This is a genomic window from Arthrobacter sp. MYb214, assembly GCF_002979865.1.
In the GTDB taxonomy this organism is placed as follows: Bacteria; Actinomycetota; Actinomycetes; order Actinomycetales; family Micrococcaceae; genus Glutamicibacter.
On the sequence record NZ_PCPZ01000005.1, the window covers coordinates 57,672 to 270,381 of the forward strand.

Genomic DNA, 212,710 nt, shown 5'->3' on the forward strand with positions numbered 1-212,710 from the left:
GCGGACTGCTGGGGATGCGTTTCCTGCGGGGCAGGTACTGGCTGTGGAGTCTCTTGAGGCTGCTCGGTGCGCTGAGCTTGAACTGGTTCTGCGTGCTGCGCGGGCTGCTGCATTTGCGCTGGAGCCTCGGGAGCCTGCGGTTGCGGCTGGGCATGATTTGGCTGAACCTGTGGGGCCTGTTCGCCAGCCACTGGTTCGCCCTGTGCTTCAGCCGGTTCGGGTGCACCGTCACGACGGGATTTGGCGGCGGCCAGGGCTTCGCGTACTGCGGCAGCACCCTGACGCGCGGCGCCCGGGTTAGGAGTGGCGTTCATTGAGGCACCAGCACTTGCAGCGTCGTTCTCATCAAGCGCAGGCAGCACTCCACCGGTCATCGCATGGCGCTCCAACCGATCCAGCCGAGCGGCAAAAGCGCTGTCGGAATTCTGCGAACCGGGCAGCATCAAGCGCGCGGCCAGCAATTCCAGGTGCAGACGAGGCGAAGTTGCGCCGGTCATCTCGCTCAGGGCCTTGTTGGTGACATCGGCCCATCGCGATAGTTCGCCTGCACCGACCAAGCCAGCTTGCAAGCGAAGGGATTCAAGCTGGTCTTCTGGTACGCCGCGCAAGATCTTCTCAAGGCCTTCTGGCATGGCCTTGGCGATGATCAGATCGCGGAAGCGCTCCAGCACATCTTCAACAAAGCGCCGGGGATCCAGACCGGTCTGGATGATGCGGTCAATCGCACCGAACAGACCAGCGCCATCGGATTCGTGCAGCGACAAAGTGACCTCATCGAGCAGTGTCGAGTGGGTATAGCCCAGCAGTGCAATGGCCGTCTCGTAATCCAGGTTGCCATCGCGGGCACCAGCGATCAGCTGATCCAGCACCGAAAGGGTGTCGCGGACCGACCCGCCGCCAGCACGGATCACCAGTGGCAGTACGCCTTCGGCTACCGCGACGCTTTCGCGTTCGCAGAGCACTTGCAGGTACGCCAGCAATGCCTCTGGCGGAACCAGGCGGAATGGGTAGTGGTGGGTACGCGAGCGGATGGTGCCGATGACCTTTTCCGGCTCGGTAGTCGCGAAGATGAATTTGATGTGCGCCGGTGGCTCTTCAACGATCTTCAGCAAGGCATTGAAGCCTGCCGCCGTGACCATGTGGGCCTCATCGATGATGAAGATCTTGTAGCGGTCGCGAGTCGGCGCGAAGGTTGCGCGCTCGCGCAGATCGCGGGCATCATCGACGCCGCCATGGCTGGCTGCGTCAATCTCGATGACGTCCAGCGAACCCGGGCCACCATTGGCAAGGTCCACGCAGCTTGGGCAGGTGCCGCAAGGAACGGGCGTAGGGCCCTGCTCGCAGTTCAAGCAACGGGCCAAAATGCGGGCAGAAGTCGTCTTGCCGCAACCGCGCGGACCGGAGAATAGGTAGGCGTGGTTGACGCGGTTCTTCTCCAGCGCCGTCATCAAGGGCGCAGTAACGTGCTCCTGGCCGATAACGTCGCCAAACGTATCGGGACGATATCTGCGATATAGCGCTGTACTCACACCGGTTCCCTATCAGTTGCCTGATGCTTTAGGCATCAGCTGTTGGACAATATTCAATGGTTCGACGGTCCACGGTTCACGTGGCAGATTCGCCGGATCGAAAGCTTCCAGGGCTGCCTGCAAACTTGTGCTGGGCAAGCCCAATGACTCTAGCAAAATCGCCACAACGTTGGCTGGATGCACACCTTGTTCGGTGATCTCTTCGAGTGTTACTGCACCGTCGCGTTTAGCCAAGCGCTGGCCCTTGGTGTTCAGTGCCAGCGGTACGTGCGCGTAGGCCGGGACCGTGTAGCCCAGTAGCGTTGCCAGATAGGCCTGCCGCGGCGCAGAAGAGAGCAAATCATCTCCGCGCACGACCTGGTCGATGCCTGAGAACGCATCGTCGACGACAACCGCAAGGTTGTAGGCGGGAGCTCCATCGTTGCGGATCAGGACGAAATCATCTACCGCACCGGTGTAATCGCCGAATAGTTCGTCATGAACAGAAAATTCGTTCACTTCTGAACGCAGTCGCAAGGCGGCTGGACGGTTCTGTGCTTTAGCCGAGCGTTCGCTGGCGCTCAGATCGCGGCAGGTTCCCGGGTAGGCGCCGGGCGCAGCATGCGGAGCACTTCCGGCTTCGGCGATGTCCTTGCGCGAGCAGAAGCATTCATAGACCAAGCCGCGGGCCTTGAGCCGCTCAACGGCCTGGAGATAAATCGGAAGGCGGTCGGACTGTCGGAGAATTTCGCCGTCGAAATCAAGGCCCAAGGACGATAATTCAGCAATTTGGGTGGCTTCGGCGCCGGAACGAACACGATCCAAGTCTTCAATGCGCAGTAGGAATTTGCGTTGCGAGGAGCGGGCGAAAAGCCAAGCGAGGATGGCCGTGCGCAAATTGCCAAGGTGGAGTGGCCCCGAGGGGCTAGGGGCGAAACGGCCAGCGCCCACGTGGACTCCATTCGGCTTGCGTAAGAAAGTAAAAGACCCCTCATGCACCTGCCAGAGCCCATCTACCCTTGCTACCTTCCGGTCCTGGGGGAGTTCAACAGGATGACACCACACGAGGGGTCACCAAAAATACTACCCGAGGTTGGCGCTTGGATGAAAATCGGCAGGCGTGCGCTTGCTCTCAGCTTGCAAATCATGGCTCAGAGATCTTGACCAAAAATGCTGTTCGTCCTCAGCCGGTCGCTTCTTCAGGCGGTTCTAGCCACCCAAGTACGCGTCGAACGCGGTCATTGAGCTGGACGGTAGGCAACATGGGTGTCTGCTCCTTCTCGAAGTCGAAGTTCTGGACGCTGGTGACGCTGCCGGGAAGCTCAACACAGATCATGCCGTTGGGGGAGCGCCAGTTCACTGAACCGTCCGGAAGATAGGTGGCTTGCCATCCCAGCACGTGCTTGAACATCTGATGCCGCTTGCACAATAAATGCGTATTGCTGCGCGTGGTGTGCCCGCCCTTTGCCCATGCATCGATGTGGTCAATCTCGGATGCTTCGGCGGGCCGATTGCACCCGGGGAAGCGGCAGACGATATCCCGATTTCGCAGCAGATCACGCAGCGCCTTGGACGGACGGTACTTTTCGCGGCCAACGTCTATAGCTGCCCCTGACCAAGGATCGGTGAGCACCTTGATGAAAGACGGGGCGTCTTTTGCGATCAGCAGCGCTGTCCCTACTGGGATCGGCCCGTAGCCCTCAAGGTCAGCTAGTGCGCGTTTAGGGTTGGCCAGCATTTCCAGCGCAGGAATCGTGACAGCTACACGAGCTTTGAGCGGGGTCCCTTCGGTTGCGGGCCAACCATCGAGCAACGCATCGCAAACAATGTCCAGCCGTCGTTGCTGTTCGGTCCGATTATCAGCTGGATCAACATTGCGTACGGCATGCCAATTGACCGTATTGATAATGCCCAACGCCTTTTCCACCGGCAGATGCAGCTGAATCACGCTCATTCCATTGGCCTCGTGCCAATAGGTGATCTTGCGGTCCTCCGCACCTTTCTTGTGGCGTTCTTCAATGGGCTTTGGATGCAATCGCTCACGCATTTTCCTGGCACGTAGGGCTATCGCGGAGTCAGCGGCCTGCCGCGCTATCGGCAGCAAGGTTCGTTGCATTAGTGCCACGTCATCGGGTGCCAGATCCTGAGAGTGCTTGACGATCTCCTGCGCGGATCTGGTCGTGATCTCACCGACGCTCAGGGCGTCCAAAGTGTCTGCGCAAAGATGGCGCAGTCCTTCGGCGAAGAACAACTTGTCCTGGATTTTCTTTTCCGAGGAGCGCATTGCCACCGATGCCTCGGCAACAAAGGAAGAACGGATCAGCGACTCGTCGGAGCGATTGACACCGTAGAAGTAGGCAGAATGAGTTTCAGCTGTTTCTTCCGTTGTGCCAGGGTCATCCAGCAGCGGCTCTTGGGTTCCGTGGCTGATTGTCTCGGCGACCGAATATTCGTAGCTATCGGCCAACACCGCTGCCTCGGCAGCATCCAGCATGCTGTGCAGCCGGGCAATGGTCTTCAGCCGCTCCAGGCCCTGGGCGGATGCAGTGACCGGCGACTGCTCATAGAGGTTTATGGCGGTAGCGGCGATCTGGGTAAAGAGATTGTCTTTGTCCAGGTTCGCGGCCCAAAGACCATCGATTCCGGGGATGCTCCTTGTTCCGGGCGGGCTGATGGGCAGTCGGCGAGGGTCGTCTTGGCTGTGAAATACCTCTCTTTTACTCATGTTTACAGTATTGATCTGTTCAAACGGCAGCCTTTGAAGAAAAGATCGGGATGGTGAAAAGGTGCAAAATTACCGAATTTCAGGGGTTTGGCGCCTCAAGAATGAGCTGGGAAGCAACGTGGAAACGTCCGATTCGTGATTGAGCGAGAATTTAGATATGCTGGATCCTGCTCCACGGAGCAAACTGAGGAGGATTCGCCTAGCGGCCTATGGCGCACGCCTGGAACGCGTGTTGGGTTAACGCCCTCAGGGGTTCAAATCCCCTATCCTCCGCCGAATTTAATGTCCCGGCTCATCGTGAAAACGCTGAGGCGGGACATTATTTTTTTGCGCTTACCGGCATTGCAAGAACCTGGCGGGTAGTATCCGTGGCAACTGTTCAGCAATCTTTCGGCAAGGTAAGACTATGGCAAGTGTATTGAGCGAAATCGCCGTCGACTGCGCGAACCCGATGCTGGTGGCGAGGTTCTGGTGCGAAGCGCTGAATTATGACGTATTGGAAGAAGAAGCCGGCTTGGTCAGTATTGGGTCCAAATCCCAAGGCCCGGGCGGGCTGAAATTGACGTTCGCGCAAGTGCCCGAAACCAAGAGCATCAAGAATCGCCTCCATCTGGACCTGCGTCCTCAAAACGCCCAGCAGCAAGAAGAAGCTGATCGCCTGATCTCTTTGGGGGCCAGCTACGCCGATGTGGGCCAGCGGGAGGACGAGAGCTGGATCGTGATGGCTGATCCTGAAGGCAACGAATTCTGCGTGCTTTCCGGCGTCGAATAAGCGAGGCGCTTTAAATGCCTATTGGCGCCGGGCCGGTAATCTCTCACCAGCTCGACGCCAACAGGTTTTGCGCGTGCAGCTCCTGATCCCTGCAGAAGCTCACGGCCTAGGCGCTTTTGCGCCCCTTGGCCAGCTCTGGGTAGTGGATGGCCGCGGTCTGCGGGTGGGCTCGCAGCCATCCCTTGAGCACGTTGGCGCCGTAGGAAGCCAGCATTGGGTTTTCCGGATCATCGGAGACGCCGCGAGCTTCGGCAGCCAGCTCGGCTGGCAGTTCGACCTTGTCGATCACTGCATCCAGTCGAGGGGAGTAGAAGAACGGCACCGAGTAGCGGTCAACGCCAGCTGGTGGCGCAATGACGCGGTGGATGGTGGCCATCAGGTAGCCGTTGGTCGCGACTTCGAGCATCTCCCCGAGGTTCACTACCAATGCACCCGGGGTCGGCGGCACCTCGATCCACTCTTCCTGGCCGTAGGGTTGCACCTGCAGCCCTCCAACCTGGTCCTGCAGCAGCAGGGTGACGAAGCCGTAGTCGGCGTGCAGGCCAACGCCCTGGTTGCCCGACTCTGGTACGACGTCGCCCGAAACGTAGTGCACCAACTTGCCCATCCATGACGGGGTGTTGGCGAATGGCTCGTCGAAGTGGCCTTCGGGCAAGCCCAGCCCCACAGCGATGGCCGAAAGCAGCTCGTGGCCGGTTTTGTTCATCAGCTCGGCCCACGCCATGGCGCGCTCTTCGAGCTGGGGGAAATCGGCAGGGAACTGGTTCGGGCCCTGCAGGTTCAAGTACGGCTTGTCCTCGGGAACGACCGCCAACGTCTCGCGTTCCGGTCCGTAGTCGATCTGTTCGCGGGCATCGGCGCGGCCGCGGGTGATTTCGGTGCCCATCCGGGTGTAGCCGCGGAACTGGGCGCTATTGCGGTTATCGAGCTTGATTTTCTGCTCAACGGGCTTCTGGAAGAATTCTGCGATGGTGTCGAGCAGTTCCTGGTCCTGCCCGGCATATGCGCTGTATCCGACGATCTGGAAGAAGCCGACGCGGTGTGCGGCGTCGCGAATCGCGGCAACGAAATCCTTGTTGAAGGAGCCGTCAGCATTGCGTGCGGTAGAAATATCGAGCAGTGGGATCTCGGTGACTACGTTGTTCATAAACCCAGAGTGCACCTTATGACGCGATTGTTACCAGCTAAAGTTACGCCCGGTTCCTCCAAGTTTCCCTTGGCGTAACAATCCTTGCTTTTTCGCATTGCGTGTCTGATTATTCGCATTCGCGTGTAGCATTCGCCCGGCAACTGCGCGGCGAGTCCGGCTGCCACCCGGCTCAATCGGCGCCGTCTCGGGAAGTGGCCTTCCTGCGGCCTGCCAACTAGCGCCTGATCTGCAGGTCTGTGGGTCTGGAGAGTTTGTCCGTATGCTTGAATAGTGATTTTTCGAGCGGTAGGTGAAGGCCGTCCATACCCGGACCACGGCTATTCTTCGGCGCGTGATTGGAGCGGACTTCCCCCGCAGCAAGTGAAACTAGCTGACTTGGTCACCACCAAAGCCACCTTGGATCTTGAAACATTGCTCTCTGAGGATTCCACCTTCTATGGCGACTTGTTCCCGCATGTAGTGCGCTATCGGGGCGTGTTGTATCTGGAGGATGGGATGCACCGCGCGCTGCGCTCGGCGCTTCATCATCGCTCGGTAATACACGCACGCATATTGGATCTGGACGCTAGTTAGATAAGCTAGCGCCACGAGGATGACGATGACGTCGCCTTCAGGCCAGCAGCTGCCGAAGGCTGACCAGAGCAAGGTGGAATGATGCGTGATCGCGATGACCCGGGGCAATGGCACGGTGCGCATATTGTCGACGAGCAAGAATTAAGTTTCAGCTCGGACGGCCAGGCTAAGCGGCGTGCCCGCAAACGCCAGAACATTGTTTTCTCCGTGATGGCCCTGCTGGTGATCGCGGTTTTGGCCGGCGCCGTACTCGTTTTCAATGGAACGCTGAAGTTGGGTGGCGAGCCTGCCGCCGTTGCGAGCCCGAAGCCAAGCGAGACGAAAATCGAAAACCCCAAGTGCCCGGCCATCGATTTCAAGTACCAAAAACCTTCAGATGTCGAAATACGCGTGCTGAACACTACCGATATTTCGGGTCTTGCGGGTGACACTGCCGAGGCACTGGAAAAGCGTGGCTTCAAGATTTCGTCGCTGACTTCCGGGTGGAAGTCGCTCTCCGAAACCACTGGCGCGGTCATTGCCGGGCCTGATGGCTATGCCCAGGCTTTCACCGTGCAGCGCCAGATCCCCGGCATCGTTTTCATCTACGACGAAAAGAAGTGGGGCAGCCGGGTGGACCTGGCGCTGGGGGAGAAGTTCGACGGCCTGGAAAAAGAACGCAAGCTCGATACTTCTGAAGGCAAGCTGGTCTGCAGCAAATAGCTGGCTACGGGGCCTGCACATCTCCGGAATGCACTTGGGCCAGCGCATTTGCGAAGACCTCGGCTGGCTGGGCGCCGGAAATGCCGTACTTTCCATCAATGATGAAGAAAGGAACACCGCTGATGCCCAGCTCGCGTGCCTGGACGATATCTGCGTTGACTTCCTCAACGTAGGATCCGGACGAGAGCTTCGCACGCAGTTCCCAGGTATCCAGCCCCAGCGTTCCGGCCAGTTCGAGCAGCGTTTCTAGGTCTCCGGTGTTCAGGCCCTTCTCGAAGTGGGCAGAAAGCAGCGCTTCCTTCATCTCGTTTCCGGCACCATGCTTCTTGGCGTATTCCAGTACGCGTAGTGCAGTGAAGGAATTAGCGACCTTCAAGTTGGCGAAGTCGTAGTTCAATCCTTCGGCAGCAGCCTGGGCGGTGACATGGTCAAGCATTTGGGCGACCTGTTCCTGGCCCAGTCCCTTCATCTTGGAGAGGTATTCGGCCTCGCTGCCGTCATAGTTCTCAGGCAGGCTCGGGTCCAGCTGGTACGAGTGCCAGTAGACATCCACGTTCTGGGAGTATTCGAACGCCTCGACACCCCGCTCAAAGCGGCGCTTGCCGATGAAGCACCAAGGGCAGGCAATATCGGAGAAGATATCCACGCGGATGCGCTTGTCTTCCGGGGACTGGACAGCAGTATTTTCGCTCATGCTCGAGATAACAACTTTTGCTCACCGGGCATTCCTTATTCGCAGCTGCTGATTTCGGGGGAGATAATGGCAGGGCTCCTACGGAAACCGGATGGTGCTGATGGCGAGAGAAAGCAGGGCAAGTGGCAAAGAACCTTCGATGGCGCGGAATCCTCTTCGCCGGAACGATTACGGCGATGGCAGGCTTCGTCGATGGCGTCGGATTCGTGCACTTCGGCGGCTACTTCCTCTCCTTCATGTCGGGAAACTCCACGCGTTCCTCCGTGGCGCTGATGACAGGGGACCTTGCCGGATGGGCGATGGCGATGTCCTTGGTGGGCTGCTTTGTCGCAGGTGTCATCCTCGCAACGCTGGTTACCTTCCGGCTCGATAGGCTGCGCCGGCCAGTGGCCATGTATTCCAGTGCGGCACTGCTGCTCGCTGCGGCCATCTCCGGGAATTTCTTGCCGCAGCTGACGGCTCTGCTGCTGGCCGCCGCGATGGGCGTGGTCAATGTTTCCTACACTCGTTCGGGAGAGGTTTCCCTGGGCCTGACGTATATGACCGGCACGTTGGTCAAGCTCGGGCAGGCACTCGGTGGAGCAATCATCGGGTTGGCCACCGGGTCGGACCGCGGCGGCTACCGGATGCTATGGATGCGCTACGCAGTGCTTTGGCTCATGATCACCATGGGTTCCCTGGGTGGCGTCTTGGCCTACCTGCGGCTGGGGCTCGGCAGCTTGTGGATCGTCGCAGGCGGCATGCTCGCGTGGGCCAGCCTGGCGTTGTTCCAGGAACTGCGCACACCCCATGGCCTGGAGTCGCCCTCGGAGCCTCAGGCCGGAACCTCCACCGGGATCAAGTAGAAAGACATAAAAATATGCCTGGCTTCGCTTTATGCGAAACCAGGCATATTTTATTGCGCGGTGGCTAACTCAGCAAGGAGTCGCTGTCCTGCTTGATTGGCGCCGCTGGGCGTACCAGCAGCTTGAAGAGCACGGCCAGAAGCACGAGCCATGCGATTCCGGTGTACAGGGCTACACGCGTCGTCGGGCTCAGGGCCAAGAGCACGACAACGAAGACCATGAAGGCCAAGGCGATCCATACGGCAACGGTGCCGCCGGGCACAGCGTATTCGCGGGCAACGGCCGGTCCGCGGCCCGCCGCGGCTTCCTTGCGTCGCATGGCCAGGTACGAAGTCAGAATCATGATCCACACCCAGACGGTGGCGAAGGTAGCGATGGAAGCGATGATGGTGAACAGCGACTCCGGGAGCAGGGCGTTGAGCACCACGCCGACCAGCAGCACAATGGCCATGATGACCACGGTCATCCACGGCACGCCGTTACGCGAGATGCGGCCAAAGGACTTCGGAGCATGGCCGATCTCGGACATGGCGTAGAGCATGCGGCCAGCCCCAAAAGTATCGGCGTTGATCGCCGAAACGGCTGCGGTGATCACCACGGCGTTGAGCACGTGGGCGGCGGCCGGGATGCCCAGGCCGTCGAAAATCTGCACGAATGGCGAAGCTGAGCCGTCGATCTGGCGCCAGTCAAAGAGCATCATGACTACGGCCAGCGAAGCTACGTAGAAGAGCAGGATGCGCCATGGCACGGTATTGATGGCGGCTGGAACCGACTTGGCAGGATCAGCTGCTTCACCAGCGGTGATGCCGATGGTTTCGATGCCGCCGAAGGCGAACATCACGACGGAGAACGAGAGCAGCAGGCCCACGAAGCCGTTGGGGAACAGGGTGCCAGCGCTCATCAGGGTAGCGATGCCGGTTGCGGTTTCGGTCTCAGGGGCGTTGAAGCCGAAGATGATCAGGGCGGCGCCGCCAATGATCATGGCGATAATTGCGGTCACCTTGATGATAGCCAGCCAGAATTCGGTTTCACCGAAGACCTTGACCTTCATCAGGTTGATCGAAGCGATCAGCAGGACGACCGCCAGCACCCAGATCCACTGCGCCACCTGCGGGAACCAGAAGCCCATGTAGATGCCGAACGCGGTCACATCGGCGATCGCGACAATGGCCATTTCAAAGGCAAAAGTCCAGCCGGTGACGAAGCCGGCGAAGCGGCCCAGGTAGCGCGAAGCGTAGTGAGCGAAGGATCCGGAAACCGGATGCTTGACAGCCATCTCGCCCATGGCACGCATGACGATGAAGACGGCAGCGCCGCCAATCATGTATGCGAAGAGGACGGCAGGGCCAGCAGCCTGGATAGCAGAAGAGGAGCCGTAGAAAAGGCCCGTTCCGATAGCTGAGCCGAGGGCCATGAAGCGGATGTGGCGGGCAGTCAGCCCGCGGGCGAGAGACGCCTTTATTTCGTTCACGATAGTAATGCTCGGATCCTATAAGGGGTGCGTTCGATGGGGACGGGCCCGCGCCAAAGGCAGGGCACAGCCGTGAAAATCCTATGCGCTCCAGGCAGCCATGACGCGCTTAAGTGTTGCAGATCCATCGTGAGCTTGGCCACCAGCGGTTGCTGTTGGCCACCTGCCGGGTGGGAGAATGGGCATATGAAACTAGGATTCGTCCGCCACGGACAGACGCAATGGAACCTCGAAGGCCGCTTGCAGGGTTCCAGCGACATCCCCCTGAACGACACCGGGCGAGCCCAAGCCCGCGAGGCTGTCTCGGTGCTGGACGGCGGCCAATGGGACGCTATCGTTTCCTCGCCGCTCTCTCGTGCACGCGAGACGGCACAGATCATCGCCGACGGTCTGGGACTGGAACTGGGTCCTAGCTACGACCTGCTGATCGAGCGCGACTACGCCCAGGGCGAGGGCATGGTTGAGGCCGAAGCGCTGGCGCTATGGCCGGACAAGAACGGTGGCGGAATTGAACCACTGGAATCTGTAGTTGACCGTGGCCTGCGCGCAATCAACCAGATTGCAGCAGACTACCCGGGCAAGAACGTCGCGGTAATCTGCCACGGCACCATTATCCGCTACACGCTCTCGCACTTCGCCGGCTACAAGCTGGACACCATCCGCAATGGCTCGGTTGCCATTATCGGCAATGAGCCCGGCGATTGGCAGCTGGAACTGGTCAATGACCAGGTGCCCAGCAAGGTCGCGGGCTAAGCCGCACTAGATGCCGGAAGGAACAATCCGGCGGATGCTGGAGGCCACCAGCGAATCACGCTGCCGGTTCTTGACGACCGCAAGCCATGAGCCCAACGCCATGTAGGCCTTGGAGCGGATCTTTGGCGAGGAGAGGAACACGTCGTGCAGCGCGCCGGGCAGGCGCACCAAATGCAGTTCCCGGCCTAGGTCGATGCTGCGCTGGGCGACGACCTGCACGTTCAAGGCCACGTCGGCGCGGGTGGCGGTGTCGTGCCAGCGTGGCAGCAAATAGTCTTCCGCCGAAAGCATCACCAGGGTGGGCATCTGGAGATCCAGCCCCTTCTTCACCTTGGCTTGCGCATTGAAGACTGCAGAGATGAAACCCGCGGTGAGCTTGAAGCCGTTGACCGGGCGCCAACCCAGATCGTAATCCCATTCGCCGGAAAACTGGCTGGAGACCGTGCGGGTGTAGAACCCTGGATCCACCGTCGGCAAGAAGCGGTGGGGGTTGCGGCTGCTGGCCGCCTGGACGATCCTCGCCAAGGCGGTGCGCCCGATCTCGCTGGCCTGGAATTCCAGCCACGGGCTGTTCAGCGCCAGCGCATCAACTTTCTGCGGGTTGGCTGCCGCATACAGAGAAGCGCTGAGCCCGCCAGTGGAGTGGGCGAGCAGGACAAAGCGGGTGCCCGGATGCGCGCTGGAAATGATGCGGTGGGCCGCGTCGAATTCCTCGAAGTACTCCTCCAGATCGGTGGTGAAGCCCGGGCTTCTGTGCTCGGCGATTTCGGTGGCCTGGTCTACCGGCAAGTTCCGTCCATAATGGCGCAGGTCCAGTGCGTAGAAATCCGCTCCGGCATCGGACAGGAATCCAGCCAACTCGGCCTGGAAGAAGTAGTCCGACCAGCCATGCACATAAAGCACCGCGATCCCGCGCAATGGCGGCGGCAGGCGCAGCGATCTGCGCGGACGGTGCCTGATCAACGTCGCGGTGGAACCGTCCGACATCGGCAGCGGCCGTTGCGAGAAATCCTCGCCCAGCAGATCGGGCTGCCACAGGTCCTCGGCCGGGTTCTTGAACTGGAAAGCCATGGCTACAGCCTAGCCACCGCACACGCAAAACGGCATCCACCCGCTGGACTGGTTACCAACGGATGAATGCCGCTTTGCGTGGCCGACGTTCAGGGACGACTGTTTTCTATCGGCCGGGTCTCGGGTACTGCCTAACCTGCCATTTCCAGGGTGCGGGCTGGCGCATCCAGGTAGCGCAGGTAGGCGTTCTTGGTCAGGAAGGTCGGGAAGTCATCGCGCAGGGCGCAAGCTTCGAAGATTTCCACGGCTTCCTCGAAGCGATCACCCTCGAAGCGCTCCAACCCCTCCATGGTCTCCTCGGCCAGTTCCTGGACCCAGCGACGGGTGATGATCTCGCCCTCATCGGTGATCGCCGACTGGTGGATCCACTGCCACAGCTGCGAACGGGAGATCTCGGCGGTAGCAGCATCTTCCATCAGGTTGCGCAGCGCCACAGCACCGTTGCCGCGCAGCCAGGACTCGATGTAGCGGATGCCGATCTCGATGTTGTCGCGGATGCCGCGTTCGGTGATCTTGCCGGTGACACTCTCGATGTTCAGCAGGGCCGGGCCGGAAACCTCGACATCTTCGCGGGTGCGCTGCAACTGGTTGGGGTTCTCGCCGAGCACCTCGTCGTACACCTCCCGGGCAACCGAAACCAGGTCGGGATGGGCAACCCAGGAGCCGTCGAAGCCATCAGCTGCTTCGCGGGCCTTGTCCTCGCGGACCTTGCCGAACGCCAGCTCGTTGATCGAGGCGTCCTTGCGGTTGGGAACGAATGCGCTCATCCCGCCGATGGCCGAAGCCCCGCGGCGGTGGCAGGCACGCACCAGCTGCTCGGTGTAGGCCCGCATGAACGGGGCGGTCATGGTCACGGTGTCGCGATCCGGGAAGACGAAGCGCGGTCCGCGGGAACGGAAGTTCTTGATAATCGAGAAGATGTAATCCCAGCGGCCAGCATTGAGCCCCGAGGAATGCTCGCGCAGCTCGTAGAGGATCTCTTCCATCTCGAATGCGGCGGTGATGGTCTCGATCAGCACGGTGGCACGGATAGTGCCGCGCTCGATATCCATCAGATCCTGGGCCATGTTGAACACGTCGTTCCACAACCGTGCTTCCAGATGGTTCTCCAGCTTCGGCAGGTAGTAGTACGGGCCGCGTCCGGCTGCCAGCAGGCGCTTGGCGTTGTGGAAGAAGTGCAGTCCGAAGTCCACCAGCGCACCGGACATCGGGGTGCCGGCAACCAGCAGGTGCTTCTCCGGCAGGTGCCAGCCGCGGGGACGAACCACGATGGTTGGCAGCTGCTGCAGATCGTAGCTGTTCAGCTTGTACTCGCGGCCATCCGGCGCGGTGAAGTCCAGGTCCTGATCCAGCACCCGGATCAGGTTGACCTGGTTCTTGATGACGTTCTGCCAGGTTGGCGAGGAAGCATCCTCCATGTCGGCCAGCCAGACCTTGGCCCCGGAATTCAGCGCATTGATAGCCATCTTGCGTTCGATCGGGCCAGTGATTTCCACCCGGCGATCTTCCAGCCCCGGAGCGATCGGGGCGACCTGCCATGAATCGTCTTCGCGAATAGCGCGGGTCTCGTCCAGGAACTTCGGATCGCGGCCATTGGCAATGCGCGCCCGGTTGACCTGGCGGCGCTGCATCAACTCGGCACGGCGCGGTTCGAATGCGGTGTGCAGGGCCGAAAGGAAGTCCAGGGCCTCGCTGGTCAGGATCTGCTCCTGGTAGCGAACGGGGGTAGCGGTAATGGTGATGTTGTTCAGGGTGATGGGGGAGTTCATGGCAGCGTCCTTAAAAATCTTGGAAATGGTGCTGGTGCTAGCCGGCGCCTTTGCCGGCTAGCACCATCGACCCATCAGGGTCTAATGGAATTGGCCTTCTTCGGTGGATCCCACCAAGGCCAGGGTTGAGGCGTTAGGGTTCAGCGCCGTGGAGATCGCATCGAAGTAGCCGGTGCCGACTTCGCGCTGGTGCCTGGTGGCGGTGTAGCCGGCGGCCTCGGAAGCGAATTCGCGTTCCTGCAATTCGACGTAGGCGCTCATGCCGTCCTTCGCGTAGCCGGAGGCCAGGTCGAACATCGAGTGGTTCAATGCGTGGAATCCGGCCAGGGTGATGAACTGGAAGCTGAAGCCCATGGCGCCCAATTCGCGCTGGAACTTGGCGATGGTCGCATCGTCCAGGTGCTTCTTCCAGTTGAACGACGGCGAGCAGTTGTAGGAAAGCATCTGGTCCGGGAAGTCCTTTTTGACCGCTTCGGCGAACTTGCGGGCCAGCTCCAGGTCAGGGGTGCCGGTTTCCATCCAGATCAGGTCCGAGTACGGTGCGTAGGCCTTGGCCCGGGCGATGCATGGCTCGATGCCGTTGGTGACCTTGTAGAAGCCTTCCGGGGTGCGCTCGCCGGTGATGAACTGCTGATCGCGTTCATCGACATCCGAGGTGATCAGCGTTGCCGCTTCAGCGTCGGTGCGGGCGATAACTACGGAAGGGGTGCCAGCCACGTCGGCGGCCAGGCGGGCCGCGTTCAGGGTGCGGATGTGCTGCTGGGTCGGGATCAGCACCTTGCCGCCGAGGTGGCCGCACTTCTTTTCGCTGGCCAGCTGGTCTTCCCAGTGGACGCCCGATGCGCCAGCGGTGATCATGGACTTCATCAGTTCGTAGGCGTTCAGCGGGCCGCCGAAGCCGGCTTCTGCATCAGCGACGATGGGGACCATCCAGTCTTCGACGGTCTGGATGCCTTCGGAGAACTCGATCTGGTCTGCACGCTGCAATGCGTTGTTGATGCGGCGCACGACCTGGGGAACCGAATTGGCCGGGTACAGCGACTGGTCCGGGTAGGTCTGGCCTGAAAGGTTGGCATCTGCTGCTACCTGCCAGCCCGAAAGATAGATGGCCCGAAGGCCGGCCTTGACTTGCTGCACTGCCTGGTTGCCGGTCAGTGCGCCCAACGCGTTGGTGTAGCCGCCGGTGGGGGTTTCCTCGGTGAGCTGCTTCCACAGCTTCTCGGATCCGCGTTTGGCCAGGGTGTGCTCTTCCTGGACCCGGCCCTGGAGCTTCACGACGTCGGCAGCGCTGTAGTCGCGGGTTACGCCGTTCCAGCGGGGGTTGTTTTCCCAGTCGCTCTCGATGGCTGCGATGCGGTTGTCGATCGAGGTTTCGTTGGTGTTTTCAGTAGTCATTGCCTTGGCTCCTTCGCACAAGCTGCGGGTTCATGTCGATCGGAAGGTGATCTTGTGAACTTCTTCGTGACAACTACTTTTCCGCAGGTGCGAGGGCTTCAACAGAGGTTTTTTGAATTAAGATTTTCACTTCTTCACAAAAATGGAAATTTATCGCTTCTTGCGCTGAATGTGAGTCAAGGCATGGAAATTAGCTGATATTGAATCAATCCCTAGCGAAGAAGAGTGAAATTTAACAGCAAGCCTGGATAAGGGCGAAGCCAAAGCAGACCGATTCCGGGGTCTGCGAGAATCGGCGGATCACTGATGAGCTGGGAATTTATGGAAACCGCAGGTGTTGATTCGCCACGGCAGGCGTTGTGCAGCAGGCCAAAAAACGTGAAGTATCAGAGTCTGGACTGGTAGCTGGCTTTTGCCAGATGGGGGCCTGGACTTGTCGCTATGGCCGATATTCTTGGCCGGCAGTGCAGTTTCTGAGTGCGAAGATTTATGGATCTTGCGATAATGGCTGATTGAGCCGGAACGGGCTAGGGCTGGTCGAAAGAAACCACAGCCATGAAACCGCGGCCGGAGATGCGTGGTTCACCGGCGTCAGAGCCAACGACGGTGTCACGCAGGTTCAGCGACTGTTCGCTGTCGCCGAGCAAGAGCTTGGCGGAGCCCTGGACCAAAAGGCCCAGTTGCCCATCAAAGAGGTATTGCTCGCGCTTTTTGGACAGCTCGACAATGCGAACGGTGGGTCGTACCTGCTCTGGAATGGCGGCCACGTGCACGATGAGCAGTTCTTCGGCGGGCTGGCTCGCCTGGACAGAATTTCTCGTTTCGAATTTCAACGGGCGCAGCGGTTCCAATCCGTGCTCTTGCCCGTCTACATCCAGCTGCACGAAATCGCCGGCGATCAACGTGAAGACTTGAGCCGAAGGCGACGGAGTGAAGGCTGCAGATTTCTCGATAGAGCGAATCGACAGTTGCCAGGTTGATTCCCGCAGTTCGCTGGACCACAACGTTCCGTCCTGCGCCAGAATGCCGCTCGCAATGAGCCGGACCTGCCCTAGCTCCCATTGCTTCTTGGTGCTTTGCGCCAATTCGAGAATGGAACCCGGTGCAAAAGATGCTTGTGCTTCGCTCATGGGACGAGTCTACTTGCCGATGACCAAGCGAAGTTGTTCAACTAGCTGGGATGTGGGCAGCGAGGCATCAAGAGTTATCCAACCGTGCACTTGCGCAAGACGCAGATACTCATTTCGACTGTCCCTGAGATACTCCATGCTTTCGTCGTCTTTGCCACGGGAATTGATCCGCTCAAAGGCAAGGATGGGGTCGATGTCGAGCAGGACAATTCTCGCGTGCTCGGTACTTTTCGCCGCAAGCCAGGGGAGAAGCAGTCCCGGAGGATGGCCACGTAAGCGCCGCAGCACTAATTGGCAATACAGGTGCCGGTCCATCACGCTGAGTCCGGGAGAGCGGGCCGCGAAAAGCATATTGCGGGCAACATTGAAGCTGCGAATGGAAGTTTCGAAGAAATCCTGGGTGAAAGTCGGGAACGTCATTCCCAGGGCGCGAGAGAATTTGGTAAGCCAGCTCCGCGCGGCGACGTTTGCGAGCCTACGAGCCTGAATGCGATCGTTGCGCAGCTGCTGTACTAAAGCTTCAATAGTGGTGCTTTTGCCTGCGCCATCGGTGCCGACGATGACCAAAGTCCGGGGTGGATCGTGGGCATGGCGCGGGGCCGGTAGGGGGCGGGTGGAGACTGCGTGCATGGTGCTCCTTGCTGGATCTCTTTGTAGTTTCAACGTTTGCGCTTCGCTGAAGATTCCGCAGAAAGGCTGTGCATTTGTTGAGAGTAGCTCGCCGGGGAAGCAAGGAAAGAACCGTGAATATTTGCTTCCGCGTCACTGCTGGGCGATTGAATTACGGGTTGAATCCGGAAGATCTAGAAATTTTCACGATCCTTGGCATAACCTTGTCATGTGACTGCAACCACATGGAATCGCTCAGTGAACTCAGCCGGCAATGGCGCTGGCAGCGAAGATACAGAACTCGACGCCATTGCTCTCGGCCGCAGAATCCGCTTTCTGCGCAAGGGCAAGCAACTGACCTTGGATGATGTCTCGGCGCTCGTTGACACCGCGCCGAGCCAGTTGTCGCTGATTGAAAACGGCAAGCGCGAACCGAAGCTATCGCTGCTTAAGTCCCTGGCTGGAGCCATGGGGGTTGGCGTCGACGATCTGCTGGGCACCGAACCGCCATCGCGCCGTGCTGCTTTGGAGATCGAATTGGAACGTGCCCAACGCGGTCCACTGTACGAGTCCTTGGGATTGCCTACCGTTCGTGTTGGCACGCGTCTGCCCATGGACGTCCTGGAATCCCTGGTGGGACTGCAGCATGAATTGGAACGCCGCCTGAACGAGCAGGCCGCGACCCCTGAAGAAGCCCGTCGGGCCAATACCGCGTTGCGCCATGAGATGCGCCAACGCAACAACTACTACAAGGATATCGAGCAGGAAGCCGCCAAAGTCCTCTCTGCAGTTGGCCACGATTCAGGGCCGCTCTCGCATCATCGTGCAGCAGATATCGCCGAGCATCTGGGATTCAGCCTGCGCTTTGTGGGCAATCTTCCGCATTCCACGCGTTCGGTGACTGACCAGAAGAACAAGCGTATCTATCTGACGCAGGCGAACCGCTCGGAACATGATCCTCGTTCGGTGTTGCTGCAGGCGCTAGGGCATCACGTATTGGGTCATAGGACTCCAACCGATTATTTCGATTTCCTCTCGCAGAGGGTCGCGACCAACTACTTTGCCGCGGCGTTGATGATGCCGGAAAAGTCCACGGTGGACTACTTGCGGCGAGCTAAGAACAACCGTGAGTTGGCCATCGAGGATCTGCGCGATGCTTTCGCCGTGTCCTATGAGTCCGCAGCCCACCGGTTCACCAACCTTGCCACCGAGCATCTGGGGATGACCTGCCACTTCCAGAAGGTCCACGAATCGGGCATCTTGCACAAGGCTTATGAGAATGACCGAGTGAACTTTCCAGCCGATCACACCGGTGCCATTGAAGGACAAACCATTTGCCGGTATTGGACAAGTCGCGTGGTCTTCGAGCAGATGGATAAGTTCCGTTCCTTCGAGCAGTACACCGATACCGTCAATGGGACCTTCTGGTGCACGGCGCGCACCGAGCGCCATTCCTCGGGACTGTATTCCTTGTCCATTGGCGTGCCTTTTGAGCATGTGAAGTGGTTCCGCGGGCGGGATACCAAGGAGCGCTGCCAATCCACCTGCCCGGACGAGAACTGCTGCCGCCGTCCACCTGCTGACCTATCCAGCCAGTGGTTCGGCAATGCGTGGCCGGCTACGCGCGCCAATACCCACTTGCTGGCGGCCATGCCAACCGGAGCCTTTCCCGGAGTAGATGAAACCGAGGTCTACCGATTCCTGGAAAAGCAGGTGGACTAGGACCGTTGGACTATGCGATGTGCTTGGAGATGAAGGCAAGAGCAGTTTCCGCCAGCCACGCGCCATCCTGGGCAACGGTGCGGCCGGAGCGGGCTACCTTGAAGGAATGGTTGCCACCTTCGAACCAGGAAAGTTCGCTGTGCTCGTTCAGCTTGCTGGCGACTTCTTCCATCTTTTCGGGGTTGGCAAAGGGATCTCGGGTGCCTTCGAGGAAAAGCATCGGCACCGCAATCGGGTAGAGATGCTCATCGCGTAGCTTCTCTTCCTTCTTAGGCGCGTGCAACGGGTACCCCAGGAAGATCAACCCTGCCGAGGGCATGCCCTCGGCAACTGACAGGGAAGCGATGCGCCCGCCAAAGGACTTTCCTGCCGTGAAGATTGGCAGGCCTTCAGCCAAGTGTTCTTCAACCCAACGGCGGACCTGGTGCCACACTGCGACCGCCGCTGGCGCTTTGTCGGGAAACTTCTTTCCAGCATCCATGTAGGGGAAATTAAAACGCAGGACGCTGGCACCCAGATTCGCAGCGGCTAGCGCAAAGCCGGCCATGAAGTCATGATCCTTTCCAGCACCTGAACCGTGTGCGAGCACGATGACGGCCTTCGCCGCCTTTGCTCGGTCCCAGAGCGCGCTGAGTTCCAGGTCTTCGTATGGAATGGAGAGTTCTTGGGTCATAGGTACCACCCTAGGGGCTGAGGGCCCATCAACTGATCATGAAAGGAAATGAACTACATTTCCCAGTCCTTGCGGAGTGCCGTATCGGTGTCATCGCCATTTCTGGCCAGTACCGTCAGCTTTTCAACTTTTTCGCCGGTTGCCGCACGCTCGTTGATCTTGAGCATCATATTTCCCGAGACGAAGATCGATGCGGGCATGTCGTATTCGCCGTCGATCCATGGACCGTCTGCGAGGGTGACGACGAGTTCGCCAAGCGCAGGCGACTCGACTTTCTCAACGTAGGCGTGGGGGTCAGCGGGCAGGCATGTGCGGTAGATTTCCAGCTCAGTGATTTCAGCGCCGCATAGGGATTTGTAGGTATCGTTCATGGCGGACAGCCACTGCGTGTACTTTTCCGAGGCCCAGGCTTTGCGGTCCTCGGGATCGGCACCAGTACGAGCCCGGGTGAAAGTTCCTGAGTTATTGCCGTCTTCAGTAGCGAAGGTGACAGATTCCAATTCCGGCGAGGCCTCGCCTACGCTTTCGAACATGATTCGGCCCATCATGCGCAGCTCATCCTCGTTGGTTTCGTAGCTTTCCCGCATCTGGGTTCCAAACTTCATGCTGTTATCCAAGAAGATATTGATGGCACCAGGTGCTGGAGATTCCCAAGAAGTCATTAGGTTGTAGGGATACAAGAAGCCTTTGGTGGACTTGATGCCAGAGTTTTCTTTCCACATCTCAATTTTGGAATCTGCCCAGGCCTGTCCCGAATTGGCGTTGGCGTCCAACTCCGCGGGTCCAGGCTCGGGGGCGGTTTCACCGGGTTCACCGGTTTCGGCCGCGGGCTGTGCCGCCGGAGTGGAGCCAGCGACGGAAGCCGCCGTCGAATCGGCTGGCGCTGCTTGTTCGGGAGCTGCATTGCACCCTGCTAGAAGCAAAGCCAACGATGACAGGGCAATGACCGAACGGGTGCGCAAGAATAACTCCTCATTATCGATGAATGGTCAGTCTATACAGGCCAGGCAGCGAAGGGAGAGCTGTTACGAGAATTTGGCAAAGGTCCGGATCGCACCGGGACGGAAATCCGACGCTTCCGTGAGCCCCATGGATTCGTAGAAGGCACGTTGCCCGGGTTCATCATCGGTGATCAGGACCAGCTGACGCACATGCTCATATTTCACTAGTACGGCAGAGAACAAAGCACGGCCTACGCCGGTGCGATGCGTAGATGGACGCACCAGGATGTCCTGGACGTAGCAGATGGTGGCATTATCCGAGACCACGCGCACAAGGCCGATTAACTGGTGGTCTACGTCGTAGGCGTAGATTACGCATGCTGAATTCTTCAGGCCTTCGAATAGTACGTCTGGGTTGTCTGTATAGGCGCTCCAGCCCACCGCGTTGTAGAGCGAGAGTATTTGTTCCTCGGAAGGCACCTTAGTGGTGGAGAGTTCCATCGAGTCCTTTTACTGTTGCGGGGAAACCGAAAGGATCTCTGCGTTGCCCAGCAACGGATGCTTCACCAGTTCTGTTTCCAATGTGTGGATGATGGCTTGGGCGGAGTCGCCGTTGTAAACGAACACCGGGCCATCATGCCGGTAGTAGACATCCTCATGCCATCCGATTTCGCCGTCACCCAATGCATGCTGCAGGGCCCTGACTGTTGGCTCCAGATCCGATTCCGATTCGGCCCCAAGCCTGGTTCGAAGCAAAACGTACTCGCTGCCGCCTACTTCGGTGCGTTGTCCATCAATAATCAGCCAGGAACCATGCCCCAGTCCTCCATCGATGAGCGAAGAGAGCAATTCGGAAAACAGCTTCTTCGGTTCGGGGGTGGCCACTTCAAGGTTAATGTCGCTGGAGATCGGCTCCTCAGCCGCGTCCAATGTGGTCTTGGCGCTGATGATGATTCCGGAAGACTTGTATTTGGGCAACAATGTATCGAGCAGGCCCGCCTCATGATCTTTGCGCAGGCGTTCGGTCATCGGCTGGGCAAAATGGATCTGCACCCGGTGAGTCGAAGCCTCCGATGATTTCCTGGCGAACAGCGACATGTCCTCAGTCCTCGTGTGGGTCGGAAATGCAAAAGACGATTCCGTAAGGATCGCGCATAATGGTCCAGCCAAAAGTGGGATCTTCGGTGTGGTCCTCAACGCGTGTTGCGCCAGCAGCCATGCAACGGGTGACTTCCTGCTCGCGGCTGGTGCTTGCTTCCAAGTCGAGATGAACCCGGTTCTTGCCGGCAGTGATCTCATCAACTTTTTGGAACCCCAACCGAGCGCTGAAGCCAGGGACGCTGATCATGGTGAACCCCGGGTACTGGCCCAGATATTTCCCGCCCAGAACAGCCCTCCACCAAGCCGAGGCAGCTTTCTCGTCAAGGGCATCAAGGGTGATCATTCCAATGTTCGCCATGCAGTCAAAGGTACCGGGAGTCTTCCTGCTTAGCTAGAGGTTGACTGCATTTCTGCCGCTGACTAGCGCACTTTCTAAGTGAAGAAAAGGGGCTTGCTTGGCCGGGACGGAAGTCCCGACCGAGCAAGCCCCTTTATGGGCTATGCCGGCCTAGCTATCGAAGTAGTTTGGCGCGTGCTCGTTGTGAGCAGGTGGAGTCGGCATCTCGACTTTCTTCTGCACCTTCAGCATGCCAGCGGCGTAGTCCACCGAAACGGTGTCACCAGCGGCAAGCGAATCACTGATCAGCAGGTCGGCAATGGCATCCTGTACCTTCCGCTGTACCAGCCGGCGCAGCGGGCGAGCACCGAACTCGGGGTCGTAGCCTTCGTTTGCCAGCCACTGTACGGCAGCGTCGCTCACCTCCAGCTTCAGCTCCTGGTCCACCAAGCGAGCTTCGGTCTCGGCGATGACCAGCTTGACGATCTGGCCAATCTCGGACTGCGAGAGCTTGGAGAACAGCAGTACCTCGTCCAGCCGGTTCAGGAACTCTGGGCGCATGAACTCGCGTACCTTGCCCATGACCTTGGCCCGGATTTCTCCAGCCTCACTGGTGGCATTGGCGGAGGTGAAACCGAAGTTTCCGGCCTTGTTGGCCAAGTACTCGCCGCCGAGGTTGCTGGTCATCAGGATCAGCGTGTTGGAGAAATCGACAGTGCGCCCGGCTGAGTCGGTCAACCGGCCGTCATCGAGTACCTGCAGCAGCACGTTGAACACGTCCGGGTGAGCCTTCTCGATTTCATCGAGCAGCACGACCGAATACGGGTTGCGGCGGATCTTCTCGGTCAGCTGGCCGGGCTCGTCATGGCCGATGTACCCCGGAGGTGCTCCGATCAGGCGCGCCACGGTGTGCTTCTCACCGTATTCGCTCATATCGACTCGAACCAGCGATTCAGCCGAACCGAAGAGGTTTGCAGCCAGGGCCTTGGCCAGTTCGGTCTTTCCGACGCCGGTGGGACCCAGGAAAAGGAACGAGCCGATGGGGCGACCTGCTGGCGACATTCCGGTACGGTTGCGACGCACGGCGCGTGCCACAGCGGCAACGGCATCGTGCTGGCCGATGACCGAAGCATGCAGGGAATCTTCCAGCGAAGCCAAGCGTGCCTTGTCATCTCCCGAGATGCGCGAGGTGGGGATGCCGGTGGATCGGGAGATCACTTCCGAAATCTGCTTCTCATCCACTACCCGGGTGACCCCTGCATCGCCGGCCTCCTCAGCAGCCTTGATGCGCGCGGTCATCTCCACGATGTGGTCACGCCATGCGCCAGCTTCTTCGAATCGTTCCTCGCCGATAGCGCGTGACTTCTCACGCTCGGCGTCTACCAATTCGGCACGCAGGGACTGCACATCCTCGGCATCTCCGGCAGCGATGGACCGCCGGGCACCGGCGATATCGATCAAGTCGATGGCCTTGTCAGGAAGCTGGCGGTCGTTCAGGTAGCGGGCAGAGAGCGTCACCGCGGCCTTGAGCGCTTCGGGGGTGTACTGCACCTGGTGGTGATCCTCGTAGGATTCGCGCAGGCCGTCCAAAATGGCCAGTGCAGTTTTCTCCGACGGCTCGGCGACAGTAACCTTGCCGAAGCGCCGAGCCAGCGCGCTGTCCTTCTCCACCTTGCGGAACTCATCGAGCGTAGTGGCGCCGATCATGTGCAGCTCGCCACGCGCCAAACGCGGCTTGAGGATATTTGCGGCGTCCATATTGCCGGACTCGCCAGAGCCTGCACCGACCAGCAGATGCATCTCATCGATGAATATCAGCACCTGCCCTTCGGCTGCGGCTACCTCGTCGAGCAGGCCGGTGAGCCGCTGCTCGAAATCTCCGCGGTAGCGGGTTCCGGCGAGCATGCCCGGAAGATCAATGGAGATCAAGGCCGCATTGCGCAGTTGGGCTGGTACCTGGTCATCGATGATGGCGCGGGCCAGGCCTTCGGCAATGGCGGTCTTGCCCACGCCGGCCTCGCCAATCAGCACAGGGTTGTTCTTGGTGCGACGGGCCAGGATTTCAATAACCTGATCCAGTTCCTCCTTGCGTCCGATCACCGGATCAATCTGGCCGTCGGAGGCCAGCAGGGTCAGATCGGTTCCGTAGCGTTCGAGCATGGACACGTCGGACTCGGAATCGGACTGGTTCTGGGTATCGTTTTGGCCACGCTGGGCCTGCTCCATGGCGGCTTGCTGCAAGGACTGGCTGGTGATGCCGTGCTGCGCCAGGAGCTGGCTGACCGGAGATTCCGGGTTGAAAACGAAGGCCAGGAAAAGATGATCAGGATCGATGTAGGTCGAACCGTAGTTACGAGCAACCTGATAGGCGTCAAAGAGGCTGCGCTGAGCTGCCGACGATAGGTGGGATGGTTTCTCGCCCTTCTCCTGGGACTTGGGCATGCGCGCGATGGCATCTGCACTCAAAGCCTCGATGTCGATACCCATGGCGGTCAGGTGCTCGCCGACTGGTTCGGTGCGCAGCAGAGCCATCAGGAGGTGCAGGGAATCAATCTCGTCGTGGCCATGCTCCTGGGAAATCGCTGCCGCGGTGGCTACCGCTTCGTGGGTGCGGGCGGAAAGCAGGCGCGTGAGGTCGATGGGACGTGCTGCCTGGGCACGTGAAGACAGGAATCGAGAGAGGAATTCCTCAAACGAGCCATCTGACGGTGCGCCGAAAAATGCTGGCAAGTGAGCCTCCTAATAGAAACTTGAGCGGTCTATGCTCATGTTCAACGCATATGGCGCGCAGATATTCCCGAACCAGCCGGGCAAGGTGTCAAAGAGGTTGACTTCACACTAATAGCTGGAAAGCAGGCGCTAGTCTTTCGGGATTTCGATAAGGCCCATACGCGCGGCCGCAACCAGGGCCTGGACCCGATCGCGAACATTCAGCTTAACGAAAATCTTCGCCATATGGGTTTTAACCGTGGTTTCGGAAATAGTCAGAGTTCTTGAAATCTCGGTATTGTTTAGCCCGCGTGCGAGCAGTTTTAGAATCTCGAATTCCCGATTGGTAATTCCCAAGTCATAGGCCAGTTCTTGAATGTCTTGGGAATTATCCCGGTAAGCTTCGCGAACCGCAGAAACTAGATCAGAAGAAACCGACGGGGAAATGGCTGCAGTTCCTTGGTGAACGGCATGGATCGCATGAATAATTTCATCTGGTTCAGAGTCTTTTACCAAGTATCCGCTGGCCCCAGCGGTCAGTACCGGAACCAGATAGTCGTCCGAAGAAAAGGCGGTAATGGCAAGCACTGAGGGGCTGTCTTCGGCAGATTTGATTGCTTTAGTAGCGCTAACCCCGTCCATTATCGGCATCTGCAAATCCATGAGCACAACGTCCACTTGATTGCCGCTGCAATACTCGACGGCGGCCTGTCCATTTTCAACAGAATTAACCGTTACAATTCCGGGGTCTGTTGCTAGGATTGTGCCCAACGCATGCCGAATTAGAGGTTCATCATCGACAATAAGGACCTTTATTTGTTCCATCTGATTCCTCTGATTCGATGCGGGTGGCCTCATGTTGGCCTGTTCACCTGAAAGTATATAAGTTGATCTGATGTGGAGTTTGTTATGAAGGGTTTGAAAATGCTGGCCGTAGCAGCATTAGTTCTGGCACCATTGACCGCCGTGGCAGCTCCTGCATCTGCCGCGAGCTCTCCAGCCTCCAGCAGTGGCAACGTTGCTACTCCTGCTGGCTTTGGCTCAGCCTTCTCGGAGTGGTTCTGCAAACGCTACGGCGTCGCCTGCCCATAACGCGGTTTATTTGACTTGATCATCTGAGCCGGGAATTATTCGGCATATGAATGGACGACTAAAGGACACCCTGACCAAGCTCTTCGCTGGTCGGGGTGTCATTGTTTGGACTGGTATTGCGGTTCTGATCGCGGTTTCCAGTAGCGAGTTCGTGACTCTGCTGGAAGACGGATTTAGTGGTTCGTCGGATATTTCGGTTCGAGGCGCGTTGCTCGGCGTTGGACTGTGCGCAATTCTTGCGCTTGGTCTTCGCTGGGTTGCCGTATCCGTCGGATTGTTTGTGGCAGTTGCCTATTTCTTCCTCACGGACGGCGCCTTGTTCTTCTGGACTGTCGTTTCATTCATGATTTTTTCGGCGCTGGCAGCTACGGCCAGTGCCATGAGTGTTAGGGCCTTATTCCTAACCTTGTCCGCAGCGTGGATGGTGCAGTTCGGCGTCCAGTCCGGGCAAGACGCGGTTCTGCTTGTCGGGATTGCCCCGTTGACGGCGATGGCGTTCTTCTTAACGAGGAATATTTACTTGCTGCGCGAGAAGAACGAGCTCGCTCTTCGGCAAATGCATACGGTCAAAGAGCAGACTCGTCTTGCTGTCGACCGGGAGCGAAAGAACATTGCCCGGGATCTGCACGATATTGTCGCGCATGACATCACGGTCGTGGCCATGCAGTCGAAGGCCGCGAAATTCGCAAACGATGGGCAGAAGGCCCTCGAAGCTCTGGATGTCATCGCCAAACTGAGTACTGAGACTTTGCACGATTTACGCCTGATGCTCAATGTCCTGAGGGCTGATGGGACCATGGCAGATCCCTCGTCCCAGGGCATTGATAAGCCGGCCGCTACTACTGTTTACGCGCTTCAGGGTGCAGAACTTTTCGTTCAGAGGCTAAAAGAGGCAAATTTCGAGGTGAGCTCCACCACTGACGAGAAAATTTCCGAATTGCCCCGTTCTGCACAGACTGCGATTTATCGGGTCATGCAAGAAGGTACAACAAATGTGATAAAGCACGGTGCCTTGGGCGGGAAGTGCACCTTCGAACTCACGGTCCAAGGGGCAGAGGGTATCCTGGAAATTACTAATCAGATGGGGAATTTCGACAAGAAGGCGAGTGGGTTGCCCGAAGGCGGGACAGGCCTGATTGGCATGGGTGACAGGATGCGTGCATTTGGTGGAAAGTTTGCAACCAGTTCCGAAAACGGTGTTTGGGCACTGCGCGCAAGCATCCCGTTCTGACCCCTACCCTCCTACTAAAGTATGATTTCGGATTTTCGCAGGACGCGATAAGTTAGACATGTATCGGTGAAGACCGATCACCGGGAAGGTACTTGGTGGTGTTTTGCGAGTGGCATCACTAAGGATCCGAGGGTGATTAAAAGGTACGTTGCATTGCGTAAACGGACTGATCTTTCATCGGCGCTGTGCCCCCATCGCACGCCGTTGTCTGTCAGTAATGCAACGTACCTTTTATAACTTAAACCCAGCCCGTGTTTCTGCGTTCTGCCTCACACCTCAGGTCGGAATGGGCCTGCGTGGCGGGGTGTTGCGCCTATGGAGAGCATTTCCTGTCTGGGAAGCGAGCGCGCATGAGTACCCAGGCAGATACGGTTGTTTGGCAACAATAAGGCCTGGCCGTGGAGCCTAAGGGCGGCTTTGATAGCAAGACGGCAGATGCTGCGATCAACGCAGAAGCAACCGCAGATTCTTTGGCCGTGAAGGCCGGCGAACCAAGCGGGGCCCATGGTTCGATCGCCTGCCGTGGCACGACGCCGAGCTGGCCACGCGCATCGGCTAGTCGATGAATCAACGGCAAAGGGTGCGAGAACTCGAATTAGCTCTCGCACCCTTTGCCGTTGCTGGTGGTCTAAACCTCGGAAGCCTCTGCCTCTTGGGTGTCTTTCAAAACATGATCAGAGACCTTGGCCAGCGCTCGTTCCAGTGAAGAGCGCAAGACCACAGGAATCGTGATCTCGTCATTAATCTCGACAAGGCCTTCGCGTTCAAAGACGCGCAGCAGGGACTCGACCTGGGGGACAACCTCCTCAAGGCTGGCAATCAGGTGATGCTGCTCGGCGGGAAGGTCATCTTCGGTCGGAACTTGCAACGCGAACTCGGCACGTGGCGGTGTCGATGATGCGGCATTGCTCAACACGCCGGCCACCATCTCGGCGATCTGCGCCTTGCCCGGCTGCTCCAAGGTGTTGATCAGGATGTGCGAGTAGAGAACCTCTGCAATCAGCTCCTTGACCAAGCGGGCGCCTTGTCCGCTGGATGCCAGCAGCGCATCGCTGAGCGACTCGGTTGGGGTTGCGTTCGGTTCCTGGTAGCGCAGCATGGCCGTGCCGATCAGGGCGTCCCAGTATGCCGATAGGCGTGGAATGTCGGCCAGCGAAGAAACGGCAGTGCCGTCTTCCGGCTCCCACTGGGCATCCTCTGGAACGCCGGCGGATTCATCGACCTTGACGAACAGGCCCAGCGCGCTGGCCGCATCCTGCAGCGTATCGCCGGTGAGTACGCCAGCTGGGGTGGTCGGCTTGCCTTCGCCAACCCAGCTGATCAACTCGCGAGCCGCAAAAACGAAGGGCATCGCTTCGAGGCTGCCGTTGGCCTCATCATCTTCGAGATAAGGTGCCACGATGGGTGAATCGCCAGCCATGCGGGAGAGGAATTCGAAAGTCTGCTTGAAGTCATCCACGCTTCCGCCGAAATTAGCGGTCGTGCCCAGGAAAGTCAGGTAATGCTTGAGGATCGCAGCGCTGGCTTCCGAAACTTCCTTGCCCAGCGACGTCAAGTGGCCCAGCTGTTCACCCAGAATCGTCGGATCCAGGGTTTTGACGTCAACGCTCTGGCGCAACTGGGCATGCACGGTCAGCAGGGTAGTGAGCCCTTCGAGCGCTGCGCGGGTCTCGCTGGCTGCCTGGCCCTCTTCGTGGAAGTGGCGGAAGAGCGAGGACTTGAATGGCTGAAGAGCTTGGCGCACTTCAGATTCAAAAGGCACGCTGCTGGCGCCGGAACGGCGGGCTGGATGACCCTGGGCAGGCTTCTTCTTGGCTGGTTTACGTGAGGCCATGAGTGTGGTGCAGTTCCTTAGAAATGGCTGATCGGCGGGATTGGTAATTCGCTTCTCTCCAGTCTACGCAGGACGCGCTGGAGGCGAAGTTCCCGATGGGCGATAGTGATGCAGCCTCTGGGGAAAGTGCCCGTACGGGAGGAAGTACTTGTTGAAAGTTCGGAATAGGCAATCATTTACCGCAAGAAACACGAACCTCCTGCCGGTGTGGTGGCGCTCACCGTCGAATCGTCAGGACGCGTTGATTTTCCCTGGGGATCGCGCGACAGTGAAGACATGCGGGCTCGTGTGGAGAGGCCGTCGAAATGCTAGGAGAGTGGATCATGGCTGGAGTAGGCGTGCCAGATCATGTCGTTGTTGTAGGCGCTGGCTTTGTTGGCCTGTCGACCGCTTGGTACCTGCAGGAAGCGGGCATTAAGGTCACCGTCGTGGATCGCGGCGGCGTCGCGTCCGGTTCCTCTTGGGGTAACGCCGGCTGGTTGACCCCAGCGCTGACCCTGCCCATCGCAGAGCCTGCAATTTTCAAGAACGGCCTGAAGATGATGCTCGACCCGGCATCCCCGCTGTACATTCCGCTGAAGGCCGATGCCAAGTTGCTCCGCTTCCTGATCGGTTTTGCCTGGCACTCGACCCCGAAGAAGTGGGAAGAAGCCATGCGGGTCTACTCGGAAATCGGCGCGACCGGTTTGGATGCCTTCGACGAAATCGCGCAGGCGACTTCGGCAGGGCCGGGAGTGCAGGAGCCGACCAAGCCGGCAAATCCATTCTTGACCGGTTTCACCTCGCTCAGCGACCGCGATGCGCTGCTGCATGAATTCGAGATGATCGAGAAGACCGGCGGCGAAGTTGATTACGAATTGCTCACCGGCGACGAGTTGCGCGGCATCGAGCCGACCCTGTCCAATAAGGTCGCTGCGGGCGTAGCCATCAAGAACCAGCGCTACATCAACCCGCCGAAGTTCATGGATTCACTGGCCGAATCCGTCATCGCCCGCGGCGGCGACATCATCGGAGCCTTCAACGTCACCGATGTGCGCGACAACGGCGGCTCGGTCACCGTCATCGGTTCCGAAGGCCGTTCAATCACCGCGGATCACGTGGTGCTGGCTACCGGTGCTTGGATGACCGACATGGCCAGCAAGTTCGGTGTGAACGTTGTGGTTCAGGCAGGCCGCGGCTACTCGTTCACCGTGGAGCCGGAACACATGCCAACGCACCCGATCTACTTCCCGACCCAGCGCGTTGCCTGCACCCCGCTGGGCGATCGCTTCCGCATCGCCGGCACCATGGAATTCCGCGACGCCAACCACAAGCTGGAGCCGAAGCGCATTGAGGCCATCGTTGCCGCTGCGACCCCGGTCTACCAGGGGATTAACTGGGAGAACCGCAAAGAAGAATGGGTGGGTGGACGCCCATGCACCGCGGACGGCATGCCACTCATTGGCCAGACCGGATCCTCGCGCGTGTCGGTTGGCGGTGGCCACGGCATGTGGGGCGTTGCGCTGGGACCGCTGACTGGCAAGATCCTGGCTGCCCAGATTGCTGGCCAGCAGGTTCCAGGCATCGCCCGGCACTTCAACCCCTTGCGCAAGGGGTTCTAGGCGTTTCGGTCCACACCCGGAACGAAATAAAACAACCGGCTTGCGGTGCATCATGGCGATGCGCTGCAAGCCGGTTTTCCTTTAAGGCTGTCTTTTACGCGCTTTAGGCGTGGCGGGTTGATGTCCCGGCAAGGATCGCGCGGTAGCCTTCGGCAAATCCCGGATACTGCAGTTCAAGCCCGCTGGCTAGCAGCTTGGAATTATCGAGCCGGCGGTCGGCAGCACGTCGAGCCGGGGCTTGTCCTGCCTCTTCCGGCGCAGGCAAATCAAGTTCCTTGGCCAAAAACTGGTAGACCTCGCCTAGCTGGGCTGGGGTGCTGTCACTGGCCAGGTAGAGGCCAGCGGCTTGCTCTCCCAGCGCCGCAACGTGAACGATGGCCGCGGCCAGATCATCGCGGTGGATGCGGTTGGTCCAATGCGAGCCCGCGGGAATCTGTGCGGCTCCGGCAGTGACATGATCGATGAGCCGGGTGCGGCCCGGGCCGTAGATTCCCGACGCCCGCAGGATTGTTACCGGCAGGCCGCTGCCGGCGAGCGCTGCCTCGGTGTGCGCAAGGACCTGCGCGGTGGGGCTACCTGGGGCAAGCGGTGCCGATTCGTCGACGAGTTCTCCGTTGGCGCCGCCCATCACTGCGGTGGAGGAAATGTAGATAAGCCGGCGAAGATTGGGGCATTGGGTTGCCAGCCGGGAAGCCAGTTCTTTGGCGACCTGCAGATAGCCGCGCGTGTAGCCATCGGCATCGCGGGTGGCCGGTACGGGAGTGAGCACGACGATTTCGGTCTGCGGATCGATGCTTGGCCACTGGGCGGCATCGAGCAGGTCTACGCTGTGGCCGTTAAATCCTGCGGGCAGCTTCTGGCTGTTGCGCCGCCAGCCGGTGATGTGATGGCCCTCCTGCTGGAGCCGCAGTCCTGCCTCGGTGGCGACATCTCCGCAGCTGACCAGTAATACTTTCACGAGACTCCTTTGGCGCGATATGTCCTCGGAGGCGAATCCCCCTACCCATAGACTAGAACCTTTAGGCCAGCGTGGCATGCGCGCGGAGGAAGGGGGCCAGGTGCAGTCTTCGGTGCGTTGCGTCCTGTTCTGCGTGGTTGCATTGCTCTCCATGCTCGGCGAGGGCATGGCGGTCTTTGCCTTGACCCTGGAATCCGCTGATCAGTTGGGGTCCTGGGGCGTAACCGCGTTGTTCCTCGCCGGCCTAGTTCCGCCGATCCTTGCCGCTCCGGCTATAGGGCGTTGGGTGGATGGGTCAGCCCTTTTCCGGGTGGGGATCCTGAACCTGTGCGTGCATGTGGCGATTTTCGCGGTGATGGCCATTGCCTCCAATATCTTCGCGAGCCTCGCCTTGATGCCTGTGGCCAGTATTTGCGCGGTGGTAAACGGAGCGGTTATTTTCAAGATCATTCCGCGCATCCGCGGAGGCTTCAGCATTGCTCGTGCCAGCAGCTTCCTTGTCGTAGCGACGTCCCTGGCGGGAATCATCGCGCCGGCGATAGCTTCACTCGTCTTCGCGAAATCGGGGATCGGCGCGGTGCTTTGGTACGCGGCGGCAGGATTCCTGGCACTGGCCCTGGCAGCCATCTTCCTGTCCCGCTCGCAAGCCGCCAACGGGACAGGAACAGACGCAGCGAACGAGCCGGATCAGGGTGGACCGGTATCGCCCGGTGGAGCTGCACTGACGCGCAATCCACAATTGCCGATCTTGCTGCTCCCGGTGGCGGCGATCGTGCTGTTTACCGCAGCAGAAGGCGTTTCGGGGGTGTTCTACCTGCGAGAGATCACCGAAAACGACACTGGATATGCGGTATTGCTCGGTGCCTGGTCCGTAGGTGCAGTGTTCGGTTCCCTGCTGGGAGGCAATCGCCGCTTCGGTACCCGAAGCGCCTTGCCGATTCTGCTCGGCGGAGGGCTGGTGGGCGCCGCGATCCTCACGGAAGGGCTCTGGGCCAACGCGGCTGGCCTGGCCTTGGTGTTCCTTGCCGGCGGGTTGGGCAATGGACTGCACAATACTGGAGTGCGAACAGCCATTTACGAATACGTGCCGGAAGCCCGCCATGGCGCTGCTTGGGCGCAGCTGCGGATGCTCATCAACATCATGGTCGCATTGGGCTATCTCATCGGCACCCCGGGATTGCTGATTGGCCCGGCCAGGGCAATTATCGTGATCTCCGGTGCCGCGACGCTGCTGGTTATCGTTTTATCCGCCGCGCTGTACAGCTGGAAAGCGCAGGCCAGGGTCCATGGGAGGACCTCCGCCACGGAGCCCCGGGACTAGCGCGCTCGCCGGAAACATGAAGGTTGCTGGATAACGCGCTACAATTCAAGTATTCGAATATTTGTACTAGAAAGTGGTGGGGTGTGGCTGAAGAACAGGAGCTGATGCCTCCGGGAGCAACCCAAGGGCCGGTCCAAGCGGTATCCGCGATGGGTTTCCCCTCGCCAGCACGCGATTATTTTGACGGCGGACTGGACCTGAACCGGTTGCTGGTCCGTGATCGTGTCTCCACCTTCATCATGCGCGTCTCGGGCCACGCCATGCGGTCAGCTGGTATCTTCGACGGCGATGAAGTGATCGTGGACCGATCGCTGGCAGTGCGCCACGGCTCTGTGGTCATCGTCAACCTCAACGGGCAGATGCTGGTGCGCCGCTGGCAGATTGACGGCCACGAGGTTGGGCTGCTCAGCGATGAATCGCCCCTGCCCGTGGTACTGGCCGAAGGCGATGAGGTCAGCGTCTTCGGCGTCATTACCAGGTGCCTGCATCATGTCCGCTGACCACGTATCCCTGGTGGACGTCAACAATTTCTACGTCTCCTGCGAGCGGGCCTTCGACTATTCGCTGCGCAATCGTCCCGTGGTGGTGCTGTCGAACAATGACGGCTGCGTGGTGGCCCGTTCCCAGGAAGCCAAGGATCTGGGCATTCCTACTGGAGAACCCTTCTTCAAGGTCCAACGCTATATGGACTCCCACAACCTTGCGGTGCGGTCCAGCAACTATGAACTGTACGGGGACATTTCTGCCCGGGTCATGGAATTGCTCGGGCGCTTCGGGACCTGGCACGAGGTGTATTCCATCGATGAATCTTTCGTCGGCCTGGAAGGCAACCTGGAGCAGGTGCGCAGCACCGCGGCCCAGATCCGTGCAGCCATTGACAAGACTATTGGGGTGCCAGTCTGCGTGGGTGTCTCATCCACCAAGACCCTGGCGAAGCTGTCCAACCATATTGCCAAGCACAATCCGGGACTGGGCGGAGTCTGCGTCCAGCAGCTCATGGATCCCGAGGTCCTGGGCAGTATCCTGAACCGGGTTCCAGTCACCGATGTCTGGGGTGTGGGCCGCAAAACCGGTGCCAAGCTGGCAGCCATGGGCATTGAATCCATCGCGGACCTGCAAGCAGCGGACCCATTGGCGATCCGCAAGAAGTTTTCTGTCGTCTTACAGCGCACGGTCTTCGAACTCAACGGGCAACGTTGCATCGGTCCGGTGGAGGAACGCGCGGATCGCGGCCAGGTCATGTTCACCCGTTCCTTCTCCACGCCGGTGCGCACCTATGAAGCGATGGAAGAAGTCATGTCCATCTATGCGCAGAAGGCTGCCGGCCGCTTGGCGCGCGAAGGCCTGTACGCTTCATTGCTTACCGTCACCGCGGGCACCAGCCGCTTCGCCCGGGGAGAAGCCTCATTCCCCAGTGCCCAGGTGCGCCTGCCGCGTCCGACGCGGGATCCCATCGTGCTCAGCAAGCTGGCAATTGCCGCGATGCGGGATCTGATGAAACCGGGAATGGACTATGTTCGCGGGGGAGTGATCCTCTCCGGCCTCAGCGATTCTCCGGGTGAGCAACAGCTGGATCTCTTTGGCCAGAGTCCCGATCCGGCTGCCGAGGAACAAGAGAACGTCTCGTCGGTAGTCCAGGATATCTCCCTTCGATTCGGTGCTAAATCCATTGGCCTGGGGCATGCCGGGATGGCCAAAATCCCTGAATGGTCGATGAAACGAGAGCATATTTCGCAGCGCTACACCACCGACTGGGATGAACTGCTGGTGGTGCGTGCCTAGCGTTCTGCCCATGGCAAAAGGTTCTCGGCTCTTCGGCAACTTCGCAGTTTACGGTGGGAGGATGATCTCATGACTACCCGTGCCAAGCAGCTCATGTCAGTCGGAATCCTGATGACGGTGATGCTCGCTAGCTGCAGTGCGCCGAATACCCAAGAACCAGCTTCGAGCACGTCCGCGGGCAGTTCCAGCAGCCCGAGCAGTACGGGGACTCCTGCGCAGCAGGCAACTCCCAGCCCGTCCGGCAACTCCAGGGCTGAAGAAAGGCCATCGCCTAGCCGCAGCCAGGAACCCTCGCTGCGCCAGCAAGCAGAAGCGCTGGCCGACGAGCTGAGCGCCAGCGAACAGGCAGCGAGCCTCGTGATGGCCGGTGTCCCGGCAACAGGAGCAACCGCTGCGGAAATTTCTGCGATGAAGAAGCAGGGAATTTCCAATGTCTTCCTGCGCGGCCGTTCGCAACTGCCGGTGAAGCAGACCGCCGCCCAGGTCCAGGAAATTACCCAGGGCTTGGAGTCCGGCATTCCCGGGCAATTGCCGGTCTGGGTGGCCACCGATCAGGAAGGGGGTTTTGTCCGGGTGCTCCAGGGCCCCGGTTTCACCGAACTGCCGACTGCGTTGACGCAGGGAGGGTGGCCTGTATCGAAGCTGGAGCGTGAAGTGGGCGCCGCCGGGAAAGAACTGGCTGAAGCCGGCATCAACGTGAATTTGGCTCCGGTGGCTGACGTTGTTCCTGCCAGTATCGGCACCGGCAACGCACCCATCGGCTACTTTGGCCGCGAATACGCGCATGACGCCTCGGGGGTCTCCAAGGCCATTTCGACGGTGAACGAAGCGCTGCGCTCCGAAGGCGTGCAACCGGTAGTCAAGCACTTCCCCGGATTGGGCCGGGTCGCTGGGAACACCGATACCAGTACCCAGGTGACCGATACGAAGATCGCTGCGGCCTCCAGCGATCTGCAGCCATTCGAGCAGGCTATCGAGCAGGGCAAGTCCTGGGTCATGGTCTCCAACGCCCGCTACTCCCGGCTCGATGGAAAGAATGATGCACCGTTCTCTTCGAAGATCATCACCGGATTGCTGCGTGAGCAAATGGGGTATGGGGGAATCGTGATTTCCGATGACTTGTGCGAAGCCAAGCAGGTCGGCTACCTGCCGGTGGGCGAGCGCGCAGTGAAGTTCGTGGCCGCCGGCGGAACTGTTCCGCTATGCGTTAAATCGGCTCCGGCCATCACCATGGCGAAGGCCCTGGCCGCCGAGGCCAAGGCCGATGGGAAATTCGCGGCCCAGGTCAGAGAAGCCGCAGTACTGGTTCTCGAAGAGAAGCTGCGCATGCAATAAGCTGCACGGCTGGATCTTAAAGGTGTAGGCCCGGGGCTCTTCCTTACTCGCTAGGAAGTGCCCCGGGCCTGCTCTTGGGAGGTGGAAGGCCTACTTCTTGCCCTTCTTCTTTCCGTCAGTTACTTCCAGAACCTGTGCACGGTCATCATTGCCGTTGTGCAGGTGAAGCAACAGTGCCTTCGATGCCTTGGTGCTGTCGGCAACGGTCACCGGGATCTGGGTACCGGACAGATCGGTGAACAAGGTGCCTTCTGCACCGAAATCAACCTGTGGCGCTGCCACGTTGAAGTCGATCCAGTCGGTCTGGTCAACCGGGATCATCGAGCCGTTCTCATCGGTGTTGTACCAGGAGTAGCCCAGCACACGGTAGGAGATCTCCGCCGAATCCTCATCGAGCCCCAGGGCTGACAGGGAGATCGGGAAGACCGCTGCATTGGTGTCGAAGGTGTTGGTATCGACATCGCCGAGCATGCCGTTCACTGGCTGCAGATCAACTTGCTCGCCGGTGGCGAGGTTGAAGGTTGCTGCCAGGTCAAGGTCAACTTCGTCGAATGCGGCGTTGAAGGTAACGAAGTCGGCTTCGCCGTCGCCATTGGTATCGATCTCGACATCCAGCTCGGTGCCGCCAGCCAGGTGGGCCCAGTTGGCCCAGGTGGAGATGCCGACGTTCAGCAGGCCGTCAGCCACACCGGTGCGGGCAGCGGTGCTCGATGCGCCCACGTGCTGCAGGTCCACGGAACGGGCCGCCGGGATGCTGTCCAGCGAATCGTCGCCGCGTTCACTCGAAGCACCCAGTTCGAAGGCGCCGAGCAGGGAGGTGACCGAAGTAGCGCCCTCGCCAGCAGTGATGTCCTTGCCCTTCAGGCTCAGGGTGGTGGTATCCGCGCCCTTCTTCATCTTCTTGAGCTTGCCCTCCATGTCAGCAGCCAGCTTGGGTGCTGCCTGGACTGGAATGCGCAGGGTCGGAGCATTGCTGGCAGTCAGCTCGACGCGACCGCTGGCATCGGCAACCCAGGCACGAGCCAGACCGGACTGGCTGGTAGCCATGGTTGGATCGATGGTCTTGGCCCACTGCTGCGGGTCAACGCTCAGGGTGACGTTCAGCTTGGCGCTGCCGCCGGCCGGCACGGTGACACTGCTGCGATCCAAGGTGAAGCTTGCGCCTGGGATCTCGGTAGCGGCCACGTAGTTGGCGTCGTAGCTCTGCGCCTTGCCGCTGGTGTTCTCAATGGTGATTTCGCGCTGCGCGCTGAACGGCTTCTTGCCTCCCAGCTCGATAACGCCGAAGACCACGCTGGTCAGATCCGCTGCCTCGGAATCGTAGGCGAAAGCAGGGCTCTGGAGTGCTGCATCGGCCATCACGCGACCGGAACCAACACGGTTCGGACCGTAGGCTTCGCCATTGGCAGCCTTGATGTCGGTGGCCGCGGTGTTCATGATGATGCTCTTGGCTTCATATGGGGTGTAGTCGCTGTCTTCCAGAACCAGCGCGGCGATACCAGCAACCAATGGAGTGGCCATCGAGGTACCGGTCATCACGGCGGTGCCAGTACCGGTGCCCACGCCAACCGAGCCGATCTGCGTACCTGGGGCAGCCACATCCGGCTTGACCACGCCGTTGGAACCGTGGACGCCACGCGATGAAGAGGAATTCAGCGTGTCTGCAACGCCGGACTCGCTGGAGGAACCGCCAACGAATTCGGGGGACAGGGTAACCTGCAGCCTGCCAGCTTCAGCTGCTGGGCGCAGCTTGTTCGACTCGTCCAAGGTGAACTGCGCACCCGGGATGGTCGCGTTGCCGGCGATGCCTGCATCGAACAGGTTGCTTTCTGCATCCAAGAGGACACCGGTGGCACCGGCGGCTTCAGCGTTGTTGAAGCGGGCGCCGGAACCGCAAGGGAACTCGCCGTTCTCGCTCCACTGCAGCCAAACCCACTTGCCTTCCAGTGAACCTTCTTCGAATGCGTCGCAACCGAATGCGTTATCGGCCGGAGCCATCACTGCTTCTCCGGACAAGGCGGCCGGATCAGCATTGGTGTAGTTGAAGTTCGCCGAGTACTGGCCCGAGGCCGAACCGGCGACATTGTCGGGACCATCGACCTGGATCTTGTCCAGGGTGACGTGCGAGCCAACGGAGTTGGCTACGGTCAGCGAGGAACGCGAGTTGCCCGGCGAACCGCCCACGTCGGTGACATCGCCGGCATTGCCGGAAGCGACAACCGAGAGGATGCCGGCTGCGCTCAGGGCGTCGACAATGTCATTTTCAGGGTCGTTGGCCGGGGAATGATCCGAACCAAGGGACATGTTGACCACGTCGGCGCGGTCCGAGAAGTCGCCGTCGCCGTTCGGATCAAGTACGTAGTCCAGTGCTTGGCCAACCACGGAGGAGGAGCCGCCGCAACCGAAGACGCGGATGCCGATGAGCTGTGCGTCAGGGGCCGAGCCCGGGCCGACCTTCATCTGCGCCAGCGCGTCGGCGTCCAGCGAGGAATAGTCCCCGGTGAAGGTCGAGCCATCGGCGTTGACGCCATAGCCTGCGGTGGTTCCGGCAACGTGGGAGCCGTGTCCGGCAGCTTGGCAGTCAAGCGGGTTAGGGTCCGGATGCGGAATTGGCTGGTAGGTGGGATCGTCGGAGTCGGCGTTGTAGTCATCGCCAACCAAGTCCCAACCGCCAATGAACTTGTTGGTGTCGATCAGGCCCGAATCTGCACCGGGCAGCTCATCGGAAGACTGGGCTTCCTTGTAGCCTTCCAAGGTGCCCGGGCCGCCGAAGCTGGCATGGGTGTAATCCACACCGGTATCCAGTACAGCCACCTTGACGCCGTCGCCGGTCTTGTCCAGGGACTTCCATGATTCCAGGGCGCCGGTGTCAACTACCGAGCTGCGGTTGGAGGGCTTCTTGGGAACGATGGAGCTGATCTTGGCAACGTCGCTACGCTGTGCAAGCTTGCGCAGATCAGCGGCATCACCGGTTAGTGCGACACCCTGCAGTGCGTTGTGCGTGGTGTAGATGACCTTCGAGTTGGCCTCGGCTGCCAGCTGCTTGCCCTTGGCCTTGACCTCCTTGCCGATCTTCCTGACCTTGGCAGTGTCCTTCTTCTTGCCGGACTTCTTCACCGTCTCGAAGGCGCCATCACCCTGGAACTGAACGAAAACAGAGACTTCACCAGTTGATTTGGCAAGAGGTCCGGAGACTTTCAGGTTGGACAGCGCTGATGAACTGGTGATTGGCAGGGACGCGGCATTTTCGCCGTCGCCTGGTTGGGGGATTCCTGCTGCGCTTGCCGGTCCTGACAAGGTAACAGCCAGTGCAAGCGCAGTGGCTGATCCCAAAATCAGGCGCGGCACTCTCTGCGTGCGGCGAGTGACCATGATTCTCCTAGCTGGGCTGGATAGCGGTGCTGCTCCCGTCATGGGCGGGCGACATAAAAGCGGTGCGAGCCTTGATGATCGTCCGGGGTAAACGTCCGCTAGTGCGAATACCCATAGCTGGAATCTTAGGTGACGTAGCTCATATATCAAGGGGTTATTGAATAGTAACCTTTGGCTGGATATTGTGCTGGCTTGGGAATTTCACAATAAAATCCGCGAACCACTGCGACAAACCCGCCCAGCAAGGCCTGATGAGCCCGTCCATTTTTGAGAAAATTTGGACGCTTTGTTACTCATCAGTTCACTACTTGCTGGGCGGGCGGCGCCGGAATCGGCTTGAAGGCTGCGGTTGCCTAGAGGCGGTTCAGGAAGCTATGCACGCGCTCGTCGAGCAGCTGGATGCGCTCCGCAACGACAACCATTGGGTCCGGGTAGATCGGATTCTTCGGAGGCGGGATCCGCACATTGCGGGAGCACTCGAAGTTCAGGCAGATCAATGTCCCCAAGGTATTGCCGTCACGTCCAGCCTGGCCAGCGCGCTTGGTCGTCCACATGCCTACCGCGCAGGGGATGTTCACATCGCGGCACATCTCGCACATCGTGGCGTTGGTCGGCTTGCGGCCACCGTCGGTGGGGCGCAAGAGGATGCCGCGGGTCTGCCCCGCTTCGTCGGTGTGGAGCAGGTAGCCGCGCTGCATCATTTTCGGGTCGCGCCAACCCAGGTACTCCAGCGAATCCCACTCGAGGGAGGCGAAGTTTTCGGGCAGGGTCAATTTCTTCGCTTCTTGGCGGCTGGCGTTGATGAAGGAAGAGCGGATGGTTTTTTCGGTCAATGGCTGCATGAGAAATCCTCAAATAGTCCGCACGCGCTTCATGGGCGCACGGAATCACGAATCGTCAAGGTGTTGAGGTCTGCAAGGGAACGAAAAATTGGGGGCACTGGAACATTGCCTAAGGCAGAAGCCCTAAGCGGAAAATGTGTTGCCAACCCCGTTCGATACGCAGACGAACGGGCAGAGCGTCAAAGTGGCTTGCATAGCCGACCGCTCCCTCCTGTGGTTCTCCACGCATTGATTCTGAGCACTTCCGGAATAACCATAACAAGTGCGGTTGGCTTAGGCCAATGACTGGGATCACGGTTAAAGCAGTTTGCTGGCCACCGCCGTGAACGGCAGTGGCCAGCAAACACTCCAGCAGCCAGGGCCTAGCGGCGGCCGCCCTGCCAGAGCGCGTCAAACGGGGTGTTGCCAGAAACGCGGTTGCGGATGCCTTCGGTGACAAACGCCTTGGCTGTGCGGGCTGCCTCCAGCGGGGTAGCGCCCTTGGCCAGCTCTGCAGTTACGGCTGCGGCCAGCGAGCAGCCCGCGCCGGAGACCGCAACTTCGCCGATCTTCTTCTCGCGCAAGACCTCGAGGGTCGTGCCATCGTAGAAAACGTCCACGGCGTCTTCGCCAGCGATGCGGACTCCACCCTTGGCCAGGACCGCCGCGCCGGAGACCTCGTGGATCTTCTTGGCAGCTTCGATCAGATCATCTTCAGTGGTGATCTTGATTCCCGAGAGCTGTTCAGCCTCGAAGTGGTTCGGGGTGACGAACGTAGCCAAGGGCAGCAAGGCAGCCTTGAGGGCTTCGTCGGTGTCCAGTGCGTGGCCTGGTTCCTGGCCCTTGCAAATCAGCACCGGGTCGAGCAGTACGTTGTCCCACTGCTGGGACTTCAACGCGGTGGCAACGGTGTTGATCGTTGCTGGCGAGCCCATCATGCCCAGCTTGACCGTGCTGAGCTTGTCCTCGTAGCAGGCCTGGATGGCTTCGAGCTGATCGGCAATTACCTGCTGGTCAACGGGAACGAAGCGGTGGTTCCAGGAGTCCTTGGGATCGAAGGAGACGATGCAGGTCAAAGCCACGATGCCGAAGGTTCCCAGTTCCTGGAAGGTCTTTAGATCGGCCTGGGCGCCTGCGCCGCCAGTGGCTTCGGAACCAGCGATGGTCAGGGTCATGGCTGGAGAGGCAGTGTTTGTATTAGTCATAGTCTCAATTGCGGGTAGTGCGGGTAGGGAATGGGATTAGCCGTGCTGCCAGAAGCTGAGCGTGGTCGCTTTGGACCAGCCTTCGGGAAGCTGCTGGGCGTGTTCTGCGGTGGCTACCAGCAGCAGCCAGGGCAGCCCGTGGCCGAAGGCTGCGCCTGCAAAGTTAGCCAGTACCGCGCGGCGAGCCGCATCGGGATCAGTGGGGGAGAAAAGGTCCGGGTCGGTAAGCAGGCCGTAGTTTTCGCCGTAGCGCATGCGTCCTCGGGCGACCGGACGGTCGAAGTCGGTCACCTCAACGACGTCATAGTTCTCCATTGGAGCCTCGAAAAGCCCGGACGTATCGGCGAGCTTGACTACCTGCTCGACGTCGTCGGGCTTGCCGGCCAGCAGATGCATGGTCGTGCTTGGCTGCCAACCCGAAGTGGCGAGTTCTGCAGCGGTGCTGTCGTTGGGAGTGCCCAAGAGGATCAAGCGCTGCGCGTCCTTTGGCGCGGACCAGGAAGCATCAGGCCAGTAGCGGAGGATTTCCACGTCTTCACCGTCTTGATTCACCGAACGAATCTCGTGCTGGTTCGGGAAGGAAGCAATGCGATCACGCAGCGTGGCGTAGTCGTGGGTCCAGCTTGGCAGTGCTCGTGCCATTGCGCTCATAGTGCTGCATTCTCCTTTGGTTCGCTAGGGATCACCTATCGGCATGTTTGACTTTACGCCTTAAGGCGCGGTGATACGGAACTCTGTGTCAGGGTGTTTGCCGGCTCGCGCAATCCGCAGCTTTTCAGGAGGCTTTCGGCCGTCTCAGCGGTGAAGGATCTGCCATGGCCACTTCATCAATCCCTGCTGGCCCTGGATCCATCAGTGCCAGCACATCTTCAAAGAGCGAGCGCACCACAGGCAAGCGGCAGAGCACCGCGAACTTGGCGGCAACCGGTGCCATGTTCTTCATCAGAAGTCTGGATCGGCGCTGCTGCGGCGACTGGTCGAAAGCCCACGCCGAGAAGATCTGGCGGGAAACCAGCAGTAAGAACTTCGGCAGATCGCGTCGTATGCCCAATGGGGGCAACGGGCGGGATCCGGAAACGACCTTCTCCCATATCTCCAATTCAATGCTGGAAATCTCGTCGTTGCCCATATCGCGCGCGAGCATCAGACGCAGGAACGCAGGCCCGAAATCGTGATAGGGAGCCAACGCTTCGACGCCCGTGTCGAGTACTGCGCGGATGTTGGCTTCGAGGGTATTTCCCTCTGCGAGCATCCCCGCGCAAAAATCATATTGCTCCCTGCGCAGGTTCAGCAGGAGCTGGGCAACGATCTCCTCTTTGGACTTGAAGTAGTAGTACGCATGCGACAGGGAAACCCCTGCGTTCGAAGCAATGGCACGCATGCTCGAGGCTTTATATCCGTCCGTGGCAAAGCACTCCAAGGCAGTTGCCAAGAGCTTGGCTTGGGTCTGCTGGCCTTTTTCGGTGCGTGGTTGCGTTGTCATGGAGCCTTTGGATGGAAGTGGGTGGATCCGATTCTACCAATTATTTGAACGCGTTCAAAAAAGGAAAATTTTCATGCTGATGTACGGGAGGACGGTCACTGCACTATTTGTTTCCTCGAATTTATAGTTCGAAGACATTCAAGTGAGATATGAATTTTGAAATTCTTTGATTTCTGAAACATGGTTGGTCTTCAACAGGTGAGAACGTGGCCGCAGTTATGCATGGGATACTTGTTGCGTAAGTGCTAATACAGCGGGACAGCGCGCAGGCATGGAACCTTCACCCTTTTGATTCGTGGGCAGGGCCGTGCCTTTTAGCGATGTTCTGGCGAACCACTTTGACAAGGAAAATTTCATGGGCGATTCCAACGCCAGCAACAATCTGATTCGAACCAAGAACGCGGTTTTCGCTTCTTCGGGTTCTCCCTACTTCTCCACGGTGCTCACCTTGATGGGCGCGGTCGTGATTCTTTCGAATATCGGCGCCTCCAAAGGTGTCAGCTTCGGTCCGCTGGTCACCGATGGCGGTTTCTTCCTCTTCCCGCTGGCCTACATTCTGGGCGATGTCATTGCGGAAGTCTACGGATTGAAGGCGGCTCGCCGTTCAATCCTGGTGACTTTCGCCTTGGCCTTCTTCGCAGTGTTCTGCTTCTGGGTCATGATCCAATTGCCATCAGCCGAGTTCTACGACGGGCAAGACGCATTTGAGCGCACCCTTGGCCCGATCTGGCAGATCGTCGTTGCCTCCGCCTGCGGCTTCCTGGTGGGGCAGCTGGCCAACTCATGGGTGCTGGTCAAGCTCAAGGAACGCACCGGCGAGCGTGGGCTGATTCTCCGCTTGATCGGCTCCAGCGGTGTTGGGGAGTTCCTGGATACCCTGATCTTCTGTGCCATTGCAGCGCCAGTTATCGGCATCGCCGATGCGCCGACATTCATCAACTACGTGGTGGTGGGCTTCATCTACAAGACTGCCGTGGAGGTCCTGTTTGTTCCGGTGACCTCGATGGTCATCAAATGGTTCAAGAAGCGCGAACCTGGCTACAGCCAAGCGGCCGTCGCAAGCTAGTGATCCTGTGGGCATCATCCGTGAGGGCGATGCCCACAGCTGTATCCGGACACTAGAATCGATGGCATGCAGACAGGTCAAAGCGCTGAAGTTCAGCTAGAAGCACGCGACTTGACCATTGGCTATCCCAATCGCGTGATCTGCGGGCCGATCAACCTGCAGCTGGCTCCCGGTGCTGGCTTAGGAATTATCGGTGCCAATGGCAGCGGAAAATCAACACTGATCCGCACCATCCTGGGACATCTCATTCCGGTGGAAGGCACCGTCGAGTTCCAAAGCCTTCCCGTGAATGAAAGCTCGGAGCATTTTCGCCGTACCGTCGCAGTACAGGTCACCGATGGCGCCTTCTTCGAAGAACTCACCGTGCGCGAACATCTGGAAATGGTCGCTCGTGGACACGGACTGGATGATTGGGTCCAGTTAGTCCAAGCAGAACTCGACTTCTTCGAAATCACTGCTGCTGACGATCACCTTCCCGGCGAGCTGTCTTCTGGCCAACGCCGTAAGCTGCTGCTCGCCGCGGCCTTGATCCGTCCGGCAGAACTGCTGATTCTTGACGAACCGGAACAACGCCTGGACCTTCGTATCAGGCAGAAGCTGTACCAGCGGCTTGCCGGGGTACGCGCCAAGGGAACAACTTTGCTAGCGGTGACCCATGATCCGCTGATGCTGCGAAGCTGCGTGGACCAAGTGCTGCTTCTGGATGAAGACGAGGGCGAACTGCTTGATCCGCAGGCAGGGGCGCAGTGGCTTGAGCGCTAGCCGGGTTGCAAGCCATGCCGTTGATTTCAATCCTCGAGAAGTGGTCAATCGAGCGAAGAAGCGGCGGAATTTCTCCGAGAAATTCGACAGCTTTTCCGATGCCTATGTCTGGGTGCTGGCCGCGCTGGTGGCGTTGGCCTACCTCTTCAGCGCACTCTTTGGCATGCTGTTTGTGCTCTTGGGCGAGGGCGTAGCGCACCAAGTGCTGCCTAGCGCCGTCTGGCGCTTGCAGGACCTCTCTTTCGTGCTATTGGCCCTGGCCGGCTTGGCAACCTTTCGGCTCATGCTCTATCTGGGGCCTTGCGGGCTCAGTGCGGCCAAGGCCGACTGGTGGCTGCCGCTGCCGGTCAAGCTCCGGGCTATCCGCCAGCCGACGTGGCGAAATGCGCTGCTCATCGGTCTTTTCGCGAGCAGCTTTGCCGGTGCGCTGTGGCTGATCGTGATGCTGGGGCTGGCCGGATCGCTCCCGGTACCCGTTGCAGTCCATGGGCTCGCCTGCTTCGCAGTGGCCGGTGTCGGGCTTGCCAACGCGGCCACGGCGATCCAGGGGAAGAACCAGCAAATAGCTGCGCGAGGGATCTGCGGCTGGGTGGGCCTCGGGCTGCTCATCGCCTTGGCCGTGTTGTGGATGCTCTTGATGTTCCAGATTCCTTGGGCCCAAAGCCTGGTTGGCGCTATGGCTGCGGCCACCTTGGATCCGGCTGCCTGGATGCTCGCCTTGCTCGTTGTCCTGGTACTTAGCGGCGCGAGTACGTACGGTGCGTTTCGCCATTTTGACCAGATTCCGGGCCAGGCATTGCGTTTTGCCGGAGAGCACCAGCAATTCGCCGTGGGGACTTTGATGCAGGGCGACTCGCGTGGCCTCTCGGCTCCGGCGACATCCGCTATTAGCCGCAGGCGCGCACGCGGTGGCAAGCTCACTGCCAAGTTGCCGGTGGCGTGGCGCATTCTCTGCCTCCGTTTGCTGAGGGGAGGCCGTTGGCATTCGGTGGCCGGGTTCCTGCTCCTGGCTTTCGCGTTGGCCGCCACGGTTCAGCGAATTGCCAACCCGCTGAGCGCAGCGGCCTTTTACCTGGTGCTCTGCCTTGTTCTCACCTTGAGCATTTCCGCGACCATTGCACCGCTCGTTTCCGAACGGCAGCTCACCCAGCTTCTAGGGATTTCGGAACAGCGCCTGATGCGGGCAGCAACGCTGTATGCAATGCTCTTTTCAGCCACCGCCTTGCTGTTCTTGACCGGCGGGCTGGGAATGCTGGGCATGATCCAGCTGGATCGCATTTGGCTTTGGATCGCCGCAGGCCTGGTCGCCGCGTTGGGATGTGCTGCGGCAAGCAGTGCCCACGCCAGCAGGGAAGAACGGGACTGGGATGCATTACTCGGGGGAGCCACCAGCGAGTCGGCCGTGGCCACGTATCTTTTCCTGGAAACAGCGACTTTCCTTCGGGCAGCTGCCACGTTCTCGCCAATTTTCTTCTTGGTGCTCAGCCCCGGTACTCCCATTCCCTTGTTGCTGTGGATCGCGGCAATGCTCTTTGGTGCAAGTGCACTGGTTCAAGTTTCCGGCAGGAAGCTGGGCGCGGGGGCGTAGGTAGTCTTGGAGGATGAACGATTTGATTTCCATCCACGAGCCCGATGGGCTTTCCGCAGAATTGCTCTACTCAATACTGAAACTGCGTGCCGAGGTATTCATCGTCGAGCAGCGATCGTGCTACCCGGACATCGATGGCCGCGATCTGGATGCCGGCACTGTGCATCTGGTGGCCACCGAGAACGGGAAAGTGCTGTGTACTGTGCGAATCATGGACAGCGCAAGCGGCACTCCGCGCATTGGGCGGGTTGCAACGGCCGCAGAAGCCCGAGGCCGGGGCCTGGCCGGGGAACTCATGCAGCGTGCCGTGGCGCTTTGCGCTCCGGAGGCGGAGATCCAGCTCAGCGCCCAGACCCAGCTGGAGGGCTGGTACGGAAAGTTCGGTTTCCTCCGCTCCGGAGAAGACTATGACGACGACGGGATCATGCATTTGCCGATGACCCGCGCAGGGCAGAGGGCTTCGGCTTAGAAAAGCCAGAGGCATCGATTCTCCTTGCACTGCCCAGTGCGTGGAGAATCGATGCCTCGACTGCTTTGCGGCCCTTGGCTACAGGGCGGCCGGCTGGCCCTGCGGATCCGGTTCGCCAGCGTAGTAGCTGGAGAGCACCTTGTCCTTGAGCTCGAAGAAGGTTCCATCTTCGATCGCCTGGCGCGCGGATTCAACCAGCGAAACAGTGAACTGCTCGTTGTGGATGGAAATCAACGTGTGGCTGAGCAGTTCCTTGGCCTTGTACAGGTGGTGAATGTACGCACGGGTGAAGTTCTTGCAGGCATAGCACTCGCAGCCTTCCACCAGCGGAGTGAAATCCCGCTTGTAGCGTGCGCCGGAAAGATTGAAACGGCCCCAGGGGGTATAGAACGCCGAGTTGCGCGCAACGCGAGTGGGCGAGACGCAGTCGAAAGTATCGGCACCATTCTCAATCGCGGTGAAGACGTCATCTGGCTCGGAAATGCCCAGCAGGTGGCGCGGCTTGTTCTCTGGAAGCTCTTCGGCGCACCAGCCGACGATGATTCCCAGATTTTCCTTCTCCAAGGCGCCGCCGATGCCGAAGCCATCGAAGGCCATGGCCCCCAAGTCCTGGCAGGCCTTGCGGCGCAGGTCCTCGTACTGGGCGCCCTGGATGACGCCGAACAAGGCTTGGTATTCCTTGCCTTCGCGGGAGTCGGTCAATGCAAAGTGCTCGGCAATGCAGCGCTCGGCCCAGCGCCGGGTGCGCTCCAGGGACTCGACCTGGTAGCCGCGGGAATTCTGCAAGGTAGTCAGCTCGTCGAAGGCGAACATGATGTCCGCGCCGATCCGGTGCTGCACGCCCATGGAGATCTCAGGGGAGAAGCGGTGCTTGGTGCCGTCGAGATGGGACTTGAACCAGACGCCGTCCTCGTCCACATTGGCCAGGCGTTCCTTGCCCGGGGCCACGGCGTCGTCCGGACCAGACTGGTCTACGGACTTCATGTCGATGACCTTCTTGAAGCCCGAGCCCAGGCTCATGACCTGGAATCCGCCGGAGTCGGTGAAGGTCGGCCCCTGCCAGCCCATGAACTTGCCTAGTCCGCCAGCTTCATCGAGGATATCCGCGCCTGGCTGAAGATACAGGTGGTAGGCGTTTGACAGCACAGCCTGCGCGCCAAGCTCCTGAACCTGCACCGGGGTGACTGCCTTGACGGTAGCTTTGGTGCCTACCGCAATGAACGCGGGCGTCTTGACGTCGCCGTGCGGGGTACGGATAACGCCGGTACGTCCCAACATCGGGGAACCGTCCGGAGCGGTCAGCCGGGTTCCGACTTCAAAGCCGAATTCATCCTGGCGGGCATGCGGGGCACTGGGGTCAAAGTTCTTTTCGGACACGTACCAAGTGTGCCGTATTAACCGCGCGGTGAGGAAAACGACAGGGGCAATGTGCGCCAAAACCTAACGCTTCACAAGGCAAAGCGCGAATAATGGAGCGTACGTGTTGTGTCCAACGCGACGGAAGGAAGATGTGGGTCTGGAGAATCTGAAGGAATCCGCCAAGGCGCTCATTACGCTGGGGCCTGCCCGCAAGGACCATTGGATCGGCCTGCGCACCGGCATCGGTGTTTTTGCGCCTCTGATCACGCTCTTCGCGATTGACCGGCTGGACCTTGTGGTCTTTGCCGTGTTCGGCGCCTTTACCGGCGTGTATGGGCGCGTGGACGGCTACTGGAACCGGTTGCGGATGCAGGTGCGTTCCGGGGCCTTGTTCTTCGCGGTAATCGCCCTGGCGCTGGCCGCTTCGCACTGGTGGATCGACCATTCGGACCCTGGAATCAAGCAGTGGCAAGTAGTTGGCGCGACGACTCTCGTGGCCGGTGCCTGCTCGGTGCTGGTGGGTTTCATGCGGCTGCGGCCCGGCGGTTCGCTGTTCCACATCTTCGCATTCGCGGCAATTGCCTCGATCCCCGTCCCCGCGCCAATCGGCGAAGCCCTGCTCGTGTCGGCCCTGACGATCTTGTTGTCGGTAGCCATCGGTGCGGCCGGTGCACTCGGGCAGTGGACCAGCTTGTGGAAGCGCACCCCGCTGCCGCCACTATCGGATAACGTCCGCAAGGCCATCTGGTGGGAAGGGCTGTTCTACATCCTGACAGCCGGCGTGGCCGGCGCCTTGGCCAATACCGTGGGCAGCAGCCTGGAAGCCGGGCACAACTACTGGGCGATGGTGGCCGCGGTGGTTCCCCTGGTCGGGCACACCACGACCTTGCGCATCCGGCGCGGCGTGCACCGAATGCTTGGCACCCTGGCAGGCATGGTCCTGATGGCGATCTTGATCTTCCTGAACCCGCAGGTCTGGATCCTGCTCGCCTTCATCGCCATATGCCAATTCATGGCCGAGCTGCTGGTCATGCGCAACTATTTCCTGGCGCAGGTCTTCATTACCCCGATGGCGCTCGTGGGCGTCTCGCTGGTGACGGGCCTGAGCGGCTCGGTGATGTACGACCGCGTGGTCGAGACCCTGATCGGCTGCACCGTGGGCATGCTCGGGGTGCTCTTGGGAAGCTGGGTTGGATCGATCATCAAGCGCCGGCAGGGAATCATTCCAAATAGCGGGCAGCAGGGCTAGATATTCACTCCGACATGGGCTAATGCCTGACGGAGAATATTTTCTCGACCGCCAGCGAACTCGCCCTGGATGTCCGAGCTGAGCGCTTCGCTGGGCGAAAGCCAGGTCAGCTCCAACGCATCGGAGCGAGGGCTGGTCTCGCCGCGAACCGGCACGATGTAGCACATGGATACGGCATGCTGCCGATCATCGGTCAGACCGGTTTCGCTCGGCGCCGGGAAGTATTCTGCAACGGTGAAGGGCACCGGTGAAGCAGGAAGCTGCGGAAGCACCATGGTGCCCAGGTCCTTTTCGATGTGGCGGATCAACGCGGCGCGTATGGTCTCGCGGTACATCACTCGCCCCGAAACGAAGGTGCGCAGCATGCGCCCGTCATCATCGCCGGTGAGCAGCAGGCCCACCTCGTTGACGTAGCCCAGCGGGTCCAGGCGCACGGGAATGGCCTCGACGTAGAGCATGGGCAGGCGCTGCCGTGCCTCGTAGAGGTCTTCTTCGGAGAGCCATCCAGGGTATGGGTCAGGAGTGCGCACGTTCATGGTTCTATCTTCGTACACAAACCCTCGACATTCCGTGAAGCTGGATCTGTGTTGCCGAACTCACCTATAAGGTTTCCTGCACCCCTAGTGCACCGCAATCCCAAGCGATAAAATCGATAGAGCTATTTGAACTTCCTTGCCCGGCGAAGCAGCCGCAAGCGTCAGATAGCGTTTCCTTTTTCCGAATCCTCGTGGAAGCAGATTCCTGCCGTGACGAACGCTCCAGAACGACTGAGCAAACAGAACTTCACCACGATTGCGGTGCTGATTGTTTCCAGCTTCGTGGTCATCCTGAACGAGACCATCATGAACGTGGCCCTGCCTGTTCTGATGGATGAATTCAATGTCACCGCTGACGCGATTCAGTGGCTGTCAACCATCTTCATGCTGACTATGGCCGTGGTCATTCCAATGACCGGCTTCCTGCTTCAGCGGATGAGCATCCGCAATGTCTTCGTCTTGGCCATGGGCCTGTTCACTCTGGGCACCCTGCTGGCTGCCCTCGCGCCGGGCCTGAGCGTCCTGCTGGTGGCCCGCGTGATCCAGGCCAGCGGCACCGCCATCATGATGCCGCTGCTGATGACCACCATCTTGCATCTGGTCCCGGCTGAGCGCCGCGGCGTGCTGATGGGCAATGTCTCCATCGTGATCTCCGTAGCCCCGGCCATCGGCCCGACGGTATCCGGACTGATCTTGCAGTACCTGTCGTGGCGATTCATGTTCATCGTGATCATCCCGATCGCGGTAGCGGCTCTGCTGATCGGCACCCCTCGACTGTCCAAGGACGTTGACGGCGCCTCGACGCCGCTGTCCATTCCTTCGCTGATTCTGGCCATCCCGGGTTTCGGCGGCCTGGTCTACGGCCTCAGCGGCTTGTCGGTTGGCGTCACCCCGCTGAACCTGGGCATCCTTGTTGGCGCGATTCTGTGCCTGCTCGCTTTCGTTTTCCTGCAGCTGAACCTGCAGAAGGAAGACAAGGCGCTGCTGGATCTGCGTCCGCTGAACTACAGGGCTTTCACCCTTTCGCTGGTGCTGATGATGTTCTCGATGATTTCGCTGTTCGGCGTGATCATCCTGCTGCCGATGTTCTTCACCAACGTGTTGGGCATTGAAACCCTGACCACCGGTTTGATCATGCTCCCGGGCGGTCTGCTGATGGGTGTCCTGGCGCCATTGGTCGGAAAGCTCTACGACAAGGTCGGCGCCCGTCCGCTGATCGTTCCCGGCGCCCTGGTGCTGCTGGTTTCGCTGCTGGGCTACGCGGTGGTCCTGGATGTGGACACTCCGATCTGGCTGCTGGTGGTCATGCACCTGGTGATGAGCTTGGGCCTGGCCTTCATCTTCACCCCGGCCTTCACCACTGCGCTGAACCCGCTGCCGCACAGCCTGCACTCGCACGGTTCGGCCCTGCTCTCGACCTTGCAGCAGTTGGCGGGCGCCATGGGCACCGCCCTGCTGGTTGGCGTTGTCGCCTCATCCACCGCCGCGAAGATCGCAGCTGGCGGCGATCCGCTGACCGCTTCGGTCGAAGGCTTCCAACCTGGCTTCCTGATCGGTGCCGGCTGCAGCATCGGCATCGTGGTGATCGGCTTCCTGCTTGGCGGCAAGAAGAAATCGGCTGGAGTCGAAGCCGAGCCTGCGACGGTTCCGAGCCACTAGGCTGCAGGACAGTGCAAGAGCCGCTGGATCCCATCGCGGGGTCCAGCGGTTTTTCCATGCCCGCGGGCAAGATTCTTCGCCTCCACGCAACTGGCCAGTAATGTAGATCACAAGACCACTGTCTACAAAGGGGTAAATATGCAGTTGCAGGATTCAGTCGCTCTGGTCACCGGCGGCCTATCGGGATTGGGACGCGCCACGGCGCAGAAGCTGGCCACCGCCGCCAGGCATGTGGTGGTACTCGACCTGCCGCGTGAGGATGGCGATGAAATCGCCGCCGAGATCGGCGCGAATGTCCGCTTCGTGCCAGCTGATGTCACTGACGCGCAGCAGGTGGCTGCCGGCATCGAACGTGCCAAGGAACTTGGCACCCTGCGGGTGCTGGTCAATTGCGCCGGTGTGGCAACACCAGGCAAGGTGCTGGGCCGCGACGGAGTGCTGCCGCTGGAGCGCTTCGCCAAGGTGCTGGACATCAATGTCAACGGCACCTTCAACGTGATCCGCCTGGCCGCAGAAGCCATGGCGCATAGCGAAGCGCTGAGCGATGAGCAGGGAACCACCGAACGCGGGGTCATCATCAACACCGCGTCGGTGGCGGCCTTTGACGGCCAGATCGGGCAGCCGGCCTATGCGGCCTCCAAGGGAGCAGTAGCGGCCATGACCCTGCCGCTGGCTCGCGAGCTGGCGAACCACCAGATCCGCGTCATGACCATCGCACCGGGCATTTTCCACACGCCGATGATGGCCGGCCTGCCGCAGGCTGCCCAGGACTCGCTCGGAGCCCAGGTGCCGCATCCTTCGCGTCTTGGACGTCCGGAAGAATACGCGGCATTGGTGGAGCACATCGTGGCCAACCCGATGCTCAACGGCGAAACCATTCGCCTTGATGGAGCCATCCGCATGGCGCCACGCTAGGCACCCGTGGCGGGCGCGGCCAGTCCTAGAACTCTATGGGCTTGCCGCGCTGCGCACGGTGCTCGGCATGGCTGATCTGGAACCGGCGGTTCTCGGCCATCAGGAAGACCAGCAAGGCCATGAAGATCCAGACCGCGCAGACCCACAGCGGTGCGGACTCATTGAGCCAGCCCTGGATGGCAGCGGCGATCATGCAGATTCCGAAGCCGCTGGCAAAGGCGTGGCGGCCGCGCTCCGAGTGGGCGAAGGCGGCGGCAACCACTGAAATTCCGGCCGCCACCACCACAGCAGGAAGTCCCTGCCCGCCGTCATTCCATCCGGCGGCGGCAAACCAGAGTTGCAGGGCATAGACCAGGCTGGAACCGGCAAAGAAGCTTACCGGGGCATCCGTTGCCCAGCGCTCCAAGCGGTTTCGCGCAGTATTCCTGTTCAGCTGGAGCACGCCGTACAGGGACAGCAGCGAAGCGATGGTTGCCAGGATGGCAGCGCTGATGGCCAAGAACCCGGAGGCCAGGGTGATGGCGCAGGCCATCATCGCTGTGGCCGGGATCGAATAAACGGAAATGATTCGTTGGCGTCGCGCCGAAAGCTGATCGCGGCGCAGCGAAAACGCGGCGCTCAGGACCAGCGCGATGGCAGTTGCCGGCCACAACACCGAATGCACCAGGCTGGTATCCAGCAGGCTGGACGGCGCGCGTCCATGCAAGCCGGAAGGCAACGCCAACGAGGTCAGCAGCAGCAATAAGCCCGACGCGCCCAAGAGGTATCCGCGGACCGTGTCGAAAGGTTCCACTGCAGGGTTGGGGCGATGATCTGGCGCCGAGTAGGGCAACACGAAGGAGGACCGTTCTGCCGCCGAAGCAATGGCAGACTGGGCCGACTCCACCAGGGAATCGAGTTGCGGGGTCCGCTGGTGTTCGGCCATCTTGCCTTCATCCTTACGGGGCACGGGATAATAGGCACCAGCCTAGGGCAATTCTTCCCCCGTGAGAAGAGGTTATGGGACCGACGGCGCTTCCAGTAGCCGCTGTTGCGAGCTGAAGCTGCGCGCGTGGCCGGTCAGCGGATCGGTGAAGGAAATGGTGTGCGCCAGCAATTGCAGCGGGCGCCGGTAGTCATCCGGGGCCAGATCCCACAGCCGCGGATAGAACGCGTCATTGATGATGCCCAGGCCCAAGGAAGCCAGGTGCACTCGCAGCTGATGGGTCTTGCCCGATCGCGGTTCCAGATCCATCAAGGCGACCTCCAGCCCGGCATGGAAACCGGTGCTCGTTCCGATCGCCTCGAGCTTGACCAGGGTCTGGGCGTTCGGCTCGCCTTCTTCCACAATGGAACGCAGCTGGCCCTTGACCTTGGCCATCCGGTTCTCGAAGAGCAGCGGCATCCGCTGCAGCAGGCCACGCAGCTCGGATTCCGGTTTGACCTGCGAATGCTCCCCATTTGGATGCAGCACCCGTCCAGTTTCCAGGCCTTCGCCCGGCTGCAGGGCGACCACCGCCTTGTAGCGCTTGGCGATCTCGCGGCGTTCGAAGAGCATCTGGTAATCGCCGCGGGTCGCCGGATTCACCGCGAAAAGAATGACCCCGGCGGTGGCCCGGTCCAGCCGGTGCATCGGCACCAAATCATCGATGCCGGTCTGGTTGCGCAGGCGCACCAGCGCGGATTCCTGGATGAAGCGTCCGCCGGGTGTGGTGGGGAGGAAATGCGGCTTGTCCACGACCAGCAGATGCTCGTCTTGGTGCAGGATCCTGGCTTCAAAGGGAATGGGAGTTTCTACCGGCAGGGAACGGTAGTACCAAATGAATTCGTGCTCGCCCAGGGGCGTCTGGCGAGTGAGCGGAGTGCCGCCCAAGCCAACGATCTGCTGATCATCGAAGCGGCGCAGGATGCCCTCTGGATCCACATGGCCGAAGCGCTCAAGCAAATAATCTGCGACAGTTGCCCACGAACCGGTCCGCGGGAGGCGAAGACGAGTTGCATTGACGCCGTTGCGCACGGGAAGCGGGGATTCCATAGCCATAGGGGCTATTCTCCCATCTTTGCCAGGACCGCGCAGGCCGCGGTCTGCTAGGTTGGTTCGATGGCCATGCGTAAATACAGCGAAGTCGACGTCTTTTCTCCCACTGCATATCTGGGCAACCCCTTGGCTGTGGTCCACGATGCAGAAGGCCTGGCCAGCGGGCAGATGCAAGGATTTGCCAAGTGGACCAATCTGGCCGAGACCACGTTCCTGATGCAACCGGAGGATCCGGCCGCCGACTACCGGGTGCGGATCTTCTCTGCCACCCAGGAATTCCCCTTCGCCGGCCACCCGACGCTGGGCTCGGCCTTTGCCTGGCTGAAGGCCGGCGGGGTTCCCAAGAAGAAGGGACGGGTCATCCAGGAATGCGCCGCCGGGCTGGTGGAGGTGCGCGTTGAGCCGCAACGGCTATGGTTCGCTGCACCGCCGCTGACCCGCTACGAACCGGTTGCCGAATTGCTGGTGCAGCGCATCGCCGAGGTACTGGCGATTCCCCGGGAGCAGATCCAGGATGCCTCATGGCTGGTCAACGGCCCGGAATGGATCGGGGTGAGGCTCTCCAGTGCGCAGCAGGTACTGGCCTTGGACCCGGATCCCAACGCCCTGGGGACGCTGGCCATCGGGGTTGCAGGTCCGCAGGAGCCAGAGGCCGGCACGCAGTTCGAAGTGCGTGCTTTCGTCGGCGGGGACCCAGTTTGGGAAGACCCGGCTACCGGCAGCCTCAATGCGGGCCTGGCCCGGTGGCTGGCCGATTCCGGGTTGGCTCCCGAACGCTACATCGCCGCCCAAGGCACCGCGATCGGGTACCAGGGCCGGGTGCATCTGCGCGTGGAGGACGGCGTGGTCTGGGTGGGAGGCGACGTGAACAGCTGCGTGCAGGGCGAAGTCGACCTCTAGGCTTGCAGCCGCGCCCCGCCGCCTAGGCCGCTGGCTGGCAGGAAGGGCACAGGTAGCAGTCCCGCTCGGCACCGGTGGAAGCCGAGGGAATGCGCAGCAGCCCGATGCGGGTTCCGCAGCGCAGGCAGGGCTTCGACGCCCGGCCGTAGACCCACAGCGGGTCGCGGGTGCGCGGCTGCCCGGTAGTCACCCGCCGCGACCGGTCCTTGTTCACCACCAGCAAGCGGTGGGCCAGTTCGATTAATGCCGGCAGGCCGGCCACCTCGCCCACCGCGGTGAGCGGATGCACGCGCCGCAGGAACAGGATCTCGCTGCGGTAGACATTTCCCACCCCGGCCATGATCCGCTGGTCCAGCAGCGCTTGGCCGATGCCCAGCTGCGGATCGGCGCGCAGGTTGTCCAGCGCCCGTTGCGCATCCCAGTCCGGCCCGAGCAGGTCGGGTCCCAGATGGCCGACCACCTCGGATTCCTGTTCGGTTGGCAGCAGTTTCACCTGGGCGATCTCGAAGCCCACGGCCTTGGCGTTTGCTGTTTCCAGCACCACCCGGGCGGTATGCGCCGGGCGCTTCCAGCGTTCGCCTGGCGCATAGAGATCCCAGCGCCCGTCCATGAGCAGATGCGAATGCAAGGTCAGCGCAGGCTGGGCGAAGGCCGGGTTGGCAGTAGCCGGCGGCTGCAGGCGCATCAGCAGGTGCTTGCCCCGGGGGATGACCTCGCGCACCGTGTACCCGGCGACGTCCACGGTGGCCAGGGCCGGGACGCGGAAATCGGAGGCCAGCAGGATTTCGCCGGCCAGCGCCTGGTGCAGGCGGGCGGTGGCGCGGTAGACGGTATCGCCTTCGGGCATGGGCAGCGCTCCTTCGATAGCGGGTCAGCGGCGGAAGCGGATGCCTTGGGGCGTCGCATAGAAACCGGCGCCCAGCAGGGCGGCGCCGACCGGATGGTCCTGCACCGGCTGCCCGTCGACCGTGGCGATGGCGATCTTGTCGACCTGGGCGGTGCGCAGCGCGGCGACCATCGCCGTGGCGAGGATGCGCCAGGACGGCTCGGGCAGCTGCCCGAAGGTCAGCACCGTGCGCCCGCCGCGCTCCAGATAGAGGCTCAGGGCCCCGTTGAGCAGCCCGACGATTGCGCCGGCCTTGCGCCCGGGGCGGTGCCCGGTTTCGGTCGCAGGCCAAGCCAGCGCCGCGCCATAGGGGTTCGCCGGATCGGTGGAAGCCAGCACCGTGGCCACCGGCTGGCGGCGCGGGTCATCGGCCAGCTGGAATCCGCGCAACCGGTCAATGGTGGTGGAGGTGGAGAACTGGGCGGCGCCGAGCTTCTCGACGAAGTAGCCGCGCCGGGCATGGCCAGCTTCTTCCAGCTTCGAGAGCACCCGGTAGAGCTGGCCGAAGCCGCCGGGCACCGACTCGGCGGCCACCGAGCCGCGGGTGAGCACCCCGTAGCGTTCCAGCATGATTTCCGCGGTGGCGTGGGCGCTGATCGTGGGGTCCGCTACCGGTGCGGGCAGCAGCGACCAGCGGGCCGCGCCGCGCGAGCCGCGCGCCGGCCCGCCGGCTTGTTCCCGGGCCAGCCGGTTCAGCCCGGAGAGCCGGTTCAATCGTGCGGCGCGGGCCCGCGGGGCGGGCTTGGCGATTTTGTGCGCGGTGCTTCCGCCGGCCAGGTAGCCGCGGATCGGCGCCATGGTATCCGGTGAAATGTACCCGGCCCAGAACAGCCTCCAGCAGGATTCGGCGACCTCGTGGCTGCTGGCCGCCGGGTCATCGCTGCGGTGGATGCGCCCGGCCAGCTCCTCGGCGAAGTAGGCGCCGGTGGACTCGAAAGCCTGGAGCACGCGCAGGTCCAGGGCTTGCAGCGCGCTGGCATCGGGCTGGGGAAGGCTCAGCGCTGCATGCTCGGCGGTGTGCAGCGACAGCCAGCCGTCCTTGCCCCCGGCGGCTCCGGCGCCGCAGATCAGGATATCCCCGGAGCTGCACAGCTCATCCAGCCAGGAATTCTGGTAGCCCCTCAGCCGGGCCGGGAGCACGAAGGATTCCAGGGCGGAGGCGGGGACCTCGGCGCCGGCGAGCTGGGCAACGATTTCATAGGCGCCGTCGGCTCCCTGCAGCGAAGAACCGATCTGCTGCCAGGCCGGCAGGAAGCGCCCGTATGTGTGCTGGTCCACCGGCTCCACCTCGGCGCGCAGCGCCGCCAGGGATCGGGTGCGGATGGTGCGCAGCACCGCCACGTCGCAGTATTCGTCGCCGGCCACGCCTTCGGGGACGAGCTCCAGCGGGCGGAAGGCCCCCAGCGACAAGCGGCCGGCGGCCACCAGCTGGTCGAGAACGGGGCGCAGCACCGCGACGCCCAGTCCCAGCTGCGCGGCCAGCTCCCCGAGGGTGAACGGGGCGTGGGTGCGGGCGAAGCGCGAGACCAGGTCCTGGATCGGAGCGGTGGCAGGCTCCAGGAAGGCCGCCGGGATGCCGGTGGGCAGCGGGGTGCCCAGCGCATCGCGCAGCTTGCCGGCATCCTCGATGGCCGCGTACACCAGCTGGCCGGAGCGGCGCAAGGTGAAAGCCCGGCGCGTGGAAACCAGGGCCTCGGCGTGGGCCCGGGCGCTGGCAGGATCCAGCGCCGCCTCGTCATCGGCCGGATCGCGCAGCCGGGCTGCCAGCTGCACGGCATCCAGCGGACCCAGCAGCCGCAGCAGGTCCGCGGCGCCTTCCATGCCCGCCAACCGGCGGTTGGTTGCCAGATGCTGCAGCTGCTCCTGCAAGGCCGAGATGACCTGCGGGTCCAGCACCTCGCGCACGTCGTTGCGCCCGAGCAATTCGCCCAGCAGCACCGGATCCAGGCTCAGGGCGGCGGCGCGGCGTTCGGCCAGCGGCGCGTCGGATTCGTAGAGGAACTGCGCCACGTAGCCGAAAAGCAGGGATTGGGCGAAGGGCGAAGGCAGCTCGGTGGTCACTTCCACCAGGCGGATGGCCCGCGAGGAGATGCTGGAGAGGATCCTGGACAGCGCCGGCAGATCGTAGACATCATTCAGGCATTCGCGCACGGTTTCCAGGATGATCGGGAAGTCCGGGTAGTTGCGGGCCACATCCAGCAGCTGGCTGGCACGCTGGCGCTGCTGCCACAGCGGGGTGCGCTTGGTCGGGTTGATCCGCGGCAGCAGCAGCGCGCGGGCGGCGCATTCGCGGAAGCGGGAGGCAAACAACGCGGAATTGGCCACCTGCGAGGTGACCACCTCGATGATCTCGTCGGCTTCGAAGGCGAAGAGGTCCGCCCCGGGCGGCTCATCGTCCATGGCGGGGATGCGCAGCACGATCCCGTCGTCGGCGGCCATCGCCGAGGCGTCCAACCCCCAGCGTTCGCGGACCCGCGCGCCGACGGCCAGCGCCCACGGGGCGTGCACGGCCAAGCCGAACGGGGAGTGCAGGATGACCCGCCAGTCGCCCAGTTCATCGTGGAAGCGCTCGACCACGAAATTCTGGTGGTTGGGCACCTGGCCGGTGGCCCGGCGCTGCTCGTCCAGGTAGTTGAGCAGATTGTTCGCGGCGAACGGATCCAGCCCGCTGCCGTGCAGCACTTCGGCCGCTTCGATGCGTTCGCTGGCCAGCAGCTTCGTGGTGAATTCGCCCAGCGCCGCCCCGAGTTCCACCGGGCGTCCCAGCCCGTCGCCGTGCCAGAAGGGCAGCTTTCCGGGCTGGCCGAAGGCCGGGGTGACCAGCACCCGGTCGTGGGTGATGTCCTCGATGCGCCAGCTGGTCGCCCCGAGGGCGAAAATGTCTCCGACGCGCGATTCGTAGACCATTTCCTCGTCCAGCTCGCCCACGCGCTTGGGCGCCTTGTCATCCTCGGATCCGGCCAGGAAAACCCCGAACAGCCCGCGGTCCGGGATGGTGCCGCCGGAAATCACGGCCAGGCGCTGCGCCCCGGGCCGGGCGGTGAGGGTGCCGGCATCCCGGTCCCAGATCAGCCGCGGCTTGAGCGTGGCGAATTCATCCGAAGGGTACTTGCCCGAGAGCATGTCCAAGGTGGCCAGATAGGCGCTGCGCGGCAGCTGCTGGTAGGGGGCGGCGCGGCGCACGGTGTCGAACCATTGCTCTACGTCCAAGTCGTCCATGGCCACCGCGGCCAGGGTCTGCTGCGCCAGCACATCCAGCGGGTTGGCGGGGATCACCATCTTCTCGATGGCTCCTTGGCGCATGCGGGTGACCACCAGGGCGGTGGAGAGCAGGTCCGCCCGGTGCTTGGGGAAGAAAGCGCCCCGGGAGACCGAGCCGACCTGGTGCCCGGCACGGCCCACGCGCTGCAGCCCCGAGGAGACCGAGTTCGGGGATTCGACCTGGATCACCAGATCCACCAGCCCCATGTCGATGCCGAGTTCCAGGGAGCTGGTGGCCACCACGGCGCGCAGCTTGCCCAGCTTCAGGTCTTCCTCGATCTGGGCGCGCGAATCCTTGGACACCGAGCCGTGGTGGGCACGGGCCAATAACGGAGCTTCCGGGTGCGCGGCAGCGGTGGAGCCGGCCTGGGCCATCAGCGCTGCAGGGGTGGAGGTGGAAGCATCCTCGGCGCTGAATCCCTCGCGTTCGGCGTAGATTTCGTTCAGCCGTCCGGTCAGCCGCTCGGCCAGCCGGCGGGAGTTGGCGAAGATGATGGTCGAATGGTTGTCCAGCACCAGATCCACCAGCTGGTTCTCCACATGCGGCCAGATGCTCGCCGACGCCGCGGGGGAGGAACCCGGACCCAGATCATGCGCTCCGGCCGCGGAAGGCAGGTCGGTCATGTCTTCCACCGGGACGCGCACCGCCAACTCCCATTTCTTGGTGGACGGCGGGCGCACGATGTTCACCGGGGCGGAGCCGGCCAGGAAGCGGGCCACTTCTTCGGGCGGCTCGACGGTGGCAGAGAGCCCGATGCGCTGGGCCGGGGCGGGCAGCAGCGCGTCGAGCCGTTCCAGTGACAGGGCCAAATGGGTTCCGCGCTTGGTATTGGCAATCGCGTGGACCTCATCGATGATGACGGTGTGCACCTCGGCAAGGGACTTGCGTGCTTGGCTGGTGAGCATCAGGTACAGCGACTCGGGCGTGGTGATCAGGATTTCGGGCGGGTCCTTGAGCAGCTTGCGCCGGTCGTTGGCCGGGGTGTCTCCCGAGCGCACTCCCACCGACACCGACGGCTGGGACAAGCCCATTTCGTGCGCGGTGGCGCGGATGCCAGCGAGCGGAGAACGCAGGTTGCGCTCCACGTCGACCCCGAGGGCCTTCAGCGGAGAAATGTAGAGCACCTTGGTGCCATTGCCCGTTGGATGATCGGCATCGGAGTCCATCCCCGGCAATGCTGGAGCGTCAAGTTCCGCGTGGTGCAGCCGGTCCAGTGCCCAGAGGAACGCGGCCAGGGTCTTGCCCGAGCCGGTAGGCGCGATGACCAGGGTGTGCTTCCCGTCCGAGATGGATTCCCAGGCGCCACTCTGGGCAACCGTGGGCGCGGAGAAGACGTCGGTGAACCACTTGCGGGTGGCTGCGCCGAACCGGGACAGGACATCGCTCATGGAATCGATACTACGGTCTGCGAACGACAAGATCGGCCATTATCCGCCCGCCGTGATCTCCCGCAGGGCCGCCACATGGCTGACATAGGCCCGGCGTCCGGATTTGGTCAGCGAAACGCGCATATGGCTGCGCCCCAGCTTGGTGAACCGCTCGATGCCGATATACCCGGCATCGGCGAGCTGCTTGAGGTGCTTGCTCAAGACGGAGTCGGCGACATCGAGGATGCCGCGAAGGTGCGCGAATTCTGCCCACTGCACCGGGGCGAGGCTGGCGCAAATGCGCAGGCGGATGGGTGCATGGATCAGCTCGTCGAATTGCGCATTGCTAGATGGCTTGTTCATTTCCATCCTTGATGCGGGATTTGATGGTTTCGCGGCGCATGATCCACAGGGAACCGGTGAAGACAGCGGCCAATGCGAGGAATTTGGGTATCGCGAACAGCCAAGTCTGGGGAATCCAGAAGGTGCACAATTGCAGGGCGAGCATCATGAACAGCATGACAGCGATGTATTTGCCCGAGTGCCGCAATGCAGGACGGGACTTGGGCCGCTGGCGCGACCAGTAGGCGTACCAGGCGATCAATGGCACAAAGAGCACCGGCGACCAGTACCAAAGGGCGATGTCGATGACTCCGTAGAGCGAAAAGATTGCCGACGTGGCGAGGCCCAGGACAATCATGAATGCCCCGGGGGCTTCGGTGGCGCTGACGGTGCCGCTCGCAGCTTCTTCGGCCGCGGCGAGTTGGGAAGCGGCTTCGCGCTCCGAGGGAATCTGCGAATTGTTCACCTGGCTAGACCGCCATTTCCTGGGCATCTTGCACACGGTCCTTGTCCCATGCCGTTTGCGCGGCGGAAAGCAAATGCGATAAGGCGGTGCAGGAGACGACTAATTTCGCACCGATGCTCCAAGGGTCCTCGGCGACCCAAAAGCGCAGGCACATCACGATCATTGAAGCCAGGAACGCGTACCAGCCGTAGGTTGCCGAGCTGCTGAGCAAAGGGCGCATCTTGGCGCGGCTGCGCATAATCACGTAGTGCACGAGGGCTGCAACGACAGCCACCGCGAATAACGCCAGAGCCATCTTTGGCGAAAGGACATGTTCAAGACTCATCGCGGTGCTCCCGAGCACCACGTACACGAAGAGGGTGGCCCGGGAAGAAGTGCCGGCAGCGACCATCTTGTTCGAGGCCTGGTCCGCGGAGGCCAGGCGCTCCGCGGCGGTCAGCTTGTCGATTCGTTCTTGCCCCTCAGCCATGATTTCCCCACTTTCCGTTATGGAAAGTCTTGTCTTTCCAAGTTGGAAAGTCAAGGGAATGGCTTAAACGTGATGGTACTTCCCGCCTGCCAGGATGTCCTGCGCGCGGTACAGCTGCTCGGTGAGGATCAAGCGCACCAGCTGGTGCGGGAAGACCAGCTTCGAAAGCGACCAGGTGAAATTGGCCCGCGCATGCACGGATGCGTCCACGCCGTACGCGCCGCCGATGATGATCACGACATTGCGCGAGGAATCGATCGGCGTGCGCAGGGTGTTGGCCAGCGCAGGGGAGTCCACGTTCTTGCCGCGTTCATCGAGCAGCACCACGAAATCCCGGTCATCGATCTTGGCCAGGATGCGCGCGGATTCCTCGGTGCGGGCCGCGTCGTTCTCGCGCGAGGAATGGTTCAGCAGCTGCCAGGTGAGATTGAAGGGCTTCTTCAGCCGCTTCTCGTAGCGGGAAATTCCCTCGTCCACCCAGGATTCGTGTTTCTTGCCAACTGCCAGCACCTTGATCGTCATGCTTCCATTGTTCCGCATCGATCGAGTTCAGCGCTTCGCGCCCGCCCCGATACGATGGAAGCCATGCGATCCTCATGGTATTTCCGGCAAGGCCAACGTTCCCGCGGCGCACAGGTGCTGTGGATCATTTTCGGGCTGGTTGTCGCCATGTTCTACTTCACCCGCAGGGTGCTGGTCTCCCTGCACGCGGGCGGCTGGGCCAGGGATCTGGATGCCCCTGCCTACCAATGGGCACTGGAGCACCAGTCGCCGTTCCTGTTTGCGGTCTCCGACTTCTTGTACTTCTGGGGATCCACACCGGGAATGACCATGATCATGCTGGTGATCACCTCATTGCTGTGCTGGAAAACCCGCAGCGCGTGGCCGTTGGCGGCCATCGCGTTCACTGCACTGGTCTCGGTCCTGCTGACCGTTATTCTCAAGACGAGCCTCCAGGTGCCGCGTCCCCAAGGCGTTCCCGGAGGCCCGGCGCCGCCGCAGACCTTTTCGTTCCCCAGCGGGCACACGCTGAACTCGGCCGCGCTGATCGGCATCGCCAGCTACCTGGCGATCATCTACGGGCTGCGCCGCTACGCGTACCTGATCTCCATCGTCGCGGCGCTATTCGTCCTGGCGATGGGAGCTTCGCGAATCTACATCGGGCACCACTGGGTCTCTGACGTGCTGGTGGGGTTGCTGATCGGGGCCGCATGGGCCGCCGTCGTGGCGATCCTGCACTACTACTTCGTGCCGCGGCCGCAGGTCCCTAGGCCAGCACCCGGATCGGTGCGCCGCTAGCCCACGCGCGGATGTCTTCCACCGCGTCGCGGTAGAACATCTCGAACTGCTCGATGGTTACATAGCCGATATGCGGGGTGGCAATCACGCCCCGGGTAGCGGCCAGCCGGTCCTTGGCCGGCAGCGGTTCCACGTCGAAAACATCCACCGCGGCCAGGTGCAGCTGCCGGCTGTCCAGCGCGTCGATGAGCGCGTCGGTCTGCACGATCCTGCTGCGCGAGGTGTTGACCAGGATGGAATCGGGACGCATCCACGCCAGCTGTTTGGGTCCGATGACCCCGGTGCTGCGCTCCGAGAGCTTCAGATGCACGGTGACGATGTCGCTGGTGGAGAACAGCTCGGCTTCGGAGACCAGTTCCACGCCCACTTCGGTGGCGCGGGCCTTGGTGAGATTCTGGCTGTAGGCGATGACCCGCATGCCGAAGGCCAAGCCGACCTTCGCAACCTTCGCTCCCAGATTTCCCAGGCCGTAGACGCCCAGGGTCTTGCCGGACAGGCCCAGTCCGAAAGTGGTCTGCCAGCCCGAGCCAGCCGCCAGCGGGCGGTCCGCGGAAAACAGCTCCACGTCCAGTCGGCGTGCGGCGCTGAGGATCAGCGCCCAGGTGTGCTCGGCGGCATCGGTAGCCACGTAGCCGGTGTGGCTGACCACGATGCCCTGGTTCTTGGCAGCCTGCAGGTCGATGGATCCGTTGCGGCGGCCGGTGGTGACCAGCAGCTTCAGGTTGGGCAGCGCAGCCAGCCGGGCGGCCGGGAAAGGCGTGCGTTCGCGCATGGCGACGATGGCGTCGAAGGGCTGCAGCGCCTGGACGACGGTACTGTCCTCGTGGCCCAGGTGCTCGGTGAAGACCGTGACTTCGGCGTCCAGGGCGACGGCGAGGCCGTCGAAATCGGCCAGCGAGCGGGCCACGTTGTGGTAATCATCCAGGATTGCAATGCGCATGGATTCATCCTAGGCACCTGCAGCCGATGCTGTCCCACTGCGGGCGTAACAAAAAGCTGGTGCCTGCTCATGCAGGCACCAGCTCGAAGGATGGCGCTACCCGATGACCGTGAAATCCAATTCCTCGGTGAAAGAACGCCCATGCACGTCGGTGGCAGTCACCGTGGCCGTGTGCGCCCCGACGGAGAGATCATCTGGCAGTTCTAAGCGCCACAAGTGGCTGGTCTTCTCGGCGAAGCCGCCGCCATGGACGAATTGCTCGGCGATGGCCGCCGGATCCGAGTACTCGGCGCCTGACAGCGGGCGTTCGCCGGCCATTTTCTGCGTCCGCTCGGCCGCAACCGGGTCCTGGCCGTCGATGGAGACCTCGACAGCGGAGCCGGTGCTGCCCATCCAGAAGTTCGTGGTCAGCCAGGTGTCCTCGGCCAGTCCCTGCCGGCTCACCGCCAACGGGTCATCCAGGGCCGGAACCGTGCCGCGCTCCTTTTCCAGATTCTCCTCGTACCACTGCCGGTACGCCGGGGTGTTCAAGCCCAGGGACATCTGCTTGCTGGCATCCCCGCCGGTCACGGTGAAGCGCTCGGTGATCTTGGTGTTCTTGATGTCCAAGGTGAGCACTCCCGGAGGGGTCCCGTCGCGCTGGATGGAAGTCGGGTAGCCGTTCTCGATAACCCGTCCGTCATACCACTGCCCGGAAATGGCCGGGACAGTCAAGTGCGTGAACGGCAGGCCTGCCTCGCCGACCTCGTCGCGCCAGCCATCCATCAGGTCCCCGGCGCGCAGGTTCTCTGACATGTGGGTGTGCCCGCCCAGGGAAACGACCTCGCGTCCTTCCAGCAATTCGTAGATCTCCCGGACCAGCTTGGTGGAATGCTCGTCGCTGTAGAAGAACTCCAGCAGGGGGCTGTGCCCGGCCAGGACGATGGCCTTGTTCTCGGGTACCTCGGCCAGGTCCGCGCGCAGCCACTGCAGCTGGCGCTTGCCCAGATCGTAGGTGTAGTCGCTCTTCTTGGCCGGAACCGCAGTCGGGTAATCGATGGTGCTCAGGGCGATGACGTGAGTCTTGCCCGTGTCGTAGGAGTAGTACTCCGGACCGAACTGGGCGCGGAAGGAATCGTACTCGTGCTGCCCGTCCAGCGAGTCGTAGTCGATGTCGTGGTTGCCCGGCAGGAACCGGGCCGGACCGTTGAGCATGGAGGACAGTTCTCGGGTCTGGTGGAAGAAGGTCAGGTCATCGCCCACGAGGTCGCCGATGAACAAGGCGCCGCAGCCGGTGTAGTCGGTGCGGGCCGCCAGATCGGCGAAAGCGCCTTCCCTGGCGTACTCGACTTCCTGCTGGGTATAGGTCTGCACATCCGCACCGATGACGCAGCTCTGCTCGGGCGATTGCGTGGCGCTGCTGGCCACCAGCGGGAAGTTGACTGCCTCGGGCAGCGGCCCGGTCGGGGCGATGCCGTCGTACTTCAGGTCCGGGGAGCCTTCAGGCAGGTGGGTGTAGAAGAATTGGGCGACGTTGTCGTCGTCGACCGGAACCTGGAAGCCCCGGGGCTGGGTGACGAACGCGGTCATGTTGTTGTAGGCCGGAAGTTCGTAGCGTCCCTGCCCATCGGTGGCCACGACGTCGCGGCCGTTGGAAACCGTGACGTTCGGTAGGCCAGGCTCGTTGGCATCCTGCGTGGAGTTCTTGTTGCGATCCTCGAAGACCACTCCGTCGAGCGTCTCTTGCGCGGTGCCGCTGCGGCCAGTTCCTGCCGGGATCACCTCGACTGACCCGCGGTAGGCCGAGGAGCTCCAGTCCGCGGCGGACTTGGCGGCAGGCACTGCCTCGAGTTCCGGGGTGGCGCCGATGAATGCGGTGGAAGCTGCAATGGCAACTAGGCTTCCGGCGGTGAGATGCAGTGGGGTGAGATGATTGGTTTTGCCGGGTCGAGCGAAGATTTTCACGAACGTTCCTCCGGGTGGGGACAATCTGCCGGCCCCTTGGCCGGCCGTCTTCCACGGTGCCAATGGCAGGTGAATTGCAACCCCTGCTCAGGTAATGTCTAATAATCGATCCCGTAAATAGTTATCGACTGTCTTGGCGGGATTTACTGTTTTCGAACCAGTGAAATGAAGTGGCGCAGATGGAACTAGTGCAGGCGCTCATGGCAGGCGCGCGCGGGCGCAGGATGCTGTGGGAGTTCGCCACTGCCAGCGAAGAGGAGCTGCTACCGGCGTTCGGGGAGCATCCGCTGCATGCGGCGATGTTCTACGCCGCGTATCACGTAGCGGTAGAACGCGGCGAAAGCGTTGGCCTGTTTGGCGCGGATGAATCCAGCATGCCCGAAACCAGTGTCCAGCAGATCGCCCGGCGCCTGGACGGCACCACTTTGGTTCCGGCCACCGCAGCGCTGCTGCAGCAAGCGCTGGTCCGCTCGGTCGACAGTGCCCGCTATTGGCAGGAACCGGATGGGGAAGACACCCTGCTGGCGTTGCCGGAACTGGCCGCGCCGCTTGAGCGCGTGGCCCGGCACCTGGCGGACAGCGGGCTCGCGGCCTGGTGGCTGGATACCGTGGATCTGCGCAACCAATTCCAGGTCGAATTCGACCAGCATGACCCGCAGGGCAGGACGCAGGCTCCCGGCAGCAATGCCCCGGGCATACTGCAGGAGTGGAGGGCTGGCATCCTGGCGACCGAAGCCCGCGATGCCGCCGAAATGAGCAGCACCCCGCTGGGCAGCTTCGGCGGGGAATGGTGGTCCAAGCCCAGCAGCCGCCTGCCCTCCACTACCGGTGTGTTCCCAGACCGGGAGCCAGTGGGCCTGAGTTGCGTGGAAGACGGTTTCGGATGGGAGCAAGCCAGCGTCAGGTTCACGAGCGTGCCTCCCGCAGCCAAGGTGCTGGAGATCGCCACGGCCGAGGACTGGATCCGGCTCTGCCGCGAGCACGGCATCGAGGTCACCGCGCACAAGCGCCACGACTGGTACCTGGCCACCGGGCGCGACGGCGCATGGAAGACCCCCGACTGGCTGGCCGTGGCGCGCGATTACGACGGGGTGCATCTGGGCATCGGCGCCTATCTGGCGCTCGCCGGGCAATGCCTCGACATCGATGATAAATACGCCAGCGTGATCGCCGGGTGGGACCCGGACCAGACGTTCTGGTTCACCGATGAGCTGCGGTGCTACGGGCCTGCACAGGAATGGATCTGCCTGGACGCCAACAACGAGGATGCACGCTGGGTGCCTTCCGGCGATGGCCCAAGTTCATGAGCCGTCACGGGCGCAGTAGCCAGCCCGGGTTTCTGGTGCAATGGGTTCCATGAGCGAAACGACAAACGATGAACTGGCCGCGGCTACCGAAGTCATCTTGCAGCTGCGCTGGTCGGACCAGGACGCCCTGGGCCATGTGAACAATGCGCGCATCGTGACCCTGATGGAAGAAGCCCGCATCCGCTGGACGCGCGAGGCCGGGACAACAGGCCGTTTCGAATTCGGCACCGTGGTGGCATCCATCCAGATCGACTACCTGCGCCCGCTGTACTACCAGCCCGAGATGCTCATCCGCATGGGCATCAGCCGGCTGGGCAACAAGTCCTTCACCGTGCGGGGCATCGGCTACCAGGACGGGCAGCCGGTATTCGACTCGACCACGGTCATGGTGCCGCTGGCAACCGATGGCGTCTCGTCACGCCCGCTCAACGAGCTGGAGCGCAGCTGGCTCGGCAAATCGCTGATCCCAGCACGCAGCTAGGCTTCGGGTGCCGGTCCCTGGCCGTTGAGCAGCGCGGCCAGATCGCGCAGCTTCGCTTCGGAGTCCGAGCCCGGGTCGGTGGTGTAGATGAACAGGGTCTGGTCTGGTGCCCCGGTCACGTCCAAGGCCTCGTAGTTGACCTCCAGATAGCCCACCTGGGGATGGTTGAACCGCTTGATCCCGTCCCGCCGCTCGACCACCCGGTGATCGGCCCACCAGGTGCGGAATTCTTCGCTGTTCATGGACAGCTCTCCGACCAGCTGCGCGAGCAGCGGATCATGCGGATGGCGCCCGGCATCCAGGCGCAAGGTGCCGACCATCGAGGCGGCGATCTGCTCCCAGTCGGCGTAGCGCTGCCTGGCTTCGGGATCCAGAAAGGCCCAGCGGATCAGGCTGCGGTGGCGCACCGGCTTGGCGAGGAAGTCGGTGAGCAGGCTGGCGGCCAGCGCATTCATGCACAGCACCTCGGTACGCCGTCCGCGGATGAAGGCCGGATGCCCGGTGAAGGAATCCAGCAGCTGATGCAATGAGGGGCGTACCCGCTGGATGCTGCTCGACGGGATGTTGCGCCCGGAACCGGAGACCGAGCGGGCCAGATTGAACAAATGCCCGGCCGCCGTCTCATCCAGTTCCAGGGCCTTGGCCAACGCGCCGAGCACGGATTCGGAAGGGCGCTTGTGCCGGCCCTGTTCCAGCCGGGTGTAGTAGTCGGTGCTCACGCCGGCCAGGACCGCAACCTCTTCGCGGCGCAGGCCAGGCACGCGTCGCCGGGGACCGCCATCGCCTGCCGGGCTGATCAGGGCCCGCCGTGCCTTGAGGAATTCGCCGAGCTCGGTATTGGAATTCATCCCTGCATTCCTTTCATCCGCGGGCCGCATCGCCCCGGTCTTATCCTAGCCCTGCGTGCAGTGGCAGCTAGCAGCCCGAACTATCCTAGGACTGCCATACCCCGGATCAATGCGCCACGTCCCACGGCCCCTGGAGCCGTGCAATGGTGGTGGACTATTAATGCCACTGCCACCATCGCCCAGGAGCGCACATGCCCAAACCCGCCGATAACCTGCCCACCCGCGAATCGGCTCCAGCAGCTGCGCGAGCACCACGCGAACCGCTGCTGGAGCGGGCCGCGCAACGGCCTGCCGGAATCCGCGACCTGCTGCGCGACGTGGGCGGGGTATATGCCAGCAATGGCGTGATCGGGCTGGTGTTCTCCGCCTCGGGCCCCATCGCGGTCACCCTTGCGGTGGGTGCCGCTGGCGGGCTGTCCCAGGCCGAGATGGCTTCCTGGGTCTGCGGGATCTTCCTCTCCGCCGGGTTGGCGACCATCGTGATGTCCCTGCTCTACCGCCAGCCGCTGGGATTCGCCTGGTCCATCCCCGGCACGGTGCTGCTGGGCCCTTCGCTGCAGCACCTGTCCTTCCCCGAAGTGGTCGGGGCGTTCTTCGTCTCCGGGGTACTGGTCCTGGCCTTGGGCGCTACCGGGGTGGTGCGCCGGATCATGGCGGCCATACCCATGCCGATTGTGATGGCCATGGTGGCCGCGGTTTTCTTGCGCTTCGGCACCGACATCGTCTCGTCCACCCAAGCCAACCCGGTGTTGGCCGGCCCCATGGTGCTGGTCTTCGTCCTGCTCGCTGCGGTGCCGGCGCTGGGCAGAAGAATTCCCCCGGTGCTGGGCACGCTGATCGCCGGGGTCATCGCGGTGGCCGCCAGCGGCCAGTTCGCGTTGGACGCAGCTGGCGGGCCCGTGCTGGCCACCCCGGTGTTCACCGCTCCGGAATTCAGCTGGGCTGCGCAGCTGGAACTGGTAGTGCCGTTGGCCATCACCGTGCTGATTGTGCAGAACGGCCAGGGTGTCGCGGTGCTGCGCTCTGCCGGGCACCGTCCCCCGGTCAATGCCTTTGCGCTGGCCTCGGGCGGGTTCTCGATCCTGAACGCATGCTTCGGTGCGGTGTCCGCCTGCGTCACCGGGCCAACCAACGCGTTGCTCACATCATCTGGCGAAAAGCACCGCCAGTACACCGCAGCGGTGGTCTATGGCCTCCTGTCCCTGCTCTTCGCCCTGTTCGCTCCAACGCTGACGCGCTTCATGCTGGCCACCCCAGAGGCTTTCGTGCTGGCCTTGGGAGGCATCGCCATGCTCAAGGCCCTGCAGCAGGCCTTTGTGACGGCCTTCGCCACCAAATTCACCCTGGGCGCCCTCGTGACGTTCGTGGTAACCATTTCCGGCCTGGACCTGTTCAACATCCATGCCGCCTTCTGGGGCATCCTCATCGGATATGGCGCCTCCCGGCTCATGGAACGCACGGACCATTCGACCGCTTCCCGGCACTAGCGGCAACGGCCCGCACCCTGGCCAGCTGGCAGTTCGTGCCGAGCCTGCGAGCTGGCCTAAGCTGGCGGTAGCTTACATCGATCTTTTCGGACAGGACGGGCATGGCCACGGGCAGCATGTATCGGGTGGGAATACTGGGCCACGGGGCGATCGGCTCCGTGGTGGCGGAGCAACTGGCAGCCGGGACGGTGCACGGTGCCCAGCTCGAAGGGGTGATCCTGCGCCGTCCGCAAACCGGGCTGGAGCATGAGCAGCTGAGCTGGGAGTCGGCCCTGGAGCGCTGCGACCTGGTGGTCGAATGCGCGGGCCAGCAAGCCCTGCGCGAGAATGCGGTGCGCATCCTGGCCTGTGGGGTTGACCTGCTGGCCAGTTCCATGGGAGCGCTGGCTGACCCGGAGTTCGCCGCGCAAGTGCAGGCCGCCGGACCTGGACGCTTTTCCAGCACTGCCGGGGCCATCGGCGGATTGGACCTGCTGGGCGCGGCTGCCCGGATGGGCGGCATCGACCAGGTGCTGGTGACGACGCGCAAGCTGCCGGCCACCTTGGTGCAGCCGTGGATGGATGCGCAGCGGCGCGGTGAATTGGAGCAGGCCGCCGGACCGGTAGAGGTATTTCGCGGTCCAGCCGCGGCAGCGGCCCAGGACTTCCCGAAGTCATTGAATGTGGCCGCGGCGGTGGCGTTGGCTGTGGGGGATTGGGATGCGGTGACAGCCAGATTGATCGCCGACCCGGAGGCAGGCCTGACCGAGCACCGAGTCGAGGCGCGCGGCCCAGCCGGCGAGTACAGCTTCTCGATCAAGAACCACCCCTCGCCACGCAACCCGCGCACCAGCGGCATCGTCCCGTGGGCTCTGCTGCACTCGATCCGGCAAGCCGCGGCGGCGCGCCGCTAGCGGCGCGGTGCCACCGCTAGTGGCCTTCGGCTGCCGCGTACTCCTCCAGCACCTTCTTGCCGACCTTGAACGCCACGTTCGCCGCCGGAACGGAACAGTAGATGGCGCACTGCAAGAAGACTTCCTTGATTTCTTCGGGAGCCATGCCATTGCGCAGGGCCGCGTGCACATGCATTTCCAGTTCTTCCCAGTAGCCGCCGGCGATCATTGCGGTCAGCGTGATGGCGCTGCGGGTAGTGCGCGGCAGGCCGTCGCGGGTCCAGATGGTGCCCCATGCGTAGCGGGTGATCATTTCCTGGAATTCGTCGGTGAACTCATTCGAGTTCCTGGTGGAACGCTCAACGTGCTCGTTGCCCAGCACCTGGCGGCGTACCTCCATGCCAGCATCATAGGTATCGCCGGGAAGGCGCGGTGAATCAGCCATTTCTGCAAGTCCTCGCTTCTAGTTGGCCAGCAAGAACTCGGCCAGCAAGGCCGCGGTCTCTTCGGGTGCTTCGGCCGGGGCCAGGTGGGCGGCCGAATCGATGACCGCCATGGTTCCGCGGGGTGCATTTTCGGCGATGAACTCCGCGTCTGCCGGAGGGCACACCTGGTCCTGTGCGCCGTTGATGGCAATGATCGGGTCGCTGGTTGAAGCCAGCTGCCCGCGCACGTCGAATCCTGCCAAGGCGCCGCAGGCGTGGGCGTAGGCGAAGCGGTCAGCGTTCTGCAGGCTGTGCAGCAGCTCGGTGCTGATCACCGGCTCCTTCTCGATGAATCCCGGTGCGAACCAGCGCTCGGCAGAACCGGCGACCATGGTCGGGGTGCCGGCCTTGGCGACCAGCTCGGCACGGTCGGTCCACCCGTCGGGGGTGCCGATCTTCGCCGCAGAGCAGATGGAGGACAACGCGTCGAAGAAGCCGGCGTGGTCCACGGCCAGCTGCAGGGCGGTGGCCCCGCCGACCGACACTCCGGCGTAGTACAGCTTGCTGCCCTCGGAGATGACGCCGTCGGCACGCAGCGCCTCGACGGCCTTGGTGACGCCGGTAGCCAGTTCGGCCAGCGAGAAGGCTTCGGTGGACGGCTTGCTTTCGCCGTGCCCCGGCAGGTCCCAGGCGATGACCTGGAACTTGTCCTTGAGGTAAGGCAAGGCCGGAGCCCACAGCGGCAGGGCCGCAGTGCCCAGCGAGGGGCCGACGATGAGGGTGGGAAGTGCCTTGTCGGTGTGCAGCAAGGAGGGGGTTAGTTGCGGGACTGCCATGATTCCTTCCGTGCCGAGTAATCGGCGAGTACGGTTTCGGTGAAGCGATCCGCGGCACCGAGGTAGCCAGCTGGATCAAATAATTCGTAGAGGTCCTGGTCGTTCAAGTCATGCACGGAGATTTCCAGGCGCAGCAGATCGCGCAGGGAAATGCCCTCGTCGAGGCTGCGGCGCACCAATGCCTGGATGGCCGGTTTTCCGCCGACCACCAGATCAGCCAGGGCGGCAGCGAGTCGTTCGGAGAGCACGGCATCTCCGCCCAGGGCGAGGTTCCGCTCGATGGCAGCGCGATCCACTCCCAGGCCGTTGGCCAGGAACGAAGCGTGGAATGCCGCCCCTGATGCCAGCCGGGCCAGTTCGCGCAGGGCACTCCATTCGGCGTGCCAGCCGCCATCGGGGCGTTCATCCACCGCGGTGCCGGCAGCAGTGAACAGGGTGGAGAGCAATCCGGGGGCGCTGAATGCCGCATTGCGCAGCAGTACCGAGCGCACCGGGTTCTGCTTCTGCGGCATGGCCGAGGAGCCGCCCTTGCCGGCCTCGCGAGGTTCGGACAGCTCGCCGATTTCCGGACGGGAGGCGGTGAGCACATCAGCGCCCAGGGTCCCCAGCGCGGCAATGGCCGCACCCAGTGCGGAGCCAAGCTGGAGAATCGGCATGCGGTTGGTGTGCCAGGGCGTTCCCGGATCCTCCAGGCCCAGCAGGGCCGCCAGATCCGAGGACAGCGACTGGCTTGTGGCCGTTGTCTCCGGCTGGCCGGAGAGCAGCTGCTCCAGGGAGGCGAGCGTGCCCACCGCACCGCCCCATTGCAAGCGCAGCTGCCGCGCCGCGGCATCCAGCTGCTGCTCGGCATCCAGCACGGCCGAGAGCCAGCTGGCCGCTTTCCAGCCCAAGGTGGTGGGCAGCGCATGCTGGGTCAGCGAGCGGGCAATGCACACGGTCCCGCGGTGGGCCTGCGCCAGGGCAGCCAACCCGCCAGCGGTGCTGCGCAGATCTGCCAGCGTGAGCGTGAGCGTCTTGGACAGGACCAGCATCAGCGCTGTGTCGATGATGTCCTGGCTGGTGGCACCGCGGTGCAACGCGGTGCCCGCAGTTGCCGCGGCCCCGTCGTGCTTGAGCAGGTCGCGCATCATGCCCAGCAGCGGGATGAGCGCATTGGCCCCATCCGGTGTTCTGGAGGCCAGCAAGGCCAGGTCGTAGCGGTCCGCGCGGGCCACCTCGCGCACGGCCTGCGCATCCTGGACGCTGCACAGGCCGGCATCCGCCTGGACCTGCACCCATCCGGCTTCGGCATCCAGCATGGCTTGGACGAAAGACGCATCGCTGGCCAAGGCCGCGGCCGCAGTTCCTGCCCAGGCGGGGGCCAGCACGCCGTAGTCTGCGCCATCCATTCGGTGCCTCGATTCTTAGCTGTTGAGCGTATAAGCCGTCTATCTAGAACTGTAGTGCCCGGCAACGGGCAACACCCCGCCGGGCGCTCCAACGCCCGTAACAGTGCGGGCACTGGGGCAATCCAGCGGGGTGTCGCGGTGGCAACTAGCTCTCGCGCGGGTAGGAGAGGAACACCGTTTCGTTCTCGCCTTGCAGGCGGATATCAAAGCGCAGCGAGCCGTCGTCTTCGCGAGCAGCAATCAGCGTTGCGCGTTCTGCTTCGCCCAGCGATGACAGCAACGGGTCTCTAGCCAGCGCTTCGGTGTCCTCCGGCAGGTAGATGCGGGTGAACAGGCGATTGAGCAGGCCGCGGGCGAAAACCGCGAGCATGATGAACGGGGCCTTGCCCTCTTCGGTAGCGCCCGGGTTCACGGTGGTGAAGGTGTAGTGCCCGACGTTATCCACCGCCACGCGCCCCCATCCGGTGAAGGTGTAGCCGTCGCGAACCAGCGAGCCATCGCGGGAAACGACATTGCCGTTCTCGTCGGCCTGCCAGATTTCCAGCAGGGCGTCCGGAATGGCCTCGCCGTTGCCGTCATAGACCATCCCGTGCAGGCGCACCGAGCGGGGATGGGCCTGGCTGGCCAGCTCATTGCCCTTCTCATAGGGCAACGCGTAGCCGTAGAACGGGCCGATGGTCTGCCCCGGTGTGGGGGCCAGCTTCAGTTCTGGTGCCTGAGCCATGCTAGTGGTCTCCCTCTTCATCTTCCATCCAGGTGCGGTTGGCGCCGGTGAGTACGATGTCCCAGTTGTAGCCGGTAGCCCATTCATGGGTCGTCAGCGAATGGTCGTAGCTGGCGACCAGGCGGTCGCGCGCTTCCTTGTCGGTGATCGCCTGGTAGATCGGGTCGAGGCTGAACAGCGGGTCGCCCGGGAAGTACATCTGGGTGATCATGCGCTGGGTGAAGTCGGTGCCGAACAGCGAGAAATGGATGTGCGCCGGGCGCCAGGCGTTGTGGTGGTTCTTCCACGGGTAGGGTGCCGGCTTGATGGTGGTGAAGGAGTATTCGCCGTTCGGGCCGGTGATGGCGCGTCCCACGCCGGTGAAGTTCGGATCGATCGGGGCCGGATGCTGGTCGCGCTTGTGGATGTAGCGTCCGGCGGCATTGGCCTGCCAGATTTCCACCAGCTGCCCGGCCACCGGGCGGCCGTCGCCATCGAGCACGCGGCCGGCGACCACGATGCGCTCGCCGATCGGCTCGCCGTTGTGCTGGATCGTCAGATCCGATTCCAGCGCGTGCACGTCGCGCTGGCCGAAGGCCGGGGAGTGCAGCTCAATGGTTTCCGGGTCCACGTGGCGCAGGTTCTTGGTCGGGTGGCGCAGCAGCGAGGAACGGTAGGGCGCGAAGTCGATGCGCGGCTGGGTCTCGGCTTTCTTGCCCTCGACCACCGACTGGCGGTAGGCCGCATGGATATCGGCGATTTCCTGGCTGATGGATTCTTGCGAGAGCGTCGTGGCTGCGGGGTCCAGCACGGGGGAATCGCTGAACGACTCGTTAGCTGTGGTTTCGGTGCTCACTGCGTGCTCCTTTCGAAGGGGGCGTACGGGCGTGGTGGAGGAAATGCTTGGGAAGGGCGAAGGCTAAGCGTGGGGCCAGCCGGTGTAGGACTCGGCCAGGTACTGCTGGCCGAAGCGCGAGGAGGTGACCGTTTCCAGTTCGCCCAGGGCGCGCTTGGCCATGAAAGGGTCCCCGCCTACCGGGGTGTGCAGCATGGAGGTCATCCAGTAGGAGAAGTTCTGCGCCTTCCAGACCCGCTTCAACGCCAGGTCCGAATAGCCGTCCAGCAGCCGTTCGCTGCCGGTGGAGAAGAAGGAATCCAGCGCCTCGAAGAGCACCTTCACATCGGCGAAGGCCAGGTTTAGGCCCTTGGCTCCGGTGGGCGGGACGGTGTGCCCGGCATCGCCGATCAGGAACATCCGCCCGTGGGAGAGGGGTTCGCGCACGAAGGAGCGGAAGCCCAGCACGGTCTTGTCGAAGATCTCGCCGGTTTTCAACTGGAAATTATCCGGCCCGTCCACGCGCTTTTGCAGCTCGGCCCAGATGCGGTCATCGCTCCAGGCATTCACGTCCTCGTTCGGGTCGCATTGGAAGTACATGCGCTGTACCGTTTCGCTGCGCTGGGAGATCAGCGCGAAGCCGTGCGGGGAGTTCGCGTAGACCAGTTCCGGCGCGGACTTCGGCGCCTCGGTGAGGATGCCGAACCAGGCGAAGGGGTAGGCAACCTTGAAATCCTTGCGCAGCGTTTCGGGCATTTGGCGGCGGGCGAAGGAGCGCGAGCCGTCGGCGCCGACGATCACATCGGCGTGCACCTCGAAGAGGTTGCCCTGCTCATCGGTGAAGCGGAACTTCGGGGTGGAGGTCTCCATGTCCAGGATCTCGGTGACTTCGCAGGAGTACCGCACGTCGCCCTGGTCGCGCTGGCGCGCCGCGGCCAGGTCAACGAAGACCTCGTTCTGCGCGTACAGGGTGACGGTGGCGTCGACCAGATCGCGGAAGTCCAGCGGGTGGGATTCGCCGTTGAAGCGCAGGTCGATGCCGGCGTGCTCGTCGCCGTGGGTCAGGACCCGTCCATCCACGCCGGACTCGGTGAGCATCTTGACAGCCTGGGCTTCGAGGATGCCCGCGCGGTGGGTGTTGCGGATGGCCTCGTGGTCGCGCATTTCCACGACGATGTTCTCGATGCCGGATGCGGCCAGCAGGTGGGAGAGCATGAGCCCTGCTGGACCGCCGCCGATGATGCCGACCTTGGTCTTGAGAATGCGCGGATTCTGAGCCATGGGACCTGCCTCGCTAGCGTCTGGACCAGAGCCGCGCTGCCGGCTGCGTTGCCGGACCGATGCATCTGGTCTAAGGAAGTAATAAGAACTTCCCTCATGATGCGGCGCATGTGATCGGGCAGACAGCCGGGTTCTCAATGAATGAGAAAAATGGGGTGCTACTCCGCGTCAGCCAGCGCTACCCGGGATAGCAGATCGCGCAGCTGCAGCCGCTCCTGCGGGGTTAGCGCTTCCAAGGTCTCGTCCTCGTTTTGCCTGGTGATCTTGCGCGCCTGCGCGTAGAGCTTCCGGCCGGCCGCGGTGGCTACTATCACCTTGGAGCGGCGGTCGCTGGGATCTGGAATTCGGGAGACTAGTCCACTGGTTTCCAGCCCGTCCACTAGTGGCACGATCTGGCTTGGATCGAGCGCGAGAAATTCAGCGAGATCGCGTTGGGTGGGGGTGATGTCGCTGCACGCCAAGGAAAGTACCGAGTAGGAACGCACCTTGAGGCCGAGTGGCTTCAGCGCATGGTTGGCCCGGGTCGAACCCAGGGAGCGCATGCGCGCCACTAGGAAGTTCAGCTCCTGAACGAGGTCGCATTTCATGAACAGTTCTTCCTTCGCTGATTTGGCGGTGATTTTGCTAGTCATCCCATTGTCCCCACTTTTCATGAAAAAATAAACCATTGACTTTCTCAAGGATTAAAGTTCTTATGTATGTAGTCAAGGTTCCCACTTTTCTTCCAAGTGGAGCAATTGAAACACCTCACCGAATTGGAGTTCTCATGTCCCTAGCAGGAAAAGTTGCCATCGTGACCGGAAGCGGACGCGGACTGGGCCTGAGCTATGCGCAAGAACTGGCGCGTCAGGGAGCCTCGGTGATTGTCAATGATGTCGATCCTGCGGCCGTGGATGCTGCGGTTGCTTCCATTACCGAAGCCGGTGGCACGGCGGCGGGAGTTGCGGCGGCGGTAGGTACGACCGAGGCCGCGAAGGTGCTGGTTGCCGGCGCTGTCGAGAACTTCGGTCGCCTGGATATTCTGGTCACCAATGCGGGTGTGCTGCGTGACAAGTCCCTGCTGAAGATGACCGACGAAGATTTTGATCTGGTGATCAACGTCCACTTGCGCGGCACTTTCACCTGCGTGCGTGAGGCCTACGGGTATTTCAAGGAAAACAATGTCTCCGGACGCATCATTGCAATTGGTTCGCCGACCGGCCAGCGCGGCAACTTCGGCCAGAGCAATTACGCGGCGGCAAAGGCCGGCATTGTCGGCATGGTGCGCACCTGGGCCCTGGAAATGAAACGAGCCGGGGTTACTGCCAACGCAGTGATCCCGGTGGCAGCCACCGAAATGACCAAAACCGTTCCATTCTTTGCAGCTGCCGTGGAAGCCGACGAGCGCGGCGAAGCGATGCCGGACTTCTTCCGCAAGGATCTGGGCTTTGGCACCGCAGATGATGTGGCCGGCCTGATCGCCTACCTGGCCTCGGACGCGGCTGCAGAGATCAACGGCCAGGCCATTGGAGTCGGCGGGGACCGCCTGCAGGTCTGGAGCCACCCTGAAGCTGTGGTCACCGAGCTGCACGACGGCGGATGGGACTATGAAACGCTGGCCAATGAATTCCCTGCGCGCTTCGGATCCCACCAGCAGTCCGTTGGGGAGAAGTTCCCGGAACTTCCGGAAGAACTGCGCCCGGAACCAGTCAAGTAGGGAACTGGGGGAATCATTATGACTTTGCGTTATGAACTGGGCATCGATTTCGCTTCGCTTGAAGCCATCGACATGCATGTGCACCTTGAAGTCGACGAATGCGGCCACAAGGCAATGCCGGAGGATCTTTTCGAAGCGTCGGCAGCGTATTTCAAATCATCGGAGCGTACACCCTCCATTGATCGCATTGCGCAGCTTTATCGCGAGTCGAACATGGCTGCCGTGGTGTTCACCGTTGATGCACGCACCGCGCTCGGGCATGATCCGAACTCCATTGAGGACTTGGTCCAGGGCTGCGCCCGAAATAATGACGTGCTTATTCCCTTTGGCTCGGTCGATCCCCGCCGAGGAGCCGAAGCCATCGGCGATGCGCAGTACCAGGCTGAACAGCTCGGAGTGCGCGGCTTCAAATTCCACCCCTCGCTCCAGGGATTCGATCCCAGCGATGAAGCGTTCTACCCGCTATGGGAAAAGCTCCAGGAGCTAGGCCTCCCATGCATTTTGCACACAGGGCAGAACGGCATGGGAGCAGGGCTGCCTGGCGGTCGGGGCATTAAGCTGCGTTACTCCAATCCGCTGCTGCTCGACGATGTGGCCGCGGACTTCCCGAACCTGGTCATCATCATGGCTCACCCCTCGGTTCCATGGCAGGATGAAGCGAACTCCATTGCCACGCACAAGGCCAATGTCTACATCGATTTATCCGGTTGGAGCCCCAAGTATTTCCCCAGCTCCTTGGTGAAGATGGGCAATAACGTGCTGTCGCGCAAGCTGTTGTTCGGCACGGACTTTCCCTTGATTACCCCGGAGAAGTGGCTGGGGGCCTTTGCAGAATTGGAGTTGAAGGACTCGGTGAGACCGGGAATCCTGAAGGGCAATGCACTGCGCGTGTTGGGGATAGAAGAATGATCCAACCGGCAGCAACTAGTGATTTCTATGGATTCAAGGACCTGCTCACCGACGCTGAGCGTGCGGCCCTGGACCGTTTGCGTTCCCTTTTGGCAGAACATGTGGGTCCGATAGTCGATGACTATTGGGAACGCGGAGAATTCCCGGAACAGATCGTGGCACCGCTGATCGATGCTGATCTGATGAACCCGGCCGAAGTGCTTGTCACGGGCCAGAAGCCTTCCGCGCTTTACTCGGGCTTCCGCAATTTCGAGCTGGGACGCATGGATGCCTCCGTAGCGACTTACTACAACGCGCAGTCCGGCCTATTCCGGACCACCGTCAACCTGGGTGGAAGTGCGGAGCAGGTAGCCGTGCTTGAGCCGCGGATCACATCTTTTGCCTGCAAGGGAGTGTTCGCCCTGACCGAGCCAGAACACGGTTCGGATATTGCCGGAGGGCTAGCCACCTCGGCCAAGCAGGAGCAACGCGATGGTGTGGCTGGCTGGGTGATCAATGGGCAGAAGCGCTGGATCGGGGGCGCGAGCCAAGCGGACGTGCTGGCAGTATTTGCCCGCGACGCAGCCGATTCGCAGATCAAATGCTTCTTGGTTCCAACGGACGCGCCGGGCATGGAAATCAGGAAAATTCCGGGAAAGACCAGCCTGCGCATTATGCAGAACGCCGACATCGAGCTGGGGAATGTCTGGGTGCCAGCCAGCGGGCGACTGGCCAAGATCAACTCCTTTGCCGACGTAGCGGCCTGCCTGCGCAACATGCGCTCAGACGTCGCCTGGATTGCCACAGGCGTTTGCTTCGGCGCGTACGAATCGGCTCGCGACTACGTTGCCAGCCGTAGCCAATTCGGCAAGCCGCTGGGTTCATTCCAGCTGATCCAGGAAAAGCTGGCGCATATGCTCTCCAACGCCACCGCGAGCCTGGCTTTGGTGGTGCGGCTGACCCAGCAGCAGGATGCGGGCATCTACCGCGATGAAAACTCGGCCATGGCCAAGATGTTCACCGCACGCATGCTACGCGAAACGGCAGCCCTCGCCCGAGAGGTCTGCGGCGGCAACGGCATCTTGCTGGAGAACAACGTAGCGCGCCACCATGCCGACGCCGAAGCGATCTACTCGTATGAAGGCACACACGAGATCAATTCACTAATTATCGGACGCGCGATTACCGGTGTCAGCGCATTCCGCTAAAGCGGCATTCGCGAACTCGAGCAACCAAAGAACCCATCTAGAGGAGAAATATCATGGCACCAACCGTTTTGGATTACGCAGACCTCGCCAGCGCCCAGGGCAAGGACCTGGGCTACAGCGAATACCGCGTGGTCACACAGGAACAAATCAACACCTTCGCTGACGCCACTGATGATCACCAGTGGATCCACACCGATCCGCAGAAGGCCAAGGAAGGCCCTTTCGGTGGCCCGATTGCCCACGGCTACCTTACCTTGAGCCTGCAGATTGCGTTCTGGACCGAGCTTTTCGATGTCACCGGCGTGAAGACCAAGGTGAACTACGGCCTGGAAAAAGTTCGATTCCCTTCGCCCGTACCGGTGGGTTCCAAGATCCGCATGAAGGCGGTTATCGCCGAGGTGGAAGAGGTCAAGGGCGGATACCAGATTGCAGTGGACCAGGTCATCGAAGTCGAAGGCGGCACGAAGCCGGCCGTGGTCTCCCGGGGCCTCTACCGCTTCTACGCCTAGGTAAAGAGCCAGCTGAGCTAGAGCCGCAACGGCAACGTACGACCTAATGAAAAGAGTGGCAGATGTTGAATAAGGGGTTTGGCAACTGGATTCACCGGCGTCGGATGAAATCCGCGCAGCAGGTTGCGGTGATTCATGCGGGAGTCGGCTTGAGCTACGCGCAGCTGGCAGAACGCATCGACAAGCTCAGCAGTGCCTTGGCGGCCAGCGGAGTCGCCCGCGGTAGCCGTGTAGCGTTTCTTGGCGCCAACCATGCTGCGTACCTGGAAACCATGTTCGCCGTTACCCAGCTTGGGGCGTTGTTCGTTCCGCTCAATGTGCGTCTGGCGCCGCGGGAACTGAACTTTGCGCTGCGCGATTCAGGCAGCGAGGTGCTGATCTATGTCGAGAACTTCGCCAGCGAAGCGCATGTATCCATCGAAGGCAGCCCGGTCAGTACCGCCTGGGAAGTCGCTTCGGTTCCGTGCGCGGACTCATCCTATGAACGGGCCCTTCAGGCAGGGCGCAGCGGTCACGACGATATCGCCGTCGAGTTAGAGGATCCAGCCATCATCCTCTATACGTCGGGCACTACCGGAACGCCGAAGGGCGCGGTGCTCACGCATGCCAACATGACGTGGAATTCCTACAATGTCATCGTTGACTACGATGTCACCAGCAGATCTGTTGTTTTGCTCATTGCACCGCTCTTCCATGTAGCGGCGCTGGGCATGGGCGCCTTGCCGATGCTGCTCAAGGGAGGAACAGTGGTCCTCCAGGAGCGTTTTGATCCCGCTGCCGTGCTGGATGCGGTGGAGCGCTACCAGGTCACCCAGCTCTCGGGCGTCCCAACGACCTTCCAATTGCTAGCCGAGCATGAAAAATGGGAGGAAACGGATTTGTCTTCATTGGAGATGCTCACCTGCGGAGGCTCCGCTGTGCCGCTACGTGTCCTTGAAGCCTATGAAGCGCGTGGGCTCGGATTCAGTGGCGGCTATGGCCTGACCGAAACTGCGCCCGGCGCCACCATGCTCCAGGCAATGTACTCCCGACTGAAAATGGGTTCGGCCGGCCTGCCCCATTTCTTCACCGACATTCGCATCGCGGACTCGCTGGGCAATGAGGTGCCAGCCGGCGAGGTTGGCGAGATCCTGATCAGCGGCCCCAACGTGATCAAGGAGTATTGGGGCCGTCCCGATGCTACCTCAGGGGCGTTCCATGAATCTGGCTGGTTCCGTTCCGGGGATATCGGCCACGTGGATGAAGAAGGCTTCCTGTTCATCTCGGACAGGCTTAAGGACATGATCATTTCCGGCGGGGAGAACATCTATCCTGCCGAAGTCGAGCAAGCCATTATGGGACTACCTGAAATTGAATCAGTGGCAGTGATTGGCGTCCCTGACGAGAAGTGGGGCGAAGTCCCGCGTGCAGTCATTGTGCTGAAGTCCGGTAGCTCTCTGGGCGAAGAGGATGTTGTGACGTATCTCGACGGACGCTTGGCGCGCTACAAGATACCGCGCACCTCGGTCTTCCTGGATGAGTTGCCGCGCACCGCAAGCGGCAAGATACGCAAAGCCGACTTGCGCAAGCGGTTCAGCTGAGCGCTCCACGGCTTCGTGGCGGATTCCGTGGCCTCACGTTTGCATAAGTGCAAGATACCGCCCATACGCAGAGAATAAATCATCATAAAATCAACCATTGACATTCTCAATAGTTGGCTTAGTCTTGAATTGTGGTTCAAATCACACACTTTCTTCGACCCGCCACTCGGGGTTGCGGCAATGGCTTTCTAGGGGGAAATATGAAAAAGCGCTGGTCTACACTGCTTGCAGGCGCAGCGGTCCTGTCACTCGGCCTGGTGGGCTGTGGCGGAGGTTCGCTGTCCGGCTCGACAGAATCAGAGGGAAGCACATCCGCCGCCGCCGAGGATGGCTCGCTCACCAAAATCACCGTAGGCATTCTGCCAATCGCACCGTCGGTTGCAGTGCAGCAGGGTATCGACGCCGGGACCTTTGAAAAGCATGGCCTGGATGTAGAACTGAGCACTTCCAACGCCGGTGCCGCGATGCTCCCAGCGGTATCCACCGGAGAATTGGCCATTGCCGTGGGCAATCCGCTATCGGTGATGACCGCTGCGGACAAAGGCCTGGACATGAAGATCGTCACCGGCTATTCCGCTTCCAAGGCTGATGGGGAGGATGTCAATGGAGTAGTTGTGCGCAAGGACTCGGGCATCGGCGGCTGGGAAGATCTGGCTGGAAAAACCACATCGGTCAACGCGTTGCGTACCCAGGGCGACCTGACGATTATGGAATCCGCAGAAATGGCTGGAGCCAATCCGAAAGACCTGAAGTTCAGCGAAATGCCTTTCCCGGACATGGAGGCGCAGCTGGATCGCGGCAACGTTGACGCCGTCTGGCTTCCAGAGCCGTTCCTCTCGCGTGCTTTGGGCGATAAGGACAACGAACTGCTTGGCTATCCAAACCAAGAAGCAATTCCGGGGCTGCCAACCATGGTGACGTTCACCAGCGGCCAGTTCGCTGAAGAGAATCCGGAAGTCATTTCCAAGTGGAAGGCAGCTATGGCGGAAGTACTGCCGGCCTCCGATAGTGATCCGGATGCCGCCAGGGCCATGTTGCCAGACTTCATCAATATGGATGCCAAGGTAGCCGAAGGCTTGCTCATGGAAACCTGGGAAGCGGAAACCCCAATTGAGGAACTGGCAAAGCTCGGAGATCTGGCCGCCAAGTTCGAATTCCTGGAGAAGGCCCCAGACATGAACAACCTCATCGCCAAGTAATTCCACAACTTCACGCTATTGCTGCTGCGGTTCCAGATTCCGGACGCCGCAGCAGCAATGACACTCAATTGGGGGTAGTTGCCATGAAACACTCGCTCAAGCTCGCACTCGCTTCGCTATCAGTCCTCGCGCTTGCTGCCTGCAGCTCCGGTTCGCCTAGCGGCGGCTCGACCGGGGAAGATGCTGCAGGATCAGATGGCTCGCTGGAAAAAATCACCGTCGGGGTAATCCCCATCGTCGATACCGCACCAATCTGGCTGGGAGAATCCAAGGGCTTCTTCGCCGAAGAAGGCCTGGACTTGGAAATCGAAACCGCAACTGGCGGTTCGGCTATCGTCCCGGGCATCCAATCCGGGAGCTATGACTTCGCCTTCTCCAATCTGATCTCGGTAATGGTCGCCAACGACAAGGGACTGGACATGAAGTTCGTCGCCAATGGCATCTCCACCACAGGTGATGTGAAATCCGACGTCGGGTCCGTGCTGGTCAAAAATGATTCCAAGATTTCTTCGCCCAAGGACTTGGCCGGCAAGAAGGTCTCGGTCAATAACCTGTCGAACATCGGCGATACCACCATCAAGTCAATTGTCGAAGAAGACGGGGGAGACCCGGCAAGCATCGAGTTCGTCGAGGTTCCTTTCCCCGATGCTCCTGCTGCACTGGAAAACGGCATCGTCGATGCCGCCTGGATCCTGGAGCCGTTCCAGAGTACGGCCTTGGACGCCGGAGCGAAAATGCTCTCTGCGAACTTCGCCGAATTCGATCCGGAGCTGGATGTTGCCGGCTACTTCACTTCTGCGCAGTACGCCCAGGAAAATCCCGAGGTGACCGAGAAGTTCACCAAGGCGATGGACAAGTCGCTTCAGTATGCGCAGGAGAACCCTGACGAGGTCCGCGAAGTTGTCGGAACCTACACCAAGATCAGCGAGGAGGTCCGCGCCGATATGGTGCTGCCGCGCTTCCGCCCTGACTTCAACCGCGAGGCCGTGCAAGAACTCGGCGATGCGGCACTGAGCTATGGCACCCTGTCCAAGCCAGTCGACCTGGAGAAGCTCCTGCCATGAGTGCCATCACTAGCACAGCGCCGGCTGAGGCGCGCCAAGCCAAGCGCAGGAAATCGGGCTCGAAATTCCCCAATGGCTTTTGGGGATTGATTGGCATCGTGACCTTCCTGGGGATCTGGGAACTGGTCCCGGCTCTTGGAATTGTCGAGGCGGCTTACCTGCCGCCCGCCTCCGAAGTGCTGATGACGCTGTTCGCTGATCTTGCCTTGACCGCCTTCTGGGTCGCGGTGGGGGAAACCATGCTGGCATGGTTCATCGGCCTGGCCGCAGCGGTGCTGCTGGCGCTGGTACTGGGCTTGGTAATCGGCATGTCGAGCTTCCTGCGTCGTGCGACCAACTCCACCATCGAGTTCCTGCGTCCAATTCCGTCGGTGGCATTGATCCCGCTCGCGGTGCTTTTGTTCGGCACGAAAATCGAATCCTCGCTGATGCTGATCATCTATGCCTGCTTCTGGCAGGTGTTGATCCAGGTGCTCTATGGAGTTGCAGACGTGGATAATGTGGCGATGCAGACCGCGAGATCCTATGGATTCTCCCAGATCCAGCGCATCCGCGACGTCATCTTCCCGACCATGCTCCCTTACCTGATGACTGGCATCCGGCTGGGCGCTGCCGTGGCACTGATCCTGGCGATTACTGCGGAACTGATCATCGGCGCACCGGGTCTGGGCAAGGAAATCCAGCTGGCGCAGTCAGGCGGCGCAATCGCCGGAATGTACGCGCTGATTGTTGCCACCGGCCTGCTGGGCGTGGCAATCAACCTGTGCATGCGCATCATCGAAAAGCGCGTGCTTTCCTGGCACGCCTCAGTCCGGGGAGAGAACGCCGCATGAAACTCCTGAAGTCGATTTCCTTCATTCTGGCATTGCCGGTTCTGCTCATCCTCTGGTGGGTCGCGGCAACCCTTGGTGGAGCGAGCTTCTTCGTTCCTACCCCGGCAGACTTGGGCAAGACCTTCATCGAGACCTGGGTTGGCGAACGCATGTTCACCGACGTCCTGCCAAGCGTCCAGCGCCTGGTTCTCGGCGTGCTCGGGGCCATTGTGCTCGGTGTGCTGCTCGGGTTGCTCGTCGGCATGAACCGCACCGCCCGGGCGATTACCGAACCGGTGTTCGAGTTCTTCCGTGCTTTGCCGCCGCCGGTGCTGATTCCGGTGCTGATGCTCTTGGTTGGCATTAACGACGGCATGAAGATCGCGGTGATCATCTCCGGCGCGATTTGGCCGGTGCTGCTGAACACCATTGAGGGCGTTCGCGCCATCGATCCGGTGCAGAACGAAACCAGCCGCTCCTATGGCATCAGCGGTTTAGCCCGGATTCGCTACCAGGTGCTGCCAAGCGCCACCCCGACCATCATGGCTGGCATCCGCCAGTGCTTGTCGATCGGGCTGATCCTTATGGTCATCTCCGAGATGTTCGCATCCTCCTCCGGGCTGGGCTTCGCGATCGTCCAGTTCCAGCGTTCCTTCGCCGTACCGGAAATGTGGTCCGGCATCGTGGTGCTGGGCCTGATCGGGGTCATCATGTCATTTATATTCCAGTGGATCGAACGCCGCGTCCTGCGCTGGTACAACGGTCTGAAAGAGGTTGAAAATGCTGTCTAGCCAGAATGGAACCGCCGGCGGGCGCACCCTGCCAGAAGGCGAAGCGCTGCTCTCGGTCCGGGGGCTGAAGAAGGTCTACCACACCGACGGCGGCGATATCGAAGCGGTCCGGGACCTCACCTTTGACCTGGGGCATGGCGAGCTGGTGTGCCTGGTCGGTCCTTCCGGTTCGGGCAAGACCACATTGCTCAAGTGCATTGCCGGCTTGCTGGGCGCCACCAGCGGCGAGGTGCTGCTGGACGGGCAGAAAGTCACCGGACCGCCGAAGAAAATGGCCGTGGTCTTCCAAGAATACGGCCGGTCGCTGTTCCCGTGGCTGCGCGTGGCGGACAATGTCGAACTGCCGCTGAAGAACGCCGGCGTCCCGAAGGCCGAACGCAAGAAATTGGTGGACGATGCGCTGGAAGCCGTGGGGCTGAGCCATGTGCCCAAGTCCTACCCGTGGCAGCTCTCCGGCGGCATGCAGCAGCGCGTGGCGATCGCCCGCGCGGTGGCCTACCAGCCAGAGGTATTGCTGATGGATGAGCCATTCGCGGCCGTTGATGCGCAGACCCGCGCAGACCTCGAGGACCTGATCCGCAATGTCTGGAAGAAGCTGGGGGTCACCGTGCTGTTCGTAACCCACGACATCGACGAGTCGATCTACCTGGGCCAGCGCGTGATCATCTTGTCTTCTTCGCCAACCGTGGTGCAGGAGGATATCCTGATCGATCTGCCGGCGGAGCGCGACCAGCTGGAAACCCGGTCGCTGCCGCGATTCACCGAGCTTCGCCACCATGTCTACGCGGAAATCCAGAAGGCCAAGCAAGGGCATCGCCCCGAAGAGGCCAAGACGAAGTTCTTGACGAATCCCAAGTAGCGCTCTGAGCCGCCGATCCGTGCCGGGTCGGCGGCTTTATTGCGCCGGCCGGCAGCCTAGGGGTTCAGCAGGTCGATGAGTTCCAGCCCGCGCGTAGCCCACTGGATTTCAGCTTCTGCCCGGGCGATCAGGCCTTCATAGGTGAATCGTTTGTAGGCAACAGTGGCCTCCCACTCCTCGCGCGGCGTGTTCTTCAAGCGCTTGGTGAGCATGGAGTTGCTGCCTTGCTCCAATTCCGCGATGCGTTCTTGCCATTGGTTGAGCAATGACCGGTGATGAGCGATATGCCCGCGCATCTGCTCGCGCGCGGCCTCGGGTTCCGCCCATTCCAGGTAGGCAGCCTTGAGATGCGCGGGATCGCGGGTGCGTGCGTACTCCAGGGGCGTGTTCATCCAATCCTTGAATTGGGTGACGCCATCCCGGGTGATGGTGTATTGCCGTTTCTTTCCGCGTGGACCCCAAGGCACATCCTGCCCTGCAATGAGACCTTCGGATTCCATGCGTTTCAGCTCGGGGTAGATCTGCGAATCCGGGGCGTGCCAGACGTGCCCGACCGACGATTCGAAGACTTTGTACAGGTCATAGCCGGTCATTGGTTCAACTGTCAGCAGTGAAAGCAGCGCGTTGCGAAGACTCAAAACCGCCCCTTTCCAGAAATGTGTTGCGTATCACTATCTATATAGCTAGTCTAATGGCATGCGAACTATCTATGTGCATAGATAGTTTCTCATATTCCGCCTTTGGGCAAACCACATATTGGATCCGCCATCGCCGAGCACTGCCGGGTCCGCAATCGAGAGGACCGTCATGACCGAGGTTGCCGCCAAGAGCACCACCACCGCCAAGATCATGGACCATCCGCTGAATGCCTGGTACGTAGCCGCCTGGGATCACGAGGTCACCCGCAAGCCGATGTCGCGCACCATTGCCAAGCGCCCGGTTGCCCTGTATCGCACCGAAGATGGCAAGGCCGTTGCACTGGCTGACTCCTGCTGGCACCGCTTGGCTCCGCTATCCATGGGCAAAACCGTGGGAAAGGACGGGTTGCAGTGCCCATACCACGGCATCGTCTACAACTCCGCTGGCCGGTGCGTCTCGATGCCGGCCCAGGAAACCATCAATCCTTCGGCTACTGTTCCTTCCTTCCCTATTGTTGAGCGCTACCGCTATGTCTGGATCTGGATGGGCGACCCCACCTTGGCCGACCCGGAGCTGGTCCCGGACATGCACCAGATGTCTTCCGAACAATGGGCAGGCGACGGCATGACCATTGCCGCCGATTGCAACTACCAGCTGATCCTGGACAACCTGATGGACCTGACCCATGAGGAATTCGTGCATTCCTCCTCGATCGGCCAAGATGAGCTGAGCGACTCGGAATTCATCACCACTCATGAAGGCAACAAGGTCACCGTCACACGCTGGATGCACAATATCGACGCACCGCCATTCTGGCTGAAGAACATGCGCGACAAGTTCCCGGGTTTCGAAGGCAAGGTGGACCGCTGGCAGATCATCCACTTCGAAGCGCCGGCAACGATTACCATTGACGTCGGCGTAGCCAAGGCTGGAACCGGCGCGCCTGAAGGCGACCGCAGCCAAGGAGTCAATGGATTCGTCATGAACACGATCACCCCGGAAACTGATCGTTCCTCGCATTACTTCTGGGCGTTCATGCGCAACTACTGCCTGGACAGCCAGCTGATCACCACCCAGCTGCGTGATGGGGTGCATGGGGTCTTCGGCGAAGACGAGGCGATGCTCAAGGCCCAGCAGAAAGCCATTGATGCCAACCCAGACTACGAGTTCTACAACCTGAACATCGATGCCGGCGGCATGTGGGTTCGCCGCATTCTTGACGGCATGCTCGCCGCCGAAGCCAACCAGTCCGTCCGCGCCTAGCCGGCTCCCGCGCTCAAACTGAAAGGTTGGTGCCAACGCAATGGCAGCGACAAATATTGAAGTCTGGCAGGAAGCAGAAGTCACCGGCATCGCAGACGTGGCCGATGGGATCAAGCGCATCGAGCTTGCCCCGCAGCTGCCAAAGCGAGCCGAGCCTGGCTCGCACATAGATTTGAAGGTGCAAATCAACGCAGAGGATGCCAAGCGCTCCTACTCTGTGGTCGAGTCGAGCGCTGACGGAACAACGCTGGTGATCAGCGTGCTCAAGGCTCCGCTCTCCCGTGGAGGATCGACCTATATGCACGAGCTGGCAGTGGGAGACCGTTTGCAGATCACCCAGCCATTGCAGAACTTCCCGCTGCGCGTGGGTGCCAAGCACTACATCCTCTTGGCTGGCGGTGTCGGCATTACCGCCATGGCGAATATGGCTTCAGTGCTCAAGCGTTTGAATGCCGACTACACACTGGTGTTTGCCGGCCGCAAGCGTTCGGCCATGGCCTACTTGGCACAGCTGGAGGCGGAACACGGTTCTCGGCTGGAAGTGCACGTGGACGATGAAGGCACGTCCCTGTCGGTCAACGAGCTGCTGGAACGTGCCGGCGAGGAAACCGAACTGTACATGTGCGGGCCGATCCGGCTGATGGATGCAGTTCGACGTGGCTGGGCAGAACTCGAGCTGGATCCATCGGCGCTGCGCTATGAAACCTTTGGCAACTCGGGCTGGTACGACCCGGAGGAATTCACTGTCCGGGTTCCCAAGCTGAACCTGGAAGTGACCGTTCCCCAGGGGCGCTCCATGCTCGAAGCCTTGGAGGACGCCGGTGCGGACATGATGTCCGACTGCCGCAAGGGCGAATGCGGTTTGTGCGAGGTGCGCATTACCGAAATCACCGGACGGATTGACCACCGCGACGTGTTCTACTCCGAACGGCAGAAACGCCAGTCGAGCAAGATGAACTGCTGCGTTTCGCGAGCCATTACCTCGCAGACCGGTGCCAAGGCCGATGCCGCCCGCACCGGCGGACCCGCCGTGGTCACCATCGAACCGAACTAGCAAATTTCCCATCTTGGCACCCTCGCCGGCGGACCGAAACGGTTTCGCGGGCGGCTTGGTGCACCCTAAAACTGGAGATAGTTCCCCATGGACATCAAACAGAGAATTGAAAATTCACCGATGTCGGCCTTTCAATGGCTCGTCGTCGCAGTCTGCACCTTCTTGAACGCCCTCGACGGTTTTGATGTGTTGGCCATGGCCTTTACCTCAAATCAGGTTTCCGAAGAATTCTCGTTGAACGGCGCCCAGCTGGGCGTACTGCTCAGCTCAGGCCTCTTTGGCATGGCTGCCGGCTCATTGTTCCTGGCTCCATTCGCCGACCTGTTCGGACGCCGTCCGATGCTCTTGGGAACCACCGCGCTGGCATCGCTGGGCATGTTCCTCTCAGCCACCGCGGATTCCATGGCGAGCCTTGCCATCTGGCGTATCGTCACCGGCCTGGGAGTCGGCGGCATTCTGGCGTGCACCAACGTGATCACCAGCGAATACTCCAATGGACGCTGGCGAGGCATGGCGGTCAGCATCTACACCGCCGGCTACGGAGTCGGCGCCACCTTGGGCGGCATGGCGGCGGTCTCGCTGCAGGCCCATTACGGTTGGCGCTCGGTCTTCATTTTCGGAGGAGTGCTGACGATGGTCGCCTTCCTGGCTTTGCTGGCCGTCGTCCCCGAATCCGTTGACTTCCTGCTGACCCGGCGTACTGCGCGAACCGCCGAGAAGCTGAGCAAGCTGGCACGCAAAATGCACCTGGGTGCCGAGAACGTGGCCCTGCCAGAACAGGGCAGCTCCACATCTGGCCGAAGCCGCAACGCAGTCCTTGCGCTCTTCTCGCCGGATACACGCCGGGTGACCGCGGTGATCTGGGTGGCCTTCTTCGCGGTGATGTTCGGCTTCTACTTCGTGAACAGCTGGACCCCGAAGCTGCTGGTAACCGCGGGCATGACCGAAAGCCAAGGTGTGGTCGGCGGCCTGATGCTGACCCTCGGTGGCACCTTCGGTTCCCTGCTCTTCGGCGCTTTGACCACCAAGTGGGCCGTTCGCAAGGTGCTCATTGCGTTCACTGTACTTTCCTCAGTGCTCATGGTGGTGTTCATCTCGGCGGCAGGCATCCTTGCACTGGCCTTCGTCCTGGGTGTTCTGGTTGGCATGCTCATTAACGGTTGCGTAGCCGGCCTCTACACGTTGACGCCGTCCTCCTATGCACCGCAGTCACGTGGAACCGGCGTTGGCTGGGCTATTGGCATCGGCCGTTTCGGCGCGATCCTGGCTCCACTGGCTGCCGGCAGCCTGCTTGACGCCTCGTGGACCGCCGCCCAGTTGTACCTGGGCGTAGGCATTGTGGTGCTGTGCGCGGCAGTTGCGTTAATGATGCTGCGCGGCGGCGCGTCGCCTCACTCCCCGGAGAAGGAAACTTCGGATTCGGCAAGCACGAATTCCGCCAGCTAGGACATTTCTCAGCGGAGGGGCGGCGCCAACGGGCTTCGCCCCTTCAGCGTTTTAATGGCGCGTTTAGTCGGGGAGCGGTCAGTCTTTGATTCGCAGTGGCCACCTCGGATCTGGGCGGGTACTGGCCAAGGAATGGCGCTGCAGGCAGTGACTTGGGAGGTCCTGGTTCCAGAAGGCAAACGAATTAGAAGGACCACGATGGATCCCATCCAATCATGGCCGGCACGTGGATGGTGTGCGGCGTCCGGGTTCAAGCGAAATTCTCGGTCGCACGTGGACAACACTGGCGGGCTTGCCATCGAGACGAAGCCGGCTTGGCGCTTCATCATGAACAGATCCGCTCTTGGACTCTGGGGACGAGCCGCGCCTCAGGAAGAGCTCGGGGATGAAACCTGCCTGTTTGGGCAAGGCAGTGTCCGGTTGCTTGGCGGCAAGAGCGGCCGGCCAGGTCTGCCTGGCGGTGATGATGCACGAAATGCGCCTGGGCTGAGTGCTTTTCGGATAGTGCACCCGCGGATGAGTCGGGAACTGAAGTAGTCCGTGCCGTTGGATGGTGGAAACCAGAATGGCCCTGGCTACGACATTTTCATCCCGGAAGATCTCAACACGTTACTTGATCTGGAGCTACCTCGTTATCTCGCTCGAAACCGAGATCGGAGAGCAACCAACCACTTGTTTTCCGCCCGTTGTCGGAAGAAACGCAGACCAATTCATTGGTGGCATCAACTCCACAAGGAGTTCAGAGAAGTGCGATGGTCTCGGAAGCTATTGACTGCTTGCATTGCCAGTGGATGTAGCGCGTGTATCGAACAGCGGGATCCTGATTGCGCCTAGCGGTTGTCGCCCAAATGCATTGCACGGGAAATGCCCCGGGCTGCGGTGCGTAGCGCCAGAGCTGCGGACTGCAGTGTTCCAGAGTCGCGGGGAACAACCACCGAGATAACCGCAACCTGATAGCCCGCCTCGTCGAGGATCGGGGCGGCGGCACCGGTGGTTTCCGGGTCGATGAATCCGTCGAACGAGGCGAATCCGTTGCGTCGGATTTCCGCCATTTCTGCGCGGAGTTCAGGATGGGTGGCGGTCATCAGTTCGTGGTGGCGTTCCAGGAACCCGTGAATGGTTTCCGGCCGTGAAAAGGCCAAAAGTGCCATGCCCATCGAGGTTCGGTGCACAGGCATGCGTCCGGCGACATTCGCCTGATTGACAACGGAGCCCGGCCGCGAGAGACGCTCGATGATCAGCACCTCGTCCTGGTGCAGTACCGAGAGCTGGGTATTTTGCCCCAGCAGCTGGTTGATGTCCTCCATGAACGGCAATGCCGCGGTGCGAAGGTCCTGGGTGGCAGCGCTTCGATTGGCTAATTCCCAAAGGCGCAAACCCAGCCGCACCTGGCCAGACCCGTCTCGCGCCAGCAAGTCATGGGATACCAATTCATCGAGTAACCTGTACATGGTTGCTTTGGGGATGTCGGCACGCCGGGCCAGGCTGCTGACGCTGAGCGACTGATTGTTGAGATCAAAAGAATTCAGGATCCGAACCAAGCGGTCCAGCATAGTGTCCCCACTGGGCGAATTGGCCATGGAACTATTTTAGGGCAGTGGCTGCTTCGCTTCTCCTGCATCCAGGTGAGCGGCTCTGCGCTTTAGTGCAAGCAGGGTTCGCTATCGCGTCGAATTTCCCTTGTTCATCCAGAGTTAACATGGAATTTTTCCAGCGATTCACATTGAAAAGCGTAGCCAAAACATTATTTGAATAGTGGTCGTATTATCGAAATGCTTGATGTAATGTCGTTTTCGAACGCGGAAAAAACTCCAAGAAGGCGGCGGCAATGGTTCGGAATCATCAAGTGAAGCTTGCAGCTTTGATGGCTGCATTGACGCTGGCAGCCAGCGGTTGCGTCAGTGCATCCCAGGGAGGAGCCGGTGATCCTTCTGCTGGCACCGTGTCGCCCACGCCGAGCTCCCCGGAGCAAAATGCCGAAGTTCCGCAGCGCCCGGCGGTCCTCAGCGAGAAAACCGAGGAAGGGCTGCAAGGTGCCATGGAGTACTGGGTACAGCTGCTGAATTATGCGGTGGCGAGCGGTGACACCGCCGCACTCAAGGGCTTCTCGGCAGCGGACTGCACCTTGTGCCAGGAGCTAATCGCCCAGACCGACCAGGCCTATGCCAATGGCGGAAGCATTGACGAAGGCGAATTCAGGGTTATTGAAACCATGAGCACCCTGGACAAGTATCAAGCATCGCCGGGCGAGCCCAAGGTTGTGTTTGCCAGCTTTGGAATAGAGCGAGCCGCTGGCCAAGTCCTCGGTGCAGATGGAAAGGCGACCAGCGAAATTGAGCCGGTTTCCTGCATGGATTTTGAAGAAAATTGGGATGAGATCGCTTATGACGAGGATGGAAACTTCATTGGATCCATTTGCTCGCTAGCTGTGCAGGATCCGGCGTTCGACGAGTCTTCAGGATGGCAGCCGCTAAATGTCGCGATTAACGCGCAATAGCAATATGTGACTTGGAAAGTGCCCTGGCTGCTTCGGCAGCCGGGGCCTTTTGTGTGCGGGGAATCGGGTGGACCGCGAGGGAAATCTATTGAAGCTACGGGCATCAACTGCTAAAGTTCATTCTACGAACACAAGTTCACGATGTGAACATACCGCAGCGATGGAGCAGTGAGACGATGCAGCAGGCCTACCTATACGACGCAATCCGCACCCCCTTCGGCAAGATTGGCGGCGCGCTGTCCAGCCACCGCCCCGATGACCTGGCCGCCCACGTGGTGCGCGAGCTGGTCGCCCGGGCGCCGCAGCTGGATGTCGCGGATATCGACGAGTCGATCTTCGGCAACGCCAACGGCGCCGGCGAGGAAAACCGCAATGTGGCCCGCATGGCCACCCTGCTCGCCGGGTTGCCGACCTCGCTGCCGGGCACCACGATGAACCGCCTGTGCGGCTCCTCGCTGGATGCCTCGATCGCGGCTTCCCGCCAGATCGCCACCGGCGACGCGGACCTGGTCCTGGTTGGCGGCGTCGAATCGATGAGCCGTGCTCCATGGGTGCTTCCCAAGACCGAGCGTCCTTTCCCGATGAGCAATCTGGAACTGGCCAACACCACCCTGGGCTGGCGCCTGGTCAACCCGGCCATGCCGGGGGAATGGACGGTATCGCTGGGCGAGGCCACCGAGCAGCTGCGCGAGAAGCACGGCATCTCCCGCGAAGACCAGGATGAATTCTCCGCGGCATCGCACCAGCAGGCCGCGGCCGCCTGGGAGGCCGGAAAGTACGACAACTTGGTAGTACCGGTTCCGCCGGCGAACAAGCGCGGCACCCAAGTCACCCGCGATGAGACCATCCGTGCTGATTCCACCGCAGAAACCCTCGCCAAGCTGCGCACCGTGTTCCGCACCGGGGAGAATGCCACGGTGACCGCTGGCAACGCCTCGCCGATGAGCGACGGCGCCTCGGCGGCCTTCATCGGTTCCGAGCGCGGCGGCGAATTGCTGGGCGCCGATCCGATCGCCCGCATCGTCTCCAACGGCGCTGCCGCGCTGGATCCGCAGTTCTTCGGCTTCGCCCCGGTGGAAGCCGCCAACAAGGCTCTGACCAAGGCCGGCCTGAAGTGGTCGGATATCGCCGCGGTCGAGCTGAACGAGGCATTCGCGGCCCAGTCGCTGGCCTGCATCCGGGCCTGGGACATCGACCCGGCCATCGTCAATGCCTGGGGCGGGGCCATCTCCATCGGCCACCCGCTGGGAGCCTCGGGCCTGCGCATCCTGGGTACCGTCGCCCGCCGCCTGGCAGAATCCGGCGAGCGCTACGGGCTTGCCGCGATCTGCATCGGCGTCGGCCAGGGCCTGGCCGTCGTCGTCGAGAACGTGAACGCAACCAAGTAGCAGCTGGACGACGGGGGGATTTGAACCTCCGGTCCCACGACATCTTGAATCTAGAAAGGCAGCATCATGGCACCACGCATTGCCACCTCGGCCGCGGACGCCGTCGCCGAGATCACCGACGGCGCCACCGTCCTGATCGGCGGCTTCGGCAACGCCGGCCAGCCGATGGAACTGATCGACGCGCTCCTGGACTGCGGCGCGAAGGACCTGACGGTCGTGAACAACAACGCCGGGCAGGCCGACGCCGGCCTGGCCCTGCTGATCAAGGAACGCCGGGTCAAGAAGATCATCTGCTCCTTCCCGCGCCAGTCCGACTCCTGGCACTTCGATGAGGCCTACCGGGCCGGGGAAATCGAGCTGGAGCTGGTTCCGCAGGGCAACCTGGCCGAGCGCATCCGCGCCGCCGGCGCCGGCATCGGCGGGTTCTTCACCCCCACCGGCTACGGCACGCTGCTGGCCGAGGGCAAGGAAACCCGCGTGATCGATGGCAAGGGCTATGTGCTGGAAACCCCGATCCACGCCGATTTCGCGCTGATCAAGGCACTGAAGGCCGACACGCTGGGCAACCTGGTGTACCGCAAGACCGCGCGGAACTTCGGCCCGATCATGGCCACCGCGGCCAAGTCGGCCATCGTGCAGGTGGACGAGGTCGTCCAGGCCGGTTCCATCGATCCGGAAAACGTCATCACCCCGGGCATCTTCGTGGATACCGTGGTGGAACTGGGAGGACAGAAGTAATGAGCGCAATGACCACCACCGAAGCAAAGCTCACCCGCGATGAAATGGCGCAGCTCGTTGCCGCGGACATCCCGGCCGGAGCATTCGTGAACCTGGGAATCGGCCAGCCGACCAACGTCTCGAACTACCTCACCAAGGAACAGGGTGTCACCCTGCACACCGAGAACGGCATGCTGGGCATGGGCCCGGTGGCCACCGGCGAGGACATCGACCCGGATCTGATCAATGCGGGCAAGATCCCGGTCACGCAGCTGCCCGGTGCCTCCTTCTTCCACCACGCGGATTCCTTCGCGATGATGCGCGGCGGACACCTGGATGTGTGCGTACTCGGCGCCTTCCAGATCTCCAAGGATGGCGATTTGGCCAACTGGCACACCGGTGCCGAAGGCGCCATCCCTGCCGTGGGCGGCGCCATGGACCTGGCTATCGGCGCCAAGGCGACCTGGGTGATGATGAGCTTGTTCACCAAGGACGGGGAATCCAAGCTGGTTGAAACGCTGAGCTATCCGGTCACCGGGCTGGGCTGCGTCTCGCGGATCTACACCGAAGTGGCCGTCTTCGAGCTGCGCGATGCCAAGGTCTTCGTGCGCTCCACCCATGGCATCAGCTTCGAGGAGCTGGCCGCCAAGGTCCCGGTGGAACTGACCCAGGCCTAGAAGACCCAGTAGATTAGTGGGGGTGCGCATCCGAGTCCCGGAAGTGCACCCCGCAATCATTTCCAGCGCGCAAGGAGCACGGTGAGCGAGCAGGCAGCAACAACCACATCGGTCCAGTCCCTGGCCCGCGGCTTGGCGGTCATCAGCAGCTTCGATGCAGATCACGCGTCAATGACCCTCTCCGAGGTCGCCGTACGCACTGCCCTGTCCCGGGCCACCGCCCGGCGGTTCCTGCTGACCCTGGTGGAGCTGGGCTATGTGCGCACCGACGGCAAGCATTTCGAGCTGACCAGCAAGGTCCTGCAGTTGGGGTACTCGTACCTGTCCAGCGCCACCTTGCCGCAGCTGATCGAACCGGTGCTTGAGGAACTCTCGGCTGCTGTGCATGAATCGGCCTCCGCTTCCATCCTGGACGGATCGCAGATCGTCTACATCGCCCGGGTGCATACCCGTTCGATCATGCGCGTGGGCATTTCGGTGGGCACCCGCTTCCCGGCGGCCAACACCTCCATGGGCCGGGTGTTGCTGGCCTACCAGCCCGAAGAAATCAGCGAGGCGGTGATCGCCGCCGGCGTGCACTCGGTGACAGGGCTGGGGATCGATCGCCCGGATCCGCTACGCGTTGAACTTCAGCGGATCCGTACCCAGGGCTATGCGGTGGTAGACCAGGAATTGGAGATCGGCCTGCGCTCGGTGGCGGTGCCGGTATTCAGTGCCGATGGCACCGTGGTCGCCGCGATGAACGTGTCGATGAGCGTGCGTCCCGATACTACGCAGAGCGCCGAACAGGCAGCCGAGGTGGTCTTGCCGCAGCTGCTCGAAGCTGCCGCGCAGGTACGCGAAGCCCTCGCCGCCAGCCGCTAGTACCCGCGGGGGTCAGGCGGTGGTCGGATCCCATTCGATGCCAGCACACGTGGTGATCGCGGCGAGCCGCGCAGGCCAGCACCAGTTGCTAGGGCTCGCGCACGTCCCGGCGGATCGGGTGCCCTTCGGGTACTTGCACCAGCACGATTCTGGTGCCGTCGGGATCCTGGATCCATGCTTCGATCAGGCCCCAGTCCTCCTTGCGCGCCTCGCGCTGCACCGTCGCACCGCAGGCCGCCAACTGTTCCAGCTCTGCCTGCACGTCGCGCACCTGCACCCACAGCACCAGCGTGGACGGCATCCCTGGCGGCCGGTGCCCGGAGACTTCCAGCAGGCCATTGCCCAGGAAGAACACCAAGCCCGGCTGCTGTGCCGGACCGAATTCCCGGGCCACGGCTAGTTGCAGCACATCTCGATAGAACTGCTGGGTTGCGGCCAGGTCAATTGGCCGCAGCAGCACCCTGCTGGAAAGAACGTCCATGGCCACCAATCTAATAGCTGGCAGGCGCTCTGCCTAGGTGCGAGCCAAGGCGCATCCCGGCATCGGCACGCACGCCAGGATGCGCCGATTCCCGCTTACAGGTAGCAGGAAGGGCGGTAGCCTGGATCGGCCGGACCATCCGTGTTCAGGGCGTTGAGCACCCAGCGGTGGACTACAGGATCATGGTGGTCCTTCGAGTAAAAGATGGGAGACACTTGCTACTGGCCGGTAGTAACACGAAATGATCACAGTAATTTTGGTTTCTGTCTAGGGTTTTCTGGCGACAAGGTTTTGCGTGAAGTAGGATGCGTTCCCTCCAGATTGCGCGAATTTTTCATGGAATGCCCGCAAGCCTTCGCACTAGCTTGAAGCCTGCTTTAGGCCGGAGTTATCCGAGGTGACTAGCTGGTTTTTGAGGCTCGCATATGGTGGCCGGCAGAAGGGCGAGCGGGACTTGGGTGCTCTTCGCTTCAGATTTTCTGAGCGGGTGGCGCCCGGGGTACTGTGACGGATCGCGGTAATGGAATTTACTTGTATCTTCAATCAATTACGGTATGCTTGGCTTATTGAACCTTGTTGGGAACGCCGCCGGAAGGCTGTGATTCCACCATCGGGAACCGCCCGCAAACAACTTATGAGGAGTTGGCCTGCTATGAGCAACCTGTTGAGCGATTTGCGTTCCGCCAATTGGAGCAGCACCCCGTAATCCGGTGCCGTGTTGGTCTTCCTGCATGGCTTCGGCTCCAATGAACACGACCTGGGCTCGCTCGCCGAACCGCTGGGATTGGATCTGCCTTGGGCTTCGCTGCGCGCTCCGCTGGAATTGGGCCACGGCGGGGCCGCCTGGTTCCAGATCACCACTCCGGGCGTCCCCGACGCGGCGCCGGTGCAAGCGGCCACCGCGGCGATCTGGGCCTGGATCGATGCAAATGTAGACACCGCCACCAAGATCATTCCAGTCGGTTTCTCCCAGGGCGGGCTGATGGCCAGCCAGCTGCTGCGCACCCGGCCCGAGCGGGTGCTGGCCACCACGATCCTGGGCGGATTCGTCTTAGGCGGCACCCAGTCAGCCGATGAAATCATCGCCGCGCAGCGTCCAGCAGTGTTCTGGGGCCGTGGCACCGAAGACCGGGTCATTGCCCCGGTCGCCATTGAACGCACCACCAAGTTCCTGCCCGAGCATTCGACCCTGACCGCCCGCACCTACTCGGGGTTGGCCCACGGGATCAACATGGATGAACTGAACGACGTCCGCAGCCATATCACCGCGCAACTTGACCTGATACCGCTGGGCAAGTCCTGAAGCGCGGCTGGCGGGCAGCAGGGCCCGCCGGCCGGGATAACCTTGTGCCATGGACAATGTTGAGCAAGCACTGGGCAGAATCCGCGCGGCTATCGAGAAGCTGCACCTCGCAGCGGCCCAGGACCATGACGCGCAACGCGCCCATGCGGCTCGCTGGCTTGATGGCCTCTTCGAGGATATCGAAAGCCGAGAGCAACTGCGAGAGGCTTCCCGGAAGGCCTTGGAACTCTACCGCGGCGGCATGGGGTCCTTCCAAGATGTGGGAACCGCGGTCATGGATGACGCGGTGAGCGGACTGCGCCGAGCCTTGGGCTCCGCGCGCTCCTGGCTCTTGCGCAGCTAGGAGCGGCATCTGGCAGGGAGCAATCCCCGCGGCGCGTGCCGCTACGCGGCGACGGTTTCCTCGACGTCCCGGATCCTGGCATTTTCATCGGCCACGCGGGTTTTGCGCACGCTCCACGCGTGGGTCAGGATGACCAGCAGGATGCCGGGGATCAGCCAGAGGATTAGCCGCAGGAGATCCATGCCGATGGACTGCCCGGGGAAGTAGGCGAGGGTCTGCACTGCGTGCAGCCACCCGGCGCCATTCCAGAAGGTATTGAGTGCACCGTAGAATCCCGGCTGCATTTGCGGCTGGAAGATCCCGCCGGAACTGGTGAAATTCAGTGCGACGAAGCACAAGGTCAGCGTCGGGGTGGTCCAGTGGCGCAGCAGTGGATGCAGGCCCAGGCCCAGCAGGGTGATGCCGGCGGCGTAAACCCAGGAAATCAGCCAGATGCCCGCGTAATGATCCTCGATGATCCGGTAGACCGGGCCCGCGATCAGCACCGTGATTGTGGCAACCACCGCTGCGGCAACCGCCGCCATGGCGAAGCGCACGGGCAGCTTGACCTTGCCCATGAACCCGGCCAGCGGCACGGCGCTGGCGTAGCCGCCAATGCTCAAGGCGACCAGCAGGAAGAACAGCCCCTGCCCGGTGGTGTCCTGCTCGCCGGTGGGCACGACATCTTCGATGCGCAATGGCTGGCCTTGTTCGTAGGCCACCTCCAAGAAGACTTTCTGGGCGATATTCGCCGAGGTTTCCGACGCGGCGCTAGAGCTGTAGAGCGTTGCCGTGCCGCCGCTGGTTTCGTAGGCGGCCACGAGCTCGCGCTGCTCTACCAGTTTCCGGGCCTGGTCCGCATCGGCGACGGTGTGCACATTCAATGCACCGTCGGACCCATCCTGCAGGGTCTGGGCGAAAACCTTGGATTGCGCGGAATCGCCCACCACCGCCACCTGCACGTTGTGCGGACTGGGCGCGTGGAAGGCCCCCAGATAGAACAAGCCCATGATGGCGCACAGGAAGAACGGGATCAGCATGGTCAACACGAGCTTTCCCCAGCCCAGTGGTGCCGGCTTGGCTGCGAGGGACTTCTTCTTGGCCGGATTATCGGCATGCTTGGAAGCGGGGGATTGGCGCGGGGCGTTGTCGGTGAGAGTCATCAGCATTAAAGAATACGCTTAATGTTGCATGATGCAACATTGAGTGCCCGGCAAAGCCCTGCGTACTAGACTCGGAACATGGGCAAGGAACAGCGGGAAGCCGATATCCAATCGATCTTCCACCACATGCAAATGATTACCCGACGTGCCAATACGCGCTCACGCCAGTTGGCCGAGCCGCTGACACTCGTGGAGCATTCCCTGCTGCGCTTCATTGCCGATACGCCCGGAACCCGGGCCACCGACATTGCCGAGGCGTTCTCGCTGAACCGCTCGACAGTCTCCCGGCAGGTAGGCACGCTGCTGGACTTGGGATATATCGCCTATGATGATGCGGAATCCGGGCGCGGCCGCGTAGTGGAACTGACTGGCGTGGGCCGCGAGCGGCTTCAGGCTTCCGCCGCCGTGCACCGCGCTGCGGTAACCGATCGTCTGGAGGGCTGGAGCGAAGAGCAGATCTCGGCCTTTGCCAAAGCCTTGGAACGCTATAACGTTGCCGACTCGCAGTAGGTGCAGGGAAATCTGCAACTTGCCCTAGGCGATCCTGGCGAAACGCGGGCCGTTGTAGCCATCGCGTTCAACGTGCTCCGCAAACATCTCCAGTGGCCGAGCCCAGAAGCTGTAGTCATCGTAGAGCTTGCGGTAGAAGACCAGTGGCTCTTCGGTTTCGCTGTGTTTCCCCACGGCCAGCACCTCGTAGCGCTGGCCCTTGAAGTGCTGGTAAATTCCGGGTTCGATGCTCAACCTGGTGGCCTTTCTGATCAATGATGGTGCTGGAAAACTTACCGCGGTCCGTGCCCGGTGCCGCCGCTGCGCTGGACCAGCAGGTGCTCCAGGATCGGATCCAGGACGACCAGCCCGTCTTTCACTCCGCCGGTGGACCCGGGCAACGTGATGACGAAGCTGTTGCCGGAGAATCCTGCGACCCCGCGGGTAATGATGGACAGCGCGGTGGTCGCTTCTCCGCGCCGGCGGATGGCCTCGATGATTCCGGGCAGCTGGACATCCAGCAGCGGGGCAACCATTTCGGGGGACTGGTCATCGGGTGAGACCCCGGTCCCGCCGGTCACGATCACGACCTGCGCGTCGTTGGCCAGCAGGTCATCCACGGCAAAACGCACCGGCTGCCCGTCGGCCACCACCGTCGGCTCGCCGGTCTCGAAGCCGCGCTCGGACAGCCACCGGGTGATCAGCGGACCGGTCTTGTCTTCGGCGGTGCCTGCTGCGGCACTGGTCGACGCAACCACCACGGCCGCCATGCGGCTAGTCTCCACGAACCCAGTCACCGCTCTTGCCGCCGGACTTCGCCAAAACCTTCACCGAGCGGACCTCGGCGTGCTTGTCCACGGCCTTGACCATGTCGTAGAGGGTCAGGGCCGCAACGCTGGCCGCGGTCAACGCTTCCATCTCCACCCCGGTGACGCCCTTGGTGGTCACCTGGGCGGTGACGCGCACCGCGGATTCCTCGGCGGTGAAATCAATGGACACCTTGGAAATCGGCAGCGGGTGGCACAGCGGAATCAGTTCCCAGGTGCGCTTGGCCGCCATGATGCCAGCGACCCTTGCGGTGCCCAACGCCTCGCCCTTGGGCAACTGCCCGGTCATCAGCATCGGGACAACATCCGGGCGGGTGGCGAAGATGGCTTCTGCGGTGGCCACGCGCTTGGTGACGGCCTTGTCGCTGACATCGACCATATGGGCGCTGCCGTCTTCGCGCAGGTGGGTGAGTCTCTCAGACATTCATGCTCCAAATTTCGATGCTTTGGCCGGCAGCCAACTGGCTGACGCCTACCGGGATATGCACCAGCGCATCGGCGCGGGCCAGATCGTGGACCAGGTGGGATCCCGGATCCAGGATGGCGACCTGGCCATCGCGGATCAGCGCGCGGCGCACCTGGTGCTTGTGCTCGGGGGAACTGGCATCGGCTGCCAGCGGGTAGTGCCTGGGCAAGGGCTCTGGCAGGGCATTGAGCTGTCGCAGCAGCGGGGCCAGGAACAGTTCTGCCGACAGCAGGGCACTGACCGGGTTGCCCGGGAAGCACAGCACCGCTGCCTTGGCCAGTCGGGCGAAGCCTTGCGGACCGCCGGGCTGGATGGCCACATGGTGGAAAACCCCGCCTAGCGGCGACAGCGCTTGGCGGACCACCTCGTAAGCTCCGGCGCTGATACCGCCCACGGTTACGATCAGGTCAACCTGTTCCTGCAAGACATCGATGGCCAGGGCGAAGCGCTGCGGATCATCGGGCAGCTGCAAGGTGCGCACCTGCACCTGATAGCGGCGCAGCCAGGCTGCGAGCATAGGGGAATTCGAGTCCGGGATCTGGCCCTGGGAACGCTGTCCATCGCTGAGCTCATCGCCGGTAGTGCACACGGCCACCTTCAAGGCCCGGCGCACCGGTACTTCACGCAGCCCGCTGGAAACCAGTGCAGCAATCATGGTCGGGGTCAGCCGGGTTCCGGCCTTGGCCACCAAGGCGCCGGTTTCGAGATCACCGCCGGCGGGGCGGATGAAGCGGCCCGCGGCGCTGGGGGCCGAGAATTCCGCGTGGCCGCTGGGGGTGCCAAAGCCGGCACGAACCAATTCCGGGAAAGCGCCAGAGCCGCTTTCCTCGATGGGGATGACGGTGTCAGCACCCAGCGGGATCATCGCACCGGTCATCACCGGACTGACCGTGCCTTCAGCCAGGGATATTTGCCGATCGCCGGCAGCAGCCGTGAAACCCAATGGCAAAGAGATGGGGGAGCGGAGCGAGGCTGCTGCCAGATCCGCGCTGCGCGCAGCGTAGCCATCCATCTGCGAATTGGTGAACGCAGGGATGGGCAAAAGGGCGTACTGGTCCTCGCTGAGGATTCGATCGCTGGCCTCAGGGCTATCGATGGGCAGCACTTCATTGTCCAGGCAGGCGAAGACCGGGGACAGCAGCTCTTCAAGTTCCGCGCGATGGCTTTCCAGAGTGCAGGACATGGACTATCCGCCTGCGAACGGCGGCAGGACATCCACGGTCAGATCGTCGGCAGTGCCCAGCTCGCCGGCATCGCGGCGCACCACGCCGTTGATCAGGAAACTTCCGGCGCGCAAAACCTGGGCCATTTCAGGTCCGTAGGAATCGATCAGTTCGCTACGCAGCCTGGCGAGTGTATCGGGGCGTTCCCAGCTCTCCTGCTCGCAGCCCGCTGCTGCCGCCGCGGCAGCGAAGTAGCGTATCGTAATCTTCGACATGACTTCATGCTATCGCGCCTAGGCGATAAGGAGCACGATGAAAAGCGAACGCGACTTTCCCGCGCTTGTGGCCCCCGGGCCGCCACTGAGCGGCGAACAGGCTGCTCGCGCTGCACGCCAACTCTCGTTGCCCGGATTTGATGACACTGCGCAGCGCAGGCTGGCTGCCGCCCGGGTACTGGTTATCGGCGCGGGCGGACTAGGCAGCGCCAGCGTCCCGTATCTGGTCGGAGCGGGAGTAGGCTCCATCGGCATCGTGGATGATGACGTGGTGGAGCTATCCAACCTGCACCGCCAGGTCACGCACACCACCGCTAATATCGGCTTGGCCAAGACCGCTTCCCTGGCGCAGGCCGCCACGGCGCTGGACCCCAATGTGAAGATCATCGAGCACAACCTGCGCCTGGATTCTTCCAACGCACTAGAGATCTTTGCGAATTATGACCTCGTCATCGATGGCAGCGACAACTTCCCGACCCGGTACCTGTCCAATGACGCCGCGCAGCTCACCGGCATTCCCCTGATCTGGGGATCGATCCTGCAGCATCATGGACAAGTTTCCGTGGCCTGGCATGAGCATGGTCCTGGTTACCGCGACCTGTTCCCGGTTCCGCCGGCCCCGGGCACCGTGCCGGATTGCGCGGCCGGGGGAGTATTGCCTGGATTGTGCGGAACCGTCGGTTCGCTGCTGGCTACCGAAGCCTTGAAGCTGATCGCCGGAATCGGTGCCCCGCTGGTGGGCAAGGTGCTGATCTACGATGCGTTGGCGGCTAGCACCCGCACCCTCGAATTCTCCCGTGATCCCCAAGCAGGCGAAGTCACCGAGCTGATCGATTATGTGCTTTTTTGCTCGGGAACGCTGCCCGAAGCTGAAGGCATCGGCGCCGAGGCGCTCGCCGAAGCACTAACTGGTGATGCAGCTCCGGTTTTATTGGACGTGCGCAATGATGACGAACGCGCGCAACAGCACATCACCGGGTCCCTGCACCTTCCGCTGCCCCAGCTGGAAGCAGCCATCGAATCCGGGGCCGAACTGGAACAGATCCCGGCACAGGTGACGGTTTACTGCGTCCGTGGCCCGCGCTCGCAACGCGCAGCATCCTTGCTCGCAGGACGAGGCATCAAAACAAACTATCTTGAAGGCGGGCTTCCCGCTCTGGCCGCCGTGGCCCCGCAGCTACTGACCGAACCCGCACATACCGAAGGAACCCGATCATGAGCTACGCGCTGATTACCGAAGAACCTATCGACGAGGCTGCCGTCCGCGATGCCGTGCAGTCTGATACCGCCGGTGCGCTGGTGATGTTCCACGGGATCATCCGCAATCACGATGGTGGCCAGTCGGTGAATTCCCTGGACTACTCGCATCACCCGCAGGCTCAAGAATTCTTGGAGAAGATTATTGCCGAAGAAGAACGCACCGGCCTGAAGCTCTCGGCTGTGCACCGCGTGGGTCCGCTAAAGATTGGCGATGCCGCGCTGGTGGCTGCCTCGGCGGCTGCGCACCGCAAGGAAGCCTTCGACGCAATTGAGAACCTGGTGGAGCGCATCAAGGCCGAGGTCCCGATCTGGAAGAAGCAGCACTTCACGTCCGGCAGCTCCGAATGGGTGGGGCTGTAATCGTCTTGAACCCGGTCAAGGACAGTTGGGTGGATCTCGATTTGTTGGATTGCACGACAGGCCTCTTGGCTCGTGAATGGTGGGTCTGCCTGGAGCTCTTGATTTCATGAAGACCGGGTTTTCGACTGAAGTTGGCGGGGCATGATGAGAGACCTGAAGAACTATTGACGCAACTATTGACGGTACGGGGCTGGATGATCATTGGTGAGCTAGTCAAAGGTGTCTTGCAACTGATAATGGGGTCATAATCCGAAGAGGTTGCTGATAACACATGGTTGCAAGAAAATTCGGGCGTCGAGTTTTCAAGGATTTTAAGCTGAAGAAGGGGTGGACGGCAAGACGTCTTACAACCCATTGGTTATAAGACGGTGCCCGATTCATCGTTCTTTATAGAATACGGATTTTTAGCTGGATTACGGACTCATCCAATGAAAAAGAGGAGCAGTTCATCATTCTTCAGTAGTCGGTCGTTTTCTGGCATCCGCATCTCTGGTTGTTTCAAACCATGCCCGCCCGTGCTGGTAGCGGATGGCATGCCCTCCTAGACCTGCCGGTCTTAGATCGATCCGGTCCACGGCTCCACTTAGTGGCGGTAAGGGCCGCTTCCACTGTGATTCGTTTATCTGCGGATTGCGCTCCTCAACGAAGTTATCTGTGTCGGGTTGGATTTCTGCTGTGTCATTAGAGAAGTGTGCCGGCAACCCGATAAAGGAAGTGCCCGCGTATCCGATGAGTAGAGTTCTGTCTTCTTCGGCCTGCGTGGATATTGGTAACAGGGAATCTTCGTCCCAGAACCAGGTATTGGTCGCTTTGGAACGAAAATGTTCGTGAGTTAGGGAATTGATGTGATCGATCCCGTGAACCGGGCAGTAAACGGATGCCGTAATGCTGATGTCACCGTATAGGTCCACTTCGTCAGGGTTACCGCGTTTAAAATCGTTGATACAGATACACGAAGGTAATGAACGAGCATGATCAAAAGACACCATGCCAGCGTCTTCGGAAAGCGATGACCATAGTCCCTCAACCGGGCCACCCACGATCGGGACATGCCACACCATGTTGCCTACGCGCCTGCGAGCTAGGGACCGCCAGCCGTAGCGATGCCACTGGGCTAGTGCCAAAATGCTCACGGTTGCAGCAGCTGTTCCCAGATAATCGGATAATGCCAGATCTTCGAGTTCTTGAAGGGTGCGTCCTACCGCAGTAGGTAGTGCCATTGCAGTAGCTAACCAGAAGAGGATTGCGATCGAGCTTAAAGTCGCCGCCCAGGAGAGGCTGCGGTTTTTGATGCGTTTCAGTGACATCTGTGCATCCGGGCCTAGCTCGAGGGTGGCGCCGGTGTTGGACTCTGTGGCGAGATTCCGGACGGCGTGAATTTGTTGGTGGGAGATTTTTGTCTGGACAAGCCACCAAAGTGCCGCGGCGATGGTCCCAGCCCACCAGATAGCGGAATCTTCGGTGGTGTCGAGTGAATATGGTATTGCCGCATAGAGCAAAATGATGGGTGCCATGGCAACAGCCAGACGCCCAAAAAACCAGCCGGTAAGAGAAAAGAATAAGGCAACGAGGGTGGCAGAGAAACCGAACATGTCCGCAATTTGGTACGGGTGTTGCCAGTATTCTGGCGGAGGATCTTCCCAGCCCCGAGCCTCGATGAATGAGGCAACTGTTGTTATCAGGATGATCGCACAAGCGACAAGCATTTGTCGCCACGGACGGGGGCACAGTGGAAGCGCGTCCCATCCCTCGGGATTAGGTCTGATCAAGAAGTAAGTTTTATTCATTTTGCAACCACGGCGTTCATAAAATCATTCTCGCACTGGAATGAGGAAGAGTTTCTTCCAGCGTACTCATTCCAAATGGTCTGCGGCTTCTGGTCTGATAATAGGCGGCAAAGGATCTACGACTGTCGTCTTTGAGGGGAGCAAGTCGGATGGTTCAGAGGTCCCGTAGGACATGGGATGCAAGACATGCCAAAGAATAACCAAAGCTTTCTTTGAAACCGTCGCGAGATAATACCGGAATACCAACTAATTCTTGCCAAGCAGATTTACAGATATGGTTTGACAGGCACAACGAAGAGAATCTTTATCGCTTGTGACCTTAGCTAGGCCCTCGCATTTGTTACACGCGAACTCCCTCATCAGGCGTCTCCAGGACGCAGCAACGAGAGCAAATTCCGAGGGAGTCTGGTTCTCCCATTCGTTGAAGTGAACGATTGTATTGATAGCCCATTCTGCCTGTTTTGCTTCCAGAGCGGCCGTTTGAACCCGAGTATCCCAAGCGTCTAACTGAGCAACAAGCTCCGGTCGACCCCAGGAGTTAGCAGAATTTTTCCCCTTCCTAATAGTGGATCGAAGTGTACTGATGCTGCTGTTGAAGAGTTCCCCGAGAGTGTTTTGGCCATCAAGCTTGTATGGGATGGGTGCGGCGAGATTACTGGCACATTCGCGTCCTACGTGCTCCAGATAGGAACGTAAGGACCCAGCGGCAGTTTTCCATGACCTGCCTCTAGGAAGGTTTCGATTTCACCCCATGGTTCATAGTGTGCCCAATCGACGGGTCCACTATCGACATTCCAGGTTCGAAATTGAAGCACGTTCCGCCCCTGAACGAAGCCCAGTGACTTCATCTGACGCATCCATTGCTCATCATGCGTGGTCACAACAAACTGTGTGTCAGAAAACTGTTGAATCAACAACGTTACGACGAAGCGGCGATGGCCAGAATCAACCGACATCAGTACGTCATCCAAAGCGCACAAGGTAAATCCGGTACCCAATGTAAATTGAGCCAACGCGAGATAGAGGCATAGCCCCATCGCATCCTGATGGCCCTCGCTGTGGTATGCCCCAGGGGGAAACTCTCCGCGGCCGTAGAAGTCAACATTCATATCCAAGCCAGCACCCGACTGAGTTAGAGTGGCCGAAAACTGGCTCTCGTCGTCGGCGTTGATAGCGGAGTAGAAGAGCGCAAACTTCGACTGAACGGCAGAATAAATTTCTATGAGGCTCGCAGCAGTTGAATACTCGAAGACTTCGCAAGCTGTAGTTGATCTTAACGACTTCTCGGAAAGGCTAGAAGTCAGGCGTTTCTGTTCCGCATATTCATGAAAACTATGCGACAAAGATCGTAAGCGACCTTTTTGCTCGTCGGCTTCGTTTGGCAGGGGGAGCTCACGAACTTTCTTTTCGAGTTCGCAGGTCCACGACTTGATTGGAGCAATTTTCGACTTCGTCAGCGCCGCAAGTTCTGTCAGCTCCGAAGGGTTACTGATGCAACGAAGTGTCTTGGTTATTGCACGAATTACTTCAAGCTGTTTTTTTGTGTTGATTGCTTCCTGGCCAACCCCTTCAGCCACAGGAAGCGCAATTTCGATGGTTTGTTGTAAATCCGTGAAATGAGGGAGTAATCGGCTTGCTCTCAGTTTCAACGCAGCTATTTCTTCTCTTGCGGCGGCAGATTGAGCTTTTTTGCGTGCGATTACCTCCTCAAACTCGCCGAGTGGCCATGTGGTGGCGCAAACAGGACAGTCCGTGCCGTTGAACAGTTCCAACGCTGAATCTAGAAGAGCATCTGATTCTAATGCCGTCATGAACTCCGCTGAATTTGATCTATCAGCGGCATCCTCAACTAATTGGTCTAATAGACCATCGAGGTTAGTCGAAAGAGCAATTTCCACGGTGGAATGAAGCGCTGAGAGCCTTTGCAGCCATTCGTTTCGATTTGCTGATGGAGTGTAACTGCTCGGGGATGAATCGACCCCTTCGATGATCGCTTCGGGCGTTAGATCCTCTATTGGCGCAAGCCCTAGCTTTGTTCTGTTTGCGTTGATGGCTCTTGATAGCGTTTCAGGGTTAAAAGTTTCGATTCCCGAGGCATGAACCAATGCCCTCACTCGACTGGCGAGAACGGTTGCGGCACCTGCATAATCTCGTTTATCTGCATTTCGCACTCGAACTAGTAGCGCCCTCACTTGCCCAATGCGTTGAAGACCGAGCAAATCCGCGACACCGTCAGCTCGGCTTCTACCCTCAGCCAGCACGAAGCAGACAATCTCCCTTCGTGTTAGTGCAAACTCGGGATGCTTGAGCGTCCATTCGAGTGCCTCTTCCGCTTCGGGTGTTTTTGGGGAGATGGTTGGTTTTCGGGAAGTTGCAACGGACCTCCTAAGAATGTGGGATGAACCGGTTCCTACAACGGTGAATGTCATCTCGACCCAGGCATCTTTAGGAGTCTCGGCGATGTCGACATGGGGCGCATGGGACTTTACTGAAACCCCCGCCGTCCCGCTGCCTGTTAAGCGTGTGATAGATCCGGTGAGCGCAAACTCCAGTGCATCGATCACTCCGCTCTTTCCTGTCCCATTTCGTCCCGCAACTACGAAGGATTTTTGATTCATTTTGAACTCAAACGAGCGGATGCCCCGAAAGTTATTCACACGCAGTTTCTCAACCTTGATCATTTGTCGCTTCCTTCAAGCGCTGCGCGTATTTCAGCTTCATTCGGCACCTTGACGCGACTGAAAAGGGTAGCTAATTCTGAGCCTAGGCCTACGAAGCCGTCTTTTTCTTCCAAAGAGAGTCCAAAATCGATCATGATTCGATCTACAACGGAATGAACGGTCTCGTCCCCGGGTGCCTCATCAGGCGTAGTTTTCTCAGAATTGATCATGTGTTCATTCTGAAAGCTGGAGTCGTCAACCGCGGGCATTTCCATTTTCCGCGCGATTCATTACGTGGCTCTTCGCAGTTGAGGGTGCACATCTCTAATAGCAGTACTCAGTGTCCCGGGCGCGCCATAAAGGAACTAGTGCATTGTGTTGGAGTTGCGCGTCTTGGTCGCCGGTGGAGACTCTGGCGTATCAGAGGCGGTGTCCCATGGGATCAAATGTACCAATACTCGTGGAGTGGCCACTATAGCAACACATAGTTTGTGGTACTGGGTTTTGCGACGAAACATGCTTGAAAATCTGTTGTGTTTTCGAATGTCAGGAGTTTTGGTTGATCCCCACAGATCGGTGTGTCATTAACGACCGATATTGAGACCGCACAATTTATCTTGGAAATATTGTACTAGGCGTTGTTGCAATCTATGATACGGATCATTGAAATTGTCCAGACGGTGTCTGGACAATTTCAATGAGTCGCCACGTCGCCGTTTATGGCTAATGTGTCGGGCACCCATCAGTATCAAGTCGCCAATGTTGGCAACATGTTCAGCGGCGGCATGCAAACCATATGTCATCGCATCGGTATTCAGCGGTTCGATAAGCTGATTGCCGTAATCCCGGTGAACTAGCTTGTTGCTTGAAGATCTCCGCTATGGTAGGAACCCCGCTGCTCGGTTCACCATCCGTGAACTATTTTTGGCTGCTCAGCCATAGTATTCTTCCGCTCTGAGAAATGATTGGACTGGACTTGACCATTGCACTTCGCTTCCCATAAGTGCCTCGGACAACTCAATTTCAGACTCAAATAGCGGATCGTGATTGTCTCCTCCCTCCCCAAGAGGTTCTCTACCCGGTAAGAAACTCACATCCCAGAAAATTTCCGGCTCGTGACCGAGGATACAAACTATCACTTCGTAGTTTTTCCATACGCCACTGGTCATACACCCAACGAAGACGTCGACGCCTAGCCTAAAATTTTCAATACCGGGGTTCCAACTGTGCGATTGGGAGGACTCGTTTTCAATCATCTGTAACCGCCTCATCCGCGTCTGCAGTTCTTCTTTTACCACTAGTACTGCCCTCGATGCCCGTGGTTTTTCACGTGAGTTCGCCTATTTTTGACCTGAGTATTGAATGAATCTCATAGATTAATTAAGATGAGAAAATACACATGTTGCAGATTCTTCCACACCATACTTAGGTTTGGCTGGTTACCTGAAATATTCAATCATTTACAGTTCAATGTAATAGCCAAAGGAATCGATACCGAACATTGATGGAACAAACAATGCATTAATCCTGAAGTGTAATACCAGCGCTGGCCAAAATATGATAGTAGGTCTTCGGCGCGATTTGAGTTTCCAATAGTAATCAGAAGCTCAAGGGTCAAATTCCTTTCTTGGACTATCCATAAAGGGACCCAGTGGGTCAAATGGTGAAGCCAGAAGCCAGGATATATTGAGGCAGATGGTGTATGTTATCGCCAATTCAATAAACACTTGGGCCGCAGTGTAAGTAGCAATCGTCTTCATTTTGTATTCATTTTTCCAGCGAAAATCTTGAAAAATTATCACACTAAGAACCAAGGCAGGAACTGTGGCATGCATTACATATAGCAAATTATCCATTTTTATTACACTGAAATCCATTAGGGCCATGTTCCCGTCAACGCGTAGTCAGCGGCCAACCGCCGGCGCTGTGCAGGGTTCAAATCACGCCCAGCTGCAGCTGGCCTTCGACGCCCATGCCGGTCGCGTGATAGTCCCGCTGGCCCTGGATAACCTCACCAAGGGCACCGCCGGCGTCAATGCGTAGTGAGCGCTATCCAGTCGTACATTAGAGCTATTCGATACGCGCACAGGTGCCTCCAAATACGTCTGCTAATACACGATGGTTGGAGCCAGTGTTTAGCAGGAGTATTTGGTAGCACCTGTGTATCGAAACGGTAGCAGTAGTACGTGGACCGGATAGCACTCCGAAATCAGAGAAATCCACGCACCACCACCCGTTTACTGCTCTATGGTGTTCTAATGACTTGTGATGTACTCATACCGGCGCATGTTCGGCCCATCGAGCTGAATCATTTCACTCTTGGAAACCAACCGATTCAGAATCGACTCAGCAACCACCGCATCATACAACGACCGATACCAGTCCTCCGAATCAAACTCCAAAGTGACGATCGTCGACCCCCGATGCTCCCGAGCCGACAGAATATTCAACAGCTCACTGGCAATATGCCAGAATAATTACAGATATTAATTGTTGTGAAATGCGGGAGTATTTGTATTCGCACTTCATACTAATCAATAATGCTTTAAAGCTCATCGACAAAGAAATGATTTTCCAACTTGCGAATTGCGGACTGAATCGTGATCCCTCCTGAAGCTTTGATTACATTAGAGATCGCCAATCTAGCTTGCCGATCATCAAAGGAATCCAATTCGATGGCACGCTTGTCAATAAATCTTTTGTCATTTTCTGCAAACTGCGGCGACCGAACCCTGATGGAAAAAACATTCCCAATTTCTTCAGAGAAAATCTCCAGTCCTAGCTTCCGGTAACTTAATCGAAGCTCATACATAGTTGCCCAAGGCATTCCAGCAAGCCCGAAAAATTGATTCGGGGGATACCTTAGGTTCTCTTCCGGCTCATCGCCTGCGAAATTGCCATGAAAGGGTTCCTCCATAAAATCAATGGATATCCTGTGGAGAAAAGAAGAATTCGCCAATTTTACCACCTTCTGACTTTTACGTGATAATTTCCATACTTATTTGGGTATCCTGAAGTTTTTTTGGAAGAAGGGCGCTTGGAATACCTTTCGAGGTTTCCGTATTTTCCCCGCTTGCCTTGCTTTGCTGCGGGATTTCGATATCCGCGTAGACCACGCGAACTCATAATACTTCCACCCTTGCTGCCATAATTATTTACATAATGGCCTCTTCTTCCGGCATGTATTCTCGTTGCTTTTTTCCAAACTTTTCTACTTACGGATTTTCCGTAGGTTGCACTACCTCCATATCTCGAAGTACGGACTAATCTCGCCGCTTTGAAGGTAGATCTAGAGATTCGCGTTGATTTGTACAATTTATACCCATGATACGCAGCACGCGCAGCCCGTACTCCAGCGGAAATTCCTCGCAACGGAATTGCTACAGCGTTTACTCCAGGAATGAATGAAGCTGCAGTAAGCACAACATCAGCTGTGTCCCACCATCCCCATTCCCCAGATACGTCGTTAGCGTTTACTGGATTCTGCGGGTACACATACGATGTCGAGTTACCGCCTTCAACTGGGTCGCGGCTGGTAAACAGGCCAGTGACCGAGTTATAGAGTCGAGCTCCCATCAGGATCAGCCCGCTCATGTCGACTGCGCGTTCATCGGCTCCGTGCCATCCGTAAGTGGTGGCGCCGGTGTTCACTGGTTCGGTGAGCTGGTTGCCGTACTCATCGTACTGAGCCCATCCGGTGATACCTTGCCCTGCACCGGTACCGGTCAACGGTAAGGTCGCGACTACGTCCCCGTGGGGGTTGTTCACGGCCAGTTCGACGGTGTTCCCGGTAATGGTCAACGCCAGGTCTCCACCGATGGTGGATTCGTACCTGGTGGTGATGGTTTGGGTACCTTGCTTACGGGTGCTCCAGGCAGGGTTATCCGAATCATCGGCGTAGTGCTTGGTTTCGGTTCCTGCAGCCGCGGTTCCCGTAGAGGTCACCGTCAGGCGGCGACCTGACGGGTCCCGGGCGATGGTTGACGTGGTGCCGTTGCGGGTGATCGCTGCGGCCGCGTCATCGGCGAAGTACTTCACCGTGATCGCCCCAACCCCGGCCTTCACTCCGTTGGCAGCTGCTGACGCATCCGCTGCAGGAACCGTGGTCTGCCGTCCCAACCCGTCATACACATACCCAGCGCCCACGCCGACGCGGTCTGCTGCGTCGTAGGCCCAGGTCCGCTTGGCGGTCTGGGTGCCGTTGACCGTGGTGGTCAGCGTGGTCCGATTGCCGTTCTTATCAAACGCATACTTCCGCACCGTCGTGGGGGTGACCGCACCTTCCTCGGAGTCTGTATTCAGTGTTTCACCAGGTTGGGCAGTGATGTCCTTGACTTCGGTGAGTCGTCCAGCTCGGTCGTAGGTGAACGCGCGATCGTAGGCTGCGCCGCGGTCTCCTGCGGTTGAGGTGCCTGCGAGCACGTCGCCTTCGGGGGTGGTTTCACCCATGATGCGTCCGGTGACGTCGCGGTTCAGTTCCCACGCGATCCAGGTCCCGTTCGAGGTGGTTCCGTCTTCGGCTTTCAACGGTCCGTCGTAGGCTAGACGGACTTGTTTGCCGGATTCGTCGTAGTCCATTTTCTGGGTGAAGCCCCCGGGGATGACCTGGGTGAGGACGTTGCCGTCCCCGTCATAGCTGGCCTTGTAAGTGGCGGTGCTGGTGCCGCCGTGCTTGGACACGGTCATGCTGGTGACCGCACCCTGATACTCGGTGGTCCCATCGTTGGACAGTGCCCCGTACTTGTACGTGGTGGTCGAGACAGGGGAGACCGTCTTGGAGACGTTGCCGAATCCGTCGTACTCGGTGGTGGTCGTTTCTCCTAGTGAGTTCGTGTAGGAGGTGGTGCGTCCCCACAAGTCCTGGGTCCACTTGATCTCGGATTGCGGCAGTGAGCCGGAAGCTACCGCGCGCACCCCGTTCTGTACGCCGGTGGCGTCGTAGAGCTTCTCTGCCGGTTGCACCGCAGTAGTGGTGATGCCGCTGGTGGTGACAGTGGTCTTCAGCTCTTGGCCGTCGGCTCGGTAGGTTTGGGTGGTGGTGCGTTTGGCGCCATCGGTCCCGGTCGAGGCTTCGGTGAACGTGGCCGGCTGGCCATAGATGTTGAATCCGGTCTGGTGCTTGGCTACCGACCCGGCGCCCTGCGGGGTGTTCTTGCACAAGTACCCTGCGTACTCCGGAGCATTGCCGCAGGTAGCATCGTCAGCATTCGCTGCGGCGGTGTAGTAGGTGCTCTTCGTCGTGCCAGCATCGGCTCCCGCGGATTTCGGCTGCCGGGACTCGATCACGCGGCCCTGGTCGTCGAACCGGGTTTCAGTGACGATATTATCCGCAGTTTTAGCCATGACCTGGGTGACCTTGGTCGGTGAACCAACCACCCAACCTGAGCGTAGGTTGTTCTTGTCTGTTGCGGCTTTCCCGTTCTTGTCGGTCGTGTAGGCGTTATAGCCGTTCTCCACGTGGGTGATGATAGGTTCCCCGGTGGCATCTGGTTCTGTTTTCCCGGAGCTGGCCTTTGAAGTCACTACCGTGGTTGGCAGCATGCGCGGCATGCCCCCGGCGTCCACATCCGTGATCGGCGTGTAGCTGGTTTTGGTATGGACACGGGAGGGCTCATCGTTTTCATCGGTGGTTACCGGTGAATAGGTGTCGGTGACGTAGCCGCGGAGGAACTCGGCGGTCGCCTCATTCTTGGCGATTTCTGCAGCTTTTTCCGTGGCATCGGTTTTGGTTGAGAGGCCGTTGCCTTCATTATCGACGAACTTCGCTAAGTCAGCGAAGTAGACGCTTATGGACGCATAGTCTTCATGGCTTTTGAGTACCCCGTCCTTGATATTGGATGAGTCTTTTGCCGCAGCCAAAATGAATCGAATGCCGCGGGCATCGTAATCACGAACGATATTGCCGTCCGCGTTAAACACGTTGGCTGTGATCTGCCAGGCGCCTGCCGCATAGGATGCGGTGTTGACGACGCGGTTCTGCGGATCCGTATAGTGCAGGTCTGCATACTTGAAATCAGCCGCGGTGACAGAGGATGCTTTGGAGGTTTTAACGTCTTTTCCTGGCCCGAATACTGCGTAACCCGTGACCGGTCGTTTAGTGCCTTCTTGCTCCCACAGCTTGACTTGGCCTTCGGAAAGGTTGGGGGTGTTCTTCCCATCGCCTACGACGTCAAGACCGTAGACGAAGCGCGCAGTCTGGACTTTTGTATTGCCGTCGGTCGCGTTGCCGCGTTCGACGAGCTCAAGCCAGTCGGAGCGGTCTGAGTCGTTGGCCTTGCCGTAGGTGTAGTAGGTGGGAGCATCCACGCGGGAGCCTGAGCTTGTTTTCTCTTCCGTGGAAGCCAGCAATGGTACCCCGGCTTTGGAGTCAGTGCTGTAGGTGTAGGTGGTGGTGTCTCTGGTGCGATTATCTTTCACACTGATCAGTCGTGCGTCCAGGCTGGTTCCGTCATACCCGTATTCGGCAATACCTACGGTGTCCATCGCCTTCTTGGCTGGGTCCCAGGCGGTGTAGGTGACCTTGGTGATTTTGCCTGACGTGTCGTAGGACAGGTTGATGCGTCGGCATCCCTTCACCGGAGTTGCCTCAGTGTGTACGAGGGTCGCCGTGTCGCAGATGAGGTTGGTTTCGGTGCCGGCGATGACCATGGTGGTTTGGCCGGCCGTGTTCGAGACGAATTTGCTGGTCCCGGTGCCGTTGCCGCCGGTGACGGTCTCGGTGATCCATTCCCAAATCTTGGGGTTACCCTCCAAGTTGGCACCGCGCTTGAACGTAGTCACCGTTCCGTCTTCTTCGGTGACCTTGATCCGCGCGTTGGTTCCGGAGCCGGACAGGGCGAGCTTCCAGCCCGAAGCGGTGGCGTCTTCGTTGGCCGGCGTGTAGGTTCCGGTCTTCAACGACACACGGCCGTTGCCTGGCTGGCGGAAGACGGCTGCGGTTTCATCGTCACTGACCAGGGTGATGGAGCCGTCCACTGCGGTGGATTCGGCGACCAATAATCCTGCCAGCCCTTCGTCGGGGCCTTCGATGTTGGCGCGCCATCCTTTGCCGAAGATGCGGGAATTGGCTCCGATCCCGGAATAGGAGGAGTAGGAGCGGCTCACCGACAGGCCGGTATTGCCGGCGTTGACCTCGACGTCGGTTTCGGAAAGGTTCAGTTCGCCGGTGGTCAGTGCGACCTGGCCGTCGCCGGCCTCGGCGACGGGGTAGTTGTCTCCGAAGGCGTGCGGCAGCTTGGTGACCTGGACTGGTTTTTTGGACTTGTTCGTGGTGCACTGCAGCTTAGAAGTTGATGGTGCTCCGGCGTAGTCGAAGCAGACCTGTACTTCTACGAGTGCTGCAATCCGGTCTTTGCCCAGCTCCTTGAGTTTGCCTGCCGGAGCTGCTGCGACATCGATCATGGTGTCGATTTTGACGGGCTGGCCCGCTGCGATCTCTGCCAGTGTTGCCGCTTCGTACCAGCCTGCAGTTGCGCCGTATGTTGAGGTATCTGCCGTTGCGCTGTTGGCTTCGCGCCAATATACCTTTGGCGTGACCGCACCGGTGGAGGAGGTGGGCCCTTGACCGGTGACCTTGAATGAATCCGAGGTCGTGGAACCGGCAGCGGGAGAGCTGAGGGAAGCGACGCCGTTGCCGAAGGTCCACGTGGTGGTTCCTGAGGTGTTGTTGGCCAAATCTGTGGCTTTCACCCGCAGCACGTTCGCCCCCACCGGGTTCAGTGCCACCTTGGCTTCGTTGGCCGTGGGCTTGAGCGCCTTCCAGGGGGCGTCGTTCAGTTGGTAGGAGATCGTGGCGGCATCTGCGTTGGACTTGAACGTGAAGGTGTTCGAAGCGGGCTTCGCAGGCAGCCACCCGTTGTTAGCGATTCCGCCGGTGGAGGTGATCGTTGGGGCGGATGGTGCGACAGTGTCAACGGTGAACGTCGTGGCAGGTCCGGCAGCCTTGGACCTCAGCGTGCCGTCATTGGCCCAGGCCTTGACGGTGTAGGTGCCGTCTTTCAGTGCGGCCTTGTATATGGAGACCTGTTTGGAAGCGACTGATGAGCCAGCTTGCTTGCTCAGGGTGCTGGTGCCGGTCATGTCGAACTCGGCATTGACTTTTCCTCCGTCCGGGTCAGTGACCGTGGAACGGAGTGTTTGGGATTTCTTGTTCACCCAGAGCTTTCCGGTGGAGTCTTTGACGGACTCGCCTGCGCCGAAGGACACTGCTGAAGGTGTGCTGGGGTAGGAGTTGTAGGTGACGATGAACTGCGGTTCGATTGGATCATTGGCACCAGCAATGTAGTTTGCTGAGCGGTACCGCTTCCAGGTGTAGTTGTTTGTCTCATCGGCTGCGATCAACCGGACCCCGTAGTTCTTGGTGGGGTTATCTGCCCAGTACTGGGCGATCGGGGTGATCGGGTAGTAGACGTATCCTGCAGCGCAGCTCGAAGAGTAGCCCTTGGAGACGTTGTTCGTCCCTTCACCACTGGTCGTGGCGGTGGGCTGCTTGGTCCAGCGGACATCGGAGGAAATCCAGTCGCTGGTCAGTCTTTGGACTTTCACTGGGGCGGAGGTGCACGAGTAGGAATGGTAGTTATGCATCTTCAGTTCGGCTTTGGTGATCTTCTTCCCATCCAAGGCCGAGGAAGCGAACTGCAGGAACGAACGTGACTTCAATGCGCCGGCGTTGAACGTGCCTACACGCAGTTCCGGGTCGCCGGCCTTGGAGCCCGGGACATCGGCCTGAACCCACGTATCAGAGACACCCGACGACCAAGTCGGATCAATGGTGACCGGGTACTGACGCTGTGGATCTTGCAACCAGGCGGCATCAGCGTTCAAGGTGAGCACCGGGACACCATCTTCTTCGGTGAGCGTGGTGTCCACGGTGCGTTCGGCAGGATGCAGTCCGGATGCTTCATCGATTTTGGCATCCCACATCGTTGGCGCCGGGGCGAAGAACACAGTCTCGCCCTTACCGTTGATGGCGCGAAGGTCCCCGGTGTCCTTGTCCCTTGTGAGCTTCAAACCTTTAGAGAGCTTGATGGGGAACCGTAGCGACACGTCCCCTTCGGGGGCTTGTTCCAGGACGGTGCGGTGTGAGAAGCCCGACCGCAGCGGCTCGACAACCACGCTGGCGTCCACCGACTGGGGTCCGGCAGGCATCTCGAGTGACGGTTCCGCTGATTCGGTGGCCGGCTCTGAAGAAGTGCTTGCGGGTTCAGAAGGCTCCGGAGTTGAATCTGAGGATTTTGCATCCTCATCCTCTTCGGGCTGCTCTTCATTGACCTCGGGAGTTTCCGTTTCGGTGGGAGACTCTGAAGGAGCGTCCGAAGGGACTGGGTCCACTGTGGAGGTTTGTGGCATGACGTCGCCGGATGGATCTTCGATGATGGGCACCTGCACTTGTTCGGTGTAGGTGGCTTGGTTCTCACTGATCTGCGGGGCAGGTAGTTCACCTTCCCAGCCCAGCTTCAAGGTGGAGCCTTCGTGCTCACCGGTGGACTCCAGCTGAGCGAGGATTACCGAATCCTGGGTGGGGCCATCGCCGATGTCGTCGGTTCCGTCCGCGATGGTGAGCTCGGTACCATCACCTACGACCGGGGATGCGGTGTCGGTCAGTTCCCCGTCGGCGCCTAGGGGAACGAAGCTGTCTTTTCCTTCTTTGAAGCGGGCCGCTGAGGTCGTTTCGGACGTCCAGGTTCCATCCGGGTTGGCGAACACCTGTTCGGTGGCCGTGCGGAGGGACAAGTCTTCGACGCGCTGACCGGTGGCCTTGGCCGTAATTTGGGCTGAAACCCCATCGGGGCGTTCAGTGACGTCCTCGACGGTTTGCTCGGTACCCTGCGGTTCCTCGTCTGCGAAAGCAGAGGGAACGAAAAGGCTCGATGCCAGCAATGCTGAAGTGCTGCCTATCGCGATGGCAGACAGGATTCTCCTCTTGCGCACTGTGAAATCTGTCCACAAGCGTGCAGAGGTATCCCCAAGTAAGTGGTGCACCATGACCCCGTTTTCGATAAGAAATTAAGCTGGCACATAGCCAACACATAGATTCTGCTATAGGGGCACGTCACATAATGCAATTTTTGATGGAGAAATGAAATTGTAGCCAAACTGTGACTAAATCTTGCTTGGCTAACTAACAGCTAAGGGACCGTCTGCATTCATGAAGGGATCGGGCGTCCGCTGGCGCGGCCGGCTGTTGGCCCGGACTTCGTCCGGTCTTTTCCTGTTTTTTGCTGCTGTCCTTCGGAGTGTACGGGCCACCTCCAAACCCACAAGCCACTCGCTGCGCTTCGGGCGTGCTCCACCCAGAAATTCTCGGGCCGCGCTCTTTCGTCGCTTCTTCCGGCCCAAGATTTTCGTGGGTTGCGCAGCCCTGGCGGGTTGATGGATTTTCCGGCTGGCCCCGCTTCATTGCATTTGGCCGGCAGAAAAATAACCGGGGGACGATTTTGGCCGGCTGGCCCGCGCGTAGGCAAGCATACGAGCGGAGGTTGCCCGATAACGGGTACCGGGTTTCGTGTTGCGTGGAGGATAGCGATCTCCCCGCGTTGGGCGAATCGTCAGGGACCGTCCTTTCAAAGTTCCTGCCGTGGCGAGGTCGGACGCCACCGGCAGCGGCTAATATAGTGCGACCCGTACGCCTGCTGGTAGTGATCGGAACCACGGCATCGGTGATGAAATCACCAGCCTGCATCCCCGCCGAGAGACCTGCAGCAGATCCGGACGGAAAAGGACCAAGTACATCGCCATGTCACCACTCATCCATTAAGCGCTGCAATCACCGCAAGAACCCAAGAAACCGTGTCTGCATCTTATGAAACAGCATTGGCCAGTCACTGGTCTTTTCGGAAAATTTCCACGATATGTATACCGGATGATCGATGCCGTTGGAAGCAAGGATTTCGGCTATTAAACCTGTCATCCACCCAATAGAAGGTAATGAATGAAGACCAGAAGAGAAGGAGAGCAGAGCAGAAGAAACCCCTGGTCCATTCCAAATACCATCAGAAATCGGTGGAGATTCCTTCGAGAAGGTACAACGGGAATCAACTTCGATCGCCAGGGCAGTAGAGATCCGCGAGGCGAGAGAGTTGAGAACATCGTCAGAGAAAGCATTCTTATGCCCAGACAGTACCTCGACCGAAATATCCCGTCTATTCTCATTCGTCTCAAGTCCAACAACTCCACTTAGGCCCTCTGATGGGAGCACACCGGAATTGAGATTCTTTAGCTGTTGGAGCGGAACGGCAAAATCAACATGTGCTAGAGGACTAGAACTTGCAGATCGAAAAGTATCGGCTAAAACAGTCAATGCGTAGCATGGAAGAGTTGCGTTAGCCGCAGCAGCTCGGACACCTACCTGGAACCAATAATCCGGCGCGTTCACCGAGCTGTGAAAGTCATCCCGGCTACCCGCATCGTTGACCAGCCATGCACGTTCCACTGACTCATCTTCAACGCCCCACAGTAACTCGGAGTAGTCGTTGAGGAAACCAACTGGGTCGGATAAAGACCTATCGGCCGGCACGCTCGATTTGGCTTCCCAAATGCCAATGAACATCGGCTCTGAATAATTTGACGAGAACAAACTTGAACCCTAAGTGTGTGAATAGGATCTAACGGTTTAGTTAGAGAACACGGCAGTTCACATCGGCCTGCATGCGCTTGATCTCAGTGGTACCGATTCGGCCATCAGCATCTACATCAACATGGTCCCTCCACGAAACCCACCACCAGGATTCAGCTTTGTCTTCTTGGAACAGTTTTACGTTCCCAGTATCCCGAGCCCTTGTAATTGGTGTAGTACTCGTAAAAGCATGAGATCACGTAAGAGAGTGCAAGTGCGATCCGTTGTCCTCAAGTCAGCTCGATTTATGCACGAAATTGGATGGCGTTCCAGCAAGTGCAAATGGGGAACGCGCTGCTTCACGGAGGCGGCATTGGGGCAACGGTGCGGGCTATTTGCGTAGTTGCCGCGTTGCGGGAGTATGTTCCGGACGTGCGTGTCCTTGCACCACGTTGAGGTAACTGCTGCTCAAATGGCCAATATCAAGAGCTCGGATCCCGCGTTCGGAGAGTTTTTTGGCCAAAACGGTTCCGGCCGGGCCCAGGGAAATAATGGCAAGGTCCGGATTCTTTTCCAGGGTCTCGGAGACAACTCGCTCCAGATCGGTAAATGCGTCCTTGGGAGTTGAATGGATAAAGTCTGCGGTTTTCAGGTTATCGAAAAGTGCCGGGACCAAATCAAACCGTGAGCCCTCGCCGGTGATGATGACGGCATCTTTCCGGTCCCAGACTTTGCGCCATAGCTCTACTGCTTCCTGGCCCAGGACTTCAAACACTCGGGGCCTGGTGATATGGGCATTGATGTATTTTTGCTGAGGGTTAACCAGTGGCTTCAAGCTGGGCCACAGCTCGGCATACACGTTGGACCAGTGGGCATCTCGGAATAAGAAGGGGAAACCGATGAGCAGGTCTTCGGATTGAGTTTCAAAGACTTCCCGGAGCTGATACTGGAGCTCCTTGGAGTTGCTTTGGAAGCCTAGGTTGAACTCTGGGCGGAGCATGAGCCGGAATTCGCCATCTCCGAATCGTGCGATGGAGGCGTTAGACGCGGCCAGTAGCTCCAGAGACTCCTTAAAGGGCAGGACTTGGTGCGCGTAGACTTCTGCCACTTCGTCCATGAACCGGCCAGTGGTGGCAGTGCGAATCGCGGTCAGCTCGTTGCGATTTTTCTTCAGTTCGGCGATCACTTGCTTGAGCAGTGCCGGCAGTTCCTCGTGGCCGCCCATCTTGACAGGAATGGGTTTCTTATTCCGGATCTCCACGTGGAAGGTGCGATTCGCGATTTCTTTGATCTTTGACAGCAAAACTAGTATCCGTTCTCGCGGAGGAGCCGCGTTATCCCGCACTGCAGGGCCGCAGGGTGATGCGCAGAGGCTGCAATGTATTGCATTGATTCTATGCGTTTGGATTCATCTTACGATGCGCGTCGATGCCAGGTCAGGGCTGTGGTCGTGTCGCTCAAACAATTAGATGGATGGATAAGCGAAGTGTCTGCGGTTCAAATGTGGGCAATTATCCTTTTACGAGTCTGCAGTGGACGCGCAATGTTAAAGCGATTCCAGGGGCGACGCGCGTCTTACCGTCTAGCTGGGAAGGATCGAATGCTGTGATCGCGGTGGACTACTCGACCAATCCGATGCGGGAAGATTCGGTGTACTGGGTTCCTGCGGTCAAGGTAATTGCAAGGTACGGGATGCCTATTGCTACTAGCGTGAGAGCCATTTCGAAGCCCCATGTAACGGGAAGCAAGATCGCGACTGAGAAGCTCACTGCCAAAATCGATGCTATCTATTTCCCATGCAGAGTTTCCAAGGTATGCCCAGGGGAGCCCTAATGCTGGTGCCACCGGGTCAACGTTCATTCCCGGTGCTGAGTTCGTTGGTCAGAACTGTCACGAGTGAGTCTACGGGCAAGGTCGTTCCAGCGAAGCTGAAAGTAGCAAAGCCGCCTGCGACTACTGGCAAGCCACTGGCAGGGAGATCAAAGTAAGCGCTGGTACCTAAAAGGCGAAGGACGTGAAATTTTCGTATCAGTGCCCGCGCTCGGAAAAGATTATCGGCGAGGCCCCCCGGACTATTGGCTAAGCGGGGGCAAGACACCATGCCGAGATTGGTTGGCCGACAGCTCCTATGCTCCTCGGAGATAAGGAGCTGTCAACAATATAACGGGTCTTTGGTGAAGTTGATACCGGCACGGGAGAGCAACTGCATGCGTAATCCGTCGATGTTCCAGCTCACCCATCGGGCGAACTTGCGTGATCGGCTCAACGCGAGGGAGAAGTGGGTGTAGTCGATGACGGGAGAGCCGTCGAGCTGCACGAGATCTTCGGCAATCTCGGCGTTGGCGGTGGGGAGGTCAAGGCCGTGGTGAGGAAGTGCAGGTGAAATCCCGCGGACTCACTGGACAATTCTTTCTACCGACTCATGGATGGCACGTGCGATTTTTCTGGATTCGGCATTAAACATGGAAGCATCCTGCAAAGACCGCGGGATGCTTCCATGCGAAAGAGTCTGTTGAGACATGAACAATCATTGCCACCCTTGTTGCAGATGAGGTCTCTCCCTCATGGGGATTCAGCAATCCTGGACGGCTCCGACGATATCAACCATCACCAGCACCGCGACAGAAACCTCAGCCGTGTGATGCAGACGATCAGAATAATCAGGGGTTTGACCTCAGACTTTTCTCTATAGTTCGGTTACTCTCGCTATTTCATCAAACTTGATGGTGACTGACTCCGCTGATCCATCACTTATCATCAGATCGGCTGTCTTCTCAAACGAATTCCAGCGTGCCGTCACTTGAACAGCACCGACAGATTCCAAAGCCACTGTCCCAGACCCGTTGGAAGATGGAATGCTCACTTCATGGCCGTTGACCGTTACTGAAAGGTTCGCAGGAACTTTTACGGTAAAACAATCATTTTTTGCACAAACATCCATGACGGCATCCACAGATAGTGACTGGGATGTATCTGAAGTTGAGCAACCAGCTGCGATCAGAACAAATGATGCAAGGGCTAATCCCTTTGCCCAGGTGCGTCCTAGCATCGGTAAGACCCGGCTTGGCTTGATTTCTGCCATAGATTTGAGCTCGTATTCCATGAGATTCCGATTGAAGACTTACCTATACTAAAACCGGTCAGCTTTGTAGAGTTCCAAGAATGCCCATATTTCGCAAAAGCTTGAAGGCATTTAGTTGAACTCGTGGTTAGCGTATAGGTCAAAGTTCCTTTATATGTAGGACTGTGTCCGTAAAGCGCGCCGTAGCCCCAATCCTGGAACGCCCAACCCGCACCATATTGATTGTTGGTTTCCAGCCATCCAGTTTTCTCACACTTGTTATAGCTGTTGCACCCCACAAAGGAAACGCCCTTGTTGGTGACGGCGCGGTTGAACGTAATTGCTAGCCCGTCGGGTCCACCGATCTGAGATTTGCCGCGTGGACACTCGGAAAAGGGTGCATTCTTCCAATTGTATCGAGCATACGCATAAATCTTTGTCCCAGATTTTACAATCTGGGGGCGAGAAATATTTATGTCACCTGCACTCGACGAAGGCTTGGTAACACGGCACCCGAGCTTGGCCGGTTCAGCTACCCCAAGAAGAAAATCGCTGGGTTTTACTGTCACTGGGATTGTCGCCAGAGTTTCTGCCGGCTCCGAAAGGCCCAGCTCATTCATCTTGGCTGACGTTAGCTGATCGAGAGTTACCAACAATGACACTTCACTGCGGAATGCTTCCTCTTCAGCACTCGTACGGTCGTCTGCACTGAAAGGTACAATCACCCCGTTTGATAAAGTGATCGTCTTCGATGACGGATCGTCTTTCAGAAGAGACGCAGATTCGGCTGCTGGAATAGGCGAAGCGCTCTTGACATCGCTTAGGTTTAGATCCGTATCTTGTGATGCGTAAGAAGGCATCGCAGCCATGGTCAGCGCCAATGTCAGCCCAGAGACAAGCATCGTCATTAGTCCCTTCAAAGGGCCCTCTTTCAATTGATAGCCAATTCCAAGTAGGGACCACGTCCGCTAGTGCAAGTTCTGACTGCAGGTGGCGCCTCGGAATACGAACGTATTAATGCATTCTGATTTATATGCATTGCATATGATCATATCTAGTAAATTCGCTTTTCACTTCGATGTTGCCAAAAAGTTAGAATTAGACGCATTCGCGCCTCGCTCTCGTGGCTGCAACCTCACGATCCGGGATCCACGCTGTGTCCACAACGGGTTTGGAGCAGGAGTGGGCAAGAGCCCCCACAGATTGAATCGTCCCGGGTTTTATGCCGCTTTCTATTGAGAGAATGGAAAGCATGCCCAAGCAGTACACCCCCGAAGTCAAAGCCCGCGCAGTGGCCTACATCATGGAACGACTTGACCGCTATAAGTCGGTCTACGCAGCCTGCAATGACATGGCTCCAAAGCTGAACGTCGGTAAAGAAACCCTGCGCCGCTGGGTGCTCCAAGCCCAGGTTGATTCCGGTGAACGAACCGGACCGACCAGCGAAGAACTCGCCGAGATCAAAGCGTTGAAAGCCAAGGTCCGGGACCTTGAAGAAGCCAACGACATCTTGAAGGCATCAGCGATTTTCTTCGCGAGGGAGCCGGACCCTCGCCGGCACTAATCACCGAGTTCATCGACCAGCAACGCGAACACGGCTACGCAGTCCAGCAGATCTGTGATGCCCTGAATACTCAGGGCCTGAAGGTTTCTGCCCGCACGTATCGCAGTTGGAAAGCAGCTGAACCAGCACCACGGGTCGTCACGGACGCACTGATTTTGAACGTTCTTCATGACCTGCAGAAACCTGATGAAAAGACGGGGAGACCGATGCCCGAGGTTCTTTATGGGCGGAGGAAAATGCTGGTCTGGTTGCAGCGCAACGGCTTCACTGACATCTCAAAACACACCGTGGATCGGCTGATGCGTGTAGCTGGGATGAATGGGCTGGTGCGGGGTCGGAGAACGACTACAACGATCCGCGCTAAAGATAAAATCCGGGCGAAAGATCTATTGAATCGGAACTTCTATACTGATGCACCTAACAAGGTGTGGGTCACTGATTTCACTTATGTTCCGATTCGTGGCGGGTTCGCCTATGTGTCCTTCGTGATCGATTTGTTCTCACGCCGGATCTTGTCCTGGGCTTCGTCGACCTCGCATGACACCGAGTTTGTGGAGGAAGCTCTCCAACTGGCCCTATGGCAACGCCGGATTGAGCAAAAAGCGCATGTGAGATCGGCCTTTGGCACCATCCACCATTCAGATGCGGATAGTGAATATACCTCTCAGAGGTACACGCAGACGCTGGCGATGGAGGGGCTGGTGCCGTCGATCGGAACGATTGGGGACGCGTTCGACAACGCGGCCGCCGAAATGGTGATGGGGTTGTTCAAGAACGAGGCGGTTGCTAAGGATTCACCGTTCCGCACTGGAGTCTTGGCTACCAAGGCGGACGTGGATGACGTGGTCGTGGAATGGGTGCACTGGTACAACAACGACCGGTTGCACTCGACCCTCGGATATCGGGCTCCGGTTGAATTTGAAGAACTCTATTATGATGAAATGAGCGGCTCGTTACCCGATGAAGCCGCCAGTAAACTGGCGGCGTAATTTCCGGGACGGTTCATTGCGCTTCAGTCAGTTGGTAGAGAGCTTCGATCATGCGTTTGACCTCATCAGGACGTACCGCTCTTCCCTGCAATGGTTGATGCCTTGCTTAAGAGGTTTCAACAGCGATTCCCAGCACAGGTTTCGGGCGCTCTGAAGTGAAGCGGATCTGTCCAACGGCAGACTGGTGGACGATCTTCAGCAGCCAAGTTAGTGCGGTAGTTCGCACAGTGGCGAAGCCATCAACATGTCGTTAATCGTCTGAAAATATTCATTGTGCGGCTTCCTGCCTTTGGACTTCATCGCTCAGTTGACGGGCGTCAAAACCGAACACCCTTGGGACAAGTCCGCCATAAGGCTGCGTAGCTGCTTCATCTCCTTGTGCGGCTTGAAGCAAGAGAGCCTCATCCGGCGCTGAACCGTCGGTGATTTCGACTGCCCAATTCGGGATCTTGGGTTCAACGACCCCATACCGTCAAGGACATTGCTCTCGTTCAGGGCAGTAGCTGCAGGTCAAATCTTGGGTAGACGGAAGCCAGGGAACGGGCCCCCAAATCGTGCATCGCCCGTCCCCTGGCTTCTTCAGCTTGATGCTGTAGTACTACTTCTTTGCCGGTGGCATCAGCACCGAATCAACGAGGTAAACGGTGGCATTGGCAGTCTGCACGCCACCGCAAATGACCTTGGCATCGTTGACCATCAAGTCATCGCCGCTGCCGCTGATCTTGACCTTGTCACCTTCAACGGTTTCCAGATCACCCTTCAACTCATCGGGAGTTATCTGGCCTGGGACCACATGGTAGGTCAGCACCTTGGTCAGCATGTCAGCATCCGACACAACAGCGTTCAGGTCTTTTTCTGGAATGGCCTTGAATGCGTCATCCACAGGTGCGAAGACGGTGAACTCATCGCCGTTGAGCGTGTCCACCAGATCCACGTCCTTGTTCAGCTTTCCCGACACGGCCTTGGTCAGGGTGGTCAGCAACGGGTTGTTGGACGCTGCCACGGCTACCGGATCCTGGGCCATGCCTGCAACGGAGCCGTCACCTTCGGGCACTGCTTCTGCGTACGCCGCACATCCTGAACCAACAAGGTTGGCGGCTGGATCCATGGCCGATTCGCTGGCCATGCCCGAATCCTCAGATGCTTCCGGGCTGCTAGAAGCCATGCTCGATGCCGAACTTTCGCTGCTGGGAGTGGACTCGGCGCTGTTGTCCATCGAGCAGGCGCTCAATCCGAACGCGGCTACCGCGGCAATCGAGAGCAGTCCTACCGTCTTGCGCTGCATGGTTTTCATGTCGAACTCCTTACCTGGCGACCCCGTTGGGCCAGTTGGTTTTCCAAACCTCTTGGTTTGGGTTTTCACAGGGCATTCGGGGCAAAGTGGTTCGCGGATTGGAACTTATTTAAAGATTTTCTGTTCCGCACATTAGGGGCTCATATCATGACTGATTGCTAGCGCTTAGCCGAGGCATAGAGCTCGTTGACGAAGCCGTTTGCTCTCTCAAGAAACTTACTTCGCTTGAGTTTCAAAGTCGGTGTCAGCAGTTCACTGTTTTCCCCTAAATCGGTAGAAAGCATAAGAAACTCTTTGACTTGTTCACTTCTTGCTACCCGCTTATTGGCTGAGCTGACGGAGTCGAGGACGACTTGAAACAAGAGCCCGTTTCTAATCCTGTCAATTGACCCTTCTGTGCGAGGCTGAAAAAGGGATGCGTCTGTAATCCCTTGGCTAGAGGCCCACTGTTTGACTGCTTCCGGGTCAATCAGTACGAGGCATCCCAAGAACGGCTTACCTTCTCCAACCATTACCGCGTGGGCAATCAATGGCTCAGTTTCGACGTATCCTTCCCATATGCTGGGGGATATTGTCTTCCCTCCCGCAGTTACTATGACATCTTTGATTCTTCCCTTCAGCGTGATGCGCCCAAGGTTGTCCAAGGATCCCAGGTCTCCTGTGCGGAAGAAGCCATCGGTGAAAGCGTCGGCGTTGTCGTCGGGATTGGTATATCCAGCAAATACGCCGATTCCTTGTGCGAGCACCTCACCGTCGTCCGATATTCGTACAGTGGTCCCAGGCATCGGAACTCCCACGGTTCCAGACTTGATCGACCCGGGCATATTTCCCGTTAGCGGCGCTGTAGTTTCTGTCAGCCCATAGCCCTCGATTACTGGCAAGCCAATACCCCTGAAAAAGAGGGAAACTTCTCTATCTAGGGTTGCAGCTCCTGATAGCAGGTACTCAAGACGACCGCCGACTACTTTTCTTAGACGCGAGTAGAAAATCCGATCAAAAATGAAATGTCTCATCCTAAGGCTAGGAGAAGCTTGCTTCGACGAAGCGGTATCGTGTCCCTCAGCCATCGCGCCCCACTGCGTTGCCGTGTCGCTGGCCCACTTCCAAATACGATTCAGGCGTTTCTGATTGGCGGCCTGTGCTGCGGAGTCTTGGATCTTCTGTAGCACCCGTGGCACTACTACGAGAAATGTGGGTTTGAGGAATTCCAAAGACGGTATTACTTCTTTGGGTTCTGAGAGATGCGCGATGCGCATCCCGTTAGCCAAACAAATCAGCTGTAGACCACGAGCCAGAACGTGGGCCATGGGAAGGAAAATAATCGTATTTCCTGTCTCCTTAACCACTTCAGTGTAAGCGGCAGCAACATTGAGTACTAAGCCAACGAGGTTACCGTGCGTAATTAAAGCGCCCTTGGGTGCTGCCGTCGTTCCCGAAGTGTAGACGATAGTCGCTATCGTCTCTGACGTTGCCAACAATCGTCGTTCTTCAACAGCACCATCGGTGATAGATTTCCCTTCGTCAACAAGATCCTCAAGATCGAGATCGTTCCGGGTGTCCATTGTCCAGATTCTCGACCCGCATATTCCCGCGCCACTTAGCCCGCGCTCGAGAATCGAGGCGTGGTCGGTGCTTCCAGCAACTATAAATTTTGGGGAGCAATCGGCAAGTATGGCTGTGACCTGATCAAGCGACGAAGTTTCATAAATAGGGACCACGACCGCACCTGCAAACCATGCCGCCATATCCACCTGAGCCCATTCGTAGCGTGTAGGTGACATAATCACAAGCTTGTTTCCAGGTTGCAGCCCACTAGCGATGAGCCCCTTAGCCAATGCCTGCACTTCGAGAAAAAATTCTCGAGTAGTTATTTGCTTCCAGGGGGCAGCAACGGGACCATCAGCAGATCGAACTTCGAATGCTATATGTTCAGGCGAATTCTTCAGGCGCTCCATCAAGAGATCGGTGGCATTCCTGTGCATGTGCGAAGTGGCCAATAGCGGCGTCGCAAATTCCCTCATAGCTCGTCCTTCCGGGCAGGGGTAACGGTGGATATCAAATACGGACAGGACTAGCCTGCTGTGGACTACTTCTCGGTCAGGCGTCATTCAAGGTAGGCATTGTTGGGCGCTATCATCTCAGATAGGCAGCATAAGCAGGGACGAGGCAAGGTTCGCATAGCTTGGTTTCAAGCTTGTTTAATGTGGGGCTTGAAGCCAAGCTATGCGTTCCGTTTCGACGTAACAACTAGTCAATCGAGATTAGAACGGTTTTCGTCCAGCATTCAGAATGCTTGATTTGTTCAGTCCGGCCAATTTACAGGTCGTGAACAGTTCTGGGGACGAAAGCTGTTTCTGCGATCCTCCGCCAACAGTAAGCATCTCTTAGACGATAGCCCCGCGAAGAGATGCCATGAGAAGCGTCAAGCCGCGATTCCGTCAAAAGCTTTGGCTCAACCTGTGTCCAATAGTATTGCCCGGTCCCAGAGAATATGATGAGGCGACTCTTGGATAAAAGTATCGCAGGATCCCTGGATTGTCTCTGAGGGAAATTTAACGGAGGAAACCTCATAATGAAGAGCAAGGAACGCAAGGCGCTGACCGCTATGCCTGTAGTGCTTCTGCTAGGTGTGCTGCTTGCATTGTCCGGTAGTGATGGCGGGATTACATGGGGTTCGATGCCCCTCTTCGCTCTGGCTGTACTGGCGTCCTTTATAGCCCAATGGATCGCATTCATACCTTCATTCCTAAGGCAAACAGAGAGATTCTACGACCTGACCGGAACCCTGACCTATACAGCAGTCACATTGCTCCTGCTTCTCTTAGTCCCTGAAGTTCATTCAAGATCGCTACTACTGGCATTCATGGTCCTGGCCTGGACTCTTAGGCTGGGAATCTTCCTCTTCAGCCGTGTCACTAGGGACGGCAAAGATGATCGCTTCGACCAGATCAAACCGTCTTTTATCCGGTTTCTCAGCGTCTGGACCATTCAGGGTCTCTGGGTCTCTTTCACTGCTGCTACTGCTTGGGCTGCTATGACCTCGGAATACTCTAGTGAATTGGACGGATTCGCACTGGTCGGACTCGTCATCTGGGCGATTGGGTTGGGTGTGGAAAGCCTAGCCGATCACCAGAAATCAATTTTCAAACGCGACCCGCAAAATCAAGGGAAATTCATCTCCTCCGGACTCTGGTCCAAATCTCGCCATCCCAACTATTTCGGAGAGATTCTGCTTTGGATCGGCGTGGCTGTTGTGGCCGCTCCGGCGTTGCAGCACTGGCAGTGGGTTGTGATGATCTCACCGGTATTCGTCGCCGTGTTGCTCATCAAGATCAGCGGAATCCCGCTGCTTGAAGCGAAAGCTGAATCAAAATGGGGAGGCCGCGCCGACTATGAAACCTACAAGGAAAACACGCCGGTGCTTATTCCTAAGTTCTGGTAGGAAACGGTTTGCTGAAATAGTTGCTGATGCTCTCTAGACTCTGGCACTTCTAGAATTTGCTCTATGTGAAGTCGTCGAGATGCAAAACGAATCTAGACCAGATAAAGCGGGCTGCGCATCGTCGACAGGCGTAGGTTGCCCTGCATCGCAGGTGACAGCGCGGGCCAACCTGGCCAGTGCGAATCTGCCAACCGGCCATGCTGGATAGTGGGTCTGATTGCCACTGCGATGCTGAGCCTCGGAAATTTATGATGCTTCCGCCACTAAGCGGAAGGCGCGAATGCTTTAACGGAAAATTCCTCGTAGGCCTCTGTCGACCTACGAGGAATTTTGGCCGGATGCAGCCGCTTATGAGATATCCGCAGGGGTAGGGAAGCGCTACCCACAGATGTTTTTAGTCTTCCTCGGACTGGGCAGCGTCATTTTCTGAGGAAGCTTCCTCCCTGGCCTTTTCTTGATGGATCACCGCGGCCAGCAGTTTTTCCATTTCCTTTGCAACACCGGCAGCCGAGGCAGGGTTCTGACCGGTGACCAGACGCTCGGATACCTGGACATTTTCCTCGAAATCATCGGCGGCGATATGGTTGGCCCCCTGCTCAACAAGTTTGTCGGCCAATGAGAATGGAATGATCTTGTCCTTGCCGACCGCGACTTCTTCATCGTTGGTAAAGACAGCAACATCCTTGCCGCTCAGCAACTTGATTCCGTGGTGCAGTTCTACATCCAGTAACCCTGCCGGACCGTGGCATACTGCGCCAACTATGCCTCCACTGTTGTAGACGGTCCCGATGAGCTTTTGCAAGAATTCGTTGTTGGGGAAGTCCCACATGGTGCCATGACCACCGACAAGATAGATGGCATCGTACTGGTCCGGATCAACTACCTCGACCCTGGCCGTGTTGTAGAGGCCTGCTCTCGTGGTTTCGTCTTGGGTGAACTGCACCTGAATCGGATCATCGGTATCGACCGTATCTTGTGGCGGCTGCCCGCCCTTGATGGAGGCGAAGTCGACGAAATGTCCCGAATCCCGGAAAACCTTCCAGGGATGAGCCGCTTCTGCGACGTTGTATCCGGTGGGTTCCCCTCCTGCACCGAGTTCGGAAACGCTGGTGAGGACCATGAGGATTTTCTTCACGTTAATGACCTTTCATAAATTTCGGCTCCCCAGTTTCCATTTCCTATGCTGAGGGGGAATCTGTGGAAGATATCGTGAATCTTGTTCTGAATCGTGGTCTCGCTCCGTGCTGTAGTCTTGCAGACCGCGGAAGACTTGCAGATCTGCTGCTGGCTTCTCACGCTGTCAAGCTACACGCATGAGGGCTGATTCTCGAAGTGTTTTAGCGCTTGAATCAGCGATCACGGATTATTAAACCTAGAATTGTTTTTGGCATCTTTGATAGAGTCCTTGACGTCCTCCGCCGATTGCTTCGCCTTAGCTGCGGCTTGGTCCTTGAGCCCTTCGGCCTGCAGGTCCTTGTTGTTGGTGGCATCGCCCATGCTTTCTTTGGCTTTGCCGGATACTTCCTGGGCTTTGTTCTTAATTTTGTCTCCGAGTCCTATGATGCTTCCTTTCGATTGGTTGACTAATACAAACTATTAGGTCAGGGTCGTTCTAGCGGATGGCCCGGATTTTTTGGGCTGAAAATCAATGTTCACGTGTTTCTCCGCGAACTGGGCACCGAGAGCTTGCTCCATCTGAGGAATAAGAACGTCCCGAACCAGGCCTATGCCATCGATTGGCCGGGCATCCGCACGCAAAGTGAAGCGTGCGTAGAGTACGGGGTTCTTCGCTGCTCCATTGATGCGGATATCTGCGATGTCGACCTCGGGGGTGCTTTCAGCTGCTTCCTCGGCGGCCATGGAGACGGTCCTCGAATCAACGGTGGAGACACCAGTGCCGTTACCGGAACGGTAGATGAAAGTTCGTTTGCCTGGTTTCTTAGGTAGAGCTGACATCATTACAAAGATCAAGATGATCGTCATCAGGGCTAGTGCGCCGGCCAGGTAAATACCTAATTCTGGCATTTGTGCAGAAAAGGTATCGATTAAACGCGTCTGCGCGAGTCCGTTTCGAGTTGAATCCCAGCTTAGCCAGGCCACGGCAGCGCCACTTGCCATAAGAAGCAGCCCGAGAAGCGCCAGCATGACTCGTTGCCGAATACTGTTGGGTTTCCACAAATCTACTGTCCTCCTCGGGTAGTTGCTTTGACGCTGACTCTTATCGAATGCGCCAGCGGGATTGCGGATAGCTTTTTTTGGACGTTCGCTTGCACCGACTGTGAAATATCGCTAGTTTCATGCACCGGAGTGAAAACGCTGACATGCAGCCTCTTACCCCGCAATGTCGGCGAGGCGCCACCCACCCCATCAGTGCGCTCTGCTTCATAACGGGCCAGGTTGGCCAAGCCGCGGTTATCCGCAACCCACTCTTCTTGTTCGTCGACTGAGTCCCATTCAAGCAACGCTGTGCTGTGCTTTCCCGGGACTAAGGCAACAATGAACAGAAGCAGTCCGAGAATTGCAACGCCCACAGCTACGGCGATCAAATTGTTATTCGCCCAAACAATGTTCTTGGCAGAATCCAGAAATCCGGTTACCCAGCTCGGCCAGGAACCGCTGTCCAGTCTGATCAGGCAAATCACCAGGGACGTAGTTGAGATGCCTAATAGCACTATGCAGGTACTGAGCAGGGTTGCAGTTCTGGCACTGCGGACATGCCAAAATCTGCTCATAACAGACTCCTCTCCTCAGCGTTTGCTGAAACTGCATGAAGCCAAGCAACGTCGATGTCGACTTGGACAGACGAGACCCCCAAGAATTGAACGAGCTCATCTGTCACTTGTTGACGTATGGCCTCGCAAGTTTGCTGCAGGCACAACGGATATCGGATGCCGACTTTCAGCTTGACTGCTACGGTACCCCCGAGAACTTCGGCCGTAGCAGCAGGCTTCCCTGCGATAGCGCGAGGTTTGCCCAATTGCAACAGGCCGCCAGAGCTGGCTCCGACTCCAGGGATCTTGGAGGCGGCTTTGGCTGCGATCTTGGAATAGATCTGGTTATCCACAGTAGTAGCACCCACAGTGGCACTTTTTGTTTCCACCCTGGTCACCGCCTACGGGTAATGAATACACGCTCCCAATCGACGCGGGTCTGCAGGAACCAGCCGACCACACCACCGATGAGCACGAAGAATGCTACGACTATGAACTGGGTGAATGAGCCGAACGCTATGAACAGTCCGGCCACTAGCCCTATTGCCAGTCCCCACCTGAGCTTATCCATGGGTATTCCTTTCGTTGCCCATCGGCAGTGTTGTGGCCTACTTCAAGTCTTCGCGCGGCTCGTCGTCTTCGTCATCTTCTGGCAGGTGGACGTCGGTGACATCGATGTTCACTTCGATGACTTCCAGTCCGGTGGCACGTTCCACCTGGGAAACAATGTTCGCGCGGATGTCCTCGGAGACCTCCACAATTGAGAATCCATAGGAGACGACGATGGAGACGTCGATCGCGGTCTGCTGCTCGCCCTTTTCCACGCTCACCCCGCCTGAGGTGTTCGCCGAGGCACCTGGGATGCGTTCTGCCAGGGAATTGAAAGTTCGGCGCGCAGCGTTGCCCATTGCGTATACCCCGGGCACTTCGCGTGCTGCGATGCTGGCGATCTTCTGAACAACCCGGTCTTCAATGGTCGTCTTGCCCAATTCGGTGTGCAGTGGGCCCGTAAGGTGCTCTTCCTGAGCATCCTGGTTCCCCTGGCGCTTGGCTTGACGTTCCAGTTCCTCGCCAGTTGGCTTGATTACCTTGTCGTTCGACATTGGCTGTGCCATGTTCTTCACTCCTATATCGAGGGAAACTCTTTCGCTTACACTCATACAGACGAGGTCCGTACCAATATCCTCACACATAATTTAAGTGATCTACATCACAATAGGGGGATTGTGTGGATGAATTAAAACGGTTAGCGGTCGTGGGCCGGTCCCGTGAGGGTGATTCAGAAGCTTTCGGAATGCTCGTTGCCGAACTGACCCGGGGCTTAGGAGATACTGCCGTTCCTTTTTTGAGAATTGGCAAGATGCGGATGACGCGGTGCAGGAAGCTTGGATCAAAGCCTGGAGAAGCATGCACACCCTCCAGCAGAATGGCGCCTTCAAGACGTGGCTTTTTCGAATGACAAGGAATATTTGCCTGGAGCGAGTTCGTTCAGCCCAAAGTCGTGTTCACGTAGTTGATGCCGAAGAATTCTCCGGGCAGCCGGCAGCGAAGCACCTTTCGCCCGAATACCTAGCTGTGCAGCGAAGTGAGGTTGATAGGGCGTGGAATATCGTCGCCAAGCTACCATCGACCTTGAAGCAGGCTTTTGTTCTGGTATGCCTTGAGGACATGACCTATGAGCAAGCAGCTACAATCGCCAACACGTCAGAATCAACTATTCGAGGACGGGTCGCGCGGGCCCGCAAGGCAATTATCGAGGCGGTGTCATGAAAACCCTTCCCTGCGGACGCACGATAGAAGACATACTCCACAAGCTAGATGACTCACCAGACCCTCATGAGCTCGAATGCCGCTGGTGCCATCAAGAACGGCGCCACTTAAAGGACCAAACCAGAATCGTTCTGGATCAGCTTAGAAGCGAAGATTACTCTGCGGGCAGCAGAGACTTAAGTAGCAATGTTCTGAACAGGATTTCCAAACTACGACCCACGCAGAGGACTTGGGAAGCAGTCGTACGAGAAACAGGAGACGATGTGCGCATTTCCTCAAGCGAGATTATCAGCGACATCAGGCAGCAGTTCTCGCGATCCCAAACTGCGCAATTGAACTACGCCGAAGTCAAGGCCACGGACGCGAGAATCCCCCATGTTCAGTGGCTGGTCCGATGCACCATCAGCATGCTCAGCGAAGCAACTGTCCAGCAGATCGAGCAAGAGATCTTGGAATATGTTCAGGTCGGCCTCAGTACACGGTTGCTCGTAGAACAATTACGAGTTGAGATAACGGTGGAAGATGTCCATGGAGAAATTCTCAGTTATACGGAAATTACACGCTGATTCCCTCGGCCCAAAGGTAGACCGCGGATCCTAATATAGCTGCCCCCGATGTTACGTCTCAGTGCCCGACAAGCAGCGCTTCGGCCGAAGCGCAAAAGTTCACCTATCCGGCGAATCATCAGGAGAGTTTCTTCGATGGCGCTGTAGAAAGTGGATCGCGCGGGACACACGAAATCGCCAACGAGCTGAGCCAGGGCTATCTGGTAAATGCGACCACTTATCTTGACACCGGAACTAGATCAGGCTGATGTCTGCATAGCTATAGAGAACCCAGCTGAATTAGTTTCGGCGTAAGGCTAACCCCGTAGAGCGGGACGTTACCCGAAGCTTCGTTATGTGCGGCAGAAGCAAATTGAGTATTTACTGCTTTACAGAACTCCAATTGAATCGTCCCGGGTTTTATGCCGTTTTCTATTGAGAGAATGGAAAGCATGCCCAAGCAGTACGCCCCTGAAGTCTAGGTACGCGCAGTCACCAGGGGGTGAGGACCGCGTTTATCGCGAGAAGAACGATAGCTCGGTACTCATGTTCGTTTCATTATTTGGCACCGGGGTTTTGGTTGCTCCTTCATGGGCGTTAGAAGCTGGCAGAGAGCTACCCGATTCTGAACTGGCCAGCCACGCGAAACTTTTGGAACTCAGCACTCCCTATGGTGGGCGGGCTCTGGGGGTGGCGAAGCTGTACTTCAGTGATTCAGCTCCATCATTGCCAAACCCAAACCCAAACGCCGAGCTGAGCCGTGCACGAACGGACGCTGTTGATCTAGAAACAGCCTGCCCAGACGAGGACACCGCGGAAGTCGGATTGAGTGAGATGGAGAATACCTTCATATTGCTCAGCGAATCAGAACGTGATTCGCTTCCTGTGGCGGGTGCTGGCTATGACGTGTGGGAAGAAAAGCTGGCCCACCTCGGCGCGCTCGTAGCACCTACCAATCGTCGAAGTGGACTCGGTTTTCAATCTGTCGCTTTTGCTCAGAAGCATGCAATGGACGCCGGCCTGAGTCCTCAATGGCGCGTGCACGTTGATAATGCAGCGTCAATCAGAACGGCGCTGCGCGCCGGGTTTAAGTATGCGGGGACCCAAACCCCCGTAATTCTCAAGAACTAGCGCAGCTCCTATGTTCAGTGGGCGGTGCGTTTGAAAGCGATGGCAGCCAGAGCTGCGGCCTGAACTGCGAGCACCGCGTCATCAAAGACGACACGTGGCGAGTGATTCCACTCTGCTTCCGACGCGCTCAATTCCGGTGGAGTGGCCAGTAACGCGATGAATGTGCCGGGAACTTCATCGAGCACAAAAGCGAAATCCTCAGATCCCATCATTGGTGATGGCATGATCGCCACACGCTGTTCACCGTAGATTTCGCGCATCGTTTCCAGTGCCGCTTCGGACTCAATCGGATCGTTCACGGTCACCGGGTAGAGCGTTTCAAAACTCACGTCTGCGGTGAGCTCATGGGCTGCTGCCACACCATTGATGACACGTGGCAGGCTTTCCTCCAAAACAGCCAGCGATTCGTGGGACATGGTGCGGATAGTGGCCGCCAGCTCGACACTTTCCGGGATGACGTTGATTGCACCGTCTCCGGTGGACAGTCGGGTGATCGAGAGGACCACCGGGTCGAAGGCATTGAACCGTCGAGTCACGAAGCTCAGCAGGGCCAGGACGAGCTCGGCCGCGGCAGGAACTGGATCCAAGGTGTGGTGGGGTTGTGAGCCATGTCCGCCGCGCCCTTTCAGCTTCACGGTTAGCTGATTTGATCCAGCAGCTACGGGGCCGCTTCGTGTTGCAAAGACTCCTCGCGGGCCGGGGCCCACATGGATCGCGTAGGCGGCAACTGGAGGTTCTCCGGCTGCGGAGAGCAGTCCCTCTTCGAGCATGATCTTGGCGCCGCTGTGGCCTTCTTCGCCTGGCTGGAACATGAAGATGACCGAGCCACGAAGTTCACTTTGGCGAGATGACAGCAACTTAGCTGCGCCAACTAGTCCTGCAGTATGCAGATCATGGCCGCAGGCCTGCATGTTGCCGTTGGCAGAGGCAAAGTCCAGATTGGTTTCTTCGGTGATCGGCAATGCGTCCATGTCGCCACGAAGCAACACCGTCGGGCCGGGCCGTTCTCCTCGAAGTACTGCGGTGACCGAGCTGGTGCGCGTGCCGGTGGTGATTTCCAATGGCAGCCCTCCGAGCGCGTCGAGCACCTTTTGCTGGGTGCGGGGCAGATCGAGCCCGAGTTCGGGGTCCGCATGCAACGCGCGGCGCAGTTTAATCAGTTCGGGAAGTATGGTTTGCGCATCAGCAGTAAAGTCGGCAGTGGTCATGAATCAGCCTTTCGTAGGCGTCGTCGACGGACGGGCAGGGCGCCTCAGGATGCGAAGAGTTGACTATGCTGATTATTCAAAATTTAAGTATTCACTAATCAAAGCGTTTATTCCGAACGATTTGAATGTTATTAGCACGCGAGTGAGTATACGCCTCGCAGTTGTGCCATCGTCAAGTTGCCAAGACGCTTTTTGCTGCATCTCACAACTTTCCAGATTGAGAGGAAAAATTGAACGACCATAAGTCGAGCAGTTTCCGCAGTTCCCTCGGATACACCTCGCTGACCCTGGCCTCGCTCATCGCAAGGCCGAACGCCGCCCAGCGCAGATCCATATTCTCGGTGCGCACGAGGCAGCTGTTCTCACCGATCTGCTGGATCTGGAACCAGCGGCCAATGAGCGGCTCCAGCTTTTCGGCGCTTGCCTGAATCCGAGCGCTCACTTCTGGTTGCCCGCTGCCGCGCAATCCTACGCGCACAAAGGCCGCCGCATCGCCACCTGGCACTTCACGCGGCGCAAACCGCAATGCCCTGGGTGAGGGGTTCAATGCGCGATCCACCCGGAAACTGCGCCAGTCATCGCGGTCCAGATCAAAGGCCACCAGATAGTAGCGGTTTCCCACGTTCACTAGCTGGACCGGTTCTACGCGGCGCGAGGTTTCTGCTGACTTGGCATCCTTGTAGTCGAAGGCGATTCGTTCATGATCGCGGCACGCCTGGGCCAATGCCACCAGTACCGCCGGATCCACCGGATCCGTTGCGGAGGACTGGGAATTGAGCGGGACAGTGCTCGCGGTCAGCGCCTGCGCCCGCTTCCTCAATCTGGCTGGCAGCACGGGCACAACTTTTCCCATGGCCCGCAACGCGGCCTCGGCCAGCGCAGAAGAACCGCTGTGCACGGTGGATTGCAATGAGACTACCAGCGCGACGGCTTCCTCATCGTCGAGCACCAAGGGAGGCAGCGCGGTGCCGGAGGCCAGCTGGTAGCCGCCGCCCACGCCGCGATCAGCCTGCACCGGATAACCGAGATCGCGCAGCCTGTCGATGTCCCGGCGAACGGTGCGCAGGCTGACATCCAGGCGTTCGGCGAGCTCGTCTCCTGACCAATAGCGATGGGTCTGCAGCAGCGAGAGCAGGCGCAAGAATCTGGTGCTGGTACTCATGCAACAAGTCTGCCTTGATTTAGGACAAAAACTGGCACTTTTCACTTCTACTCTGGTTACTACCAGCTGGAAATACCGGCTGCAGCTTATGCCAGGAGGCAATCATGAGCACCATGTCCATCACCAACACCACCCTCACCGGGGAACGCGCGGACCTGCTCCAGGCTCTGGCCAACGCGAGGCATTTCCTGCGTTTCACTGTCCAGGGCCTGAACGACGAGCAGGCATCGCAACGCACCACGGTGAGCGAGCTGACCCTCGGCGGGTTGATCAAGCACGTGACCGCGGTCGAAAAGCAGTGGCAGGGATTCATCGTCATGGGCCGGGCGGCCATGGCCTGGGACGGAGCGGATTTCAGCCAGATGCCGCCCGAGGCGGTCGAAGCCTTCCTCAATGAATTCCGCATGCAAGACGGAGAAAGCCTGGAAGAGCTGCTGGAGAACTACGCGCAGATTGCCGACCGCACCGACGCGCTGCTGGCAGAGGTGGACCTGGATACCGTGCATGAGCTGCCCTCGGCCCCGTGGTTCACCGACAAGCAGTGGTCGGTGCGCCGCGCCTTGCTGCACATCATTGCCGAGACCACCCAGCATTCGGGGCATGCGGACATCATCCGCGAATCCCTGGACGGGCAGAAATCGATGGGCTAGCCCCCGATGTAGGACATCTCGATGCGCTTGCGGTTGCCTGGGGTCAGCGCGGCGCGCAGCTCCGAGTAGTTGTCATCGCGCTTGCGCCAGTGCCCGGTCAGTGCCTTGGCAAGATCCTCATCGCTGATCCCGTCGCGCATGAGCTGGCGCAGGTCGTAGCCGGAGCCGGCGAACAGGCAGGTGTAGAGCTGGCCTTCGGCCGAGACCCGGGCGCGCGAGCAGTTGCCGCAGAAGGCGTTGGTGACGCTGGAGATCACACCGATCTCTCCGGCGCCGTCCTTGTAGCGCCAGCGGTTGGCCGTTTCACCCGGTTCGGTTTTAGTCACCGGTTCCAGCGCCCAGCACTTATTGACCATGGCCACGACCTCGGAGGAGGGCAGCACCTCATCCAGCTTCCAGCCGTTGGTGGTGCCCACATCCATGTATTCGATGAAGCGCAGGATCGCCCCAGTGCCGCGGAAGTGCTCGGCCAGCGACAGGATCTCCGAGTCATTGACCCCGCGCTTGACCACGGTATTGATCTTCACCGGGCCCAGGCCCACTTCACGGGCCACGTCGATGGCGTGCAGTACCCGGGAGACCGGGAAGTCCACGTCGTTGATGGCCTTGAACTTCTCGTCATCCAAGGAATCCAGGGATATGGTCACGCGGTTCAGCCCGGCTTCCTTCAACGCAGGTGCGAGCACCGGCAGCGCCGACCCGTTGGTGGTCATTGCCAGATCCACCGGCTGGCCCTCGGGGGTGCGCAGCTTGGCGAGCATGCCCACCAGGTCCACGATGCCACGGCGCAGCAGCGGCTCGCCGCCGGTCAACCGCAGCTTGGTGACCCCCAGCGAAACGCTGACGCGGGCCAGCCGCTCGATCTCCTCGAAGCTGAGCAGCTCGGAGCGCTCGCGGAAAACGAAGTCGCGGCCGAAGATCTCCTTGGGCATGCAGTAGACGCAGCGGAAATTGCAGCGGTCTGTCACCGAAATCCGCAGGTCATGCAGGGGCCGTCCACGGGCATCGCCCAGGGTGCCGGCCGCTTGTGCTTTCATACACTCCACAGTAGCCCCCGGCACCGTTGCGTGGAAGACGGTTAACCTGAAAGTAACAAATCAAGTACGCAAAATGGATCGGCCCCGGTTGGCTCGACGGTAGCATTGGCACCAGCCCCCGATTTCAAGGAGATCCCATGCAGCACCGCCCGTTTCCACGGTTCCGAGCCCTTGCCGGGCTCGCGGCGACCGTGCTGGCTTTGGCGGGCTGTTCGGCCAGCGGCTCTTCCGATCAGGCCGCGTCCGAACCCATCACCATCTCCGCGGCAGCCTCCTTGCAGAGCGCCTTCGAACAGATCTCCGAGGAGTTTACCGCAGAACATCCGGAGGTGCAGATTGCCGGCATCTCCTATGACGGCTCTTCGACCCTGGCCACGCAGATCCTTGAAGGCTCAAACGTGGATGTCTTCGCCTCGGCAGATGAACGCAACATGCTGGAGGTGACCGAGGCCGGGTTCGGCCACGAGCCGGTGATCTTCGCCAGCAACACCATGGTGATCGCGGTGCCGCAGGAGAACCCGGCGGATATCGATTCGCTGGAAGACCTTGCCGGGGCCACCACGGTGCTGTGCGCGCAGCAGGTGCCGTGCGGCTCGGCCTCACGCCAGCTGCTCCAGGCCCAGGGCGTCGAAGTGGTCCCGGCCAGCGAGGAGCAGAATGTCACCGCGGTGCTGCAGAAGGTGGCCGCCGGCGAAGCGGATGCCGGACTGGTCTACGCCACCGATGTGCTGGGTGACGAAAACGTCGCCGCGATCGTTCCGGAAGGAGCCGACGAGGTCGTGAACACCTATCCGATCGCCACGCTGGGCCAGAACCCCGGCGCGCAGGCGTTCGTGGACTTCGTGATCAGCGAGCGCGGCCAGGAAATCCTGGCAGAGCACGGTTTCGGCACCGGGGCTGCGCAGGCCAATGGCTAGCGATACCGGGGTACGGGTTCCAGGCTTCGCCATTGCCCCGGCCTTGCTGGGCGTGGGATTGCTGGTGCTGCCGCTGCTGGCGCTTCTCACCCGTGCCAGCTGGTCCACGCTGGTGGCCGATGCCACCAGCCCCCAAGCCCTCTCGGCGCTCTGGCTGAGCTTGCGCACCGGGGTGGCTGCCACCGCCCTGTGCGTGCTGCTCGGCGTGCCGCTGGCGGTGCTGATGGCCCGCAGTTCGGCCCGGGTTGCCCAGCTGTTGCGGGCCTTGATCGCCGTGCCGCTGGTGCTGCCGCCCATGGTCGGCGGCGTGGCCCTGCTCTTCCTCTTCGGGCGCACCAGCCCCATCGGCCAGTTCATCGATTCCCTGTGGGGGATTACCCTGCCCTTTTCCACCGCCGCGGTGGTCATTGCCCAGAGCTTCGTGGCCCTGCCCTTCCTGGTGCTCTCCGTGGAAGGATCGCTGCGGGCCGCCGGCGCCGGGTACGAACAAGCCGCCGCCACCCTGGGCGCCGGGCGCTGGATGGTGCTCACCCGCATCACCTTGCCGCTGGCCGCCCCCGGACTGGTGGCCGGCGTGATCCTGTGCTTCGCGCGGGCCATCGGCGAATTCGGGGCCACCGCGCTATTCGCCGGCAACGCGCCGGGGGTTACCCAGACCATGCCGCTGGCCATCTACACCGCGTTCAACGGGGCTGGAACTGGACGCGACTCGGCCGTTGCCCTGTCGATCCTGCTCCTGGCCACCGCGGTAGCGGTGCTGCTGCTGGTGCGCGCCTGGCGTCCGGGGGCCTTGAAATGACATTGAAGGTTGCGCTGCGCGTGCCGCGCACCGGATTCGACGTGGCCGTTGAATTCGAAGTGCCTGCCGGCACCACGCTGGCGATGATGGGCCCTAGCGGCTCGGGCAAGTCGACCATTGTGCATGCGATTGCCGGGATCCAGAAGATTGCCGAGGGGCGCATCGAGCTTTCCGGTTCCCTGCTGGCTGACGCGAAGCAGCACCGCCCGCCGCACCTGCGCGAGGTGGGCCTGCTGGGCCAAGACCCGCACCTGTTCCCGCACCTGGATGCGCTGAAGAATATCGCCTTTGGCGCCCGGGCCGGGGGACTGGACAAGGCTGCCGCCAAGGCCGTGGCCGCCGAATGGATCGGGCGGCTGGGACTGGAAGAAATCGCCACCCACCGGCCCGAGGCCCTCTCCGGCGGGCAGCGCCAACGCATTGCGCTGGCCCGGGCCTTGGCCGCCCAGCCCAAGATCCTGCTGATCGACGAGCCCTTCGCCTCGCTGGATGTCGAAGCCGCCATGGACATGCGCGCATTGGTGCGCGAAGAGCTGGAACGCACCGCGACCAGCGCCATCGTCGTCTCGCATTCGGCCGCCGACACCTTGGCGCTCGCCGATGACCTGCTGGTGCTGGAACGGGGAAGCATCATTGCGCAGGGAACCGTCGAGCAGGTCTTCGCCGATCCGGCCAACCGTTTTGTGCGCGCGGTGGTGGCTACCTTGCCAGCGCAGCACCCCAGGAGCATCCAGGGAGAGCAGCCATGAGCACCGTCAATGAACCCGTGGAACTTGAAGTGCACCGCGCGCGGCTGCTGTCGCAGGTCGTGCCGTTGGCCCCGCAGCAGATCGAGGTGGCAGGCGGTTTCGCCCTCCTGCACGGCGCGGTGCTGGCCGAGGATGCCACCTCCACGCACCCGTTGCCGCTGTGGGACAACTCGGCGATGGACGGCTATGCGGTGCGCTCCGAGGATACCGCTGAGGCGCCAATTGCCCTGGAAGTCGTCGGCGAAGTGCCCGCGGGCAGCGGCTGGGACCCGAAGCTGGAACCGGGCCAGTGCGTGAAGATCATGACCGGTGCTCCGATCCCGACGGATGCCGATGCCGTGGTGCGCATCGAGGACACTTCAGCCGCTGCAGATGGCTGGGATGCCGCCACCGTGCAGATCCATGGGCCGGTGCCAGCAGGCAAGGACATCCGCCGCAGCGGCGAGGACAAGGCCGCCGGTGACCTGGTGGCCTATGCCGGCGAGCAGCTCACCGCGGCCCGTCTTTCCGCCTTGGCGGCAGCCGGTGCCAGCAAGCTGTCGGTGCGCACACGGCCCAAGGTGGCCGTGCTGGTCACCGGGGCGGAATTGCTTGCGCCCGGTGAACGGCTCTCGCGCGGGCAAATCCCGGAAACCAATTCGCTGCTCATGGCAGGGCTCCTGGCTGAATCCGGCATACAGGCAGCTACCGTGGTGCACTGCGTGGATGACACTCAAGCGGTCCGCGAACAGCTGGAGGTGCTCGGCTCCACGCATGATGCCATCCTGAGCACTGGGGGAGTAGGCCCCGGCGCCTACGATGTGATGCGCCAGGTGCTGGAAGCCGAACCGGCAGTGCAGGCGGCCCGGGTGAAGATCCGCCCCGGCCAGCCGCAATGCGCGGGCCGTTTGGAGGCCGGTGCGATGGTCTTCGCCTTGCCCGGCAACCCGGTCAGCGCAGCAGTCAGCTTCGAGCTGTTCGTGCGCCCGTGCCTGCGGGCCATGCAAGGCCACCGCGAGGTGCTGCGCCCGACTTTGCGCGCCATCGCCGCGGTGGGATGGAAAGCCGCGGCCGGACGCATGCAGGTCATCCCGGTAGTCTTCGAGCCTGGGGAGCAACTGCGGTGCGCCCCGGCGGTTCACGCCAGCAGCATTTCCCACTCGGTGGGCGGGTTCGGCGCTGCCCAGGGCTACGCGCTGGTCCCGGCTGGCGTCAACCAGATCCACCCCGGCGATGAAGTCGAGGTACTGGGGATGATCCCATGAGCACGCGGCAGCTCGCCAACTTCAATGCCCTGGTGCTCGCCGGCGGCAGGGGCTCTCGGCTGGGCGGCGAAGGCAAAGCCGAAATAGAGCTGCACGGACAGCGCCTGGTTGACCGCGTGGTCGCCGCGGCCCGCACAACCGGCGCACTACGCGTCGTAGTGGTCGGCCCGGATTCCGCTGGTGCCAAGGCCGATTCCGTTCTCCGGGAGGATCCGCCATTCGCTGGTCCCTTGGCAGGCATCGCTGCCGGGCTTGCAGAACTAGCTGCCAGCGCAGGCAGTGAATGGACCATGGTTCTGGCCTGCGACCTGCAACGGCCGGTCGCGGTGGCCACTGCGTTGATCAACGACTTTGGGCAACGCGCAGCCGATGGCTTGCTGCTGGTTGACGCGCAAGGCCACACCCAATGGCTGGCTGGAATCTATCGCACCTCGGCACTGGCTTCGGTCTGCGCAGAGCTGGGCGGGAACCTGGTCAATGCCCCGGTGCGCCGAGCCTTGAATCAGCTGCAGCTGGCGCGGGTACCGGTGGATGATGAAACCAGCAGCGACATTGATACCCCGCAGGCACTGGAAAGCGCCCGCCAGAATGAAAGGAAAGCCATGGCACAGCATCTGCCACCCGAAGCACTGAACGATTGGCTGGAAGCAGCCGCCAAGGAATTGGGTCTGGACTCCGGCGAAGTGGATATCGCTACCGTGCTTGATGTTGCCAAGCATGTAGCTCACGAGGTGGCCCGACCAGCAGCACCCCTGAGTACCTTCCTGCTCGGACTTGCGCTGGGCAGCGTCAAGGGAGACTTGTCCGGGCTGTCGGAGCAGCTGGTTTCCCGGGCGCATCGATGGGCCGACGAGCATCCGGAGGGCGTTGCATAAGTAGCACCGTGTTCCCTTCGCCTCAGCAGGGACCGGCCGTCATGGAAGGCCAGCTGCACCGGGTGGTCGACGGAAGCGGATTCCGGATTACTCACCAGACCCACCTGTTATCTGGGACTTTGCAACCAGCGTGAGCGGAGGCCAGAGGGCCCACCGGACGGGCAGTTCGCGGCGCGGGGATGTTCAGGCAGATGTATGGCTATGGACCAGCTTCTTGCGCTGCGCTGGTTAAAGGCCCGTCGATGGCAGGCCGGCGCTCCAGATATCCCGGAAGCTCATCGGATCCCCAGCAGGTGGCCAGTGGGCCTCAGTGTAGACCATGCTGGCAGGATGTGAAGCCCAAGAAGAATCGTGGCGTCGGTAGCGGTTCCGTGTGCTTGGGTCGGGCGCACCACGAGGTGCGCGTGCACCTCGTACTGGTTTTTCGGTATCAGCCGGTGGATAGCGCGACGCTGGCTGCCAGATGATAATGAACGGAGTCCCGGTAGCTGCATGCCCGATACTGTTGAGCGCTTTTGCCAGTGGCTCAAGGGCTGAGTGGAAAAACTGCCACCGTCTGGATATGTCTTTTATCCGCGAGCTGTATCAAATAGGATGTATTTATGAAGACCCTGTTCGTTGTTTCTGCCATTCTTTTTGCTGTTTGTTCGGTGCTTTCCTTTAGCGGAAATCCGATGGTTGGCATCTTTGCGGCCGTGGCCAGCTTGTCATCGCTGGCGGGATTCTTCGTGGTTCGAAATCGCGAGGCGAAGGCTTAGCCCACGTACCTCTCGTCGATGGAGCCGTGGCGTTCACGGTAAACTCGAGAACTATGGCTATCGGCGCGACTATACACACCTTTGAAGTTCAACTTGCTGATGTAGATCGCGGGGTTTACGAGGATCTTTCGCTCCGTGTTGCGCAGCATCCGTCAGAAACCGATGCCTACATGGTCACCCGTGTGCTGGCCTACTGCCTCGAATATGAAGAAGGCATCGCCTTCTCGGCCGGAGGCGTTTCCACCGGGGAAGAGCCAGCCATTTTGGTCAAGGACCTGACCGGACTCATCACCGCGTGGATTGAAGTCGGCGCCCCCGATGCCCAACGCCTGCATTTGGGCAGCAAGCGGGCAGACCGCACCGCCGTCTACACGCACCGCGATCCTGCCAAGCTTCTGGCTTCTTGGCGCGGCAAAACGATCCACCAGTCGCAGGAGATCATGGTGCGCTCCTTCGACCCCAAATTCATTGATGCAGCGGCCCAAGCATTGACCCGCCGCAACACCATGTCCGTCTCGGTGACCGAGGGGCAAATCTACCTTGAATTGAACGGGACGAATCTGGAAACCCAGTTCAGCACGCATGAGATTGAGTAGAAAAGCTTAATCTCTGATTCAGCTCAGTGTGGGGTCGCAGTCATCAGCGCGCAGAAACATGGCCGGTGTACACCAATGACACCGACGGAAGTGCTCCATGAAACTGCGCAATATCACCCTTGGCACGGCAACTCTGGCTTTGGCCGTCACCCTGGCAGCTCCCGCCGTGGCTGCTCAGATCGAACCGACTGGATCTGATCCACTGATCATCGGCCACCGCGGAGCAGCAGGCGTGGCACCGGAGAACACCTTGGCTGCCATCAAGGCAGGCAGCCAGTCCGGCGCCGAATTCATCGAAATTGATGTGCAGCTGTCCAAGGACGGAGTACCGTTCATCTTCCACGACGGTACGCCCTCCCGCACCACGAACGTGGCAGAGGTCTTCCCTGACCGCGTCAATGACCCCATCACGTCATTTACCTGGGAAGAACTGCAGCAGCTCGATGCCGGTTCCTACTTCTCAGACGAGTTCGAGGGAACGAAAATTCCCCATTTCGATGAGGTTCCAGGTGCACTGACCGGTGGCACGGGAGTATTCATCGAAATCAAGGATCCAGCCAAGTCCCCTGGCGTGGAGAAGCTGGTAGCCGACGCGCTGGCTGAGGATCCTGAATGGAAGGCACTGGCAGAGGCCAACAAGATCGAGGTCCTTAGCTTCGACGCAGCATCCAACCAGATCTTTGCCCAACTGGCACCTGAAGTACCACTGCAGCAGCTGACCGGAACCGTGCCTTCTGCCGCGGAACTGGCAACCTACGCGACCTACGCGGATTCTTTCGGCACTAGCTACCGCACCCTTGACGCCGCCGGTGCGCAGCGCGTGAAGGACGCAGGCTTGGGCCTGGGCGTCTACACCGTCAACGCCGTCGAAGCAGCCGATGCTGCACTGGCCCTGGGTGTTGAGCGAATCACCGGCGACTTCCCAGCACAGGTGAACCGCCACATCGCTGGCCAGAAAGATTTCCCTGCCAACAATGGCGTGGTGATTGCCAACGCGATCAATGACGTGCCGGGAGATGACATCGCCCCGGAAAATGGCGAGCACGTTATCCTGGAGAACACCGGAAAGCGCACCATCGATGTCAGCGGCTACATCATTCGCGATGCCGCTAACAACATCCTTGAAATTGGAGAAGGATACGAGCTGGAGACAGGAGATCAGCTGCGCGTGTACTCGGGTCCGGGTACCAACAGCGAAGAAGCCTACTACGTGGACGGACCGGGAATCCTGAACAACGGTGGCGACTCGCTGGCGCTGTGGGATGCCAAGGGCAAGCTCACCGATACCTTCGCGAACTAGCTCTAGGTAGAGCGAACCCCCGGGAACCATTGTGGACTGCTCCCCAGAATTTGGATAGGGAAACCAGTACTACTTCCGGGGAGCAGTCTACAAAAATGGGGCGGTTTTCCGTATTAAGGCAGGCAACCCGCCAGCACTTGGGCGACGCTGACGGGTTTCACCAGCGTGAGGCCGCTCTTGGGGAAACGAACTCAATGCCTGACTGGTGACTTTTCGTAATTGGCCTAGGCCAATAGCTACTGTAGTTGCAGGAGAGTGAAAGGTGAAGTGGGCGGGGATAAAATAAAAACTTTTCCCAATTCCAAAAATTCTCTAGGCGTTATGGGCTTGACGAAGTATTCTGTGCATAGGTTTCACGCCGGACTAACGTTTTTTGGGGAATCGGAAGTCTTTGGGGAGATGGATGGGGATCCATCGCCCAGCGCAAAACTCGCAACCAGCCCTCGTTGATGATCGAATCAGCGAGGGCTGGATTAGTTTAAGTGACAACACGCGGGTGGATTCTCACGAGCAACAAGGCCGCACTCCCCAGTACGGGTCGGGATTTGAATCTGTTGTGGATTCCCAATGAATCAGACCAGCCTCTTTGCCTACACCTCGCTCGACGCTAGGGTGATTGATAGGCGGCCTGACCCAATGCACCGGGAAGGGTCCGCTGTGATCGGTTGCACCGTTTGTTTGCCTTCTTGCTTACCGTTTGTTGGCAGCAACTGTAGCTGGGAACCCCTATCGGTGGTTCCGGTGTTGTAGTAGGCTCCGGGACCACCGCCAGCTTGGAACGCGGACACTAGCTGTTTGGATTCAGCTAGTATGAGAACGACGGTCATGGATGCCGTCAGTTTGGTGATCCGTAAGTGCAAGCGAAACTGCGACTGCGATCTTTCGCCTTGTCTTCGTCATTGTTGTATGTACGTTGTTGGAGAGTTCCATCCGGTTCCCGCCAAACGACTCGATAACTGTAACCGTGCTTTAGCTCTCGTCGTTGTACCGTCGCCACTTCTACCTTTAACCCGGTTGTTCTATCTTTAATGCAACAGATCCGGAGTTTAAGGCAACAAGCCGATTTGAGATAAGAAAAACCCCGGAATCACAAGGATTCCGGGGCTATTCAACGCGGTGACGGTGGGATTTGAACCCATTATCCTATCCGCGCCATTACTGCTAGCTCCCGAATATCCCTTGTGTTTACTGGCATCTGGGCTCATTGGCTCACAGGTGCGCACCACGTCCCACAGGTATTCCTGCACCAAAATGCACCACAGTGCACCACCGTTAGAGCTGTTCGGCGCGCTGCTTGCTGAGGGCTTCGACCACGTTGTCGAGGTCGTCGGGGAACAGTGCCGCGTAGGTGTCCAACGTGACCTTGGCCGACTTGTGGCCGAGCATGCGCTGTACCACCTTGACGTTGGCCCCGGCGCTGATTGCCAGCGATGCCGCCGTGTGCCGCAGGTCGTGGGGCGTGACCCTGCGGAACGACTTGTCGGACGCCTGGGCTCGCTTCACGGCTCCGGTGAACCATCCGGTCTTGGCGTTGCCCGGGTTCGCCCCTCCTACTTAAGTAGTATTTACGCCGTTCTTATTTAATGGTGATTATTAAACGTGCTCGTATCTGAGGCAATTCGATCCAGACCGAGGACTTTTGTTGCGGAGGCTCGATTTCGGTCGACCCCCGCTTGGCACGGCAGATGATGCGCCGATCTTTACGAAGATGTAGATTTCGATTCATTCAAAAGGTGATAGTCGTGAAGCTCAAACTTCACTCGATTGCGGTCAGGTCAAATGAAGACCACTGCATTCCAATCCCAACATCAAGACAACAATCCAGCTCCGGGGTCACGTACCTCGCGATCGCTTTCGTGGCAATCGCTTCCCTGGTCCTGAGCCTGAGTACGGCTTTGACTCAGCCAGCGGCGGCCGCTTCGTCTCCGGCTGTGACCAGCATCGCCAGCTTCGGCGAGAACGCAGAGATTCTGTCGAAGTCGGAGGCCCTCCAGTTGGCCAAGAATGCCGATCTTCCAACAGAGTCGCTCTCAGGTCTGAAAGTTGACCGTTCCGGCGTCCAAGCATGGTCGATGTCAGACGGGACATCGTATGTGAGCTACCCGCTCGTCGGCGACGGCGTCCAGCTCGCCACAGTCGGTGCACTCCTGGACAACTCAGGCAACGTTGCGCAGCGCACAGAGATGGCTTTCGTTGGCGACGATGCATCTGGTCATGCCCGCATGTGGGTTGACGGAAATCTGACCATGGACAATCAATTGACCACTGCTGACGCGGCAAACAACGTCACCACATATGCCGGTTTCTGGGACAAGCTCAACAACTGCCTTGCCAACGCGGGCATCCCTGGCTGGGTTATTACCGCCATCACTATCGCCTGCGCGGCGGTCTGCGTAGGAACCGTTGGGCTCGGCTGCGTGGGCTGCATCGCGGCAGCTGCGGGCGTCTGGGGCGGCCAGGTCGGCTATTGCATCGACCAGGCCCAGAAATAGGAAGTGGTCAACATGAAAAAGATTTCGAAAGCAATCATCGCGATGGTTGCAGGCTGGGGGATGCTCTTCGCGGTTGCTAGTCCGGTCAACGCTTCCGAAAGCTCGTTCTCAACCAACCGGCCGCTTTCGGATTCAACTGTTGAGCGAGCGATCGCAATAGCTGAGCCGAGTTTCGACGCTCAGCTGCGAAACGGCGCAGAAGTCGATATCAAGCAGGCGAACGTCGCCCGGATCAATGGCTCCAGTTCGTTGATGGTGGCAGTGGCTACGTCTGGCGACGGCCACGACGAGGGTTCGTTCGCCGTTGCCGTCGTCGACGCCGCGGGAGACGTTGTCCAGAGCTTTGCGCAGGTTCAAGCTACGTACACCAGCGACAGCACTGCCGATGTGAAGCAGTGGGTCGATGGGAGTCTCCTTAAGCAGTGGACTGTTGAAGCCACTCCCGAAGCTGAAGCTCAGGCTGCGAAGGCTTTGAGCGCCATGTCTCCTGCAGACTCGTCGGTGGGCGTTGCGGCCGCTGGTAACGAGGGTGTGATCAAGTGCCTCAACGCGCTGGGCATCTCCACCATGGCGGCGCTCGTGATCATCTCCACCTGTGCGGCATTCTGTGCTGTTACCGTTGGAACAGGCTGCATCATCTGCGTGGCTGGGTTCACCGCTGTCGCTGGCGCATCCGTAGGACAGTGCCTGAGCGGTGCCAGCTAGGCACGAGAAAGGAAACGGCAAATGACAAAGCAACCTAGCAATTCGTCTGCCGCCAGGAAGAGTACCGTGGTGGTGCTTCTGTTCCTTGCGGTAGCCGCGATCAACCTGCCACGGGTCCCTCAGCTTACCGGCTACGCCGTGGTTGGATGGGCTGTTGGCGGAGTACTGCTGCTAGCAGCGCTGATCCTGGCGTTCACCAACTACCGCCACCACTCAAAGACCAGCACTTCACGATAGTAGGTAACGCCGGCTCGTTCGTCGAATGAGCCGAGACGAGCAATGTCCAGATCCGCTGAGCCTAACCCGAAGAGATCCCCTTGCCGCATACAGCAGCAGGGGGACCTTTCTCTGTGCCCGGCTTCCTGAAGGCAAGCGCGCGCAGCAGGTGCGGCAGCCGGCGGGAGGCTAGAGATCTTTTTCGTCCTGCTTGCGCGATGCCCAGTATGGTCAATCTTCGTTGTGGTTCACCCAGTCGCAGGCGTGCGGGCCTGCATGGTGGTGGTAGCCGTGTTCACAACGAAGGATGGGCATGTCGTAACTACCCTCCGGTGAAATATGCACCATAAGTGCACCATGTCAGATCTTTAAAAGAAGAAAACCCCTGGCTGACCAGGGGTTTTCATTGGCGGTGACGGTGGGATTTGAACCCACGGTACGGGGTTACCGTACACAACATTTCGAGTGTTGCACCTTCGGCCGCTCGGACACGTCACCAGACCTGATAACTCTATAACGAACATCAGGCGAAAACAAAAACGAGAGCGCTGTTTTTGGCCTGAAGTGTTCCGAAACACATCAACGTCGGTTTCTAGCCGCGCTTGCTCCGGAAGAATTCACGCAACAGGTCACCGCATTCTTCTTCCTTGACCCGCGAGTACACCTCGACCCAATGGTTCAATCGCGGTTCACGGACGATATCGAAGACCGAGCCGCACGCGCCGGCCTTCTCGTCCCAGGCCCCGAAGACCAATTTGGGAATGCGCGAAAGGACTATTGCCCCGGCGCACATGGCGCAGGGCTCAAGGGTCACCACCAGGGTGCAGTCGGATAAGCGCCAGCCATCATCTTGTCCCTTGGCTTCCAAGGCCTTGACCGCATTGCGAATGGCGACCACCTCGGCATGCGCCGTGGGGTCCTTGATGGCCTCGCGCTCGTTGCGTCCGGTGGCCAGGACTTCGCCTTCGGGGGAGAGGATGACGGCGCCGATGGGTACGTCATCAGTGGCCAGCGCTTCGCGCGCTTCAGCCAAGGCGAGGTCCATCCAAGCATCAAATTCGTGCACCATAGTGCTTTCACTTTACGTGTTTTGGGACGGTAGCCGGGCGCTCGGAGTGTGGTGCACTGCGCACTGCACTGAAGTTTGCTGTTTCCTTGGGCACACCAAAGTGCTTTAACGGCGGGAAATCGGGGATATCTCTCGATTTGCCTGAGTCGGTGCTGATAGATTTCTACTTATGCGCGTACAGGTAGTCGACCACCCACTGGTGGCACACAAGGTTTCGGTTCTTCGTGATAAGAACACCCCATCCTCGATTTTCCGCCAGCTGACCGACGAACTGGTCACCCTGCTGGCTTATGAGGCAACCCGCGAGGTGAAAACCGAAAACGTTGAGGTGCAGACCCCGGTCGCCACCACCACCGGTACCTCCATTGCCAAGCCGACCCCGCTGGTTGTCCCCATCCTGCGCGCCGGCCTGGGCATGCTCGAAGGCATGACCCGCCTGGTTCCGACCGCTGAGGTCGGCTTCCTGGGCATGGCCCGCAACGAGGCAACCCTGGACATCATCACCTACGCTGACCGCGTGCCAAATGACTTGGCCGGCCGCCAAGTGTTCGTGCTGGATCCGATGCTGGCCACCGGCGGCACCCTGGCCGAGGCCATCAAGTTCATCTTCGAACGCGGCGCAGAATCCGTTACCTGCATTTGCCTGATCGCTGCCCCTGAGGGCATCGAGCGTCTGAAGGAAATCCACGGTGGCGATCATCGCGTGCACATCGTGCTGGCAGCGATGGACGAAAAGCTGGACGAGAAGTCCTACATCATCCCAGGCCTGGGCGATGCCGGCGACCGCCTGTATGGCGTGACCCCGCCCATTGCCTAGTTCCAGCTAAGCGATGTGCCCGAAGGCTGCGGTGACTACACCGCAGCCTTCGGCGTTTCTTCACCGGTTTCGGGCGTGTCCAGCGGAAGCCGGACCTCGAAGACGGTATCTCCTGGCTGGGAGGTGACCGTGACGGTGCCCCCGTGGGCTTCGACGATGCTCTTGGCGATCGGCAGGCCCAGCCCGGTCGTGCCATCGGAGCCAGAACGCGCCTTGTCGGCGCGGGTGAAACGTTCGAAGACCCGAGGCAGGAATTCCGGGGCAATGCCCTCACCGGTGTCGTGAACCCGGATGATGGCTTCATCGGTGTCTTCGTCTTGGTCCACCGAAACGGTGACGGTGTTTCCGGCCGTCGTGTGCTTGCGGGCGTTGGCCAAGAGGTTGGTGATCACCCGGCGAAGCGAGGCCGAGTCGCCATTGACAATGGTCTGCGGCGCCTGGCAGTCGAACTCCCAATGGTGGTCGCTCGCGGTGAGCTTGAAGTCCTCGGTGATATCCGATGTCAGCGAGCACAGGTCAATTTCGCTGCGCTTGAACGCATTCTCCTCATCCAGCCGAGCCAGGAGCAGCAGATTCTCAACCAGTGAGCTCATTCGGCTGCTTTGCTGCAGAACGCGGTCCACCGAGCGCTGCCCGTCCGGGGAGAAATGCTCAGTGGCCGAGAGCAGCTCGGTGTAGCCGCGGATCGCCGAGAGCGGAGTGCGCAGTTCGTGCGAGGCATCGGCGACAAATTGGCGCATCTGGGCCTGGGACTTCTCGCGGGCGGTCAGTGCGGTGGAGACGTTGCTGATCATCGCGTTCAGCGCATTGCCGACATTGCCCACCTCGGTGCCGGGGACTGCATCTTGCGCCGGGACGCGCTGGGTCAGGTCCACCTTTCCTGAATCAAGCTCTTCGGCGGCAACCGAAGCAGCCACGGTGGCCACGCGCTTCAGCGAGGCAAGCGAGCGGGAGATCAGCCACGAACCGGCCAGGCCCGCACCGGCGATCAGGATCAAGGCGATGAACAGCGTCAGCCAGGCCATGCCGCGCAACGCCAGATCGGTGCTGTGCAGGGGCAAACCGACAATCAGGATGCCGTTGGATCCAGAGTCCTTGACTGCGACGAGGTAATAGTCGCCCACAGTCAGGTGGGCACGTACCGGCTTGAACTGCCCGCCGGCACGCAACGTGCTCAGCTCCAGATCCACCATCGGGATGGCATCTTCCTGGCTCAGCTGCTTCAGCACGCCGGTGCGTTCGTCCAGCACCCCGCCGTTGAAGACGTATTTGTCGACGAACCGCGCGGTCAGCGTGCCGGCGGACTGGCCGGGGGCATCAAGCCGGGAGTTCACCGCTGGTGCACCCTGCGAATAATTCAGCGCGCGTTCGGTGGTGAGCCGCAGCTGGCTGTTGAGCTGGTCCATCAAGGTCTGGCGCATGCCCGCGTTATAGAGCAGGCCGAGCAAGACAGATACGGCGGTGACCGAGGTCAGCAGGATGAGCAGCAGTTTGCGCTGCAGCGCGTGCGGCGAGCTCACCCTGGTATTCGGGGAAAAGAAACTCATGCAGCCGGCTTCAGCACGTAGCCAACGCCACGCACGGTGTGGATCATCGGCTCTGCGTCAACGTCAATCTTCTTGCGCAGGTACGAGATGTACAGTTCGACGATGTTCGCCTGGCCGTCGAAATCGTAGTGCCAGACGTTGTCCAGGATCTGCGACTTGGATACCACGCGGCGGGCGTTGTTCATCAGGTAGCTGAGCAGGTCGAATTCGGTGGCGGTCAGCGAAATTTCGCGGCCTGCGCGGGATACGTCGTGCGAGTCCATGTTCAGCACCAGATCGCCGACCACCAATTCAGCGGAATCCGCAGTGGCCGCGCCTGAACGTTCCACGAGTCGGTGCAATCGGATCAGGACTTCTTCGAGGCTGAAGGGCTTGGCGACGTAGTCGTCTGCACCGGCCCCCAGGCCCTCGATACGGTCTTCAACCGCGTCCTTGGCAGTGAGGAAAAGTACGGGGATTTCAGGGAAGTGGGTGCGCACCTTGCGCAGCACCTCGGGGCCGTCGAACCCAGGCAGCATCCAGTCGAGAACCAGTACGTCCGGCGCCAGGGAGCGAGCGGTGGCTACTGCTTCGGGCCCATCGTGGGCCATCGTGGCTTCCCAGCCGAGCATGCGGGTTCCCATGGCGACCAATTCCGCCAATGAAGGTTCATCATCGACCACGAGAACTTTGATTGCCGTGCCATCAGGGTGAGTCAGCCGGGGCAATTGCGAAGGGGAGAATCGTGATTCATTCATGTTAATCAGCTTGTCCTATTGCCATGGGCCGAGAATATGTTTTTGCTGTGTGCCAGCTATGACTATAAGTCGATTTTATGCGGGGAAAACCCGAACCGATAGTGGTTAATTTGGTCAACCCCTAAGAACGACGAATGATTGAAGCGTGGACGGACCATAGTGATGAATGAATATTCAGGCCTATGAATGGACCGAACATAATGACGAAGTTCTATTGATATGTTGACCATATTGTTTAGTTAAGCGCTTAGGTAGCCTAGAATTGTCTAAAGTGTTGTGCGTCACGTTTGGAAACATTTGTCTCACTATGTGGACGCAGGTGTTCATTGTTACTTGCAAGTTGCCAATGTTACGAGGAAACTAGAGGTGTGAGTACGGCGCAGGACGGTAAAAGCACCTCGGATTCCAACATCGAGTTGCCCAAGATCGTCCTCAACGAATGCTCGGCGTCCATGGCCTCCAAGCCGAATTATGAGTGATTTGTAATCCGATTTTGGGAGTTATTGACGGGAAACCCAACTGCTGAACGTGGACGAAGGCCGCGAACAGCGCAAGCAAAACCCGAAGCATGAGCGCCAAACCACTTGGCCTTCGCACTAAAAGAGGAAAAGATTATGTCGGCTGGTTCCGGATACGTCCACGTTTCAATTCGCAATGCGCAGAACCGCGCAGCAGCTGCACAGCGTTCAGCTTCTGGCAGCTATGCACCAGCGGGTTACCGTCCGCTGCGCGCGGTTTCCAATGTTCATGAAACACGTGATGCATCGCATCAGCCGGCTAGCACTCCAGTGCAGTCAACAGGCCAGCCAAGCGCCGACACCTCCGCACGCGGCTTCGTGCTCTACGTGGGCCTGGATGAAACTGCCGCCCAGGCGCAGGGCACCTCGCTGGGCAAGCTGGCCACCCAGGTCCGCGCCTTCCTGGCCACCTTGTCGCCGCAAGCGCAGACCCATGCCGCCGTGGCACTGGCTCCAACTAGCGCCCAGGGTGAGCCCATCGATGTAGTTCGCCAGGCTTTGGGCGATCCGACGATTTCCCGCCGGCCACGCGCTGAAGCCCGTCCATCCACCCCGCGCCCATCTGGCGTGCTGATCGACCTCTCGCGCCGCGAAGTCTACCTGGATGGCGAAACCCTGAACCTGACCTTCAAGGAATTCGAGCTGCTGAACTTCCTCGTGGAAAACGGCACCCGCACCGTAGGCCGCGAAGAGCTGCTGGAAAACCTGTGGCGCAATGCCGAAGAAGTCCCTAACGAACGCACCATCGACGTGCATATCCGTCGTCTGCGTTCCAAGCTGGGACGCCTGGCCAATACCGTGCGCACCGTACGTGGCCAGGGCTACCGCTTCTACGAGCACCCAGAAGTTGTTGTCTGGGCAGCTCCGGAATACTCCATCTAGCATCAGCTGGCAGCAGTGGCGGGCAAACCGGGTTCGGTTTGCCCGCCACTGCTGTCTTAAGCTGGAACAATGAACACCATGCATTCCCGCAAGCTCATGCTGATGCGCCACGCCAAAGCCGACTACCCGCTGGGCGTCGCGGATCACGACCGGCCGCTGGCGGCCCGCGGGCACCGCGAAGCCCCGGCCGCCGGAGCCTGGCTTGTGGAGAATGGCCTGATACCGGACTACATCATCTGCTCCGACGCGCTGCGTGCGCGCTCCACCTGCGCCTGGGTGCTTTCCGAACTCGGCGAGAAGGGCCCGACCCCCTATGTCGATTCGCGCATTTTCACCGCAGGAGTCTCGCAGCTGTGCTCCATCATCAATGAAGTTCCCGATACGGTCAGCAACCTGCTGGTGATCGGGCACCAGCCGGTGCTCCAGGAATTGGCGCTGCGCTTGGCGGCAATGGACTCGGATGAAGAAGCCGTTTACGAGCTGGCGATGAACTATCCGACCCTGGGAACCACGGTGCTGGAAACCAAGCATCCGTACTCGCACCTGGATGCCCGTGATGCGCGCGTCACGCATTTCACCGCACCGCGGCCCGCATGAGAGAAGTCTCATCAAGTTTTTTCTAATGCACTAGTCAGCCTGTAAATAAGCGGTGATCTGCCTTTATGAGAAGCAGATGATAGGCCTCTCATCGAATACACCTCGCCGCCTCATGAACCGTTCACTTTCAGTTAACCATTGCTCGTTTCACTGGGAATCGTTGGCAGCACGGCCAGCACCGGCAAACCGCAACGGCGGGCCGGAAACACTGAAAGAGGAATAGGCAGATGGCCATCATCGCAGAATCACTTCCAACGCAGACCCCCGCAGCGCGCAATGAAGTGCAGCAGCAGATCGATGCACAGCGCGCCCGCACCATCCGCGCTGCCTACACCACCCGCTTCGTTGCAGCCGAGCTGCAGCGCAATCCGCAGGATTTCGAGATCGTGCGCCGCGCAAACATGGTGCCGCGTGCTGGTGACGTCGTCATCGCGGCTGTGACCGAGCTAGGCAAGCACACGCGCCTGCAGTCCCCGGTTTCCCGACGCCAGCTGATATTCGTCGGACAGGAAATCATGGTCGCCTACGGCCACCGCTACGCACCAGACCAGTTCCTGGCCCATGTGCCGGATAACCTGGGTCCATGCCAGCTGGTTGCAGGCGGCGGTGTCGCCAGCGAAGTCATCGAACAGCACGCCTCGATCGATATGGCGACACAGCTGCAGCCCGCAGGCCTGCTGATGCGCCACGGCAAGGTCGTGAACCTGGTGGACTTCGCTCCACTGGGCATCGAGAACGCATCGCCGCGCGCAGCGCAGGTTGCCGCGCCGCGCCCGCCGGTGATCGCAGTGCTGGGCACCTCGATGAACTCCGGCAAGTCCACCACCCTGGGATGCCTGGTCAACGGACTGGTCAACTCCGGCATGGAAGTTGCCGCAGGCAAGGCCACCGGCACGGGTGCCGGCAATGATCCGAACCTGTTCACCGATGCCGGCGCCTTCAGCGTCTGCGACTTCACCGACTTCGGCTTCCCAACCACCTACCGCTTGGACTACGAAACCGTGCGCGACCTGCTGGTGGCGATGATCCGCGAGCAAAGCGCCACCGGCGCAGACGCAGTGGTCATCGAGATCGCCGACGGGCTGTTCCAGGGCGAAACTTCCCGCTTGCTGCGCGACCCGATTTTCGCCGAGCATGTAGACCGCGTGCTGTTCAGCGCCCAGGACGCTTTGGGTGCCCAGGCCGGAGAGCGGATCCTGCGCGAAGCAGGCCTGGATGTTGCCGCGGTTTCCGGGGTGCTCACGGCCTCCCCGCTGGCCGCGATGGAAGCCCAGGCGCAGCTGTCCACCCCGGTCATCGGGACCTTCGACCTGTGCCAGGCAGAGGTTGCCGCCGCCCTGCTGCCAACCCGCTAGGAGCCAAGATGCTGGACCAGAAGATCGCCGTTGAGCAGCCGGCGCAGCCTGGGCGCCTGCCGGCGCTGGTAGCGCCGGGGCGGCGGATGCTGCTGGCCGGATTGCTCAGCCTGGGCATTCTCGCCGGCTTGCTCTCGATTGCCATCGGCTGGCTGATCGGACAGCTTTCGGCCCGCATCAGCTGGGCAGCTCTTGGCGCGGTCCTGGGCTTGGTGGGATGCTTCTTCCTGGCCAAGTACGCTGAACGGGTGCTGGCCGAGAAGCTCGGCCAGCATTATGTGGCCCAGCTTCGCCGCGGGCTGGTCACGCACGCTTTGCGCAGTGCACGCGGTCCGTCCATGGGCATCACCATCGCCCGTTCCACCAACGACCTGTCCTCGATCCGCAACTGGATTGTGCAGGGCATGGTCCCGCTGGTCGCCGGTTTGCCATTGCTGATTGTCAGCGGTGCGGGCCTGTGGTTCCTGCATCCGCTCCTGGCCCTGAGCTTGGCCGCGACCCTGGTGCTCGAGGGCGTCCTGCTGGCGGCCTTGGCCGGGGGTACTTTCCTGAGCGCCAGGACCTTGCGCCGGCACCGTGGGAGCCTGGCCTCGCGCATTGCCGATACCGTCGCGGCGCGGACAGCTATTGCGGCCGGCGGCGGCGTGGAACGTGAAGTGCAAAGGGTGCAGGACTCCTCGCAGAAGGTGATCGATGCTTCGGTGCATCGCGCCCGGTTCGCCGCCGCCCTGCGTGGCGGGGCGCTGGCCATTCCGCTGCTGGGTACCGCGCTGGTTGTGGCGGCGGCCTCGATGGCGCAGCTTCCGCCAGCCGCCGTGGCGACCGCCCTGACGCTGATGGGAATTTGCGCAGGAACCCTGGGCGAGTGGGGCCGCGTGGTGGAGTACCGGCAGAATTACAAGGCGGGCCGGCGAATCATCGCGCCGCTGCTGGCCGAGCAGGAACGCTGGCGGGCCCGCGAAGAATCTTCGGCAAGCACCCGCGATGCCAAGGAGCTGATGCTCCAGCCTTCCTCGGTGCGCATCCAGGTGCCCGCAGGGATTGCCGACCAGTTTTCCACCCTGCGGGCACAGCCCGGGGAGCGAATTGCGCTGCGTGGAAGCCAGGGCCAATGCGCGGCGCTGCTTTCGGCCATTGCTACCGGCGCCCTGGTGCACGGCGCCGACCCGCAGGCCGGGGTGTGGATCGCCGAGGGGCGCAGCGAGGATCTGCCTGCTGCCGGCCGCCGCAAGCTCGTGGGCTCCGCGTTGGAATCCATGGTTCCCGAGCGCGGAAGCGTCGCCCGTGCGCTGCGGTATCGCCATCCGGGCGCTTCGCTGCGCAAGGCCGTGGCGCTGGCTGAAACCTGCGGTTTGAAGATGGCCGATTTGCCCGGTGGAGCGGAAGCCCGCTTGCGCCGGGGCGGCGAACCGCTTAGTTCCGGGCAGCAAGCATCGTTGCTGGTGGCACGGGCGCTGTTGCGCGAACCGCCCTTGCTGGTGGTCGATTCGCTGCTGACCCGCTTGCCCGATGGAGCCTACGGCGACGTGGCCGAACTGCTCAACGGCTATCCCGGGGTGCTGCTCTTCAGCGCCGGACTGCCTGGCATCAGGGAAACCGCCAGCTGGGACGCGCAGGCCTAGGAGACGGCCGCCGGACGGGTAGCGCGAAGCCCATCCACGGTGAGCAGCACGGCGCGCACCGTTTGCCCGCGATCCAGGCCGGTCTGCCCCGAGGCGCGCATCCGGGCGGTAAACAAGGCGGCACCGAAAATACTGGTGGCTACCGAGAGCTTCTGGTCGGGCTCGAGCACGACCAGGCGTTCGAGCACCTCGATGATCAGCCCGGTCACCTGCGTGTGCAGCGGGGTGCTGGCGAACGCAGTGGCGGTGTCCGCGCTCAGCTGCTCCTGCATCCACAGATGGGCAAAGGAGGGGTAGCTGGCGACGAAGTCCATGGAGAATTCCACCATCTGCCTCAGCGCAAGGTAGGGGTCTTCCCCGGAGGCCGCACGTGCCAGTTCGCCCATGAGCTTGTGCGCGCCGTAGCTGAGGATCTGGCTGACCAGCTCGTCTTTGGAACCGAAATTGTAGTAGACCGTGCCCTTGGAAACGCCGGCCGCGGCCGCGATCTCGTCCACCGAGACGGACTCGGGGGAGCGCGAACCGAGCAGCTGCATGGCCGCTTCGAAGAGCTTCTCCTTCGAATCCGTGGCCCGCACACGGCGGCGTTGGCCCGTTGGCGTTGTCATTCTTTCAGCTCCGGTTGCAGTGTTTTCAAGCTCCAGGTCTTGTTCTTGCGTACCGCAAGCATACTCAAGACTAGTCCAATGGCGGTGTAGAGCAGCAAAGAACCGGCAACCGATGGCAGCACTGCCAGATCCGCGCCGTACATCAGGTGGCGCATGCCGATCACCACATTGCTCATGGGCAGGATCCGGTGCAGCAGGTGCAGCGAATCAGGCAAGGTCTCCCAGGGGAAGGTGCCGCCTGAGGTGACCAGCTGCAGGACCATCAGTACCAGCACCACGAACTTTCCAGCGGTGCCCAGCAGCGCGAAGCACCCCTGGATCAGCGCACTGAAGCATAAGGCAGAACCGGCCAGCAAAGCCCAGATCAGCCACGGGTGGGCGGCATGCAGTCCCAGCCCGAATCGCACCACCGCGTAGAGCAGGCTGGTTTGCAGTACCGCGATGGCGGCGAAGGGCAACCAGCCGCCGATGGAAATTTTCCAGTTGCTGCCGTTGGAAGCCAGCGCGCGCTTGGTCATCGGGCGCATCACCTGGGTCAGGATCAGCACGCCGATAAAGGTCGCCAGGGTCATGAAGAAGGGGGCAAGGCCTTCGCCATAAGCCTGTGCTTCGGCCTGCTTGCTATTGGAGACAGCTACCGGATTGCCCATGACTTCGGCCAGTTGCCCGCTGGTGGACTCATCGGGGTTCGGCACCTTCCCGGTGCCGTCCTCCAGGCCGGTGGCCAATTCATCTGAACCGTCTTGCAGTTCTTCGGTGCCGTCCGAGAGCTCGCCGACTCCATCGGAGAGCTGCACCAGTCCGTTGTGCAGGGCTCCGGTGCCGGCGAGCAGCGTGCCGGCACCCTGATCCAGTTGGCTTGCGCCGTCAGCCGCGTCGGTGGCGCCATTCAATGCGGACTGCTGGCCCTCGGCCAGGGTCTTTGCCCCGGTGTGGGCTTCGGCGGCGCCGGAGGCGAGCTTCGCCGAGCCTTGGGCTGCCGAGCCGATGCCCTTCGCGAGTGCAGGCATGGCGTCATCCAACGCCTTGGTGCCATCCGCGAGGGTGCCCAGGCCGGTGGCCAGCTGCTGGTTTCCTTCGGCTACCTGCGCCGATCCGTCGGCGAGGGTGTGCAGCTGCGTTTGCAGGGTAGATAACTCGGTATTGACCTGGGTCACTTTGGTATCCAAGGCATTGCCGAGCGTAGAATTCTGCACGCTTTGGCTGACCGTGCTCTGGATGGAATCAGCCTGGTCCTGGGTGAGCACGCCACTGCTGACCAACTCGTCCAGGCGCTGCTGCGTATCTTCCTTGACGCTATCCAGCTGCGTTTTCGTGTTGGCCTGCAGCTGGTCGATTACCGCGATGGCCTCATCTGCCGTGCTGGCCAGCTGCTGGTTGCCGTCTGCGACCTGCTGTGAACCGGCAGCAATCTGGTCGGCGGCTTCTTTCGCGCTGGCGGCGCCTTGATCCAGCTTCGAGACGGAACCGGGCAGCGCTTTGGTCTGCGTCTTCAAGGTGTGCAGACCGTCGCTCAGCTCTTTGCTGCCGTCGGCCAGCTGCGCGGTGCCGTCGGCCAGTTCGGCGCTGCCGTCGCGCAGCCGGGTTTGGCCGTCGACCAGTTGGCCCAACCCTCCCGACAGGTCGGCGGTGCCATTCTTCAGGGTCTTGGTGCCCGAGTTCAGCTCGGTGCTGCCATCGACGAGCTTGGTGGTGCCATCGGCCAAGGTGACCACGCCATCGCCCAGTCGCAGGGTGCCATCGTAGAGCTTCCCGGCGCCGTCTGCGGCTTCGCCCATCGAATCGTGGATGTCCACGAATCCGGCGATCATCGCCGAAGCCGTTTCGGTTCCCACTTCCTGGGCGACCGAGGTGCGCACCGTGGTAGCCAGCGTTTTGGCGAAGTTGGAAACCATGAAGTTATTGGCATCGTTGGTCAGCAGCTCGATATTGGCCTGTTCGGCATCATCGAAATCGCCCGGCGAGACCAGGGCCGAGGAAAAGTCCTCGGGCAGGATCAGCGCAAAGGCGTACTGGCCGGTGGCCACGGCCTGCTCGGCTTCCGCCTTGGAATCCACGTGCGCCCAGCTGAAGGTGCCGTCGTCTTCCAATTCCTCGACGACGTCGTCGCCGACTCGGGTTTTCTCGCCGTCCTGTTCGGCGCCTTCATCCAGATTGACCACGGCGGCCGTGACCTTGTCGAGGTTTCCCTGGGGGTCCCAGTTGGCGTAGAGGTAGAGCGCGCCATAGAGCAGCGGAACGCAGGTGACCGCGATGAGCGCCAGTTTGGGCAAGGTGCCGCGGCTCATCCGCTTGAGCTCGGAGAGGGCAAGTCGCAAAGTTGTCATGGGCTATTCCTTTGCTTCGCACTGAACAGCGTCAGCAAGTTCGTTGGCTGGGAGGAAGAAATCGTGGTTGGCCGCGATGCCCTCGGCCATGGCCAGGTGATCCAGGCCCAGATCGAGTTCGCCTTGGATGAACCCGGTGGATGGATCGGGCAGTGGGAGCACTGCTGGTTCCGGGTCGGCGGCCTGCCCGGTTTGCGGCTGCCAGCACTGGGGCAGCCGGCTGACGATAGCCAGGACTGCGAATTCCCGATGCGAGGAAGCGAAGTTCTCCAGGGTCTCGAGCCAATGCTCGTCTTCCAGATCGTGCCGGTCCGGTGAATCGACGATGAGCAATTCAAGACGGGGATTCTCGGCAGCCAGCAGGAGCTGGAGCTCGAAGAGGCGGCCCGGATCGATGGCATCGCTCCAGCAGCTGGCGATATCGTCGAATCCATGCTGCGCCATCCACTTCCTGGCGCCGGGCTTGCGCCAGCTTGGCCCCGGGATCAGCCCCAGATCTTCTGCGACAAGATCGCAAACCTTCAAGTGGGATTCGGGTTCATTGATCCCCGGCGAATCGACCAGAGCGCTGTGCTTGCGCAGGGTTCGCAGCTTCGGATCCGCATTCCACACCACCGTCCCGGAGCTGGGTGCCATGCGTCCGCTCAGTACAAGGGCCAGCGCGGTCCGGGAAATCTGCGGCTCGGATACCAGCAGCTGCAGTTCACCTCTTTGCAGTTGCACGGAGGTGGGCCCCACGAGCTGGTCGTGGCGTCCCTTGACGGTAATGGAATCTGCGGTAAGCACAGTTAAAGACTAATTGAACTGACCAGTCAGTTCAATTAGTGAAAAGGTTCCTTTGATCACTACTGGACGTAAAGCGTTTGATGACCTTTGATGGTTGTTGGGTACGTCACGAAAAAGCGGGGCAGAGTTCAGGTGCAGTTAATCGGGCTTTGCTTACCTTGGAACCAGGCCCATGCACGCGGCAGGGCCGCCGCTGCTTGAATATCTACCTAGGGAAAAACATGATCAATAGACGTCCCACTCGCATCGCTGCCGCGGTGCTGGGAACCGCGCTTGCGGTTTCGAGCTTCTCGGCGGCGCACGCCGATACTGCCGAAATCACCCCCATCGAGCAGATCCAGGGGACCGGCGACAGCTCACCCATGGCTGGCCAGGACGCAACTGTGCGCGGTGTTGTCACCGGAGCCTACGCCGACGGCGGATTCCGCGGTTTCTATCTGCAGAGCGCTGGCAGCGGCGTAGATGCCTCGGGCCAGGCGAGCTCGGCGATCTTCGTGTACGCGCCGGACGAGGTTTCCTCGGTGAGCGTCGGCGACCATGTCCAGGTTTCTGGCGAAGTGTCCGAATACTATGGCTTGACCCAGCTCAAGGCCGGCAGCGTCGAGGTGCTCGATGAACCGGCGCAGGGCGTCAAGCCGCTGGCGATTTCACTGCCGAGCAGCGATGCCGAGCGCGAGCGCTTTGAATCCATGCTGATCGAGCCGCAGGGCGAGTTCACCGTCTCGGACAATTACTCGCTGAACCAGTACGGCGAGCTGAGCCTGGCCATGGGCACCAGCGAGATCCTGCCCGGCGAACGGCTGCTGCGCCAGCCAACCGATGTCTTCAAGCCGGCCAGTGCCCAGGCCAAGGCTCTCGCGGCGGAAAACGAGCAGCGCTCGATCGTGGTCGATGACGGGGCCACGCTGAACTTCTCAACCAGCAAGAACAAGCAGATCGCCCTGCCGTACATCGACGCGCAGCAGCGCGTCACCGTAGGCGCTGACGCATCCTTCATCGCACCGGTCATCTTGGACTACCGCTACGATATGTGGCGTTTGCAGCCGCAGGGCCAGGTGGTCGGCGCCGATGATGCCGATATCGCCGTGAACTTCGAGCAGGTCGACAACGACGCTCCGCAAGAGGTGGGCGGCAATGTCAGCGTTGGCAGCTTCAACGTGCTGAACTACTTCACCACTACCGGCGACATGCTCGATGGGTGCTCGTACTACACCGACCGCGAGGGCAATCCAATCAATGTCCGCGGTGGTTGCGATGCGCGCGGCGCGGCGACCGCTGAAAGCTTTGAGCGCCAGCAGTCCAAGATCGTTGCCGCACTGGGCAAGTTCACCGCAGACGTGGTGGTCCTGGAAGAAATCGAGAACTCGGCACGCTTCGGACAGAACCGCGATGCCGCCCTGGCTCACTTGGTCAACGAGTTGAACCAGGAAGCTGGCCAGAAGGTTTGGAGCTATGTCCCGACCCCATCGGTTGTGCCCGCTGACGAAGATGTGATCCGCACCGCGATCATCTACCGCGACAAGTCAGTGAAGCCCATCGACGAGTCGGTCATCCTCGACGATCCAGCATTCGTGAACGCCCGGGATCCACTGGCCCAGGCCTTCCAGCGTGTTGGCGGAAACCAGAACACCCGCTTCCTGGTCGTTGCCAACCACTTCAAGTCCAAGGGCTCGGATCCTGCTGATGGATCGGGCAATGCCGACAGCGGCGATGGCCAAGGCGCTTGGAACGAAGCCCGTGTCGGCCAAGCGGAAGCGCTGGTTGGCTTCGCGGACGGTCTGAAGAAATCGCGCAATACCGACCAGGTGCTGCTGGCGGGGGACTTCAACTCCTATTCGGCTGAAGATCCGATGCAGGTTCTGGTTGAAGCCGGGTACGTGGACCTCGGCGCCGCAGCCGATTCCCAGAGCTACCTCTACGACGGCTTGGTCGGCTCGCTGGACCACATCTTCGCCTCGGAGAAGCTGGCGGGCAAGGTGACTGGAGAAGACATCTGGAACATCAACGCCCTTGAATCCGTGGGCTACGAATACAGCCGCTACAACAACAACATCACTAACCTGTTCGCGGCTGACCAGTACCGTTCCTCGGATCATGACCCGGTGCTCGTCGGACTGCAGCTGGATAAGAAAAACTGACTTTTCCCGCCTGCGCGGTGGCGGGGCGCTCTTCTTCCCTGAAGAGCGCCTGGCCACCTTCTTTTAACCCGCTTTGGGGAACCCAGAGGGGCGCTGGTTGCGGGGTGGAGAATTCTTTGGGGAAAAGGCTTGACAGAAAACTTCCATCGTGGAGAATTGTTGGAGAAGATTTGTGAGAGCGCTCACAAAATGTTTGGCAGAGTCGCTTTCATCGTTTCAGGCATCCAGGAAATCGCAGGAATTTTCTTTTTTGCCGTATTTTGAGAGCGCTCTCAAACTTGTTGGCGCTCGCCCGCTCGCACGATTCATATCCGAAATGGAGTCACCGTGAAACCCTCACGCAAATCCCCACTGGCACTGGCCGCGGCCGTTGCCGGAAGCATCGCCCTGGTAGCAACCGGCTGCGCAGCCGACGCAAGCAAGGATGCCCAGCCGGCCTCGGCTGATAACCCGGTCACGCTGACCGTGACGACCTTCGGCACCCAGGGACTGGACCCGCTGTACGAGAAGTACCAGAAGGAAAACCCTGGAATCACCATCGAGGCCACCAACATCGACACCGGTGGCAACGCGTTGACCGACTGGAAGACCAAGCAGGCTGCGGGTGCCGGCCTGCCAGATGTCCAAGCAGTGGAAGAAGGCTGGCTGGGCCAGGTGATGTCGGTTGCAGATTCCTTCACCGATCTGCGCGAGTTCGGTGCCAATGAGGTAGCGGGGGATTGGGTTGATTGGAAGGTCAAGCAGGCCACCGACCCAGAAGGCCGCGTCATTGGCTACGGTACGGACATTGGGCCGATGGGCATCTGCTTCAATGCCAAGCTGTTCAAGGACGCTGGCATGCCCAGCGAGCGCGAAGAAGTTGCCGAGTTGCTCGGTGGCGACGACGCAACCTGGGAAGACTTCTTCAAGGCAGGCAACGAGTATGTGAAGAAGACCGACAAGGCCTTCTACGACCAGTCCGGTTTCGTCTGGAATTCCATGGTCAATCAGCTCGACGAGGGCTACTACAAGGCTGACGGATCACTGAATATCGAGGGCAACGCCGAACTGCGCGAGCGCTGGGACCTGCTCTCCGATGCTGCGTCCAAGGGGCTGTCGGCCAACCAGACCCAGTGGGACTGGGGCAAGGGCCAGGCCTTCGTTGACGGTTCCTTCGCCGTCATGCCTTGCCCGGGCTGGATGCTTGGCACGGTCAAGGGCCAGGTTGAGGGTGCCGGCGGAGACTCCAGCGCAGGCTGGGACTTCGCGGATGTCTTCCCGGGCGGCGCGGCCAACTGGGGCGGCTCGTTCCTGACCGTGCCGACCACCTCCGAGCACCCGGCCGAGGCTGCGAAGCTCGCCCAGTACCTGACCAGCGCATCGTCGCAGGCGACCTCATTCGAGGAAGCCGGCACGTTCCCTTCGAACCTGGAAGCGCAGAAGTCCGAGGCAGTGACCGGCACGAATGAGATGAGCGAATTCTTCAATAACGCACCGGTGGGCGAAATCCTGGGCAACCGCGCCAACGGCGTCCAGGCCCAGTACAAGGGCCCTCAGGATTCGGTGATCCAGGAGCAGGTCTTCGGCCCGGCTATCAAGGCGATCGATGCTGGCAGCGACAGCGAGACCGCCTGGAACAAGGCCCTCTCCACCCTGCAGGAACTGGAAATCAAGTAATCCCGTAGCCCGCTTCGAATCCAGGCAAGGGCCGCGGCACGCAACGAGGTTGCGGCCCATGCCTGGACAGCTACTGCAGCAGGAAAGATGCCACTGATGAGCACCACAACACACGATGCCCCGGAACAAGACCGGGACGCCAGCGCGCCCAGTCCGCAGCCCCAGCGTTGGATCAAGGGGAACAATGCTCCGGCCGGGGCTAAGCCGGCCGAGACCAGGGACGAGCGCAAGACGCGCCGCCGGCACCTTCGCGGGCGGTGGGATTTCAAGTACTCCCCATATCTCTACATCTCGCCTTTCTTCATCCTCTTCGGCCTGGTGGGCCTGTTCCCCCTGATCTACACGTTCGTCGTCTCGATCAATGACTGGGATCTGCTCGGCGGAGCAGGAGCCTGGATCGGCCTGGAAAACTACAAAGCCGAACTGACCTCTCCGCTGTTCTGGAATTCCCTGTTCAACACCTTCAGCATCTTCCTGCTTTCGGCCATCCCGCAATTGGTGATCGCGACGTTCATCGCGGCCATGCTGGACCAGAACATCCGCGCCAAGACCTTCTGGCGCATGAGCGTGCTGGTTCCCTACGTGGTCACGCCGGTGGCCGTCACACTGATTTTCTCCTCGGCATTCGACGAGCAGTATGGCGTGCTGAACAACCTGCTGGCCGCCGTGAATATCGACCCGATCGCGTGGAAGACCGAGGTCTTCCCGTCGCATATGGCTATTGCGACCATGGTGAACTGGCGCTGGACCGGCTACAACGCGCTGATCCTGCTGGCAGCCATGCAGGCGGTGCCACGCGAACTGCATGAATCGGCGGCCATCGACGGCGCCGGCGTGATCCGCCGCTTCTTCTCGATTACCTTGCCCAGCATCCGCCCCACGATGATCTTCGTGATCATCACTGCCACCATCGGCGGCCTGCAGATCTTCACCGAACCCAAGCTGTTCAACCCCAGCAGCTCGGTTCCAGGCGGCCCGGACCGCCAGTACCAGACCACGGTGCTCTACCTCTGGGACCTGGCATTCAATCGCGGGGACTTCGGACGCGCTTCGGCCGTGGCCTGGATCCTCTTCCTGATCATCATCGTGATCGGCGTGATCAATTTCCTGATCTCCGGATCCATCGCTTCCTCGGCCGACAAGAAGGGCGCCGGCAGCACTGGCAGAACCCGAGCGGCACGTCGGGCAGCTGCCCGAGCCGAAGCCAAAGCAGCAAAGCCGGCCAACGGAACGCAGAGCGGAAGTGCAGCAAATGAGTAATGCAACAGTGGAACGCCCCGCGCGCCAGGTCCGTGCGCCCCAGCGCCGCGGCAAGAACTTCTCCATGGACCGCCGTCCTGGCTTCCTCACCTACGGAATCCTGCTGGCCTTCCTCATCGGCAGCACCTACCCGCTGTGGTACTCGTTCGTCATCGGTTCCTCCACCGGTGCGGTGTTCGCCTCGGCGTACCCGCCGCTGCTGCCAGGCGGCCAGTTCTGGACCAATGTCGCCGAGGTCCTGGACTCCGTCGATTTCTGGGCGGCCCTGGGCAACAGCATCATCGTCTCCTCGGTGATCACCTTCTCGGTGGTTTCCTTCTCCACCCTGGCAGGCTACGCGTTCGCCAAATTGCGCTTCCGCGGGCGCCAGGGGCTGCTGGTCTTCGTGATCGCGACCTTGGCCGTGCCCACCCAGCTGGGCATCATCCCGATGTTCATGATGATGAAGCAATTCGGCTGGACCGGCTCGCTGGGAGCCATCATCATCCCGACCCTGGTCACTGCCTTCGGCGTATTCTTCATGCGCCAGTACCTGGTGGAGAACATCCCCGATGAACTGATTGAGGCCGCCCGCGTGGATGGCGCCTCCATGATCGGCACCTTCTGGCATGTCGGGGTTCCAGCGGCTCGCCCGGCGATGGCGATCCTGTCGCTGTTCACCTTCATGACCGCCTGGACCGACTACCTGTGGCCCATGCTGGTGGCACCGCAGAACCCAACCTTGCAGGTGGCGTTGAGCCAACTGCAGTCTGCCCGATACGTTGACTACACCATCGTGATGACCGGGGCCCTGCTGGCCACGATCCCGCTGCTGGTGCTCTTCATACTTGCAGGCAAACAACTTGTATCCGGAATTATGGCAGGAGCTGTAAAGGGCTAATGATGAACCACCTATCCCAAAAATTCGCGTGGCCTAAGGAATTCCTGTGGGGCTCGGCTACGGCAGCAGCCCAGATCGAAGGCGCTGGCCATTCCTACGGCAAGGAAGATTCGGTCTGGGACGCCTTCGCCCGCAAGCATGGGGCCATCGCAGGAGGTGAGAACCTCGAAGTCGCAGTGGACCACTACCACCGCTACCGCGAAGATGTGCAGCTCATGCGCGAACTGGGCCTGGACTCCTACCGGTTCTCCACCAGCTGGGCTCGCGTGGTCCCCGGGGGCCGAACCGTGAACCCCGAAGGCCTGGATTTCTACTCCCGGCTGGTCGACGAGCTGCTGGAGAATGGCATCCTGCCGTGGCTGACGCTCTACCACTGGGATCTGCCGCAGGCATTGGAAGAGCGCGGTGGCTGGACCAACCGCGAGACCTCCTACAAATTCCTCGAATACGCGGAGGCTGTGCATGAAAAGCTCGGCGACCGCGTGAAGCACTGGACGACATTCAACGAACCGCTGTGCTCTTCGCTGATTGGCTACGCCGCCGGCGAGCATGCCCCGGGACGCCAGGAACCGGAAGCGGCGCTGGCAGCGGTGCACCACCAGCATCTGGCCCACGGGTTGGCCACCGCCCGGCTGCGCGAACTGGGCGCGGAGCATATCGGCATCACGCTGAACCTGACCAATGCGGTTCCGAATAATCCCGGCGATCCGGTGGATCTGGAAGCAGCGCGCCGCGTCGACGCATTGTGGAACCGCATGTACCTGGACCCTGTCCTGCGCGGTTCCTACCCCGAAGACCTGCTTGAAGACGTCCGGGGTTTGGGGCTGGCTGAAGTCATTGAAGCAGGGGACCTGGAGATCATCTCGCAGCCAATCGACTTCTTGGGCGTGAACCACTACCACGATGACAACGTTTCAGGCCATCCGCTGCCCGCCGGCCAGCCGCAGCCCGTGGTGCCTACCGATTCGCCGAAGTCTTCGCCTTTTGTCGGCAGCGAGTATGTGACCTTCCCGGCACGCGACCTGCCGCGCACGGCCATGGGCTGGGAAGTGAATCCCGAAGGGCTGCGCGTGCTGTTGAACCGGTTGAACCAGGACTACGCTAACCTTCCGTCGCTGTACATCACGGAGAACGGCGCTTCCTACACCGATACGGTGACGGAGGCCGGAACCGTTGAAGATCCCGAACGCGAGGAATACATCCTCAACCACCTTGATGCTGTGGCCCGCGCGATAGAAGACGGCGTGGATGTCCGCGGCTACTTTGTCTGGTCTTTGCTGGACAATTTCGAATGGGCTTGGGGCTACGCGAAGCGCTTTGGCATTATCCACGTCGATTACCAGACCCAGGTGCGAACGATTAAGAATAGTGGCAAGGCCTACGCGGGGTTGATTGCCGCAAACCGTACAATGGCATAACACCTGAGCATGATGGTCCGCAGCCTGCCGATGGTGCTGCGGACCATCATCGTGTTTCACCGACGGACTACTGCAAGGCACCTGGATAAAGATCATGATCATGCACGAAGCGCGGAGCCCGAAACCGACCCTCGAGTTGGTGGCAGAACGCGCAGGTGTCTCACGGGCCACGGTCTCCCGTGTAGTGAATGGCTCGGATCGGGTGAAGCCAGGGGCTCGCAAGGCTGTCGAATTGGCTATCCGCGAATTGAACTACGTGCCTAACCGTGCCGCCCGTTCGCTGGCGCAGGGCCGGACCAATTCCATCGCCTTGGTGGTTCCCGAGAACACCGCGAAGTTCTTCGCAGACCCGTACTTCGCCAAGGTCGTCCAGGGCGCTGCCCAGTACTTGGCCGATACCGAATTCATGCTCACCTTGCTGCTGTCCACCGAAGCGGATCCGGTGAAAACCACCCGTTACCTGCAAGGCAGCAATGTGGATGGCGCGCTGGTGCTTTCGCACCACGCGGATGACCGTTCCTATGCGGATCTCGGAACTGTGTTGCCCATGGTTTATGGCGGACGCACCATGAGCATCGATCAAAAGGACATCTATGTTGTCGATATCGACAACATCGCCGCCGCCAGGCAAGCGACTGAGGTCATCCTTGGCCAGGGACGCACCAAGCTGGCAATTATTGCCGGGCCACAGGACATGGGCGCGGGACTGGACCGTTTGGTGGGATTCAAGCAGGCAGTTGAACGCGCGGGCCTGGAGCCTGCGGCTATTGAGATCGGCGACTTCACCCCGGCTAGCGGACGGCGCATCATGCAGCAGCTGCTGGACGCGGATGTTGCGGTAGACGGCCTGTTTGCCGCCAGTGCCCAGATGGGCTTCGGAGCTTTGCAAGCCCTAGGGGAAGCCGGTGTGAAAGTGCCGGAGGACATTTCGGTAACGTCCGTTGATGATGACTCTTTCGCGCGAAGCTCGACACCGCCGTTGACGACCATTGCGCAGAACCCGGAGCGCCAGGGCGAAATCATGGCGGAACTGTTGATCAAACGCATCAACGGAGAAAAGGTACCCGAGTGGAGCATCATGGACACGAAATTGGTGTTGCGCGCTTCGCACTAGTCTGTTGCGGCACCGCTGCCGTTCACCGCCGGGATTTAACAAAAAAATTCCCACTCGATCGAGTGGGAATTTTCAGTTGGTGCGCCCAAAGGGATTCGAACCCCTGACCTTCTGTTCCGTAGACAGACGCTCTATCCAGCTGAGCTATGGGCGCATATTCATTTATTAGCCGTCTTGACGACTTGAATAACTTTACACGAGATTTCCGGGGAGCAAGAACCAAAACAGCAAAAAGTGCCGTGATTCACAAAATAACTAGTCGACTACGAAATCACTGGGATTGGAAGCCGAATGATCGTGCAAGATCGCTTGGTAGAGGTTGTGGTCCTGCCAGCGTCCTTCGATCTCCAGATAGTTCGGCGCCATGCCAATTCGGACGAAGCCGTTCTTTTCAAGAACGCGCTGCGAGCCGTAATTGTGGGGGAGCGTACTGGCTTCCAGCCGGTGCAAGCCCAGATCGTTGAGCGCCACCGTGCGCAAGGTGGCCACGGCTCGGGAAGCCAAGCCCCGCCCGGTGTATTCATGATCGATCCAGTAGCCCAGGCTGGCGCTTTGGAATGCGCCACGGGCCACTCCGCTGATATTAAAGCGTCCGATGAGCGCATCCCGTTCGAAGAGCCCGAAGGGAAAGGCCAATCCGCTTCGGCGAGCTTCTGAGGCGGCTGCGAGGTGTGCCGCTTGCCGCGTCTCGGTGAAGAATTCTGCGGGGCGAGCCGGCTCCCAGGGCTCCAGGTGCTGTCGATTGCGCTGGTAGGACTCAGCGATTTGCTTTGCGTCGGCGACTTCCAGCAGGCGCAGGCTGAGCTGGCCGCCTAGAGCAAGCTGTGTCATCGGGCAATCCTTTGGGGGAAACAAAAAATTCCCACTCGAGCGAGTGGGAATTTTTCAGTTGGTGCGCCCAAAGGGATTCGAACCCCTGACCTTCTGTTCCGTAGACAGACGCTCTATCCAGCTGAGCTATGGGCGCATATTCTTTTGTCTGGCTCGTTCTCACGAACCTCGAATAACTATACAGGTCGATTTCGCGCTGTACAAATCGACGGGCAAAGCTAGTGGGTCCAGATGAACATAAGGTTATGTGAAGACGTTGAAAGGGTACCGGTCTACGTGACCTTCGTCACATAATCGAGTCAATTCGTTTAGACCAACCCCCGGAATTTCGGGAATTTTTTCCTTCTGGTCCTCCGGGTTTCACTTTCATGAGGTTTCGATCACACGGCGCTGGAGTTGAGCACCTAATAGCCTTGATTTATTGCAAGTTCAGCCCAATGGAGGGAATGGATAATGAGCACGAGCTCGGATCAGAACGTTATCAGCGCAGCACCTACTTCGCACGAGAAGTTGGCATCCTGGGTTGAGGAAGTTGCCGCACTGACGAAGCCGGATCGTGTTTATTGGGTTGATGGGTCAGCTGAAGAAAATGATCGCCTGACTGCCGAGCTGGTTGAAGCCGGCACCTTAGTCAAGCTGACCGATCCGAACTTCCCTAACTCTTACGCTGGTTTCTCGGACCCCAAGGATGTGGCCCGAGTCGAAGAGCGCACCTTCATCTGCTCCGAAAAGGAAGAAGATGCAGGCTTCACCAATAATTGGGAAGACCCAACCAAGATGAAGTCCATGCTCAGCGGCCTGTTCGATGGCTCGATGCGCGGACGCACCATGTACGTCATCCCATTCGTCATGGGCCCGCTGAACGCGGAAGTGCCTGCCTACGGCGTGGAGATCACCGATTCCGCCTACGTCGTTGCCTCGATGCGCATCATGGCCAAGATCGGCAATGAAGTACTGCGCAAGATGGAAGCCGAGGACGCATTCTTCGTTCCAGCGCTGCACTCGGTAGGTGCACCCCTGGAGCCGGGCCAGGAAGATGTTGCCTGGCCATGCAACGAAGACAAGTGGATCGTGCACTTCCCCGAAGAGCGCGCCATCATGTCCTACGGTTCGGGCTACGGCGGCAACGCGCTGCTGGGCAAGAAGTGCTACTCGCTGCGCATCGCCTCGGCGATGGCCCGCGATGAAGGCTGGCTCGCAGAGCACATGCTCATCCTGAAGCTGACCAGCCCGCAGAACAAGTCGTACCATATTGCCGCGGCATTCCCGTCGGCCTGCGGCAAGACCAACCTGGCGCTGCTGGATCCAACCATTGAAGGCTGGAAGACTGAGACCCTGGGCGATGACATCAACTGGATGCGCATCGGCAAGGACGGCGAGCTGCGCGGCGTTAACCCCGAATACGGCCTGTTCGGCGTGGCGCCAGGCACCGGCTGGTCCACCAACCCGAACGCGATGCGCGCCATCTCCAAGGGCAACAACATCTTCACCAATGTTGCGCTGACCGATGACGGCGGCGTCTGGTGGGAGGGCATGACCGACGAGGCTCCTGCGCACCTGACCGACTGGTTGGGCAACGACTGGACTCCTGAATCCGGTCGTCCGGCAGCGCACCCTAATTCGCGCTTCTGCACCCCGATCGACCAGGTCGACATGCTTTCCGAGGACTACTACTCGCCTAACGGCGTGAAGATCGATGCGATCCTCTTCGGCGGCCGCCGCAAGACCACCATTCCGCTGGTGACCGAAGCCCGCAGCTGGACCAACGGCATCTTCATGGGTTCGACCCTTTCCTCCGAGACCACCGCAGCCGCTGCAGGTGCGACCGGAGTGATTCGCCGTGACCCGATGGCGATGCTGCCATTCATCGGCTACAACGCAGGCGACTACCTGAACCACTGGGACAAGATCTCGAACAAGCTCAACCCAGAGCAGATGCCGAAGATCTTCTTGGTGAACTGGTTCCGCCGCACGGCTGACGGTGGCTTCGCGTGGCCAGGGTTCGGCGACAATTCGCGTGTGCTCAAGTGGGCTGTCGAGCGTATCGAAGGCACCGCGGACGCCCGGGAAACCATCATCGGAAACGTCCCGACCGGCGAGTCCCTGGATTTGGCTGGCCTTGAAGGGTTCACCCCAGCCGACGTTGAAGCGGCAGTAGCTGTCAACAAGGATGAATGGGCTACCGAAGTCGAGGCCATCGAAGAGTGGTACGCCAAGTTCGGCGATGCGCTGCCGGCTTCGCTGCGTGCAGAGCTCGACGGCTTGAAGGATCGCCTGAACGCGTAGTTGACTAGGATCTCCAGCAGATCCGCACAGTGAACGCCCCGGTGACTGGAATTCCAGTCACCGGGGCGTTCTCGTGCGCCACGGAGGAATTGTCACAATCCGGGTACAGTTTCCACACGCCGGGGCAAAGTGGGTGCAAAATCAACTATTTATGAAAAGATTGCTCTATGGTTTTGGCACGATTGATTCTCGGGCTGCTGTGCTTGTCGCCCATGACTGGCTACGAGCTCAAGAAGCACTTTGACTCCTCTATTAACCACTTCTGGAACGCAGACAAGGCGCAGATCTATCGCACTTTGGCGCAGCTGGTGGACAAGGGGTATGCCACCGTGCGCACCGTCGCGCAGTCGAATTACCCTGACCGCCAGGAACACCACATCACGGAAACGGGACGTGCGGCACTGGCCCAGTGGCTTTCTGCTGGTGCGGTGCAGTCTCCCGAGCGTGATCCCTTCATGGGGCAGGTGTTCTTCGCCGCCGAACTCGAACGCGATGATATCCAGAGCTTGCTGGAGGAGCGCCGCCAAGCCACGCAGTTCATCCTCGATGACTACCTCTCCCAGCGCGAAGGCATTGACATGCGAGCCGCTGCGGACCGTCGCAGCTTCCTGATGGCTGCCACACTTGACCATGCAATCCGACAACAAGCCGCGGAGCTGGAATGGCTCGACGCGGTATTGGAGTACTTGCCATGACTGCAGCCAAAGACCAGAACAAGACCCCTGCAAGCGGTGCCGGGCGCGATGCCACCGATTATCCGGAAGTGCATCCCGGGCGGCATCATGATGGGCAACGGTCGATGAAGACCCTGGTCTTCCTCCACGGCGGAAACGTCGGCAACTGGAGCTGGGACCCGCAGGTTCTGGCCTTTGGCGACTGCAACATCCTGACTCTGCACCTGCCGGCCTTTGGTGCCCGGTTCGAGGAGACCTGGGATGGCCTGGAATCCGCCGCCGATGATGTCGCCGCCTTGATCGCCGACGAGGTTTCCGAAGGCGGCGTGCATCTGGTTGGCATTTCCCTGGGTGGAGTGATTGCTTTGCACGTGGCCGCACGGCATCCGGAGCTCGTTGACTCCGTGCTGATTACCGGCACTCCGGTGACCGGTGTGGGGCAGGCGGCCCGGGCTTTCCAGCGGATGCAGCTCAAGCTCATTGGCAGCGAGTGGTTCTGGCGTTTCCAGGCTGGTGCCTACGGAATGGTGGATGATGAGCGCGAGCTGTTCACCGAGCACGGCGTGAAGCTCAAAGCCGAGAACATGCGGGCCATCATGGACGAGATGGACCCAGGGGGATTGCCGCAGAAGCTCGGCTCCTACCGGGGCCCGGTACTGGCCCTCGCTGGAGCCAAGGAGCCGAAAGTTGTGCAGAAATCCTTTGACGCGCTGCGCGCAAGGCTCCCGCAGGTGATCACGCGCGTGGTTCCGGGCATGCACCACCAATGGAATATCGAGAACCCGATCCTGTTCAACTCGGTGCTGCGCAAGTGGATTTCCGATGCGGGTCTGCACCAGATCCTAGTTGATCCGCAGGCTGCGAAGCCGGCACCCGGCGCGAAAGCAACACCGGTGGAACAAGCCGCTGAAGCGCCGGCGAATCAGGACCTGGAAGCCGGGGAGCCCGCGCCGCCAGCTCAAGAAGCCGGGCAGAAGAAGTCTGGCAGGTTCGCCGGGAAAATCGATCCTCGAAAGCTGGACCCGAAAAAGTTCGATTTGAAGAAGAAGGCACCGAAACAGGGTGGCAAGCCGGATTCTCCCGCGGATACCGGAAAATAAAGGCAAAAAGTGCTGCAGGCGGATTCCCCATGGATCCACCTGCAGCACGGCTCTGTCACCAGGAAGCTAGGCGGCGAGCCATACATCCGGGCCGAAGACTTCATAGTGGATACGCTCGGCCGAGATGCCGGCTTCCAGCGCCTGGTTGCGCATTGCATGCATGAATGGCAGCGGGCCGCATAAGTAGACCTGGGCATTGCCAGTCAGTGCGCCGGCGAGATCCATGTAGCCGGACGTGGCGTTCAGCCCCTCCGGCAATTCCCCGCGTTCGAACCAGGTGCTGATGGTGGCTTCTGGCAGCTTGCCGATGGATTCGAGCATCTGCTCGCGCAATGGCCAGGCGGTGGCCGTCTGGTCTGCGTGCAGCACGGTGACCTTGCGGGTGGAGCCGCGTGCGGCCAGGGTCTGCAACGCGGCCGCACTCGGGGTGCAGCCGATTCCGGCGGTGGCGATCACCAGCGGCGAGCCATCGTCATCGATGACCAGGTCGCCATACGGATTCGATAGCTCCACCACGTCGCCGAGTTTCAGGCCATGGTGGATCACCGGGGAGAATTCGCCGTTCACATCCAGTTTGACCGTGACGGTGCGGCGGTCGGTTCGCTCGATGTCGCCGCTCAAGGTGTACTGGCGGACCTGGCGCAGGCCGTCGGCCATCGGCATGCGGACCGAAACGAATTGGCCCGGCTTGGCGACGGTGGCAGGGGTCCGGTCAGCTGGCTCGAAGCTGAAGCAGACCGAATCAACGCCGGTTTCGATGCGCTCGACAAGCTTCCACGGGGTGTAGATCTCGGCGTTGGCCTGCTGCGCGTACAAGCCTTTCTCGATCTTGACCAGCGCGTGGGCCATCAGCCAGTAGACCTCGGTCCAGGCCTCGGCGATCTGCGGAGTCAGCGCCTCGCCCAGGTCTTCGGCGATGGCGTCGAAGAGGTGCTTGTAGACGATGGGGTACTGCTCCTCGGCGACACCGAGGGAAGCGTGCTTGTGGGCTACGCGCGCGAGCATGGTTTCCGGAGTGGTGCCCGGGTACTTGACCAAGTAGGTTGCGAAGACTGCGATGGATCCCGCCAAGGCCTGCTGCTGGGTGCCGTTCTTCTGGTTCGAACGGGAGAAGATTCCGTCGAGCAGTTCCGGGTGAGCGGTGAACAGGCGGTTGTAGAAGTTCGGGGTAATGCTGGAAATGCGCTCTGCGATGATTGGCAACGTGGCTTCAACGACCGGGAAGGACTTCGTGGACAGCATCGGGTCTCCTTGGAGTAGGCGATAACTTGTATTCCAGATACAAGATTTATGATTCATTTCTACGCCTAGTAGAAAAGGATTGCAAATCCACCGGCCGGTATTCGTAACAGAAATCGGCGATGCGACCCCCGGGGGCCGCAGGGGAATCAGGAAAGGGCGCGCACCGTAGGGAAGGGGAGCGCCGTGAAGGGCATCGCGGATGATGCCGGGCAGATGTCCTGGATGGTCAGCGGGTCCAGTGAAGCGTAGAAAGCTTCGCGGGCCTGCCGGAAGACTGCCCGCAAGCGGCAGCTGCCCGAAAGCGGGCAGTTGGATTGCGCGTCATGATCGGAGCAATCCACAATATCGGTGCGCTTGTCCAACTTGCGCAGCAGTGAGCCGAGGGAAAAATCCAGTGCTCCATCGCTCAGCTGCGCGCCGCCATTGCGGCCGCGGGTGACCTGCAGGATTCCCAGCGTGCGCAGTTCCAGGACGGCTTTGGCAACGTGGTTGTAGGGAACCCCCACGGACTCGGCGATCTGGCGGCTGGTCAGTTGCCCGGTGCCGGGCGTTGCAAGGACCATGACGGTTCGCAAGCATACGTCGGTGAAGGCACTGAGTTTCATGATTCCTACTTTACGTGGGAAAAGCCTTCCGGGGTCAGCAGAGTGACTATGCCGACCCCGGAATCACCAACTGCGGTCTAGAGCGCGTTGGCCCAAATGGCTTCCGCCGACTCTGCCGCTGGCTCGTCGAAGATCCATTCGCCGCCTGGCTCTGCAGGCATGGTGTACGGCTGTACGATGGCCAAGGCCGCACCGACACGGTGCTCGGCCACAATGTGGATGGCGTCCTGGTCGTTTTCCTGGAGCAGCACATCCGAGGCGACGGCGATCGCCTGGAAGTGGGTGCCCTGCTGGTTCAGCACCTGCATCAGGTCCGCAACCATGGCTTCGGTGTCGATGTCGGCTTCCGGATCCTCAGGATCATCCGTTGGCGGAACAGCGATCAAGCGCAGCTCCGGCTCGTCTTCCTCTTCCTTCGGCTCCAGCGCGATCGCAAAAGGCAGGAACACGCCCTGCTCTTCGAGCTGTTCGCGGGCCACGCCCAGGGCGGTGCCCAAGACCTTGTTCAGCGCGTCCTTGACGCCCTCATCCAGTTCTTCGAGGTTCATGTCTTCCCTTTGCTAGTTGGTGACGTTCTTTTCACGCACGATAGCCAGAACGGCATCGCGGATGGGCTCAATGATTTCTGCGGTCCGGCCTTCGCCGTTGAAACGCAGGAATGGTTCGGTATTCGATGGGCGCAGATTGATCCACCAGCTGCCATCGGCCGCTGAAATGGTCGTGCCGTCCATGGTGATCACTTCTACTGGCTGGTCTTGGAAATGCGACACGACCCGGGCAGTAGCACCTGCCTTGTCCTCGACCTCTGAATTGATTTCACCGGTGGCAGCGTAGGGTTCGTATTCGGCACCCAGCTCGGAGAGCGGCAGTTCCTGCTCGCCCAAGGCGGCCAGCACATGCATGGCAGCGAGCATGCCGGTATCGGCATTGTAGAAGTCGCGGAAGTAGTAGTGGGCGGAATGCTCGCCTCCGAAGACCGCGCCCTGGGAAGCCATTTCAGCCTTGATGAAGGAGTGGCCTACGCGGGTCATCACCGGAACGCCACCGGACTTGGCGACGAATTCAGGCACTGCCTTGGAAGTGATCAAGTTGTGGATGATCACCGGGGACTCTTCGCCAGCTGCCTGCACGCGGGCGATTTCGCGCACCGCGACCAGTGCGGTGATAGCCGAAGGGGACAGCGGCAGCCCGCGCTCGTCGATCACGAAGCAGCGGTCGGCATCGCCGTCGAAAGCCAGGCCGAGATCGGCCCCATGCTCCAATACTGCGGATTGCAGGTCCTTGAGGTTTTCCGGTTCCAGCGGATTGGCCGGGTGGTTGGGGAAAGTGCCATCCAGCTCGAAATACAGCGGGACAATTTCGAGCGGCAGCTCAGCGAGCACCGTGCCCCCAAGAACTGCAGGGGTAGTCATGCCGCCCATACCGTTACCGGCATCCACCACGATCTTCAGCGGACGAATGCCCGACAAGTCCACCAATTCTCGCAGGTAAGCTGCATAGTCGGCCAGCACTTCGCGCTCGCTGATGCTGCCCTGCGGGGCGTCACCGGAGACCGGCAGTCCCTCGTCAAGGTACTGCTGGGCCAGGTCGCGAATGTCGAAAAGACCGGTAGCCGAAGAAATCGGGCGGGCGCCAGACTTGGACATCTTGATGCCGTTGTACTGGGCGGGATTGTGGCTGGCGGTGAAGACAACACCGGCGGCATTGAGCTTGCCCGATGCGAAGTACAGCTCATCGGTGGAGATCAATCCGAGCATGATCACGTTGGCGCCGCGGTAGGTGGCGCCACGAGCGAAGGCTTGGGCGAATTCTGCGGAAGACGGGCGCATGTCACCGCCAACCAGTACTTCCTTGCCGGACAGGGACAGGACGTCGACAAAGGCCGCGCCGATGGCTTCAATTGCTTCGGCATCCAGGTTCTCGCCGACTACGCCGCGTACGTCGTAGGCCTTAAAGCTCTGATTAAGATCAATTTCTTCACTCACGCCTTTCAGCCTACCGGTTTGACTGATTCAAATCATTGAGAACTAGGCGATTGCGGATGGGAAATGCCTAACATTTCAGCTATTTTCCCCTGCCGGCACCGCAGCTTGCGAGAGCTCATCCACAATTAGCGGACGCCACGGGCTAAATCGTGGGCAGGAACTGAAATACTGGAGGCATGGATGGCTCAACGCAAGTGGATCTGAAAACGCTGGCACTGCAGAAACTGCGCGCACTGGTGCAAAACCCGGACGCGCAGTTCCATGATGGCCAGTATGAAGCGATCAGCGCACTGGTGGCCGAGCGGCGCCGCGCACTGGTCGTCCAGCGTACCGGCTGGGGCAAGTCCGCCGTGTACTTCATCGCTTCCCTGCTGCTGCGAGAACAGGGCTACGGGCCAACACTGATCGTTTCCCCGCTGCTGGCATTGATGCGCGACCAGGTTGCGGCCGCGGAGCGTGCTGGAGTCCGCGCTGCGGCCATCAATTCGGCCAATGTGCTCGAATGGCGTGAAATCCTCGAAAAGCTGCAACGCAATGAGCTCGATGTGCTGCTGGTGTCCCCGGAGCGTTTGAACAATCCATCCTTCCGCGAGCAGCAGTTGCCGATGTTGATGCAGCGCTTGGGCCTGCTGGTCATCGACGAGGCGCACTGCATTTCGGACTGGGGCCACGATTTCCGCCCGGATTACCGCCGCATCCGGGACCTGATCGCCCGATTGCCTCAGGGCCTCCCGGTTTTGGCGACCACTGCAACAGCGAACAGCCGAGTAGTCCAGGACGTTGCCGAACAGCTGGCCGGCGGCACCGAGGAGGTCTTCACGCTGCGCGGCACCCTGGCTCGCGACTCGCTGCGCCTAGGTGTCCTGCGTCTGGCTTCGCCGCGCATGCAGTTAGCCTGGTTGCTCAGCCACATCGAGGACTTCAAGGGCTCGGGCATTATCTACACCCTGACGGTTTCTGCGGCCGAGGATATTGCTCGCCTGCTCAAGGATGCCGGGCACGAAGTTGCTGCCTACACCGGGCGCACCGATTTGGAAGAACGCGAACGCCTTGAACAAGCGTTGAAGAATAACGAAGTGAAAGCGCTGATCGCCACGAGCGCCTTGGGCATGGGCTTTGACAAGCCAGACCTCGGTTTCGTCTTGCACATCGGTGCCCCCAGCTCGCCCGTGGCCTACTACCAGCAGGTGGGCCGTGCCGGGCGTGGGAGCATCAACGCAGATGTCCTGCTGCTGCCCGGGCCTGACGACTCGGAAATTTGGGAATACTTCGCCACCAGCTCCATGCCGGACCAGATACGCGCCACCCAGGTGCTCGAGGCCTTGGCCAAGACCGACGGTGCGATGAGCGTCCCGGCGCTGGAAAGCGCCGTGAACCTTCGCCGCTCGCCACTTGAGCTGTTGCTGAAGGTGCTGGCCGTGGATGGTGCGGTGGAGCGTGTTGCCGGCGGCTGGATGCGCACCGACATGCCATGGACCTATGATGCCGATCGGTACAAGCGAGTGGCGCAGAGCCGGATCCATGAACAAAACCTCATGGTCAGTTACGAGAACACTCGCGGATGCCGCATGCAGTTTCTGACCGACGCCTTGGATGATCCCCAGTCTGCTCCCTGCGGCCGGTGCGACAACTGCGCTGGCGTTTGGTTTGACGACCATATTCCTGACGATTCGAAGGACAGCGCGCAGGCGGCACTTGGACGGGTGGGAGTTCCTATTGAACCGCGCAAGCTGTACCCTTCGGGACTGGACCGGCTGGGGTACACGCTCAAGGGCAAAATCGCTATTGACGAGCAGGTGGCCACGGGCCGGGCGCTGGCTCGCCTGACCGACCTGGGGTGGGGCAACCGATTGCGCCAGCTCTTTGCCGACCCCACCGATTCCCCTATCGACAAGGCGATGTTCGATGCGTGCATCAAGGTGCTTGCCGAATGGAATTGGGAGGAACGTCCAGTGGGCGTTGTAGCCATGCCATCGAATAAGCGTCCCCAGCTGATCACCTCCCTTGCTCAGGGCCTAGCTGAGGTGGGGCGGTTGCGCTACCTGGGGCAGCTCGAATATCGCGGTGCTGGACCACAGAATGGCCCGGGCGGGAATTCCGCTTTCCGTGTGGCTGCGGTTGCCGATGCTTTTGAACTTCCAACGCAGCTCGAACAGCTCATTGCCGACGCTCCAGGGCCGGTGCTGCTAGTTGATGATCTGGTTGATTCCCGGTGGTCCATGGCGATGGCTGGGCGGGCCCTGCGCATCGCCGGCGCACCGGGTGTCATGCCTTTCACTTTGGGCGTAGCCGGGTAATCGCACAGTTAAACAAAGTAGTCTGGAAGTATGGAATTTCTCATCTGGCTCGTTGTCCTCATCGCAGTGATTGCCCTGGGCTACTTCGGTCTGCAAGCGCTGCGCAAGAAGAACACTGCGCAAATCGCGCAGGCGATTTCCCGTGAAGCAGCGCAGGCGGCAAACGCGAGGCTGGATGATGCTTCACGCAATTCGGTGTACCGCAATCTGGCCAAGGGCGACGTCATGGGCGCGGTCAAGGATTTCCGCGCTGCTACTGGCGACTCGGTCAAGGATTGCGTGATTGCAGTACGCAGCCTCGACAAGTACCCGCAGACAGCCCCTGCCAAGGAATTGCCGAATGATGATGCCGAGATCAAGGCTTTGAGCGACAAACTCGAAGCTCAAGTTGAGCGCGAAGATCGTGAAGCGGCCGCCACTGCCGCAGAGGATGCCACACCAGCACCTGCCGATGACACTTGGGTTGTACCCCAGGAATGGAGCGAGCAGTTCAGTTCCCTTCAGGAACCAAGTGCTACGCACTTCAAGATGGCGTTCGAACTTGATGGCGAGAACCGCGAATTTTCCAGCGAACAACTGCCGGCAAATGAATACGACCAGCTATTCTCCATGCTGCGGGATTCCAATTTTGAAGAAGCGGCAAAGATCCTGCACGGCTATACGGATCTGCCGGTCGAAGACCTGGAACGCATGATCGCGACGTCCCCCATGTCTGGCGCGAGCGCCAACGGCAATATTGCAGACTTCCGCTTTGAAGGCCAGGGCCCGGATGGTCCAGTGCATTTCGATGCTGCCGAACTTCCAGAAGCTGACCGCGAAGCGCTCTTCGACGCAATCGCCGATACCGATCTGGACCGGATGTCGGAAATCATTGTTCGCCACACCTCGTTGCCAGAGGATATCGTGCAGAACATGCTGCGGACCTTCGTTAAGCGCGACGACCAGTAGCGGAGAAACTGCTGTCCTGGAGTTTTGAAAATCCCCCGGATTCACCGAAAAATCGGTGAATCCGGGGGATTTTCCGTATTCGGAACGTTCTCGTCGAAAAAGTGCCATATGAACGAAAAACCCCCTACCTGAGTAGGGGGTTCTTGGCGGACACGGGGGGATTTGAACCCCCGGTCGAGTTTTAGCCCGACCCTTCATTAGCAGTGAAGTCCATTCGGCCGCTCTGGCACGTGTCCATCCGCTGTTTCCAGCAGAATCTAGCCTACCCGAAGATGGGCGCGTGTTCCAAAACGAGAGAGCTAACGCACCTGTCGCCACAGGAATTCGTAGCTGGTCGCCAGCATTTTGGCGGTTGACTCGTTATCCGTTGACCCGGCATGGCCACCGCCCTGTGGCTCGTGGTACCGCACATTGGCAATGCCCAGATCCATCATTTTGGCTGCCATGATGCGTGCCTGCGAAGGGCCGACACGGTCATCAGAAGTCGTGGTCCAAATCAACGAGGCCGGATAGTCATTGGCTGGATGAGGCTGGTCGGTGAGTCGATGCACGGGGGAGAAAGTCCGCAGGAAGTCCCAGTCCCCGGGAACCTGCGGGTCGCCGTACTCGGCAATCCAGGAATGGCCGGCAGCTAGCTGCGTGTAGCGCTGCATGTCCAATAGCGGGACGCCGCAGGAAATTGCTCCGAACAAGTGCGGGTAGCCAGAGATCATATTGCCCATGAGCAACCCGCCGTTAGAACGCCCTGTCGCGGCCAAATGCGCGCGGGACGTCACCCGGCGAGCCACCAGGTCCTGGGCGATGGCTGCGAAATCCTCGTAGGCACGATGGCGCTTTTCACGCAGGGCAGCACGATGCCAATCCGGCCCGTACTCGCCACCACCGCGAATGTTGGCCATGACGTATACCGGTTTGCGGCCCTCAACGGTACGCCGCGATAACCAACCGGTGCCCATGGCGGCTGCATAGCCAGGAGTCATGCTGTGCTGGAAACCGCCGTAGCCGTCCATCAGCACCGGGTTCTTCCCATCGTGAACCAAGTCGGATGCCGCGACTTGGAAATATGGAACCCTGGTGCCGTCCGCAGAGGACGCAAAATGCTGGGTGACTTCAAAACCACCGGCATCAAAGCGATCCGGCGATTTCTTCACGACCTTTGCTGCCGAACCAACTGTGCCGCGCAACAAGGTAGTAGGGGTAATGAATCCGGTGATGGTCATCCAATAGTCATCGCCATGCTCCGGGTCCTCATCATCAACGGCTCCCACCGAGACGCTGAGCATTGGATCCTTCAGCGGCATGTCCGACTGGCTGAAATGATCTGCGAGATCAATAATGCGCACTTGCGAAGCCACATCACACAATACGGTGAGCAGCAGATAATTGGCGGTAAAGCTCAGTGATTCCAGCGCAGTGTGCGCATCCGGGACGAAGAGAACCTTCTCGATGCTGCCGGACTCGAGGAATCTATCCAGCCGGGCGATAGCCAATGAACCCGCAGCGATCTTCTGGCCCTGGTGTTCCCAATTGGTTTGGGGAGCAAAGAGGACCCACTGCCGGTGCAGGCTGACCTGCACATCGGTTGGAACATCGATCAGATGGTGTTCCCCGTCGATGAGGACACCGGCAGTGGAATTGTAGAAGTCGATGGCATCAGTGGTGACCACGCGTTCGAATCCCGGAGTCGAATCGAAGTAGCCGAAGGCTGCGACATGTTCTCTATCGACTTGGAAGAGAATTGGCGCTTCTTCGATCTCCATGCCGCGGCTGAGCCTTCTCAAGGTATTCGCGTAGGTCGAACGGGTTGTGAACTGCTCGCTGCTGGCGGAACCGACAAGCAACGTATCGTGGTCAATCCACGAGGCTTGGGTCTTCGCAACGGGAAGGTCGAAACCGCCGGCAACGAAGCTCTTGGAGGCCAGATCGAATTCGCGAATGCGCACCTGGTCGCCGCCGTCAGGACTCAAGCGAAGCAGCGCCCGCTGGTAGGCGCCACCGGCCGCTGGACGCAGGAGTGCTGAACCAGCGAAATGCCATTCGTGGCCTTCCAGCTGCGCATGCAGGTCAAGATCCAATAGAATTTCCCACTGCGGGTCGTCGCTGAGGTAGGAATTCCAAGTGGTGCGACGCCAAAGTCCAAGACGATGGGCGGAATCGCGCCAGAAGTTGTAGTAGTGATCGCCACGCTTGGTCACCATGGGAATGCGGTCTTGGGCATCCAGGACCGTTTTGATCCGCTCCGCAGTGGCATGGAACGAGTCGTCGTACAGCTCGGACTCGGTACGCTGGGTCTGATCCCGCACCCATTCGAGTGCCGTTTCGTCGTGAATTCCTTCAAGCCAGGAATACGGATCAGCGCTTGCAACCTCAGAATCATGCTCAGTCATGGCCATAGTCTATGCGTCTGGCCCATGCCCTGTTCCAAAGGTAATAACCTAGAGGAGTGAACAGCGAGATAGCAACACCAAAGAACGAGTTCAGCCTGGCCCTTGTCGGGGCAGGCCCACGCGGCACGAGCGTGGTTGAAAGACTCGCTAACTTGGCGTTGAAACTCCCGGCCCAAGGCACCGTCCTGAAAGTTACGGTCTTTGATCCCTTCCCTCCGGGCTCCGGCCACGTGTGGAACCCGAAACAGTCGGAGCATTTCCTGATGAACACCCCTTCATCATTTCCGACAGTGGCCCCCGAACGGTTGGGCGATGAACCGGGGTTGAGCTTTCGCCAGTTCGTCGCACTGCGCGGCGATGGACGCAAGCTCACCGATGAGCATGCCAAGCTGATCGGGCAAATTGAACCCGGCTCCTATCCGTCACGCGCAATCTATGGCGAGTACCTCGAGCACGTGTATGAGCGCAGCGCAGCGATACTTGCCACCCACGAGAATTTCAGCATCGAACATGTAGCCGCAGAAGTCGTTGCGGTCCGCCCCGTCGGCAACGCCTATCAGATCGATTTCCGCAGTAACCTGGAGGGTGCCGAAACCCGTCAGCTGGCCGCTGACGCTGTGGTGCTGGCCTTGGGCCACCAGCCGGCAGAACTGAACCCATGGCAGAAGCAGCTCAAGGAAGCTGCCTCCCAAGCCGGGGCCACCTACCTGCCACCGAATGTTCCAGCGGACCTCGACTACTCCCAGTTCAAGGAAGGCCAGCCTGCGTTGATCCGCGGGTTGGGCTTGAATTTCTTTGACGGCATGGTCGAGCTGACGGCAGGCCGCGGCGGGATTTTCCGTGAGGCCAGCACCGAGCCGGGGCATCGCCTGCAGTACATCGGCTCAGGCCGGGAGCCGGCACTGATCGTAGCTTCGCGCCGCGGTACCCCCTACTGGGGCAAGCCAGTAGTGGAGCAGTTCATTCCTGATGAAATTGAACTACGCTACTTCGACGTTCCGGAACTCATCGGGCGCCTTGCCGAAGCACGCGCCACCAACCCTGCCTCCTCCTTGGTGTTCTCACGCCATATTTGGCCCAAACTGCACCGGGACATCTTGTTCGCCTACTACAGCACCTGCGCTCGCGCGCATGGTGCCCCGGAAGGCCTCGATGAGCGAGAATTCGTTGATCAGCTCGACGCGATCCTCTCTGCGGAGCACCATGAAGGAAGCCAAGTGTGGCTTAGCGAACTGCGCAAGTTCGTCGGGCAGTTCCCGCAGTTGCAGTGGCTCGATGTGCCAAAGCTGGCAAGGCCATTTGAAGAACTCGGGTTCAGCTCCGATGAGCAATACCAGCAGGCAGTACGCGACTACCTCGTGGGCAATGCCCGGCACAGCACCGGCGGGCTAGAAGACCCGTTGTCATGCGCCATCATGACGATGAATGCCGGACGCATGCTGGTCAAGGAGCTGATTGCTTCCGGCGTGATCGACGAGCAGTCGCGCATTGAAGAAATCCAAGCGCACTTCGAACCACTGGTCGAAGGACTGTCCTCAGGCCCGCCGCTCGAACGCATTGAACAGCTGCTGGCGCTCTCGCGCGCCGGGATAGTAACCTTCCTTGGCCCGGACCCGGAGTTCGGCTTCGACGAGGTTTCCGAGCAATTCACCGCATCCTCGCCCTGGGTAGATGCGGAGGTGCACACTGCGAAGACCATGTGCGAAGCGATGATGCCCGGTAACCGCGTGCTGCAAAATAACGCGGCGCTGATAAAGCAGCTCTTGGGAGATCACGTAGCGCGCGTGCACACTTGGAAGAACACGGAAGGCGAAAGCCTGCCTGGATCCGGTTTCGACGTGGTCGGTGAACCATACCGTCTGGTCAACAGCGATGGGCTGGCGCACCGCGGGCTATTCGTGCTGGGATTGCAATTGTCATCAGCGCAGTGGGGGACCGCTATTGCCGCGCAAGCGGGCGACCTGCGCCACCCCGCGGCCCGAACCTTGCAAGACGCAGCCAACGTAGTGAACGAAGTGGCTCGCCTGGCGGGGCTGATCGCCAACGAAAGATTAAGCGCGGAGCAGTATTAAGCAGTTTGGCGGGCTGATCCAAGGATCAGCCCGCCAAACTCGAAAAGCGCGGATGGTATGGGATTTGAACCCATGAGACGGGGTTGCCGCCTACTGGTTTTCAAGACCAGCTCCTTCGGCCGCTCGGACAACCATCCAACCCGAAAAAGTATACGGCATGAACCCCTGTTGAAAGGAATTGAAGGCCATGAACGACGTTATGAACGCCTATATCTACAACGGTGCCGGTGGGCCAGAAGTCCTTGAACTGGTCCAACGGCCAATGCCGGTCCCCGCAGCTGGGGAAGTGCTGGTCAAGGTCGAGGCCTTCGGACTGAACCGCGCGGATGTGCAGCAGCGCAAGGGAGTGTATCCGCCACCTCCCGGAGCCAGCGATATCCCCGGGCTGGAAGTCTCGGGCAGCATCGTGGAGATCGGCGATGGCGTCAGCGGATGGAAACCGGGAGCGCGAGTTGCCGCCCTGCTCGCTGCTGGCGGGTATGCGCAGTACGTCAATGTTCCGGCAGAACTGCTCATCGAAATCCCTGAAACGGTTTCGAGCATCGAAGCCGCCGGGTTGCCGGAAGTCGCCGCCACCGTGGTCTCCAACCTCTTCATCGAAGGCGGACTGGGCCAAGACCAGGCGTTGTTGATCCATGGCGGAGCCGGCGGCATCGGCTCCATGGCCATACAGCTCGCCAAAGCCGCTGGCGCCCGCGTCATCGTCACCGCTTCCTCGGCAGAGAAATTGGACTACTGCCGTACCCTCGGCGCCGACGAGGGGATCAACTACCGGGAAGAGGACTTTTCTGCACGCGTCAAGGAACTGACCGACGCCAGGGGCGTGGATCTGATCCTGGATGTCGTGGGCGCCAAATACCTGGGGGAGAACGTCAAGGCGCTCGCCGTCGGCGGACGGATGGTAGTCATCGGACTGCAAGGCGGAGCCAAGGGAGAACTGAACTTGGGCCTGCTGATGAGCAAGCGGGCGCGGATCATCGGCACAACTTTGCGTTCCCGCCCGCTGCATGAGAAGGCGGAGATCGTTCGCCAGACCATCACCCGCGTGATGCCGCTGCTGGAACAGGGGAAACTGGCACTGAACGTCACCAAGGCCTTTGGATTCCCGGAGCTGGCCGCTGCCCACGAATACTTCGATTCCGGTGAACATACGGGAAAAGTTGTCATAGAGGTTTAAAGCAGCGGGAAACCAGTTGTAAGGTGACTCAGTAGTCATTAATGCGTGACTAGCCTAATAACCGCTGGTCGCGCACATCACTTGCACTGTTCCTAGGAGGTTGCTCGATTTGAGTACCCAAAATACCTTGCCACCAGCGGGTGTCGATCCTGAGGTTGCCGAACGCGAAGAAAAGCGTTGGACCCCCGCCAAGATCGCCATCTGGGTTGCCATCGCGCTGGTTGGCGGAATCGCATGGTCGATTCTCGCCTTCTCGCGCGGGGAAACCATCAATGCCATCTGGTTCGTCTTCGCCGCTGTTGCGACCTACCTGATTGCCTACCGCTTCTATTCGAAGTTCATCGAGCGCAAGATCGCCAAACCCGATGATTTCCGGGCCACCCCGGCCGAATCGGTCAATAACGGCCGTGACTTCGTTCCCACCGATCGCCGCGTGCTCTTCGGCCACCACTTCGCCGCCATCGCAGGCGCCGGTCCGCTGGTTGGACCGATCCTCGCAGCGCAGATGGGCTATTTGCCTGGCACCATCTGGATTATCGTGGGCGTGGTGCTGGCCGGAGCGGTCCAGGACTATCTCGTCATGTTCTTCTCCATGCGCCGTGGCGGACGCTCGCTGGGCCAGATGGCCCGCGAAGAGCTGGGCCTGATCGGCGGCACCGCTGCCCTGATCGCCACCCTGGCTATCATGATCATCATTACCGCCATCTTGGCGCTGGTGGTCGTCAATGCACTGGGCGAATCCGCGTGGGGTGTCTACTCGGTGGGCCTGACCATCCCTATCGCCTTGTTCATGGGCATCTACCTGCGGTTCATCCGCCCGGGCAAGGTCCTGGAAATCTCCATCATCGGCTTCGTGCTGCTGATGTTCGCGATCATTTCCGGCCGCTGGATTGCCGAGTCTGCGTGGGGTGCCGAGTTCTTCCACCTGGATCGCACCACCATCGCCTGGGCCATCATCATCTACGGCATCATCGCCGCGGTGCTCCCGGTATGGCTGCTGCTGGCTCCTCGCGACTATCTGTCGACGTTCATGAAGATCGGCGTCATCGGCCTGCTGGCCGTGGCGATCATCGTCGTCCGCCCGGAAATCGATGTTCCGGCCTTCTCCGAGTTCGCTGGCCGTGCCGATGGCCCGGTCGTTGCCGGGCACATCTTCCCATTCCTGTTCGTGACCATTGCCTGCGGTGCGCTGTCGGGCTTCCACGCACTGATCGCCTCGGGCACCACGCCGAAGCTGGTCGAGAAGGAAAAGCAAACCCGCTTCCTGGGCTACGGCGGCATGCTCATGGAATCCATGGTGGCCATCATGGCGCTGGTTGCAGCGATTTCCATCGACCGCGGCATCTACTTCGCGATGAACTCTTCGGCTGCCGCTACCGGTGGCACGGTGGAAACCGCGGCGGCATTCGTGAACTCGCTGGGTTTGGCCGGCGTTAGCCTGGATCCAAACCAGCTGACCGAACTTGCCAATAACGTGGGCGAGAGCTCGGTTGTCTCGCGTACCGGTGGCGCTCCGACCCTGGCTGTGGGCATTGCGCACATCATGCACCAGTGGTTCGGCGGCACCGCGATGATGGGCTTCTGGTACCACTTCGCGATCATGTTCGAAGCACTGTTCATCCTGACCGCGGTTGACGCCGGTACCCGTGTTGCACGCTTCATGCTGCAGGACACCATCGGCAACTTCTTCCCGAAGTTCAAGGACACCTCGTGGCGTCCGGGCGTGTGGCTGTGCACGTTGATCATGGTTGCCGGCTGGGGCTACATCCTGATCCTCGGCGTGACAGATCCACTGGGCGGCATCAACACCTTCTTCCCGCTGTTCGGCATCGCCAATCAGCTGCTGGCTGCGATAGCGCTGGCCGTGGTGATGACCATCATCGCCAAGCAGAACAACTTCAAGTACCTGTGGGTCGTGGCTCTGCCGCTGGCCTTCACCGTGGTGATCACCTTCGTCGCGAGCTGGCAGAAGATCTTCTCCGCAGATACCAAGGTGGGCTACTTCGCCAACCACAACGCCTACAAGGAAGCTCTGGCCAATGGCGAGACTTCCCTCGGCTCGGCGGGCAGCGTCGAAGCCATGGAGGCCGTGGTCCGCAACACCGGTGTCCAGGGCTGGCTGTCCGTGGTCTTCCTGGTACTGACCGCCATCGTGCTGGTTTCGGCGGTTGTCGCAACCGCCAAGGCCAAGCAGAGCGGTGGTGGCAACAGCACCGAGGATCCTGCCGTGCCATCGAAGATGTACGCACCCGCCGGCTTGATCTCGTCGCCTGCCGAAAAGGAACTTGAAAAGGCTTGGAAGCAAATCCCTGCCGAAGCCCAAGTCCAGCGAGGAGGCCACTAGCCATGGCGACGCTTTTGGAACGCCTGGGGCAAGCCAAGAAGTTTGTCGACGGGGTGCTCGGGGCCGACAAGTACCAGCACTACCTGGAACACCACGAACGCAATCATCCTGGCGCCAAGCCAATGACCGAGCGCGAATTCTGGAAGGACTACACCGACTGGCAGGAAAAGAATCCTGAAGGGCGTTGCTGCTGAACGCGACTGGTACCGGCCGTGAGAACCATTGGCGAAAGCGGATGGGGCTCGCGGCCGGTTTCGTTTTATGTCGACCCCGCTGCCGGGAACACTGCGGTGATCCCGGTAGGCTAGAACCAGTAATTCATCGGAAACCACCGGCAGAGAAGTGTAATGGCGTTCTTTTCACGACTGCGCGCTGAGCGTGCTGCTGCTCGCGAACTTGGCGAGGGCGTCTGGCGTCGCGCCCATGACCGTTTCCAGCGGTCATTGGACCGGGTCTTCCAGGTGGTAGAGGGCATCAATGATGACCAGGTTTACAACCAGCTGGTCCGAGAAGCCAATGAGATGGCTGTGCTGTTGCCGACCGTGCGCCAGCTTTGCTGTGCGGCGCATCGGATCACCCCGAGCAATGACGACACGATCCCGCAGCTGACCTCTGCGGCGCATCGTTCGCTGACTAAGGCCGCCAACGATTTGGCGACGACCGCACAGGTCGTAGCGATGATGCGCATGCAGGCCGAAGCCGGCAAGCCGATCGATATCGAAGCCGTGCGCCATCGTGCCATGCTGGTGAAAGAAGACGTCAGCCGGGCCGTGCAATTGCTCGCTTCCAGCGAATAATTGGGTTTTCCCGATCGCTCGCGTGGTGTTCCACCGCGCAGGGCGCATCAGTGGACTAAATTAGTTGCATGACCCAAACAATTCCTGAACTGAAGTTCCTTGACGGAAACACCATCGACCAGCTTGGCTACGGCGTCTGGAAGGTCGCCGACGAGGACGCGGAAGCAGTCGTTGGCCAGGCCATCGACGCCGGCTACCGCCACATCGACACCGCACGCATCTATGGCAACGAAGCTGGTGTCGGCCGCGCAGTTGCAGCCAGCACCGTGCCGCGCGAAGACCTCTTCATCACCACCAAGGTCTGGAACTCGGACCAGGGTTTCGAGAAGACCCTCGCCGCAGCGGATGCCTCGCTGGAACGGCTCGGCCTGGAATACGTCGACCTGTACCTGATCCACTGGCTGCAGCCCAAGCGCGGCACCTACGTGGACACCTGGAAGGCACTGATCCAGCTGCAGAAGGACGGCAAGGCCAAGTCCATCGGCGTTTGCAACTTCACCAAGGAAGCACTGGAAGAGCTCTACACCGAAACCGGCGTCCGCCCGGTGATCAACCAGGTCGAAACCCATCCGTACTTCCCGCAGGGCGAGCTGCGCGCCTACGAGGCCGAGCACGGCATCCTGCACCAGTCCTGGTCCCCGCTGGGCCACGGCGGCGAACTGCTCAGCGACCCAGTGCTGGTGGAGATCGCCAAGAAGCATGAAGCATCGGTGGCGCAGGTAGTCATCGCGTGGCACCTGGCGGTAGGCAACGTGGTCATCCCGAAGTCGACCACCGAATCGCGCATCGTCGAGAACTTCGAATCGCTGAACGTGCATCTGGACGAGGAAGATCTGGCTGCCATCGCTACCCTGGACCGCGGAGCGGAAGGCCGTATCTCGGCTGACCCGGCAACCGCCGACTTCGAGTAAAAAAGCTAGGCAGAACAGAAGGCTCCCGGTTTCTTCCGAAACCGGGAGCCTTCTGCCGCAACTGCCTTGTGCCTGGCCTCTAGCAGTCCAGTACGGTTGGTGCAGCGAACAGCGTATCGACGCCTTCGGCGTACAGAACCGAGTCAGGAGCTCGATCAGCGAGAGTGGCGAAACCGGCGGCACGCAGCAGTCCATCGTCGAATTCAACGAGTTGTGCAGGTTGCAGCGGCCACGATTCATGGTGGTTCCGGCAGTGCAAGGTGCGCCCAAGATGCCGCTGGTGGAACGCCCACTGTGCCGATAGCGCGATGGCGGTCTGCGAACCCGGGGTAATTGGATCGGCACTGGCAGAAGCTTCTACCGGACGCACGACGATGCGGGAACGTGCGCTCGGATTTCCGATGCGCCGTGTTGCATAGCTGATCGTGCCGGCCTTCTTCAGGATCTTCATGGACGACCACTGGTACTTCAACCCGAAGACTGCCCGCGCCATGAGCACAGGTAGCAGGCGTGATGCTTCAAGGCTCAGGAATACCACTGCGCGGCGTCCTTGATTATCAACGGAATAGAGGCGCACATTGATCTCCGGGAAGTCACCCAACCACGGAATCGCAGGACCGGAGAAGAACGCACTGCGCGACATCTGGAAAGCGACGAGGCCCACCCAAGCGCTGCCGGCGACAATATCTGGCCGGCATCCTTCGGGCATGTACGGCGCCACCTCATCCGGGCTAACCCGCCAATGCAGGAACGCTACTTCGCTCCACCGTTGGCGCATGATCGCGTTGCCGCCTAGCGATGGCGGTTCAGGGGAGTACTGCAAGGATTGCATCAGTTTGGAATTCCTTGGAAATTGCTGTCGAAGGCTTATACCGCTATTGCCGGTCGCGAACCAGGATCGATGATCTGCTGATCGCGGAGTGAAGAATCGTTTGCCGGCTCTGGCCTAATTGAATATCCAAAAGCGCCGTTGGGCAAGATGCGGGATAAGAATGGACTGCGTGGGAATCGAAGACCCCGGGACCAGTCATGAAAATCCATTGAAAATTGCGAAAACCCCGGAATCATGCGGCAAGCGCGATTCCGGGGTTTTCTTCACAACGAGCCCCCTGCCGGATTTGAACCGGCGACCTGCTCTTTACGAGGGAGCTGCTCTACCCCTGAGCTAAGGAGGCCTGTACCTGCAAACAGGCACCACGTCACTTTATCCGAGGAATTGTCTGAACGTCAAAACGGCGATGACATCATCAAGCCCAATCAGCACCGGGTGCCGGCTTCGGGGACTTTGCCGTCAATCAGGTACTTATCCACCGCTTTGGTAATGCATTCATTGGAGCGTCCATATGCGGTGTGGCCATGGCCTTCATAGGTCAGCAGGGTCGCGTTATCCAGCTGCTGCGCCAATGCCTCAGACCATGCGTAGGGGGTAGCTGGATCGCCGACGGTGCCAATGACGAGGATCTCATTCGAGCCTTCCGCGTCGAGGACCTCAGGCTTGCCAGTGGCGTCGTGGTCCCAGGCCTCGCAGGTGATGCCGCCGTAGGCGAGATACTTGCCCAAGGTCGGGGCCGCACGCATCAACTCTGTTGCTTCGGCCTGCATCGCTTCTGGACTGGCGTCCATTGGACGGTCCAGGCAATTGATGGCGGTGAAAGCATCGGTTGAATTCGATGCATACGTGCCGTCGCCCTCGCGGTCCGCCGAGAGATCCGCGAAGCCGAGGATCATATCCACATCCGCGTCGTTGACGGCAGCGTTCATCGCATCGGTCAAAATGGGCCAGCTGGAATCGTCATACAGCGGCAAGATGAAGCCGTTGATGAAGTCGATGATCGGCACTGCACGCCCGTCGCTGGCAGTCATTGGTTCGTTCTCCACCTGCGCAAAGAACTGCTGCAGCTGCACCTTGGCCTCTTCAACGGTTCCAGTGAACGGGCACTCACCGCTTTCAAGGCAATTGGCGAGCCACGCGTCGATCTCCTTCTCGAAGCCAACGGCCTGGGCCAAAGTGAGGTCCGAAGCTGTGCTGGTTGGATCCATGGCGCCATCGAGTACGAAGCGACCCACATTCCGAGGGAACAAATCAGCGTAGGTTGCTCCGAGGAAGGTTCCATAGGAGAAACCGAGGTAGTCCAGCTGTGCATCACCGAGCACAGCACGGATCACGTCCATGTCCTTCGCTGCCGAAACGGTATCGACGTGGCCTAGGAGATTGCCGGTATTGGACGCGCAGTCAGCTGCGTAGTCCTCGGTATCCTCGACAATTTCGTCCTGGTCTTCAGGAACCCAAGCCCGCAGGTTTTCCTGGCGTCCCTCATCGGTCTCGGCACCGCTTTGGCAGGTGACCGGGGAGCTTTCTCCCACGCCTCGCGGATCGAATCCGATGACGTTGTAGGCGCGCTGCAGGTCAGCGCTGAACATGCCTGGTACCGAGGACGCCACCAGATCCAGGCCGGATCCGCCTGGGCCGCCGGGGTTTACCAGCAGATTGCCTGTCGCTCCGTCCACTGCGCGGCGGTTCAACGCCAGATCAATGCTCTCGCCTTCGGGATCGGCATAGTCCAGCGGAACCTCTATGGTGGCGCATTCGATGATGCTGCCGCATTCTTCCCAATCGAGGTCTTGGCTGTAGAAGGATTCCAATCCTTGCGGCGTACTGGCGTTGGGCGCGGACTGCGACGCATCCGATGCGCCGGACTGCGAATCCGCTGTAGTGGAAGAGCAGCCGGCCAGGGTCAAAGCCAGAGCGGTCCCCACTGCGGCCAAGCGCATCATCGGTGAGCGTGCAGGCACTTTTAGTGTCTCCTTGTGATGGGTTAACGGCGTCCCGGCTGCGGCAGCAAACGGGTCATGAGTGCTTCCAGGGCCATGAGCTGGTTGACGTTGGCAGCCAAGCGGCTGCGCGTTTCATTGATGGCATCAAGCTGGGCCAAGGACTTCTCGCTGGACTGTTCCGCTGCGAAACGTTCGAGCTTCTCGCGCAGGTGCTCGTTGATCAGCTCAATTCCGGTATTCAGCTGGATGCTCAAAACATCGCGGAAGAATGTGGTCAGGTCTGTCAGGGTACGGTCCAAGGCATCGAAAGCCGCACGCCGAGCGAATCGCTTGGCATCATCCTCCAGCGCCTTGAACTGTCCACGCAATCCAGCGGGGATGTTCTCCTCTGGACCCAAGCCGTTGGCGTGGCGCAGCTGGGCAATCTTGTTCTGCAGATCGGTGCCGGTAATGTTCTCGGCACGCTCGCTGGCCAGTTTGGAAATTTCTGCGGCAGCGGCCATCGCCTGCGGCAAGGTGGTGGTGCGCAACGGCAGGGTAACGACTTTTTCACGCTGGATGCGTGCTTGCTCGTCACGGGCCAGCAAACGGGCTACGCCAATGTGGGACTGTGAGACACGGGCAGCGAACAGCGCCTGTTCCGGTTCCAGCCCGTCACGGCGCACCAGAAGATCCGCAACATCCTGGGTGGACGGCACGGAGAGATTTACCGCGCGGCACCGTGATCGAATGGTCACCAGGACATCTGCAGGAGACGGGGCGCTCAGGATCCAGATCATCTTGGCGGGCGGTTCTTCAATGGCCTTGAGCAGCACGTTGGTGCTGCGCTCGGACATGCGGTCGGCATCTTCGATGATGATGATGCGCCAGCGGCCGGTGCCAGCACTTTCCTGTGCACGGGTAATCAGATGGCGGACGTCAGCGATCTGGTACTCGAATTTGTCGGTGGATACGAAGGACACATCCGGGTGCTCCGAATTCATGACCATTTTGCAGTTGGCGCACTGCCCGCAGCCGGCCGGGGCCTGGGTGCACTGCAAAGCTGCCGCGAAAGCCCGCGCCGCGGTGGTACGGCCCGATCCCGGGGGACCGGTCACCAGCCAGGCATGGGTCGGGTTGCCGCGATCAACCTCAGCGGTCAACGTGGCAATGACACGTTCCTGCCCGGCAAGTTCTGCGAAGACCGGCCGGGTCACAGCAGGCCTGCCAAATGCTGCGCAACCGACTGGTGCAGCTGCTCCACGCTGGCGGTGGCATCCAGGACCAGATAGCGCTGCGGATCACGGGCCGCCAAGTCGAGGAAGGCGTTGCGGATGCGTTCATGGAAATCATCCGGCTCGGATTCCAAGCGATCCGAATCCTCCACGCCGCCGCTGGCCGCAATGCGCCGGGCACGTCCTTGCGCGGCGGAGATATCAAGAATGATGGTGGCATCCGGCTTCAGTCCGCCGGTTGCGAAGTCGTTGATCGATGCGACGGCATCAAAGCCGAGGGCACGGCCCATGCCCTGGTAAGCCAGCGAGGAATCAACGAATCGGTCGCAGATGATGTGGGTTCCGGCATCCAGCGCGGGGGAGATGACCTGCTGGACATGGGCGGCACGCGCCGCCGAGTAAATCAGGGCCTCGGTACGGGCATCGATCTCGCCGTGGCCGTGTTCGAGCACCAAGGAACGCAGCTCTTCGCTGATCTGGGTTCCGCCTGGCTCACGGGTAGTGGTGACCTTGGCGCCACGGGACTCCAGCCACTGCTGGGCCAGGGCGACCTGCGTGGATTTCCCAGCGCCGTCACCGCCTTCAAAAACGATGAACAAGCCACGGGTTGGGGTACTCGATTCGATACTCACCCCACTAGCCTATCCAAGGACATTTAAAGATGTGCGTTGCAACGGCAGGATGTGCAACGAAAATGCACCCAGTGTGGTGGATCAGTCAGATGAAATGTAGTGAAATCCACCGGCTGGCAGCGTCAAAGGAAGCGTAGAGTTTTTTCCATGAACCCCCGCACCGCAGAATCAGGCGCCAATCCGGCCTGGGATCCGAAAACTTTGCTCGTTGCCGGTGGGCGTCCGGCCCATGGGTACGATGCTCCAGTCAACCACCCGGTGACCTTCACCTCGACCTACCACTCCAGAGGCCAGGCGGTGCCGGGTGAACGCGTATATGCGCGCTTCTCCAATCCGACCTGGGATCCGTTTGAAGAAGTACTGGGCCAGCTCGAAGCGGCAACGCTGCCTGCCCTGGTGTTCTCCTCGGGCATGGCAGCTATTGCCGCCGCACTGAGCATCGTGCCAGAGGCCGGCGTGCTGGTGATGCCGCAGCATTCCTATAACGGTTCGCTGGCGTTGAGCGCAGAGCTGCAAGAGGCGGGACGGCTGCGCATTCGCCCGGTGGATATTGCCAACACCGAAGAAGTGCTCGCTGCCTTGGAGGGGGCCGATGTGCTCTGGGTGGAATCGCCAACCAACCCGATGCTGGAAGTCGCCGACCTGCCGACCCTGCTGGCTGCCGCCAAAGCGAAGAACGTCGTGAGCATCGTGGATAACACCTTTGCCACCCCACTGCTCCAGCAGCCGCTGGTCCACGGTGCCGACCTTGTAGTGCACTCGGTGACCAAGTACCTGTCGGGCCACTCGGACGTGATCATGGGCGCGCTGGTCACCAGCGACGAGCAGCTCCACAGCCGCCTGCATGGGTACCGGACCTTGCATGGCGCGATCGCCGGCCCGATGGATACCTTCCTCGCATTACGCGGGGTGCGCACCATGGCCGTGCGCCTTCAGCGTTCGCAGTCAAACAGCCAGGTGCTGGCAGAACGCCTCGCGGCACATCCCAAGGTGCACGCCGTACGCTACCCGGGACTGCCCAACGACCCGGGCCACGCACGCGCTGCGGAACTCATGGGCGGGTTCGGGTCGGTGATCGCCTTTGAAGCGGGAAGCACCGCCGAAGAAGCAGACCGGGTACTGGAAGCCTTCAAGCTCATCACCGGCGCCACCTCGCTTGGAGGCGTGGAATCCCTGGCCGAGCGCCGGGCCCGCCACGCTTCGGAGCCGGCCAGCGTCCCGGCCAGCCTGATCCGACTGTCAGTAGGCATTGAAGAGGTGGAAGACCTCTGGGCCGATCTGCAGCAAGCGCTGGACCGGCTTTGATGCCCGCGGGCGCTGATTTCCGCGCGTGGCACAGCGCCCATCATTTGCGCCAAAAAGGTAGAGTACAAGCATGAACATGTTGCGCATGGCCCAAATAATCGAGTACTACATGATGATCGCTTTGAGCATTGTCATCGTTGCGCTCGCCGTCTGGGCTTTGGTTGATTGCCTGCGTCATGGCGCAGATCGTTTCGCCCAGGAAGGCAAGCGCACCAAGGGGTTCTGGCTTGGACTGACCGTCGCCAGCACCGCCGTGGCACTGCTTGGCATCTTCAGCCAGGGCGGAATCGGCTTCCTGCAGCTGATCGGCGCCTGCATCGCCTGCGTGTACCTCGCGGACGTCAAGCCTGCCGTCAGCGGCAAAGGCGGCGGCTGGTACAACTACTAGGCGTGCCAAGGCACCAAGTTTTCCCGAAGACCTGCATCCGCATCTTGGCGGACTGCAGGTCTTCGCACTTTAATCACGGGCCTTAACTTTCGCACGAGCAGGCTTGCGCATTGGTTAGGATGGATTACATGAGCCACACTTTGATTTTGCTTCGCCACGGACAGAGCGAATGGAACGAAAAGAACCTGTTCACCGGTTGGTACGACGTATCGCTGACCGAGAAGGGCCGTGCTGAAGCTGCCCGCGGCGGCCAGCTGGTGACCGAAGCTGGCTACAAGCCGGAGGTGCTTCACACCTCCTTGCTGACCCGCGCCATTGTTACCGCGAACCTGGCCCTGGAAGCCGCTGGCCGTTCGTGGATCCCGGTGAACCGCGACTGGCGCCTGAACGAGCGCCACTACGGTGCGCTGCAGGGCAAGGACAAGGCGCAGACCTTGGCCGAGTTCGGCGAAGAGCAGTTCATGGAATGGCGTCGCAGCTACGACACCCCGCCACCAGCACTGGATGATTCCTCCGAGTTCAGCCAGATCAACGACGAGCGCTATGCGGCATTGGGCGACTCCGCCCCACGCACCGAGTGCCTCAAGGACGTGCTGGATCGCATGCTTCCCTACTGGGAGAACAACATCAAGGCCGACCTGTCGGCAGGCAAGACCGTCATGGTCACCGCCCACGGCAACTCGCTGCGTGCGCTGGTCAAGCACCTGGATGGCATCAGCGATGAAGACATTGCTGGCCTGAACATCCCAACCGGCATCCCGCTGGTCTATGAGCTGGATGACAACTTCCAGCCAATCACCAAGGGCGGAACCTACCTGGATCCAGCAGCCGCTGCGGACGCCATCAAGGCCGTTGCCAACCAAGGCCGCAAGTAGGACACGCTTTTCGGCGGCATCGAGGCTGCTGGCTACTCGCCAGTAGTTCGCGATGCCGCCGTCCGCTTGTCAACGCCGAGGTAACGCCAAGCATCCGGCTGTGAGCGAAACAACTGCGCACGATTGTATTTTTGGCATTAGTATGCTGTAATCTCCTATTTCGAATAGGCTCAATGGCTCACGTTAGGAATGCAATTCGTGGCAACTGATTACGATGAAGTCCGCCCAGACGTTGCTGAGGCACGTAAGGCTTCTCTGGATGCGGTGAAGTCCGCAAACGCACCGGACGCCAAGTCGGTGGTGCGCGAGCTCGACGAGACCGACCACACCGATGGCATGGATCTGCCAGGTGCGGATCTATCCAACGAGGAATTGACCGTTACGGTCATTCCGCAGAAAGACGACGAGTTCATTTGCGGCTCGTGCTTCTTGATTCGCCACCGTTCGCAGCTGGTGCGCGAAGAGGGCAATGTAGGCTTCTGCGTCGAGTGCGAAGGCTAGAAGCCCGCTAGACGCTGGCGCCACTTGCGCGCCAACAACCTGCGAGGGCAGTCCACCGATCGGTGGACTGCCCTCTGCTGGTTTAACGGGCTGGATTCCCCGGATGGGACCGGACTCCAACGGCGGTCCCTGGGGTGCCCAGCGCTGCGTCGTGCGTCCGCTGGCATCCTGCCGGGGCAATGGCTGGATGTGCGCTCACCGGGAGCGCGTGGAGCTGCATGGCCGGACGAGGCGCAGCACTGCCATGCCAACGGGGCCGCGGGCCACCGCACGGTACCCAGTTCGCGCCGCGATGCGAAGGCTTCCCGGACCCCGGACACCCAGTTTCAGTGCTGAATGAGCTGGAGAGCAAAAATGGCGCCTGCCATCCGGTGGTACCGGATGGCAGGCGCCAGGGCGCAGCCTTATAGCTTGGGTCCGCGGACCTAGATCTCGGTGGGGTCCCATTCGCCGGTCACCAGATAGGTGACCTTGCGAGCTACGGACACACCATGATCGCCGAAGCGCTCAAGGTAGCGGCTGGTCAGCGATACGTCCACGGTGGTGGGTGCATTGGCATCCCAGTCGTCGGCCGCGACCAGGGTGAAGACGCTGGAGTGCAAGCGATCCAGCTGGTGGTTCAGCTCGATAATTTCGGTAGCGATCTGCAGATCGCGGGTGTCGAGCAAACGCGCAACGGCCTTGGCGATGTCAATATCGATCTTTGCCATCTGGGCAAAGGTGTCGGAAATCCTGGCTGGGATTGCCGGGTTGGGGAAGCGCAGGCGGGCCAGCTGCGCCAAGTGGCGTGCCAAGTCGCCCATGCGCTCCAGCGAAGCACTCATGCGCAGCGAACCGACGATCATGCGCAGATCGCTGGCTACCGGTCCCTGCAAAGCCAAGGTATCGATAGCGCGCTCATCGAGCTGGTTCTGCAGGAAGTCGATCTTCGCGTCCGCTGCGATGACTTCCTGGGCCAGCTCGACGTCGACGTTGGCTAGCGAATCCCAAGCTCGATCCATTGCGGTTGCGACCTGGTTGGCCATCTCAATGAGTTCTTCGCCAATTTGCTGCAGGTCTGCTTGAAATACCTTACGCACAGCAGTTCCTTTCGAGTGTCGGTATCCATGCCGGATGGTGGACTGCCGTGGCAGCCAACCGCCCCGAAACAGTTTTGTGGCATGGTGGAGGGTCTTGCTCCAGCTTGTCAGCGGGTGATTAACGAATATGCCACGAAAGGTGAACGTTTGGTGAACAGCGCGCCGAAATCGACTAAATCACGTCATTTAGGGCCGGTGCCACCCAAAGGTGAAGCTAGTCTAAAGATGTGAACGAAGTGATCTCGACTCTTATAGCCGGCGTCCTCGGCCTGGCTCTGGGGATCGTTGGCGTCATCGCCTTCCGGCTTTCCCAGAACCGCTCCTCGAAGCTGCCGCAGGTCGACGAACCCGTGCTCCCCGAGGGAGCCGCCGCCGTCCTGTCGGTCATTGGACGCGCCTTCGTGATCCTTGATGACGTCGACGGGGTGGTCCGGGCCAACCCCGCTTCCTACGCCTACGGACTGGTGCGAGGACACACGCTCGTCCACAACGAACTGCTCTCGCTGGTGCGGCAGGTTCGCGCCGACGGCGTGATTGCCGAAAGCCAGTACGAGCTGCAACGCTCCACGCTGGGTGCCGGGCAGCTGATTGTCCATGTGCGCGTGGCACCGCTGGGCGACGAGTACATTCTCCTGCTGGCCGACGACCGTACCGAAATCACCCGTACCGAAGCGATGCGCAACGACTTCGTGGCCAACGTTTCCCACGAGCTGAAGACTCCGGTCGGCGCGATCGGCCTGCTGGCCGAGGCCATTACCGAGGCTGCCGATGACCCCAAGGCGGTACGCCGCTTCTCCACCCGGATGGACAAGGAATCGCGGCGCCTGGCCGCCCTGGTCCAGGACATTATCGAGCTCTCCCGCCTGCAGGCATCCGATGCCATCGTGCAGGGCCAGGAAGTGAATATCGACAGCGTCGTGGCCGAGGCAGTTGACCGCAGCCACCTGATTGCCGAGGAAAAGGGCATCGCCATCACCGTAGGCGGACATCTCGAGGAGCCGATCCTGGGCGATGCGGACCTGCTGATGACTGCGATCCGCAACCTGATCGATAATGCCATCCGCTACTCCCCGGAGAACACCACGGTAGGCGTGGGCATCCGGCAGCGTGATGGCTATGCGCAGATCTCGGTCACCGACCAGGGACCCGGGATTTCGGCCGAAGAGCAGGAACGCGTTTTCGAGCGCTTTTACCGCGTGGACTCCGCACGTTCGAGGCAGACCGGGGGCACCGGCCTGGGGCTGAGCATCGTCAAGCACGTGCTGGCCAACCACGGCGGCGAAGTGTCGCTGTGGTCGCAGCCGGGCCACGGATCCACATTTACCCTAAGACTTCCCCTAGCGGACGAAGAACCGGCGACCAGCAATGTGCTTGCCGGCCAGACGATGAAGGAACGAACGATCGAGACGAATGCGTCCGATCGTGAAGGAGGACGCCGATGACCCGCATATTGATCGTTGAGGACGAGGAATCGCTCTCTGACCCGCTGTCCTACCTGCTGGAACGCGAAGGTTTCGAAGTCCGGATCGCCGACGACGGTCTGAAGGCCGTGACCGAGTTCGAACGCCATGGCGCAGACCTGGTGCTGCTGGATCTGATGCTCCCGGGCCAGCCCGGAACCGAAGTGATCCGCCAGATCCGCCTGAACAGCCAGGTCCCGGTCATCATGCTCACCGCAAAGGACTCGGAGATCGATAAGGTCGTCGGCCTGGAGCTCGGCGCCGACGACTACGTCACCAAGCCGTACTCCTCCCGCGAATTGCTGGCCCGCATCCGTGCTGTGCTGCGCCGCCAGGGCGAAGGCGAAGAACTGATCAGCAATGTGGTCACCGCCGGTCCGGTGCGAATGGACGTGGAACGCCACGTGGTCTCGGTCGACAACACCGAGGTATCCATGCCGCTGAAGGAATTCGAGCTGCTGGAAATGCTGTTGCGCAACGCCGGTCGAGTGCTCACCCGAGGCCAGCTGATTGACCGCGTCTGGGGCAGCGACTACGTGGGGGACACCAAGACTTTGGATGTGCACGTCAAGCGCCTGCGCTCCAAGATCGAGGTCGACCCGGCGGTGCCCGAACGCCTGGTGACCGTGCGCGGGCTGGGCTACAAGTTCGTGGTCTAAAGCCAAAGAGCCCGGATACGGCAAGAGCCTCGGGCAGAATCTTTCGATTCTGCCAGAGGCTCTTGTTTTGTCTTGCGCGAAGCTTAGTGGCCCGAAGTGGAGTGGGTCTCTTCTGGAATCAGGTGCTCGGTAACCGACTGGTCAGCACCGCCTGGTACGAAGTCGCGGTATTCAGCCAGGGTGCCATCGACAACTGGAACGCTGAATTCCACGTTCTCACCGGCAACGGTGAAGACCGAGTCGGCGTGTTCGCCAGCTGCGATGCCCATGTTCTTGATGATCTGCTGGTTCTTGTCTTCTTCAAGCTTGATGGTGCCGTCTGCAGGAACCTGGATGGAGACAGGTGCTGCGTTGTCAGCCTTGACCGACAGGGTCAGCGCGGAATCGCCGGCGTTGACTACGGAGCCGATCAGGCGGGCTTCAGTGTCGTCGCTGTTGGTGACGAACATCAGGTTGCGGACCTTTGCGTCTGCGACATCGACGTTGACGCCATCGCTGGCGGCGTAGTCGGTGTTGGTGGCCTGCTCGTTGATGGCGCCACAGCTGGTGACACCGAATGCCAGGGCAGCCACAGCGAGGGACGCGGCAATGCGACGTCCAGCGGTCATGCGTGCGGTGATCACGACACTAACTCCTCGGTGAGAAAAATGAGTTGCTTCGGTTCGTGGTCTGCTTAATCGAATGCACCTAGGGCAGGCGCAATCGAAAATTGGACCACGATTACCTCTAAGCCTAGCTGTTTTTCACGCAAAGACGCGATTTAGCGACGTGCAACACACGCATTTCGACAAGTTGTAGACAACCGATGTGGGGAAGGGGGTTGGTGCGCAGTCGACTGCCCTACCTTCTTCATAGCATGTTTCTCTTGCAAGTGGAAGAGGCATTTCCGCGTGAATTCGCGGTTATATGGGGCACAGTCGCAGGATCCGGAATAGCAAACATGGTAGACTAGGGCGTGGGAAAGGGGTTTATCCACATGGTTTTTGAGGTTGGCGAGACTGTTGTCTACCCGCACCACGGTGCCGCGATGATCGAAGAGATCAAGATGCGCAAGATCAAGGGCGAAGAGAAAATGTATCTCAAGCTCAAGGTGGCTCAGGGCGACCTGACCATCGAGGTTCCTGCTGAGAACGTTGATCTTGTTGGCGTACGTGACGTGGTAGGTCAGGAAGGCTTGGACCATGTGTTCGATGTCCTTCGTGCTGAATTTACCGAAGAGCCGACCAACTGGTCGCGCCGCTACAAGGCAAATGTCGAGAAGCTCGCTTCCGGCGATGTCATCAAGGTTGCAGAAGTAGTCCGCGACTTGTGGCGCCGAGAAAATGACCGTGGCCTGTCGGCAGGCGAAAAGCGCATGCTGGCAAAAGCTCGCCAGGTATTGATCAGTGAATTGGCCTTGGCCAAGGATCTGGACGAGGCCAAGGCAGAAGGCCTCTTGGACGAGGTTCTGGCTTCGGCCTAGCCCCGTTCCGGTAACGCATCGCCGTGAAACGCTCCCAAGCGTTTCACGGCTTTTGGCGTTAAAGCGGCCAAGGCCGAACCGCGCGGCACGATAAGCTGGGCGCTGTGAAGCAAAGCGAAGTGCATAACTCAAGCCTGATCCTCGTGGCTGCTGGAATGGGAACCCGCCTCGGCGCTGGCCTTCCCAAAGCGATGGTCCAGGTGGCCGGAAAATCCCTGGCTGAACATGCCGTGGACCGGGCGCTGGGAATTCCGCAGATCACCGAAATCATCGTGGTTACCCCGCCGCAGGACGAACGCCTGGCCGCGGCCATGGCGCAGTACGGGGACAAGGTGCGCACCGTGCCCGGTGGCGCCAGCCGCGCCGCGTCGGTCCGTGCCGGCTTGGCTGTAGCCAGTTCCGCCGCCACCAACATTCTGGTCCATGACGCCGCCCGTGCTTTTGCCCCGGCGAAGCTGCATGAACAAGTGCTTGGCGCTCTGGCCGACGAGCAGTGCAACGCCGTCATCCCGGCGTTGAACGTCACCGACACCATCTGCGTGGTGGAGCTCGATGCCGCCGGCGAGCACGAAATCATCAAGGAAACCCCGGCACGTTCCATCCTGCGCGCGGTGCAAACCCCGCAGGGCTTTGACGCGCAGCTGTTGCGCGATGCCCATGCCCAACTGGATGGCTGCACCGAGGCAGAACTGGAGAAGGTTACCGACGACGCGTCGATCGTGCGGGCTTTCGGAGCCGAAGTCCATGTGGTGCCGGGATCGCAGCAAGCCATGAAGGTCACCTATCCCGGAGATCTCGACGCGGCAGGCAAGCTCGCGGCGAACCAGCCCGCGGCCACCCCAAGCGCAAAGGAAGAAACCATGATCCTGCCACGAGTCGGCAACGGCATCGATGTTCACGCGGTTAGCGAAGACCCGACTCGCGAAATGTGGCTGGCAGGACTGCACTTCCCGGAAGACACCGGGCTTTCGGGCCACTCCGATGGCGACGCGGTAGCGCACGCGGCCTGCGATGCGCTGTTCTCCGCGGCGGGCATTGGCGATCTGGGCACGCACTTCGGGGTGGACCGACCGGAATTCGCCGGGGCCAGCGGTGTGAGCCTGATTGCAGAAGCCGCGCGCCTGGTGCGGGAGGCGGGATTCGAAATCGGCAATGTCGCGGTGCAGTTCGTTGGCCGCCGCCCGCGCTTTGCCGCGCGCCGCGAAGAAGCCAGCAAAGTGCTGAGCGAGGCTATCGGCGCCCCAGTCAGCGTCATTGCGACCACCAGCGACGGGCTGGGCTACGAGGGGGAAGGCAAGGGCGTGACAGCCTATGCCACCGCACTGGTCTACCCGGTATCGGGCTAGGCCCCTTGGCGCAACCGCGGGGCTTCGATCATCGAGAGTGTCACAAGTGAAGTACAAAGGGTGCATCCATCGGATAACCTTAAAGGCGTGAGCCTGCGATTCTATGACACCAAAACAGCATCCGTACGCGACTTCCAGCCATTGGCGGAAGGCGAAGTCAAGCTGTACTACTGTGGCGCCACCGTGCAGGGCATGCCGCACGTGGGCCACGTCCGCAGCGCCATTGTCTTCGACCTGTTGGTGCGCTGGCTCGAATACCGCGGCTTTGCCGTCACCACCGTCCGCAACGTGACCGACATCGATGACAAGATCCTGGAGAAGTCGGCGAAATCCTTCGCCGAGGACTTCGAGGCGGATGCCCATTACAAGCCGCGCGAAGAATGGTTCGCCCTGGCGTACCGCTTCGAGCAGGAATTCGCACGGGCCTACGAGGCTCTGGGTGTCCAACGCCCGACTTACGAGCCCCGCGCGACCGGCCACATCACCGAAATGCATGAGCTGATTGCACAGCTGATCGAACGCGGCCATGCCTACCCGGCGGCCGACAGCTCCGGAGATGTCTATTTCGACGTGCGCTCCTATGAGCAGTACGGCGCACTGACCCGCCAGAAGATCGAAGATATGCAGGACGCGCCGGATTCGGATCCGCGCGGCAAGAAGGATCCACGCGACTTCGCGCTGTGGAAGGGCTACAAGGGCACCGATCCGTTGACCGCTTCCTGGCCAAGCCCCTGGGGACGCGGCCGCCCGGGCTGGCATCTTGAGTGCTCGGCGATGGCTGGCAAGTACCTGGGCAGCGAATTCGACATCCATGGCGGCGGACTGGATCTGCGCTTCCCGCACCACGAGAACGAAATGGCCCAGTCCAACGCGGCTGGCCACGGCTTTGCAAACTTCTGGATGCACAACGGCATGGTCACCTATGAGGGTGAGAAGATGTCCAAGTCCATTGGGAACACCATTTCCCCGGAAGAAATGCTCGCGCTGGCCGACGCCCGCGTGGTGCGCTACTTCCTGGGCCAGGCGCAGTACCGTTCGATGCTCGACTACCGCCCGGACTCGCTGACCGAAGCGGGGGCAGCGGTCGAACGCATCGACACCTTCATCTCCAACGCGCGCTACCGCCTGGGTGCCGTCGCCGAGTCGATCGTGGCCACCGGGGTTCCGGAAGCTTTCGGCACCGCGATGGATGATGACCTGAACGTTCCAATGGCGCTGGCCGCGCTGCATGAAACCGTGCGGCTGGGCAATGCATCCTTGGATAGCCGTGACGACGCTGCCACTGCCAAGGCCTTGGGCCAGGTCTTGGCCATGACCCAGGTATTGGGCCTGGATGATGCCGGCAGCAATGAAAGCTCGAAATCTTCTGCAGAGCACGCAGCCCTGGATCAGCTGATCCAGGCCCAGTTGGCTGAACGCGCCGAAGCACGCGCTGCCAAGGACTGGGCACGCTCCGACGCCATCCGCGATGCGCTGGCATCCGCTGGCATTACCGTGGCGGACTCGGCCGATGGCGCTCGCTGGACTCTGGACAACTAGTCGCGAACACGCGCGGCACCAACGAACTCAAAACTAAAGGACATGAACCAATGAACAAAAAGGGCCCAACCAAGGGTAGTGGTGGCAAGGGACGTCGTTCCCTCGAGGGCAAGGGCCCGACCCCCAAAGCGGAGGACCGCCCGTACCACAAGGCTTACCGTGCCAAGCAGCTCTCTGAGCGCTCAGCCGCCAAGCGCAGCACCGGCCGTCGAACCGACCGCATCAAGGTCAACGCCGAGTTCGTCACCGGCCGCAACTCCGTCGTTGAGGCGCTGCGCGCCGGCATCCCTGCCAAGGCGCTGCACGTTGCCATCCGCATCGACGTCGATGACCGCGTCCGCGAATCCCTGAAGCTGGCTGCCGAGCTGGGCATCCCGCTGATGGAAGCATCCAAGCCCGAGCTCGACCGCATGACCGATGACGCGATCCACCAGGGCATGGCCCTGCAGATCCCGCCATACGAATACAAGGATGCAGTCCAGCTGGCTACCAAGGCCATCAAGGACTTCGACAAGGGATACACCCGGACCCAGCCGCTGTTCCTGGCACTGGATGGCATCACCGACCCGCGTAACCTGGGTGCGATTGTCCGTTCGGCTTCGGCCTTCGGCGCAGACGGCGTGATCATTCCAGAGCGCCGCAGCGTCGGCATGACCGCTTCGGCATGGAAGACCAGCGCCGGTGCAGCTGTACGCGTACCAGTAGCCAAGTGCAGCAACCTGACCAGCGCACTGAAAGAAATCAAGGCTGCTGGCATTTTCGTGATCGGCCTCGACGCCGGTGGCGACATGGAGCTTCCGAACTTCGAATTGGCTACCGGCCCGCTGTGCATCGTGGTTGGTTCCGAAGGCAAGGGCCTGTCCCGGCTGGTCCGCGAAAACTGCGACGCCATCGTTTCGATTCCAATCGACTCGGCAATGGAATCGCTGAATGCTTCGATGGCTGTTGGCATCTCGCTCTACGAGGTATCGCGTTTGCGCGCTGGACAGTCCAAGTAGTCTCCAAGCACCGTGAAGGGGCCATAACTTGCCAAGGCAAGTTATGGCCCCTTTTCATTGGGGTGACCTGCTTCATAACAACAATTTTCCGTTGTTTTTAGCCGATATTCACCTTGGACCGCAGGGAATCCGCATGATTCCGGGGATTCTGCGCAGAAAAGCATGGAAACTGGCCGATTTTGCGTCGTGGCTGAACCCGTGTAGAGTTTTATCTCGCGCCGCTGATCCGGACAGCCTGAAAGGGTGAAACGGAAACGGCGGGGTGAACAAGACTGAAACGTCGAGTTGACAACAGTCAACTTGGTGGTAGGCTTGTAAAGTTGCTCCGGAGCGAAGCAGTCATCGAAGGATTGGTGGTTGTGGTGTCGAGA

At 60.2% G+C, this 212,710-nt stretch carries 194 protein-coding genes, 7 tRNA genes, 1 other RNA gene and 4 pseudogenes (1 of these 206 running past the window's edge); 101 read left to right on the plus strand and 105 right to left on the minus strand.

Going from position 1 to position 212,710, the window contains the following annotated elements; all coding sequences use genetic code 11:
* The 4 genes from CQ012_RS17785 to CQ012_RS13075 form a co-directional block, all read right to left on the minus strand.
* A protein-coding gene (locus tag CQ012_RS17785) for a DNA polymerase III subunit gamma and tau (protein WP_219844370.1) crosses the window boundary here: on the minus strand, positions 1-1,529 show its beginning. 2,029 nt of this gene lie to the left of the window's left edge; 1,529 of the gene's 3,558 nt are visible here — the first part of the coding sequence; its start codon is at positions 1,527-1,529; the stop codon falls past the left edge of the window.
* Positions 1,530-1,541: 12 nt separating this feature from the next.
* Complete coding sequence (gene gluQRS, locus CQ012_RS13065; RefSeq protein ID WP_105662409.1) at positions 1,542-2,459, minus strand: tRNA glutamyl-Q(34) synthetase GluQRS; 918 nt, start codon at positions 2,457-2,459, stop codon at positions 1,542-1,544.
* Positions 2,460-2,487: 28 nt separating this feature from the next.
* Positions 2,488-2,584, minus strand: an RNA gene (gene ffs, locus CQ012_RS13070) — signal recognition particle sRNA small type.
* Between the two features lie 107 nt (positions 2,585-2,691).
* A complete protein-coding gene (locus CQ012_RS13075; RefSeq protein WP_105662410.1) occupies positions 2,692-4,233 on the minus strand; it encodes an HNH endonuclease signature motif containing protein in 1,542 nt (513 codons plus the stop codon).
* 188 nt (positions 4,234-4,421) lie between these two features.
* Between CQ012_RS13075 and CQ012_RS13080 the strand changes: the two genes are divergently transcribed.
* Positions 4,422-4,506 (plus strand) — tRNA-Ser (locus CQ012_RS13080).
* Positions 4,507-4,639: 133 nt separating this feature from the next.
* Positions 4,640-5,005, plus strand: a complete 366-nt coding sequence (locus tag CQ012_RS13085; RefSeq protein WP_105659190.1) for a VOC family protein — start codon at positions 4,640-4,642, stop codon at positions 5,003-5,005.
* A 106-nt stretch (positions 5,006-5,111) separates the two neighbouring features.
* Here the strand turns inward: CQ012_RS13085 and CQ012_RS13090 are convergent, their stop codons facing one another.
* Complete coding sequence (locus tag CQ012_RS13090) at positions 5,112-6,152, minus strand: isopenicillin N synthase family dioxygenase (RefSeq protein ID WP_105659189.1); 1,041 nt, start codon at positions 6,150-6,152, stop codon at positions 5,112-5,114.
* A gap of 273 nt (positions 6,153-6,425) precedes the next feature.
* On the opposite strand from CQ012_RS13090, the gene CQ012_RS13095 reads away from it, so the two are divergent.
* Together CQ012_RS13095 and CQ012_RS13100 are read left to right on the plus strand one after the other, a co-directional pair.
* On the plus strand, positions 6,426-6,728 hold the full coding sequence (locus CQ012_RS13095; protein WP_105659188.1) for a type II toxin-antitoxin system VapB family antitoxin: 303 nt from the start codon (positions 6,426-6,428) through the stop codon (positions 6,726-6,728).
* A gap of 78 nt (positions 6,729-6,806) precedes the next feature.
* On the plus strand, positions 6,807-7,430 hold the full coding sequence (locus CQ012_RS13100) for a LytR C-terminal domain-containing protein (RefSeq protein WP_105662411.1): 624 nt from the start codon (positions 6,807-6,809) through the stop codon (positions 7,428-7,430).
* A gap of 4 nt (positions 7,431-7,434) precedes the next feature.
* Here the strand turns inward: CQ012_RS13100 and CQ012_RS13105 are convergent, their stop codons facing one another.
* Positions 7,435-8,124, minus strand: coding sequence for a DsbA family oxidoreductase (locus CQ012_RS13105; protein ID WP_105662412.1), 690 nt, complete (start codon positions 8,122-8,124; stop codon positions 7,435-7,437).
* Positions 8,125-8,246: 122 nt separating this feature from the next.
* Between CQ012_RS13105 and CQ012_RS13110 the strand changes: the two genes are divergently transcribed.
* On the plus strand, positions 8,247-8,969 hold the full coding sequence (locus tag CQ012_RS13110; RefSeq protein ID WP_181149078.1) for a YoaK family protein: 723 nt from the start codon (positions 8,247-8,249) through the stop codon (positions 8,967-8,969).
* Between the two features lie 64 nt (positions 8,970-9,033).
* On the opposite strand, the gene CQ012_RS13115 is transcribed toward CQ012_RS13110, so the two are convergent.
* Positions 9,034-10,440 carry an amino acid permease gene (locus CQ012_RS13115; RefSeq protein ID WP_105659184.1) on the minus strand — a complete coding sequence of 469 codons (1,407 nt, stop codon included), beginning with the start codon at positions 10,438-10,440 and terminating at the stop codon, positions 9,034-9,036.
* Between the two features lie 186 nt (positions 10,441-10,626).
* Here CQ012_RS13115 and CQ012_RS13120 point away from each other — a divergent pair, with 186 nt between their 5' ends.
* The gene (locus tag CQ012_RS13120) at positions 10,627-11,193 is read left to right on the plus strand and encodes a histidine phosphatase family protein (RefSeq protein ID WP_105659183.1); all 567 of its coding nucleotides are present in this window, start codon (positions 10,627-10,629) and stop codon (positions 11,191-11,193) included.
* A gap of 6 nt (positions 11,194-11,199) precedes the next feature.
* Here the strand turns inward: CQ012_RS13120 and CQ012_RS13125 are convergent, their stop codons facing one another.
* From CQ012_RS13125 to CQ012_RS13145, 5 genes are all read right to left on the minus strand, one after another.
* Entirely contained in the window at positions 11,200-12,264 is a 1,065-nt protein-coding gene (locus tag CQ012_RS13125; protein WP_105662413.1) for an alpha/beta hydrolase, read from the minus strand.
* Positions 12,265-12,395: 131 nt separating this feature from the next.
* Positions 12,396-14,033, minus strand: a complete 1,638-nt coding sequence (gene aceB, locus CQ012_RS13130) for a malate synthase A (protein ID WP_105659181.1) — start codon at positions 14,031-14,033, stop codon at positions 12,396-12,398.
* An 81-nt stretch (positions 14,034-14,114) separates the two neighbouring features.
* Complete coding sequence (gene aceA, locus CQ012_RS13135; protein WP_105659180.1) at positions 14,115-15,428, minus strand: isocitrate lyase; 1,314 nt, start codon at positions 15,426-15,428, stop codon at positions 14,115-14,117.
* 527 nt (positions 15,429-15,955) lie between these two features.
* Complete coding sequence (locus tag CQ012_RS13140; RefSeq protein WP_105662414.1) at positions 15,956-16,558, minus strand: HutD family protein; 603 nt, start codon at positions 16,556-16,558, stop codon at positions 15,956-15,958.
* A 9-nt stretch (positions 16,559-16,567) separates the two neighbouring features.
* Entirely contained in the window at positions 16,568-17,188 is a 621-nt protein-coding gene (locus CQ012_RS13145; protein WP_105662415.1) for a nucleoside/nucleotide kinase family protein, read from the minus strand.
* A gap of 237 nt (positions 17,189-17,425) precedes the next feature.
* On the opposite strand from CQ012_RS13145, the gene CQ012_RS13150 reads away from it, so the two are divergent.
* On the plus strand, positions 17,426-18,889 hold the full coding sequence (locus CQ012_RS13150; protein WP_181148926.1) for a helix-turn-helix transcriptional regulator: 1,464 nt from the start codon (positions 17,426-17,428) through the stop codon (positions 18,887-18,889).
* A 10-nt stretch (positions 18,890-18,899) separates the two neighbouring features.
* On the opposite strand, the gene CQ012_RS13155 is transcribed toward CQ012_RS13150, so the two are convergent.
* The 7 genes from CQ012_RS13155 to CQ012_RS13185 all read right to left on the minus strand — a co-directional run bounded on the left by CQ012_RS13155 (position 18,900) and on the right by CQ012_RS13185 (position 25,475).
* On the minus strand, positions 18,900-19,562 hold the full coding sequence (locus CQ012_RS13155) for an alpha/beta hydrolase family protein (RefSeq protein ID WP_105658615.1): 663 nt from the start codon (positions 19,560-19,562) through the stop codon (positions 18,900-18,902).
* A 53-nt stretch (positions 19,563-19,615) separates the two neighbouring features.
* Entirely contained in the window at positions 19,616-20,335 is a 720-nt protein-coding gene (locus tag CQ012_RS13160; protein ID WP_286134682.1) for a hypothetical protein, read from the minus strand.
* A gap of 252 nt (positions 20,336-20,587) precedes the next feature.
* On the minus strand, positions 20,588-21,004 hold the full coding sequence (locus CQ012_RS13165) for a GNAT family N-acetyltransferase (RefSeq protein ID WP_105658613.1): 417 nt from the start codon (positions 21,002-21,004) through the stop codon (positions 20,588-20,590).
* A 9-nt stretch (positions 21,005-21,013) separates the two neighbouring features.
* Positions 21,014-21,601 (minus strand): hypothetical protein, encoded by a 588-nt coding sequence (locus CQ012_RS13170; protein ID WP_146112965.1) that lies wholly within the window; start codon positions 21,599-21,601, stop codon positions 21,014-21,016.
* Positions 21,602-21,605: 4 nt separating this feature from the next.
* On the minus strand, positions 21,606-21,962 hold the full coding sequence (locus CQ012_RS13175) for a VOC family protein (RefSeq protein ID WP_105658611.1): 357 nt from the start codon (positions 21,960-21,962) through the stop codon (positions 21,606-21,608).
* 150 nt (positions 21,963-22,112) lie between these two features.
* On the minus strand, positions 22,113-24,671 hold the full coding sequence (locus tag CQ012_RS13180) for an ATP-dependent Clp protease ATP-binding subunit (RefSeq protein WP_105662418.1): 2,559 nt from the start codon (positions 24,669-24,671) through the stop codon (positions 22,113-22,115).
* Between the two features lie 129 nt (positions 24,672-24,800).
* Entirely contained in the window at positions 24,801-25,475 is a 675-nt protein-coding gene (locus CQ012_RS13185) for a response regulator (protein ID WP_105658609.1), read from the minus strand.
* Positions 25,476-25,788: 313 nt separating this feature from the next.
* Between CQ012_RS13185 and CQ012_RS13195 the strand changes: the two genes are divergently transcribed.
* The gene (locus CQ012_RS13195) at positions 25,789-26,973 is read left to right on the plus strand and encodes a sensor histidine kinase (protein WP_105662420.1); all 1,185 of its coding nucleotides are present in this window, start codon (positions 25,789-25,791) and stop codon (positions 26,971-26,973) included.
* Positions 26,974-27,601: 628 nt separating this feature from the next.
* Here CQ012_RS13195 and CQ012_RS13200 read toward each other — a convergent pair.
* A complete protein-coding gene (locus tag CQ012_RS13200; RefSeq protein WP_105662421.1) occupies positions 27,602-28,807 on the minus strand; it encodes a hypothetical protein in 1,206 nt (401 codons plus the stop codon).
* Between the two features lie 323 nt (positions 28,808-29,130).
* Between CQ012_RS13200 and CQ012_RS13205 the strand changes: the two genes are divergently transcribed.
* Positions 29,131-30,408, plus strand: a complete 1,278-nt coding sequence (locus tag CQ012_RS13205; RefSeq protein WP_105662422.1) for an NAD(P)/FAD-dependent oxidoreductase — start codon at positions 29,131-29,133, stop codon at positions 30,406-30,408.
* A 103-nt stretch (positions 30,409-30,511) separates the two neighbouring features.
* Here CQ012_RS13205 and CQ012_RS13210 read toward each other — a convergent pair whose 3' ends face one another.
* Complete coding sequence (locus CQ012_RS13210; protein WP_181149079.1) at positions 30,512-31,366, minus strand: NAD-dependent epimerase/dehydratase family protein; 855 nt, start codon at positions 31,364-31,366, stop codon at positions 30,512-30,514.
* Positions 31,367-31,442: 76 nt separating this feature from the next.
* On the opposite strand from CQ012_RS13210, the gene CQ012_RS13215 reads away from it, so the two are divergent.
* From CQ012_RS13215 to CQ012_RS13230, 4 genes are all read left to right on the plus strand, one after another.
* Positions 31,443-32,687 carry an MFS transporter gene (locus CQ012_RS13215; protein WP_181149080.1) on the plus strand — a complete coding sequence of 415 codons (1,245 nt, stop codon included), beginning with the start codon at positions 31,443-31,445 and terminating at the stop codon, positions 32,685-32,687.
* Between the two features lie 83 nt (positions 32,688-32,770).
* Positions 32,771-33,187, plus strand: coding sequence for a LexA family protein (locus tag CQ012_RS13220; protein ID WP_105658603.1), 417 nt, complete (start codon positions 32,771-32,773; stop codon positions 33,185-33,187).
* Positions 33,177-34,469: a Y-family DNA polymerase gene (locus tag CQ012_RS13225; RefSeq protein ID WP_105662424.1), complete on the plus strand. Its 1,293-nt coding sequence runs from the start codon at positions 33,177-33,179 to the stop codon at positions 34,467-34,469. Before CQ012_RS13220 ends, CQ012_RS13225 begins: the two co-directional genes overlap by 11 nt.
* 69 nt (positions 34,470-34,538) lie before the next feature.
* Positions 34,539-35,804 carry a glycoside hydrolase family 3 N-terminal domain-containing protein gene (locus CQ012_RS13230; protein ID WP_105662425.1) on the plus strand — a complete coding sequence of 422 codons (1,266 nt, stop codon included), beginning with the start codon at positions 34,539-34,541 and terminating at the stop codon, positions 35,802-35,804.
* A gap of 90 nt (positions 35,805-35,894) precedes the next feature.
* On the opposite strand, the gene CQ012_RS13235 is transcribed toward CQ012_RS13230, so the two are convergent.
* The 5 genes from CQ012_RS13235 to CQ012_RS13255 form a co-directional block, all read right to left on the minus strand.
* Positions 35,895-39,176: a S8 family peptidase gene (locus CQ012_RS13235; RefSeq protein ID WP_105662426.1), complete on the minus strand. Its 3,282-nt coding sequence runs from the start codon at positions 39,174-39,176 to the stop codon at positions 35,895-35,897.
* A gap of 353 nt (positions 39,177-39,529) precedes the next feature.
* On the minus strand, positions 39,530-40,018 hold the full coding sequence (locus tag CQ012_RS13240) for an FBP domain-containing protein (protein WP_105658599.1): 489 nt from the start codon (positions 40,016-40,018) through the stop codon (positions 39,530-39,532).
* Between the two features lie 362 nt (positions 40,019-40,380).
* The gene (locus tag CQ012_RS13245) at positions 40,381-41,202 is read right to left on the minus strand and encodes a hydroxymethylpyrimidine/phosphomethylpyrimidine kinase (protein WP_105662427.1); all 822 of its coding nucleotides are present in this window, start codon (positions 41,200-41,202) and stop codon (positions 40,381-40,383) included.
* A gap of 36 nt (positions 41,203-41,238) precedes the next feature.
* Positions 41,239-41,853: a hypothetical protein gene (locus CQ012_RS13250; protein WP_105658597.1), complete on the minus strand. Its 615-nt coding sequence runs from the start codon at positions 41,851-41,853 to the stop codon at positions 41,239-41,241.
* 124 nt (positions 41,854-41,977) lie between these two features.
* Complete coding sequence (locus CQ012_RS13255) at positions 41,978-42,685, minus strand: TetR/AcrR family transcriptional regulator (RefSeq protein ID WP_105662428.1); 708 nt, start codon at positions 42,683-42,685, stop codon at positions 41,978-41,980.
* A 355-nt stretch (positions 42,686-43,040) separates the two neighbouring features.
* Between CQ012_RS13255 and CQ012_RS13260 the strand changes: the two genes are divergently transcribed.
* The 4 genes from CQ012_RS13260 to CQ012_RS13275 all read left to right on the plus strand — a co-directional run bounded on the left by CQ012_RS13260 (position 43,041) and on the right by CQ012_RS13275 (position 46,570).
* Positions 43,041-43,751, plus strand: a complete 711-nt coding sequence (locus CQ012_RS13260) for a queuosine precursor transporter (RefSeq protein ID WP_105662429.1) — start codon at positions 43,041-43,043, stop codon at positions 43,749-43,751.
* A gap of 66 nt (positions 43,752-43,817) precedes the next feature.
* Positions 43,818-44,513 (plus strand): ABC transporter ATP-binding protein, encoded by a 696-nt coding sequence (locus tag CQ012_RS13265; RefSeq protein ID WP_105662430.1) that lies wholly within the window; start codon positions 43,818-43,820, stop codon positions 44,511-44,513.
* Between the two features lie 40 nt (positions 44,514-44,553).
* Entirely contained in the window at positions 44,554-46,101 is a 1,548-nt protein-coding gene (locus CQ012_RS13270; protein WP_105662431.1) for a hypothetical protein, read from the plus strand.
* 13 nt (positions 46,102-46,114) lie between these two features.
* Entirely contained in the window at positions 46,115-46,570 is a 456-nt protein-coding gene (locus CQ012_RS13275; protein ID WP_105658592.1) for a GNAT family N-acetyltransferase, read from the plus strand.
* Positions 46,571-46,648: 78 nt separating this feature from the next.
* On the opposite strand, the gene tgt is transcribed toward CQ012_RS13275, so the two are convergent.
* Complete coding sequence (tgt, locus tag CQ012_RS13280; RefSeq protein WP_105662432.1) at positions 46,649-47,947, minus strand: tRNA guanosine(34) transglycosylase Tgt; 1,299 nt, start codon at positions 47,945-47,947, stop codon at positions 46,649-46,651.
* Between the two features lie 133 nt (positions 47,948-48,080).
* Here tgt and CQ012_RS13285 point away from each other — a divergent pair, with 133 nt between their 5' ends.
* The gene (locus CQ012_RS13285; RefSeq protein ID WP_286134340.1) at positions 48,081-49,178 is read left to right on the plus strand and encodes an FUSC family protein; all 1,098 of its coding nucleotides are present in this window, start codon (positions 48,081-48,083) and stop codon (positions 49,176-49,178) included.
* Here CQ012_RS13285 and CQ012_RS13290 read toward each other — a convergent pair.
* Positions 49,175-49,714, minus strand: a complete 540-nt coding sequence (locus CQ012_RS13290; RefSeq protein WP_105658590.1) for an NUDIX hydrolase family protein — start codon at positions 49,712-49,714, stop codon at positions 49,175-49,177. The two genes, CQ012_RS13285 and CQ012_RS13290, sit on opposite strands and share 4 nt — an antisense overlap.
* A gap of 210 nt (positions 49,715-49,924) precedes the next feature.
* Here CQ012_RS13290 and CQ012_RS13295 point away from each other — a divergent pair, with 210 nt between their 5' ends.
* Positions 49,925-51,373, plus strand: a complete 1,449-nt coding sequence (locus CQ012_RS13295) for an MDR family MFS transporter (protein ID WP_105658589.1) — start codon at positions 49,925-49,927, stop codon at positions 51,371-51,373.
* A gap of 138 nt (positions 51,374-51,511) precedes the next feature.
* Positions 51,512-52,288, plus strand: coding sequence for an SDR family NAD(P)-dependent oxidoreductase (locus CQ012_RS13300; RefSeq protein WP_105658588.1), 777 nt, complete (start codon positions 51,512-51,514; stop codon positions 52,286-52,288).
* 25 nt (positions 52,289-52,313) lie between these two features.
* On the opposite strand, the gene CQ012_RS13305 is transcribed toward CQ012_RS13300, so the two are convergent.
* Complete coding sequence (locus CQ012_RS13305) at positions 52,314-53,213, minus strand: hypothetical protein (RefSeq protein ID WP_105658587.1); 900 nt, start codon at positions 53,211-53,213, stop codon at positions 52,314-52,316.
* A gap of 72 nt (positions 53,214-53,285) precedes the next feature.
* Positions 53,286-54,308: a pseudouridine synthase gene (locus CQ012_RS13310; RefSeq protein ID WP_105658586.1), complete on the minus strand. Its 1,023-nt coding sequence runs from the start codon at positions 54,306-54,308 to the stop codon at positions 53,286-53,288.
* 60 nt (positions 54,309-54,368) lie between these two features.
* Between CQ012_RS13310 and CQ012_RS13315 the strand changes: the two genes are divergently transcribed.
* Positions 54,369-55,205: a PhzF family phenazine biosynthesis protein gene (locus CQ012_RS13315; protein ID WP_105658585.1), complete on the plus strand. Its 837-nt coding sequence runs from the start codon at positions 54,369-54,371 to the stop codon at positions 55,203-55,205.
* A gap of 22 nt (positions 55,206-55,227) precedes the next feature.
* Here the strand turns inward: CQ012_RS13315 and CQ012_RS13320 are convergent, their stop codons facing one another.
* The 6 genes from CQ012_RS13320 to CQ012_RS13345 form a co-directional block, all read right to left on the minus strand.
* Positions 55,228-56,052 (minus strand): DNA-formamidopyrimidine glycosylase family protein, encoded by an 825-nt coding sequence (locus CQ012_RS13320; protein ID WP_105662433.1) that lies wholly within the window; start codon positions 56,050-56,052, stop codon positions 55,228-55,230.
* 24 nt (positions 56,053-56,076) lie between these two features.
* On the minus strand, positions 56,077-60,741 hold the full coding sequence (locus tag CQ012_RS13325; protein ID WP_105662434.1) for an ATP-dependent helicase: 4,665 nt from the start codon (positions 60,739-60,741) through the stop codon (positions 56,077-56,079).
* A 39-nt stretch (positions 60,742-60,780) separates the two neighbouring features.
* Complete coding sequence (locus CQ012_RS13330; RefSeq protein WP_105658582.1) at positions 60,781-61,083, minus strand: transcriptional regulator; 303 nt, start codon at positions 61,081-61,083, stop codon at positions 60,781-60,783.
* On the minus strand, positions 61,067-61,528 hold the full coding sequence (locus CQ012_RS13335) for a hypothetical protein (protein ID WP_105658581.1): 462 nt from the start codon (positions 61,526-61,528) through the stop codon (positions 61,067-61,069). Before CQ012_RS13335 ends, CQ012_RS13330 begins: the two co-directional genes overlap by 17 nt.
* Before the next feature lie 4 nt (positions 61,529-61,532).
* Positions 61,533-61,997, minus strand: a complete 465-nt coding sequence (locus CQ012_RS13340) for a hypothetical protein (protein WP_105658580.1) — start codon at positions 61,995-61,997, stop codon at positions 61,533-61,535.
* 63 nt (positions 61,998-62,060) lie between these two features.
* Complete coding sequence (locus CQ012_RS13345; protein ID WP_181148922.1) at positions 62,061-62,519, minus strand: 23S rRNA (pseudouridine(1915)-N(3))-methyltransferase RlmH; 459 nt, start codon at positions 62,517-62,519, stop codon at positions 62,061-62,063.
* 63 nt (positions 62,520-62,582) lie between these two features.
* On the opposite strand from CQ012_RS13345, the gene CQ012_RS13350 reads away from it, so the two are divergent.
* Entirely contained in the window at positions 62,583-63,296 is a 714-nt protein-coding gene (locus CQ012_RS13350) for a phosphatase PAP2 family protein (RefSeq protein ID WP_181148921.1), read from the plus strand.
* On the opposite strand, the gene CQ012_RS13355 is transcribed toward CQ012_RS13350, so the two are convergent.
* Complete coding sequence (locus CQ012_RS13355) at positions 63,265-64,236, minus strand: D-2-hydroxyacid dehydrogenase family protein (protein ID WP_105658578.1); 972 nt, start codon at positions 64,234-64,236, stop codon at positions 63,265-63,267. The two genes, CQ012_RS13350 and CQ012_RS13355, sit on opposite strands and share 32 nt — an antisense overlap.
* 96 nt (positions 64,237-64,332) lie before the next feature.
* Complete coding sequence (locus CQ012_RS13360; RefSeq protein WP_105658577.1) at positions 64,333-66,180, minus strand: calcineurin-like phosphoesterase C-terminal domain-containing protein; 1,848 nt, start codon at positions 66,178-66,180, stop codon at positions 64,333-64,335.
* A 179-nt stretch (positions 66,181-66,359) separates the two neighbouring features.
* Between CQ012_RS13360 and CQ012_RS13365 the strand changes: the two genes are divergently transcribed.
* Entirely contained in the window at positions 66,360-67,487 is a 1,128-nt protein-coding gene (locus CQ012_RS13365; protein WP_105658576.1) for a hypothetical protein, read from the plus strand.
* 49 nt (positions 67,488-67,536) lie between these two features.
* The gene (locus tag CQ012_RS13370; protein WP_105658575.1) at positions 67,537-67,968 is read left to right on the plus strand and encodes an acyl-CoA thioesterase; all 432 of its coding nucleotides are present in this window, start codon (positions 67,537-67,539) and stop codon (positions 67,966-67,968) included.
* Here CQ012_RS13370 and CQ012_RS13375 read toward each other — a convergent pair.
* Positions 67,965-68,816: a helix-turn-helix transcriptional regulator gene (locus CQ012_RS13375; RefSeq protein WP_105658574.1), complete on the minus strand. Its 852-nt coding sequence runs from the start codon at positions 68,814-68,816 to the stop codon at positions 67,965-67,967. The genes CQ012_RS13370 and CQ012_RS13375 overlap by 4 nt on opposite strands.
* Before the next feature lie 191 nt (positions 68,817-69,007).
* Here CQ012_RS13375 and CQ012_RS13380 point away from each other — a divergent pair, with 191 nt between their 5' ends.
* Together CQ012_RS13380 and CQ012_RS13385 are read left to right on the plus strand one after the other, a co-directional pair.
* A complete protein-coding gene (locus CQ012_RS13380; RefSeq protein ID WP_105662436.1) occupies positions 69,008-70,303 on the plus strand; it encodes a benzoate/H(+) symporter BenE family transporter in 1,296 nt (431 codons plus the stop codon).
* A gap of 101 nt (positions 70,304-70,404) precedes the next feature.
* Entirely contained in the window at positions 70,405-71,196 is a 792-nt protein-coding gene (locus CQ012_RS13385) for an aspartate dehydrogenase domain-containing protein (protein ID WP_105658572.1), read from the plus strand.
* A 16-nt stretch (positions 71,197-71,212) separates the two neighbouring features.
* On the opposite strand, the gene pcaC is transcribed toward CQ012_RS13385, so the two are convergent.
* From pcaC to CQ012_RS13420, 7 genes are all read right to left on the minus strand, one after another.
* Positions 71,213-71,620 (minus strand): 4-carboxymuconolactone decarboxylase, encoded by a 408-nt coding sequence (pcaC, locus tag CQ012_RS13390; RefSeq protein WP_105658571.1) that lies wholly within the window; start codon positions 71,618-71,620, stop codon positions 71,213-71,215.
* An 18-nt stretch (positions 71,621-71,638) separates the two neighbouring features.
* Positions 71,639-72,436 (minus strand): alpha/beta fold hydrolase, encoded by a 798-nt coding sequence (locus CQ012_RS13395; RefSeq protein ID WP_166650807.1) that lies wholly within the window; start codon positions 72,434-72,436, stop codon positions 71,639-71,641.
* Positions 72,418-73,824, minus strand: coding sequence for a lyase family protein (locus tag CQ012_RS13400; protein ID WP_105658570.1), 1,407 nt, complete (start codon positions 73,822-73,824; stop codon positions 72,418-72,420). The genes CQ012_RS13395 and CQ012_RS13400 overlap by 19 nt, the downstream gene beginning before the upstream one ends.
* A gap of 145 nt (positions 73,825-73,969) precedes the next feature.
* The gene (gene pcaG / locus CQ012_RS13405; RefSeq protein ID WP_105662437.1) at positions 73,970-74,548 is read right to left on the minus strand and encodes a protocatechuate 3,4-dioxygenase subunit alpha; all 579 of its coding nucleotides are present in this window, start codon (positions 74,546-74,548) and stop codon (positions 73,970-73,972) included.
* A gap of 1 nt (position 74,549) precedes the next feature.
* A complete protein-coding gene (gene pcaH / locus CQ012_RS13410; RefSeq protein WP_105662438.1) occupies positions 74,550-75,383 on the minus strand; it encodes a protocatechuate 3,4-dioxygenase subunit beta in 834 nt (277 codons plus the stop codon).
* 63 nt (positions 75,384-75,446) lie between these two features.
* Positions 75,447-76,643, minus strand: a complete 1,197-nt coding sequence (locus tag CQ012_RS13415; protein ID WP_105662439.1) for a 4-hydroxybenzoate 3-monooxygenase — start codon at positions 76,641-76,643, stop codon at positions 75,447-75,449.
* 158 nt (positions 76,644-76,801) lie between these two features.
* Positions 76,802-77,275: a MarR family winged helix-turn-helix transcriptional regulator gene (locus CQ012_RS13420; protein ID WP_105662440.1), complete on the minus strand. Its 474-nt coding sequence runs from the start codon at positions 77,273-77,275 to the stop codon at positions 76,802-76,804.
* A gap of 134 nt (positions 77,276-77,409) precedes the next feature.
* On the opposite strand from CQ012_RS13420, the gene CQ012_RS13425 reads away from it, so the two are divergent.
* From CQ012_RS13425 to CQ012_RS13470, 10 genes are all read left to right on the plus strand, one after another.
* Positions 77,410-78,339: an SDR family NAD(P)-dependent oxidoreductase gene (locus tag CQ012_RS13425; RefSeq protein WP_105662441.1), complete on the plus strand. Its 930-nt coding sequence runs from the start codon at positions 77,410-77,412 to the stop codon at positions 78,337-78,339.
* A gap of 18 nt (positions 78,340-78,357) precedes the next feature.
* Entirely contained in the window at positions 78,358-79,248 is an 891-nt protein-coding gene (locus tag CQ012_RS13430; RefSeq protein ID WP_105662442.1) for an amidohydrolase family protein, read from the plus strand.
* Positions 79,245-80,435: an acyl-CoA dehydrogenase family protein gene (locus CQ012_RS13435; protein WP_105662443.1), complete on the plus strand. Its 1,191-nt coding sequence runs from the start codon at positions 79,245-79,247 to the stop codon at positions 80,433-80,435. The genes CQ012_RS13430 and CQ012_RS13435 overlap by 4 nt, the downstream gene beginning before the upstream one ends.
* Before the next feature lie 53 nt (positions 80,436-80,488).
* Entirely contained in the window at positions 80,489-80,944 is a 456-nt protein-coding gene (locus CQ012_RS13440) for a MaoC family dehydratase (protein ID WP_105662444.1), read from the plus strand.
* A 62-nt stretch (positions 80,945-81,006) separates the two neighbouring features.
* Entirely contained in the window at positions 81,007-82,524 is a 1,518-nt protein-coding gene (locus CQ012_RS13445; RefSeq protein WP_105662445.1) for an acyl-CoA synthetase, read from the plus strand.
* A 200-nt stretch (positions 82,525-82,724) separates the two neighbouring features.
* Positions 82,725-83,723 (plus strand): ABC transporter substrate-binding protein, encoded by a 999-nt coding sequence (locus tag CQ012_RS13450; RefSeq protein ID WP_105662446.1) that lies wholly within the window; start codon positions 82,725-82,727, stop codon positions 83,721-83,723.
* A gap of 83 nt (positions 83,724-83,806) precedes the next feature.
* A complete protein-coding gene (locus tag CQ012_RS13455) occupies positions 83,807-84,787 on the plus strand; it encodes an ABC transporter substrate-binding protein (RefSeq protein WP_105662447.1) in 981 nt (326 codons plus the stop codon).
* Positions 84,784-85,620 (plus strand): ABC transporter permease, encoded by an 837-nt coding sequence (locus CQ012_RS13460; protein ID WP_105662448.1) that lies wholly within the window; start codon positions 84,784-84,786, stop codon positions 85,618-85,620. The genes CQ012_RS13455 and CQ012_RS13460 overlap by 4 nt, the downstream gene beginning before the upstream one ends.
* Before the next feature lie 47 nt (positions 85,621-85,667).
* Positions 85,668-86,390: an ABC transporter permease gene (locus CQ012_RS13465; RefSeq protein WP_402697430.1), complete on the plus strand. Its 723-nt coding sequence runs from the start codon at positions 85,668-85,670 to the stop codon at positions 86,388-86,390.
* On the plus strand, positions 86,380-87,249 hold the full coding sequence (locus CQ012_RS13470) for an ABC transporter ATP-binding protein (protein ID WP_102598621.1): 870 nt from the start codon (positions 86,380-86,382) through the stop codon (positions 87,247-87,249). Before CQ012_RS13465 ends, CQ012_RS13470 begins: the two co-directional genes overlap by 11 nt.
* Before the next feature lie 56 nt (positions 87,250-87,305).
* On the opposite strand, the gene CQ012_RS13475 is transcribed toward CQ012_RS13470, so the two are convergent.
* The gene (locus CQ012_RS13475) at positions 87,306-87,887 is read right to left on the minus strand and encodes a PadR family transcriptional regulator (RefSeq protein WP_102598620.1); all 582 of its coding nucleotides are present in this window, start codon (positions 87,885-87,887) and stop codon (positions 87,306-87,308) included.
* A 169-nt stretch (positions 87,888-88,056) separates the two neighbouring features.
* On the opposite strand from CQ012_RS13475, the gene CQ012_RS13480 reads away from it, so the two are divergent.
* From CQ012_RS13480 to CQ012_RS13490, 3 genes are all read left to right on the plus strand, one after another.
* A complete protein-coding gene (locus CQ012_RS13480; RefSeq protein ID WP_102598619.1) occupies positions 88,057-89,151 on the plus strand; it encodes a Rieske 2Fe-2S domain-containing protein in 1,095 nt (364 codons plus the stop codon).
* 40 nt (positions 89,152-89,191) lie between these two features.
* Complete coding sequence (locus CQ012_RS13485; RefSeq protein WP_105662450.1) at positions 89,192-90,205, plus strand: PDR/VanB family oxidoreductase; 1,014 nt, start codon at positions 89,192-89,194, stop codon at positions 90,203-90,205.
* Between the two features lie 120 nt (positions 90,206-90,325).
* Positions 90,326-91,651, plus strand: coding sequence for an MFS transporter (locus CQ012_RS13490; RefSeq protein ID WP_286134683.1), 1,326 nt, complete (start codon positions 90,326-90,328; stop codon positions 91,649-91,651).
* Between the two features lie 830 nt (positions 91,652-92,481).
* Here the strand turns inward: CQ012_RS13490 and CQ012_RS13495 are convergent.
* On the minus strand, positions 92,482-93,231 hold the full coding sequence (locus CQ012_RS13495; protein ID WP_105662452.1) for an IclR family transcriptional regulator: 750 nt from the start codon (positions 93,229-93,231) through the stop codon (positions 92,482-92,484).
* A 266-nt stretch (positions 93,232-93,497) separates the two neighbouring features.
* On the opposite strand from CQ012_RS13495, the gene CQ012_RS13500 reads away from it, so the two are divergent.
* From CQ012_RS13500 to CQ012_RS13520, 5 genes are all read left to right on the plus strand, one after another.
* Positions 93,498-94,148 (plus strand): DUF6318 family protein, encoded by a 651-nt coding sequence (locus CQ012_RS13500; RefSeq protein WP_105662453.1) that lies wholly within the window; start codon positions 93,498-93,500, stop codon positions 94,146-94,148.
* 176 nt (positions 94,149-94,324) lie between these two features.
* Positions 94,325-95,536, plus strand: a complete 1,212-nt coding sequence (locus tag CQ012_RS13505) for a thiolase family protein (RefSeq protein WP_105662454.1) — start codon at positions 94,325-94,327, stop codon at positions 95,534-95,536.
* Between the two features lie 66 nt (positions 95,537-95,602).
* The gene (locus CQ012_RS13510) at positions 95,603-96,274 is read left to right on the plus strand and encodes a 3-oxoacid CoA-transferase subunit A (protein ID WP_105662455.1); all 672 of its coding nucleotides are present in this window, start codon (positions 95,603-95,605) and stop codon (positions 96,272-96,274) included.
* The gene (locus CQ012_RS13515; protein WP_105662456.1) at positions 96,274-96,930 is read left to right on the plus strand and encodes a 3-oxoacid CoA-transferase subunit B; all 657 of its coding nucleotides are present in this window, start codon (positions 96,274-96,276) and stop codon (positions 96,928-96,930) included. The genes CQ012_RS13510 and CQ012_RS13515 overlap by 1 nt, the downstream gene beginning before the upstream one ends.
* 81 nt (positions 96,931-97,011) lie before the next feature.
* Complete coding sequence (locus CQ012_RS13520; protein WP_105662457.1) at positions 97,012-97,794, plus strand: IclR family transcriptional regulator domain-containing protein; 783 nt, start codon at positions 97,012-97,014, stop codon at positions 97,792-97,794.
* A gap of 88 nt (positions 97,795-97,882) precedes the next feature.
* Here the strand turns inward: CQ012_RS13520 and CQ012_RS13525 are convergent, their stop codons facing one another.
* Positions 97,883-98,275, minus strand: coding sequence for a VOC family protein (locus CQ012_RS13525; protein WP_105662458.1), 393 nt, complete (start codon positions 98,273-98,275; stop codon positions 97,883-97,885).
* A 715-nt stretch (positions 98,276-98,990) separates the two neighbouring features.
* Here CQ012_RS13525 and CQ012_RS13530 point away from each other — a divergent pair.
* Positions 98,991-99,578, plus strand: coding sequence for an alpha/beta hydrolase (locus CQ012_RS13530; protein ID WP_105662459.1), 588 nt, complete (start codon positions 98,991-98,993; stop codon positions 99,576-99,578).
* A 49-nt stretch (positions 99,579-99,627) separates the two neighbouring features.
* Positions 99,628-99,921, plus strand: coding sequence for a DUF6966 domain-containing protein (locus CQ012_RS13535; RefSeq protein WP_105658559.1), 294 nt, complete (start codon positions 99,628-99,630; stop codon positions 99,919-99,921).
* 41 nt (positions 99,922-99,962) lie between these two features.
* Here the strand turns inward: CQ012_RS13535 and CQ012_RS13540 are convergent, their stop codons facing one another.
* Positions 99,963-101,063 (minus strand): hypothetical protein, encoded by a 1,101-nt coding sequence (locus CQ012_RS13540; RefSeq protein WP_146112966.1) that lies wholly within the window; start codon positions 101,061-101,063, stop codon positions 99,963-99,965.
* A 78-nt stretch (positions 101,064-101,141) separates the two neighbouring features.
* Here CQ012_RS13540 and CQ012_RS13545 point away from each other — a divergent pair, with 78 nt between their 5' ends.
* Positions 101,142-101,573 (plus strand): MarR family winged helix-turn-helix transcriptional regulator, encoded by a 432-nt coding sequence (locus CQ012_RS13545; protein WP_105662461.1) that lies wholly within the window; start codon positions 101,142-101,144, stop codon positions 101,571-101,573.
* A gap of 24 nt (positions 101,574-101,597) precedes the next feature.
* Here the strand turns inward: CQ012_RS13545 and CQ012_RS13550 are convergent, their stop codons facing one another.
* Genes CQ012_RS13550 through CQ012_RS13570 form a run of 5 tightly spaced genes read right to left on the minus strand, consistent with a single transcriptional unit; the run spans position 101,598 to position 104,283 of the window.
* On the minus strand, positions 101,598-101,807 hold the full coding sequence (locus CQ012_RS13550; protein WP_013347838.1) for a DUF1653 domain-containing protein: 210 nt from the start codon (positions 101,805-101,807) through the stop codon (positions 101,598-101,600).
* 38 nt (positions 101,808-101,845) lie between these two features.
* Positions 101,846-102,337: a MogA/MoaB family molybdenum cofactor biosynthesis protein gene (locus tag CQ012_RS13555; protein ID WP_105662462.1), complete on the minus strand. Its 492-nt coding sequence runs from the start codon at positions 102,335-102,337 to the stop codon at positions 101,846-101,848.
* Positions 102,327-102,803 carry a cyclic pyranopterin monophosphate synthase MoaC gene (gene moaC / locus CQ012_RS13560; protein ID WP_105658555.1) on the minus strand — a complete coding sequence of 159 codons (477 nt, stop codon included), beginning with the start codon at positions 102,801-102,803 and terminating at the stop codon, positions 102,327-102,329. Before moaC ends, CQ012_RS13555 begins: the two co-directional genes overlap by 11 nt.
* Positions 102,796-104,028 carry a molybdopterin molybdotransferase MoeA gene (locus CQ012_RS13565; protein WP_105662463.1) on the minus strand — a complete coding sequence of 411 codons (1,233 nt, stop codon included), beginning with the start codon at positions 104,026-104,028 and terminating at the stop codon, positions 102,796-102,798. The genes moaC and CQ012_RS13565 overlap by 8 nt, the downstream gene beginning before the upstream one ends.
* A 3-nt stretch (positions 104,029-104,031) precedes the next feature.
* Positions 104,032-104,283: a MoaD/ThiS family protein gene (locus tag CQ012_RS13570; protein WP_105658553.1), complete on the minus strand. Its 252-nt coding sequence runs from the start codon at positions 104,281-104,283 to the stop codon at positions 104,032-104,034.
* A 37-nt stretch (positions 104,284-104,320) separates the two neighbouring features.
* Between CQ012_RS13570 and CQ012_RS13575 the strand changes: the two genes are divergently transcribed.
* Both CQ012_RS13575 and CQ012_RS13580 read left to right on the plus strand, forming a co-directional pair.
* Positions 104,321-105,502 carry a ThiF family adenylyltransferase gene (locus CQ012_RS13575; protein ID WP_105662464.1) on the plus strand — a complete coding sequence of 394 codons (1,182 nt, stop codon included), beginning with the start codon at positions 104,321-104,323 and terminating at the stop codon, positions 105,500-105,502.
* Positions 105,499-105,903: a molybdenum cofactor biosynthesis protein MoaE gene (locus CQ012_RS13580; RefSeq protein WP_105658551.1), complete on the plus strand. Its 405-nt coding sequence runs from the start codon at positions 105,499-105,501 to the stop codon at positions 105,901-105,903. Before CQ012_RS13575 ends, CQ012_RS13580 begins: the two co-directional genes overlap by 4 nt.
* A gap of 449 nt (positions 105,904-106,352) precedes the next feature.
* Here the strand turns inward: CQ012_RS13580 and CQ012_RS13585 are convergent, their stop codons facing one another.
* The 5 genes from CQ012_RS13585 to CQ012_RS13605 form a co-directional block, all read right to left on the minus strand.
* Entirely contained in the window at positions 106,353-107,495 is a 1,143-nt protein-coding gene (locus CQ012_RS13585) for a hypothetical protein (protein ID WP_146112967.1), read from the minus strand.
* Between the two features lie 866 nt (positions 107,496-108,361).
* Positions 108,362-110,371, minus strand: a complete 2,010-nt coding sequence (locus CQ012_RS13590; RefSeq protein ID WP_105662465.1) for an ATP-binding protein — start codon at positions 110,369-110,371, stop codon at positions 108,362-108,364.
* Positions 110,368-110,580 carry a hypothetical protein gene (locus tag CQ012_RS13595; RefSeq protein ID WP_146112323.1) on the minus strand — a complete coding sequence of 71 codons (213 nt, stop codon included), beginning with the start codon at positions 110,578-110,580 and terminating at the stop codon, positions 110,368-110,370. Before CQ012_RS13595 ends, CQ012_RS13590 begins: the two co-directional genes overlap by 4 nt.
* A gap of 702 nt (positions 110,581-111,282) precedes the next feature.
* Positions 111,283-111,606, minus strand: coding sequence for a hypothetical protein (locus CQ012_RS13600; protein WP_146112322.1), 324 nt, complete (start codon positions 111,604-111,606; stop codon positions 111,283-111,285).
* Positions 111,607-111,957: 351 nt separating this feature from the next.
* A complete protein-coding gene (locus tag CQ012_RS13605; RefSeq protein WP_146112321.1) occupies positions 111,958-112,227 on the minus strand; it encodes a hypothetical protein in 270 nt (89 codons plus the stop codon).
* 28 nt (positions 112,228-112,255) lie between these two features.
* On the opposite strand from CQ012_RS13605, the pseudogene CQ012_RS13610 reads away from it, so the two are divergent.
* Positions 112,256-112,381: pseudogene (locus CQ012_RS13610) on the plus strand (N-acetyl-gamma-glutamyl-phosphate reductase); the annotation flags it as partial.
* A gap of 224 nt (positions 112,382-112,605) precedes the next feature.
* On the opposite strand, the gene CQ012_RS13615 reads toward CQ012_RS13610, so the two are convergent.
* The 8 genes and pseudogenes from CQ012_RS13615 to CQ012_RS17500 all read right to left on the minus strand — a co-directional run bounded on the left by CQ012_RS13615 (position 112,606) and on the right by CQ012_RS17500 (position 125,873).
* Entirely contained in the window at positions 112,606-112,800 is a 195-nt protein-coding gene (locus CQ012_RS13615) for an ATP-binding protein (protein WP_286134333.1), read from the minus strand.
* Positions 112,801-112,895: 95 nt separating this feature from the next.
* A complete protein-coding gene (locus CQ012_RS13620; protein WP_105658543.1) occupies positions 112,896-113,309 on the minus strand; it encodes a hypothetical protein in 414 nt (137 codons plus the stop codon).
* Between the two features lie 2 nt (positions 113,310-113,311).
* Entirely contained in the window at positions 113,312-120,280 is a 6,969-nt protein-coding gene (locus CQ012_RS13625; RefSeq protein WP_181149081.1) for a DNRLRE domain-containing protein, read from the minus strand.
* A gap of 615 nt (positions 120,281-120,895) precedes the next feature.
* Positions 120,896-121,087, minus strand: a pseudogene (locus CQ012_RS18060) (IS30 family transposase); the annotation flags it as partial.
* A 28-nt stretch (positions 121,088-121,115) separates the two neighbouring features.
* The gene (locus CQ012_RS17490) at positions 121,116-121,898 is read right to left on the minus strand and encodes a hypothetical protein (RefSeq protein WP_146112969.1); all 783 of its coding nucleotides are present in this window, start codon (positions 121,896-121,898) and stop codon (positions 121,116-121,118) included.
* Between the two features lie 397 nt (positions 121,899-122,295).
* Positions 122,296-123,207, minus strand: a complete 912-nt coding sequence (locus CQ012_RS13630; RefSeq protein WP_105662468.1) for a GT-D fold domain-containing glycosyltransferase — start codon at positions 123,205-123,207, stop codon at positions 122,296-122,298.
* Between the two features lie 1,383 nt (positions 123,208-124,590).
* Entirely contained in the window at positions 124,591-124,986 is a 396-nt protein-coding gene (locus CQ012_RS17495) for a hypothetical protein (protein ID WP_146112352.1), read from the minus strand.
* The gene (locus CQ012_RS17500) at positions 124,947-125,873 is read right to left on the minus strand and encodes a hypothetical protein (protein ID WP_133833153.1); all 927 of its coding nucleotides are present in this window, start codon (positions 125,871-125,873) and stop codon (positions 124,947-124,949) included. Before CQ012_RS17500 ends, CQ012_RS17495 begins: the two co-directional genes overlap by 40 nt.
* A 344-nt stretch (positions 125,874-126,217) precedes the next feature.
* Between CQ012_RS17500 and CQ012_RS13640 the strand changes: the two genes are divergently transcribed.
* Complete coding sequence (locus CQ012_RS13640; protein WP_105662469.1) at positions 126,218-126,529, plus strand: transposase; 312 nt, start codon at positions 126,218-126,220, stop codon at positions 126,527-126,529.
* A gap of 50 nt (positions 126,530-126,579) precedes the next feature.
* Positions 126,580-127,518: an IS3 family transposase gene (locus tag CQ012_RS13645; RefSeq protein WP_286134690.1), complete on the plus strand. Its 939-nt coding sequence runs from the start codon at positions 126,580-126,582 to the stop codon at positions 127,516-127,518.
* A gap of 598 nt (positions 127,519-128,116) precedes the next feature.
* Here the strand turns inward: CQ012_RS13645 and CQ012_RS13650 are convergent.
* Positions 128,117-128,812, minus strand: a complete 696-nt coding sequence (locus CQ012_RS13650) for a fasciclin domain-containing protein (RefSeq protein WP_105659206.1) — start codon at positions 128,810-128,812, stop codon at positions 128,117-128,119.
* Positions 128,813-128,970: 158 nt separating this feature from the next.
* The gene (locus CQ012_RS13655; RefSeq protein ID WP_286134684.1) at positions 128,971-130,794 is read right to left on the minus strand and encodes an AMP-dependent synthetase/ligase; all 1,824 of its coding nucleotides are present in this window, start codon (positions 130,792-130,794) and stop codon (positions 128,971-128,973) included.
* Between the two features lie 590 nt (positions 130,795-131,384).
* On the opposite strand from CQ012_RS13655, the gene CQ012_RS13660 reads away from it, so the two are divergent.
* Positions 131,385-132,254 carry a DUF1295 domain-containing protein gene (locus CQ012_RS13660; RefSeq protein ID WP_105659204.1) on the plus strand — a complete coding sequence of 290 codons (870 nt, stop codon included), beginning with the start codon at positions 131,385-131,387 and terminating at the stop codon, positions 132,252-132,254.
* A 394-nt stretch (positions 132,255-132,648) separates the two neighbouring features.
* On the opposite strand, the gene CQ012_RS13665 is transcribed toward CQ012_RS13660, so the two are convergent.
* From CQ012_RS13665 to CQ012_RS13695, 7 genes are all read right to left on the minus strand, one after another.
* Complete coding sequence (locus CQ012_RS13665; protein WP_105662471.1) at positions 132,649-133,389, minus strand: type 1 glutamine amidotransferase domain-containing protein; 741 nt, start codon at positions 133,387-133,389, stop codon at positions 132,649-132,651.
* A 221-nt stretch (positions 133,390-133,610) separates the two neighbouring features.
* On the minus strand, positions 133,611-133,814 hold the full coding sequence (locus CQ012_RS13670; RefSeq protein ID WP_105662472.1) for a CsbD family protein: 204 nt from the start codon (positions 133,812-133,814) through the stop codon (positions 133,611-133,613).
* Between the two features lie 36 nt (positions 133,815-133,850).
* A complete protein-coding gene (locus CQ012_RS13675) occupies positions 133,851-134,399 on the minus strand; it encodes a hypothetical protein (RefSeq protein WP_105662473.1) in 549 nt (182 codons plus the stop codon).
* A gap of 35 nt (positions 134,400-134,434) precedes the next feature.
* Positions 134,435-134,986 carry a DUF6286 domain-containing protein gene (locus tag CQ012_RS13680; RefSeq protein ID WP_105662474.1) on the minus strand — a complete coding sequence of 184 codons (552 nt, stop codon included), beginning with the start codon at positions 134,984-134,986 and terminating at the stop codon, positions 134,435-134,437.
* Positions 134,983-135,363 (minus strand): Asp23/Gls24 family envelope stress response protein, encoded by a 381-nt coding sequence (locus tag CQ012_RS18020; RefSeq protein ID WP_105662475.1) that lies wholly within the window; start codon positions 135,361-135,363, stop codon positions 134,983-134,985. Before CQ012_RS18020 ends, CQ012_RS13680 begins: the two co-directional genes overlap by 4 nt.
* Complete coding sequence (locus CQ012_RS13690; RefSeq protein WP_105662476.1) at positions 135,360-135,536, minus strand: DUF2273 domain-containing protein; 177 nt, start codon at positions 135,534-135,536, stop codon at positions 135,360-135,362. The genes CQ012_RS18020 and CQ012_RS13690 overlap by 4 nt, the downstream gene beginning before the upstream one ends.
* A 37-nt stretch (positions 135,537-135,573) precedes the next feature.
* Complete coding sequence (locus CQ012_RS13695; protein WP_286134380.1) at positions 135,574-136,080, minus strand: Asp23/Gls24 family envelope stress response protein; 507 nt, start codon at positions 136,078-136,080, stop codon at positions 135,574-135,576.
* A gap of 211 nt (positions 136,081-136,291) precedes the next feature.
* On the opposite strand from CQ012_RS13695, the pseudogene CQ012_RS13700 reads away from it, so the two are divergent.
* From CQ012_RS13700 to CQ012_RS13710, 3 genes and pseudogenes are all read left to right on the plus strand, one after another.
* A pseudogene (locus CQ012_RS13700) lies at positions 136,292-136,735 on the plus strand (RNA polymerase sigma factor); the annotation flags it as partial.
* Positions 136,736-136,998: 263 nt separating this feature from the next.
* Complete coding sequence (locus CQ012_RS13705; RefSeq protein ID WP_105658840.1) at positions 136,999-137,301, plus strand: hypothetical protein; 303 nt, start codon at positions 136,999-137,001, stop codon at positions 137,299-137,301.
* Positions 137,302-137,826: 525 nt separating this feature from the next.
* On the plus strand, positions 137,827-138,411 hold the full coding sequence (locus tag CQ012_RS13710; RefSeq protein ID WP_105662478.1) for a GNAT family N-acetyltransferase: 585 nt from the start codon (positions 137,827-137,829) through the stop codon (positions 138,409-138,411).
* A 14-nt stretch (positions 138,412-138,425) separates the two neighbouring features.
* Here the strand turns inward: CQ012_RS13710 and CQ012_RS13715 are convergent, their stop codons facing one another.
* Together CQ012_RS13715 and CQ012_RS13720 are read right to left on the minus strand one after the other, a co-directional pair.
* Positions 138,426-139,619, minus strand: coding sequence for a M20 metallopeptidase family protein (locus CQ012_RS13715; RefSeq protein ID WP_105662479.1), 1,194 nt, complete (start codon positions 139,617-139,619; stop codon positions 138,426-138,428).
* 202 nt (positions 139,620-139,821) lie between these two features.
* A complete protein-coding gene (locus CQ012_RS13720) occupies positions 139,822-140,781 on the minus strand; it encodes a helix-turn-helix transcriptional regulator (protein ID WP_105658837.1) in 960 nt (319 codons plus the stop codon).
* Positions 140,782-140,885: 104 nt separating this feature from the next.
* Between CQ012_RS13720 and CQ012_RS13725 the strand changes: the two genes are divergently transcribed.
* Positions 140,886-141,431 carry a DinB family protein gene (locus CQ012_RS13725; protein ID WP_105658836.1) on the plus strand — a complete coding sequence of 182 codons (546 nt, stop codon included), beginning with the start codon at positions 140,886-140,888 and terminating at the stop codon, positions 141,429-141,431.
* On the opposite strand, the gene moaA is transcribed toward CQ012_RS13725, so the two are convergent.
* Entirely contained in the window at positions 141,428-142,468 is a 1,041-nt protein-coding gene (gene moaA, locus CQ012_RS13730; protein WP_105658835.1) for a GTP 3',8-cyclase MoaA, read from the minus strand. The genes CQ012_RS13725 and moaA overlap by 4 nt on opposite strands.
* A 137-nt stretch (positions 142,469-142,605) precedes the next feature.
* Here moaA and modA point away from each other — a divergent pair, with 137 nt between their 5' ends.
* The 8 genes from modA to CQ012_RS13765 all read left to right on the plus strand — a co-directional run bounded on the left by modA (position 142,606) and on the right by CQ012_RS13765 (position 149,706).
* On the plus strand, positions 142,606-143,385 hold the full coding sequence (gene modA, locus CQ012_RS13735) for a molybdate ABC transporter substrate-binding protein (protein WP_105662480.1): 780 nt from the start codon (positions 142,606-142,608) through the stop codon (positions 143,383-143,385).
* Positions 143,378-144,184: an ABC transporter permease gene (locus tag CQ012_RS13740; RefSeq protein WP_105658833.1), complete on the plus strand. Its 807-nt coding sequence runs from the start codon at positions 143,378-143,380 to the stop codon at positions 144,182-144,184. The genes modA and CQ012_RS13740 overlap by 8 nt, the downstream gene beginning before the upstream one ends.
* The gene (locus tag CQ012_RS13745; RefSeq protein WP_105658832.1) at positions 144,181-144,933 is read left to right on the plus strand and encodes an ATP-binding cassette domain-containing protein; all 753 of its coding nucleotides are present in this window, start codon (positions 144,181-144,183) and stop codon (positions 144,931-144,933) included. Before CQ012_RS13740 ends, CQ012_RS13745 begins: the two co-directional genes overlap by 4 nt.
* Positions 144,930-146,177, plus strand: coding sequence for a molybdopterin molybdotransferase MoeA (locus tag CQ012_RS13750; RefSeq protein WP_105658831.1), 1,248 nt, complete (start codon positions 144,930-144,932; stop codon positions 146,175-146,177). Before CQ012_RS13745 ends, CQ012_RS13750 begins: the two co-directional genes overlap by 4 nt.
* Entirely contained in the window at positions 146,174-147,052 is an 879-nt protein-coding gene (locus tag CQ012_RS13755) for an NTP transferase domain-containing protein (protein WP_105658830.1), read from the plus strand. The genes CQ012_RS13750 and CQ012_RS13755 overlap by 4 nt, the downstream gene beginning before the upstream one ends.
* A 602-nt stretch (positions 147,053-147,654) precedes the next feature.
* Positions 147,655-147,810, plus strand: a complete 156-nt coding sequence (locus CQ012_RS17660; protein WP_181149083.1) for a hypothetical protein — start codon at positions 147,655-147,657, stop codon at positions 147,808-147,810.
* Positions 147,811-147,863: 53 nt separating this feature from the next.
* Positions 147,864-148,406, plus strand: a complete 543-nt coding sequence (locus tag CQ012_RS13760) for a YaeQ family protein (RefSeq protein ID WP_105658829.1) — start codon at positions 147,864-147,866, stop codon at positions 148,404-148,406.
* A gap of 97 nt (positions 148,407-148,503) precedes the next feature.
* Positions 148,504-149,706: a glycerophosphodiester phosphodiesterase family protein gene (locus CQ012_RS13765; protein ID WP_105662481.1), complete on the plus strand. Its 1,203-nt coding sequence runs from the start codon at positions 148,504-148,506 to the stop codon at positions 149,704-149,706.
* A gap of 1,272 nt (positions 149,707-150,978) precedes the next feature.
* On the opposite strand, the pseudogene CQ012_RS13770 reads toward CQ012_RS13765, so the two are convergent.
* Positions 150,979-151,227 (minus strand): annotated as a pseudogene (locus CQ012_RS13770) (tyrosine-type recombinase/integrase); the annotation flags it as partial.
* 221 nt (positions 151,228-151,448) lie between these two features.
* Between CQ012_RS13770 and CQ012_RS13775 the strand changes: the two are divergent.
* Genes CQ012_RS13775 through CQ012_RS17505 form a run of 3 tightly spaced genes read left to right on the plus strand, consistent with a single transcriptional unit; the run spans position 151,449 to position 153,140 of the window.
* Positions 151,449-152,198 (plus strand): hypothetical protein, encoded by a 750-nt coding sequence (locus CQ012_RS13775; protein WP_146112972.1) that lies wholly within the window; start codon positions 151,449-151,451, stop codon positions 152,196-152,198.
* A 12-nt stretch (positions 152,199-152,210) separates the two neighbouring features.
* Positions 152,211-152,903: a hypothetical protein gene (locus CQ012_RS13780; protein WP_146112973.1), complete on the plus strand. Its 693-nt coding sequence runs from the start codon at positions 152,211-152,213 to the stop codon at positions 152,901-152,903.
* A 21-nt stretch (positions 152,904-152,924) separates the two neighbouring features.
* Positions 152,925-153,140 carry a hypothetical protein gene (locus CQ012_RS17505; protein ID WP_146112974.1) on the plus strand — a complete coding sequence of 72 codons (216 nt, stop codon included), beginning with the start codon at positions 152,925-152,927 and terminating at the stop codon, positions 153,138-153,140.
* Positions 153,141-153,526: 386 nt separating this feature from the next.
* Here the strand turns inward: CQ012_RS17505 and CQ012_RS13785 are convergent.
* Positions 153,527-153,617, minus strand: a tRNA-Ser gene (locus CQ012_RS13785).
* Positions 153,618-153,711: 94 nt separating this feature from the next.
* The gene (tadA, locus tag CQ012_RS13790; protein WP_105658823.1) at positions 153,712-154,188 is read right to left on the minus strand and encodes a tRNA adenosine(34) deaminase TadA; all 477 of its coding nucleotides are present in this window, start codon (positions 154,186-154,188) and stop codon (positions 153,712-153,714) included.
* Positions 154,189-154,357: 169 nt separating this feature from the next.
* On the opposite strand from tadA, the gene upp reads away from it, so the two are divergent.
* Positions 154,358-155,005 (plus strand): uracil phosphoribosyltransferase, encoded by a 648-nt coding sequence (gene upp / locus CQ012_RS13795; RefSeq protein WP_105658822.1) that lies wholly within the window; start codon positions 154,358-154,360, stop codon positions 155,003-155,005.
* Positions 155,006-155,040: 35 nt separating this feature from the next.
* Here the strand turns inward: upp and CQ012_RS13800 are convergent, their stop codons facing one another.
* Both CQ012_RS13800 and CQ012_RS13805 read right to left on the minus strand, forming a co-directional pair.
* Positions 155,041-156,552 carry a sensor histidine kinase gene (locus CQ012_RS13800; RefSeq protein ID WP_105662484.1) on the minus strand — a complete coding sequence of 504 codons (1,512 nt, stop codon included), beginning with the start codon at positions 156,550-156,552 and terminating at the stop codon, positions 155,041-155,043.
* Positions 156,549-157,289 carry a response regulator transcription factor gene (locus CQ012_RS13805; protein ID WP_105658820.1) on the minus strand — a complete coding sequence of 247 codons (741 nt, stop codon included), beginning with the start codon at positions 157,287-157,289 and terminating at the stop codon, positions 156,549-156,551. The genes CQ012_RS13800 and CQ012_RS13805 overlap by 4 nt, the downstream gene beginning before the upstream one ends.
* Before the next feature lie 614 nt (positions 157,290-157,903).
* Here CQ012_RS13805 and CQ012_RS13810 point away from each other — a divergent pair.
* The 4 genes from CQ012_RS13810 (at position 157,904) to CQ012_RS13825 (ending at position 162,263) form a co-directional block, all read left to right on the plus strand.
* Positions 157,904-158,689: a winged helix-turn-helix domain-containing protein gene (locus CQ012_RS13810; RefSeq protein ID WP_105658819.1), complete on the plus strand. Its 786-nt coding sequence runs from the start codon at positions 157,904-157,906 to the stop codon at positions 158,687-158,689.
* 69 nt (positions 158,690-158,758) lie between these two features.
* Positions 158,759-159,286, plus strand: a complete 528-nt coding sequence (locus CQ012_RS13815) for a SixA phosphatase family protein (RefSeq protein ID WP_105658818.1) — start codon at positions 158,759-158,761, stop codon at positions 159,284-159,286.
* A gap of 227 nt (positions 159,287-159,513) precedes the next feature.
* Positions 159,514-160,641, plus strand: a complete 1,128-nt coding sequence (locus CQ012_RS13820; protein ID WP_105662485.1) for a DUF1611 domain-containing protein — start codon at positions 159,514-159,516, stop codon at positions 160,639-160,641.
* A gap of 8 nt (positions 160,642-160,649) precedes the next feature.
* Positions 160,650-162,263 (plus strand): ABC transporter transmembrane domain-containing protein, encoded by a 1,614-nt coding sequence (locus CQ012_RS13825; protein WP_105662486.1) that lies wholly within the window; start codon positions 160,650-160,652, stop codon positions 162,261-162,263.
* Here CQ012_RS13825 and CQ012_RS13830 read toward each other — a convergent pair.
* From CQ012_RS13830 to CQ012_RS13840, 3 genes are read right to left on the minus strand one after another with little or no spacing between them, the layout of a single operon-like run.
* Complete coding sequence (locus CQ012_RS13830) at positions 162,260-162,871, minus strand: TetR/AcrR family transcriptional regulator (protein ID WP_105662487.1); 612 nt, start codon at positions 162,869-162,871, stop codon at positions 162,260-162,262. The genes CQ012_RS13825 and CQ012_RS13830 overlap by 4 nt on opposite strands.
* Positions 162,868-165,198, minus strand: coding sequence for a YhgE/Pip domain-containing protein (locus CQ012_RS13835; RefSeq protein ID WP_105662488.1), 2,331 nt, complete (start codon positions 165,196-165,198; stop codon positions 162,868-162,870). Before CQ012_RS13835 ends, CQ012_RS13830 begins: the two co-directional genes overlap by 4 nt.
* 3 nt (positions 165,199-165,201) lie before the next feature.
* Positions 165,202-165,984, minus strand: a complete 783-nt coding sequence (locus CQ012_RS13840) for an ABC transporter ATP-binding protein (RefSeq protein WP_105662489.1) — start codon at positions 165,982-165,984, stop codon at positions 165,202-165,204.
* Between the two features lie 221 nt (positions 165,985-166,205).
* Between CQ012_RS13840 and CQ012_RS13845 the strand changes: the two genes are divergently transcribed.
* From CQ012_RS13845 to CQ012_RS13870, 6 genes are all read left to right on the plus strand, one after another.
* Positions 166,206-168,122 carry an ExeM/NucH family extracellular endonuclease gene (locus CQ012_RS13845; protein ID WP_105662490.1) on the plus strand — a complete coding sequence of 639 codons (1,917 nt, stop codon included), beginning with the start codon at positions 166,206-166,208 and terminating at the stop codon, positions 168,120-168,122.
* A gap of 327 nt (positions 168,123-168,449) precedes the next feature.
* Positions 168,450-169,778 (plus strand): ABC transporter substrate-binding protein, encoded by a 1,329-nt coding sequence (locus CQ012_RS13850; protein WP_105662491.1) that lies wholly within the window; start codon positions 168,450-168,452, stop codon positions 169,776-169,778.
* Positions 169,779-169,874: 96 nt separating this feature from the next.
* Positions 169,875-171,038, plus strand: a complete 1,164-nt coding sequence (locus CQ012_RS13855) for a carbohydrate ABC transporter permease (RefSeq protein WP_105662492.1) — start codon at positions 169,875-169,877, stop codon at positions 171,036-171,038.
* Positions 171,031-171,918 (plus strand): carbohydrate ABC transporter permease, encoded by an 888-nt coding sequence (locus CQ012_RS13860; RefSeq protein WP_041648380.1) that lies wholly within the window; start codon positions 171,031-171,033, stop codon positions 171,916-171,918. Before CQ012_RS13855 ends, CQ012_RS13860 begins: the two co-directional genes overlap by 8 nt.
* On the plus strand, positions 171,918-173,336 hold the full coding sequence (locus tag CQ012_RS13865; protein ID WP_105658810.1) for a GH1 family beta-glucosidase: 1,419 nt from the start codon (positions 171,918-171,920) through the stop codon (positions 173,334-173,336). The genes CQ012_RS13860 and CQ012_RS13865 overlap by 1 nt, the downstream gene beginning before the upstream one ends.
* A 100-nt stretch (positions 173,337-173,436) precedes the next feature.
* Positions 173,437-174,450 carry a LacI family DNA-binding transcriptional regulator gene (locus tag CQ012_RS13870; RefSeq protein ID WP_286134685.1) on the plus strand — a complete coding sequence of 338 codons (1,014 nt, stop codon included), beginning with the start codon at positions 173,437-173,439 and terminating at the stop codon, positions 174,448-174,450.
* 77 nt (positions 174,451-174,527) lie between these two features.
* On the opposite strand, the gene CQ012_RS13875 is transcribed toward CQ012_RS13870, so the two are convergent.
* The 3 genes from CQ012_RS13875 to CQ012_RS13885 form a co-directional block, all read right to left on the minus strand.
* Positions 174,528-174,604 (minus strand) — tRNA-Arg (locus CQ012_RS13875).
* 101 nt (positions 174,605-174,705) lie between these two features.
* Positions 174,706-175,281 carry a GNAT family N-acetyltransferase gene (locus CQ012_RS13880; protein WP_105658808.1) on the minus strand — a complete coding sequence of 192 codons (576 nt, stop codon included), beginning with the start codon at positions 175,279-175,281 and terminating at the stop codon, positions 174,706-174,708.
* A gap of 59 nt (positions 175,282-175,340) precedes the next feature.
* Positions 175,341-175,417, minus strand: a tRNA-Arg gene (locus tag CQ012_RS13885).
* 317 nt (positions 175,418-175,734) lie between these two features.
* Between CQ012_RS13885 and CQ012_RS13890 the strand changes: the two genes are divergently transcribed.
* The 3 genes from CQ012_RS13890 to CQ012_RS13900 all read left to right on the plus strand — a co-directional run bounded on the left by CQ012_RS13890 (position 175,735) and on the right by CQ012_RS13900 (position 179,341).
* On the plus strand, positions 175,735-177,567 hold the full coding sequence (locus CQ012_RS13890) for a phosphoenolpyruvate carboxykinase (GTP) (RefSeq protein WP_105658807.1): 1,833 nt from the start codon (positions 175,735-175,737) through the stop codon (positions 177,565-177,567).
* 167 nt (positions 177,568-177,734) lie between these two features.
* Positions 177,735-178,262, plus strand: coding sequence for a PadR family transcriptional regulator (locus CQ012_RS13895; protein WP_105658806.1), 528 nt, complete (start codon positions 177,735-177,737; stop codon positions 178,260-178,262).
* Entirely contained in the window at positions 178,259-179,341 is a 1,083-nt protein-coding gene (locus CQ012_RS13900; RefSeq protein WP_166650879.1) for an alpha/beta fold hydrolase, read from the plus strand. The genes CQ012_RS13895 and CQ012_RS13900 overlap by 4 nt, the downstream gene beginning before the upstream one ends.
* A gap of 66 nt (positions 179,342-179,407) precedes the next feature.
* On the opposite strand, the gene CQ012_RS13905 is transcribed toward CQ012_RS13900, so the two are convergent.
* The 4 genes from CQ012_RS13905 to CQ012_RS13920 form a co-directional block, all read right to left on the minus strand.
* Positions 179,408-180,583 (minus strand): globin domain-containing protein, encoded by a 1,176-nt coding sequence (locus CQ012_RS13905; RefSeq protein ID WP_105662495.1) that lies wholly within the window; start codon positions 180,581-180,583, stop codon positions 179,408-179,410.
* Positions 180,584-180,729: 146 nt separating this feature from the next.
* Positions 180,730-181,188, minus strand: coding sequence for an RrF2 family transcriptional regulator (locus CQ012_RS13910; RefSeq protein ID WP_105662496.1), 459 nt, complete (start codon positions 181,186-181,188; stop codon positions 180,730-180,732).
* 77 nt (positions 181,189-181,265) lie between these two features.
* A complete protein-coding gene (locus tag CQ012_RS13915; RefSeq protein WP_105658802.1) occupies positions 181,266-181,736 on the minus strand; it encodes a hypothetical protein in 471 nt (156 codons plus the stop codon).
* Positions 181,737-181,748: 12 nt separating this feature from the next.
* Positions 181,749-183,182, minus strand: a complete 1,434-nt coding sequence (locus CQ012_RS13920; protein WP_502692955.1) for a phosphomannomutase/phosphoglucomutase — start codon at positions 183,180-183,182, stop codon at positions 181,749-181,751.
* A 167-nt stretch (positions 183,183-183,349) separates the two neighbouring features.
* Between CQ012_RS13920 and CQ012_RS13925 the strand changes: the two genes are divergently transcribed.
* Complete coding sequence (locus CQ012_RS13925; protein WP_105662498.1) at positions 183,350-185,470, plus strand: RecQ family ATP-dependent DNA helicase; 2,121 nt, start codon at positions 183,350-183,352, stop codon at positions 185,468-185,470.
* A gap of 30 nt (positions 185,471-185,500) precedes the next feature.
* Positions 185,501-186,418 carry a hypothetical protein gene (locus CQ012_RS13930; protein ID WP_105658799.1) on the plus strand — a complete coding sequence of 306 codons (918 nt, stop codon included), beginning with the start codon at positions 185,501-185,503 and terminating at the stop codon, positions 186,416-186,418.
* 144 nt (positions 186,419-186,562) lie between these two features.
* On the opposite strand, the gene CQ012_RS13935 is transcribed toward CQ012_RS13930, so the two are convergent.
* Together CQ012_RS13935 and CQ012_RS13940 are read right to left on the minus strand one after the other, a co-directional pair.
* Positions 186,563-186,654 (minus strand) — tRNA-Ser (locus CQ012_RS13935).
* Between the two features lie 63 nt (positions 186,655-186,717).
* Positions 186,718-188,805, minus strand: coding sequence for a prolyl oligopeptidase family serine peptidase (locus tag CQ012_RS13940; RefSeq protein ID WP_105662515.1), 2,088 nt, complete (start codon positions 188,803-188,805; stop codon positions 186,718-186,720).
* A gap of 56 nt (positions 188,806-188,861) precedes the next feature.
* Between CQ012_RS13940 and CQ012_RS13945 the strand changes: the two genes are divergently transcribed.
* Positions 188,862-190,877 (plus strand): FAD/NAD(P)-binding protein, encoded by a 2,016-nt coding sequence (locus tag CQ012_RS13945; protein WP_105662499.1) that lies wholly within the window; start codon positions 188,862-188,864, stop codon positions 190,875-190,877.
* Between the two features lie 49 nt (positions 190,878-190,926).
* Here CQ012_RS13945 and CQ012_RS13950 read toward each other — a convergent pair.
* Positions 190,927-191,014, minus strand: a tRNA-Ser gene (locus CQ012_RS13950).
* A gap of 62 nt (positions 191,015-191,076) precedes the next feature.
* Between CQ012_RS13950 and CQ012_RS13955 the strand changes: the two genes are divergently transcribed.
* The 5 genes from CQ012_RS13955 to CQ012_RS13975 all read left to right on the plus strand — a co-directional run bounded on the left by CQ012_RS13955 (position 191,077) and on the right by CQ012_RS13975 (position 196,106).
* Entirely contained in the window at positions 191,077-192,054 is a 978-nt protein-coding gene (locus CQ012_RS13955) for an NAD(P)H-quinone oxidoreductase (RefSeq protein ID WP_400291626.1), read from the plus strand.
* A gap of 109 nt (positions 192,055-192,163) precedes the next feature.
* Entirely contained in the window at positions 192,164-194,398 is a 2,235-nt protein-coding gene (locus tag CQ012_RS13960) for a carbon starvation CstA family protein (RefSeq protein ID WP_388024215.1), read from the plus strand.
* A 2-nt stretch (positions 194,399-194,400) separates the two neighbouring features.
* The gene (locus CQ012_RS13965) at positions 194,401-194,592 is read left to right on the plus strand and encodes a YbdD/YjiX family protein (RefSeq protein ID WP_073707480.1); all 192 of its coding nucleotides are present in this window, start codon (positions 194,401-194,403) and stop codon (positions 194,590-194,592) included.
* 153 nt (positions 194,593-194,745) lie between these two features.
* Positions 194,746-195,195, plus strand: coding sequence for a hypothetical protein (locus CQ012_RS13970; protein ID WP_105662501.1), 450 nt, complete (start codon positions 194,746-194,748; stop codon positions 195,193-195,195).
* Positions 195,196-195,263: 68 nt separating this feature from the next.
* Complete coding sequence (locus CQ012_RS13975; protein WP_105662502.1) at positions 195,264-196,106, plus strand: aldo/keto reductase; 843 nt, start codon at positions 195,264-195,266, stop codon at positions 196,104-196,106.
* 79 nt (positions 196,107-196,185) lie between these two features.
* On the opposite strand, the gene CQ012_RS13980 is transcribed toward CQ012_RS13975, so the two are convergent.
* The 5 genes from CQ012_RS13980 to tmk form a co-directional block, all read right to left on the minus strand.
* Positions 196,186-196,938: a YqjF family protein gene (locus CQ012_RS13980; protein ID WP_105662503.1), complete on the minus strand. Its 753-nt coding sequence runs from the start codon at positions 196,936-196,938 to the stop codon at positions 196,186-196,188.
* Between the two features lie 271 nt (positions 196,939-197,209).
* A tRNA-Thr gene (locus CQ012_RS13985) sits at positions 197,210-197,281 on the minus strand.
* An 82-nt stretch (positions 197,282-197,363) separates the two neighbouring features.
* Positions 197,364-198,899, minus strand: coding sequence for an alpha/beta hydrolase (locus CQ012_RS13990; protein WP_286134688.1), 1,536 nt, complete (start codon positions 198,897-198,899; stop codon positions 197,364-197,366).
* Between the two features lie 23 nt (positions 198,900-198,922).
* Positions 198,923-200,077 (minus strand): DNA polymerase III subunit delta', encoded by a 1,155-nt coding sequence (locus CQ012_RS13995; RefSeq protein WP_105662505.1) that lies wholly within the window; start codon positions 200,075-200,077, stop codon positions 198,923-198,925.
* Positions 200,074-200,727 carry a dTMP kinase gene (gene tmk, locus CQ012_RS14000; RefSeq protein WP_105662506.1) on the minus strand — a complete coding sequence of 218 codons (654 nt, stop codon included), beginning with the start codon at positions 200,725-200,727 and terminating at the stop codon, positions 200,074-200,076. Before tmk ends, CQ012_RS13995 begins: the two co-directional genes overlap by 4 nt.
* 147 nt (positions 200,728-200,874) lie before the next feature.
* On the opposite strand from tmk, the gene CQ012_RS14005 reads away from it, so the two are divergent.
* From CQ012_RS14005 to CQ012_RS14020, 4 genes are all read left to right on the plus strand, one after another.
* Positions 200,875-202,032 (plus strand): trans-sulfuration enzyme family protein, encoded by a 1,158-nt coding sequence (locus CQ012_RS14005; RefSeq protein WP_105662507.1) that lies wholly within the window; start codon positions 200,875-200,877, stop codon positions 202,030-202,032.
* A gap of 70 nt (positions 202,033-202,102) precedes the next feature.
* The gene (locus tag CQ012_RS14010; RefSeq protein WP_105658787.1) at positions 202,103-202,420 is read left to right on the plus strand and encodes a DUF2516 family protein; all 318 of its coding nucleotides are present in this window, start codon (positions 202,103-202,105) and stop codon (positions 202,418-202,420) included.
* A 128-nt stretch (positions 202,421-202,548) separates the two neighbouring features.
* Positions 202,549-203,295, plus strand: coding sequence for a phosphoglyceromutase (locus tag CQ012_RS14015; RefSeq protein WP_105662508.1), 747 nt, complete (start codon positions 202,549-202,551; stop codon positions 203,293-203,295).
* Between the two features lie 198 nt (positions 203,296-203,493).
* Positions 203,494-203,796, plus strand: a complete 303-nt coding sequence (locus tag CQ012_RS14020; protein WP_038993831.1) for a DUF4193 domain-containing protein — start codon at positions 203,494-203,496, stop codon at positions 203,794-203,796.
* Positions 203,797-204,221: 425 nt separating this feature from the next.
* On the opposite strand, the gene phoU is transcribed toward CQ012_RS14020, so the two are convergent.
* A complete protein-coding gene (phoU, locus tag CQ012_RS14025; RefSeq protein ID WP_105658785.1) occupies positions 204,222-204,875 on the minus strand; it encodes a phosphate signaling complex protein PhoU in 654 nt (217 codons plus the stop codon).
* A gap of 227 nt (positions 204,876-205,102) precedes the next feature.
* Here phoU and CQ012_RS14030 point away from each other — a divergent pair, with 227 nt between their 5' ends.
* Both CQ012_RS14030 and CQ012_RS14035 read left to right on the plus strand, forming a co-directional pair.
* Entirely contained in the window at positions 205,103-206,317 is a 1,215-nt protein-coding gene (locus CQ012_RS14030; protein WP_388024205.1) for a sensor histidine kinase, read from the plus strand.
* On the plus strand, positions 206,314-206,994 hold the full coding sequence (locus tag CQ012_RS14035) for a response regulator (RefSeq protein ID WP_105658784.1): 681 nt from the start codon (positions 206,314-206,316) through the stop codon (positions 206,992-206,994). Before CQ012_RS14030 ends, CQ012_RS14035 begins: the two co-directional genes overlap by 4 nt.
* Positions 206,995-207,077: 83 nt before the next feature.
* Here CQ012_RS14035 and CQ012_RS14040 read toward each other — a convergent pair whose 3' ends face one another.
* On the minus strand, positions 207,078-207,617 hold the full coding sequence (locus CQ012_RS14040; RefSeq protein ID WP_105658783.1) for a hypothetical protein: 540 nt from the start codon (positions 207,615-207,617) through the stop codon (positions 207,078-207,080).
* A gap of 353 nt (positions 207,618-207,970) precedes the next feature.
* Between CQ012_RS14040 and CQ012_RS14045 the strand changes: the two genes are divergently transcribed.
* The 5 genes from CQ012_RS14045 (at position 207,971) to CQ012_RS17790 (ending at position 212,586) form a co-directional block, all read left to right on the plus strand.
* Complete coding sequence (locus CQ012_RS14045) at positions 207,971-208,456, plus strand: CarD family transcriptional regulator (protein WP_038993823.1); 486 nt, start codon at positions 207,971-207,973, stop codon at positions 208,454-208,456.
* A gap of 119 nt (positions 208,457-208,575) precedes the next feature.
* Positions 208,576-209,802 carry a 2-C-methyl-D-erythritol 4-phosphate cytidylyltransferase gene (gene ispD, locus CQ012_RS14050; protein ID WP_286134371.1) on the plus strand — a complete coding sequence of 409 codons (1,227 nt, stop codon included), beginning with the start codon at positions 208,576-208,578 and terminating at the stop codon, positions 209,800-209,802.
* An 87-nt stretch (positions 209,803-209,889) separates the two neighbouring features.
* Positions 209,890-211,341, plus strand: coding sequence for a cysteine--tRNA ligase (gene cysS / locus CQ012_RS14055; protein WP_105658781.1), 1,452 nt, complete (start codon positions 209,890-209,892; stop codon positions 211,339-211,341).
* Between the two features lie 50 nt (positions 211,342-211,391).
* Positions 211,392-212,339, plus strand: coding sequence for a 23S rRNA (guanosine(2251)-2'-O)-methyltransferase RlmB (gene rlmB / locus CQ012_RS14060; RefSeq protein WP_105658780.1), 948 nt, complete (start codon positions 211,392-211,394; stop codon positions 212,337-212,339).
* 43 nt (positions 212,340-212,382) lie between these two features.
* Positions 212,383-212,586, plus strand: a complete 204-nt coding sequence (locus CQ012_RS17790; RefSeq protein WP_219844373.1) for a hypothetical protein — start codon at positions 212,383-212,385, stop codon at positions 212,584-212,586.
* The last annotated feature ends 124 nt before the right edge of the window (positions 212,587-212,710 follow it).

Bases quoted from the DNA above. Each gene is read 5' to 3' on its own strand.
- CQ012_RS13075 (WP_105662410.1), bottom strand. From the start codon at position 4,233: ATGAGTAAAAGAGAGGTATTTCACAGCCAAGACGACCCTCGCCGACTG.
- CQ012_RS13085 (WP_105659190.1), top strand. From the start codon at position 4,640: ATGGCAAGTGTATTGAGCGAAATCGCCGTCGACTGCGCGAACCCGATG.
- CQ012_RS13090 (WP_105659189.1), bottom strand. From the start codon at position 6,152: ATGAACAACGTAGTCACCGAGATCCCACTGCTCGATATTTCTACCGCA.
- CQ012_RS13100 (WP_105662411.1), top strand. From the start codon at position 6,807: ATGATGCGTGATCGCGATGACCCGGGGCAATGGCACGGTGCGCATATT.
- CQ012_RS13105 (WP_105662412.1), bottom strand. From the start codon at position 8,124: ATGAGCGAAAATACTGCTGTCCAGTCCCCGGAAGACAAGCGCATCCGC.
- CQ012_RS13120 (WP_105659183.1), top strand. From the start codon at position 10,627: ATGAAACTAGGATTCGTCCGCCACGGACAGACGCAATGGAACCTCGAA.
- CQ012_RS13125 (WP_105662413.1), bottom strand. From the start codon at position 12,264: ATGGCTTTCCAGTTCAAGAACCCGGCCGAGGACCTGTGGCAGCCCGAT.
- aceB (WP_105659181.1), bottom strand. From the start codon at position 14,033: ATGAACTCCCCCATCACCCTGAACAACATCACCATTACCGCTACCCCC.
- aceA (WP_105659180.1), bottom strand. From the start codon at position 15,428: ATGACTACTGAAAACACCAACGAAACCTCGATCGACAACCGCATCGCA.
- CQ012_RS13140 (WP_105662414.1), bottom strand. From the start codon at position 16,558: ATGAGCGAAGCACAAGCATCTTTTGCACCGGGTTCCATTCTCGAATTG.
- CQ012_RS13145 (WP_105662415.1), bottom strand. From the start codon at position 17,188: ATGCACGCAGTCTCCACCCGCCCCCTACCGGCCCCGCGCCATGCCCAC.
- CQ012_RS13155 (WP_105658615.1), bottom strand. From the start codon at position 19,562: ATGACCCAAGAACTCTCCATTCCATACGAAGACCTGGAACTCAGCGCG.
- CQ012_RS13165 (WP_105658613.1), bottom strand. From the start codon at position 21,004: ATGGAACTCTCCACCACTAAGGTGCCTTCCGAGGAACAAATACTCTCG.
- CQ012_RS13170 (WP_146112965.1), bottom strand. From the start codon at position 21,601: ATGTCGCTGTTCGCCAGGAAATCATCGGAGGCTTCGACTCACCGGGTG.
- CQ012_RS13175 (WP_105658611.1), bottom strand. From the start codon at position 21,962: ATGGCGAACATTGGAATGATCACCCTTGATGCCCTTGACGAGAAAGCT.
- CQ012_RS13185 (WP_105658609.1), bottom strand. From the start codon at position 25,475: ATGGAACAAATAAAGGTCCTTATTGTCGATGATGAACCTCTAATTCGG.
- CQ012_RS13195 (WP_105662420.1), top strand. From the start codon at position 25,789: ATGAATGGACGACTAAAGGACACCCTGACCAAGCTCTTCGCTGGTCGG.
- CQ012_RS13200 (WP_105662421.1), bottom strand. From the start codon at position 28,807: ATGGCCTCACGTAAACCAGCCAAGAAGAAGCCTGCCCAGGGTCATCCA.
- CQ012_RS13205 (WP_105662422.1), top strand. From the start codon at position 29,131: ATGGCTGGAGTAGGCGTGCCAGATCATGTCGTTGTTGTAGGCGCTGGC.
- CQ012_RS13215 (WP_181149080.1), top strand. From the start codon at position 31,443: ATGCGCGCGGAGGAAGGGGGCCAGGTGCAGTCTTCGGTGCGTTGCGTC.
- CQ012_RS13225 (WP_105662424.1), top strand. From the start codon at position 33,177: ATGTCCGCTGACCACGTATCCCTGGTGGACGTCAACAATTTCTACGTC.
- CQ012_RS13230 (WP_105662425.1), top strand. From the start codon at position 34,539: ATGACTACCCGTGCCAAGCAGCTCATGTCAGTCGGAATCCTGATGACG.
- CQ012_RS13235 (WP_105662426.1), bottom strand. From the start codon at position 39,176: ATGGTCACTCGCCGCACGCAGAGAGTGCCGCGCCTGATTTTGGGATCA.
- CQ012_RS13240 (WP_105658599.1), bottom strand. From the start codon at position 40,018: ATGCAGCCATTGACCGAAAAAACCATCCGCTCTTCCTTCATCAACGCC.
- CQ012_RS13245 (WP_105662427.1), bottom strand. From the start codon at position 41,202: ATGACTAATACAAACACTGCCTCTCCAGCCATGACCCTGACCATCGCT.
- CQ012_RS13250 (WP_105658597.1), bottom strand. From the start codon at position 41,853: ATGAGCGCAATGGCACGAGCACTGCCAAGCTGGACCCACGACTACGCC.
- CQ012_RS13255 (WP_105662428.1), bottom strand. From the start codon at position 42,685: ATGACAACGCAACCACGCACCGAAAAAGGCCAGCAGACCCAAGCCAAG.
- CQ012_RS13260 (WP_105662429.1), top strand. From the start codon at position 43,041: ATGGGCGATTCCAACGCCAGCAACAATCTGATTCGAACCAAGAACGCG.
- CQ012_RS13265 (WP_105662430.1), top strand. From the start codon at position 43,818: ATGCAGACAGGTCAAAGCGCTGAAGTTCAGCTAGAAGCACGCGACTTG.
- CQ012_RS13275 (WP_105658592.1), top strand. From the start codon at position 46,115: ATGAACGATTTGATTTCCATCCACGAGCCCGATGGGCTTTCCGCAGAA.
- CQ012_RS13290 (WP_105658590.1), bottom strand. From the start codon at position 49,714: ATGAACGTGCGCACTCCTGACCCATACCCTGGATGGCTCTCCGAAGAA.
- CQ012_RS13300 (WP_105658588.1), top strand. From the start codon at position 51,512: ATGCAGTTGCAGGATTCAGTCGCTCTGGTCACCGGCGGCCTATCGGGA.
- CQ012_RS13305 (WP_105658587.1), bottom strand. From the start codon at position 53,213: ATGGCCGAACACCAGCGGACCCCGCAACTCGATTCCCTGGTGGAGTCG.
- CQ012_RS13310 (WP_105658586.1), bottom strand. From the start codon at position 54,308: ATGGCTATGGAATCCCCGCTTCCCGTGCGCAACGGCGTCAATGCAACT.
- CQ012_RS13315 (WP_105658585.1), top strand. From the start codon at position 54,369: ATGGCCATGCGTAAATACAGCGAAGTCGACGTCTTTTCTCCCACTGCA.
- CQ012_RS13320 (WP_105662433.1), bottom strand. From the start codon at position 56,052: ATGCCCGAAGGCGATACCGTCTACCGCGCCACCGCCCGCCTGCACCAG.
- CQ012_RS13325 (WP_105662434.1), bottom strand. From the start codon at position 60,741: ATGAGCGATGTCCTGTCCCGGTTCGGCGCAGCCACCCGCAAGTGGTTC.
- CQ012_RS13330 (WP_105658582.1), bottom strand. From the start codon at position 61,083: ATGAACAAGCCATCTAGCAATGCGCAATTCGACGAGCTGATCCATGCA.
- CQ012_RS13340 (WP_105658580.1), bottom strand. From the start codon at position 61,997: ATGGCTGAGGGGCAAGAACGAATCGACAAGCTGACCGCCGCGGAGCGC.
- CQ012_RS13345 (WP_181148922.1), bottom strand. From the start codon at position 62,519: ATGACGATCAAGGTGCTGGCAGTTGGCAAGAAACACGAATCCTGGGTG.
- CQ012_RS13350 (WP_181148921.1), top strand. From the start codon at position 62,583: ATGCGATCCTCATGGTATTTCCGGCAAGGCCAACGTTCCCGCGGCGCA.
- CQ012_RS13355 (WP_105658578.1), bottom strand. From the start codon at position 64,236: ATGCGCATTGCAATCCTGGATGATTACCACAACGTGGCCCGCTCGCTG.
- CQ012_RS13365 (WP_105658576.1), top strand. From the start codon at position 66,360: ATGGAACTAGTGCAGGCGCTCATGGCAGGCGCGCGCGGGCGCAGGATG.
- CQ012_RS13370 (WP_105658575.1), top strand. From the start codon at position 67,537: ATGAGCGAAACGACAAACGATGAACTGGCCGCGGCTACCGAAGTCATC.
- CQ012_RS13375 (WP_105658574.1), bottom strand. From the start codon at position 68,816: ATGAATTCCAATACCGAGCTCGGCGAATTCCTCAAGGCACGGCGGGCC.
- CQ012_RS13380 (WP_105662436.1), top strand. From the start codon at position 69,008: ATGCCCAAACCCGCCGATAACCTGCCCACCCGCGAATCGGCTCCAGCA.
- CQ012_RS13385 (WP_105658572.1), top strand. From the start codon at position 70,405: ATGGCCACGGGCAGCATGTATCGGGTGGGAATACTGGGCCACGGGGCG.
- pcaC (WP_105658571.1), bottom strand. From the start codon at position 71,620: ATGGCTGATTCACCGCGCCTTCCCGGCGATACCTATGATGCTGGCATG.
- CQ012_RS13395 (WP_166650807.1), bottom strand. From the start codon at position 72,436: ATGGCAGTCCCGCAACTAACCCCCTCCTTGCTGCACACCGACAAGGCA.
- CQ012_RS13400 (WP_105658570.1), bottom strand. From the start codon at position 73,824: ATGGATGGCGCAGACTACGGCGTGCTGGCCCCCGCCTGGGCAGGAACT.
- pcaG (WP_105662437.1), bottom strand. From the start codon at position 74,548: ATGGCTCAGGCACCAGAACTGAAGCTGGCCCCCACACCGGGGCAGACC.
- CQ012_RS13415 (WP_105662439.1), bottom strand. From the start codon at position 76,643: ATGGCTCAGAATCCGCGCATTCTCAAGACCAAGGTCGGCATCATCGGC.
- CQ012_RS13420 (WP_105662440.1), bottom strand. From the start codon at position 77,275: ATGACTAGCAAAATCACCGCCAAATCAGCGAAGGAAGAACTGTTCATG.
- CQ012_RS13425 (WP_105662441.1), top strand. From the start codon at position 77,410: ATGTCCCTAGCAGGAAAAGTTGCCATCGTGACCGGAAGCGGACGCGGA.
- CQ012_RS13430 (WP_105662442.1), top strand. From the start codon at position 78,358: ATGACTTTGCGTTATGAACTGGGCATCGATTTCGCTTCGCTTGAAGCC.
- CQ012_RS13435 (WP_105662443.1), top strand. From the start codon at position 79,245: ATGATCCAACCGGCAGCAACTAGTGATTTCTATGGATTCAAGGACCTG.
- CQ012_RS13440 (WP_105662444.1), top strand. From the start codon at position 80,489: ATGGCACCAACCGTTTTGGATTACGCAGACCTCGCCAGCGCCCAGGGC.
- CQ012_RS13445 (WP_105662445.1), top strand. From the start codon at position 81,007: ATGTTGAATAAGGGGTTTGGCAACTGGATTCACCGGCGTCGGATGAAA.
- CQ012_RS13450 (WP_105662446.1), top strand. From the start codon at position 82,725: ATGAAAAAGCGCTGGTCTACACTGCTTGCAGGCGCAGCGGTCCTGTCA.
- CQ012_RS13455 (WP_105662447.1), top strand. From the start codon at position 83,807: ATGAAACACTCGCTCAAGCTCGCACTCGCTTCGCTATCAGTCCTCGCG.
- CQ012_RS13460 (WP_105662448.1), top strand. From the start codon at position 84,784: ATGAGTGCCATCACTAGCACAGCGCCGGCTGAGGCGCGCCAAGCCAAG.
- CQ012_RS13470 (WP_102598621.1), top strand. From the start codon at position 86,380: ATGCTGTCTAGCCAGAATGGAACCGCCGGCGGGCGCACCCTGCCAGAA.
- CQ012_RS13480 (WP_102598619.1), top strand. From the start codon at position 88,057: ATGACCGAGGTTGCCGCCAAGAGCACCACCACCGCCAAGATCATGGAC.
- CQ012_RS13485 (WP_105662450.1), top strand. From the start codon at position 89,192: ATGGCAGCGACAAATATTGAAGTCTGGCAGGAAGCAGAAGTCACCGGC.
- CQ012_RS13490 (WP_286134683.1), top strand. From the start codon at position 90,326: ATGTCGGCCTTTCAATGGCTCGTCGTCGCAGTCTGCACCTTCTTGAAC.
- CQ012_RS13495 (WP_105662452.1), bottom strand. From the start codon at position 93,231: ATGGCCAATTCGCCCAGTGGGGACACTATGCTGGACCGCTTGGTTCGG.
- CQ012_RS13505 (WP_105662454.1), top strand. From the start codon at position 94,325: ATGCAGCAGGCCTACCTATACGACGCAATCCGCACCCCCTTCGGCAAG.
- CQ012_RS13510 (WP_105662455.1), top strand. From the start codon at position 95,603: ATGGCACCACGCATTGCCACCTCGGCCGCGGACGCCGTCGCCGAGATC.
- CQ012_RS13515 (WP_105662456.1), top strand. From the start codon at position 96,274: ATGAGCGCAATGACCACCACCGAAGCAAAGCTCACCCGCGATGAAATG.
- CQ012_RS13525 (WP_105662458.1), bottom strand. From the start codon at position 98,275: ATGGACGTTCTTTCCAGCAGGGTGCTGCTGCGGCCAATTGACCTGGCC.
- CQ012_RS13535 (WP_105658559.1), top strand. From the start codon at position 99,628: ATGGACAATGTTGAGCAAGCACTGGGCAGAATCCGCGCGGCTATCGAG.
- CQ012_RS13540 (WP_146112966.1), bottom strand. From the start codon at position 101,063: ATGACTCTCACCGACAACGCCCCGCGCCAATCCCCCGCTTCCAAGCAT.
- CQ012_RS13545 (WP_105662461.1), top strand. From the start codon at position 101,142: ATGGGCAAGGAACAGCGGGAAGCCGATATCCAATCGATCTTCCACCAC.
- moaC (WP_105658555.1), bottom strand. From the start codon at position 102,803: ATGTCTGAGAGACTCACCCACCTGCGCGAAGACGGCAGCGCCCATATG.
- CQ012_RS13565 (WP_105662463.1), bottom strand. From the start codon at position 104,028: ATGTCCTGCACTCTGGAAAGCCATCGCGCGGAACTTGAAGAGCTGCTG.
- CQ012_RS13570 (WP_105658553.1), bottom strand. From the start codon at position 104,283: ATGTCGAAGATTACGATACGCTACTTCGCTGCCGCGGCGGCAGCAGCG.
- CQ012_RS13575 (WP_105662464.1), top strand. From the start codon at position 104,321: ATGAAAAGCGAACGCGACTTTCCCGCGCTTGTGGCCCCCGGGCCGCCA.
- CQ012_RS13580 (WP_105658551.1), top strand. From the start codon at position 105,499: ATGAGCTACGCGCTGATTACCGAAGAACCTATCGACGAGGCTGCCGTC.
- CQ012_RS13585 (WP_146112967.1), bottom strand. From the start codon at position 107,495: ATGTTCGGTTTCTCTGCCACCCTCGTTGCCTTATTCTTTTCTCTTACC.
- CQ012_RS13590 (WP_105662465.1), bottom strand. From the start codon at position 110,371: ATGATCAAGGTTGAGAAACTGCGTGTGAATAACTTTCGGGGCATCCGC.
- CQ012_RS13595 (WP_146112323.1), bottom strand. From the start codon at position 110,580: ATGATCAATTCTGAGAAAACTACGCCTGATGAGGCACCCGGGGACGAG.
- CQ012_RS13600 (WP_146112322.1), bottom strand. From the start codon at position 111,606: ATGATTGAAAACGAGTCCTCCCAATCGCACAGTTGGAACCCCGGTATT.
- CQ012_RS13605 (WP_146112321.1), bottom strand. From the start codon at position 112,227: ATGGATTTCAGTGTAATAAAAATGGATAATTTGCTATATGTAATGCAT.
- CQ012_RS17490 (WP_146112969.1), bottom strand. From the start codon at position 121,898: ATGTTCATTGGCATTTGGGAAGCCAAATCGAGCGTGCCGGCCGATAGG.
- CQ012_RS17495 (WP_146112352.1), bottom strand. From the start codon at position 124,986: ATGGCAGAAATCAAGCCAAGCCGGGTCTTACCGATGCTAGGACGCACC.
- CQ012_RS17500 (WP_133833153.1), bottom strand. From the start codon at position 125,873: ATGACGATGCTTGTCTCTGGGCTGACATTGGCGCTGACCATGGCTGCG.
- CQ012_RS13640 (WP_105662469.1), top strand. From the start codon at position 126,218: ATGCCCAAGCAGTACACCCCCGAAGTCAAAGCCCGCGCAGTGGCCTAC.
- CQ012_RS13650 (WP_105659206.1), bottom strand. From the start codon at position 128,812: ATGAAAACCATGCAGCGCAAGACGGTAGGACTGCTCTCGATTGCCGCG.
- CQ012_RS13655 (WP_286134684.1), bottom strand. From the start codon at position 130,794: ATGCACAGGAATGCCACCGATCTCTTGATGGAGCGCCTGAAGAATTCG.
- CQ012_RS13660 (WP_105659204.1), top strand. From the start codon at position 131,385: ATGAAGAGCAAGGAACGCAAGGCGCTGACCGCTATGCCTGTAGTGCTT.
- CQ012_RS13675 (WP_105662473.1), bottom strand. From the start codon at position 134,399: ATGCTGGCGCTTCTCGGGCTGCTTCTTATGGCAAGTGGCGCTGCCGTG.
- CQ012_RS13680 (WP_105662474.1), bottom strand. From the start codon at position 134,986: ATGAGCAGATTTTGGCATGTCCGCAGTGCCAGAACTGCAACCCTGCTC.
- CQ012_RS13690 (WP_105662476.1), bottom strand. From the start codon at position 135,536: ATGGATAAGCTCAGGTGGGGACTGGCAATAGGGCTAGTGGCCGGACTG.
- CQ012_RS13695 (WP_286134380.1), bottom strand. From the start codon at position 136,080: ATGGCACAGCCAATGTCGAACGACAAGGTAATCAAGCCAACTGGCGAG.
- CQ012_RS13710 (WP_105662478.1), top strand. From the start codon at position 137,827: ATGTTCGTTTCATTATTTGGCACCGGGGTTTTGGTTGCTCCTTCATGG.
- CQ012_RS13715 (WP_105662479.1), bottom strand. From the start codon at position 139,619: ATGACCACTGCCGACTTTACTGCTGATGCGCAAACCATACTTCCCGAA.
- CQ012_RS13720 (WP_105658837.1), bottom strand. From the start codon at position 140,781: ATGAGTACCAGCACCAGATTCTTGCGCCTGCTCTCGCTGCTGCAGACC.
- CQ012_RS13725 (WP_105658836.1), top strand. From the start codon at position 140,886: ATGAGCACCATGTCCATCACCAACACCACCCTCACCGGGGAACGCGCG.
- moaA (WP_105658835.1), bottom strand. From the start codon at position 142,468: ATGAAAGCACAAGCGGCCGGCACCCTGGGCGATGCCCGTGGACGGCCC.
- modA (WP_105662480.1), top strand. From the start codon at position 142,606: ATGCAGCACCGCCCGTTTCCACGGTTCCGAGCCCTTGCCGGGCTCGCG.
- CQ012_RS13740 (WP_105658833.1), top strand. From the start codon at position 143,378: ATGGCTAGCGATACCGGGGTACGGGTTCCAGGCTTCGCCATTGCCCCG.
- CQ012_RS13745 (WP_105658832.1), top strand. From the start codon at position 144,181: ATGACATTGAAGGTTGCGCTGCGCGTGCCGCGCACCGGATTCGACGTG.
- CQ012_RS13750 (WP_105658831.1), top strand. From the start codon at position 144,930: ATGAGCACCGTCAATGAACCCGTGGAACTTGAAGTGCACCGCGCGCGG.
- CQ012_RS13755 (WP_105658830.1), top strand. From the start codon at position 146,174: ATGAGCACGCGGCAGCTCGCCAACTTCAATGCCCTGGTGCTCGCCGGC.
- CQ012_RS17660 (WP_181149083.1), top strand. From the start codon at position 147,655: ATGAAGACCCTGTTCGTTGTTTCTGCCATTCTTTTTGCTGTTTGTTCG.
- CQ012_RS13760 (WP_105658829.1), top strand. From the start codon at position 147,864: ATGGCTATCGGCGCGACTATACACACCTTTGAAGTTCAACTTGCTGAT.
- CQ012_RS13765 (WP_105662481.1), top strand. From the start codon at position 148,504: ATGAAACTGCGCAATATCACCCTTGGCACGGCAACTCTGGCTTTGGCC.
- CQ012_RS13780 (WP_146112973.1), top strand. From the start codon at position 152,211: ATGAAAAAGATTTCGAAAGCAATCATCGCGATGGTTGCAGGCTGGGGG.
- CQ012_RS17505 (WP_146112974.1), top strand. From the start codon at position 152,925: ATGACAAAGCAACCTAGCAATTCGTCTGCCGCCAGGAAGAGTACCGTG.
- tadA (WP_105658823.1), bottom strand. From the start codon at position 154,188: ATGGTGCACGAATTTGATGCTTGGATGGACCTCGCCTTGGCTGAAGCG.
- upp (WP_105658822.1), top strand. From the start codon at position 154,358: ATGCGCGTACAGGTAGTCGACCACCCACTGGTGGCACACAAGGTTTCG.
- CQ012_RS13800 (WP_105662484.1), bottom strand. From the start codon at position 156,552: ATGAGTTTCTTTTCCCCGAATACCAGGGTGAGCTCGCCGCACGCGCTG.
- CQ012_RS13805 (WP_105658820.1), bottom strand. From the start codon at position 157,289: ATGAATGAATCACGATTCTCCCCTTCGCAATTGCCCCGGCTGACTCAC.
- CQ012_RS13810 (WP_105658819.1), top strand. From the start codon at position 157,904: ATGTCGGCTGGTTCCGGATACGTCCACGTTTCAATTCGCAATGCGCAG.
- CQ012_RS13815 (WP_105658818.1), top strand. From the start codon at position 158,759: ATGAACACCATGCATTCCCGCAAGCTCATGCTGATGCGCCACGCCAAA.
- CQ012_RS13820 (WP_105662485.1), top strand. From the start codon at position 159,514: ATGGCCATCATCGCAGAATCACTTCCAACGCAGACCCCCGCAGCGCGC.
- CQ012_RS13825 (WP_105662486.1), top strand. From the start codon at position 160,650: ATGCTGGACCAGAAGATCGCCGTTGAGCAGCCGGCGCAGCCTGGGCGC.
- CQ012_RS13830 (WP_105662487.1), bottom strand. From the start codon at position 162,871: ATGACAACGCCAACGGGCCAACGCCGCCGTGTGCGGGCCACGGATTCG.
- CQ012_RS13835 (WP_105662488.1), bottom strand. From the start codon at position 165,198: ATGACAACTTTGCGACTTGCCCTCTCCGAGCTCAAGCGGATGAGCCGC.
- CQ012_RS13845 (WP_105662490.1), top strand. From the start codon at position 166,206: ATGATCAATAGACGTCCCACTCGCATCGCTGCCGCGGTGCTGGGAACC.
- CQ012_RS13855 (WP_105662492.1), top strand. From the start codon at position 169,875: ATGAGCACCACAACACACGATGCCCCGGAACAAGACCGGGACGCCAGC.
- CQ012_RS13860 (WP_041648380.1), top strand. From the start codon at position 171,031: ATGAGTAATGCAACAGTGGAACGCCCCGCGCGCCAGGTCCGTGCGCCC.
- CQ012_RS13865 (WP_105658810.1), top strand. From the start codon at position 171,918: ATGATGAACCACCTATCCCAAAAATTCGCGTGGCCTAAGGAATTCCTG.
- CQ012_RS13870 (WP_286134685.1), top strand. From the start codon at position 173,437: ATGCACGAAGCGCGGAGCCCGAAACCGACCCTCGAGTTGGTGGCAGAA.
- CQ012_RS13880 (WP_105658808.1), bottom strand. From the start codon at position 175,281: ATGACACAGCTTGCTCTAGGCGGCCAGCTCAGCCTGCGCCTGCTGGAA.
- CQ012_RS13890 (WP_105658807.1), top strand. From the start codon at position 175,735: ATGAGCACGAGCTCGGATCAGAACGTTATCAGCGCAGCACCTACTTCG.
- CQ012_RS13895 (WP_105658806.1), top strand. From the start codon at position 177,735: ATGGTTTTGGCACGATTGATTCTCGGGCTGCTGTGCTTGTCGCCCATG.
- CQ012_RS13900 (WP_166650879.1), top strand. From the start codon at position 178,259: ATGACTGCAGCCAAAGACCAGAACAAGACCCCTGCAAGCGGTGCCGGG.
- CQ012_RS13905 (WP_105662495.1), bottom strand. From the start codon at position 180,583: ATGCTGTCCACGAAGTCCTTCCCGGTCGTTGAAGCCACGTTGCCAATC.
- CQ012_RS13910 (WP_105662496.1), bottom strand. From the start codon at position 181,188: ATGAAACTCAGTGCCTTCACCGACGTATGCTTGCGAACCGTCATGGTC.
- CQ012_RS13915 (WP_105658802.1), bottom strand. From the start codon at position 181,736: ATGAACCTCGAAGAACTGGATGAGGGCGTCAAGGACGCGCTGAACAAG.
- CQ012_RS13925 (WP_105662498.1), top strand. From the start codon at position 183,350: ATGGATGGCTCAACGCAAGTGGATCTGAAAACGCTGGCACTGCAGAAA.
- CQ012_RS13930 (WP_105658799.1), top strand. From the start codon at position 185,501: ATGGAATTTCTCATCTGGCTCGTTGTCCTCATCGCAGTGATTGCCCTG.
- CQ012_RS13940 (WP_105662515.1), bottom strand. From the start codon at position 188,805: ATGACTGAGCATGATTCTGAGGTTGCAAGCGCTGATCCGTATTCCTGG.
- CQ012_RS13955 (WP_400291626.1), top strand. From the start codon at position 191,077: ATGAACGCCTATATCTACAACGGTGCCGGTGGGCCAGAAGTCCTTGAA.
- CQ012_RS13965 (WP_073707480.1), top strand. From the start codon at position 194,401: ATGGCGACGCTTTTGGAACGCCTGGGGCAAGCCAAGAAGTTTGTCGAC.
- CQ012_RS13970 (WP_105662501.1), top strand. From the start codon at position 194,746: ATGGCGTTCTTTTCACGACTGCGCGCTGAGCGTGCTGCTGCTCGCGAA.
- CQ012_RS13975 (WP_105662502.1), top strand. From the start codon at position 195,264: ATGACCCAAACAATTCCTGAACTGAAGTTCCTTGACGGAAACACCATC.
- CQ012_RS13980 (WP_105662503.1), bottom strand. From the start codon at position 196,938: ATGCAATCCTTGCAGTACTCCCCTGAACCGCCATCGCTAGGCGGCAAC.
- CQ012_RS14005 (WP_105662507.1), top strand. From the start codon at position 200,875: ATGAACCCCCGCACCGCAGAATCAGGCGCCAATCCGGCCTGGGATCCG.
- CQ012_RS14010 (WP_105658787.1), top strand. From the start codon at position 202,103: ATGAACATGTTGCGCATGGCCCAAATAATCGAGTACTACATGATGATC.
- CQ012_RS14015 (WP_105662508.1), top strand. From the start codon at position 202,549: ATGAGCCACACTTTGATTTTGCTTCGCCACGGACAGAGCGAATGGAAC.
- CQ012_RS14035 (WP_105658784.1), top strand. From the start codon at position 206,314: ATGACCCGCATATTGATCGTTGAGGACGAGGAATCGCTCTCTGACCCG.
- CQ012_RS14045 (WP_038993823.1), top strand. From the start codon at position 207,971: ATGGTTTTTGAGGTTGGCGAGACTGTTGTCTACCCGCACCACGGTGCC.
- rlmB (WP_105658780.1), top strand. From the start codon at position 211,392: ATGAACAAAAAGGGCCCAACCAAGGGTAGTGGTGGCAAGGGACGTCGT.
- CQ012_RS17790 (WP_219844373.1), top strand. From the start codon at position 212,383: ATGGCCCCTTTTCATTGGGGTGACCTGCTTCATAACAACAATTTTCCG.